The following is a 230,686-nucleotide window of genomic DNA, read 5'->3' as shown; positions in this document are numbered from 1 at the left end:
TTTGTTGGTAACAGCTCCGGTGATCCGTCTGCTGCTCCGGTGGTACGTATCCGTGGTAATGGAACGCTTACTGCCGGCAATTCTCCGTTGGTGGTCGTAGATGGTATCATCGGCGGATTACCGAATCCCAGCGATATTGAAAGTGTGACCATCCTGAAAGATGCGGCTGCCACTACGTTGTATGGCGCACGTGCGGCAAATGGCGTAATGGTGATCACCACCAAAAGAGGGAAAGCAGGTAAAACACAGGTAAACTTCCGTACCAATATAGGAACCGCAACATTAAATACCGGCCGCTTTCACCTGATGAATGGTACCGGTCTTTATGACCTGCAAACTGCTGCCGGTAGAGAACTGGACCCGGCACTCCGGAATATCAATACCAACTGGCAGCAACTGGCATTCCAAAATGCATCTAACCAGAACTATGAACTATCCGCCAGCGGAGGTAATGAAAAAACAAAGTTCTACCTGGGAGGTAATTATTATAAAGAAGATGGTATCCTGAAAGGTACAGGAGTAGAGCGTTTCAGCGCAAGATTGAATATTGACCACAACATCACGGACAAATTACGTATCAGTGCAAACCTCGCAGGGGTGCAAACTACCGACCATGATAACTCAAACGGATCATTGTATCAATACTATACCAACCTGCCATGGGATAACCCTTATGATGCACAGGGAAACCCGGTAAATCCGATAAACGCAGCGAAGTGGTACGGCAGGGATATGACCAACTTCCTGTATGATCAACAGTATAATTACATCAATCATAAGCGGCAGTCTGTTGAGGCATTATTCAAACTGGAATATGATATCACAAAATGGTTGTCCTTCAGCACTACCAACCGCGCGCAGTACTACCATGACCGGGAAGAAAGCAATGGAGATGTAAGAACAGCAGCCGGTTCTGATGACCGCGGAAATCTTTACAATTATTACCAGGATACATCGGCTTACATTAGTTCCAACCTGTTAAAGGCAAGATATACGGTCAACAAAGTGCATAACATCGACGGGTTGGTGGGGGCTGAATTTCAGCAGGTAAACCTGAATGATCTCAATGCAAAAGGTAAAGGGATCTTACAGGGAAAAGATGTGCTGGATGCAGCTTCTTCTCCCATGAGCATTGGTGGCAGCAAAACAGACCGCGCTTTCAATTCTTACTTTATACAGGCTAACTATAACTATAATTACAAGTACTACTTTACCTCTTCCTTCAGGAGGGATGGTTCTTCCAAATTTGGTGCAAACAGGCAGTATGGCAACTTCTATGCGTTTGGTGCATCGTGGGCTGTTTCGGAAGAAAATTTTATCAAAGAGATAAAAGCAATTACCAACCTGAAGATAAGGGCCAGCTATGGTACTACCGGTAATGCGGAAATCGGCGATTATACTTCTATTGGCGCGTATGCCATCAATACACAGTATAATGGTTTTCCCGGCGCTTACCAGAGCATTTACAATGTGCCGGACCTGTCTTGGGAAAAGGCGTATAACACCAATATCGGTTTCGATCTGGGATTATTTGACCGTATTAATCTGACCGTAGATCTTTATCAGAAGGACAGCAAAGACCTGCTGTTTAATGTGCCGCTGCCCGGAACTGCCGGCTACAACTATATCCCGCAGAACATTGGCAGTGTGCGTAACAAGGGTATTGAAATCAACCTGAGTACAGATAACCTGGTAGGTGAATTTAAATGGAGTACCGATTTTAATATCGGCTTCAATAAAAACTCCGTGATGGATTTGTATGGTGGAAAAAATGAGATCACAGACCCGCTCAGCAGTTACTTCATCCTGGAAAAAGGACAGGACATGCGCAGCTTTTATATGCGCAAATGGGCCGGTGTGGACCCTGCAAACGGAGATCCTTTGTGGGAAAAAGTAACCAGGGACGCTGATGGTAAAATAACAGCACGTACTACCACCAATAATTACAACGAAGCATCTTTGCAGATTGTAGGTTCCGCTACGCCGAAATTCTTTGGCGGTATGCGCAACGTATGGTCATACAAGGGATTTCAGCTGAGTGCTTTCCTCGCTTTTGTTTCCGGTAATGATGTGTACAACAGTACACGTGAACTGATGGATAACGATGGCGCCTACTACACTTACAACATGATGGAGCTGGATAAACAATGGAGCCGCTGGGAAAAACCGGGCGACAATACTACACATCCAAAATATGTGATCAAGGGTAATAAGAATGCGCATAAACCATCTTCCCGTTTTCTTGAAGATGGTAGCTACCTGCGTTTAAGGAATGTAAACCTGAGCTATGCACTACCAAAGCAATGGCTGGACCGTGTACATGTGGGCAATGCAAGGATTTCTGTTGGCGGCGACAACCTGTGGACCGCTACTAAATTTGCCGGTATAGATCCGGAAGTTGATGACCGGGGTATCAACGGAACCAAGTATCCGTACAGTACAAAATGGTTTGCCGGTCTTGAAATCAATTTTTAACAGGTGCTAAAAAAGAAATTATCATGAAGCATATTTCAAAATATTTTGCGGGGCTTTCGCTGGTATTACTGGCAACGTCCTGTTCACTGAAGAAAGAACCGTACAGTGCAATTCCCGATGACGGCATCCTGAAAGATGAAACAAAGTGGCCTGCTGCCACTACCGGTAACTATGCATTGCTGAAAGAAGAAAATTTTACCCGCAACTATTTCCAGATGGGGGAGTTCCCCAGTGATGATATTGCGTTGAGCGGGGCTACCACAGATCCGTTGTTCTACTCTTATACTTACGGTCATCTGACCAACCAGGCTAATACCGGCCAGTTATGGCGGATGGGTTACAAAGCCATTAATGGCTGCAACAGGTTGCTGGAAGTGATGCCGGAAGGTACTTCTCCCGCTGTCAATGAAATGATAGGAGAGAACCTCTTTATCCGTGCTTTCGTTCACTTCAGTTTAGTACGCACATTTGGCCGGCCGTATGCGCAGAATCCTGAAACCAACCTGGGCGTTCCGCTTGTTACAAAATTCGATGTAACGGCCATGCCTAAACGCAATACGGTAAAAGAAGTATATGCACAGGTTGTAGCTGACCTGAGCCGTGCAAAAGACCTGATGGATAATACCAATACAAACAGTTATGCCACTAAGAATGCGGCCATGGCGTTGCTGGCAAGAACTTACCTCTACATGGGCAGAAACGACTCCGCCCGGATCTATGCAGACTCCGTGATCAACTCCGGTAACTACAGCCTTGTAAGCACTTCCGACCTGCCGGGCTACTTCCTTAAAAGCAATGAAGGCAATAAGGAAACAATATTTGCGATTCACCACACGCTGCAGGATGACAGAACCTGGAGCTCCATTGGGTCTATGTATTATATGTCTCCCGGCGGTATGGGCTATGGCGAAATATATGCTTCCGGTTCTTACCGTGCACTGTTGGACAAATACCCGCAGGATGCCAGGCATGGCTTTATCCAGGCAGTGTATGTGAAAGATCAGAATGGTAAAGATTCACTGGATGCAGGCGGTAAAAAGATAGTGGATAACCGTAATGATGTGCCTAAATGGTACATCCTGAAATACTCCAACCAGGATAACGTGCCCACCCTCAGCTCCCCGGTAGTACTGCGTTTGGCGGAAATGTACCTGATCAGGGCAGAAGCCAATGCAAAGCTGGGAAACAACCCGGCAGCGATTGATGATGTGAATATTATCCGGAAAAGAGCGGGGTTAAGCGGAACAGCACTGTTTACAACCGGCGACCTGAAAGGCTATGCCTCCGTACTGGATGTAGTACTGGATGAAGCCCGCCTGGAACTGGCATTTGAAACACACCGCGTATTCGACATTTTCCGTAACAACAGGAACCTGGTAAGAGATTATGAAGGCGTACAAACAGACCATCCGCAAACGGTTAAATATACAGACCCAAGGGTCGTACACTTTATTCCTGAGTCGGAAATACTCCTTGATCCAAATCTTGAACAAAACCCGATCTGATAAACCTATCGTGAAAAGCCTCGTATAACGGGGCTTTTCCATTTATAAAAAAATCAGGAAAGAAACGGCTTACTACGTAATTTCAGTATCCGGGAATAATTTTAAAACCTTTTCATGTATCAGATGAACCACTATGCCCGCATTGCGCGGAAAGGGCTGCTGCTGGCAGGGCTTACACTCAGCCTGCCAGTCGCCATTATGGCGCAGCAGGTGAAGTATACAGCCGGCAGCAATAGCTGGGATGCGGATTCCCTCGGTAACCACCGGGCTGTAGTAACTTTTAACGGCACCGCCAAAGTAGCCCGCGTAATCATCCCCTGGCGCCGGCGTGATGAACACCCGGAATTAAAACGCATCATTATCCAGGATGCACAAACACAAAAAAAGATCGACAATATAAAAACGTTGGTGCTTAACCGTGAGTTGGGGGATATTTGTTTTGAGCCTGTTTCGGGAAAAGGCAATTACTATATTTATTATCTGCCGTATAAAAATGAAGGGAGATCCAACTACCCCAAAGGCGTATACCTAGCGCCGGAACAAACAGCCGGTAACAACTGGCTGCAAACTGTTTCCACTGCCATAAAACCCAATGCCACCCTGCGGGAACTGCAAGCCATCGACACTTTTAATACGTTCTATCCCATGGAAGTGATAGCCACTGCGGCAGAGAAAAGCCGGCTATTGCTGCAACATCCGGGTGCAGGATACCTTGTGTTTCCGGAAGACAGACAATTTTCCATTAAAATGACCGATGACCTGCCACAACGCTGGATACAGAAGGGGCCATCACAGGCATTTACAGGGCATGTGGACAAAGGAGAATATTATGCTTTCCAGTTAGGGATCTATGCATTGAAAAACCTGAAAGCGGTGAAAATATCTTTCACAGATCTTAAAACAACAGACGGTAAATCCATACCGGCAGCACAATTGAACTGTATTAATACCACCGGTACCACTTACGATGCACAACCATTTACCAACAGGGTAGATGTGGCTGCACACAAAGTACAGGCCATGTGGTGTGGTATTGATGTGCCGGAAGCTGCTGTGCCGGGCGTTTACAAAGGTATTGCTACCATCCGTCCGGAAGGGATGCCTGCTATGCCGGTCAGACTTACACTAACGGTAACGAATAAACGGGCAGAAAACAGCGGCTTCAATGAGCCGTGGAAACAAACCCGTCTTAAATGGCTGAACTCTACGCTGGCACAGGATAATGCAGTGATAGCGCCCTATACGCCACTGGAAATGAAAGACAGCGTAATCAGTTTACTGGGTCGTAAAGTAGGAATTAATAAAGATGGTTTCCCTGCACAGATCCAGACGTTCTTTACCCCTGAAATGACCTCCCTGTCTGCTCAGGCAAAGAACCTGTTTACAGAACCGGTGCATTTCCATTTTATTTCCGCTATCGATGGCAAAGACCTCAAATGGCAAAGCAATGGCTGGCAGATAACAGCCAAAGATCCCGGGAAGATAAGCTGGAAAGCCACCAACACGACTACCGGTTTGCAGATGGAAGTAAACGCCTCCCTTGAATTTGATGGCTTCCTGGACTACACCGTGAAAGTAACCGCCTTGCAGGAAATAGCCCTGAAAGACATTGCCATGCACCTGCCGCTCGAGAAAGGCGCCGCAAAGTATATGATGGGGCTTCATCAGAAAGGGGGCCTGCGCCCTGAAAAAGTGGACTGGAAATGGGATGTGCAAAATAAAAACCAGGATGGCGCCTGGATCGGTGATGTGAATGCCGGCTTACAATTTACCCTCCGGGATGAACATTATGTGCGCCCGCTGAATACAAACTTCTACCTGCAAAAACCTTTACTGCTCCCTGTTTCATGGGGCAATGGCCATAAAGGGGGTATCACAATCGGAGAGAAAGGCAAGGCAATACTGGTAAACAACTACAGTGGTGAAAGAACGATGCACAAGGGAGATACGCTCTACTATAACTTCCACCTGATCATCACGCCATTCCATCCTATCAATACTGATTTTCAGTGGAGCACCCGCTTCTATCATAAATATAATAACCTGGATACCATCAAGGCTACGGGTGCTACCGTCGTGAATATCCATCACGGCAATGAAATCAATCCCTGGATAAATTACCCCTTTATTGAATGGAAGAAAATGAAGGACTATATTGACGCTGCCCACAGCAAAGGATTGAAAGTAAAGATCTACAATACAGTAAGAGAGCTTTCCAATCATGCCTGGGAAACGTTTCCATTGCGCAGCCTGGGCCATGAAGTATACAGCCCCGGTAAAGGTGGTGGCTTCTCCTGGTTGCAGGAGCATATTGCAAACGACTACATTGCCGCCTGGTTTGTACCTGAATTTAAAGATGCTGCTATCATCAACAGTGGTATGAACCGCTGGCACAATTACTATGTGGAAGGCATGAACTGGCTGGTGCAAAATGTTGGTATAGATGGTATCTACCTGGATGATGTGGCATTTGACCGCGTAACCATGAAGCGCATCAAACGGGTGCTTACACAGGATGGACATCCGGGTATCATCGACCTTCATTCAGCCAATCAGTATAATAAAACGGATGGATTTATAAACAGCGCCATGTTATACATGGAGCATTTTCCATACCTGAACCGCCTTTGGTTCGGTGAGTATTTCGATTACGAAAACAATACACCTGATTTCTTTCTCACCGAAGTGAGTGGTATTCCGTTTGGTCTGATGGGCGAAATGTTGCAGGATGGTGGTAATCAGTGGCGCGGGATGGTGTACGGTATGACCAACCGTATGCCCTGGACAGAGAACGCAGATCCACGTCCTATCTGGAAAGTATGGGATGATTTTGGCATGCAGGGCACTGAAATGATCGGCTATTGGGTGGATAACAATCCTGTTAAAACCGGCAACCCACTCGTTCCCGCTACCATCTATAAAAAAGAAGGCGCGGTACTCATATCCCTTGCCAGTTGGGCAAAAGAAGATACGACCATTAAACTGAGCATCGACTGGAAAGCGTTGGGTATTGATCCGGCTAAAGCGGTTATAACGGCGCCGGACATACGTAATTTTCAGCAAGGCCGCACATTTGATAAAGATGCAGCTATACCTGTAGCAAAGAATAAAGGATGGCTACTTGTCATAGACCAAGACCAGGATTAGCAGGAATTAAAAAAGATTAGCCGGATGGGTGTTTTGTTGAAAATAAGTTCGGTAGAACAGCAACATAACACCCATCCGGCTAATCTTTTTTAATTCCTTTCAATCCTGGTCCCGGCTATTCCCACCCTGAACGTTTCCACACATTTCCTGTCCTGGAGGGTTACATACACTGTTTTTCCGTCTTTATCCCCGAAGGTGAGGTTGCTGCATTCCTTTCCTTTTAAGGGTATCTCGCGGATCAGTTTGCCTTTGGGAGAGAGTACTGCAATAGTGCCTTTACCCCAGCGGGCAATGTAGAGATTACCGGCTTTATCGCATTTCATGCCATCAAATCCGAAGTCGGGGAAGGTAGCAAAAAGGGTTTTGTGAGAGATGTTACCGGCGTTGTCTACATCGTATTTCCAGATGTTGCGCTGTACGCTTTCATTTACGTACAGTGTTTTTTCATCGGGGCTTAGTTCTATGCCATTGGTTGTGCCCATGCCAGTTTCCAGTAGTACCGGTTTTCTATTGGCGTCTATACGCCAGAGTTGTCCGGTGCTTTTGGCCCAGTTGGGATCGGAGGCGTAGATCTGATCTTTTTTATTGATGCAGAGATCATTGGGTTGGTTAAACTTGTCGGAATGCGCGTATACACTGATCTTTTTAGTTTTCATGTCTACCATCAGCACATTATGTCCTTTGAAATCGGGCAGGAACATATTGCCTTTGCTGTTGAAGTGGACACCGTTGGCAACGCTGCTATCGGGGAGGGAAACAAATATTTCACCGGCGCCTGTGCGGGTATTTATCTTTCCTATCGTACCATCCTGTTTAAAATTCACTACATAAAAATTGCCGGCCTTGTCAAAGTTGGGTCCTTCTATATTGACGGAGAACATATTTTCTTTGGTCAGATCCCTGGCTTCATAAAGTGCGGCGGAAGCGGGGTGTTGTGCCAGGGCTTGCACACCGTATCCGGTCATCATTGCCAACAGGTATATGTGTTTTTTCATGGTCATGAATATTTTAGGAAGATAAAGTAAAGAAGAAATACTGATTTTTTTCAGGGTATATGATGGAATGAAATTATCAAGAAATAATTGGCTGACAGAAGCATTCTGCGGACTGTCAACTAATTTCTTAAATTTGCGGCCATGATTCATGTTTCGGAGTTTAAAGATCTGGCGCAACTCACTATTCATAAGGTGGGAAATTCATCGAACGAGGAGCCGCTCCTTTGTTCGAAAGCGCCGTTGCAGCTGGGGGACGAAACAATCAGCCAGTTGTTGATCACTTATTTTATACAGCCATTTACGAATGCGGCGGAATATTTCAGGTTTTGTCATGATGCAGACCTGCAGTTGAATGAAATTTTTCAATATTGTCGGCGTATATTTAGTGACAAGGGTGAATTCCAGGAGCAGTCAGTGAACATTGCAAAGCATCTTTATAAACATTCTACCCACCCTAAAATTAAAGGCGGAGAACTTTATATAGCCTATTTTAGCAAGTGTCAGGCAGATGGAGAAGATGTAGAAGCGATCGGCATCTTTAAATCTGAAAACCGGGATACCTATTTGAAAGTATTTCTGGATGATGATAATTACCAGGTAAATTATGAAGATGGGATTAATATTAATAAATTAGACAAAGGTTGTCTGGTTTTTAATACGGAAGAAGAGGAGGGCTATAAAGTGAGTATTGTTGACAGTATCAGCAAACAAACAGAGGCCGTGTATTGGAAAGATGCATTTTTACAGGTGCAACGCCGGGAAGATAGTTACCATCAGACAGAAACAGCGGTGAACATGTGCAAGCAGTTCATTCACAATAAGCTGCCAACCGAATATGAAATGAATCGTGTGGATCAGGTAGATCTGTTAAATAAATCAGCCGCGTACTTTAAAGAAAAAGAACAATTCCAGTTAGACGATTTTGCAAAAGAAGTATTGGGGAATCCTGACGCCATCGCCTCTTTTAAAGAGTATCGGAACGAATACCAGCAGGAGTTTCAACAGGAAATTCCCGATGAATTTGATATCTCTGCACCAGCAGTGAAGAAGCAGCAAAAGGTATTCAAAAGTATTCTGAAGCTGGACCGTAATTTTCATGTTTATATTCATGGCAACCGCGAAATGATTGAACGCGGGTACGATGAAGCGACCAATATGCACTATTATAAGCTGTTGTTTGAAAACGAAACATAAGGCAGTTTATTAGTCATGGGGTGTCCGTGTTGTTGATTGGTGAGGGAGATAATGAAACCGTAATTTTTAAGATTTTTCTCATAAGCAAAAACCAATTATTAACAAAGGCTGCCTCATCTGGGCGGCCTTTTCTTTTATACATCATTAAAACAAAAAAGACAACCATGGCGGTTGTCTTTTTTGTTTCAGTTATTTGTTGGTATTGTTATTCGGATTATTGGGATTGTTGGGTCTTGGCTTATTCCTGGGTGGGCGGCGATCCTGTTTTGGTGCGCCTCCTTGTCCGGCTTGTTGCTGACCTGGTTGTCCCGGGTTTTGTTGGGATTTAGGTCCTTCCTGGCGTGGCTGCTGTTCGCGGCCCTGCCGGGGTTGCCCTCCCTGGCCTTGTCTGGGTTGTCCACCCTGATTTTGCCTGGATTGTCCACCCTGGTTTTGTCTTTGGGAACGTCCTTCCTGTTTAGGTTTACGTTCCTGTTGCTGGCGGTTATCCGGGCGCTGGCCTGCTTTAGGTTCGGCCTTTTCTTGTTCGCTCCTGGGTCCTGCCGGTTGTTTCTGTTCGCCGGTTTTCTGTTGTTTCTGCCTGTTGTCTTTATCCTTCTGTTTGCGTTTCTGCGCAGTTTTTTCCAATGATTTCAGACTGATTTGTCCTACTACATCGGCAAAACCGAGATCTGTTTCCTTTGGTTTGGCAGTGAGTACTTCCACCGGTTTGAGGTCATCAGGTTTAATACCCTGCCTGTTGAGCAGACGTATTTCCTTGGCCCTGGTAATGGTGAGCGGATACTGTTTGTTACTGCCTTCGTAGGAATACCACATGAGGCTTTTGAAGATATCCCTTTTCTGCAGGTTTGCAACACCACCAGCGGTTTCGATGCAGTCTGCATCATCGGGAAATTCTTTCAGGGCATCGAGATAGGTATCCAGCTCGTAGTTAAGGCAGCATTTCAAACGACCGCATTGTCCGGATAACTTGGCCTGATTGATAGACAGGTTCTGGTACCGGGCAGCGGTAGTGTTCACGCTTTTGAAATCAGACAGCCACGTGGAGCAACATAACTCCCTGCCGCAACTGCCGATGCCACCTACTTTCCCGGCTTCCTGGCGTGCACCTATCTGGCGCATCTCCACTTTGGCCCTGAATTCGGAGGCATAAACTTTAATTAGTTCGCGGAAATCCACGCGATCATCTGCTGTGTAGAAGAAAGTGGCTTTACGGCCATCGGCCTGTATTTCCACTTCTGCGAGCTTCATTTCCAGTCCGAGGTTGCGCGCAAGGGCTCTGGATTTAATCAGGGCTTCTTTCTCGCGGGACTTGTTATCGCTCATTCTTTGCAGGTCGTCGTTACTTGAACGACGTAAAACTTTTTTTACTTCGGGGGTATCTTCAGCGCGCCTTTTCTTCATTTGAAGTTTTACCAGTTCGCCGGTGAGGCTTACTGTTCCAACGTCGAAGCCACTAACTCCTTCTACTGTAACCATTTCTCCTTTATCCAGGAGCTGCTTGGTAACATTGCGGTAAAAGTCTTTACGGCTACCATTGTTAAAACTTACTTCTATAATGTCAAATGGTGCTAAGCTATCGCCAAGGGGAATATTGGACAGCCAATCAAATACATTGAGTCTGTTACAACCTCCAGTGCTGCATCCTCCATTACTCTTACATCCTGACGGCTTTCCATCCCCACCCGTACCACATCCGGCACAAGCCATATTATTAATTAGTTTAAATTTTATAAATAAGCATTTCAGGTAATTCCAGTCCTTCAAAATACGTTTTTCCTTTCAGAAAAACAAAAAGGCCCAAGCACCAAAGGTAAGGAAATTGAGGGGATTCACGACGGACGGTGCCGTCGTTGTTACATTACAGGTAAAGGTTTCTTTTTGAATATATATTGTAGCTTGATGGACAGGGCATGAAAAAGCAGTTTCGCATTAGCATTGCGTTCAATATAGTAACAGGCGTTGTTCAGCACCTCCACTATTTGTTCTGTTTGCTCAAGATTGGCCAGTTTGGTGAGCTTTGCGGCAAAGTCCATTTCCTCTTCAGAAAAGGCCAGCTGGCTTTTATCCAGGTATTTTAAACGCAGGGAATGTTCCAGCAGGTTGATGAAGTACCGGAGGAATTGTTTCTGGTTCTCACGGCCTGTTTTGGCACTGGAGATGCCTTCTATCCATTCCTGGAGAGCTACCCGGTTGCCGGTAAACAGGTAGTTGAGCCAGTTACGCAGCAGTTCATGGTAATCATCATCGGAATGCTGCAACAGGTAGATCGCTTCGCGGTAATTGCCCGCTGTAATGGTGGCTATCTGTTGTGCTTTGGCAGGGGGTACCTTGCCTCTTTCGATGAGTGCTTTTATCATGTCGTCCTTTGCCAGCGGATTTATTTTGATGAGATGTGTGCGCGAAAGAATAGTTGCCAGGATCTGCTCCTGGTTTTCAGCGATCAGTATGAAGAGGGTGTTTTGCGGTGGTTCTTCGATGAGCTTTAACAGCCGGTTGCCTTCATTGCCCAGGTATTCAGGCATCCACATCAGCAGGATCTTATAGCCGCTTTCAAAACTTTTGAGGTTCAGTTTACGGATAATGTCCTGGCATTCTGTAGCCGTGATATTGCCTTGTTTGTTTTCTGCGCCAATGAATTGCAGCCAGTCGTAAGCATTACCGTAGGGGTTTTGATTTACAAACTCGCGCCACTCGGCAATATAGTCGGTGCTTACCGGCTTGTCACCTGTTTTCCGCGGTACTACCGGGAATGAATAGTGAATATCCGGATGAATGCACTGCGATGTTTTCAGGCAGGCGGAGCATTTACCACAGGCGCCTTCGGATTGTTTGTTGTCACAAACCAGGTACTGGGTAAAGGCCAGGCCAAGCGGGAGGCCACCGGCTCCTTCAGGGGCCAGTAATATCATGGCATGACTAAGCCGGTTCTGTTGCACGGATTGCATCAGTTGTTGCTGCACATCCACTTGTCCTATGATATCTGAAAAAAGCATGGGCGCAAGATAATGAAAAGGGGCTAATCAGTAATTATGGTAATGATACATAACAGGCATGTTCAAAAATACCGCTTCCGGTAATAGTGCGGCTGTTGGCTGCAAAATAAAACCGGCCGGAAACAGTTTTATTGGCGGTGTTGATTTTTGTAATGATCACACAGGAAGTATCTGTAGTAAAATAAGTGTAATCAAGGCTGTTTTTTTCAGCAGCTACTACGAGTCCTCCCTGTAGGTTTGCCGCTTTGGAATAGTAGTAGTCTTTGAGATGAAAGGTGTCATCCGCCAGCTGCGCGCCGGTATATATGCCGTCGGTTACATTAATGATCACCTTGAGGCTGTCGGAAACGGCTTCGAGGCTCAGGTATTTATGGCCGCCAGTATCCGTTTTCTGCCGGAAGATGGTATTGGCTATGAGGTTCAGGGCATGGGTATTGTTTCCCAGTGTGGCTGTCATAGACATTTCAGGACAGGATAATTCCGGGGTGTCAATGTTGCCCTGACAAGCATAACATAGCAGGACAATAAAGGCAAGGGCTGGTAAGAGCCGTGTTTTTTTAGGCGCGGTAGAGCGATTTTTCATGTATATGATCCACTTTGTGTAAAATGACAGCATCCGGCTAACGTGTACGCTTATACGTATACGCAGGTATATTCTTATCTTATTTTCTTACACTCCGTTGGCAAAGGTTGGGGCAGGACAAATGACCGGGTTATTTTTCGATAGCAGCAATTACTTCCGGAGACTCAGGTTGAGTTTTGGGAGAGAATACTGCCACGAGATTACCCTTTTCGTCCAACAGGTATTTCTGGAAATTCCAGGTAACTTCAGCTGGTTCAAAATGCTTGGCTTTACTTTCAGCCAACAGCCATTTGTAGATGGGGTGTATATCTGCACCCTTTACAGATATTTTTGCGGCCATTGGAAAAGTAACGGCGTATTGTTTGGTGCAGAATGCTTTGATGTCTGCATTACTGCCTGGTTCCTGTGACCCGAAATTGTTGGCCGGGAAACCTATGATAACCAGCTTGCCCTGGTATTTTTTGTATAATTTCTCCAGTCCCTCATATTGGGGTGTGTTGCCACAAAGGGAAGCGGTATTTACAATGAGAATCTTTTTCCCTTTGTATTGGGAGAAATCGATCTTACCTCCGTCCACGGCATCTACTTTAAAATCATATATGTGAGATGCTGCAAAAAACATGACGAGTGAAAGGATGGCTAATTTAAACATATCAGATTATTTGAAAAGAGAACAAGGAACAACTACTGTTGACTGCTATTGTAAAGATAATTATACCCGGCGAGAAAACGGTAACTTTTTAATCAGCTGTAGGCGTAGGCCAGGCAACAAACACTGACGCTGGCGCCAGCCTCTATCAGGGCCTGGCTACAGGCTTCCGTGGTGGCTCCGGTAGTGATCACGTCGTCTATCAGCAAAACATGCCGGCCGGTGAGCAAGGTGCGATCTGCCTTAAAAACATCGGCCACATTCTGCCATCTGCTAACCCTTCCTTTCCGGGTTTGGGTGCCGGTGTATTGTTGCCGGCGCAATGCCTGTAACAGCACCGGGTGACTGGTGATATGTGCGATACCGTTAGCCAGCAGGGCAGCCTGGTTATAGCCACGCTGTTTTTCCTTACGCGGGAAAAGCGGTACCGGCACCAGGTAATCTATTGATGACAGCCAGTTGCTTTCCCGCAGCATATAGCCGGTTTGTTTGCCCAGCCAGGTGGCAATGTCTTTCCGTTGTTTATATTTAAAATGATGTATGAGCTGTTGTAATCCGGAGGACTGGCTATAATAATAAGCCGCTGTTGCATGACTTATTTGTATACGGCCCCGGAAAATATTTGCTACCGGATTTGCCGGATACCGGTGGAATTGTGTGACCGGTAAAGCAGCGTGACAATGGAGACACAGGAGTTCATCTGCCGCAGGCAGGTCTATACCACATACTTCACAGCAATGTGGATAGAATAAATGGATCAGTGGGGATAACAAACTGGTAAACATCGGGTTAGTATTAAGCGGTAGTATTGACAGCCGGTCAGAATAATTGCTGATACACTTCTTCCACTCTTCCTACCAGTACTACTTCGATATTGAATTTAGCGAAATCTATTCCCTTTTTATTGTACCGGGAGATGAATATTTTTTCAAAGCCCAGTTTCTCCGCTTCTGCAATCCGTTGATCGATCCGGTTTACAGCGCGGATCTCTCCACTGAGGCCCACTTCGCCGGCAAAACACATTTTGTTGGGCAGCGCATTGTCTTCATAAGAGGATAACAGGGCGCACAAAACAGCCAGGTCAATAGCAGGATCTTCCACTTTTATACCACCGGCAATATTGAGGAACACATCTTTAACACCAAAGTGGAAGCCGCCGCGTTTTTCCAGTACAGCCAGTAATAACTGCAATCTGCGCAGGTCGAAACCGGTAGCGGTGCGTTGCGGTGTGCCGTATACAGACTGTGTTACCAGTGCCTGTACTTCTACGAGCAAGGGGCGAAGACCTTCCATGGTAGCAGAAATGGCTACGCCACTGAGGAGGTCATCTCTTTGTGATATTAATATTTCTGAAGGGTTGGTAACCTGTCTTAATCCGGTGCCGGTCATCTCATAGATGCCCAATTCGGCGGTAGAGCCAAACCTGTTTTTGATGGTGCGGAGGATGCGATAAGCGTAATGTTGGTCGCCTTCGAACTGTAAAACCGTGTCCACCATGTGTTCCAGCACTTTTGGGCCGGCTATCGAGCCATCTTTCGTAATGTGGCCGATCAGGAAAACGGGCGTGTTACTTTCTTTGGCAAACCGTTGTAATTCCGCAGCTGTTTCGCGGATCTGTGAAACACTTCCCGGAGCAGATTCAATTAATGGTGAGTGTAATGTTTGAATCGAATCTACGATCACCAGTTGTGGCTGTAGTTTTTTTATTTCCTGGAAAATTGTTTGTGTAGATGTTTCAGTGAGCAGATAAAACTGTTCATTGGAATTTTGAATGCGGTCTGCCCGCATTTTTATTTGTTGTTCACTTTCTTCACCACTGATATAAAGTGTTTTGATCTGCTTCAGTTGCAAGGCATTCTGCAGGAAGAGGGTAGACTTTCCTATGCCTGGCTCACCGCCTACGAGTACCAGCGAGCCCGCCACTATACCGCCTCCCAGGACACGGTTCAATTCATTGTCTGGTGTAAGCAACCTTTTTTCTGCGGTGGTTGTTACTTCAGAAAGGTTGATGATTTTATGGGTGCGGGCGGGAGTCGTTTCTTCATTTTTCCAGTCGGGGTGTTTGGAAGGAATGTCTTTCTGAACTCTTTCTTCTACGAAAGTGTTCCATTCACCACAACTCGGACATTTGCCGTTCCATTTTGCAGATTCATATCCACATTGCTGACAAAAAAAAGCAGTTCTTATCTTACTCATAATTTTTAAAAACAGGATGCGTACAAAGTAAGTAGTTTTAAAATTATTGCATGAAAATGTTCGGAGAGAAGGAGTAAAAAATGAAATGGAAAGTACTAAAATGAGAAAAGAGCCAAACGGAAGATTCCGCTGACTCTTTCTACTTACTAACCCATTAAATTCAGCTCTAAATTACAAAATGGGTTCAGAATAAAAAAGTTTATTTAATTGATGTGAATAACTTTTGAGGTATTTTCGTAATGTAACAAAGTGGCTGCCATCGCTTGTTTCAGCCCCTGTTTTGTCCAATATTACTTTCATTGGCAACTCGTAAAATGTTGATAAATAGGGTTGATGTTGATCAAATTTGTATATAAGAAAATTATAATAATATCATTTTTTTTATCTGACAAACAGGCCGCGATTTCATATTTATTTTATTTTTAGCGCCATAATGTCAGTGTTAAATTTCTGAAACAGGGATAACAGGAAGGCTTGTCAGGGATCGCGGTAAATCGGGGGTATGGTGAGATATTTGCACTATAGAAATACTTAATTTTAAATATATGATGACACCAGGGATCATGTTTGTTTCGCTGATTTTTGTGGGGATCAGCATGCTGGTAGGCTACGTTTTGAAACAGAAATTCAAAGCCTACAGTGAAATACCGACCTCTTCCGGTCTGACCGGTAAGCAAATCGCTGAAAAGATGCTCCGGGACAACTATATCACGGATGTACAGGTAGTGTCGTCCGAAGGATTCTTGTCCGATCACTATAACCCGGCTAACAGGACCGTTAACCTGAGCCCGGATGTATATGCAGGCGCCAACGTGGCCGCTGCGGCTGTAGCCGCCCATGAATGCGGGCACGCGGTACAGCACGCTGCTGCCTACCCCTGGCTGGGACTCCGCTCCAAGCTGGTGCCGGCCGTTCAGGTCAGCTCCTCCCTCGTACAATGGGTGTTGTTAGGCGGTATCCTGCTGATAAACACCTTTCCGCAGCTATTGCTGGGGGGTATCATCCTTTTTGCCATCACGACCGTATTCGCGCTTATAACGCTACCGGTTGAGTTTGACGCTTCCCGGCGCGCACTCGCTTGGCTGGATAATAGCCAGATTATGCGGCCACAGGAGCATGATAAAGCCAAAAATGCCCTCTGGTGGGCTGCTATGACCTACGTGGTGGCAGCTCTCGCTTCCCTCGCTGCCCTGTTTCAGTATATCCTGATCTACATGGGAGCCAGGAATAGGAACAGTTAATAAATTTATTTAATATGATAAATCCGTTTCGGCCTGGCGCCGGAACGGATTTTTTTTGCCCCCTGTCTGAAAAAAAATCGCAGATTTTAACATTTTTTTAAGGAAATACTTTAATTTAGTATAAGTGCCCATCCGGAAACCTGGGCCGTACGGAACTTGCTTAGAAGAGAATTGTCAACCATTTAATTTGCTCACTGGGCTTAACCTCCCAATTATTTGAAAAACGGAACCTTTCAGCCCAAAAAACATAGTCTATCGCTTGTCTTGTTTATTCTTCATGATCATTTAAAAACAACACCATGTTTCGATTTTATTCGTGGGTAACCATGCTAATGCTTCTATGCATGTTTTCCTTTGCCCAATCCAAACAAATTACAGGAAAGGTTACAGACGCCAAAGACGGGAATCCCTTGCCCGGTGTAACTGTTAGAGTAAAAGGAACCGCATCCGGCACCATCACCAGTGCGGACGGGTCCTTTAAATTAGCCGTAAATAAAAATGTAAATGCCCTTGTTTTTTCATTTATCGGCTATTCCGACCAGGAAATATCTATCGCTGGTAAAAGTGATATATCCGTATCACTAAGCACCGGTAATAAAGATATTTCGGAAGTAGTGGTCGTGGGTTATGGTACGCAGCTCAAGCGGGAAGTAACCGGTTCCATCTCAAAAATCAACGCCAAAGAAATTGAAGATATCCCGGTAGCCAGCTTTGAATCCGCTATCCAGGGTAAAGCAGCCGGTGTGGTCATTGAATCCGGCAGTGGTAAAGTAGGCCAGGGAATCAAGGTGAGGATCCGCGGTACCTCGTCTATTTCGGCCAGCAGCCAGCCTTTATACATCATTGATGGAATGCCGGTTGAAACCAGCCTGCAGTCAGATGTTAACAATGAAATCACCAACCCGCTGGTAGATATTAATCCGAACGACATTGAATCTGTAGAAATATTGAAAGATGCTGCTGCTACAGCTATCTACGGTGCCCGTGCCTCCAATGGCGTGGTACTGGTAACCACCAAAAAAGGGAAGCTCAATCAGAAAACTGTTTTTAGCCTGGATGTAAATACCGGCTGGTCTACCCCTACTAAAAAACGCGGTTTCCTCAACGCCAAACAATATGTAGACCTGATTGAAGAAGCTGCCGTAAATGATGGAAGGATAGATTTTGCCAACCACGATACACCCAGCTATACCACAGAAGAAGAAGCGATCGCAGATTACAAAAAATCATACGAGGGTATACTGGATGATTACTCACTCGGTACCGACTGGCGTAACCAGGCGGTAAACACCAACTGGGAAAATGAAGTATACCGCAAGTCTGCCAAAACAGATCAGATCAACCTGTCAGCCACCGGCGGTAATGAAAAAACAAGGTTCTTTATCTCCGGATTTTACAACGCACAGGATGCCATCGTCATCAACAATAAATTTACCCGCTATGGCGCCCGCCTGAGCCTGGACCATGCGGCCACCGATAAATTATCAGTGGGCATTAACCTGAGCATAAACCGCTCACAACTGGATCGTATCACCGATGATAATTCATTTTCCACCCCCGGACAGTTGGTTGCACAGATTCCAATTTCGCCGTTGATTGATCCGGAAACCGGAAAATTAAATAACCGAACGCTGTATGACAATGGTCTTTTTGATGCACTTTACGACAGCGATAAACAGATAACTTTCCGTACACTGGGAAATGCTTACGCAAATTATAATTTCCTCCCCTGGTTAAGTTTCCGTTCGGAAGTAGGAACAGATATCCTCAATATGAATGAAGACTATTTTAAAAGTAAACTGTCGCAGGATGGCCAGGGTATTGGTAAAGGACAGTCTATCACTGCGCAGAGCGTTACACTTAATACGAACAACTTTTTTACGATAGCACCGGTGCTTGGTAACGATCATAAATTATCCATGGTATTGGGTATGAGCTATCTGCAAAATGATAACCGGAATTCAAGTATACAAGGAGAAGGATATCCTTCCGATGCGGTGAAAAACCTGTCGGGCGCCACCTCTATTACAACAGGCTCCTCACAGAATTTCAGGTATACTTTCCTGTCTTATTTCTTCAGAGGCAACTATGCCTACAAGGAAAAATACCTGGCCAGTTTCAGTGTAAGAGCGGATGGTTCCTCCCGCTTCGGACCCAATAACAGGTATGGGGTATTTCCCGCAGGATCATTGGGCTGGATGATTTCCAATGAAGATTTCATGAAAGAGTCTCGTGTAATCAGCATGTTGAAACTGAGGGCCAGCGCAGGTTTGACAGGTAACGCAGAAATAGGTGAGAATAAATTTTTATCGCTTTATAGTATTACCAATTATCCTGACCTGCCAGGTTTCCAACCATTCCAGCTGGGTAACCCCGATCTGAAATGGGAAAAAACTTTTCAGACAGATGCCGGTCTGGAATTTGGGTTCCTCGATAACCGGATCTCCGGTGAAGTAGATGTATACAAAAAGAAAACAACAGACCTGTTGCTGGATGTAAACATTCCGCTTTCTACCGGTTATGGTATCATTACGCGCAACCTGGGAAAGATGGAAAATAAAGGAATAGAATTTTCACTGACAACCCGTAACCTCGAAGGTGATTTTAAATGGTCAACAATCTTCAACATAGGGTTTAATAAAAACAAAATTACGAGCCTCGACGGACAGGTAATTAAAAGTGGCGTACAACAGGCCGTAGAAGGAGAAGCCATCGGATCATTCTATCTGCCTAAATTCCTGGGTGCAGATCCCGAAACCGGCGATGCGCTTTTCCAGGATTCGCTGGGTAAGTCTACCACTGCTTTCAGCAGGGCGCCTAATATGGTAGTAGGTAATTCCAATCCTGATTTTACAGGTGGATTTACCAATAACTTTTCTTACAAAGGATTTGACCTGAGTGTATTCTTCACATTTGTACATGGCAACAGCATCTTCAACCAGGCCGGTATTTACCAGACCACTGGTTTTAGTAACGGCCTCGATAACCAGACGCTGGATATCATGAACAGGTGGCAGAAGAAGGGTGATATCACAAATGTGCCGCGCGTGAGCCTGAGTTATCCAACCGGCTACCAGGCTACTTCCCGCTACATCTATGATGGCTCTTATATGAGACTGAAAAATGTAACGCTGGGTTATAATCTTCCTAAAAAAATTGTTTCCGCATTAAAGATCCAGGGTGCCAAGCTCTATGTAGCCGGGTATAATTTATGGACTAAAACCCATTACATGAGTGATCCGGAAGTGAATACAGCGCCATTGGGAACCGATACCAATTCTTCCAAGAATATTGCCGGCGGTGTTGATTTCTATACTATACCACAGGCCAAAACATACACTGTGGGGCTGAATATCCGCTTCTGATGCGTTGCATTTTATCAATTGGAAAACAAAAAAATTAAAGTATGAAAATCACACAATATATCATCCATGCTTCGCTGGCCTGCCTGCTGGTTGTCGCATACGGATGTAACAAGAAACTGGATGTATTGCCTACGCAGCAGATCACGCCGGATCAGATTACTACCAGTGAAGATGTGAAAGCGGTATTGTTTGGCAGTTATAATTCCCTGCAGCATTTTAATACATTCGGAGAGCGTAATCTCCTGATATCAGATTTGTTAGGAGGCGATGATGAGCTGGATTGGGTAGGTACTTTTGCCAATTATAAAGCCATCTTTATGAAGACGCAGGACCGGACCTCTTCCATTGCAGAAGGTATGTGGGGCCGTTCTTATATTGTAATTGCCGGGGTGAATACGGTATTGGAAAAGATTCAGCTGGTGGATACCAGTGAGCAGAAAGGCATTGCGGCAGAGGCCAAATTTATCCGGGGCATTACTTATTTCGAACTGGTGAATTTCTTCGGGCAGCCCTATTCAGCCGGCAATGCCGCGACCAGTGATGCAGTGCCTATTGTACTGGATCCTGTAACCGTGTATGATCCGCAGAAGGATAAAAAAGCACGGGACAAGGTAGCAGCGGTATACGACCAGGTGATTAAAGATCTGACAGAAGCAGCCGCTGATTTGCCGGAGTCAAACGAGTCCGGCCGTGCCAGCAAATATTCGGCGTTGGCGTTCCTGGCGCGTGTATATATGAACCAGGGTAAATATCCGGAAGCGGCAGCCGCTGCCAATGATGTGGTTACAAACGGCGGTTTTGGGCTGGCGGGTACTTTTGATAAGGCCTTTAATAATATCAGCAATTCATCTGAGGATGTTTTCGCTATTCAGCAGAGTAAACAAAGTAATGCCGGTACCTCCAACAATGGGATGGCTACTTTTTATGCAGCAAAGCCAACGGGTAGGGGAGATGTACAGGTGCTGTCATCCTTCCTGGATCTGTACGATGATGGAGATGCCCGCAAGAGTTTTGTATATGATGGTACCAGTATATCGGGTATTGATGGTACTTATACCACCAAGTGGCGGGATCAGTATAAAGCGGTGCCGGTAATAAGACTGGCGGAAATGCTGCTGACCCGTGCAGAAGCCAATTTCCGGGCGGGTGGAGCGCCGGTAGGGGGCGTAACGCCGCTGGATGATGTAAATGAGGTGCGTGCCCGTTCCAATGCGGCGCCACTGGGCGTATTAACTGCCAATGATATTGTTGATGAGCGTTTTAGGGAACTGGCATTTGAGGGCGACCGGTTATGGACGATCAAGCGTTTGAAGATGAAGGTGGGTAGCCTGGATTATAATGCGCCGTTGTTGGTATTGCCGGTGCCGCAGTCTGAAAGGGATGTAAATCCTGATCTGACGCAGAATGAAGGGTATTAGTCTGTCGTTTTTAATTTATAATTACTTATAATATAATAACGTAGAAAGAGGTGTTCCTGTAGAAAGGCGCCTCTTTCTGCTTTATGATTTATTATAATATTAACGGTCGGGCGAGGCTATGTTAATAACTTTAAAACAAAATGTTTATTGAAAATCAATCTGTTGCAAAGGTGCTCTGTAAAAAAGTGGGTAAAATGTATGGTTATTAAGAATGGGAAATGTACCTTTGCACTCCTCATAATTGGGGAATTGTTTAAAAGACGTAATTTTTATCGTATACAACAATGAATACATTAAGTTTTAGAACTAAATCGGCTAACGACGCTTACGTAAAGCGTGACTGGCATATAGTAGATGCTACCAACCTGACTCTCGGAAGAGTATGTGCTAAGATGGCGGCTATCCTGAGAGGTAAAAACAAACCTTACTATACGCCTCATACTGATTGTGGTGATTATATCATCGTAATCAATGCAGAAAAGATTTCTTTGACTGGCAACAAAATGCAGGAAAAGGAATACATGCACTACACTGGTTTTCCAGGTGGTCAGAGAATCGAGTTGGCTAAGGATCTGATCCGTCGCCGTCCTGAGGTATTGATCGAAAAGGCTATCAAGGGTATGTTACCTAAGAATCGCCTGGGTCGTGCGATGTACAAAAAACTGTTTGTATATGCTGGCTCTGAACATCCTCATGCAGCACAGAAACCACAACCATTAACATTCTAATTTTTCTCTGATACATGGAAAAGCAAAAAAATACAATAGGTCGTCGTAAGGAAGCTGTTGCCCGTGTTTATATTAACAAGGGTACCGGTAACATTACAGTTAACGACAAAGATTATAAAAACTACTTTTCTCTGATTTACCTGCAAAACCAGGTGGAATTGCCTTTCAAAACTATCGAAGCACTTGATAAATTTGATGTAAAGGTAAATGCACAAGGTGGTGGTATCAAAGGACAGGCAGAAGCGATAAAATTGGGTATCGCCCGCGCACTGTGCGAAGTGAACATTGAGTTCCGTCCCGCACTGAAAGCCGCAGGTCTTCTGAAACGTGACCCAAGAGGTGTAGAACGTAAGAAACCAGGTAAAGCTAAAGCGAGAAGAAGCTTCCAGTTCTCTAAACGCTAATATTTTGAGCTTTTGGCTATCAGCTTTTGGCCACTAGCTAAAAGCTACGTGCTAAAAGCTACCAGCTAAACATTATTTGATCCTTTTAATTGAGCAATATAAACATGGAAAATAATACCTCATTGCAGCAGCAGTTACTGGAGGCAGGTGTTCACTTCGGTCACCTGAAGAAGAAATGGAACCCCAAAATGCTGCCTTATATTTTCGCAGAAAAGAAAGGTATTCATATCATCGATCTGAACAAAACCGTTGAAGGTTTACAGGAAGCAGCAGCTGCCCTGAAATCTATCGCTAAAAGCGGAAAGAAGATCATGTTCGTTGCAACTAAAAAGCAAGCGAAAGAAATAGTAGCAGACGCTGCGCGTAACATCAACATGCCTTTCGTTACTGAAAGATGGTTAGGTGGTATGCTCACCAACTTCTCTACTATCCGTAAGAGTGTGAAGAAAATGCAGAGCATTGAAAAAATGCTGCAGGATGGAACATTCGACAACATCACTAAAAAAGAACGTCTTACTTTAAGCCGCGATAAAGAGAAAATGGAGAAAGTGCTGGGTGGTATAGCCCAACTGGCACGTGTTCCTGCTGCGCTGTTCATGGTTGATATCAGCCACGAGCACATTGCACTGGCAGAAGCAAAACGTCTTGGTATCTCTACTTTCGGTATGGTAGATACTAACTCTGATCCAAGTAGAGTTGATTTCGCAATTCCTGCGAATGATGACGCTACTAAATCTATCGCAATCATCACCAGCTATATCTGCGCAGCAATCGCAGAAGGTCTGTCTGAAAGAGCTACAGAGAAATCTGAAGATGTAGAGGAAGAAGAAGAATCAGACGACAAGGCACGCAAATTTGAAGTTGAAGGTGGCGAAGACCGCGAAAGAGGTCGTAAACCAGGTGGTCAGGGCGGAAGAGGCCCGGGCGGTCCTGGTGGCGCTAACCGTGGTGCTGGCGGCGGTGCTAACCGTGGCGCAGGTGGTGGTCCTAACCGCGGTGGCGGTGGTCCTAACCGTGGCGGTGGTGCTGGTGGCGGACAACGTCGTCCATCCAGTGCTGGCAGTGGTCCTAGAAAACCAGGCGGCGGCAGATAGTTTGAAACATTTCATTTAGTTATTTAGATATTTATTTATTTGGTTATTTGGAATGCAGCGGGGGATATCTTCGCTGCATTTCAAATAACTAAATAGCCAAATCACTAAATCGAAAATTTTATTATTAATTCTCTTAAATCAATAATAGCTCATGGCAACAATTACGGCAGCTGATGTGAACAAACTGCGTCAGCAAACTGGTGCTGGAATGATGGATTGCAGAAAGGCACTGGTAGAAAGTGACGGTGATTTTGAAAAAGCAGTTGATTACCTGCGTAAGAAAGGTCAGAAAGTAGCTGCGCTGCGTTCCGACCGTGAAACCAAAGAAGGCGTTATCATCGCTAAAACAGCAGCAGATGGTAAATCCGGCGTTATCGTAGGTCTGGGTTGTGAAACTGATTTCGTTGCTAAGAACGAAGATTTCGTAAAATTTGCATTATCTATTGCTGACCTGGCCCTGAACAATGGTATCAGATCTGCTGAAGAGCTGAATGCAGCTCACCTCGATGGCGCTTCCGTTGCTGATAAAGTAAACGATCAGGTAGCTAAAATAGGTGAGAAGATCACGCTGAATAAATTCGAATTTGTTGAAGCAGGTGGTGTTACTGCATACATCCACGGTAATTACCGTATGGGCGTACTCGTTGCATTCTCTACACCTGTTTCTGCAGAAGTAGGAAAAGATATCGCTATGCAGATCGCAGCTATGAACCCTATCGCAGTTGATGCGGAAAGCGTTCCGGCTGAACTGATTGCCCGCGAAAAAGAAATTGCTGTTGAACAAGTGAAAGCTGAAGGCAAACCTGCTGAAATGGCGGAGAAAATTGCTGCCGGCAAAATCAATAAATTCTTTAAAGAAAGCACCCTGCTGCAACAGGCATTTGTAAAGGATAATAATAAGTCCGTAGCAGATTACCTGAAATCAGTAGATGCTGACCTGAAGGTGATCAGCTTCAAACGAATCGCTTTAGGTTAATATCATTATATCAAAAAAAGGAGAGAATAATTGTTCTCTCCTTTTTTTTGCGCATTAATAAGAAAGCAACAAGCGAAAGGCAAAAAAGCAAAGAGACATAACTGATTTACGCATTTAATTGTATATTAGAAGTAGGGCAGCTTCATGCTTTAAGCTTTATGCTTTCCTCCTTAATCACTTACAATATTTTATAGCGTCATGTTGCCAAAGTATAAGCGTATTTTGCTCAAATTGAGCGGTGAAGCCCTTATGGGGGATGCAAGTTATGGTATTGATCATAAGGTAATCAGCCAGTATGCCTACGACATTAAAGCGGTTACCGACCTTGGGGTTCAGGTAGCCATTGTTATAGGCGGTGGTAATATTTACCGGGGAATGAACGAAGCCGAAACAGGTATCGAAAGAGCACAAGGAGACTATATGGGCATGCTGGCCACAGTTATTAATGGTATGGCCCTGCAGAGTGGATTGGAGAAAATTGGCTTGTATACCCGTTTGCAATCTGCCATTAAAATGGAACAGATCGCAGAACCGTATATCCGTCGCCGTGCCATCCGTCACGTAGAAAAAGGTCGTGTAGTAATTTTCGGAGCCGGTACCGGTAACCCGTATTTTACGACAGATACCGCCGCTTCCCTGCGTGCCATCGAAATAAAAGCCGATGTAATTCTTAAAGGAACCCGCGTAGATGGTATCTATACAGCCGATCCTGAGAAAGACAAAACTGCTACCCGTTTCGAAACTATCACCTTCTCAGAAGTATACCAGAAATCACTCAACGTGATGGATATGACAGCATTTACCCTCTGTCAGGAGAATAAACTGCCCATCATCGTTTTTGACATGAACAAACCAGGTAACCTCCTGAATGTAATCATGGGCAAGAATGTAGGTACACTCGTGAAAGGCTAAGACCAGACCAGGATTAAACAGATTATAGGATTAACCGGATGGGTGTTATGTTGATTAATAATAGAACATAACACCCATCCGGTTAATCTTTTTATTTCCTTAAATCCTGGTCGTTATTTCCTTAAATCCTTGCTCAGCTCTGTGAAAGGAATATACAACGTTACCTGCCCTAATGCATACGGCCCGATCTCATAGGGTACATAACTGAAAGCCACTCCCTTGTCGGTAACAATGATGTTATTATTGGGCGGGATCGTTTTTACCAACAGGTTCTGATCCAGTGCTTCATCTTCAGCGATATTGAATTTTTTACGGAATGCCTTATCCAGCAGAGGGCTCAGGGTTTCCTTATAGCCCGGTTTGAAGATATCCTCCGGGGTGAGCACTTTTAATTTCGACAGATCCAGTGTTTTGTAAGTATTGCCCCAATTGCCATGTGCGCCACCGGTAAAATCATAGGTATATTTTTCCAGCACCAGCAGGGGCCACGTATTCCACACTACTTTTATATCATTTTCAGCTGTCCAGTTCCAGGAGGCAGACTGGCTCATATCATTTAATTCGTTGCTGTCTGCATCTTTTGCGGTGAGCTGATAACCCCTGATAAATGAATCGATGGCCCTTTTTACATATTGTTGCGGGTCGGTGAACACCGGGTTGCCGGTAACCTCTTTTTTTATAAAGGCTGCGATGGCCGGATCTACTGTTGAATCGGGCCATATGATGCTGTTGGAAGCCACGCCCATGGGCGATTGTGGCCTTGATGGCGACAGTCTGGCGGAATCGGTACTATAATATACCAGCAGGGGTACTGCTTTTTTCAGGTCTGTATGTAAAGCAAAATGCCAGGAGGTACGGTCGCCATGCCATACCCCTTTGAACTGCCCGTCGTCTGTAAGGCGGCCACTGAAAAAGCGTTCTTCTTCACTATTCCCGTTGTCCTCATAGATCTTTACTTCGTCAGAATCTGAATCCTGGCTGCCCCAAATGCTGATGGGTAATCCGATGCTATCATAGCAATAATATCCCCGGTATAGATGCGGCGCTGTTTTCAGGAGTTGCATGGTAATGTGTTTCCCGCCTACAGCACCTTTAAGTTGCGTGTAGAAATAGGGGGTACTTGCCAGCGGAACAATAAGGCTGTCGGTAGTATCACCATCCTTTGCGTGATCGTTATTATGACAGGAAAGCAGTGCGCCTGCTGTTAACAGCAATAACAAGAGAACTCTTTTCATACGATGATTTATATCAGGTCATCAAAATTACTATTATCCTTCCATACCTTTGTTCATAGGTTTAAACCAATAAAATTTACGTACTATGTTAAACCAGAAAGTAGCTGACCTGCGGAAAGATTATAAACTGGCGTCCCTGGAGGAAAGTGATGTAGCGCCGTATCCGTTGCAACAGTTTGACAGGTGGTGGCAGGATGCTACCAGCAGTGAAATTGATGAGCCGAATGCCATGACGCTGGCTACCAGCACACCTGAGGGGCATCCATCCGCACGGATTGTGTTGCTGAAAAGTTTTGATGAAGAGGGCTTTTTGTTTTTTACTAACTATGAAAGCCGTAAGGGGCAGGAGTTGGCACTGAATCCGCACGTGTCTCTGTTGTTTTTCTGGCGGGAACTGGAGCGGCAGGTTCGTATAGAAGGTACCGTTAGCAAGGCAGGCGTAAATATCAGTAACGAATATTATAACAGCCGTCCGATGGGCAGCCGCATAGGCGCCATCGCTTCACCGCAAAGCAAGGTCATTCCCGGCCGTTCTTTCCTGGAAGAACAGGTGGGTCAGGTAGCTGCAAAATATGAAAAGGAAGCCCCTCAGCGGCCCGATTACTGGGGTGGTTATGTTGTGAAGCCTGTTGTGATGGAATTCTGGCAGGGGAGAAGCAGCCGGTTGCACGACCGGATATTATATACACTTACTACAACGGGGAGCTGGAAGATAGAAAGGCTGGCCCCTTGAAAATTTTCGGATTTTCGGATTTACGAATTTAGGGATTTAAAATGCAGCGAAGATTTTTGCGTAGATCTTTCGCTGCATTTTAAATCCCTAAATTCGTAAATCCGAAAATCCGAAAATTTTATTTATGCTTTTTGTTCAGCTTTAGCTTTAGCGGCGGCAGCATTAGCAATAACTGCTTTTTTTGTTTTTGCTGGTCTTACTTTACCGAAAGATTTACTGAAGATTTTACCTCTTTTGGTTTTTACATCTCCTCTGCCCATAACGAATAATTTGAAGTTTGTTGTTTTTAAATATGATGTTATCTGGCTGCAAATTACTGTAATTCGTTGAAATTGTATGCTACCGGGCCTTTGATATAAAAAAAAAGCAAGAAACATGATTGTTCCTTGCTTGAATAAGTTGTGCTAACTGATTAGAGCTTGTCGGATAAAGCTTTACCAGCTTTGAATTTAGCAACTTTCTTAGCCTTGATCTTGATGATCTGACCGGTCTGTGGGTTTCTACCGTTACGTGCTGCACGTTTGGAAACGGAGAAAGTACCGAAACCTACCAAAGTTACTTTGCCACCTTTTTTCAAGGTATCAGCAACAGCTTTGGTGAAAGAATCCAAAGCTTCATTAGCTTGGGTTTTGGTAATAGCTGCATCTTTAGCAAGCTTGTCGATTAATTCGGCTTTGTTCATAGTTAGTAAGATTTAACTAGTGAAAAAATGTTTGATGTGAGCAAATATAGCGCGTTTTATCAGATTACCAAATTTTTTACAACTTTTTTATAGAAAATTTTATCGGCTGAAAAACGCTACTGGTAACGGTTACAGCTGATTGGTCTTTTGCATGCTAAAGTGTGATGCTTTAGCAGGATTACATAAAACCCTGTGCCCTAGCGTGTTTGCCAGTATTTATACTATTAACGCAGCATCTTTCCAAGTATTGTACCAAACTCCAGATGCCTTGAAAATAGTGAATTTCCTGTGGATAAATATAATTGCGAACCCTTGTTTATACGACCTGCATCACCGTATTAAAGGCAATAAAACGGTCGCCAAACAGGTCGTAACCTCTTTGCCGGAGGCCTTGTGCATACTCTTCCTGGTAGGTATTGTAGTTTTCGAGGCTGTCTGTAAAGTACTGGATAGCATAGGTCGGCCCTTCCTGGTCGTCCTGTTCCAGCAGTCTGCATATCCGGAAATCATGGAAAAGACCGGTCCGCAATATAGCCGGAATATGCTCTTCCCGCATCCATGAAAGCCACTCCAAATGCGTATCTGTAGCCACTTTTACCGTAACATTATAAATGATCATAGTACTTCAGCAGTTGAATACTCATATCAACATATGAGCGAAGATAGCTACAGCGCCAGTTCCAGGAACACCGGGCAATGGTCTGAATGCTTTATCTGTTGAAAAATAGCGGCATGTTTCAGCTTCTCTTTAAGGGGGGCAGTTACATTAATATAGTCAATACGCCAGCCCTTGTTATTGTTCCTGGCATTGGCCCGGAAGCTCCACCAGCTGTACTGGTGCGGATCGGGGTTGAATTCCCGGAAGGTGTCTACAAAGCCACTGGCAAAGAAACGGTCCATCCAGGCGCGCTCTTCCGGCAGAAAACCGGTAGAATTTTTATTGCTCACCGGATCATGGATATCAATAGGTTTGTGGCAGATGTTATAATCCCCGCAAACAACCAGGTTCGGTCTTGTTTTCTTCAACTCATCGAGGTACAGGAAAAATTCATCCAGCCACTGGTACTTGTAGGTTTGCCTGATCTCCCCGCTGGTACCAGACGGGAAGTAGGTATTGATCAGGGTAATATCCCCGAAATCAAGCCTGATAAAGCGTCCTTCCGTATCACTCTGCATATGGCCGTTACCATATTGTACATGATCCGGCTTAATACGGGTCAGTACTGCTACACCACTATATCCTTTTTTCTGTGCAGGATACCAGTAATGTTCGTAACCCAGTTTTTCAAACTGCTGAAAGTCGACGTTTTCCTGATGTGCTTTGATTTCCTGCAAACAGATAACATCCGCAGGATCAGATTGGAGCCATTCGGTGAAACCCTTAGTCATGGCAGACCGCAGGCCGTTTACATTATAGGAGACAATTCTCATGTAGGAATTTAGTTATTTTTTGATGTACGAATTTAGGTATTTAATAAAATGCAGCGAAGATTTTTGCGTAGATCTCCGCTGCATTTTATTAAATACCTAAATCAAAAAATTCCAAAATATTTTACATATCGTATTCCAGGTTAGGGCGCAGCCATTTCTCTGCTTCTTCTATTGTCCAGCCTTTGCGGTCGGCATAGTCGGTCACCTGGTCTTTTTCTATTTTACCCAGCCCGAAATATTTTGCCTGCGGATTGGCGAAATACCAACCGCTAACGGCGGCTGTAGGGTACATAGCCAGTGATTCGGTCAGGGTGATACCCGTGTTGTTAGTGGCATCCAGGAGGTCGAACAGCTTGTACTTTTCCGTATGTTCAGGACAGGCAGGGTAGCCTGGCGCCGGACGGATACCCGCGTATTCTTCCTTGATCAGGGCTTCATTGCTCAGGCGTTCGTCGCTGGCATATCCCCAGAACTCTTTACGGACACGTTCATGCATCAGTTCCGTGAATGCTTCTGCCAGCCTGTCTGCCAATGCTTTCAGCATAATGCTGTTATAGTCATCATGTTCTGCTTTAAATTTATCCAGCCATTTTTCGATACCGATACCTGCAGTAATAGCAAAGCCTCCGATATAATCCTGTTTGCCGGTTTCCTGCGGTGCAATAAAATCGGCGAGCGACAGGTTGGGCTGGCCCGGTGCTTTCTTTACCTGCTGACGCAGGAATTCCAGTTTCACCGGCGCAATGTCTGCCTGTTCAGGTGTAACCTGGATGGTATCAGGTGCAATGGCGTTGGCAGGGAAAATACCGATAACGGCATTGGCGCCCAGCCATTTTTCTTTGATGACTTTGTTCAGCAGTTCCTTTGCCTCATTATACAGGCGGGTGGCTTCTTTACCAACCAGTTCATCTGTGAGGATCTGTGGGAACTTACCATGTAGCTCCCATGCAATGAAGAAAGGTTGCCAGTCTATATATTTCGCTATCTCTCCGAGATCGTAATCTTCAAATTTCTTTATGCCGGTAAACGTTGGTTTAACCGGTGTGAAAGCGTCCCAGTCGATAGCTGTTTTATTCTGCTGTGCGGCTGCAACGGTGAGGTATTGTTTGGTCTGTTTTTTATTCTTGAAAGCTTCATTTAGTTTATGATATTCCGCCTGTACATTTTTCAGGAAATCTTTTTTCAGTGCCTGGTTAAGCAAGCTGCCGGTAACGGTTACGCTGCGGGAAGCGTCCAATACGTGTACTACCCCGTGTGCGTATTCCTGGGCTATTTTAACCGCTGTATGGGTGCGGGAGGTAGTGGCGCCTCCAATGATGAGGGGGATGTCAAATTCCTGCCTTTTCAGCTCACGGGCCACGTGTACCATTTCATCCAGGCTGGGTGTAATTAATCCGCTCAGTCCAATAATATCTACTTTCTCCTGTCTGGCTGTCTGTAATATTTTTTCTGCGGGTACCATTACACCAAGGTCAACGATCTCATAGCCGTTACAGGCCAGTACCACACCTACAATGTTTTTACCGATATCGTGTACATCGCCTTTTACGGTGGCGAGCAGGATCTTGCCGGCGGATTTGATCTCACCACCAAATTCTGCCTGGTTGCGTAATTTTTCTTCCTCGATGTAGGGAGTCAGGATGGCAACGGATTTTTTCATCACACGGGCGCTCTTTACCACCTGTGGTAAGAACATCTTACCGGTGCCAAACAGGTTACCTACGATGTTCATACCATCCATGAGAGGGCCTTCGATCACTTCCAGCGGACGCGGATATTTCAGCCGGGCTTCTTCTGTATCACCATCAATATAATCTGTGATACCGTTTACGAGTGCGTGGCTGAGTCTTTCTTCTACCGTGCCCAGGCGCCAGGATTCGTCTTTTTCAATCACTTTGCCTTTGGCCTTTACGGTTTCGGCAAACTGGATCAGGCGTTCTGTAGCATCATCCCTGCGGTTCAGGATGGCATCTTCACAAAGGTCGCGCAGGTTAGGTTCAATATCGTCGTAGATCTGTAACATGCCGGCATTCACAATACCCATGTCCATGCCAGCTTTGATGGCATGATACAGGAATACGGAGTGCATGGCTTCGCGTACCGTTTCATTTCCCCGGAAGGAAAACGACACGTTACTTACACCACCACTTATCTTCACCAGCGGCATCAGTGCTTTGATGCGGCGTGTGGCGTTGATAAATTCTACGGCGTAGTTGTTATGTTCTTCAATTCCTGTAGCAATGGCGAAGATGTTAGGATCAAAAATGATGTCCTGCGGATCGTAGCCTACTACTTCTGTCAATATTTTATATGCACGGTGGCTGAAGCTCACACGTTTATCTTCTGTATCTGCCTGTCCGTGTTCATCAAATGCCATGACCACCACTGCGGCGCCATAGCTTTTACAGATCTGGGCCTGCTCAATGAATTTGGCTTCTCCTTCCTTTAAGCTGATGGAGTTAACCACGCATTTGCCCTGTACACATTTCAGTCCTGCTTCAATCACGCTGAACTTACTGGAGTCGATCATGACAGGTATCCGGGAAATATCCGGTTCGGCAGCTACCAGTTTGAGGAAGGTAGCCATGGCCAGTTCGCCGTCGAGCAGCGCATCGTCCATGTTTACATCCAGGATCTGTGCACCGCTTTCAACCTGTTGACGGGCAACGGATAGTGCTTCTTCGTAGTGGCCTTCCCGGACGAGGCGGGCAAATTTCTTGGAGCCGGTTACGTTGGTGCGTTCTCCTACGTTAATGAAGTTGGTTTCAGGGCGCACAACCAGTGGTTCCAGACCGCTGAGTCGCATAAAGGGTTTGATGACCCGATGCTGTTCATTGTCTGTACCAATGGGGTCATTAATAATTGCTGTATTGTCGATGGTGGTTACGCTCATGATTGATGTTAGTCGGAATTAAAAAGAAAACCTTTCCACATTTATTTATGCCATTGCTGCGGCCAGTACCGGCCTTTCGCGTGGCTTGATCGTTTTCACATGTGCTACAATATGGCGGATATGATCAGGGGTGGTGCCGCAGCAGCCACCTACAATGTTCACAAAGCCCGATGCCGCAAAGTCTTCAATAATGCAGGCGGTATCTTCCGGTTCTTCATCATATTCACCAAAAGCATTTGGCAAACCGGCGTTGGGGTAGCAGCTAACATAGCAGCTTGCTATGTTGGAGAGTTCCTCAATATAAGGACGCATCTGCTGACCACCCAGTGCGCAGTTAAGGCCGATGGAGAATGGATTGGCATGCATCACGGAAATATAAAAGGCTTCGAGTGTTTGTCCGCTCAGTGTTCTGCCGGAGGCATCTGTGATAGTACCGGAAATCATCACCGGCAATTCAGGCTTACCGGATTCCCTGAAATACTTTTTAATCGCATATATCGCCGCCTTGCAGTTCAACGTATCAAAAATAGTTTCTATCAGGAGGATATCTACACCGCCCTCTGACAGCCCTTTGATCTGTTCTTCATAAGCGGTAGCCACTTCGTCAAAGGAAACAGAGCGGAAGCCGGGGTTGTTTACATCCGGGGAAAGCGACAATGTTTTATTTAACGGACCGATGGCGCCTGCTACGAAGCGGGGTTTATCAGGATTTTTTGCTGTGTATTCAGCCGCCACTTTCTTGGCGATACGGGCCGCCGCTATGTTCATCTCGTAAGCCAGTGCCTGCATATCATAGTCGGCCATCGCAATAGTGGTACTACTGAAAGTATTGGTTTCAATAATATCAGCGCCTGCTTCCAGGTATTCTTTGTGGATGGCTGCTATAATCTGAGGTTGGGTAAGACTGAGAAGATCATTGTTGCCTTTAAGATCACTCGGATAATCGGCAAAGCGGGTTCCCCTGTAGTCTGCTTCCTGGAGTTGGTATCGTTGGATCATGGTACCCATGGCACCATCGATGATGAGTACGCGCTCATTTGCGCAGTCTTGTAAAGATTTCATGATTTTAAGGTCGTTTATTAGTTGCTGTTTAAGTAGCATAACAGGGTCGAACAATAAACAAATCCACCCTGTACAATGATGCAAATGTAACACTTTCCCAGATGAATCCGGCTATTTGAAATTTGGCTGTTTAGCCGGTTGGCGGATATTTGACCGCTTTTGATCGATTAATTTCTAAAATGATTAAACGCGCCAGTGATATAGATTTTATCTATACGCGTAATTTTATTTGGCTGAAACCTATAAAGTCTACTATATTTGTAGGGTAATAGAAAGACACCATGCAACAAAATGATTTAAATCTGCTCATAAACCCGGCCATGGCGCTCCACCAGCCGTATGCCTGCTGCCCTTCGGGGTATTGCTGTAAGTGCAATTAACAGTTTCGTCATTAGTTCTTCTCCATTTTATTACAACAAAACAAGTCTGACATGACCATTTCAAAACATATCCACGCCTTGCGTGCGCACCTGGCTAATCTGGGTTTACACCCCGTGCCCGGAGCAAATGACGGGAATACAGCGGAAGTTTTTAAAGTGTGTTTCCTGAATAAATATGAAATGCAACGCTGGAAAGCATTGCAACAAGAACAAGATCAACAGTCAATAACCAATCATACAACATTACAGGGCCATCCCGAAAAGGATGCGCACTGAACCTTTTCATAACGTGGAATTACAGGTTAAACGAAGACGGGCGTTATTCAACGCCCGTATTTTATTTAGGTATTTTTTTGATTTACGAATTTAGGAATTTAAAATGCAGCGGAAGCCTATAGGGTGATCTCCGCTGCATTTTAAATTCCTAAATTCGTAAATCAGAAAATACCTAAATGTTTATTGTTTAACATAGTTCTCCAATGGTAGCCGGTTCGAAATGGAGCGCGCTAAAGTCATTTCGTCAGCATATTCGAGTTCTCCTCCAAAGGCAATGCCGCGGGCTATTGTAGTTATTTTTACGGGGTATTCTTTTAGCTTTTTAGAGAGATAGTAAATAGTGGTATCTCCTTCAATAGTTGGACTTAATGCCATGATCACTTCTTCTACTCCCTGCTGCTGTACTCTTTCTACCAGGGAATGAATATTCAGCTGATCAGGACCGATACCGTCAATAGGAGAGATAATGCCGCCCAGTACATGGTATAAACCATTGAACTGCTGCGTGTTTTCAATGGCCATTACATCGCGGATGCTTTCCACCACGCATACCACCTGCTGTTGCCGCGCATGGTTACTACAGATACTGCACACTTCTTCATCAGACACGTTGTGACATACTTTACAGAACCGGATCTGCTCGCGCATACGGGCTATCACTTCGCCAAACAGCTGTACCTGTGCTGTTTCCTGTTTGAGGAGATGCAACACCAGTCGCAGCGCCGTTTTTTTACCGATGCCCGGCAATTTTGCGAATTCATTTACTGCGTTTTCTATCAGAGCAGAGGAAAATACCATAATGCAAAGTTAGGGATATTGCAGCCGGGGTAGCGGCTGCAATATTTTATATTTCTATTGTTGGTTTTACGGACCAGTATGCCTTCAGGTTCTGTTTGCCGGGAAGCAGTATGACGCGCTCGGGTTGCTTCTTGGGGTTCTTGAAATACACGCCGCGGTCCCATTTGCCGTTACCGTTGGTATCCAGGAGCACCCTTACTTCGTATTCTCCCGGTGTAATAAATTTCTGAAGCCAGCTCCCATTAATAGCTTCCCCGGAATACTTTATTGTTTTATCCTGCACCAGTTGTATTACATAGTGCATGGAATCGTTATCGATGGCATGAAGGGTACTGTCACTGACTTTCAGCGTAACGCCAAAGATGGCGTAGTCGCTGGATTTTTTAGTTTTGAAACTAATGGTATCAGGCTTTGCCAGTTGTTGGCCTGCGGTATCCGTGGCGGCATCTTTAGGGATGACCAGGCGGTAAGGCATGCCCTCCTTCCATGGATAATCCAGCGACAGTTTGGTATGGGTGGAATCCATGTTGCTGGTAAAGGTAACCGGTGTAAAGGTGCTGTCTTCACCCAGGATCATCCTGGCGCTGTCCAGTGTTCTCAGCGGGAGGTTAAAGGTGAGGCGCATGGGGGAAGGGAGTTCCTGCATGCCGCCTTCCAATGTGGGTGTTACCTGCAGCTTGGGCAGCTTCTTTTTCTTTTCTTCCGGAATTTCTTCTATGTCGGCTGAGTCAATTGGCTCTGGTGGTGGTTTTATAGTACTATCTGTTTCCATAAACAGTAGCATATTTACGTCTGCCAGGTTTGTTTCCTTCAGAACTATCGGCGCTTCCACAAAAGCAATCAACTCCGTAGGCTGATTGTATTGGAGATCGCGGTCTTCTTCTTTCAGGGCAAATATTTTGTAGGTGCCGGGCGCAATATTTTTAAAGCGGAAAGAGCCATCACCTTTTGTTTTAGCGTAATAAACAGGTTTCTCCTTTGTTACAATGGAGTCTTCGTGGCCCCTGTACAGCATCACGGCCACGTTGCTGTCCATCCGGCCGGATTCGGCATTGATAAGGTGCCCTGTTACCTGCAAGCTATCGAGATAGTCGCCGGTAGATACTACATACTGGAAGTCCAGTACAATATTACGTTCGTTGATATCACGGATGGCATCTGCAAAGTTGAAGGTATAAGTGGTGTTTTCCTGGAGGGTATCCCTGATTTCCATGGTTACCGTATGCAGCTTCGCCAGTACAACCGGTGTACGTTTCAGGGTAGGTGATACAATCAGCTTATCGTTTACATTATCCAGTTCCACATATTCATCGAATACAAAAGACACCTTTTTGCTTTTGAAATGCAGGGAGGAATCCTTTGGATTTACTGCCAGCAGCACCGGCGGCAGACTGTCACGCGGCCCTCCGCTTGGCGGCACAATGTTGGCGCAGCGTGTTAATGAATTGGATACTACTATAAAAATCAGCCAGAATGCCCAGCTCCTGATATATTGATACATGTTACCGGTCGGATTAAAATATTGTACAAACTTACGAAAAGCCATGAAAGCATAAAGTAAATGTAGGCGCCCTTACGGGGAGGACTGTCAAACCTCTGTGCCGGCGCTTTTATTATCTGGAAGGGCTCTTTGCTTACAGGAAGGAGGTGGTGGCACAACGGTTTAAATGACCGGGACGATGTTTATTCCAGTTCATTAACCGTTTTCGTTAAGTGATCCCCTGTATATAGTTTGATGGTACTTTTGCCGGTTTTAGGGATACTTCCCAGCCATAGCGGTGTAGCGGATGAGGAGCTTTTCCCGTTGCCTGCCGGCGCCACAAAATGAAGTTCCGCATTATTCTGATCGTCGGAAGTAGCGGATGCCAGCTGGATTTCCGTGCCATAGAAAGTGGCGGGCATAGTGGCCGCTACTACCACGTGGGTGCCAAAATCAGGGTTGTCAATTTTATTGTTCATCGTTTTGGCCATGCCGAAAAGGCTGTCGAAGGTAGCCGGGTTATCTATGATCCAGAAGGTGAGGCTATCGCTTACCTGGATGTTATTCTTCACAAAGTAGCCGGTAAGTGGTTGTACATCCAGGCTGGTACCCGAATCGGCATGGGCTGCCATGACAGTATCAGCATCGCTGTCTGCTGTTGCAGAATCAGCGGTAGTATTGCCGGCGCCGTTGCCACAGGAAGCCGCTGCCAGCGTACATGCGGCGAGCAGATAGGTTTTACAGTGCATGGTGATATTTTTACTTTAGATAGATAACACTATTGTGCCGGAATAGTTGATTATTAAATAATTGTCCATTTCAGCTATATATGTTAGTAAATTCATTTCTGCAATAATAGCGGACCTATTAACAAATTTTATATATTAGCACTCCTAAACGGTAGCACAACTTTTTTTGCGGAGAGATCTGACACATATAAATGAGCATGTGCTTGTAGAGCGACTGATGATAGGAGATCCTGCCGCGAAAGAGCTGTTATATGATCGCTATGCAGGCGCGCTTTACGGTATGGTGCTACAGTTGGTACCTATGAAAGAAAGGGCGGATGATGTGATCGTACGCGTATTTACCTGGGCTTTTCATCATATTGAAACATTTAAAACATCAGGCTATCGCACCCTATTTGCCTGGTTATTGCGCAAAACCAGGGAGTTGGCTATCAAAGAAGCCCTACCCGAAACGGCGCTGACAGGCACAGAACTAATGGAAAAAGAGAAAGGTATATTGCAACAATTCTACGTAGTATTGCCGCCCAGAGAACAACAAGTGTTCCGACTTTGTTATTTCAAAGGATTATCTATCACAACGATAGCCCGCATGCTGGCGATGCCGGAAGGGCAGGTAAATGAAATACTGGAAGCGGCCATGAAAGCCTTCAGAAAATTTTTAAAAGATACTTGGAACTAAAATTTTACATAGAAAGCGGTATCATCGAATCGTTTGTTTTAGGGCTGGCCACTGAATCTGAAGTGGAAGAACTGGAGCACATGAGACGGTTATACCCCGACCTCGACACGGAAGTGGAGATTGTAGAACGCCGCCTGGAAAGGGCAGCATTCGATGAGGCGGCTATGCCTCCTGCACAAACCAAAGAGCGGGTACTGCAAAAGATCCGTTGGGAACAGGCGGGTGGATATGGAGAAACCTCTTCCAGTTATACTTTTATCAACATCCTGCCTAAAGACGGCAGCCATATCTCCGTACACCGCTGGTGGAAGATCTTCTTTATTATCATCTTTATCCTGTCTAAAATTTTTCTGTTCTTTGCCATCCTCTATTACCTCAAATACCGTCAGGTTAAAGAGCAGGAAGAAGCAAGATCTGCTATTGTAGCTGTTATGCAGGTACAACAGGAATATACCACCCCCCTATAATTTTAGCAACGTTTTTAACGTTCTGTAAAAATATTTTATCATTTTGTAAATCCACAAGGATAGTTGGTAACGTATCTATATAGATATAGTATTTATTATTTATATTTTACCTGCTTTTTTGAACCGGTATTTTGAACGTAAAAGATTACATAGAGAGCGGAATAATAGAGCGTTATGTGCTCGGACTCGCCACACCTGAACAGGAGGAGGAGCTAACGTATCTGCGTATGCTGTACCCTGAACTGGAAAAGGAAGTGGGAGCAGTAGAGTTGCGGGTGGAAGAACAGGTGCTGGACGAAGCTGTGATGCCTCCCGCCAAACTGAAGCGGGCTATATTCAAACGGATGGATTATAGTGGACACAGTCAGGACCATTACCGCCGCAACAGTAATAACGCAAATGCATACACGCCACCGGAGCCTGTATACATTAATGCCAATCCCGGTTGGAACCGCAGTATTATGGTAAGTATATGGTGGCGTTGCGCCTTTGTGGCCATGTGTATCCTGTCCATGTCACTGGCTGCCAGCACCTGGTACCTGTATCACCGGACCACCCAGTTGGAAGAGGTGCTGATTAAACTGAAATCCCCCGCTGTCGCAAATCCTTTGCCGGCCAGCCATTGATCTGCTTATTTTCATTTGGTACGTTTCTTGCAAAAGCTGAACTTGCCCCGTATTCCGGCTGGTATAAACCTTATTGGATTACAGCTGTTGAATACATGAGCATTTAAACATACAAATTCATTCTCCATGAAAAATTTATCATTAGCCGCTTTATTTCTGGCACTGATTGCTATCCTCGGATCATCCTGCTCCCCCAAGCAAGGTGTGACCACGGACATTAACAAAAGCGCCGTAAAAGGGAACTGGGTATTAACAGACATCCGTTATGAAGGGATTCCGGATAACGCCAAAGTAACCGTTTTCGATGAAGCATCTGCCGCCTGCTTTAAAGGAAGCCAGTGGATCCTCCCCGATAATAATGCCAACGGTTCTTACACTTTATCATCTACTGAAAATGGTTGCAGCCCCGTTACACAGAACATTGTATGGACACTGAGCAAACAAGGCGGTGTAACCATGTTCGGATTCAAAAAACTGCTGAGTGGTGTGAAAGCTAAAAATGTAACAGACGGCTACCTCGTAGAAGTATTAGGCGCCGGCAGCACCATGACCTGGAAAGCTAACCTGAATTTTGAAGGTAAAGCCGCTGCGATCACTTATACATTACAACGTCAATAGTTTTTATCAGCTATAGATAGAAAATCCTGTTCCGGTATTGCCGGTACAGGATTTTTTTTGAACAAGCTCCTGTGTGCGTAGAAGAAGTAGAAATAGTATATTTAGATAAGGATTCTAAACGGCTTTTTATATGAGCGCGCAATACACCAAAATACAGTTGTTGGGTCATGCCAGTTTTCAACTCACTACGCCGGAAGGCCGCATTGTATTACTGGACCCATGGTATACAGGCAATACCGCCATCCCGGCGGGGCTTACCATTCCGGATAAGATAGACCTGATCCTGATTACGCATGGCCACCGCGATCACCTGGATAGTAAAATGGTGGAGATCATCCGCACCAGGTCTCCCAAGGTAATTGCCAATCCTGTGGTCCGGATGTATTTACAGGAGCAGGGTGTACCGGATCACGTTTTTGAACCGATGAATGCCGGCGGAACCCTGTCCACCATGGATATGAAAGTGACAATGACCAATGCTTTCCACTTTGCACAAATCAATTTACCCGACGGCAAAATAGGATACACACATACTACCAATGGCTTTATTGTGCGGATGAGCGACGATATCTCCATCTACTATTCCGGTGATACTTCTGTGTTTGGCGACATGGCACTCATTGGAGAGATCTATAAGCCGGATATTGCCATCCTGCCCATTGGCGACCGCTTTACCATGGGGCCACTGGAAGCCGCTTTCGCCACCCGGCTACTCAAAGTGAAACATGTAATACCCTGTCACTACGGTACCATGGCCTCTCTGACCGGTACGCCGGAGCAATTCAAAGCATTGACAAAAGACCAGGAACAATTGCAGATCCATATACTGAAAGCAGGAGAAGAGCTGGATACCCAGGCGATAAAGACCGGCAGCAGATAGCTGTTTTTTTTGATGTAAACCACTGTTATTATGTTACCCCTACAAACACCGAGATTACTGATATATCCTTGCCGGTTACCCCTTATAACGGAAATTTATTTGCATGACCAACACGCTGTAACATCACTGGATGCACACATTCCTCCCGAATGGCCACAGGCCGATCTGAAAGAATTGTTACCCCACCTGATTGAATTGTTGCAGGATGATCCCCGGTCTTTCCCCTGGTTATTATGGATCATTGTGTCGGCTAAAGACAAAGCGGTGCTGGGAGATGTAGGCTTTAAAGGCCGCCCCGATAAAAACGGGCTGGTGGAAATAGGTTATTCCCTGTTGCCGGAATACCGCAACCAGGGGTATATGCAGGAGGCCGCCGCGGCACTGATCGGCTGGGCATTTCAGCAACCATATGTGAAAAGGGTAGTAGCAGAATGCGACGTCACCAATATTCCTTCCATGAAAGTATTGCAGAAACTGGGGATGCAACCCGCAGGTAATAACGGTGAACTACTGCGATGGCGGTTGTTGAAAAAATAACGTTTATACGTTAGCGTTAGGACCGGTAATATGCTGTTTGGCAAACTTGATGAAAAGCTGTGCCAGCTTATCCTGCAAGCCTTGCAGATAAGTGAAGTGGAGCTTCCTGAACACCCGGAAATTTTTCACAGGCAGAATCGTAAATTCGCCCGCTTCCAGTTCCCGCTGTACTGTTTGCAGCGAAATAAAAGCGGCGCAGGGAGCATGATGCAGGTAAGATTTAATGCTTTCCGTACTACCCATATACATGGCCACATTCAGGTCTGTGATCTTCAGTTTCAAACGTTTCAGTTCATCGGTGATCACTTCCAGGGTACCGGAACCATGTTCACGCATGAGCAGGGGAATTGTTTTAAGCTCAGCGGCTGTCAGCGGCTCGCCGTTGCCGTATTGGTGCTTTATGTTGCCCACCAGTACGATTTCATCTTTGGCAAATTCCACATACTTCAGCAGCGGATTTTTAGAACTGCCTTCGATAATACCCAGCAGGATACTTTTTTCAAAAAGGGCCTGCTCTATCTGTTCTGTATTACCGTTGGTGAGCGATGTTTTAACATCCGGGTACCGTTGATTGAATTTTGCCAGCAGGGGAGGGATCAGGTATTGTGCAATAGTGCTACTGGCGCCTATGGCAAGAACCCCGCCCTGTGTATGTTTTAGCTGATTTACTTCATATTCCAGGTTGCGGTAATCGGTAAAAATTATTTCAGCATGATGCATCACCAGCTGTCCCGCCCTCGTTAGTTTTATCCGGTTACCGATCCTTTCAAACAGGGCCATGCCCAGCTGCTGCTCCAGTTCATGAATATGCTTGGTGACGGCTGGTTGTGAGATGTATAATTCTTCTGCAGCCTTGGTGAAGCTGAGCCTCTTGGCAACGGTATGAAACACCCTGAGTCTGAAATCGAACATGTAATAAAAATACGGATTTGAGGTAAATAGTTTGCGTAACAAGTGATGGAATATGATAGCGCCTTTCGCTATCAATAGATTATCAACTAGTTAGGTGGGTAAAGATAAAAAAATAAGGATTAAGGGGCGACAAATATTTGTTGCCCCTTAATCCTTATGTGATTTGATTCGTTATGCTTTTTTCTTGCCTGCGGTTTTGTTGTTTGATTTGTAGCGCATATCAGGTGTGCCGTCTTTCTTTTTAGGACCTGATGTAGTGGCAGCGTTTTTATTTTCTTTATACCGCTTATCCGGTGTGCCGTCTTTTTTCAGCTTGGTGTCTGCGGAAGCAACCGGTGTAGCCGTTGCTGCTTTCTTTTCCGTTTTTACTTTAGCTGTTTTTACTTCTTTCTTGGCAGTGGGGGTGGCAGGTGTTTGGGCCATGGCTACGGTTAATCCCATGAACATGGCCAGCATTCCTATGAGGAACTTTTTCATACAGTATGTTTTACCAAAAATTAAGATTTTTTATTCATTGATAAAGCATACCCCTCTACATTTTAAGCAATATTTAATATCAGTTTTTCTCTACCCACATGCCATTATCGCGGATAAGGTTGATCAGTTCATTCACTGCCACATCGCTGTTGAGCCCACGCTTTACGACTTCCTTGCCCCGGTACAGGGTGATCTTTCCTACACCGCTGCCTACATAGCCAAAGTCGGCATCGGCCATTTCGCCCGGTCCGTTCACGATACAGCCCATGATCGCAATCTTAACTCCTTTAAGATGATGGGTAACAGCCCGGATGCGGGCGGTTGTTTCTTGTAAATCAAATAGTGTACGGCCACAGGAAGGACAGGAAATATATTCTGTTTTAGAGATGCGGGTGCGGGTAGCCTGCAGGATACCGAACGCGATATTATTCAGCGTGGCCTGTTGGGCCGGATCATTTTTCTGGTTGGTTAACCAGAGTCCATCACCAAAACCATCGAGCAGCAAGGCGCCGGCTTCGGTGGCATGATGGATCAGGTGTTCATCCATCACCGGTTGATGACTGATACTGTGTATAATAACGGGAACGGCTATATTATTTTCTGCAAGCCGTATAAATAAACTTCTTACGGCAGTCATGGCATTACTACCGGTAGCGGAAGCCACCAGGATAGTACTGCCCGCAAATGACGGATCGCTGAAGTGGGAGAGCAGGTCGGAGAACAGGGAAGTATCCAGGTTGTCACATGACACGGCTACAAAATTCTTTGCGCCTGTATGCCCTTCCTGCTGTGCTTTCAGATAGGAAGCGGTATCGAAATAAGGAATACAATTTTGTTTGTTGCCGCTGGTTTGCCAGTACGCTGCATCCACGATCACCTGGAGGGTGCCGGGCAATGCAAAGCCGGGTATGTGTTGGCCGGTATAAATATAATCTGCTGCAGCATCTGCAATGTTCCATTTATCAGTAGCGGCATCGTACGTATAGCCGATAGCGTTAAGGTCTGCCGGCTGTAACGGTGATCTTCCCCTGTAGTCTGCAATAACTACCGGCACCTGTTTTTCTCCCATATTCCCGATACTGTTGCTTTCCCTGCGTTTGTATGTAAAGGGCGAGTAAGGAAGGGTTGTTATCGGGGAAGTGGAAACGGGTTGTTCTTTATCCCTGTTGGTATATCTCTTCACAATATCCCGGCATACGGGCAATTCAAATTCAGGATCTTCTGTCAGCGAAACCCGGATGGTATCGCCTACGCCATCTTCCAGCAAGGTACCGATACCGATAGCCGATTTAATGCGGCCATCTTCTCCGTCGCCGGCTTCTGTAACGCCGAGGTGCAGCGGGTAGCAGTGGCCCAGTTCCTGTTGCATGGTTTGTACCAGCAGCCGGTATGCCTGCACCATTACCTGTGGGTTGCTGGCTTTCATGCTCAGCACAATATTACGGTAGTGAAGATCTTCCGCGATGCGTAAAAACTCCATCGCACTTTCCACCATTCCCATAGGGGTGTCACCGTAGCGGCTCATGATGCGATCGCTCAGCGAGCCGTGATTGGTGCCTATGCGCATGGCAGTGCCATATTCCCGGCAGATGTTTACCAACGGGCTGAATCTTTCGCGGATGCGATCAATCTCTTCGTTGTATTCTGCGTCGGTATAGTCAATTGTTTCAAACTTCTTTTTATCTACATAATTACCCGGGTTCACCCTTACTTTTTCCACGATGCGGGCGGCTATTTCCGCGGCATTGGGCGTAAAGTGAATATCGGCTACCAGTGGGGTGGTATATCCCTGTCTGCGTAATTCTTTTTTGATGACCAGCAGGTTTTCCGCTTCATTTTTGCTGGGAGCGGTAATACGCACCAGTTCGGCGCCCGCCTCGATGCAGCGGATGGTTTGTGCCACCGTGCCGGCGGTATCCATGGTGTCTGTGGTGGTCATCGTCTGGATCCGTATCGGATTGAAATTGCCCAGTAATAAGTCACCTGCTTTTACTTCCAGTGTGGCCAGTCGTTTGTATTCTGTAATAGAGTTGCAATAAAGTTGCATACATTTTTTTGTTTTCCTGCAGGTGCAAAGTTAGTAAACCTGCGGGGTAATATTGCCGCAACCTTAAAGCTACATTAAATTCCACGAACGGTTAATGGAGAGGCGCGCAAATAGAACTTAAAGCCGTAAATTTGAATTTCTTATGTTAGCGAACAAAGGGATAGACATACCTTATCAGCAGCTGTCTTTGAAAGGACAGTTCAATATTTCCCCTTTGGGTACGGTTACTACTGCGCTCACAAATCTGCCCCACCGCCACGATCATTTCCAGATTTTATGGTTTACCAAAGCGAAAGGCCGTCATATGGTGGATTTCGTATGGTATGAGGTAGAAGATAATATGCTGTTCCTGCTCCGCCCCGGACAGGTACATCAGCTGGATTGCGAGCGGGAAGGACATTTCATCGTTTTTACCGAAACTTTTTACTTTACCAATAAACATGATAAGGAGACGTTGTACGACTTCTCCAACCTCTTCGATAACTGGCATGGGTACGGGCCTATCACCATCAGTGAAAACACGTCGAAATCCTTTATGGGACTAGTGGAGCTGATGAACAGGGAACTGAGCTGCTCCGGTTGTAACAGGGGTATTGTAAAACATTATCTCAATGCATTCCTGCTGCTGGCCGAACGGGAAAAAAAGCGCAATGCCACAGAAACCATGATGCCGCTCAGTCATGATGCCAGGGTAGTGCAGCTGCGCCGCCTGCTGGAAGGACATTATCAAAGCGAGCACCAGGTAGCCTTTTATGCCAATGCTTTTGCCCTTACACCCAAAAGGCTCAACGAAATCACCAAAGAAACGACCGGCCGTACCGTCACCGAATTACTTCATGACCGGATTGTACTGGAATCCAAAAGAAACCTGGCCTTTAGTCATAAAAGTGTCAAGGAGATCTGCTATGAGCTTGGATTTGAGGACCCTGCCTACTTTAGCCGTTTTTTCAAAAATAATACCGGTATTTCCCCCCAGGATTTCCGTGACATGATGTTCAAATAGTACAAGTCAATAGCTGAATTGTCCTAACAAGGAGCGAACCCCCCAGTGTACATTTGCATACTAATTTTTTACTCCGCCCTTACTAACGGCTTTTTTTAGACGCTATTGATTAACGTATGAACATGTGGAAACCGCTTTTACTGCTTGTATTGGCAGTGGGTTGCAGTTCGGCAGCGGTGAAGGCACAATCCCGGCCACTCACGTTGCAGGAAGCATTGCAGACCGGATTGAAAAATTATCAGTCCATAAAAGCAAAAGAAAACTATGCCAAGGCAGCCACTGAAAATATCAGTGCTGTAAAAAGAGAATTTCTCCCGGACCTGAACCTTTCTGCGCAAAACAGCTACGGAACAGTAAACGGACAAAGCGGAACCATGTGGGGTTATAAAGGTTGGAGTACCGGTGCTTCCGGCCCGGCCTTGCCTTCACAGAACTGGAATGCTGCCTTCGGTGGTCTTTATCTTGCAAACGTTAGCTGGGATGTAGTCACCTTTGGCCGCAGAACTGCCAAAGTGGATGTAGCAAAGGAATTACTCAATACCAATACCGCCGACCTGGAGCAGGAAAAATTTGAACAACAGGTGCGGATAGCAGGATCTTATCTGAATCTCCTTGCTGCACAGCGTTTGCGGGGTTCCATGGAATCAAACCTGAAACGCGCGCAGCAATTGCAACATACCATCATCACCCGTGCATTAAACGGGCTTACGGCCGGTGTAGACAGTTCCATTGCCAACGCGGAAGTTTCAAAAGCAAAGCTTACCCTCATTGACGCGAGAAACTACGAACAGGCACAAAGCAATAAACTGGCTGAAATGATGGATGTACCACCACAGGACTTCATCCTGGATTCCACATTCGTGACTAAAATACCGAATCAACTGCTGGAAACGGTTTCAGCACAGGACTCCTCATCACTGAAACAGCAACCGCTCCTGAAATTATTTGGCAGCCGCATTTCGCTGAGTGAAGCCAACCAGGTATTCATCAGCAAAAATGTGATGCCCCGTTTATCTTTCATGGGCGTTATGCAAACCCGGGGATCAGGCTTTGATGATGATTATGGCGCTGCTAACCTGAACAGTTACAGCCAGGGATACTGGGCCGGTATTCATCCACAGCGTTCCAACTACCTGGTAGGGCTGAACCTGTCGTGGACGGTAACGGATCTCTGGAGAACACATTCGCAGGTAGTACGCCAGCAGTATACCACCGAAGGATTGAAGAATGAATACAATCAAACATACAGCCGTTTGCAACATCAGCTGAAGTTGTCGGAAGAGCAGATTGAAAACGCCGTGAAAAAATACCGGGAAGCACCTGTTGGCCTGAAAGCCGCCAGCGATGCGTTTTTGCAGAAAAGCACCCTGTATGAAAACGGCCTGTCAGATATTGCTGACCTGTCGCAGGCGCTGTACAATATAAACCGGGCAGAAACCGAAAGGGATATTGCCTACAACGGAGTATGGCAGGCCATTTTGTATAAATCGGCCACTGTAGGCGACCTGCAACTCTTTCTGAACCAGCTGTAAATGCTTTTAGCAAACAGCACCCATTTCTCAATAAGAACGATATGAACCTGATAAGAACCGCTTTACAAAAACCGATAGCCATCATGGTAGTAGTGGTGGGACTGTTGTTTTTTGGTATTTCGTCCATGCGGGATATAAAGATTGACATTTTTCCCGACCTGAATCTGCCGGCCATTTATGTGTCGCAGCCATATGGCGGTATGTCGCCCCAGCAGATGGAAGGGTTTATCGGCACCAACTATCAGAACCTTTTCCTGTATGTAACGGGAGTAAGGGATATTGAGGCAAAAAATATCCAGGGGCTTACCATGATGAAGATCACCTTCTATGAAGGAACGAACATGGCACAAGCAGCGGCAGAGGTAACTGCGATGGCCAATCGTGCCTTTTCTTCTATGCCCTCCGGTACACAGCCGCCTTTCATCATCCGCTTCGATGCCTCCACGCTGCCTATCGGACAGTTGGCACTGAGCAGCCCTACCCGCAGTAATAACCAGTTGCAGGATCTGGCGATGACGGTAGTACGGCCTTCTTTCAGTCGTATCGGTGGTCTTACTTCACCAGCTCCCTTTGGCGGTAACTCCCGTACGATTGTTATCCATGTAGACCCCGCGCTGATGCGCAGCCATCACCTCACCCCCGACCAGGTGGTAGCAGCAGTGAAAGATAATAACCAGATTTCTCCTGCCGGCAACGTACGTATCGGTGATATCACCTACATGACACCTGCCAATACGGTGTTGCGTACGGTCAAGGAGTTTGAAAATATTCCGCTGGTGCAGGGTGAAGGCCCCACCGTGTTTGTACGCGATGTGGCGAAGGTGGAAGATGCAGCAGATATCACCAGCAGTTATGCCGTGATCAATGGCAAACGTTCTGTATACCTGCCCGTCATCAAAACGGCGGATGCATCTACCTGGACAGTTGTAAAAAACCTGAAAAAAGCATTACCGGATATTCAGAAATTATTACCGGAAGATGTAAAAATATCTTTTGTTTTTGACCAGAGCGTATATGTGGTAAACGCTGTGAAAAGCCTTGTCAGCGAAGGGGTTATTGGTGCGGTGCTCACTGCGCTGATGGTACTGTTGTTCCTGGGCGACCGCCGCAGCGCCTACATTGTGATTATCACCATACCGGTGTCTATCATCATTGGGGTGATGTGCCTGAAACTGTTAGGGCAAACCATCAATATCATGACGCTGAGCGGGCTGGCGCTGGCCATCGGTATCCTGGTAGATGAATCAACGGTAACGATAGAAAACATCCACCAGCATATGGAAATGGGCAAGCCTAAAGCGCAGGCTATCTGGCATGCCTGCCAGGAAATTGCTTTTCCGAAATTGCTGATCCTGTTGTGTATCCTGGCGGTATTCGCGCCTTCCTTTACCATGAAAGGCGTGCCCCGCGCCATGTTCCTGCCGTTATCGCTGGCTATCGGGTTCTCTATGATCGCCTCTTACCTGCTGTCACAAACCATGGTGCCTGTGTTGGCTAACTGGATATTGAAGGAAGAAAAATTCAAGGGACATCATCATGTGCATAGCAGTGATCCACATAAATCTGCCGGCTATATTGAAACAGAACTGGCAGATGAAAAACAACACCTGAAAAATATCTCGCGGTTTGACCGCTTCAAGCTCCGCTTCATGGGATGGCTGGAAACCCTCATGAAACGCCGCAAGCTGGCCATAGGCGCTTATTTTATAGGGGTAGTCGGACTGGTTGTATTATGCGTCAGCATTATTGGCCGCGACATCTTACCCAAACTCAATAACGGGCAATTCCAGTTGCGCCTGAAAGCGCCAACCGGTACCCGTCTGGAACGTACGGAAACCATGCTTATTAAATCGACGGAGATCCTGAAAGAACTGGTGGGCGCCGACAACATCGACATCACCTCTTCTTTTATCGGAACACATCCTTCGTCGTACTCTACCAATCCCATCTACCTGTTCATGGCTACACCCAGTGAAGCGGTGTTACAGGTAAATCTCAAAGAAGATTACAAAGTGAACATGGACGAGTTCAAAGAGAAATTCCGTAAACGGATCCATGCAGAGCTCCCTGAAGTAAAGATGAGCTTTGAGCCGATAGATCTTACAGATAAGGTGATGAGTCAGGGCGCTGCTACCCCGATTGAAATTGCCGTGATGGGTAAGAACTTCAATGACAGTCGTCCTTATGCAGAAAAGTTGCTCGTAGAAATGAAGAAGATCCCATATCTGCGGGACGTACAGATCAACCAGCCACTGGACTATCCGGCTATCCGCATCAACATTGACCGGGCGCGTGCGGCGCAGCTGGGTGTAACCGTGGGAGAAATTGCCCGATCCCTCACGGCAGCTACTTCTTCCAGTCGTTTTACGGAAAAGAATAACTGGCTGGACGAAAAAAATGCTACGTCTTATCTCGTACAGATTTCTATACCGGAAAATGCCATGACCGGCATCAGTGACATGGCAGCCATTCCGCTGAGTAAAGACAGGGACCGGCCTGTACTGGGCGATGTAGCCACTTTACAGCCGGATACGCTGGTTGGTGAATATGACCGTATCGGTGCGGTGCGGGTTATTTCCATCGGCGCCAATATTTATAACAAAGACCTGGGTACTGCCACCACCGCGGTGTCGGCAGCTATTAAACGTGCGGGAGAACCACCGCGCGGTATCTCCGTTGAAAAACGTGGGTTGATGAACCTGCTGGATGACACACTTGACAGTCTGCAATCGGGACTGCTGGTGGCTATTGTCGTCATCCTGTTACTATTGGCAGCAAACTTTCAGTCGTTCAAGGTAGCGTTGGTAATAGTGTCTACCATTCCCGCTGTATTGGCCGGTTCTTTGATCATGCTGCTGATAACCGGTTCTACATTGAACCTGCAGTCTTATATGGGTATTATTATGTCGGTAGGCGTGTCTGTGGCAAATGCCATCCTGCTGGTAACAAATGCGGAGAAGCTGCGGCTTGAAAATCATGATGCCCGCAGATCGGCATTGGAAGGTGCTTCTATCCGGCTACGTCCTATCCTGATGACAAGTATTGCTATGGTAGCGGGGATGATCCCCATGGCTTCCGGACTGGGTGAAGCCGGTGATCAGACTGCCCCGTTGGGCCGCGCGGTAATTGGTGGACTCATTGCCAGTACTTTTGCATCGCTGCTCATCCTGCCATTGATATTTGCCTGGGTACAACAAAAAACCAGTGTTAAATCTGTATCACTGGATCCGGAAGATATAGAGAGCCAGTATTATGTTCCTGCTGAAAGACATGTTCAATAACCGGGTTTTACTAAGTATAACTTTTATGACTAAACGATATTTTGATACCATGAACATACAAAAATACAGCCTGTCGTACCGGCTATTGACGGTTGTTGCGTTGGGGCTGTTTTTTACCGCCTGCCACAGCATCAAGGCGGAGGATGAAAGCAGCCACGAAAACCAGCGGGTGCAGGTTAAGTTCATCCACCTGCATAAAGGGCAACTGGAAGCAACGCTGAAGTTACCCGGGGAAATAAAACCTTTCCAGTTTGCAGATCTGTATGCCAAGGTGAACAGCTATGTAAAAAAAGTGAATGTAGATCTGGGCAGCCGGGTAACCGCTGGTCAGGTGCTGGCTACGCTGGAAGCACCGGAAATGAATACGCGGGTGCTGGAAGCGCAGTCGCGCCTGCACACCAAAGAGGCAATATTCAGGGCCAGCCGCGCTACCTATAACCGTTTGCTGAAAACCAGCCAGGTACCGGGTACTATTTCTCCCAACGACCTGGATATGGCCTTCGAGAAAATGAGGGCAGACAGTGCAGAATATCTTTCTGCCAATTCTGCTATCAACGAGGTACAGCAAATGCTGGGATACCTGGTGATCCGCGCCTCTTTCAGCGGTGTGATCAGCCAGCGTAATGTGCATCCCGGCACTTATGTGGGCCCTGCCGATAAAGGCTCCGATAAACCATTGTTCCGGCTGGAAGAACAGCAGAAACTTCGTTTATCCGTTGCCGTGCCTGAAATGTATACGGATGATGTGAGCCATGCCAGCTTTGTGCAGTTTACCGTGAAAGCCTTGCCGGGAGATACTTTTACCGCACATGTAACCCGTATTGCCGGTAGCCTGGACTCCAGGATGCGTACCGAACTGCTGGAAATGGATATTGCCAATAAAGACAGGAAACTGCTACCGGGCATGTATGCTGAAGTGCAGATTCCCCTGCCCGGCAAGAAGGATGTATATATCGTACCTAAAGGAGCTATTGTCAGTAACTCAGAACAGATCTTCGTGATCAGATCCGTGGACAACAAAGCCGTGTGGGTGCCGGTACAGCGTGGCAACGAATCAGATGGACAAGTAGAAATATTCGGTGACCTGTCTGACAACGACCAGCTTGTGCAGAATGCCAGCGATGAAATAAAGGAAGGCACGCCATTACAGGCTGCTGCAAAATAATGTGTGTTGGACGTTTGGGGAGGTGTTTGTAAAAATTAATGGTAAGATGAATCAATGATGACCGGCTGGACAAATGGTAAAGAGTGACCAGTCAGCATACAAACACCCACCTCAAACTTCTTACTGCGAGGACGCTTCCATAGGCGGAAGCGTTATTGCTTTATGATTTTTTAAAGAAATGTTACCATGCGTAACAGTTGTAGGTTTAGGTAAAATAGCCGGAATAGTCCTATTCCGGTTTTTTATTTATACCTGTTCCGGTTTTTCAATAAATAAAAAAATCCAAAAGCGACGGGGATCACTTTTGGATTTGATATATAACAGATGAGTGAAAATCTTACCAATCTTTTTCTACCGGTACTACCTGTCCTTTTACCTTTTTAGCCTTGTCCTGCAACTTCTTCTCTTCCTGCGATAGTGCCTGCAACAAACGTTCTGCTTCCTGCTTGTTTAGCTTGCTGGGCTGTGGTTCCGGCTTCTGCTGATCTTCTTTGTCCTGACCTTTATCCTGGTCTTTATTCTGCTGATCTTTATTCTTGTCTTTGTTCTGATCTTTGTCTTTATCCTGTTGATCTTTATTCTGATCTTTATTTTTATCCTTATCCTTGTCCTTATTTTTATCCTTGTTCTTGTCTTTATCTTTTTTGTCCTTATCCTTGTTGTCGCCACCACCGCCTTGCTGTTGTTTTTTCAGCATAGCTTGTGCATACGCGAGGTTATACCGGGCATCTTCATCAGCAGGATTTAATTTCAGCGACTGTTTATAGGATTTGATACTTTCTTCCCACTTCTTTCCTTCCATGAAGGTGTTGCCGATATTATAATCTGCTTCAGATTTCATTTCTTTTTTGCCGCCTAGTTTCAGGCTGTTGGCATATTGTGCGCGTGCATCATCGAAGCGTTTTTGCTGATACATGGAGTTGCCCAGGTTATAGCTGCCCACGGCAGATTGTGCATTTTGCTCCAGTGCTTTTTTATAATTGGCTTCTGCGTCTGTATACTGCTGTTTTTGATATAATTGGTTACCCTTCCGGATATACTTATTGCTACCATCCTGCGCGAAGGCCATGACGGCTGTAAGCAGTGCAGCAGTAGTAATGAAACAATATTTTATGAACGTTACTTTCATGATCCGTAATGTAAATTATGCTGGCTGTGTTCCCGGCTTAACGCGTTTGTGGCGCACTTCCGGAATAAAAAACTCTATCAGCAGCAATGCCAGGCTTACGCCCAGGAAATATTGAAAATAGCTGTTATAATCGGTAAATACATTTTCACCAAACTCTTTCTGCTCCATGCTGTCTATTTTATTTACCAAGGTATTCACTACATCATCCGTATTGTTATCGAGATGTTGGTAAATACCTTTACCGGCGGCAGCAATGTTTTTTAGCTCGTTTTCATTGAGTTTGGAGATGACAGTATTTCCTTGCCGGTCTTTTTTATATCCGCCTGATTCCGGGTCTGGCAGGGGAGATCCGGCAACGGAACCAATACCTATTGTGTTGGAAACCACGCCGTTTTCGAAGGCGGCTTTGGTTTTCTGTAAGGCAGTTTCATCATGATCTTCTCCATCTGAGATGAGGATGAGGGCTTTATGTTTGCGTTCTTTTTTATTGAAAGCATCGTCACTCACCTGGATCGCCTGACCGATAGCGGTTCCTTGTGTGGGGATCATATCAGGAGATATCGTGCTGAGATACATTTTGGCAGCGGAATAATCTACTGTCAGCGGCATTTGCAGATAAGCGTTGCCGGCAAATACTACCAGGCCTATACGGTCATTATCCAGCTTGTCCATCAGCTTACTGATCAGTTGTTTGGCGCGGGTAAGCCGGTCTGGTTGTATATCTGTGGCCAGCATACTTTTGCTTACATCCAGTGCAATCATTACATCTACACCTTTGCGGGTAATCTTTTCCATGCGGCTGCCTTTCTGAAGGTTAGCCAGTCCGATCACGCCAAAAAAGAATGTCAGGAAGATGAGCAGGAACTTTAGTACAAACAGTTTCCGGGAATAGCCGGTAAACAGCTTCTCCACCAGAACGGGGTCGCCAATACGGCGGATAGAACGGCGCTTCCACCAGGATATACCCAGGAAGGCAAGCTGCAATACCAGCAATAAGGCCAGCGCCCATAAATATTCACTATGCTGAAAACGTAACATATCTGAGTTTAAGCAATCATTACCGGTAGTAAACCAGGTAATGTGTCAAAAATAATTTTTTTGTCACGTATTACAAGAGGGGAAGTAGGGGTTTAGGTTTTCTTTAACCATTTTTTGAATATTTACGAATTTTGAGATTTTGAGATTTAGATATTTGAAATGCAGCGCAGATAACCATATACGCTTACATCTCCGCTGCATTTCAAATACCTACATTCGTAAATTCATAAATTCGTAAATATTTACATTTTCCCCTGGAAGTACCCTGCTTCTGTCAGGATGCTCCGGAGAATGGCCATGCGGTTTTTAGGCATGTCGAAGTTGGGGTCTTCTGTTTCGATATTGAGTACAAAAAAAGAAGGATGCCTGTTTTCCTCGATCCAGCCTACGATCCAGCCAATTTTCTTTGTGTCCTTGTAGTCCCAGCCTGTTTTATAAGACAATTCGTACTTGGGCGTTTTTTCCATCAGCATCACTTCCCGAACCGTTTGCATATTGGTTTTTGCGAATGGCAGCTGATTGAAATAAAGTTTTTTCACAAAGCCAAGTTCTTCATCGGGGGAGATGAGAAGAGAGTTATCCAGCCAGAAAGTATCAATTCTGCTGATCTTCATATTGCCGTATTTTACGGAATCGAGCCACAGCTGCATGGTTGGCTGACCAATCCTCCGCGCTATTTCCTGGTAATAAGGTACAGCAGACAGTTTAAAGGCTTGTTGCATGCTCAGATCCTGGTTCCATTCCGGAAACTCGCGGGTAACGCTATCCCATGGAATAACCATGCTGGTATCTCTGATGATGCCGGTTTGAAGACCCACCAGCGAATTAAAGATTTTGAAGGTAGATGCAGGCAGAAAACGCTGCTTGGCCCTTTCCAGGTTATACACCTTGAACTCGCCCTGCGCGTTATTAAATAACATAAAAGTGCCTTCTACCTTGTATTGGGTAAAGTATTTTTCCCAGTCTTTTTCTTCTTTAACGTTATTGGGAGCACAGGCAGCGAGGCAAACGCCTATAGCTATTAACATCCAGCCAAACCGTTTCATCAGCATAAAATTTAATAAATAATCAGCTGCAAAAGTAGTCAAAGTAACCAGCATTTGACCAGGATTTAAGGATTAAGGGATTAAAAAGGATTGAACTTTTGTTGTTTATAAAAAAAGATTGGTGAGATAAAAGAGTAGTATTCGCTTTTATCTCACCAACCTTTTTAATCGTTTCATAGAACAAAAGTTCAATTCTTTTTAATCCCTTAATCCTTAAATCCTGGTGGTCAATATGCCCAGTTCCTTTCCCACTTTAATGAATGCGGCAATGGCTTTGTCCAGGTGTTCCTGTTCGTGTGCGGCGCTGAGCTGCACGCGGATACGGGCCTGGCCTTTCGCTACTACAGGGAAGAAGAACCCAATCACATAAATACCTTCTTCGAGCAGTTTTTCAGCTACCTGCTGACTCAGCACCGCATCGTATAGCATGACGGGTACTATCGGGTGGTCACCGGGTTTGATATCGAAACCGGCTTCCGTCATTTTGGTGCGGAAATACCGGGTATTGTATTCCAGTTTGTCACGGAGGGCGGTTGTTTCGCTGAGCATATCCAGTACAGCGATGGAGGCACCTACGATACTGGGGGCTACGGAGTTGGAGAATAAATAAGGACGGCTGCGTTGGCGCAGGATGTCGATTACTGCTTTAGGTCCGCTGGTGAAACCGCCGGAAGCGCCTCCCAGGGCTTTCCCCAGTGTACCGGTAATAATATCTACCCGGCCCATTACACCGCAATATTCGTGGGTGCCACGACCGGTTTTGCCCAAAAAGCCGGAAGAGTGGCTTTCGTCAGACATCACGATGGCATCGTATTTATCGGCCAGGTCACAGATTTTGTCCAGCTGGGCAATAGTGCCATCCATGCTGAAGGAGCCATCAGTAACGATGATGCGGTTGCGGCAGTCTTTGGCTTCCTGTAGTTTTGCTTCCAGGTCGGCCATATTATTATGCTCATAGCGGAAACGCTGTGCTTTGCACAACCGTACGCCATCAATAATGGAGGCGTGGTTCAGGGCATCGGAAATGATGGCATCCTGCTCGCCGAATAATGGCTCAAATACGCCACCATTGGCGTCGAAGGCTGCCACGTACAAAATAGTTTCTTCCGTACCCAGGAATTTGGAGATCTTTTCTTCCAGTTCCCGGTGAATATCCTGTGTACCGCAAATGAAGCGTACACTGCTCATGCCATAACCATGCCTGTCTATGGCGTCTTTCGCGGCTTTTACCACGGCAGGATGAGAAGATAGTCCCAGGTAGTTATTCGCACAAAAGTTTATAACTGTTTTACCTCCGACCTGTATTTCAGCTCCCTGTTCAGATGTGATGATGCGTTCTCTCTTGTAAAGGCCGGCTTTGTTGATGTCGTCCAGTTCTTCCCGTAAACGGGCCGTAAACTTTTCATTCATATACATGCAATATTTAAAATCACGTAATCAAAGTTATGGCAATAAATGTATTACGATTATGTGTCGTATAAACCAGTAACGGCCAGGGAAGTAAAAAGTTTGACCCAGGTGTAACATTTAGCAACTGCCCTCCGTCATAATACTATCACGATTATAGATACCATGTAGTGGAAAACTGATAAATTGACCTTTATAAAGAGATGAGGAAAGGATGTATTGAATAAAGGGTTGATGCTCAGTTTAAAAGAAACTGTTCCTGCCAGGTGTATGCGAAAAAAGATGCTGATTTCAGTGGATTGCGGCTAAGGTTGGATTTTGTCCATGATGGGTATTAAAGTAAATGTCGGAACTTAGCACTAAAATCCCGCACCACCGGAATGACGGAAAAGGAGTACAATAAATGTGTGGATCTGTATTCGGACAATATATTCCGCTTCATTGTTAAGAATCTTGATAATGCGGAAGATGCGAGAGACGTAGTACAGAACTCATTCGAAATATTGTGGAAGCACTGTCAGGATGTGCCTTTTGAAAAGGCAAAGTCATACCTGTTTACAGTTGCATACCACAATATGATAGACCATGTGCGTAAGGTAAAGCGGATTACACTGGTAGACCAGTTTAAAGATGAAGCACGGATTTCAGAGCATAAGGTAAATAATGCCAGGGAAGTGATCGAAAAAGCCTTGTCAAAGCTAAGTGAAGTACAACGGTCGCTGGTTTTACTGAAAGATTATGAAGGCTACAGCTATGAAGAAATAGGAGAGATCATGGAGCTGACCCCTTCCCAGGTTAAGGTATACCTGCACCGGGCAAGGCTTCATCTGAAAAATTATCTTGTAAAGATGGAGAACGTTATATAATTATCATATTAATAATAAATAAAATTTTTGTCGGTAGATATCAACATATCAAATTACGAGTCCTTCCTGCTTAGCTACATAGATAGTGAGCTGAACGGGGAAGAAGTGGCTGCGCTGGAACTTTTCCTGCAAAAGCATCCGCAAATCAGGCAGGAGCTGGAATTGCTGGAAGGAACCCGTATGGTGCCGGATGAAAAGATCGTATTTGATAACAAGGCCGCTCTATATCAGCTGGAAGCCCCCGCGGATAACAGCTATGAGTTATTGCTGCTGGACTATGTAGATGGAGAATTGTCTGATGAAGACGCGCAGCGGCTGCTAGGTTGGCTGCAACAACATCCCGAAGCACAAAAAGAACTGGCTTTGTTGCAGGCTGCAAAGTTGCAACCTGACCACAATCTTGTTTTTGAACATAAAACAACGCTTTACCGCAGCAACCAACGTAAGCCGGCACGTATCTATCCTGGTATCTGGTGGTGCGCTGCCGCTGCCGCTATGCTTGCCGGTGTAATTGTATGGATGCCATCTTCGGCACCCGATCACCCCCCTGTAGTGGCCGGTACTGTAAACAGGACCGTTGCTACACCCCCAGCTGCGCCCGCCAGCGTTGCTGTACTCCCCGAAATGGGGCAACCGGCTGTAGCAAAGAATACAGTCAGTGCTGAAAAGAAAACGGTTAATACCCCTGTAAAGAAAATAGCCGCACCGGTACAGACGGTTAAAGTGCAGCAGGCACCTGCTGTTGCAACGGTTGTACAACCTGCCAGAACAGATGCCCCCGTTATTTCACAGTTGCCTTCTCCGCGCAATACTTCCGATGAAGTAGTGGAAAAGCACCTGCAGCAAACCGAAACAATCGTAGCTACCAACACTATTAATAATAGCAATGTTAACACAGGTACAGGTAATGAAGCCTTGCTGGCAGCTAGTACAAATATAAAAACAGCAGTGAGTAAACCTGCCGCTGCGCCTGAACAGGCGACGGTTAAAGGAGAACTGATCATGTCTGTAAGTGGAAGCGACAGCAAAATTCTGGATAAAGTGACCAATGTTGCTAAGTTTTTCTCCCGTAAAAGGAATAAATAAAATTATGGTAAAAGCATATGAAGCATAAATTTTTACTCTGTTTGTTATTGGTATTAAGTGTAGTATGGGCTCATGCGCAAAAAGCCAGCACCTCCCAGGTAGCTCCGGCTACCCCGGATACAATACAGATCAAAGGATTGATTATCATCAAAGGGAAAAATGATAAAGGACGTACCAGTTATAAGTTTTATAACGATACAGCCTATGCGCGCAACAAACTGAAAAGGAACCTGCAAACTAAATGGTTTATCTTCGATCTGGGCTTTAATAACTTTATTGACCGCAGCGAATATAATGGGGCAAGCTTTTTGTCATACTATCCTAATACCACTAATTTCTATAACGGGGCAGCACCTGCCAGCAGAGCATACGACTATTCCGCCACCGGACTTGCTACTTTTGCTCCCCGGGAAGGAAGTGAGCCTTTAACACCATCAGAATTTAAACTCATCACCGGAAAATCGATCAATTTTAATATTTGGCTGTTTGAGCAGCGACTCAATATAACAAAACACAAACTTAACTTGTTATATGCTTTAGGATTGGAAATGAATAATTTCAGGTATGCCCGGAACATTACTTACCAACCGGGATATCCTACCAGGATAATCAGGGATTCAGTAGAGTTTTCTAAGAACAAGCTTTTTGCCGAATATATATCCATACCGGTAATGCTTAATTTTAATTCTAACCCCGCCCGCCCGAGCCGCGCGTTTCAGGCGAGCTTCGGTGTCTCTGGTGGTTACCTGCTCAAATCCCGGACTAAACAAATAAGTGAAGAGAGAGGCAAAGTGAGAAAAACCGACGACTTCAATCTTAACAAATGGCGTTTTGGACTTACCAGCGAACTGGGCTATGGACCGGTTAAGCTGTACGGCAACTTTGCCCTTACGCCTTTGCATGATTATGGATTACAACAATATCCATTCTCCATCGGATTGAGGCTAAACGGATTTTAAGTTTTTTGACCAGATCCTAAATTGTATTTATGCGTTCTTTTGTCGCACTGATAGTATGTATTGCTTGTATTGCATGGGTGCATTCCTTTGATAAACGATTACTTGGCGTGAATTCAGACGCCAGCTTTGGTGAAAACCAGCAACAGTTACCGGTGGATGTGGTGCCAGCAGCTGTAGCATTCGTACCCGCCAGTGCCCTGCAACAAAATATGACCCCTGCCACCGTAACTAACATTATGATCCCCGTTGTAGCCGTTACCCGCAGTAAAACTACGCGCCTAAAGAAAAAACGCTCCGGTTTCATCCCCGTAAAAGATTCTTCCCGCTATGATTTTGTAGTAGTGAAAAGACCTGGCTTGCTCATGAGTACGCTTACCCCCTGATAATCAATCCCTTTTGCGGAACCCCCATTTCCCGCTCTCTTCTTCGTACAATCGGTTGTAACCTGGCTCCTGTACCATTTATCGATTTCTTCCTTTTAAATATCCATAATTTTACACTTCCATTTATATTTGGTTACAAATTCTTAAACCCAACAACATTATCTTCTTATGAATCTGCTTAAAAGAGCCGTATTACTACTCCTGTTTGCATGTACACTGCAAATGGCAGGAGCCCAAGGTAAATACCAATGGAAAGAAGCTACTTCCGGAGGTTATAGTTACAAGTATATCGACAACGACCCCATGAAAGCCCGTTTTTATACCCTGAAAAACGGACTGACCGTTATCCTCAGTGTGAATAAAAAAGAGCCCCGTATTCAAACACTGATCGGCACCCGCGCCGGTAGTGACAATGATCCTAAAGATCATACAGGGCTGGCCCACTACCTGGAACACCTGCTCTTTAAAGGCACCCAGCAATATGGATCACTGAATTGGGCAAAAGAAAAGCCGTATATCGATCAGATTGATAACCTGTACGACCGGTACAATAAAACCACTGATCCGGCGGCACGTAAATCAGTGTATCATACCATCGATAGTATTTCCGGCATTGCTGCCAGATACGCCATCGCGAATGAATACGATAAATTGATGACCGGCATGGGCGCGCAAGGTACCAATGCCCACACCTGGGTGGAAGAAACTATTTATGAAGAAGATATTCCTTCCAATGCCATCGATAAATACCTGGCTGTTCAGGCAGAACGCTTCAGGGACCCGGTATTCCGCCTTTTCCATACGGAACTGGAAGCGGTATATGAAGAAAAGAACCGTGGCCTCGACAACGACAACCGTAAAGTATATGAAGCCATGCTCGCCGCTTTATTTCCAACACACAACTACGGCCAGCAGTCTACCATAGGTACGGTAGAGCACCTGAAAAACCCCAACCTGAAGGCCATCCGCGCTTTCTATAATGAATACTATGTACCCAACAATATGGCTGTAGTAATGGCCGGGGATTTTGACCCGGACTACGTGATCCGGACCATCGACAAGCAATTCAGTTATATGAAGGCGAAGCCGGTAAAGGAATACAAACCGGCTCCGGAAGCACCTATTAAAGCGCCTGTAATAAAAGAAGTGCTGGGCCCTGATGCAGAAAGCATTGACATGGGTTTCAGAATGCCTGGTGCGCTGGATACCCGGTCCAATATTATACTGGGAGTATTGTCCAGCATCCTGCACAACGGAAAAGCAGGACTGCTTGATCTAAACATCAATAAACAGCAGAAAGCATTGAGTGCAGATGCCAGTGTGTTAAGCCTGAAAGATTATTCCATCCTCGCCCTCTCCGGAAAAGCCAAACAGGGCCAAACGCTGGAAGAGGTGAAAGCCTTGCTGCTGGGCCAGCTGGAAATCCTGAAAAAAGGAGCGTTCGATGAATCGCTGGTGAAGGCAATTGTCAATAACGCAAAACTGGCGGAATTGCAGGGGCTGGAAAGCAATAACAACCGGGCTACTTCCATGATGGATGGCTTCATTAAAAGCAGGGGACAGAACTGGGCTTATGATGTAGCTTATGTAGATGATATGGGTAAAGTAACGAAGCAACAGATCGTGGATTACGCCAATAAATATCTCAATGATAATTATGCACTGATATACAAACGTAAAGGGGAAGACAAGAATATACAGAAAGTAGAGAAACCCAATATTACCCCGGTAGAAGTAAACAGGGATGCACAGTCTGCCTTCCTGCAGAAGATATCTGAGATGCCGGCTACGCCTGTAAAACCGCAATGGCTGGATTATGAAAAAGATATTCAGACTGCTCCCGTTGGTAATACCAACATCATGTATGTGCAGAATAAAGACAATGGCCTGTTCCGCTTGTACTACCGTTTTGATATGGGCAGCTGGAACAATAAAGAGCTGGCACTGGCTGCACAATATCTACAGTTCCTGAGTACGGATAAATATACCTCTGAAGAGATCAGCAAAGAGTTCTACAACATTGCCTGCAACTTCAGCGTGTCTGCTGCCAATGAGAATACAACGATTATGATCAGTGGTCTGCAGGAAAATTTCGACAAGGCAGTGTCTCTTTTTGAGCATATCATCGCCAATTGCAAGCCTAACGAAGAGGCGCTGGCAGCCTTGAAAGGACGTATTCAGAAAGCGCGTGCAGACAGTAAACTGAATAAAGCCGCCATCATGAAAGGCGTGGTAAACTATGCCATGTATGGTGCAAAAAATCCGTTTAACAATCAGATGAGCCAGGCCGAACTGGAGGCAATTACACCTGGTGAACTCACCACGTTGTTGCACGATCTGCCTGCTTACAAACATACGATCATTTATTACGGACCTGAGCCACTGGCAAGCGTTGCGGCTGATGTAAAAAGACTGCATCCCCTGCCTGCTGCTTTTAAAGAAGCGCCGGCAGCCGTGAAGTTTACAAAAGATGATCAGACCAAAAACCAGGTACTCTTTGCAGATTACGACATGGTACAGACAGAAGTAAACTGGTTGAGAAATTCAGACACCTATAATCCGGCTAACACCGGTATTGTCACCCTGTTTAATGCTTATTTTGGTGGCGGAATGGGATCTATTGTATTCCAAACTATCCGCGAATCAAAAGCCCTGGCCTATTCTACATATGCCTTCTATGTAACGCCTGATAAAAAAGGAGAACGGTATTCTACCGTAGCTTATGTAGGCAGTCAGGCAGATAAAATGGGCGACGCCGTAAAAGGAATGAATGAATTACTGAATGATATTCCCCGTTCCGATAAATTGCTGGCAACAGCCAAAGAGTCCATGAAACAGGATATTGAAACAGAACGTATTACCAACGACGGTATTATTTTCAGTTATCTCGCCGCACAAAAACTCGGGCTGAATACCGATATCCGCAAAGAAGTATACGCGTCTATTGATAAAATGAACTTCGATGAAGTGAAGAAATTTCATGATGAATATCTGGCCAACAAGCCATATACTTATTGCATTCTTGCCTCTGAAAAGAAGGTTAACATGGATGATCTGAAAAAGATGGGAGAAGTAAAAAAATTATCGATGGAAGAAATTTTCGGTTACTAGTATATTGTTTTATATATACGTAAGTAAGGTAAGGCAGTAAAGGGTTTTATAAACTTCTTTGCTGCCTTACTTCATTTTGTGTAAGCGGTTGTTGCAATAAATTATTCTCTTCCTGCGTTATCAGAAATATTTAATCACCCTATGGAGAAGTGCCGTTATTATTGGTATGTAATTGCTTTGCTGTTACTGCCATTATCCGGATTCGTACGCAGTAACGATCTTTACAATGCCCGGTTAAATTCTGCCAACATTAATCCGGATAAAATATTTTTATTGATAGATAAAAGCGATTATCGTTTGTATTTGTATGAAGATGTAACCTTACGGAAAATTTATAAAGTCGTGTTTGGAAACAAGGATCAATCAGATAAGTTGTCTGAAGGGGATCGTAGAACACCGGAAGGAACTTTTCATATTCTTAGCAAAAGATTTGACAATCGCTGGAGCCGGTTTTTGCTGATTGATTATCCGAATGAGGATTCCTGGCAAAAGTTTTATCAGCGACAGTCCAAAGGCGCATTGTCGGGGAATGCTTCCATTGGTGGTGGGATTGGTATTCACGGTGTAGAGTATAATGCCGGTATCCGGGACAGTTATGTGGAAGGCCGCATCAACTGGACGCTGGGTTGCATCAGCATGAAGAACGCGGATGTAAATGAATTGTATGAAGTTATAAAAGTAGGAACACCGGTGGTGATCCGTCGTTGAAAAACAGGAAAGATTTTTGTGGAAAGAAGATGAGGGTGATTTCCTGTGGCAGCAGGTTGTTGTATGTTTACAGGAGAATAAATAGCCCCACCGGCATCTAGTGGCGCAGCAGACAACACTGCTGCACCATGACTCCAATATATAAGGCGGGTCAGATCCTGTGAAGAGCGCGCTCCACTCGGATGGTGCGCGCTTTTTTATTGTAAAAAAAGTAGCCTGACGAGCGGAGAAGGAAGCGTGCTTCGATCTTTACTCATCAGGCTAATAGGATTAATCAATTAATCGGTGTGCTGATTAATTTTCTACTATAATTTTCCGCGCTTGATTTCGTCCACTACTCCGGGATCCAGGAGCGTAGAGGTATCGCCTACGTTGTCCAGATCGTTTTCGGCTATTTTGCGCAGGATGCGGCGCATAATTTTGCCGGAACGTGTTTTAGGCAACCCAGTTACAAACTGGATTTTATCCGGTTTGGCAATGGGGCCGATGATACGGGCTACGGTTTGTGCAATGTCTTTTTTACTCAGTTCTGAATCATGTGTCTGTCTTTCCAGAATCACATATGCATAGATCCCTTGTCCTTTTATATCGTGTGGATATCCTACCACGGCGCTTTCTATCACACCAGCATGCATGTTGATGGCATTTTCCACTTCGGCGGTACCAATGCGGTGACCACTTACGTTGAGTACATCATCTACACGGCCGGTAATGCGGTAGTAGCCCTCTTCATCTCTCATACAGCCATCTCCGGTGAAATAGAGATTTTCGTAGGTGGAGAAATAGGTATTACGGAAACGTTCATGATCGCCGTAAGTGGTGCGGAGCATGCCGGGCCAGGGGAATTTTATACAGAGATTACCATTTACACCGTTACCTTTTATTTCCTTACCGTTTTCATCAACCAGCATAGGTTGTACACCTGGTAACGGAAGGGTGGCGAATCCTGGTTTTTCTTTGGTGATACCGGCCAGGGGGGTGATCATGATGCCACCGGTTTCTGTTTGCCACCAGGTATCTACGATAGGGCATCTGCCTTTACCGATATTATCTTTAAACCAGTGCCATGCTTCTTCGTTGATGGGTTCACCTACGCTGCCCAGTTTTTTGAGTGAGCTGAGGTCCTTATGATTCACAGGTCCCAGGCCGTAGCTCATTAAGCTGCGGATGGCTGTTGGTGCGGTATATAAAGTGTTGACACGGAATTTGTCAGTGATTTCCCATAGTCTGCCGGCATCCGGATAGGTGGGTACGCCTTCAAACATGAGAGTGGTGGCGCCTGCGCTGAGCGGGCCGTATACGATGTAGCTATGGCCGGTGATCCAGCCAATATCAGCCGTACAGAAGTAAACTTCGCCCGGTTGGTACTGGAAGGTGTTTACAAAAGTATAGTTGGCATAGACCATATAGCCGCCACAGGTGTGTACCACGCCTTTTGGCTTGCCGGTAGAGCCGGAAGTATACAGGATGAAGAGCATATCTTCCGCATCCATTTCTTCGGCAGGGCAGGGAGGGTTGCCCATTGTTTCCACCTGTTTAATTTCATCTTCCCACCACACATCTCTTCCTTTCAGCATGCTTACCGGGGTGCGGGTGCGGGTGCACACGATTACTTTTTTTACGGAAGGGCATGCCATCAGGGCATCATCGATCACAGATTTCAGGGGGATGTCCTTGCTGCCACGGTATGCACCATCGCAGGTGATAACGAGGTTACATTGTGCATCCTGGATCCTGTCGGCAATTGATTGGGCACTGAAGCCGCCAAATACTACGGAGTGGATGGCGCCTATGCGGGCACAGGCGAGAACAGAAATGGCGAGTTCGGGGATCATGCCCATGTAAATACATACACGGTCACCTTTTTTTACGCCATTATTCTTCAGCACATTTGCAAACTGGCAAACTTTATTATAGAGGTCGCGGTAGGTAATAATACGGTGGTGTTCTTCCGGATCGTTGGGTTCCCAGATAATAGCCGGTTTGTGTCCCAGCGTACCGAGATGACGGTCAAGGCAGTTTTCTGTAATATTCAGCTTACCGCCTGTAAACCATTTGATTTCCGGATCTTTAAAGTTCCAGTCCAATACTTTATCCCACTTACGGCGCCAGTAAAAATGGTCGGCAACATTTGCCCAGAAACCTTCCGGGTCAACTACACTTTGCTGATAAGCTTCCTGATATTCTTCTATTGTTCTGATCTGGTATGGGTACGACATAGCACCATCAATTGTTTATTGGTTAATTATAAGCATTTCCTAACGGGCTTTAAATTTAAGAAAAACCAGACGGTTTGGTAGAAAAAATCTAAGAAACGATATTAAAAGCGGGTTATTTTTCAATATTTGCCGGAAACCGGTCAATAAAAGCGGCTTTTTTTTGATAAAATAATAAAGCCTTCTGTTCCCGTAGCGGGAGCAGAAGGCTTTATGGTGAAGTCTTTTCTTTACAGCCTATATTTTCAAACACTGGATAAGGGAAGTGAATTCATTTAGTGAACAGCTTCCGGTATTTTTCCATGTATATCCCCGTAGTGAGATACACTTCCTCCATTAACTGAATGATTTTCTGTTTTTCTGCATTGCTGAGTGCCGGAATAGTTTTTCCTTTCTCATGTGGATTGGGTTTATCCCTTCCCCGCATTTTGCGATAAAAAGTAGGTATGCTCCAGCTACATTCCTCACATACCTTCTCCCGGAAAGAGGTGGAGAGCGTAGAAAATCTTTCGTGGATATCAAGTAACATGTTTACTGTTTCTTTACTCATAGCAGCTTTTATTTATTGGTTATTAGAAAGGGTAACAAAACTGTGTTTTTGTAACATATAGCGCATGTATTTTGTGTATAAGCAAATGTATTTATAATCATGCAAATTATAATCAGAAATTTTGACTTTTATAAAAAAAATCATGACCCTGTGAAACGTGCTGTGGTAAAGGGTTTTGTTAGATGTAGCTGCAGAATTTATAATTATTAGTGATTCGTTTTGTAATTACCAGTTGCATTTCAATTACTCGCCTTTTTACATTCGTTATCAATTTGTATTTGCTATTATCAAATTGTAATCAGTGTTATCAAATCTTCATTGCGTGTGTTCGTAACCGTTAGTTCTGCATCTCTGCTCCCGGTTTTCTCCCGAAAAATTTTTATTCAATTTGATATTTTTATTTACGAAATGAATTATTTATTGTTATATTATACGACAATATAACGGGCAGTGCGCTTGCTTACAGGACTAAAATAAAAACGAACAAAGATGCAATCGAGTCTGATACACATGGGTCAGCGGTTAAAGCAGATACTCAGGCAGAAGAAAATTAAAATCGTTGATTTTGCCAAAATGGCCGGATTTACCAACCAGATCGCGCATTATCATTTACGCAAAAGTGATATGAAACGCACTACCATGGAGCGTTTCTGTATCCTGATAGGAATTACCCCTGATGAATTTGTAAGATGGAATGGGGCGATGGAAATGAGTGGGGATAAAAGCCTGCACCATGGCGACCGGCTTCAGAACCTGATTGCGGAAAAAGGGTTGAATAAAAGTAAACTGGCGGAGCGCCTGGGAATGAGCCGGCGCACGATGTATAATGTTTTTGAGAAGGAAGTCTTTTCACCGGACGAACTGGAACGTGTGGCAAAAGGGCTGGATATGAGTACGGAAGCTTTTCTGAATCCGGGTAATGTGCAGGAGGCGCGGCAAACAGACAGTGAGGAAATGATGTTGCTGCGGGAGAAATATTATAAGTTACTGGAAGAACACCACCACCTGCTTAAAAGTTATGCCACACTAAAAGATGATGTGATCCAGGTGAAGAAGGAGCTGGCGGGGCTCCGGAAACAGGTACACGGCAAAAAGGCCTGAGACAGGCCCTGATGCCGTTTATAATTGCCATGTTCCACGCTGTTACACATTTGCCACTCCTTTCAGTGCAAATACTTCTGCTACTTCTTCCCAATTATTTACCCGTTTGTAATCTGTCAGGTTCGTATTATGCGGAGCGGTGAACAATAATTTTTCCCCATTAAAATGCCGGAGGTTCTTATCGTAGTCATCTATCATGTAATCCGCGTCAATAATGGTTTTAGAGCCGCAGAATACAATGTTATGCCAGCTGATAAAAGGAAAGTGTTCATTCAGCCACTCGAGCTTTTCAGCCAGTGAGAGCGGAAACTCCATCGCTGCAGATACAATAAAGATCTCGTGCTGCGCGGCTAATGCTTTAATTACTTCCTGGCTGCCGGGCATTACAGGCGCTGTTCTGAAAAAACCGGGGGTATTTAAAAAAAGACGGACCGCACCTTTTTCGGGGAAAGCACTGCCTTCCGGAAGTCCGTTTAATGTGGCCGGATCAATGCTTACACCATATTCGTTTTCATAATATTTCAGATAATGCTGCGTTATATCTGCCATTACATTATCCATATCGATTGCTATTCTTGCCATATTTTGCTGTTTATTGCAAAGTTATGCTGTTTCTCGCAAATTATTGCAAATTATTTCATAATATTGCAGAAAATAGCATAAGCATGTTAAAAGAGGAAAGGCTGGATTATATCCTTAAAAAGCTGCAAACGGATCAGAAAGTACTTCAAACAGAACTGAGCAGCGACTTACAGGTATCGGAAGATACGGTGCGCCGCGACCTGGAAGTATTGGCACAAAGCGGGCAACTGATCAAAGTCAGGGGCGGCGCTATTCCTCATTCTCCCAATCCCTACAGTTTTAAAGAGCGTATCCGCTATCATGAAGATGATAAGAAACATATTGCCCGCAAGGCGTTGTCATTCCTGCATGACGGACAAACGATCATTATCGATGGGGGTACATCTACCTTAACACTCGTTCAACTCTTCCCACCAAATCTTCATCTTACGGTTGTCACAAATAGTGTTCCCATTGTAGCGCAGCTCATAGAGCATCCCGTTATAGAGGTGGTGTTCACCGGTGGGCGTATCGGCAAGGATTCGCAGACAGCCGGCGGAATGGATACGATCAATATGCTCCGGAAAGTGCATGCGGATCTGTGTTTCCTGGGTATTTGCAGTCTGCATCCGGATGCGGGTGTAACAGGGCTGGACCTCGGCGAAGCGGATGTAAAAAGTGTGATGGTGGAATCGGCCAATAAAACGATAGCACTGGCTACAAGCGATAAAATGGGCACTGCCGAACCATATAAAGTATGTGAAATTACAGGACTGGATACCATCATTACTGATAATCCGGATCTGCCTTCTCTTAAACCATATGTTGACCTGGGGATACAGGTTATTTAACTACTATCATTTTTATTCAAAAAGAGATGTTACAGGAATTGTCGGTGGACATTGTTCATAAAAGAAACGCCCGGATATCCCGGATAGCGGTGAGTGCTTTGTTTTTTCTTTCAGGGTTATGTTTTGCCAGCTGGGCATCCCGTATTCCTGATATACAGCAGGCATTGGGATTGAATGATGCCGGTTTGGGTAGTGTTTTACTGGCGTTGCCGGTAGGATCTATTATATCATTGCCGGTGGCTGGTATGCTGGTATCCAGGTTTGGCAGTAAGCAGGTGCTGATCATCGCGGCAACGGCTTATGGGGCTTTGTTGCCGCTACTGGGGCTTGCTACAGCACCCTGGGAATTGATCATGATCCTCGTGTTTTTTGGCTTCTTCGGTAATCTGACCAACATCGCGATGAATACACAGGCAGTGGCGGTGGAAGCCATGTACGGACGCTCTATCATGGCCTCTTTTCACGGACTATGGAGCGTGGCCGGTTTTACCGGTGCTGCCATTGGTACTGCCATGAACGGATTGCACATCTCTATTGTATATCATTTTCTGCTGATCACGGCTATCGCCTGGACAATCATCCTGCTGGCAATGCGGCGCATTGTTCCGCACGATACCAATTTGCAGGCCAACCAGCCTATGTTTGCGCGGCCAGATATGTTTTTGCTGACACTGGGTATTATCGCCATGTGCTCTATGATCTGCGAGGGTACTATGTTTGACTGGAGCGGGGTCTATTTCAGAAGAGTGGTGCAGGTAAGGGATGGCTTGTCTGGTGCAGGATACGCCGCATTTATGAGTACGATGGCTGCAGGACGTTTTGTGGCAGACAAGATTACAACGAAGCTTGGTGTAAAAAAGATGTTACTGATCAGTGGTATCCTGACCGCTACGGGGTTGATGATAGCAGTAATTTTCCCTTACTTCATTAGTGCAACACTGGGCTTTATGCTGGTGGGCGCCGGTGTTTCAGCGGTAGTGCCACTTATCTACAGTGCTGCCGGAAAGTCAAAGGTATTATCGCCGGGAATGGCGCTGGCAACGGTTTCTACTATCGGTTACCTCGGTTTTTTATTCGGGCCGCCGTTAATAGGATTTGTTGCGCAGGCTACCAGTCTCGCCGTTTCTTTTACTATGATTGCCTTGATGGGGGCCGCCATTGCCGTGATGTCTGCCCGCATAAAATTATAGGTCGTTCAACGCCACTGCTTCTGCAAATTGAGGCAGTGTGCTGAACACCATTTCTTCTTCCCGGTAATCTATCACCAGTAAATAGCTGCCCGTACTATCCATGAATGCCGGTACCTGCATGTTGGAAAGCTCGTAGAGCAAGGGTTCCGGCTCATGATCAAAGGGTACGGTCCTGATCAGCGGATGCAGTGATCCGGTGTGATCTTCTTCCCGCAACAACTTTTCCCGGGGCAGAAACTTCAATTCATTGATGGCAGTTTCCATTGCCAGGATCTCCCGCAGGTAAGGGTGCTGTATAGATTCGTCCCTTATTTTCCCTTGGAGAAATGCGGCAAATAGTTCAATCTCCTTTTTAAATTGCAGGTCAGATCTGTTGAAGGTTTGCCAGAATTCTTCTGCCAGCGGTACCAGTTGTGGGCCCAGCAGCAAACAGGTATATGGCAGCATGGTGTAAATAGGCGTGATCCTGTTTACCCGGTATAACGTGCAGCTCACAGACATTCCTTTTTGAAATACAGCTGTTCGCAGCCGCATCCGCTCCATCAGTGTAAGGTCGTACGGGGCGAAGGTGCTGTTAGGATTGTGCCGCGCTGCTACGCATAGTTGCGGGGAGGCGATGAGATCAGTGAGTGCCTGCTGAAATGATAACAGTGACATATGTTTGAGGTGTTTCAGGTATGATAATGGTTCCAGGCTTTTCTGGCCTTGTTTAATTCATGCGTGATACCGTCAAATTGCATAAGATGAAAATAGGACTCATGAAATTCGAACGTGATGCCGCATAAATTCGGAACTAACGGTAACGTATACTCGAGTAAGCTCCATACTGCCGGCGGACAAGGGCCCGCATGGGAATCCGTATACATACCACCCAGCTCATTGCCGCCTGCGATATGTATTTCAATTACTTTATCCAGTTCCAGTTGCCTGATAAAATCCATGGGATCGAAGCCATGGTTGACAGCATTGGTATAAACATTATGAATGTCCAGCAGCAGCCCGCAGGAGGTTTCGTTGGAGAGTTCATTCAGGAAGCTGGTTTCAGATAATTCCTGATCAGGAAGATCTATAAAATAAACATTGTTTTCTACCAGGAAAGGCGTGTCTATACTGCGTTTGATAGCATTGATACGCCCTGCAATCATATCCAGTACTTCGTAATCATAGGGTACCGGAACAGCCAGTCCTGCGTTGTGGTCCTGGTGTTGGTCGTTGTGTACTTTTACAAACGACAGATGATCGCTGTGCCATTTAAATTTAAACTGCTGATGCCATTCCTGCATTTTTTGCAGATAGGCACTGTCAAAGATGCCTGCGCTTCCCAGCGAATAAGAGATGTTGTGGGATGTTAACGGATACTGTGCCGCCAGTTTGTGGAGTACTTTTATCCAGGACTCTATTTCTTCAAACCTGGATGGGTGGTTGCTTCCATGGTCTGTCCAGAACATGTCGGGGATAATTTCCACATAATCGCAGTAGCCTGGATATGCTTCCAGGTAAAATTCCAGGGATGGATTGTACAACAGGCCTATTCCCAGTTTAGGAATTGTTTTATCATAAAGATGACCTACAGTGGCCGGAGATAAAATTTGTGGCATGTAAGAAAGGTTTAAGCACCGCCCGGCCCAGGCTATTCCGGAGTAGGACGGTGTGGGAAGAGATTAGTGACCGAGGCTGCCTGTTTCTTTGATAGTAGCCATTTTGTCCAGGTCTACCCGGATCACATTTTCCAGTTGCTCCCGGATGTTGAAATGTACGCCCGACAGGCAGGCCTGGCAACCACGGGGATTAATTTTAGTGCCCAGTTGTTTGTGAACGAATGCCTGTAGTTTATTAAGATCTTCCATTTTGGTGCCTTTGGGCACAGTGAGGTCAACATGACCATCAGTTCCGTAATGAACTTCAGCAGTACGCATGACAATTAATTTTTGGGGGTTTATAAAAGTATTCAGAGAACAGATAAGCATCTTCCCTGTATGCAGGGCTTTGGTTGTTGTGCCAGTCTCTTTGGGGTATTCGTGCAATATCCTTTACTACGGAGATTAAAGTTAGGATAATATAGGGAGATGAAGAAACGTATTTATACGCGAAATAAGGTGTGTATTTAACCCTTTTCAAACGGATATTTTTTATGTTGAAAATTTACCAGATGCAGGAAGATATTTTTGTTTGAATTTTTCATTTCAAACACTTGTTTTTCATTAAGAAAGTTTATCATATCAGGGTTTCAGGAATGCTTTTTAAAAATTAATTGTGGAAGGAATACTGAAATCCCGTAACTTCGCACGATTTTTTTGTTCCCTGAAACGGCATTAAAATCAATTTGGTTTTTCATTTTCAATAGATTACACAAATGCCAAAAGACACATCTATCAAATCTGTACTCATTATCGGTTCTGGACCCATTATTATTGGTCAGGCTTGCGAATTCGACTATTCCGGTTCCCAGGCAGCACGTTCGCTGCGGGAAGAAGGGATAAAAGTGATATTGATTAATTCCAACCCGGCTACCATCATGACGGATCCAATGATGGCCGATAAGGTTTATTTGCTTCCATTGACGGTGGAAAGCATTGAGCAGATCCTGGAAGAAAACCAGATAGATGCCGTATTACCTACTATGGGCGGCCAAACTGCGCTGAACCTTTGTAAAGAAGTAGACGAGCTGGGAATCTGGGAGAAATATAATGTACGCCTGATTGGGGTAGACATTAAAGCCATTGACAAAGCAGAAGACCGCGAACAGTTCCGCCAGTGGATGATTCAGCTGGGCATACCTGTGGCACCTGCCAGAACTGCCAACTCCTTCCTGGAAGGAAAAGAGTTTGCACAGGAAATCGGATTTCCATTGGTAATCCGTCCTTCTTTTACACTGGGTGGTACCGGCGGTGGATTCGTACACAGCAAAGATGACCTGGACGAAGCCCTGGACCGTGGTTTGAAAGCTTCTCCCATTCACGAAGTACTGGTAGAAAAAGCCGTACTCGGATGGAAGGAATTCGAACTGGAACTGCTGCGTGATAAGAATGATAACGTAGTTATCATCTGTACAGTAGAAAACCTGGACCCTATGGGGATCCATACAGGAGACTCCATCACAGTGGCGCCAGCCATGACCCTGAGCGATACCGCTTTCCAGGACATGCGTAACAAAGCGATGATGATGATGCGGGATCTCGGCAACTTTGCCGGTGGTTGTAACGTACAGTTTTCCCTTAACCCGGAAAATGAAGAACTGATCGCGATTGAAATCAATCCGCGTGTAAGCCGTTCTTCTGCGCTGGCATCCAAAGCTACCGGTTACCCGATCGCTAAGATTGCAGCTAAACTGGCCATAGGCTATACATTGGACGAGCTGGAAAATCAGATCACCCAAACAACTTCTGCTTTCTTTGAACCTGCATTAGATTATGTGATCGTAAAAATGCCACGCTGGAACTTCGATAAGTTCAAGGGTGCTGATGATACATTAGGATTGCAGATGAAATCTGTAGGTGAAGTAATGGCCATTGGCCGTACTTTCCCCGAAGCCTTGCAGAAGGCCTGCCAGAGCCTCGAAAACGATGCACTCGGTTTGGGTTACTATGGTAAGTCATTGATGAAGAGCGAACAACTGGTAGAGAAATTAAAACGTCCTACCTGGGATCGTATCTTCCGTATCAAAGATGCTTTGATGGCGGGCGTATCTGTAAAACATATTCATCAGCTTACCTATATCGACCGCTGGTTCCTGCACCAGATACAGGATATCGTAAACCTGGAGAAACAACTCCTGGAATATGACCTGGCAACAGTGCCGGTTGATATGCTGAGAGATGCCAAGAAAATGGGCTTCTCAGATGCACAGTTGTCTATCCTGTTTGGTGATTGCGAAGAAGATGAAGTATATGCAAAACGTAAAGAACTCAACATCAGACGTACCTTCAAAATGGTAGATACCTGTAGTGCGGAGTTTGAAGCGAAAACACCTTACTTCTATTCTACCTTCGATACAGAAAACGAAAGTATCGTTACAGATAAGAAAAAGATCATTGTACTGGGTTCCGGTCCTAATAGGATTGGCCAGGGTATAGAGTTTGACTACTGCTGTACACACGGATTACAGGCTATCCAGGATTGCGGATACGAAGCGATCATGGTGAACTGTAACCCGGAAACGGTTTCTACTGATTTCGACATGGCCGATAAACTTTATTTCGAGCCGGTGTTCTGGGAAAACCTGTGGGAAATCATTGAGCTGGAAAAACCAGAAGGGGTGATTGTACAGCTGGGCGGACAAACAGCATTGAAACTGGCCAAGCGCCTGGAAGAGAAAGGTGTGAAGATCATCGGTACATCTTTCGATAACATGGACATCGCAGAAGATCGCGGTCGTTTCTCCGACCTGCTGAAAGAGCTGGGTATTCCTTATCCAAATTACGGCACTGCCTATAATACAGACGATGCTATCGAAGTTGCCAAAGAAGTAGGTTATCCGGTATTGGTGCGTCCTTCTTATGTACTGGGCGGACAACGTATGCGTATCGTGATCAACGAGGAAGAACTGGAAGAATCAGTATTGAGCCTGCTGCGCCATTTGCCGGGCAACAAAATATTGATCGACCACTTCCTGGATCGTTGCCAGGAAGCAGAGATCGATGGTATTTTTGATGGCACTGACTTCCATGTAATGGGTGTTATGGAGCATATTGAACCAGCCGGTATTCACAGTGGAGACAGCCATGCATTACTGCCGGCTTTCAATCTTTCACCGATTGAAGTTACCACTATGGAATACTACGCTGAAAAGATTGCCCGCGCCCTGAATATCTGTGGTTTGATCAATATCCAATTCGCTATTAAAGACGGAAATGTATATGTGATAGAAGCGAATCCACGTGCATCCCGTACCACACCATTCATCGCCAAGGCTTACCAGGTGCCTTACCTGAACATCGCTACCAAAGTGATGATCGGCGCCAATAAGCTGAAGGACTTTACAATTGAAAAGAAACTGACTGGTTTTGCAATCAAGGAACCGGTATTTTCCTTCAATAAGTTCCCTGGTGTGAACAAGGAGCTCGGACCTGAAATGAAATCAACGGGTGAAGCCATCCGCTTTATCAAAGATTTGCGTGATCCTTACTTCAGACAGCTGTTTAAGGAGAAGAGCATGTATTTGAGTAAATAAAAATACACTTTACGAATAACGGAGTTGTGGGTACTGCCTGCAACTCCGTTTTTATTTTTTAATGGGGTATCCCTGAAATAAACAGAGCCTGATAAATATCAGGCTCCTTCTTTTCCCTCAAAATAACCATTAAAGACACGACTATTGAATCTTGATTCGATACAAATAGCGTGACCGGTAATGCATTTTACAAATAATATTATATTTAAAGAAGATGTTAACTAATCAATAACAGATGCGAATATTTATAATATTAAATAAACTGATCTTTATATATTTACGTAATTCTTCGTGAAATCGCCATCACCGGTAAAGCCATCATGCAGCACATCGGCTGAATTGGGAACTGCATCAGGGGAAGCTTGCGGCAACTGCTTTTTGAACGGGTTGATCCGATTGTTACTATGGGTAATTTATTAACTTAGGATTGTTTAAAAGTTAACCCACATGCAGTTTGAATCATCCGTGTTTGTATCCACGCGCTGGAAGCGTGTGCCCTTTCTTCGTTTGATAGTGCCTTTAATGGCTGGCATTACCGCACAATTATATCTTTCTTTTTCACTGGTGATGTTACTTACGGTCATCACCCTGATGATGGCTGGTGGGTTATTGTTCCGCTTTCTGCCTGTCCGGTACCGGTTTGCGCAGGCTCATCTGGCAGGGATCCTGTTATTTGCGGGGATGTTTTGCGCCGGCAGCCTGTTGTTATATTCGGCTGATCTGCGCCACCAGAAAGGATATTTCGCACCTGTTATGAACAACAGCTCCCGGTTGTTGCTGCGTATAGCGGCGCCATTGGAAGAAAAGCCCCGTTCCCTGAAAACTACCGCTACAGTGATAGCCTTGTCTAAGGGTGGACATATAGTGCCCGTTAAAGGGCACTTACTGGTGTATTTTAGCAGGGATTCCATATCGGCGGGGTTGGTGTATGGAGATCGGATATTGGTGGCTAAAAAGCCCGCATTGATCAAAAACAGTGGTAACCCCGGTTCTTTTGATTACCGGCAGTACTGTGCTACCAGGCAGATCTATCACCAGCTTTTTCTGCGGCCGGAAGATTACTGCATGCTTCCGGGGCGGGATGCGGGTATCATTAACCGCTTTTTGTTGCAGGCGAGAAATTACTGCCTGGAAAACCTGAAAAAATATATTGGCGAAGGCCCGGAGGCGGGTATGGCAGAAGCGTTGCTGATAGGCTACCGGCAGGATCTTGACAAAGAGGTAGTGCAAAGCTACAGCAACACCGGTATTGTACACATCATTGCCATCTCCGGTATGCACCTGGCGTTGTTGTATGGAACATTGTTATGGCTCCTGCAATGGCTGCCCGCCCACCGGGTTACCGATATCGGAAAAGCGGTGATCGTGTTACTGATCTTATGGGGCTTTGCATTGCTGACAGGTGCTTCGGCGTCTGTACTGCGTTCTGCGGTCATGTTCACGGGCATTACCCTGGGACGTTTTGTATTGAATCGTCATAGCAGTATTTACAATACCCTGGCGGCTTCTGCTTTCCTGCTGTTGTGTTATGACCCCTACCTGTTGATGGATGCGGGTTTTCAGCTTTCCTACCTGGCAGTACTCAGCATCCTGTTGTTTTATCAGCCTATCTACAAAAAATTCCAGTCCGATAAAAAATGGCTGGACCTGTTGTGGCAAATGACAGCGTTATCACTTGCTGCACAGCTACTCACGCTACCGGTAAGTATCTTTTATTTTCATCAGTTTCCGAATTACTTTATACCGGCCAACCTGATAGCAGTGCCGTTGTCTACAATAGTGATCTATGCAGAAATTGTACTACTGTTCCTGGCGCCTTTCCCTTTACTGGCGCAGTGGGTGGGACTGGGCATCAAGTATCTCATCCTGGCCATGAACAACAGTGTTGGGTGGCTGGGAGCTTTGCCCTATGCGGTGATCAAAGATCTTCCGCTGGGTATTGGTCAGACGATTTTCTTATATCTTTTCATAGCCGGTGTGGCGCTTTGGCTGCTGCTCAGGTGGAAGCAGGGCGTGTGGCTGGCTTTCATCGGCTGCTGGTGTTGTCTGGCTGGTCATGTGTGGTGGGTGATGGGGTGCAGGGCGCAGAAAAAGATGATCATCTACAACGTGCCCGCCTATACGGCCATCGATTTTGTGGAAGGGCAGCAGGTGCAGTTTGCAGGGGATGATACCATTTGGCGGTTACCCATAGGTCAACAGCTGCTGGCTTCGCGTCAGCTCCTGGGTGTACATCCGGCGAAGCCGGCTACTTTTCAACAATACGGGCATTATATCCGTTTTCAGGGGAAACAGCTGGTGATTATAGACAGTGCGTTGCCGGCAGGATCTCCCGGAAAAAAATTCTTTGCAGATTATATTTTAATTACCCGCAATCCCAGGCTGAACATCAGGCGGCTGACAGATTTATACGATTGTAATACCATCATTTTTGCCGCTTCTAATTCGCCCGGCAGGATCCGGCAATGGAAAAGTGATTGTTACGCGTTAACTTTGCGCTGCTTTTCGGTTCCAGACCAGGGAGCCTATGTTATTAATTTCTAATGTTTTCCATTCATGCAAAAGCAAATTAAATCAGCATTGATCTCCGTTTTCTATAAAGATAACCTGGAGAACATTGTTAAAAAGTTAGGTGAACAAGGTGTGACCATCTATTCTACCGGCGGTACACAAAAATTTATTGAGGAATTGGGTGTTTCCTGCGTGGCTGTAGAAGACCTCACGGCTTATCCTTCCATTTTGGGCGGACGCGTTAAAACCCTCCATCCTAAAGTATTTGGTGGTATCCTCGCCCGGCGCGGAAATCCGCAGGACCTGGAGCAGCTGAAGGAATACCAGATCCCGGAAATAGACCTCGTGATCGTTGACCTCTACCCGTTTGAAGAAACGGTAAAGAGCACCAGTGAAGAACAGACCATCATTGAAAAGATAGACATAGGTGGGGTATCCCTGATCCGCGCTGCCGGCAAGAACTTTAAAGATGTGCTGATCGTTGCATCTAAAGATCAGTATGCCGACCTGGAAAAAGTATTAACGGAAAGTAAGGGTACTACTACCTTAGAGGATCGCAGAAGCTTTGCTGCCAAAGCATTTGAAGTATGCGCTCACTACGATGTAGCCATTTCCCAATACTTCCTGAATAATGAGCCGGGCGCTAATTTTCAGCTCTCTGTTCCGGAAGGCCAGGTAAACCGTTATGGCGAAAACCCGCACCAACGTGGTGTTTTCTACGGTAACCTGAACGAAATATTCAACAAACTCCATGGCAAGGAACTGTCTTTCAACAACCTGGTAGATGTAGATGCTGCCTGTCAGCTGATCCAGGAGTTTACCGACACTACTTTTGCGGTGATCAAACATACCAACGTTTGCGGGATTGCTACCCGTTCTACGCTGAAAGAAGCCTGGGATGCTGCTTTGGCAGGTGATAAGGAAAGTGCTTTTGGCGGTGTACTGGTTTGCAATAAAACAGTAGACAAAACCACGGCGGAATCTATCAGTGAAATATTCTTTGAAATACTGATTGCGCCCGGATTTGATGCGGATGCACTGGTTGTATTACAAGCGAAGAAGAACCGTATCTTACTGGAACAAAAGCAACCTGTGAAGAGCAAATACATGTTCAAAAATGTATTGAATGGGGTACTGTTGCAGGATAGTGACAACGGTAACTATAAAGAGTGGAATGATGTAGGTGCGCACCCGGCTACACCGGCAGAAAAGGCGGACCTGGAATTTGCCAACATCGTTTGCAAGCACCTGAAATCAAACGCTATCGCCCTGGTAAAAGACAAGCAGCTGGTAGGTAAAGGTTGTGGTCAGACTTCCCGCATTGATGCCCTGCGTCATGCGATTGAAAAAGCCGGACAGTTTAACTTTGAGCTGAAAGGCGCGGTGATGGCTTCTGATGCCTTCTTCCCGTTTGATGATTGCGTACGTATTGCCAACGAACAGGGTATCACGGCGATCATTCAGCCGGGCGGCTCCGTTCGCGACAACGACTCCATTGAATTCTGCAAACAACACGATATGGTGATGGTAATGACCGGTATGAGACATTTCCGTCATTAATTTTTGAGAAGAACGATTTATATTATATTGCCCTGTAAAGACAATCATTGCACATCATGACATTGCCTTACAGGGCAATGTTGTTTTAAAACCACGGATTTATCAGTTTGGAATTTATTCGTCAAAATATCATGCAGGATGCAGCGGATGCCGATTTGATCCGGGAGTATAAAGCTACCGGCAAACTGGACTACCTGGCTGCGCTATATCAAAGGTATATCAACCTCGTGTATGGAGTATGTCTGCAATATTTTGATGAAGAAGCCAGTAAGGATGCTGTGATGCTGATTTTCGAGGAACTGATCACTAAGTTGAAACAGCACGAGGTACAAAACTTTAAAAGCTGGCTACATGTGCTGTCACGCAACCATTGCCTGATGAAGCTGCGCGCCATGAAGAATAAGGAATCGCTGCATGTATCAGTAGATGAGTACCCCCTTATGGAAAACGGAGAAACGGGGCATCATGACAACGGAATTACGCTGGAGGACAACCTCCAATCCATGGAAAAATGCCTGGAAACCTTACCGGAAGAGCAGAAGCGCAGCGTGGACCTGTTTTACCTGAAAGAAAAAAGCTACCGCGAGGTGTGCGTGATTACGGGATACGAAATGAACAAGGTGAAAAGCTATATACAGAATGGAAAGCGTAACCTGAAAATATGTATGGAACAACAACATGCCTGACAAGGAACCACATAAAAAAGTAATGGTAAGCGCCGAACTCATACGCCAATACCTGGCGGGTGAGCTGGATGATAAAGCTATGCATGCCCTGGAACGCCAGGCACTGGACGACCCGTTCCTGGCTGATGCGTTGGAAGGGTACGCCATGCATGCGCCGGATCAGCAGGAACACCAGGATGATCTTACTGCCCGCCTGGCTGCCCGTGTGGCACCTGGCAAAGCAGTTGTGCGTCCTATGTATTACCGCCGTGCCGCTGCTGCCGCCATCCTGTTGTTGATGATCACTGGTGGCTGGTTCCTGCTGAACCAGCAAAACAGCAAAGCACCTATTGCAAAGATGGATATTCCGCCGTCCGCCTTACAGGATACGGCGGTATCGCAGGTATTGTCGGAACATGCCGCTGCGCCGGCAACCAATACAATTAAGCCCGCCGCTCCCGAATTGGAGACGAAGCAGGTACCTGCTATAGCTGCCAAGAAAGATAAACAGCCTGCAGCCAGTCAGCCCGAAGCTGCTGTTGATGAAGTAGCACCGCCGGTGGCTGCCAACAGGAGAAAGATTGAACCATCTTTGGAACCTGCGCCAGCTCTGGCATCGGCCAGCCCTACGGCCATGAAAAGGTTCTCCGCCGATAGCAACATGGCTGCCCGGTCAGAAAGAGAAACCGTTGCTTTCAGCGGAAAAATGGCAAATAAATCCGTGATGATGAAAGCAGATGTACAAAGAGATGAGGAGCGTGTGTCGCCTGTAGGAGGATTTATTGCTTTCGAAAAATATCTTCATGACCATACCGTAAATCCCGATAATAAATTTACTGGTACTGTTCGTATATCCTTTACCGTGATGCCCGACAGCTCATTGCAGGATATTAAAGTTGTCAACAGTTTGAATGCCGCCTGCGATGCGGAAGCCATCCGGGTGCTCAGAGAAGGTCCGGCATGGACACCGGCTACAGACGGTAAGCCCGCCAAAGCAACAGTAAACGTATTATTTAAAGTAAAGGAAGATTAGTGTTTATTTCTCTCTTTCCATTGCTGGTTAAAGGATTTGGCGGCAAATACGGGTAACTCGCGGTTATCTCCCCAACTTTTCGCAAAAAATCTTTTCAACAGGAAATTCTTCATCTTACCGCTGGCCATATTCATCATTTTGCGGCTATTGCAGCCCTGTTTCCAGGCAAACCAGGCAAATTTTTCCCCACCGGAAGTGAAATTCTCTTCCACTGCTTTCTGCCGGTTGTGCAGCAGTAATTCGTGCAGGTTAATACGCACAGGACATACTTCTGTACAGTTGCCACAAAGAGAAGAGGCGAAACTGAGATGCATATACGAATCCATCCCTTGCAGATGTGGTGTGATCACGGCGCCGATAGGACCGCTATAAGTAGTGGCGTAGCTGTGACCACCAATATTTTTATATACAGGGCATGCGTTGAGACAGGCGCCGCAACGGATACAGTAAAGACTTTCGCGTGCGGTGGTGTCTTTCAGGATATTGGTACGGCCGTTATCCATCAGTATTACATACATTTCTTCCGGTCCGTCTATTTCACCTTCTTTGCGTGGGCCGCTAAAGATAGAGTTGTAGACAGTGATCTGCTGACCGGTACCATAGGTGGCCAGCAGCGGCCAGAAAAGCGCCAGGTCGCTCACGGAAGGCAGCATCTTTTCAATGCCTACCAATACGATATGCGTTTTGGGGAAAGCCGTGCTGAGACGGGCATTACCTTCATTTTCAGTGACTGCAACAGAGCCGGTATCGGCTATAATGAAGTTGGCGCCGGTGATGCCAATTTCGGCTTCCAGGTATTTCTGACGCAGCTTTTCCCGTGCAACGAGTGTTAGTTGTTCCGGGGTAAGATCAGGGGGCGTACCGAGTTTTTCTGTAAACAGGCGGGCTACATCTTCCTTGCTTTTGTGCATGGCCGGTGTAACAATATGATAAGGCGGTTCGCCATCCAGTTGTTGTATATATTCACCCAGATCTGTTTCCACGCATTCAATACCATTGTCTGCCAGGAATGAGTTGAGGTGTACTTCTTCCGTAGCCATAGACTTGCTCTTCACAATACTTTTGCATTGTTTGGCTTTACAGATGGCGAGAATTTCCTGTTGAACCTGTTCAGCTGTTTCTGCCCAGATGACTTTACCACCACGTTTGGTGAAGTTGGTTTCAAATTCTTCCAGGTGATTATCCAGGTGTTCAATAGCTCTCCACTTAATGTTCTTGGCTCTTTCGCGTGCGCCGGGGAGGTCCGTAAACTGGTGCTTACCGGCTTTTACAGCTGTATTGTATTTACCGATATTAAAATTTATAGTCTGACGGTGACTAAGATCCGACGCTTTCTTTTCACTTTCGTCCAGAAAAGTGGAGGCTGTTTGATGCATAAGCGAACAATAATTCCTGAGTAAAGATAACTAACAAGTGAAGAAATTACGATTCGTAATTCCTCATTTATATTGTTTAGTTGCAATTTTATCTAGCACTTCATAAAATTCCGTGCCGTATTTTCTGATCAGTGCATCTTTCAGGAAGCGATATACGGGAACATGCAATGTTTTACCGTTTTTACAAGCTGGTTTACAAACATCCCAGCGGTCATAGTTCACAGCCTCAAAAGATTCATATTTCTTAATCCTGATAGGGTAGAGATGACAGGAAACCGGCTTTTTAAAATCGGTTACACCGTCGTTGTATGCTTTTTCTATGCCGCAACCAACAATTCCATTGGGGTCTATGGTGGCATAGGCGCAAATGCCTTTATTCACGATAGGGGTAACGTAGCCGTATTCGTCGTCGGTGGTATTGGTACCGGTTTTCTCTATTTCTTCGATGCCCTCTTTCCTCAGGTAGGATTTGATCTGCGGATATATTTTTTTCAGCGTTTTTACTTCTGCTTTATCCAGTGGGGCGCCACAATCGCCTGCCACACAGCAGGCTCCTTTGCAGGCCGACAGATTGCATACGAATTGCTCTTCAATTACCTCGTCACTTATGTATTTATCGTCAATGATGATCATCCGGATTATTCTTTTGTCTGTTGTACATAGTAAACAGACGATCTTTTAAGACCACAAAGTTAGGGGATTACGCGCTTATCTCCAGCGGAGGGTTTCTACGAGATGCCACATATCCTGTTCCAGGAACTGATTGGCCGGCGCCAGGGAGTCTGCTTTGGGGGAAGCATCGAAATAGAGGGCTCCCCGGAGGAAATGTTTTACCGAATCGGTGGCAAAGAACTGCTTGGCAGAAGCGGCGTTGCCGCCTACTTCGTAGAAAGTACCGCTTACATTGTTGGCCGTGTGGATCTTGTTTTCATCAATATATTCGGCCTTGTAAGTGTGTTTGTAAGTCATTTTAAAGGCATCATCCACCAGTTTCTGGAAGTTGTTGTTTTTGCCGATAATTTTATAGCTCAGATAGATTTTACCATGTAGAGAAGGGAAATCGATATTGATCCAGTACGGGTTTTCGGGTTTTTCACCGAAGAAGGAGGTGTCTTTTACCACGTCTGCATATACCGGGTATTCAAAAGTGTAAGGATATCCGGGCATGTCGAAGAGGCGATATTTTTTTTCCGGGAATTTTACCTGGAAATATCCTCTTGGCTTCGGCGTGTAGGTATTATCACAGGCGGCGAGCAATAATATCAGCAGGGAAAAAAGGGCGATAGCCTTTCCTTTTAAATTTGGCATTTTACTATTCACATTTGCTGGCTTATGCCTGATCTGCGGCATCGGGCCTGATGGTTACCTGTACTTTCTGAATGCGCATTTTGGTCACCTCCAGTACAGTGAAATCGTAGTTGTTGTAATTGATAACGCTGTTTTCCTCCGGAAATTTTCCGGCCAGTTCAAGTATTAAGCCACCGAGGGAGTCGCTTTCACCTTTTACGGTTTCAAAGGTATCCGGAGAGATGTTGATGATACGGCAAACGTCGTTTAGCATGGTTTTCCCTTCAAATACGTAGGTAAAGTTATCTAACTTATTATAGTTGAATTCTTCTTCGTCAAACTCATCTTTAATATCGCCGATCACTTCTTCCATGATATCTTCCAGGGTAACAATACCGGAGGTACCGCCAAATTCATCTACTACTACTGCGAAGTGCATTCTTCTGCTCTGGAATTCGGCGAGGAGGTCTTCGATCAGTTTGTGACCATGTACAAAAAAGGGCTGGCGCATTACTTCGTGCCAGTCGAATGTGTTGCCTTTCTGCAGGTGGGGCAGGAGATCTTTGGTGTGGATGACGCCCACAATGCTGTCCAGATTGCCTTTGTAAACGGGCAGGCGGGAGTAGTGGAGGTCGGCCACCCGTTTGATGACATCTTCAAAAGAGCTGTCGTATTCCATGCCATTCACGTCCAGGCGGCCGCGCATGATCTGTTTTACGGTGATATTGCCAAATTTAAGGATGCCTTTGAGAATATTTTTTTCTTCCTGGGAAGCGGTAGGGTCTACACTCATTTCTATGGCCTCGTCAATTTCCTGGTAGTTTACCGGTCCGCTGCCGCGGTGGAACAGTTTGGCTTCAATGCTGCCGCTGATGCCAACGAAAAAGTCACTGACAGGCTCCAGCGTTGCGTGGATAAGGCTGACCAGCCAGGCGAAGTAGGTGGCAAAGCGGATATTGTTCTGTGCGGCCCATACGCGGGGGAGTATTTGTCCGAAGAACAGCAATACGAGGCATATGAGGGCGATGCGCACCACAAAAGACACGACCGGCAGTGTTTGCAGGTCTTCCATTTGTGTTACCAGGTAATTGGTGATCATGATAAAGGCGATCATCAACAATATACCGGCTGTTTGTAGAGAGGCCAGGAGTGATTTTGGCTTTTCCAGCAATTTAGTGATGAGTTTGCCTGATGCGTTTTGCCGGGTTTTAAGCACATTCAGATCCTTGTAGTTCAGGGAAAAGAAGGCTACTTCTGCACCGGCAACGATGAAGGTGAGCAGCAGTAGAACAAAAAGAACAAGTAGGAATACCACCATATTCGGTGCGGCAATGGGTGTATTCACTTGTAACAAACAGGAAAAATTGCTTGCCGAGAGGATCTCCAAGATATTTAACTTTGATGTAATAAATCAAAAATAAGGGAATTATAATTCATGGAACTGCCTTCCCTGCACGCAAATATAAGTAATGTCCCATTACGGGATTACCTACTTTAAAACTAATATCTCTATACAACTAAAAGGGCAGATCGTCTGCAGGCTCATTCAATGAAGGGGGAATTTCCATATTCGGGAAACTTTCTCCAGAGGAAGCACCTGAACTGCTGTGGTGAGGTACGGGGTGGTCTGTATTATTGAGGTCCATGCGTTTATCCAGCATAACCAGGTTGTCGCCTACAACTTCGGTAGCAAATTTCTTATTGCCTTCCTTGTCTTCCCAGCTGCGGGTGCGCAAACGACCTTCAATATATACCAGGCTGCCTTTGTGCAGGTATTTCTGCGCCAGCTCTGCCAGTCCACGCCAGAGTACTACTGTGTGCCATTCCGTTTGTGAAATCAGCTTACCAGCCCTGTCCTTGAATGTTTCGGTGGTAGCCAGCGAAAATTTTGCCACTGCTATATTTCCTTCCAGAAACTGTACATCCGGGTCTCTGCCTAAATTGCCTATCAAGATTACTTTATTAACACCTCTCATAGTTGTAGGTTTTTTTTGCCTATTGTTAAAATGTTCTTCTTTTAATGAATAAACAACCTTCTTAAAGTTAATATTTTTTTCCAATCGATAGGGAAAAATTTCTTACTGGCAGCAGGTTGAGCCGGTTTACAGATCCGGCTTATAAGATTCTGGTATGTTAGTCGTTAATATATATTATAATAATTATATGCGTCAGGTATCAGAATAATTGCAGGCTTTTACTTTGGAGGAAGGTGGTGATTGTTTTTGGGAAAGCGTATTTAGGCAGCAGCTTCCGGGATACAAGCAGGTAGTCTTTTACCTGTAGTGGCTTTTCCACAGCAAGGGTAACGAACTGACTATGAATGGTTTGATGCGTGAGTTGCTGTTTGGCAGGCGCCGCAATATTTACAACTGTAAAAGGGGTATGCTGAAAGATCTCTTTGAAAGCATCGGTGGCCTGTAATAGTGTAAAGTCCAGCGGGGCAGCGGTTTCTATCAATATAAACTCGTGCAGGTTTTGCCAGATATCGCTTTCTGTTCTTTTACGGATGTAGATCTCCTCGTTAAAGGTTACCAGCAGGTAATTAAAATATCTTTTTTTGATCTGCAGTTTTTTTGATTTGATGGGAAGTAATGATACGAGCTGTTGCTGCCGGGCGATACATTTCCTGTTCAGCGGGCATTCCTGGCAAAGTGGTTGCTGTGGTTTGCATACAATGGCGCCAAAATCCATAATGCTTTGATTATAAGGAGCTGACTGGTCCGGAGGCAGGAGTTCCATGGCCAGTTCGCCGAATTGTTTTTTGCCGGCGGTGCTGTCGATAGGCGTTTCAATGCCAAAGAACCTGGATAGTACCCGGTATACGTTTCCATCCAGTACGGCGTATGGCAGATTAAAGGCGAAGGATGCTATGGCCGCGGCCGTGTAGGGACCAATGCCTTTCAATGCTTTGATCTGTTCGTATTCACGGGGGAAGACGCCTTTATAGATGTTGGTAATTTCGCGGGCGGCTGCGAGCATATTTTTACAGCGGGCATAATAGCCCAGGCCCTGCCAGAGACGGAATACTTCTTCTTCGGGGGCTGTAGCGAGTTTTTGTACCGTAGGGTAGTGTGTTATAAATCTTTCATAGTACGGTAAGCCTTGCTCTACGCGGGTTTGCTGTAGTATAATTTCGGATAGCCATATACGGTAGGGATCTTTTTCGCCTTTCCAGGGCATGCTGCGGGTATTCACTTCCCGGTTCCATTCCAGTAATTTTTCAGTAAAAAAAAGTCGGGAAGCTATCATTTATATATTATTTTAATAAAATTATTTAGTATATTGATATGGCAAAAGCTGTGCAAAAACCCTATATGGTATACCAGTTACCCATTTCCGGGCTTGCAAATAAATATAAATTATTCCCAAAACAGGTATAATGAAAAATAATAAAATTTATTTGCTTAAAATTCAGCAATTAAAATTTTTTAAATTAACTTTGAGAGTAAAGTAATCCTCTCTCTTTCATATGAGAAAAGCTGATTTAATTAACAACATTGCTGAAAAAACCGGCATCCCCAAAGTAGATGTTTTAGTCACTCTTGAGGCCATGTTTAAAGAGGTGAAAGAAGCCCTGGCTAATGGAGAACATATTTACATCCGCGGGTTTGGCAGTTTTATCACAAAGAAAAGGGCCGCCAAAATTGGCCGCAACATCAAGAAGAACGTGGCTGTGGAGATTCCGGAGCACTTTATTCCTGCATTCAAACCTTCGAAAGAATTTGTTGCTGAGGTAAAGAAGCTTAAAAGTTCTTAGTTTTGCAGCCTAATATTATTAGGCCATGCAAAAATCACAAGTTCTTCTGGTTAGTGCTGCTATAGCATTATTGGTGGTATTATATGCCTTCGGCCGTACTGTGCCCAAGTCTGAAAAACAGGCTATGTCAACTGCCGCTCCTATGCAGGGCGGTCAGGCCGTAGAACCTATTGCCTTTTCCGAATTACTGGAAACAGCAAAGGGTAAAATTCCTGCTGAAAAACTTTTATTGGTTAATACAATAGAAACCAATGTGGTACGCGGTGACGTGAAAGCCCAGCAAATAGCTGCGTACAAACAATTGTATTCGACCTGGGACAGCCTTAACCAGCTGCCCGTAGCGGCGTATTATCTCGGAGAAGCCGCCAAGTTGGAAAATTCCGAAAAAAGCCTCACCTTTGCAGCCAATTTATTTTTAGCTCACTTGCAGCATGCGGCAGAGCCGCGGATCGCAAAATGGGAAGCCGATCAGGCAATTGCACTATTTGATCAGGCTATAAAATTAAACCCGGCCAACGACACACTGAAAATATCACAGGCTATGGTGTACATGAACACCGGTGAACCGATGACAGGTGTTGGAAAGCTGAGAGAAGTAGTGGCTGCAAACCCGGATAACATCGATGCACAGGTTACTTTAGCAAACCTCGCTATCACATCCGGTCAATATGATAAAGCTATCGAACGACTGGAAGATGTTATGAAAAAGCATCCGGAGAATGCCAAAGTATTATTTGTTTTGGCAGAATCGTACAGGAGTAAGGGAGATAAAAAGAAAGCAATTGAATTGTTTGAGAAAAGCAAACAGCTCATGACCGATCCGGAATTGAAGAAGGAAGTAGATAGTTATATTAAAAGTATTCAATAATATTTATTTTTTCAATCATTTAAAAACGTATAAGCGTATGCCTTGCGGTAAGAAAAGAAAAAGACATAAGATTGCCACTCATAAGCGTAAAAAAAGACTGAGAAAGAACCGGCATAAAAGTAAGAAGAAATAATTACTCCAGTTTCCCGCCATTTATACTAATCAGGTATTGCCCCGGCGCGGTGGTCGGATAAAAATTTTCATATATCCTGCATGATTCTGGCATTTAGTCTTAAATTGCTTGAGTCATGCAGGTTGTTTCCATAGATCCCGCAATTTAAATTCTCCGGAGATTGCCTGTCGTGATCGCTGAACCCTTGAGCAATCCATCATCACATCGGTGAAGAATATGCTAACTTTATAGTAGGCTATTGTTTGGTATGCAGTAAGCAGTAAGCTGTTCTTGGATAGCTGTGTGTATAGCATAAAAGGTGAAGTTTTAAAGGTTAAAATTTTGGACGCTTGAATAAGGAACTTATTATAAATGCGGCACCCACAGGAGTGGAAATTGCGTTGCTGGAAGATAAAAAGTTAGTGGAGTTACACCACGAAAGTGGCAACCCTAACTTTGCAGTCGGCGATTTATACCTGGGCAAGGTTAAAAAGCTGATTCCCGGCTTAAACGCTGCTTTTGTGGACGTAGGCTTCGAAAAAGATGCCTTTTTACATTACACGGATCTCAGCCCCTATATCCGTTCTATTCTTAAATTTACTGCAACCGCCATCAGCGATAAAACCCCTGAAGGATTTGATTTCACTAAGTTTAAAAATGAAACAGAAATAGTAAAGACCGGTAAAATTACAGATGTGTTGGGCGGAAAACCCAATATCCTCGTACAAATTCTGAAAGAACCCATTTCTTCCAAAGGCCCCCGCCTGAGCTGTGAAATCTCTTTACCCGGAAGGTTTATCGTGTTAACACCCTTTAATGACATTGTTGCAGTTTCAAAAAAAATCCACTCTTCCGAGGAAAGAAAAAGATTACAGAAAATAGTTGAGGCCATCAAGACACCTAACTTTGGTGTAATTGTACGAACGGCAGCAGAAGGAAAGAGAACAGCAGAACTACACGAAGATCTTACCACACTCGTTCAAACCTGGAAAAATATCCAGGCAAACCTGAGCGGCGGCGTAGCCCCGCAAAAGATCCTGAGCGAGCAAACCAAAACAACCAGCATCCTCCGCGACCTGCTCAACGAAAGCTTCAACCGGATCGTTATTAACGACAAAAACATCTACACGGATACCAAAACATATATCCAGAAGATTGCACCTGAAAAGCAGGATATCGTTAACTACTATAACAACGGATCACCCATCTTCGATAACTTCGGTATTACCCGTCAGGTAAAGGCGTCATTCGGTAAAACCGTGAACCTCGATAGCGGCGTGTACCTGATCATTGAAGCTACGGAAGCACTACACGTAGTTGATGTAAACAGTGGCTACAAAAGCTCCAGCAACAACCAGGAACAGAATGCCCTGGCATCCAACCTGGAAGCCGCCGGCGAAATAGCCCGCCAGCTACGGCTGCGCGACCTCGGAGGGATTATTATTATCGACTTCATTGATATGAAACTGCCTGAGAATAAAAAGACAGTTTTTGAAGCAATGGAGAAGTTCATGGCACAGGACAGGGCCAAACATACCATTCTCCCCATCTCCAAATTCGGTCTCATGCAAATTACCCGTCAGCGGGTAAAACCTGAGATCACGATTTCTGTTGCGGAAGATTGCCCTACCTGCAAAGGAACCGGCAAAATAGGTGCTTCCATGCTTATCCTGGAAGATATTGAGAAGAACCTGCTGTATCTCCTCAATCACCAGCACAAAGGGTTAACCATCCGGGTACACCCCATCCTGTACGCTTATCTTACTAAAGGCTTCTTCTCCTCCAAACAATGGAAATGGTATTTCCATTACAAGAAATGGATCAAACTGAAAGCGGATAACAATTATCATCTTACAGAATACCGCTTCTTTGATGCCAATGACGAAGAAATAAAGCTCTAAAATATTGGGTTATTTTTTGATTTACGAATTTAGGGATTTAAAATGCAGCGAAGATCTACGCAAAACCTTCGCTGCATTTTAAATCCCTAAATTCGTAAATCAAAAAATAACCCAATCCTATCTGTAGTCCTCTCTTACCGGGCAAAAGCTGTCTATCAGTTTACAATCTTTTACCGCCCGGCCACCATGAAGGGCATTAGGCGGAATTACCAGCGTATCATGTTGCAGTAATTCATACTTCACCCCATCTATTTCCATTTCAAATATTCCTGCTGCTACATAAGTGATCTGCTCATGCGGATGCTGATGCATGGGCGATATGGCGCCTTCGCTGATCTCCCAGAAAGCAAGCGTACTCCGCTCTCCATGAACGAAACGGCCGTAATGGCCGGCAACTGTATTTTTTACCGGCAGGTTGTTTAAGGCAACGGGCTTTGTCATATCCGTAATGATTTTGATCTTCCCAAGATAGTACGTGAAATAGTTTTTAACAACCCCTTGCGGTATAAGTATATATATTTCATACATTTATGGCCGTTATACGGCTTGCTCCCAGGCTGTATATGTTGTGTTTGTTTTCAGTTATAAAATACATCCATTACGCTTATGACTATACGTCTTTACGCCTCATTCACCTTACTGGCCCTGTTTATTTTTGCTGCCTGCCAGCAGCAAAGCGGTGTTCGGAAGCAGCCGAAAGCCAGAGATACCACTCATTACAGCAAGGAAGAATACATTGAACAATCGCTGGACAGCAACTACGTGAACAGCTTTCTGTCCGCAAATCATGCATACGATGCATATGATGAATATATTCAGAACTTCTACCGCAAACGCGGTTATCACTATGCATGGATTAATAAGGATGGGTTGACAGAACAGGCAGGCAACTTCATAAATATGATGAAGAACGATGCCGCCTATGGCATCAGGGATAGCAGCCTGATGAACCCTGCACTGCAAAAATTGACAGACACCCTGCTGGTGAGCGATGTAGGATTAAAGCCAGGAGATACTTCCATTCCACGTCTTGAAATGCTGCTCACTGCACAGTTTTTTGCCTATGGCAATAAAGTGTGGGGCGGTCTTACCGCCGATTCTGCCAAAGACCTGGAATGGTTTATTCCACGGAAGAAAATAGATATGGCCAGCCTGCTGGACTCTATGGTCAATAAAAAATCCAATGCTTTTGAAGAAGACGAGCCGGTAAACAGGCAATACAAATTACTGCGCAACGAACTGAAAAGACTGGCTAACCTGGAAGCATCTACGAAATGGGATTCTATTAAAACCACCCAGAAAAGTTTTAAAAAGGGAGATTCCGCTGCTGTTATTGCGACGATTAAAAACAGGCTGGAAGCATGGGGTGATTTGCCGGGAACTGATACCAGTAGCCGGTTTACCGTGGAGTTGGATAGTGCGGTGCGCAACTTTCAACTGCGTATGGGCATGAAAGTAGATGGTCTTATTAAACAAAATGTATTGGATGCATTGAACACCCCGATAGCGCAACGGATCAGCCAGGTGCTGATAAATATGGAACGTTTACGCTGGGTGCCGCTGGAACCCACTACCGATTATATCCTGGTGAATATTCCCGAATTCAGAATGCATGTATACGATAAAGGTAAACTGGACTGGAGCTGTAATGTGGTAGTAGGAAAGCCGGGTGCTAACACGGTCATCTTCACCAAAGAGTTACGCTATGTAGTGTTTAGTCCATATTGGAATGTACCGCCGGGCATCCTGGCGAAAGAAGTATTGCCTGGCCTCAAACGCGGTGCCGGCAGCTATCTGGCAAGACAAAATATGGAAATAGTAGGCGCCAGCGGAAAGGTCATCTCTCCGGGTTCCATCAACTTTAATAAATATTCCGGTGGTAATTTTCCTTATATAGTACGGCAGCGTCCTGGTCCCAAAAATTCACTGGGTAAAGTGAAGTTCCTGTTTCCCAATGAGTATAATATTTACCTGCATGATACGCCTGCACGCTATCTTTTTGGAGAGAACAAACGTTCTTTCAGTCATGGCTGTATCAGGGTAGCAGAACCCAAGCATCTGGCAGAATGGCTGCTGCGTGATGATTCCACCTGGACAGAAAAGAAAATTGATGCTGCCATGAATGCCGGCAAAGAAAAATATGTGACGTTAAAAGAAAGGATTCCGGTATTTATAGGCTACTTCACGGCATTTGTAGATAGTAAAGGCAATCTGAATTTCCGGGATGATGTGTATGGCCATGATGCAAGGTTAGCCGCTACTTTGTTTGGAAAGAAATAAAATATATTGGTAGCCGGAGTTAGCCCCCGGCTACCAATACAATCACCTGCTTGCAGCATTATTTAGCTGCAATCACTGAAATCTCCACATTCACTCCTTTTGGTAATGCCGCTACCTGAACTGTTTCACGGGCAGGATAATTGTCGGTGAAATAGCTGCCATACACTTCATTTACCTGTGGAAAGGTGTTCATATCTGTGAGGAAGATGGTGGTTTTCACCACTTCATTAAAACCCATATCTGCTGCGGTGAGTACGGCCTGAATGTTTTTCATTACCTGGTGAGTTTCATCCGCTATACCCAATGTTACCAGTTGACCTGATGCAGGATCCAGGGCTATTTGTCCGGATACAAACAGCATATTGCCAGCTTTCACAGCCTGGTTATATGGCCCGATTGGAGCGGGCGCATTGGTTGTATTAATGATTTGCTTTTCCATGGAAACGAAAGTAAATAATAATTGAGAACACACAAATTGCCTTTACTTAACAATGAAAAACGGGAAATCATTTCCATAACTGTAACTGGCCGGATACTGTGGTGATCCGCGATGTTTTTCTGTTACATCCGGCACTTTGTGTTGTAAATAGGCGTCCAGTTCTTTAATGGTTAATTTCTTGTCGCCATTATCTGCTTCTCCCTTTAATGCCTGTAAAATACACCAGGTAAATGCACCGTGTCCCAGCTGTCCGAATTCCGATGCAAATTGTTCACTTCCGGAAGCAGTGAGCCAATGTGTACCGGTGGACCGGGCCAACTGGGCTATTGCTTTTTCTTCCAGCGCGCCACGTGCGCCAACTACATTTTCCAGCGCACCGGCGGATTGACATGCATCTAATATGAACAACTGTTTCTGTGCTTTTATCTCTTTAGAATATTGTTGTAATAAAGATGCGCTGAACCCATTATTTTCCAGGGCATCTTCCTTTCCATACATCTGCGTCACATCATGCGGAACGAGGAAGAAATCTTTGGCATCGTTTAAAACGCCGTGACCCGCATAATAGAATACAAAGAGATCATTAGGCCGTGCATTCGTTTTAATTTCGTTAAAAGCCTTCATGATACCGGCTTTACTGGCCGATGCATCGGTGATGAAATGGGTATTTACTTTAGAAAATAAAGACCTGGCACCGCCTTCAATTACATTTTTAAAAGCGGTAGCATCTGCGAGTGCATAGTTCAGGTTGTACTTTGGATTTTTATAGGCATTGATACCCACTACCAGTAAATGAATCTGAAAGCTGCTCTCTGCGCTGGGCGCTGGTTTATCGGGCTGGTATTGTGCGATCAGCTCTACGGGCTTGCTTTCTGTACGTTGACTATTGAGCGCGATGGCCTTAAAGGTATTGGCGCCTTCCACCAGATCGATTGTATATGTTTTTGAGAGTTCACGTTTGCTTTTTACATCGTCTTCCACCACCAGGTTGCGGGTGGTTTCTACCAGTTTACCATTGCGGAATAGCCTTATTTCGCTAACGCCATCGCCCGGACTGGTGGCGGTAATGGTCAGCGTAGCCTTACCGTTTTTGGTCATGATTTTTTCCGTGTCAGTTTCATCAGATACCAGGAGGTTACGGGCGCCTTCGGAGAATGTAATCGCCACCGTCGGTACTTTGTTGAGGTTGTTGAGATCGGGAATCGGATCTAATTTCTCTCCGTTGAGGATACGCGCCAGTAATCTGGGCGTATAGAATTTCTCAAACATGGCATCCAGGGGGACGAGTTCCTTGTCGGTTGCATGGTACATGGTGCTTAATACGCCACTGTTGCCATCGAACCTGCCTTCCATATCTACGACCGCCCAATTACCTTTGTAGATGTCCGGATATAGATTGGCCACTACTTTTTTGGTGCGCCGGTCCATCACGCACATATATCCCGTGAAATTTTTTGTATATTCTATAAAGATGAAGTTGCCATCCGGTGTGAAACTCACTTCCCCAAATTGTCCTACCTCCGTTGCCGGCAGGGTGAGTGAAGGGTTCACTTTTCCACTGGCGAGTTCCATGAAATAGAGCGCGTCAAGCGCCAGCACAACGTACTTTCCATCCGGTGTAAATCCCCAGATGGAACCATGGAAATTCGGGTTGAAGGTTTGCAGATACTCCGGCGGTATCGTTTTTATTTCTTTGGTTTCGAGATCTGCGATGGTAAATCCTTGGGTCTTGGTTTGGGCGATGAAGTACCGGTCATCGGGTGAAAAATACATATTGCCACTACTCCAGCTAATATCCAGGTTTGGAAAGGTGTGGATCTTTGCGCCGGTGGTCAAATCGTAGATCTCCAGATCTCTATGAGGGTTTTTATCCACCACTAGCGCGATGTAGGGTTTGGTATTGACAAAGCGAGTCTCCGTGAAGCCGCAGGGTTTCGAAAACACGTTCTTTTTAGTAATCCTGTCATATACCAGTATTTCTGATTGTGATTCTTCTTTGCATTTTTCGTCCGGGAAGCTCATGATGTATCTCCCATCCGGACTCACATCAACACTACTTCTACCTTTTTTTGGGTATTTCCGGATACTAAAATCAACATCTTTTATCACTTTCCCTGCAGTATATAAGCAGGAGGTATCAAATGGCTCCATCGCACCGGAACGTAAGTCCCAGGAAAATATGCGTTCATAATTTTGTGTCGCCCTCATTTTCATGTTCTCCTTGTCTAACGTGAAGGAATGGTAGAATCCGACCGCTTCGCCGTAAAAAGTTTTTTCAATCTTCCCGGTCAACGCATCCATCCATACAAATTCGCCCCCGGAACCGGCGAGTATTTTATCTCCCGCTTCATTAAATTTCAAAGTACCGCCCCCCAAATTCAAGCGGCTTGAGAATGGATGGGCAACACTCCACCTGATTTTATTTTGCGCAATATTATAAGAAACAATCTTCTTTTCTTCGACCCAGGCCACTGTTTTACCATCCGGAGAAAGATGAGCTGCAAAAAAATTGGTTTTGGGCGGAACGATTGTTTTTATCACTTTGCCTGCGGCAATATCAACAACACTGAGGGAGTCGGGTTTAAATACGACTGCGGCTTCACCGTTTCTGGAAAAAAACACCTTCGGCGGCGTCCAATTCGTTATTGAAATATCGGTCTTAATCTTGTGAACAACTGCGCCGGTGCTGCCGTCCATCAGGGATAGCCAACCGTTGTAACCTGCCATCGCTATCTGGTTTAATACGGGAGAGTAGTCCTGTTCAGTACCAAAATCTTTATTGAGCATGCCCAACTTCTTTAGATATCCTTTCCGTATATCAAACATATGACCTCCCAAAAGATAAATATCGGAAAGCGGATAGAATGCGCCGCCTATGTCTGAGTCGATTTTATAAGTTTTCGTAGACAGGGATTCAATAAGCTTACCATTTAACCCCACACGGGAAAAGGATAAATCTTTATGCGATACGTACAGTGACTGGCTGTTGGCCGCAAACGCAATACCCCGTATGCCCTTTAATTGCATCATTTGGGCGCCGTTGGCTATATCCCAGATGATGGCGAGGCCGCTTGTATCTAACGACGCAAAATACTTGTTATTGGGGGCAATATCGCTCATGGTGAGGTTGTCCCGATGGGCCGTTTTGGGCGACAAGGATATTTTCTGTGCGGTAGCCTCCCATAGTATGAAAAGACTAAAAAATAGTAACCAACACTGCTTCATAACTTATCATAGTTTATGGTATTACCTGATACCTTTACTTAACAATGAAAAACGGGAAATCATTTCCATAACTGTAACTGGCCGGATACTGTGGTGATCCGCGATGTTTTTCTGTTACATCCGGCACTTTGTGTTGTAAATAGGCATCCAGTTCTTTGATGGTTAATTTCTTGTCGCCATTATCTGCTTCTCCCTTTAACGCCTGTAAAATACACCAGGTAAATGCACCGTGTCCCAGCTGCCCGAATTCCGACGCAAATTGCTCACTTCCGGAAGCAGTGAGCCAATGTGTACCGGTGGACCGGGCCAACTGGGCTATTGCTTTTTCTTCCAGCGCGCCACGTGCGCCAATTACATTTTCCAGCGCGCCGGCAGATTGACAGGCATCTAATATGAACAACTGTTTCTGTGCTTTTATCTCTTTAGAATATTGTTGTAATAAAGATGCGCTGAACCCATTATTTTCCAGGGCATCTTCTTTTCCATACATCTGCGTTACATCATGAGGGACGAGGAAGAAATCTTTGGCATCGTTTAAAACGCCGTGACCTGCATAATAGAATACAAAGAGGTCATTAGGCCGTGCATTCGTTTTGATTTCGTTAAAAGCCTTTATGATACCGGCTTTACTGGCCGATGCATCGGTGATGAAATGGGTATTTACTTTAGAAAATAAAGACCTGGCACCGCCTTCAATTACATTTTTAAAAGCAGTAGCATCTGCGAGCGCATAGTTCAGGTTGTACTTCGGATTCTTATAGGTGTTGATACCCACTACCAGTAAATGAATCTGAAAGCTGTTCTCTGCGCTGGGCGCTGGTTTATCGGGCTGGTATTGTGCGATCAGTTCTACGGGCTTGCTTTCTGTACGCTGATTGTTTAGCGCGATAGCCTTAAAGGTATTGGCGCCTTCCACCAGATCGATTGTATATGTTTTTGTGAGTTCACGTTTGCTTTTTACATCGTCTTCCACCACCAGGTTGCGGGTGGTTTCTACCAGCTTACCATTGCGGAATAGCCTTATTTCGCTAACGCCATCGCCCGGACTCGTGGCGGTAATGGTCAGCGTAGCTTTGCCGTTTTTGGTCATGATCTTTTCCACTTCATCTTCATCGGTCACAACAAGGTTACGGGAACCTTCGGAGAATTTAATCGCTACAACAGGCACCTTATCCAGGTTATTGATATCAGGGATAGGATCTAATTTTTCTCCATTGAGGATACGCGCCAGTAATTTGGGCGTATAGAATTTTTCAAACATGGCATCCAGGGGCACGAGATCTTTGTCAGAAGCATGGTACATGGAACTTAATACGCTGCTGTTACCATCGAACCTGCCCTCCATATCTATGACCGCCCAGGTACCATTTATGATGTCAGGATAGAGGTTGGCCACTACTTTTTTTGTACGCCAGTTCATCAGGTGAATATTTCCTACTGACCCACGCACAAATAAGAAATTGCCATCAGGACTGAATTGTACTTCCTGATATTGTTTTACATCCGTTATCGGCAGGGTCATTGAGGTGTTTACTTTCCCGGTGGCGAGCTCCATGAAATAAAGCCCTTTATGCTCCATCATGACGTACTTTCCATCCGGTGTAAATCCCCTAAAGAAACCATAAAACTCAGGGTTAAAGGTTTGCATGTATCCCGGTGGCGTTGTTGTTATTGCTTTGGTTTCGAGATCAATGATCGTAAATCCTTTGGTCTTAGACCTGGTGAAGATGTACTTATCGTCGGGAGAAAAATTCATATAGTTACTACTCCAGCCAGCATCCAGGGCTGGAAAAGTGTGGACTTTTGCACCCGTAGTTAAATCATATATTTCCAGATCTAAATGAGGATCTCTATCCGCCATCACCGCGATGTAGGGTTTAGTATTTGCAAAGAAAGCATCCGTAATGCCGCAGGGTTTCGAAAACACATTCTTTTTGGCAATCCTGTCATATACCAGTATTTCTGATTGAGCCTCTTTTTTACATTTTTCATCCGGGAAGCTCATGATGTATCTTTTATCCGGACTCACATTGACACTTCTTCTACCCTTGCTTGGATATTTCCGGATACTAAAATCGGCATCTTTTATCACCCTTTCTGCTGCATATAATAACGAGGTATCAAATGGTTCCATGGCCCCGGAACGTAAGTCCCAGGAAAATATGCGTTTATCATTTTGCACCCCGCTAAATTTCATATTCTCCTTATCTACCGTTAGGTAATCAAAGTACCTGACCTTTTCGCTGTAGAAAACTTTTTCAATTTTTCCGGTCGAGGCATCCATCCATATAAACCTGCTCACGGAACCGGCGAGTATTTTATCTCCCGCTTCGTTAAATTGCAAAGTGCCTTTCCCCGACATAAAGCCATAGTCTTCCGTCAAGGGATGGATGGTACTCCACCTGACTTTATTTTGCGGAATATTATAAGAAACGATCTTGCCTGATTCAATCCAGGCCAAGGTTTTGCCATCCGGTGAAAGATTGGCTGCATAATACCCGGCGGTGACAGTATTATTAAATTTTTTTATCACTTTTTCTCCCGCAATATCAACAACGCTCATGGTATCATATTTATATACAACCGCGTATTCACCGTTCCGGGAGAATTTTATGGCTGGAAGCGTGGAATGCGTTCTGATAATGCCTGTTTTCATCTGACGTACAAATGCGCCGGTGGTAACATCTATCAGGGATAGCTGGCCATTAAAACCTGCCACGGCGATCTGGTTTAATACAGGAGAATAATCCTGCTCAACGCCATAGTTTCCTTCCGGAACCCCCAATTTTCTTTGATATCCTTTTCTGATATCAAAAATATAATTGTCGGTAAGATAAATGCCGGAAAGAGGATAGAATACCCGGCCTCTATCTACGCCGGGTTTATAAGCCTGCGCTGACAAGGACTCAATACGCTTGCCATTCAATCCCACGCGGGAAAAGGTTTTATCTTTATGCACGACGTACAGCGACTGGCTGTTTGCGGCAAAGGAAATGGCCAATACATCCGACAGTTGCATCATTTGTGCTGCGTTGGCGATATCCCAGATGATGGCCCTTCCCGACAGATCCAACGATACAAAATATTTGTTATTGGGCGCAATATTGCTCGCATAGATCTGATCCTGATGGCCACTTTTAGGAGTTAAGGATATTTTCTGTGCACCAGCTTCCAGCAGTATAAAAAGACTTAAAAATAATAACCAGCATTGTTTCATAGCTTATCATAGTTTATGGGTGTTTATCCGTTGCAGCCGGATAACCACTGTACCAAATATCTTCAATAGAATAAAAAATCATCCAGCTGCCGTCTGCCGCACAGATGCTGGTATCTGCATACCAGCTGTTTATTAGTTCATCTGCATGTCTTATCAGGTCAGACAGTTGTATGGTTAGCAGCGGGGAAAACCGCTGGTAAAACAGGTATACTTCCCCATCAGGTAGTTGTAAATGATCCACCGCCTGTGCCAAAGCAACAGCCGGAGGTATCAGTTCATCTGTTAATACGGGTAAATCCGGCACATATCGCAGGGGATATGTATTAGGGAAAAGGCGATCCGTTTTTTCAAGGATCGTGTATACTTCTCCGTTATACAGCTGACTGGTATTGAAACCATAGGGTTCCAGTGGTAATTGAGCCAGCGATGCTTCCCAATAAGGTTGTAGTTGCTGGTTGGTACAGGTCAGATAACGTAAGGTATGCCTGATATGATGGGCCAACAGGTAATCATAAACAGGGAGCCAATCCAGGATTTGTGTGGTAATAAAATTTTTTACCGCCAATTTATCTTGCATAACTGCTTTCCGTTGCAGCAGTTCTTGCTGTTGATCCTTTTGCATATTTCACTTTTCAGGTAACAGGATAGGGTTTAATCTTGTTTCGTGGCGATTATCAATGGTATAACCGTTCCATTATTTTTCCTGGCGCCTGGCCATTCCGGCTTAAGATATCCTTTTATTTGTGGGATTAAAATACTCAGAAGTAGGTATGTGGATCCTGATGATCAGGCCCAAAGCAGCTTTTATACAAAAAGCAGATGGGCCGGGATGTGCTATAATTAATGATTCTTTGTTAGGTTTGCCGAAATTTAGCGCATGAATATCCTGATAATAGCAGATGGACAGCGATATGAGGAACTACAGGAGCGGGACCTGTCCGGACATGAGGTGCAGTGGAAAACAAGCCTGGAGGAGGTTTTGTCTGTCAAGGTATATGACCTGGTCATTGACCTGGTATTTGACGACCGGCCGGAGCATGCCGCTATTTATGCCAGGAATCCCGGTGTGCCGGTGCTGGCAGGGATGGTGAAAACGTCTTTATCAGAAATCATGGGGCAGTATGCATTTGAGCAGGGCTTTAATATGATGGGCTGTAACTTTCTGCCGGGGTTTATTAATATGCCGGTATTGGAAGTAACGGTAATGGATGAAGGACAACAGGCAACCCTGGCGGATATTATGTATCGGTTGGGCTGGGAATATGCGCTGGTAGCGGATGCTGTAGGTATGGTAACACCCCGTGTGGTGTGTATGATCATTAATGAAGCGTATCTTACAGCCCAGGAAGGCACTGCTTCCCGTGCAGATATAGATACTTCCATGCGACTGGGTACAAACTATCCTTATGGTCCGTTTGAATGGTGCGAGAGGATAGGCGTGAAGCATGTATACGAAGTATTAAAGGCAGTACACGACATTACGGGTGATGACCGTTATGAGGTGGCTGCATTATTACAAACAGAATACGAAGCGATTTAGGAATTAACATGGCACTGATACTTAACATAGATACCGCTACTACTACAGGTTCTGTGAGCCTGGCGCGGGATGGACAGCCTTTACAGACATTGGTAAATGAGAAACAGCAGGACCATGCAGCTACGATGGTGCTGTTTATACAGCAGCTGTTAAAAGATCAGGGGGTTACGGCAGCGGAGCTGGATGCCATTGCGGTGAGTGCAGGGCCGGGCTCTTACACAGGCTTACGTGTAGGCGTGGCTACCGCCAAAGGGCTGTGTTACGCCTGGGATAAGCCTTTGTTGGCCATTTCCACGCTACATATGATGGCGCAGGGATTAAAAGATGCATTGAAAGATGATACGGTATATTATTGCCCTATGTTGGATGCCCGCCGGCAGGAAGTATTTACAGCGGTATATGATGCGGATTTAAATCCTGTGATGCCGCCACAGGCACTGATCCTGGAGGCTTCCTCTTTTCAGGAAATGCTGGCGCAGCGAAAGATTTGCTTTTTTGGCGATGGAAGCCCTAAGTGGGAGCAGCTGTTACCAGCTACTACCAATGCTATTTTTGTAACATACAAGATGAGTGCTGCACATATGGCGCCACTCGCAGAGCAGGCTTTCTCCAAAAATGAATTTGTTGACCTCGCTTATTTCAGCCCGTTTTATTTAAAGCCCTTTTTCTCCCCTCAAAAACCCTAACACTTTCGTTTTATTTGTCATGGGAGCGTCAAATTACATCTAATCTGCAAGTATCCACCGGTTATATATGATAAAATAAGGTATAGAAATTTTTTTTATTGTGATAGATATTATATTTTTGTATAAATCGATAACCGCAATTGTTATCTAACTGTTTTGCGATTACTGTCCGTTGATCCCTTTCATTTCATCATTTTTTAAAAACTATTATGCGATGGAAAAGACATTATTAACTACCTCTTCAAATACGCTTATTATTTCCAGAGGTAACAATGAAAAAGACCAGATCAAATTGGATTACATTGCCGTCAAAAAGGCTGCTATGGTTTTACGCGCTATCAACCATAAGTTGCGCCAGCAGATGATTAAGCTGTTGGAGGACCACAAGAAAATGACTGTGACAGAGATTTATGTGAAATTGCGTCTGGAACAATCGGTAGCATCGCAGCATCTCGCCATTTTAAGGCGTGCAGGCATTGTAATCACAGAAAGAGATGGTAAGTTTATCCACTACACCATCAACAAACAGCGTATTGCTGAGGTGGCGAAGTTTGTGGAAGAACTTGTTGGTTAATGTTATTAGCCGTTTAAATACGGAAATGAATTATATAAAAAAGTAGCCATCCGGCTACTTTTTTATTTTGGTATAGATTTTATCCATAAGTAGGCCGGAGGATAATCCGTAAATTTGTGAAAATCCAATACCATGTTCGTAAAGCAATTATATACTGGCTGCCTGTCTGAAGCAGCTTACTTTATTGAATCGGGAGGCGTAGCAGTGGTAATAGATCCGCTGCGTGATATTGATGTGTACCTTGATCTGGCCACTGAGCGCAACGCAACCATTAAATATATTTTTGAAACGCATTTTCATGCGGACTTTGTATCCGGGCACCTGGAACTGGCAAAGGCCACGGGGGCACAAATTGTATTTGGCCCTGATGCAGAAACCGGTTTCGATGCATATGTAGCAAAAGATAATGAGGAATTTGCCATCGGCGCACTTACCCTGAAAGTATTGCACACACCCGGTCATACGCTGGAATCATCCTGTTACTTATTGCTGGATGAACAGAAAGCACCTTATGCATTATTCACCGGCGATACTTTGTTTGTAGGAGATGTAGGACGTCCTGATCTTTTCAGCGGTGATCTTACCAAAGAAGAACTGGCGGATCTGCTGTTTGATTCTCTCAACAATAAAATCAAAACATTACCTGATCATGTAATTGTGTACCCGGCCCATGGCCCCGGATCGGCCTGTGGTAAGAACCTGGGGCCTGATACGCACAGCACCATCGGTGATGAAAAAAGCAGCAACTACGCGTTGCTGGCAACGGATAAACAAGCATTCATTGAAGAAGTAACCAGTGGATTAACCACGCCGCCCTCTTACTTTCCTATCAATGCCAAAATAAATAAAGAAGGGTATGACGCTTTGCAGGGCATCATGAAAAAAGCGATGCAACCACTCACACCTGCGGAGTTCAAACAAAAAAGCAAAGAAGGCGCATTGATCCTGGATACCCGCCCCGCCACTGAGTTCGGGGATGGCTTTGTACCCGGATCTATCAGTATTGGCCTGGAAGGCCGTTTTGCGGAATGGGCAGGCAGCCTTTTACCTTTTGATAAAGAAATTATACTGGTAACACCTGTCGGAAAAGAAGAAGAAACGGTGGTAAGAATGGCCCGCGTTGGTTTTGATAACGTGAACGGCTATCTGAATGGTGGTTATCCTGCCTGGGAAGCTGCCGGCGAAGCCAGGGATATGGTCATCAGCATTGAGCCTGATGAACTGGCCATGGATTTACCACATGATGAAAACCTGGTGATTGTAGACGTACGCAAGCCGGCTGAATATGCCAGCGGTCATATTAAAGGATCTATCAATCTCACACTGGGAGATATGACAGATCCCGGTACCATGGCTGATTTTGATGAAAATCATAACCTGTATGTACATTGCCAGGGCGGATACCGCAGCATCATTGCCTGTTCTATCCTGAAAAGGGAAGGTATTCACAACCTGCGTAATGTAGAAGGTGGCTACAACAAAATGAAAGATGAAAAAGGGCTGGAAGTGATACAGGAAAAGAGTGTACTGAATTAAACCGGCTTTACATAAAAAGATAAATAATAACGGATCAGGCTTAGCCTGGTCCGTTATTATTTATGCTGCTCTTCATATTTGTGTTTCCATCTCCTGTGGCTCCACACCCATACTTCGGGCTGCTCATGAATATTTTTTTCGAGGTATTCCACGAATGCCTGGGTGATCTTCCCGTCCGGCTCCTGTTGGGGTTCTTCAAATGCGAGCTTTAATTCAGCTTTATAGTAACCACGTTTTATTTTCCGGATGTCTGCAAATACAACGGGGATATTATTTCTTTTAGCGGCCATTTCAGGACCCTTGTAAAATGCGGTCATTTTATTGAGAAAGGGAAACCAGTAGCAACGGCGCGGGTTGCCGGGGTTCTGGTCTGCCACCAAAGCGATCAGGTATTGTTTGTTCATCCAGGGCTTCATGCCGTTGCTCATATCATTGGCAGGAATGAGGTGGGTGCCGAACTTCTCCCGGAAATGACGGAACATCCTGTCTGCCGGTCTGCTGCTGAGAGGCATGTATACGACGAGAAAAGGAAACTGTACGCCCTGCATACAAAAGAGGTTTGCCCATTCCCAGTTGAAGTTGTGACCCAGGTGCAACTGGCAGCTCTTACCCTGTGCATGGAGCTGATGTAGTACGGTAAGGTCGCACTGGAAGCGGTCCTGGAGCTCTTGCTTGCTCATGGTCAGGAGTTTGATGGTTTCCACCATCATATCTGTAAGGTTGCGGTAATATTTTTTTGCGAGCCGCGTAATTTCTTCCGGCGACTTATCCGGAAAGGCCTGTCTTAAATTGGTCAGTACTACTTTTTTGCGGTAGCCGAATACATGAAACACCAGCACATACAAGATGTCGCTGATGAAATAAAGCACCGGGAAAGGCAGTATTGAAAAACTATAACAAAATGCAAGCAGCAGATAATACATATTCCGGATTGTTGAAATTGCAACGCAAAGGTAATGTAAACCACCGGTTTAGCTTACAATACGATGTTTTGCACCAGTTCGCTCTTATATGGATAATCGGTATTAAAATGAAGCCCCCTGCTTTCTTTGCGGAAGGCAGCGCCTTTCACAATCAGGTAGCCGGCGGTGATGAGGTTACGTAGTTCACACAGTTGCGGAGAAACTTCTGTCTGTTCATAGAGGTCTTCCGTTTCTTCGTGGAGGATATCCATCCGGCGCAGTGCGCGTTGCAAGCGTACGTCTGTTCTTACGATCCCTACATAGTCGCTCATGATCTGTTTCAGTTCTTTCAAACTCTGGGTAATGAGGATCATTTCTTTGGGAGCGTTGGTACCGCGTGCATCCCAGTCGGGTACATTTTCCTTGAAACTTAAAGCATCTATTTTACTGGTAGCATCTATAAAGCAGCGGTGTGCAAATACCATGGCTTCGAGGAGGGAGTTGGAGGCCAGGCGGTTGGCGCCGTGGAGCCCTGTGCTGGCGCATTCCCCGCATGCATACAGGTTGCGGATGGAGGTGAGCCCCCATTCGTTGGTTTTAATACCTCCGCAACTGTAATGTGCTGCCGGCGTTACCGGAATCATTTGCTGTTGTACATCTATGCCCGCTTCCTTGCAGGTTTCATAGATGTTGGGAAAGTGATGAATGAATTTTTCGTGATCCATATGCCGGCAATCCAGGTACACATGTTCGGTACCGGAGATCTTCATCTCACTGTCAATGGCGCGGGCCACAATATCACGGGGCGCGAGCGACAGGCGCGGATCGTATTTGTGCATGAAGTCTTCGCCATGGATATTACGCAGGATACCGCCATCACCACGCACCGCTTCCGTAATCAGGAAGGAAGGGCTTACGCCCGGCTGATACAAGGCGGTAGGGTGAAACTGGATGAACTCCATGTTCTCGATACGTCCCTTGGCGCGATACACCATCGCCACACCATCGCCTGTAGCGATAACGGGGTTGGTGGTACTGCGGTATACCTGTCCGTTGCCGCCGGTAGCCAGCAGCGTTACTTTGGACAGGATCTTCTCTATTTTTTTATTGTTGAGATTCAGTACATATACGCCGTAACATTCTATATCCGGCGTGGATTTGGTGATCAGGTAGCCCAGGTGGTGCTGCGTAATGAGGTCTACCACAAAGCAATGTGTGATCAGCTCTATATTAGGACGGCGGTGAATAGCGTCCAGGAGTGCCCGTTCTATTTCCCGGCCGGTAACATCTTTATGATGAATGACGCGGAATACGGAGTGGCCACCTTCGCGGCCCAGCGAAAAGTCGCCGTCTGCATTTTTATCAAAATTGGCGCCCCACTCTATGATTTCATTCACGCGGTCAGGGCCTTCCTTTACTACTATTTCCACTACACGCTCATTACATAGCCCGTCGCCGGCGATGAGGGTGTCTTCTATATGTTTTTCAAAGCTGTCGTTTTCCAGGTCGTTTACCACTGCCACGCCGCCTTGCGCGTACTTGGTATTGGTTTCATCTTCACGGCTTTTAGTGATAATAGTTATCTTTTTATCAGGGCATTGCTGCGATACTTTGAGGGCATAGGTTAACCCTGCAATCCCCGAACCGATGACAAGAAAATCTGTTTGTTGCATAGAACACGAAATTACGAATTACGGATTACTGATGCGCAATTCTTTCCTGAAAATAACGCACACTCCCGTAAACCAGCCCCCACTGCGCTATTCCGTACGTCAGCATTACCCAGATACCGCCGGCAGTGATAGGATGATAGAATTTACCAATGGCTATCATGGCATCCGAGCAGATAAACAGGATGGCGCCTGCCAGGCAATACCAGCCCGCCGGGTGGATGGTAAAGCGGAAGGCATGTAATACACTCTGAAGCGTAATGGATATGACGATGGAATAAATAATGATGGGAATGGTCATGCTGCCCAGATGAGGGAACATGAACAGGATGAAGCCAATGATCACGGCAGCATTCAGGATGACCAGCCCCCATTTGCAGAGCGGCCTCGGCGTGCCGGAGAACCTTATTTTCAGAAAGAAAGCAATGTAAAAAAGATGTGCTACCAGGAAGCTCCCAAGTCCGGGCAGGAAAAGATGATCAAACATCAGTAATACATCTCCCAAAAAAGAAAATAAAAGAGCTGCGAGCATCAATGAACGATGGCCTTTGGGTATAGTAATCTCCGCCTGAAAAAAATAGATTGCCAGGATCAGCATCAGCAGCGGTTTGGTAGTGTAACGGTAGGCATCCATCTGTAAGCCGATGAGCGTAAGGTCAGCGAGCAGGGTAACAAAATAGAGGATAAGCCACTTTGATTTTAGCATGGTGGATAGGATTGTTATAACAATATATGGATTCTTTTCAGCATGATCAGGTATTGAGCAGAATAAAAAACGTAGATCCGTGGCCGTTACTTCCGGGGCTGATGACTTTTAGTTGCCCTCCGTGCATTTGTATGATCTGTTGCGACAGGCTCAAACCAATACCGGAGCCCTTCTTTTTGGTAGTGAAGAAGGGAATGAAAATTTTATTCATGGCATCTGAATCAATACCGGGACCGTTGTCGGTTACTTCTATGCAGATCTGTTGTATTTTGTTCAGGTATACCTTCAGGTGAATAGTGGCGTTGCTGGTGTGTTCCAGCGCATCCAGCGCATTTTTAACGAGGTTGATCAGCACCATTTGCAGTTGTGATACATCGGCATGGATCTCTGTATTATCTACCTCTGTTTTTACCAGGAAATTGATGCCGGCCTGTTTCATATCTGCCTGGAAAAGGCTGCCAACAGAAGACACCAGGTCTTTTACATTTACGGTGGTAAACTGTGGTTGCGGTAAGGTGGTATAGTCGCGGTAAGCATTTACGAAGTTCATAATGCCTTTGCTGCGGCTTTCCACTGTTTGCAGGGCCTCCCGTAAGTCGGCGATACCTTCCTGGTGCTCCGAACCGGGTGCTATATCCAGGTCTACAATTTCCTGCATGGTACCAATGAGGGACACGATAGGCGTCACGGAATTCATGATCTCGTGCCGTAGTATTTTAGTGAGGTTCTGCCACGCTTCCAGCTCCTTTTTCTGCAATTCGGAATGGATGTTCTGTATAGAAATAAGTTTGATCAATCTGCCTTGTAGTCTTACGGTGGCGGCATGGATGGAGAGCTGTTGTTCCTGCCGCGTAGCGTACAGGGTTTTATTGCCTGATTGCAGTTCCATGAGCAGTTCCGCGAGGCCGGGATGCGCTGTTTTTAATTCGAAAATATTCCTGAGCCGGTAAATGCCCATCAGGCGGAAAGCGGCGGGATTGATCAGTTCTATTTTTCCCTCTATATCAAAAGAAAGTACACCGATGCTGATGTGCTGAATGATGGTATCAATGTATTTCAGGTTGGCTTCTTTTTCGGCCCTGGTTTGCCGGAATGCTTCGAGTACTTCATTGAACTGGTGATTGAGCATACTGAAGCTTTGTCCCAGTTTATTATCTGCGCTGAAGCGGATGGAGAAATCTTCATAGCGGATAGATTCCAGGAACAGCGTGAGTTTGCGGTTGATGCGGTTCAGGTAATAGTAAATGCCATATAGCTGTAATAATACCAATGGCAACAGCAGGAATGCCAGTGGCTGCATGCTATGCATGAAGAGCCATATGCCGGCCGCCAGTGTAGTGGTGAGCAACAGTACGCGCAGGATGATATTAATGCTGAAGCGGTTCATTCTTATAGCTATTAGCTTTTGGCGTCAGCCCTAGATATTATATTTCTCCAGTCTTCTATACAGTGCAGCCCTGCTTAAGCCCAGTTCTTTCGCGGCTTCGGTGATATTGCCGTTACATTTTTTCATGGCCTGGGTAATGATGTTGCGTTCCATTTCTTCCAGGTTGTAACCGGTGTCCATGGACTGATCTGTTGCGTTATTATTTTTTACAAAGACATCTTTCGGTTGCAGTGTTTTGCTTTGCGAGAGGATCACTGCTCTTTCCATGGCATGTTGCAGTTCGCGGATGTTGCCAGGCCATTCGTATCGTTCCAGTTGTTGTACGAGCGATTCATGCAGGTTGCTTACCGGGCGTTTATATCTTTCGCGGTACAGTTGCAGAAAATGATCGGCGAGAGGTATAATGTCTTCCTTGCGTTCACGTAGCGGGGGAAGATGTACTTCAATGGTATTGATGCGGTACAGCAAATCCTGCCGGAAGAGCTGCTGCGCTGCCTGTTGCTGGATGTTGCGGTTGGTGGCACATATCAGTCTAACGTCAATGGGCATACTTTTATTGGAGCCTACTTTTGTGACGGACCTGTTTTGCAGTACGGTTAGTAATTTAGCCTGGAAAGGAATAGAGATGTTTCCTATTTCATCCAGGAAGATGGTACCACCGGTGGCTTCTTCGAAACGGCCGGCGCGGTCTTCACGGGCATCAGTGAAAGCGCCTTTTACATGACCGAACAGTTCGCTCTCAAACAGGGATTCGCTGATAGCGCCGAGATCTACGCTCACAAAGGGTTTGCCGTTGCGGTTGGATTGCTGGTGGATATGCCTGGCCAGCATATCTTTACCGGTACCGTTTTCGCCCAGAATGAGGATGTTGGCATCTGTGGCCGCTACGCGGGACACGGTGTCAAATACGGCCTGCATAGCAGGGCTTTGTCCAACTACGAGGTTGCCGGTATCTGGTACTGCTCCGGGCTTTGCAAGGCGGGCAGCGCGTTTGTTATAAGCTGTTTGAATAGTAGCCAGGAGTTTTTCATTTTCCCAGGGTTTGAGTACGAAGTCCACGGCACCGGCTTTAATAGCGCGCACCGCCATCTCCACATCGCCGTAGGCGGTAAACAATACCACGGCTGTATCCGGCTTGATATCAAGGATGCGGTCCAGCCATTCAAAGCCCTCCTTACCGCTGCTCAGATCGCGCGTGAAGTTCATATCCAGGAGGATCACATCATATTCGAAATTGGAGACGAGGTAGGGTATTTTCTGCGGATTTTTTTCAAAATCAACCTGCTCAAAATGCCGTTTTAATAAAAGGCGGGCAGCGCGTAATACATCTACATCATCATCAACAATTAAAATTTTTCCAGGTTGCATGGTGGTCATGGGCGAAAGGTGAATGGAAAACAATATTACAGAAAGATTTTTTCACCACCACGGCTTATTTACAGATCATTTAAAAGTGTCCGATTATGGACACCGGTTGTCCGCCACAGGACGTTTTTGGCATTGTAAATCCGTCGGAATTGACTATGGTAAAGGGTTTTAAGCTTTGGCATATGGATTGACTTTCTCTGTTCAGCAAACTTTTCGCTAATAACATGGATAGAAAACTAGAAAAGAAGTTCTGGAGCAGAAAACGGATCCTGATGATCGGTGGTGGTACCCTCGTAGTAATGCTGCTATTGTATACGCTGATCTTCGCTGATCACCGCGCCACCCTCAACGTGGAAAAGGATAAGATCACCATCTCTCCCGTAACCAAAGGAACCTTTGATGTATACATTGCTGTAACAGCTGTTGTAATGCCCCTGAAAACAATCCGGCTGGATGCTATTGAAGGCGGATATGTGAGTAAGAAATACCTCGAAGGCGGCAGTATGATTAAGGAAGGCGATTCTATCCTGAAGCTGGACAACCAGCATATGATGATGGAATTTGTGAACCACGAAACAGAGATTTACCGGCTGCGGAATGAACTACAGAACACACGTCTGAATATCCGCCAGCAGGACTTCGTTATGCAACAGACTATTTCTGATCTTGATTCAAAAATTGATGTAGCCAAAGATCTGTATGATCGTAACAAGCAGCTGGTAGAAGAAAAGATCGTGGCCCGGCAGGACTTCAACAAGAACAAGTTTGAACTGGAAGGGCTGACCCGGCAGCGGGATATTCAGCTGCAATCACAGCAGTACCAACGGGAGAATGCGAAGATGCAGATTGCACAGCTGGAAGGCACGCTGACCCGCACGCAGCGCAACCTGGAGCTGATGAAGGAAAACCTGAACAGCCTGATTGTACGCGCCCCGGTATCCGGACAGCTGTCATCCATAGATGTAGAAGTAGGGTCCAGTATCCAGGCCGGTCAGAATATCGGACAGATTGATGACCTGAATGGGTTTAAATTGCGCGCAGATATCGATGAACACTATGTTTCACAGGTATTTGCAGGACTGAGAGCGACCTTCGAATTTGATGGTAAGTCATACGCAATGATCGTTACAAAAGTATATCCGGAAGTAAAAAGCGGTCGTTTTCAGGCCGATATGAACTTTGAAAAAGACACGCCTGAAGGTATCAGACGCGGACAATCATCCCCTATCCGCCTGGTATTGGGTAAGTCTGCTGAAGCGACTTTGTTACCGCTGGGTGGTTTCTTCTCAGACACCGGTGGTAACTGGGTGTACGTAGTAGACAAAAGCGGTAAGCGTGCAGTGAAACGTAATATCTCGCTGGGTCGTAAAAATCCGTTATATTTTGAAGTATTGGAAGGACTCCAACCGGGCGACCAGGTGATTACTTCTTCTTATGAGAACTTTGGCAACAAAGATGTGTTAGCGTTTTAGCATTTTAGCATTCATCCATTTTTTTATATAAACTAGCATTGTAAAAACATCTTTTAAGACAATTAAATAACGTTTATGATACGCACCGTTAACTTACAAAAGTTATTTACAACAGAAGAGGTGGAAACTACCGCCCTCAATGGTATTAACATGGAGATCCAGGATGGTGAGTTTGTAGCTATAATGGGTCCTTCCGGTTGTGGGAAGTCTACCTTGCTGAACATTATAGGATTGCTGGATAATCCCAGCGATGGTGAGTATCATTTCTGGGGGAAAGAAGTAGCGCGTATGAGCGAACGGCAAAGGGCGCAGCTTCGCAAAGGCTCTATAGGTTTTGTATTCCAGAGCTTTAATCTGATTGATGAACTGACTGTTTTTGAAAATGTGGAATTGCCGTTATTATATCTGAAAGTACCTGCTTCCGAAAGAAAGCAGAAAGTAGAAGAAGTACTGGAGCGGATGAATATTATGCATCGCCGCAATCACTTTCCGCAGCAGCTGTCCGGTGGCCAGCAGCAAAGAGTAGCCATTGCACGCGCCGTAGTAGCCAGGCCCAACCTGATCCTGGCGGATGAACCTACCGGTAACCTGGATTCCTCCAACGGGGAAGAAGTGATGAAGCTGTTGCAGGAATTGAATAATGCCGGTACTACACTGATCATGGTAACACACTCCCCCTATGATGCCGGATTTGCCCACCGTATCATCAACCTCTTTGATGGACGGGTAGTTACAGAAAATATCAAGGAGCAGTTTCATGTGTGATTTTATTTCCGCCATTCTAAAACCACATCATGATGTTTAGAAATTATTTTCGGATAGCCTGGAGGAGCCTGCATAAAAACAGGACGTTTGCTGTGATTAATATAGCAGGACTGGCTTTCGGTATGGCTGTGTGCATGTTTATACTGTGCTGGGTACTGGACGAATATAGTTATGACCGCTTCCATAAAAACGGAAAAGATCTTTACCGCGTAGCAGCGAATGTTTCGTGGGGTAGCCTCCAGACCATGACAGCAACGCCCAGCGTGCTGGGAGATGAAATAAAGCAGGCTTTCCCCGAAGTAAGTGAGCTGGTGAAAGTGAGGGCAAACTATGATAACATGCTTTTTTCCACGGACCAGCAAACCGGTAGCGAAAGGAATGGCAGCTATGTATCGCCCAACTTCCTGGAAGTATTTGACTTCCCACTGATAGCAGGCGATCCGCATACCGCGCTGGTACAACCCAATTCAATTATTCTATCAACCACCCTTGCCAAACGTTATTTCGGTACAGACAATGCCATTGGTAAAATTATCCGGCTGGATAATGGGAGCAGCCTGCAGGTAACCGCAGTGATGAAAGAGGTGCCCGCCAATTCTTCGATGCAGTTTAAATTCCTCCTGCCTTTTGCGCTTACCCTGAAACAGAACCCCTGGTTGGAGAGGCAGGGGAGCTTTAGTATCGAAAACTATGTATTACTGAAACCGGCTACTGACTTGAAAAAGTTTGCCGCCAAACTGCGTAACATCCGTCAGAATAGTAACCCCGGCACCCATGATATCGTATGGCTGCAACCATTTGAAGACATCTACCTGCATTCCCGTTTTGAGAACGGACAGGTGGTGGGTGGCCGCATTGAATACACCCGTTTGTTCCTGATCACGGGGCTGGTGGTGCTGATCATTGCCTGTATTAATTTCATGAACCTGTCTACCGCACAGGCTTCCAGGCGCGCCCTCGAAGTAGGTGTGCGCAAAGCGATGGGAGCCAGCCGGAGATCACTGGTACTGCAATTTACCGGGGAGGCGGTCCTGATGTGTGTGATGGCTGCGCTGACGGCCGGTATAGCCGTATACTGCCTGCTGCCGGTATTTAACAATTTTACCGGGAAGCATATCGTGATTGATATACATTCTTTGGGCAGATACCTGTTTTTATTGCTGGCCGTAGTGGTTGTTACCGGCGTGCTGGCAGGAAGTTATCCGGCATTTGTATTATCCGCCTTCCGGCCGGTGAAAGTATTGAAAGGAGATATCAGCACAGGGACAGGCTCGTTCCTGTTTCGCAAAAATCTCGTTGTTGTACAGTTTGTGATCTCCTTTGTATTCATCGTTGCCAGTGTAGTGATCTACCAGCAGATGAAATATATCTATGAACGGAATACAGGGATGAACCGGGAACATATCCTCTATGTGGAGATGTCTCCCGGGTTGTTGAAGAAACAGGATGTGCTGGAGCAATCATTGCAGCAGCTGCCGGACTTAATATCTTTTACTTATAGCAGTGCGCTCCCGGTAGATATTGGTGGCATGAGTGCCGACCTGAGCTGGGAAGGCAAGCCGGAGAAGCAGATTGTGGATGCTGCGCCATTGATGATGGGCTATGGATTTATGAATACCATGGGGATTCAACTAAAGGAGGGACGCGATTTCTCTCCGTCTTTTCCGTCAGACAGCAATGCTTATATCGTGAATGAAGCAGCCGTAAGATTGATGGTGATGAAAGATCCTGTAGGAAAAGATATTAGTTTCTGGAGAGGCAAAGGGAAGATTGTGGGGGTAGTAAAAGATTTTCATTTTAAGTCCATGCATGAACAGATTATTCCCTTGATCATGATGTTGCAACCCAGGGATAACAGCTATCTTTTGTTGAAGTTGGGAAAGGGTGATCTGACTGCACAGATTGCCGCCCTCGGAAAAATTTCAGCGCAGTTAAACCCATCTTATTCATTTGAATATCATTTCCTGGATGAGCTTTACGGACAAATGTACCGCGCAGAAACCATGTTGCGCAGGCTGGCAGAATTGTTTTCCATTATAGCCGTATTGATCTCCTGTCTTGGTTTATTCGGATTATCTGTATTTACTGCCGGTCAGCGCAGGAAGGAGATAGGTATCCGGAAGATCTTAGGCGCGTCGGTCATGAACATTACTTCGTTGTTATCAAAGGATTTCCTGAAGCTGGTGGGCATCGCTATATTGATTGCCACACCTGTTAGCTGGTACCTGATGCAGCAGTGGCTGCAAAATTTTGCGTATCACATCCCGATAAGCTGGTGGATGTTTGGGCTGGCCGCATTCCTGGCGATATTGATTGCCTTGGTGACGGTGAGCTTCCAATCTGTTAAAGCCGCGCTGGGAAACCCGGTAAAATCATTAAAGACGGAATAATATTTACGTATATGCTTTTACGTTACTTCTTCATAACATTCAGAAATCTCCGGCGGCAGAAGATGTTTTCCTTCGTTAACATTGCGGGGCTGGCAGTGAGTATGATGGTATGTCTGATGGTGCTGATGTCTACCAAAAAAGATTTGAGCTATGATAAATTTCATCCGGCTACAGCGCGTACCTGGCGCATTACGTCGAAGGTGCAGCTACCGGATGGGCGTAAGTATCATATGGCAAGTGTACCGTTGGCGCTGGGAGAAGCCCTCCGCACGGATTATAGCATTATAGAAAAGCAGGTAAACATTTACGGGGTATTATCCGGAGATGTGATGATAGGAAAAAAGAAGCTGGGCATCCAGGCAGCTTTTACGGAGCCATCGTTTTTTGATGTTTTCGGTTTTAAGCTGGCAGCAGGTAACCCGGTGACAGCCCTGAAGGAACCCAACAGCATTATCCTTTCTGCGGTGGCAGCGGAACGATTTTTTGGGCATAGTGATCCGATGGGGAAAGTGATTCATACTGATAAGTTCGGCGATTATATTGTAACCGGTGTGATGGCCCCTCCTCCGGGATTATCGCACATCGCCTACGATGCATATGCATCGATGTCTACGGTACCTGCATTGGAGCAAAGCAAAGCACTGCCGGAAAGGCTGCACGACTGGAATGTTTTCCAGGATGATTATACCTATGTGGTATTGCAGCCGGGGGTAAAAGGAACCACCCTGGCGCATGCACTGGCGGGGCTGTCGCAACATTATGAACAAGGGCCGAAAGAGAACCGTACGGCAATCGTGTTTACACCGCAGGCACTCAGCAAGATCACGCCTTCCCGGGAATTGTATAATGATATTGATGTCGGGCCCCCCTGGGCAAAAATACTGGCGGGACTGGGAGTAGCCTTTGCCATTCTTTTATGTGCCTGCTTTAATTATACCAACCTGTCCATTGTACGTTCCTTGCAAAGAGCGCGGGAGGTGGGTGTACGTAAGGTCAACGGCGCCTTGCGCTGGCAGGTATTTATGCAATTTATTATAGAGTCTGTAGTCATGTGCCTGTTGTCGCTGGTACTGGCTATCGGGTTGCTGATATTGTTCCGGGAATATACTGCGTTTGGCAGGGAAATAATACCCAATGGTCGTATTGACCTTGGCCTGTTATCCTGGTTCCTGGTATTCAGCGTAGCCACCGGTGTTTTGGCCGGAATTATACCAGCATGGGCATTGTCGTCTTTTCAACCGGCCAAAGTGCTGCGAAACATGGTGGATATAAAACTGTTTGGTGGCCTGGGATTAAGGAAAACACTGATCGTTATACAATTTACTTTGTCCCTTACGGCAGTGATCTTTTTTGTAACCGTATACCGGCAGTTTTCTTTTAAAGCGGTGGTGGATATGGGATTCAACCGTGATAATGTACTGAATGTACCATTGGCAGATGTTGATTACCAGTTGATGAAAGACCGGATGATGCAGATAAAAGGAGTGGAGATGATTACAGCCAGTTCCGGAACACTGGGAATGCCGCGGCACAGCAGTTTTTGCAAAGTAAAAACAGCCAACAACCAGGACCTTGAGTTGGGATACTATGCAGCGGATGAAGATTTTTTAAAAGTAATGCACCTGAAATTGCTGGCTGGTAGCGGATTTCCAATGGCAGCGGCTAAAGAAAAAGAACAATACATCATTGTAAATGAAAAAGCAGTGAATGTAATGGGCATAAAAACACCGGCAGACGCCATCGGTAAAACGATATGGCTGTCTGATTCAGTGCAGGTGAATATAACAGGTGTGGTAAAGGATTTCAATTATCAACCTATTGAAGTACCTGTACTACCCATGGCTATACGTTTTATACCCAAAGATTTTCACCAGTTGCAACTATTGGTAGACAGGGGCAATGACGCGCAACTGATAGCCGAAGTGAAGAAATCATGGGAGGCCATGCATCCTGGTGAAATCTTTTCATCCGAATGGATGTATGACCAGTTGTACAACAGGAATAGTGGGGGAGATACGGTATCCATGCTGGGATTCCTCGTGTTTATGATCACACTGATAGCTGCATTGGGCTTGCTGGGGATGGTGTCTTACACCACTTTTATCCGTAGAAAAGAAATAGGCATCCGTAAAGTAATGGGTGCGGGTGTTACCAACCTGGTGGTATTGTTATCAAAAAATTACCTGCGGCTGATTATTATAGCCGGCGCCATTGCCTTGCCACTGGGCTATCTGGGCAGCAGCCTGTTTCTGCGGATCTTCACCCAACGGGTAAGTATCGGTGCTTTTACATTGATAGGCGGCTTTGCCGCAATGCTGTCCATAGCCATGCTGGCCATTGTTTCACAAACCTGGCGGGCCGCAAACAGCAATCCGGTAAACACTTTGAGGAACGACTAAACAAACAGCCAGCTCTTATTTCACTGCATAAAATCAGCAGGAAGTAAGCTATGGAAAGTGGTTACTTCCATAAAATAAGAGCAATAAAATTACGAGTAGAATAACAAGTGAACAGCAAACCAGGGGGTGTATTTACACACCTTGTTTTCTTTTTTCAGAATAAAATGAGATCATTTAATTTGAGTTTATGTTGACAAACTACCTGAAAATTGCGTGGAGGACTTTGCTGAAGCAAAAAGTATTTGCTGTTGTTAACATCGTGGGTATGAGTACTGCTATTTGTGCAGCTTTATTACTATCACTCACGGCCTACCGGCAATGGACATACGATAATTTTCATCAGAACGGGAAAGACATTTACCAGGTATACCGCGAAGACCATACGGCAAAGGGGATGAAGACCAGCACCAGTATGGCTGCACCACTGATGGATGTGTTGCGCAAAGAGGTAGCTGGTGTAAAACGTACTTCGCGCATAGGAGGCGGGAATATGCCGGTGCGCTATGGTAATAACCACTACTATTTTGATGTTGAAATGGTAGATGCAGATTTTTTGCAGATGTTTACCTTCCCATTGTTAGAAGGTAGCAGCACTGATGCGCTACAGCAACTTAACCAGTTGGTGATCACAAAAAAAGCCGCGTCGGCTTTATTCAAAAATGAGGAAGCTATTGGCAAAACCATCGAGGTAAATATTGAGAAAACCTGGCGCCCTTTCATTGTATCTGCTGTTGCGGATGACCTGCCGGATAATTCATCTATTACCTTTGATATGCTTTCCCGGTTTGAAAATGTTCCTGATTACCAGGAGGTCCGTAATACCTGGGATGTAGCTAACTATCCCCTTTTTGCCCAGCTGGAACCAGCTGTAGCCGCTGCCTCTTTTGAAAAAAGCACGCCGTCGGTAGTACATAAGTATTATGCAGAGAAAATTGAATCCATCAGGAAAGAAGGCAGCGCGCCGGGCAAGGAAGGAGAGCTGCTGCTGCTGAAGACCATTCCCCTGAAAGATTTTCACCTGAATCCACAAAGCAGTTTTTATAGCGGTATGAATCGTTTCTATCCCTGGTTGATGGTGATCCTGGCGGTGATGGTGATCAGCATTGCCTGTATTAATTTTATTAACCTGTCCATTGCGAGAGCGTTTACCCGTGGCAGTGAGATAGGATTGAGGAAGGCCCTTGGTGCAATGGATAAGCAATTGCTGGTGCAGTTCTGGGCGGAGGCATTCCTGTTGTGTTTTATCGCGTTGCTTTTAAGCCTGGTAATGACGGTACTGTTATTACCTTATTACAATACGGCCTTCGGGCATAACCTGAAGCTGGGATTATTTGCCAATGGCTGGTTGCTACTGGGTACCGCTGCTGCCTTCTTTGTGGTTACCTTGCTGGCAGGGGGTTATCCCGCCTGGAAGGTGGCCCGTTTCAATATCGTACAGGTGTTGAAAGGAAGGGTGAGCATGGCCCGCGGCAGCACCCTGCGCAACGGGCTTATTGTGGTACAGTTCATTGTTGCTGTACTGCTTATTAGTTGTACCACTATCATATGGCAACAGCTTGATTTCATACGTGCCACCCCGTTAGGCTATAATACCACGCAGGTGATCAGCATTCCTGTAGACAATGCTCCGCCGGCGGCATTAACAGCATTGCGCAACCACCTTGCACAATCACCGGAAGTACAAAGCGTTACTGCCGGTATGCTCAATCTTGGATTGGGAAAGGATGGCTCCAGTGGTAGATGGGTCCGGGGTTTCAGTTACAAAGGAAGGGACGTCTCCGCACAATGCATCGAAGTGGACTATGATTACAGTCAGACACTGGACCTTAAAATGATGGCTGGGCGTGACTTTTCGAGAGGCTTTGGCGCCGATACTACAGCAGTGGTGATCAACGAACAAATGGCAAAACAACTGGGCGAAAAAGAACCGCTGGGCGCCATCCTGAACATAAGTGATGCCCCCATGCATGTAATAGGCGTGGTACAGGATTATCATTATGAATCGCTACATAAAAAGATTGAGCCGCTGATGATGATTATGAACGATCCATCGGGCCTCGGCTATATTTTTGTGAAAGTACAAAGCCACAATCCTGTGGGAACGCTGAAAAATATCCAGGGAATATGGAAAGAGATCAACCCGCTGGTTGAGCATGAAGCCTCCTTCCTGGATGAAAATGCCAACAGGTTATACAAGGGTGAAGAACGATTTTCCAGGATCTTTATGAGCGGCGCCGTACTGGCGGTAATCATTTCCTGCATGGGCCTGTTCGCGATAGCGGTAATGGTGATGGCACAGCGAAGGAAAGAGATCGGGATACGGAAAGTGTTGGGCGCTTCCGTGAGCGGTATTGTGCTGCTATTGTCCAAAGACTTTCTTAAACTGGTGCTGGTGGCAGTAGTGATAGCATCGCCGGTAGCCTGGTACCTGATGCAGCAATGGTTGCAGGGATTTGAATTCCATGTACACATTCATTGGTGGGTATTTGCCGTCACTGGTGTGCTGGCAACAGGTATTGCTTTTATAACGGTCAGTATGCAGTCGGTGAAAGCGGCCATGACCAACCCGGTGAAGAGCCTGAGCCGGGATTAATAAACGGAAAAAACTACCATTCATCTTAAACAGATATCAATCATGATAGAACTACAGAAAATTTCAAAGCATTATCCGGTTGGATTTGGAAAGAACGATATATTAAAAGACATTGATCTTACTATCCACGAAGGAGAGTTTGTTTCAATTATGGGCCCGTCAGGTTCCGGTAAATCAACACTGCTGCATATTATGGGGCTGCTGGAAGAACCTTCTGAAGGACAATATCTGTTTCAGGGAGAGCGGGTAGACAGGATGAATGAAAAGAAACGTACCCAGCTGCACCGGGGCGCCATAGGTTTCGTTTTTCAGGCCTACCACCTGATTGACGAGTTGACCGTATACGAAAACATTGAAACCCCTTTACTGTATAAGAACATCCCGGGAGCTGAAAGAAAAAGCCGGGTGGCGGATGTCCTGGATCGCTTTAACATGGTGGCCAAGAAAGACCTGTTCCCCAGCCAGTTATCCGGCGGACAACAACAGCTGGTAGGCATTGCCCGTGCCATTGTGGGCGAACCCCGCGTGATCCTGGCGGATGAACCTACCGGGAACCTGCATTCTGACCAGGCCAAAGTGATTATGCAGCTTTTTAAACACCTGAATGATCAGGATAAGATCACCATTATCCAGGTTACCCATTCTGATGTGAATGCCACCTATGGTAACCGTATTATCCAGATCCGTGATGGACGTATACAAGGGTAAGAAAGGCGGGTCTCTTTTGAAAAATCTGTAAAAAAAAGATTATGTTGTACACTCAATTAGTGGAGTATGATGCCATACCTACTAAAATTTTGCCTTCTATCAAGAAGGGTGGAAAAGTATCATTACAATTATTATATTTTTGGCATGCTATGAGAATATCCCAAATCGCAGGAATTTTCCTGGTTTTATTCATGTTTGCTAACATAACACCAGCTGTAGCGCAGGATACGTGGAGTTTGCAACGCTGTGTTGATTATGCGCTGCAAAATAATTTACAGGTGAAACAGCAGGTATTGCAGAAACGCTTGTCTGAACTCACTTTGCAACAAAGTCGCCTTGGCTTGCTTCCTAATGTAAACGGAAGCATAGGCGCCGGCTACTCAGATGGTAGAACACCCAGTTTGCAGACCAACGGCTATGTAAGTCAGTCCATATTCAGCAGCCAGGGAAATCTGAATTTGAGCGGAGATCTTTTTAACTGGTTCAGCAAACAGAATACAATCGCCGCCAACAAACTGGATGCGGAATCAAATAGTTTTCTGTTACAAAAAGCAAGAAACGACCTCGCCTTTAATGTAGCTACCGCTTTTTTACAGATCCTGCTTAATAATGAACAGGTGAAAGTGAATGAGGTACAGGTAAAACTGACCACCTCTAACCTGGAAAATACAAAGAAACTGGTGAATGCCGGTTCAGTACCGGAAAGCAATCAGGCCGATCTGGAAGCACAGCTGGCACAGGATAGTACCAGCCTGGTAACTGCCCAGAATAATGTGATCCTGTCTGTATTGCAAATGAAAGCATACCTGAACCTGGGCTTTGACATTCCTTTTCAACCGGAAATCCCGGAAAATGTTGCTAGCCTGACAGTGGCCCCCCTGGCAGAAATGGCCCCGGAAATGGTATACAGCGTAGCATTAACAAACTATCCCCTGGCAAAGTCAGATGAACTCAGGATCAGGAGCGCAGAAAAAATGCTGAAAGCTAACAAGGCGCAATTATATCCCCGGTTGACCATCAACGGTAGTTTATCTACCAATTATGCGAACAATTTTGAGGATATTGCATCAGGAAAATTAATGCCATTCGGAAAACAGCTGGATAATACCTTCTATAAAACGATAGGACTGGGAATAAGCATCCCCATTTTTAATGGCGGCCAACAACGTACCACCGTTGCCAAATCGAAAGTAAATCTTTATAACGAACAGCTGACCCGTGACATCGATAACCAACAATTAAAGCAGGATATTTATACCGCACATGCCAACGCGGTAGCAGCATTACAGAAATACAACGCATCTTCTACCGGAGTTATGGCCGCGCAAAAAGCTTACGACTTTGCTACCAAACGCTTTAACCTCGGACTGTTGAATACGATTGACTACATTACAACGCAGAGTAAATTATTCAGAGCGCAGATAGATAAAGTTTCTGCCCAGTACGATTATATATTTAAAATGAAATTGCTGGAGTTCTACAGAGATCAAAAAATATCCCTGTAATACGTCCGGGAAATAAACTGCTTTATGAAGAAAAAGACACTTTATTGGCTCATAGGCATTATTGGTTCACTTGTTATTTTGCTCGTGGTGTTAAAAGCATCAGGAGTTATTGGTAAGGAAGAAGCACTAAAAGTTGCTGTAGACAAAGCATCCAGGAATAATATTATTGAAGTGGTTACTGCCAGCGGGAAAATTTTCCCTGAAATAGAGGTAAAAGTAAGCTCCGATGTATCTGGCGAAATCACCGAATTAACAGTGCTGGAAGGCGACTCTGTAAAAAGGGGGCAGGTACTGGCACGCATATACGGAGATATTTATGGCTCCATGGTTGATAAAGCAGTTGCTTCTGTGAGCCAGTCGCAGGCACAGCTGGCCAATACAGCCGCCGCACTCAACTCCTTCAAAGCAAGGCTGGATCAGAACAAGGCAGCATACAACCGTAATAAGGAATTACTGGCACAGAAAGTAATTTCCAAGGTAGAATTTGAAACATCAGAAGCTACCTATCTCGCATCCCTGGCGGATTACAATGCTGCGGTACAACAAATAAACAGTAATAAATTTGGCGTACAGAGTGCACAGGCCAATTTGAATGAAGCCAATAAAAACCTGGGACGTACCACTATCACCGCTCCTATGAGCGGCATCATTTCCCTGCTGTCTGTAAAAAAAGGGGAACGTGTAGTAGGTACTGCACAGATGACCGGTACAGAAATGCTGCGTATTGCTGATATGAACGCCATGGAAGTACAGGTAGATGTAGGAGAGAATGATATCCCGAAAGTTAAATACGGCGATACCGCCATCATTGAAGTAGATGCGTATAATAACCGTCACTTCAAAGGCATTGTTACACAGATTGCCAGTTCCAGCAAAGGAGCGGCTACGGCTACCGGCACCACTTCAGCAGAGCAGGTGACCAGTTATATCGTACATATCCGCATCCTGACCAGCAGCTACCAGGATCTGATAGATCCCTCACAGCACAAATATTTCCCATTCCGGCCGGGTATGAGCGCCAGCGTGGATATTCAAACCAGGCATGAAAATAATGTACTGGCAATACCCATCAATGCGGTAACTACCCGTGATGCGGATTCCACCAACGGTGGTGATAAGAAACCTGCTGCGCAGGATAATACCACACCTGGTTCCGCTGCCAGCACCAAACCCGATGTCAATGAAGTGGTGTTTGTTTTGCAGAAAGACAACACGGTGAAAATGGCATCTGTAAAAACAGGTGTGCAGGATGATGCCAATATTCAGATCCTTTCCGGACTGAAAGAAGGGGATCAGGTGATCAGCGCCCCTTACAGTGCCGTATCGCGCACGCTCGCCAATGGTAAAAAGGTAGAAGTGGTGCCGAAGGCCAAACTTTTTGAAGGACAGCCTAAATAGCTATCAGTAACTGGTTTTAAAGTAAATGCAGCCGCCGGATGAACGCAATCCGGCGGCTGCATTTTTCCTGATAGCTATTTTCATTACCTTGCGTAAAAATTTGCACTGTGAGCATGGGTAACAGCATAGGTATTATTGGGAGTGGTAGCTGGGCAACAGCATTAGCAAAGATATTGACAGATAACGGGCATCATATCCACTGGTGGATCAGGAATGACGATACTATCCGTCATATCCAGCTTCGTCATCACAACAAGCACTATCTCACATCTGTATATTTTGATACAAGCCTGCTGACGCTCAGCAGTGATTTGCAGGCAGTTGTAGCTGCCTGTGATGAGCTGGTGCTGGCAGTGCCCTCCGCATTCCTGGAAGAGGTGCTGGGCCGCTTACCGGCTACCGCCCTGCAAAATAAAAGGATTATCTCCGCCATTAAAGGATTGGTTCCCGGCAGGAATATACTCATCAACGAATACCTGGAGCAGTTTTTCCAGCTGCCGGCCACGCAATATTTTACACTCACCGGTCCATGCCATGCAGAAGAAGTTGCCAATGAAAAATTGTCTTACCTGACTTTCTCCGGTGTTCACCAGGAACAGGCACAGGAAGTGGCCGACAAGTTTGCCAGCAGCTATCTGCAAACGATCGTAAATACGGATATGATAGGCGTGCAGCTGGCTGCAGTGCTTAAAAATATTTACGCAATGGGCGCAGGCATAGCCCACGGACAAGAATACGGAGATAACTTCCTGAGTGTATTTATTACCAACTGTTACCGGGAAATGCAAACTTTCCTGGAGCGGTATGAAGAGCAGAAAGCGATGGTGCAGGGTACGCCGGTGGTTTTGCATAACTATAGCGCCAGTGCCTATCTGGGCGATCTGCTGGTAACCTGTTATTCGCTGCATAGCCGTAACCGTACTTTCGGCAATATGATAGGAAAGGGCTATAGTGTAAAAGCTGCCCAGCTGGAGCTGAGTATGATTGCAGAAGGATATTACGCCAGCAAATGCATATATGAAATGAACAGGGAGATAGGCGCTTATATGCCGGTAGCACAAGCGATATATGCCATTTTATGGCAGCAGGTACATCCTTCGGAAGCTTTTCTGTCCCTTGAAAAAGGATTTATTTAAACGGCTAATAGTCGTCATAGTTCTCATAATCATCTTCTCCCACTTTTTGGATCGCTTTCGTATTGGGAAAGTATTGTTTGATGACATCGGAAATCCGCTGGAATAGGTAGTCGCTTAATACCGGACCTTCATAATGTTCCAGTTCATTTGTTACGTCGGAAATGGCGTATTCAGTAATGTCCCGGTCTATAATTGCCTGGAACCTTCTTTCTTTAGGCACCTTTCTTACCTTGATTTTTATCGGGATGCCATCCACATTCAAAGTAAACGTTATGTTTCGCATAATGCGTGGTATTGTTTAATGCGGTGAAAAATGGAGCTGTTTATTTTTCTGCACTTGCTGTATTTCCAGTGGTTAGGGCTGGAATCTTGGTTATTATAGCTAAAATAAACAAGTTTGGACAATTAGCAATAACAAAATTGAATATTTTAATAAATAAAAAAATATTATAAATGTGCAAGCTTTCATTTTGGTTGCTGCTTCATTTTGCTGATAAAAATGCCGGATAGGAGATACGCCTGCTAATCATTGTCCCAGCTATAAAGCCGGGACCACTTAATAATAATTCAATCTGTACGCAAATGGATATTTGCAGCAGGTAATAAGACCAAAGTCTTCGTTATTATGGATAACTCATGATGGTATAAATGTAAATAAATAGGATTATACAATTTGTGAATGAAATCTTAACGAAACCCTAGATAACAAAATAAAAAGGGCGTCTACATTTGGGGAGTGTACCTTTGAACTGTGGAATATTTTCCACACTCCCGGCTGAGCTGATCCGTTGTAAGTCAATAGAACTGTCTTGGATTGATATTTGAAATTAACCCAGTCCCGGATCGTGGCAGCGATCAGGAGGGAGAATGTGCCATAAAATTTTTTACAAATGAATAAAACCTTGCTTTTTGTTTCATCCTTTCCGCCGCGCGAATGTGGTATTGCCACTTTTGCACAAGACCTGGTGAACGCGCTTCACAAGAGCTTTGCGGGAAAATTGAATATTGAGATCTGTGCATTGGAGGAGGCGGGTAAGCCATTAACCAATAAACAGGCGCCAGTCACCTACTCGGTGAACACGTTTGATATTGATAGTTGTATTTCTTTTGCTCAACAAATAAATGATAATGATAAAATAGACCTCGTTTGTTTTGAACATGAATTTGGATTGTACGGTGGAGAATACGGTCATAACTTATTAGCTATGTTATCCTTGCTGGATAAGCCTTTTATAGTACGGTTCCATACGGTACTGCCGTATCCCGATCTTAAATGCACCAAAGTGGTTAGCCTGATAAGCGCCCTCGCATCCAAAGTACTGGTGATGACACAGTCATCCGCCGGTTTGCTGCGCGATGTATATCATGTACCGGCTGAGAAGATTGTACACATTCCTCATGGTACCCACGCCCACATTGTTGAAGATGTACAGGCGCTGAAAAAAGAATACGACCTGGAAGGTAAAATGGTGCTCAGCACCTTTGGCCTCCTCAGTGAAAATAAAGGACTGGAAACCGGTATCCGGGCGATGAAAGATATCGTGAAGGAATACCCCGATGCGGTTTACCTGGTACTGGGAAAAACACATCCTGTCATATTTTCACGCGAAGGGGAAAAATACCGTGCATCCCTGGAAGAACTGGTGAAAACATTGGGGCTGGAAAATAATGTAAGATTTGTCAATTCATATCTTTCCTTAACATCATTATTGGATTATTTATCACTCACTGATATTTATCTTTTTACATCCAAAGATCCGCATCAGGCAGTAAGTGGCACATTTGTATATGCCATGAGCGCCGGTTGTGCAGTTATCTCCACCGCCTTTGTACAGGCCAGAGAAATGCTGGACGATAACTGCGGATGTTTGATCGACTTCAATAACTCCGATCAACTGGCGGTAGCCGCCAGGCGTTTGCTGGGCGATCCTGCACTGCGCCGCACAATGAGCAGCCGTGCTATTGAAAAAACACGCAGCTCTATCTGGGATAATGTTGCCATCGCGCATATGTCGGTGATCAGCGAAGTATTATCTGAAGAAAAAATCCTGTTACCAAATCTGCCACCGCCATACCTGGATCATATTGATCGTATGACAGACGAATTTGGCATGTTGCAGTTTTCAAAACATGACGTGCCTGATCCGGATTTCGGCTACACGCTGGATGATAACGCCCGTGCGCTTATCGCCATGTGTATGTATAGTACAGAAATGAAATCCAGCAGCTTCGTAAATGCTTTGGCGCGCAAATATGTTGACTTTATAACGTATTGCCATAAACCTTCCGGAGGCTTCCTGAACTATGTGGATATTGAAGGCAACTTCACTGAAATGAATGACGAAGTAAACCTGGAAGATGCCAACGGCCGTGCAGTATGGGCGCTGGGTTACACGCTCAGTTCACACAGGCACCTGCCTTTTGATATTGTACAGGATGCCTACGTATTGTTCAGATCATGTATGAGCTGGATGGCTGCTCTTACGTCCCCACGGGCCATTGGTTTTGTGATCAAGGGATTGTTTTATTCCCTGCATTACAGAAAAAACAGCGAGGCAGAAGCTATCCTGAAAGTGTTGGCCGCTAAATTGCAGTCATCCTATATGCAGGAAGCAGATGAAACCTGGCAGTGGTATGAATCCGCGCTCACCTATGGCAATGCTGTATTGCCGGAAGCGATGATGATGGCCTACCAGGTAACCGGTATAGCAGCATACAGGAAAACATCGGAAGATAGTCTTGCTTTCCTTTGCCGCAAAACATTTACTGATAGTCACATGAAAGTGATCAGCAATAAAACCTGGTATCACCGGTATAATACCACAGATCATCCTGAAGAAGGAGGTGAGCAATCAATAGAGGTGGCTTATACCATGCTGGCACTTCATACTTCTTATAACACTACAAAAAACCACTCGGATCTTGAAAAAATGCGCATCGCTTTCAGCTGGTATCTTGGTAATAATCACTTGAAACAGTTGATTTATAACCCGCTTACATATGGCTGTTACGATGGTTTGGAGAAAAACAATGTCAATCAGAACCAGGGAGCCGAATCGACCGTGTGTTACCTGATTGCCCGCCTTTTGATGGAACAATGGAACAAGCATAAATATGTTACAGCGAAACAAGACAGTGCTGCCACCGCAAGAATCGGTGCCAACTGATGCTATAATGAAAGGGCCTTGTATATTAATTATTGATGACGAACCGGACATATGCAGGTTATTGCAACTGAGCCTCGTAAGACATGGATATACTGTTAAGTATGTACATCGGCTGGGTGAAGGTTTGCAATATCTGCAACAACAGCAACCGGATCTGCTTTTTCTGGATATCCACCTGCCTGATGGTTCAGGACTGGACGCCTTACCGATAATAAAAAAGAATTGCCCTACCTTACAGGTAATTACAATCAGCGCCTATGACAACGGCCTCGAGAAGCAAAAAGCACTCAGTTCAGGCGCAGCATTTTTCCTGGCGAAACCGTTTAGCGTAAAGCATGTCGACGAATTAATAGGTAGTATAAAAAGTTAGGACACCTCCGGTTTTATATTAGTAATTTTATAACGTTGATGCCAAATACCACATATTAAAGAGATATGAAAAATATTCTTATTATAGATGATGAAATCAATATCTGTACACTCCTGAGCAAATTTCTGAGCAAACATGGTTTTGACGTAGACACTACCATGACGGGAGGGGCGGCATTGAAAATGATGAAGGAGAAAACCTTTGACCTCGTACTATGTGATTACAGGTTAAAAGATACAGACGGTGCACAGTTGTTGCAGGATATCCGTCTGATCAACCCCCGTACCATCGTTATTATAATTACCGGCTATACCGATGTACGCGTAGCCGTGGAAATGGTGAAGAATGGTGCTTACGATTATCTCTCCAAACCGTTATATCCTGATGAAATTCTGAGTCTCGTACACAAGGCATTTGCTCACAAGGAATCTGAAGAGGAACGCCTGGCAGTACGGCCTGTAGAAACCGGCAGTGCCCCCGAAGCAAGGGAAACACTGCTCTCCCGCAATCAAAACGATAAGAACGATAAATATGTATACGGCGAAAGTGAAGGCGCCAAAGAACTGTTCCGGCAGATAAAACTGGTAGCACCTACTGATTACAGCGTAATCATCTTTGGTGAAACCGGTACCGGTAAAGAATCCGTTGCCCATCTTATTCATCATCACAGCAAGCGTAATGAACAACCCTTTGTGGCACTGGATTGTGGTAGCCTTTCAAAAGAACTTGCTGCCAGTGAACTGTTTGGCCATGAAAAAGGCTCCTTCACCGGTGCTATCAATACCAAAATAGGCGCCTTTGAACAGGCCCAGGGTGGTACCTTATTCCTCGATGAAATCTCTAACCTGTCATATGATATACAGGTAGCGATGCTTCGTGTACTACAGGAAAAAATGATCCGCAGAGTAGGCAGCCTGAAAGAAATCCCCGTTGATGTACGCATCATCGTGGCGTCTAATGAAAAGTTGTCAGAATCTGTACAGCGCGGCAAATTCAGGGAAGACCTGTTTCATCGTTTCAATGAATTTACCATCTATATACCGCCATTAAGAGAACGCGTTGGTGATCTGCAATTATTTGTTACCTCTTTTGTAAAACAGGTAGAGAGAGAGCTGGATAAATCATGCGGAAAAATTTCTCCTGAAGTGTGGGAATGTTTTCAGCAGTATAGCTGGCCGGGTAACATCCGGGAATTGAAAAATGTGATCAGACGCGCCTGCCTGCTCACACCCGAAATGCAGGAAATAACAATGGTAGCCTTGCCACTGGAAATGAAGGAAGCCTTTATGCAGGGACCGGAAGAAAATCATTTGAGTGGCGAACTGGCCATTATGGTGAATGACAATGATCTTAAAACCGTTGCATTACAGGCAGAATATAATAAGATCATTAATGTGCTGAAAGAAGTGAAATATAATAAAACCAAAGCTGCACAGTTACTCAATATTGACCGCAAAACATTATATAACAAGTTGCGGTTATTGAATATTAACTACTAATTACCTTTCAGAATATTAATAAAACAGCATGTCTCTACGGGGCATGCTGTTTTTAGTTTAAGGACTATTGTGCGGGTAATGTTATCGTAAATATGGTGCCGGTTCCCTGCTCACTATCTACATGTATGGTTCCTTTGTGATTCAACAGGATGTTTTGTGTACTCGTCAATCCAAGTCCGGTACCTTTGGCTTTGCTGGTATAAAAAGGATCAAACAAGCGTGCCAGCTTGTCTTCCGGAATACCCATACCGTTGTCGGCAACCTGTACCTGGGCCCTTCCCTGATTACGTTTAGTCGTAATAGTTAGTATTCCTTTTCCGGGCGCCATGGCTTCGATGGCGTTGATAATAATATTCAACAAGGCGATTACAACTTTTTCTTCGTCTGCATTTACCAGTACATCCGGTACTACCAGGTTTTTCTGCAGGCTTATTTCATGCAGCTGCAGGCGATCCTGCGCCAGTTGAAGGGCGTTTTCTATCAGGGTATTAATACCGTATATGGCAGGATGCAGTTCCATCATGCGGGTGCTGTGCAACAGTTCCGTAATCAGCTGGTTAATGCGGCTGCAGTTACGTTCGATGATATCCGTATACAGATTGGAATCTTCGCTGGCCAGCACTTCTTCTTCTTCCTTAAACTGGCTGACAGCCAGCAGTATATTGGTAAGCGGGTTTCTTACTTCATGTGCTATCACGCGCGCAATACGGCCGGTGATCACAAATTTTTCCTGGTGTTGTTTTTCCTGTTCTTCTCTTTTCTTGTCTGTAATATCCTGTATCACACAGAGGAATATCTGTGCGGCTTCATCCAGCATAACAGCGTTGATGAGTACCACCAGCTTTTTACCTTCCTGTGTTTTGAATTCGTATTCCTGTGTACCGGTAATACCATCAGAGCAGATGTTGTTGAGGAATTGTTCACTCTGTTCCTTTGACAGAAAGAGATCGCGGAGATGGAGCCGCAGGATCTCCTCTTTGGAATAGTGCATTATTTTTAATGCAGCAGGGTTGGCATCTACGATGTTTTTATCGCAATCTGCCAGGATGATGAGATCATGTGCTTTTTCAAAGATGCCGTAGTATTTCTTTTCACTTTCTTCGATGCTGCGCAGGTGGCTGTATTCATCTAATGCATAACGGATGGATCTTTCCAGCAGGTCGGCCGTAATCTCTCCCTTTACAAGATAATCATAGGCACCGGCTTTCATGGCCTCCCGGTCAATGGCATAATCCCCCTTACCAGTGAGCATAATCACGGGCATCTGGTATTGCATTTCCTGAAAATGGTGAAGGATATCTATACCTGTATTAGGTCCCAACCTGTAATCTACCAGGAATATGTCATGTGTTCTGCTTTCAATGGCATTGATTCCTTTTTGGAAAGTAGGTGCCCATTCAAGGGTATATTGTCCGGGAGATATGTCTCGGAGTAATTCTGTTACCAGGAAAAAGTCATCTTCATCATCGTCAATCATCAGTATTTGTATCGGTCGCTCGCTCATCTGAAATGATTAGAAAGTTGGGCAATGTAGCATCCCCGCTTTTACAGCAATAAAAGTGCTAATCTTTTATATTCAGATATGTTCTTCTGTATTTGTTTGAGTGAGCGGTAATATTATTACAAAAGTGGCTCCCTGGTCGGGGTAGCCATAAGCCATGATAAAGCCGTTATGGCTGTCTACAATCTTTTTACAGATGGCCAGGCCGATACCGGTTCCGGTATACTCGCTGATGCCGTGTAACCGCTGGAAGATGAGGAAGATGCGCTCTGTGTAAGCCTGGTCAAAGCCTATGCCGTTATCTTCAATATTGATCCGGCAAAAGGTGGTTTCCCAACGGTTTTCTTTTACTATTCCCAGCTCTTTACCCTGTACGATCTGATGATGGATATTAATTTGTAATGGTCTGTCGGGGCTGGCAAACTTGATGGCATTGGCCAGCAGGTTCTGAAAAAGCTGGTGGAAAGAGGTGTCGCTCCCTTCAATTACGGGGAGCTGGTCATATTTTACGGCTACATTCTTTTCTTCCAGGGTGACTTCCAGGTCGCTGAGCACCTCCTGGAGCAATACGTTCATATCCACCCTGGTAATGCTTTCCGGCGTAATACGGCCGGCGCGCGAAAAAACCAGGAGGTCGTTGATCAGTACACGCATCCGGGAAACGGCTGATACCATGCGGTCTATCAGCTGGGTGGCATCCGGCGGCAGCTGCTCCCTGTATTTCATTTGCAGCCGGTCGCTGAAGGTGGATATTTTGCGCAGTGGCTCCTGCAAATCATGAGAGGCTACATAAGCAAACTGCTCCAGTTCCTGGTTGGTTTTATTCAGGAGGGAAATATTCTGTTGCAGATCCCGCTGATAGGATTTCATCCTGCTCTCAATATGCAATTGTAGTTTAATCTCTTTTGTTAGTGTGATATAGGAGTAGATACCAATGAAGATGGCTACCAGCGAAGAAATGAAGATCACCGGCACCCACAGGACCGAGAAAAAATGAAACAGCTTCGACTTTTCATGTACCTGGGTTTCTTCAATGTGCAACATATCCTGCACTTTCCGGTCCAGCCGGTCCATCGATCGCTCTCCTTCTTTCACAGAATTTCGTTGCTTGTCGGAAGTAACTTTCTTTTCACCCGTCAGCAATTGCCGGTATTTAATATTCAGTAAGTCCCGGAGGGTGTCCAGGTGCCGCTGTTGTACCGGGTTTTCGGCGGTTACCTTACGTAGCAGGCGGTATTCCCTTTCAATGCTTATACTCCTTTCCTGCATGCTCGGGTTCAGGAAGGAACTGTCTTTTGTAAGGTTATATCCCCTGATAGCGGCCTCCGCATCCTTCAGCTGCCGGGTAATCACTTCCAGCCGCTTGGATACCTCTATCGCATGATTAAGCCTGCTTGCATTCTCCAGCAGATTTTTGGCTACCAGGTAGGAAAAAATGGATGCAATCACGATGACCGTAAATGCAATGAAAAAACCGATGCGTATTTTTTTATGTACTGAAAAATGCATTTGAATCTACAAGATTTCTGAGAAAGCATTTGAAGTTACTATTTCTGTATCAGAAAATTGATTAAATGACATCGATATTTTTCGTGAAGGGCTGTCTGAGCAACAATTTCCACAGTATGCGCGCGATTTCTACGACATATACGAACGCGGCGGGAGTGGTGCTGAAATGAATGAAAATGATCTCCTTTGTTGCCCCGAAAGATACGCCTGTAAAGCTTTCCCTACCTGCACACCCGGTGAAGTAAAGTGCATGTTACGGCGTTGGAATGAACTTTGATTTTCTATCTGTAGTTCTTTACCAATAAAATTGTGAGTTATGAACAATCCGGACAAGAATAAGCAGCCTATTCAGGACCCAGCTTCGCCTGATAAACAACAACCTGGTAAGAGCGATCCTACGCCCGTACAACCGCCACCGGATAAACCGGAAATAGACCCGATACCGGAAGAGGTGCCGGACAGGGATGTTCCCAGGAAACCTGCGGACCCGCAGGCCAAACCAGCTGAACAAGCATTTGAAAGACAAACCCCCGGAGAATAACAATTCATTTAACCTTAAAAAATTAAATCACCATGCCCACCGCAAGAACTGCCGCTAACGGCACCGCAAAGAACGTTGCCGCCAAAACAAATGGTAAAGCAAATGAAAGTATGCCCAACTCTAAATTTCATCAACTGTTCATGGAAGAACTGAAAGACATTTATTGGGCAGAAAAGAACCTCGTTAAAGCATTGCCTAAAATGCAGAAAGCAGCTACTTCATCAGCATTGATAACTGCTATTGCTAATCATCTGGAAGAAACAAAAGGTCATGTTACCCGACTGGAAGATATTTTTGAAATGATGGGAAAGAAGCCACAGGCAAAGAAATGCGAAGCCATGGAAGGATTGATAGCAGAAGGCCAGGAAGTAGTGGATGATACAGATGAAGATACTGCTGTAAGAGACGCCGGCATTATTATCGCCTCACAAAAAATTGAACACTATGAAATTTCTGCCTATGGTAGTTTACGCACATTAGCAAACGTGATGGGGCATAAAAATGCTGCGAAACTGTTGGGAGAAACCTTGCAGGAAGAAAAAGATGCGGATAGCCTGTTGACAGAAGTAGCAGAAACTACTGTAAATGCGGAAGCTGCAAGCGAATAGTGATGTAAGGAAGAATGGTTTGTTTAATTGTAAATAGAAAACTGCAAAAAAGGCCCTGTAATAATTTGCAGTGGCCTTTTTTAAATCCAGGAAAATGGAGGTTTTAAAAGATGTCTGTTTTTTAAACTGTCATCATTACGCCAGCATTCGGCTCTGAGGACCAGGTGCAATAGCCGCTTGAAAACTGATCGTTTGAAGATATTGCATCGGCGTTTGACCCGCAAAAAAACGAAATTCGCTGATAAAGTGAGATTGATCATAAAATGCAAACAGCACCACAATTTCCCACCAATCGGTACAGTGGTTTTCGTCAATGTACTGTCTGGCCTGGTTAAACCGAAGGAGGCGTTGGTACATTTTGGGCGTCATACCGATTTCTGATTTAAAGGATCTTTCTAAGGTGCTGGGACTGGTATTGGTTGCTTTTTGAAGCATTTTTACACTAATCCCCGCGGCATTATTCTTCAAAATAGATACCGATTCCAGAATATGCGATTTATTCTCCTTTTTTCTCTTGGCGGCCTTTAGGTATAAATAGTTATCAATCAGTCGAAGGGCAGTAGACTGATCTTTGGCTGCAATTAATTGTTCATGCAGCTGGTTAATTTCTGTACCAAAAATTGTTTCTGCATCCACAATCTGATCGGTGAAACTATCCAAATCAATACCGGTAAGTCGAAAAACACCGGTTGGTGTAAAGTTTACGGCAATGAGATCTACATTCAGGGAACTGCTAACCAGTGTGCTGGAGGAGATAGCTTGTCCAACAAAATAAACTTTATGCTTTAGGTCTACGGTTTCTTTTTTGACAAAATTAATATCATCAAGTGGACGAATGTTAAAAATCAAGCCCTGAAATATGGGGGAGAAGTTGGCGAAAACAAAGGGGCCGCTAAGCTGGGCGCTTTTTATTCTGTAATGCGTCACCATTCCTTTTAAACTTGCATGCGGCAATATTTCGGTGTATTTCAAAAAATCTATGTTCATCGATTCGGTTGAAACAAATAAAAAAAACCTGCTACTCTTTCCTAAAAGTAACAGGTTTTTGTAATAAAAAAAATAGGGGACTTAATTATAAACAATCGTAACAGTGAAAGGCCGGTCGGTTCCCGTTATCTTAGTCGGGAAATTAGGATGATGATCGTTATTAAACTCGTAGGTGAAAGCCATGTCCAGCAAGGTAGTTCCGTCTTGCTTTGCCAATGTTCTGGTCGGATTGTTTTTTCTGCCAATAACATCCTCGGCACCCATGTTATTACCCAAAGGAATGCCTGCTAAAAATTCTATTTCGGCCCAGCCGGTTACATTGAAAAAAGGTGATTTTTTAGCATCGTAAGATATACTTACTTCCGTGTCGCCGCTTGTCACTTTTATCACATTGCCATTCGCATCAAGTTCCAGATTAATCAACTCTCCGGCAGCTGTCCAGGCATCATTTTCGTATTTATAATCAGCAAGGGTGAGCACTGTATTGGAGGTATAGGTATATCTTAATTGGCTTTCTGCTTTGCCGGAGCGGTATTGGGTTACGCTGGTTGGGCGTTTGGTAGTTGCATCATATTCAAACAGCTTATAGTTGTCTCCCCCACCGTTCGATCCAAAATCTATTTTGACAATGCGGTCGCCATCGTATTGATAGGTCTGTGTACTTCCGTTTTTACTGTTCTTGATTTGATCTATTTTTTTGCTGTTTGTTTGATAAGTAATGGTTGTGGTTTCGTCCGCTCCGGTATCACTAGTCATCGTCAATTCAAGTGGCAAGCGATTTTCCTCGTCATCTCCGGGTTCTCCCGATTGAGTAGCATAACTGATGACAACTGTAAACTTTGTTCCTGCATTTTCCTTTCCGGTTATCTTAGTTGGGAATTTTGGATGTTGATTATCATTAAATTCGTTCGTGAATGTTATATTCAATAATGGAGTACCATTATCGGTTGCCGTTGTTTTGTTGGGGTTATTTCTTCTTGCCAGCACATCTTCAAAAACAAGGTTTTCACCGAAAGGAATGCCTCCTGTAAGGCGGATTTTAGACCAACCGGTAACGTTCAGGAAGGGAGCATTTTTATCATCGTACGATAGGTCTACCTTAAGTCTGCCATTTTCAGCTTTCATCAAATTGCCTTTGTTATCAAATTCCAGATTAACGGGGTCTTCGGCCTGCTCCCACTTATTGTTTTTATATTTAAATTCCACCACCTGCATCTTGTTGCTGGACGGATAAGTATATTCGTTCTTACCTGCCGGCTGGGATGATCGATAATGCGTTTCGCGGATCAGGTCATTATTTTGATATTCGAATTTTGTGTAGTTACTCCCATCCGTATTATAATCAATTTTCTCGATCAGATCTCCGGTATAGTGGTAAATCTCTGCACCATTCTGTGTTGTTATACGATCTATTTTCTTGCTATCAGGGAGATAGGTAATGCTAAAAGTTGTTGATTGTCCGGTTTCATTCGTCATCACCACCTTCCCGGGCAATGCATCTCTTTCTGCTTCCGGTGGGGCTTCTACCCCTGGTTTTCCAGGCGGTTCGGCGTCAGGATTGTTTGAGTCTTTTTTACATGATGCCGCTATCATGACAAAAGCAGCAAGGACTACAGTTAGTTTTCTCATCTCTGTCTATATGTTAAATGGTTGGTGAATATGGTTTCATTCGGACCCATGTTGCATATAGAATTTATGAGAACAAACCATTTTTCCGTTCAAATAAGGAGTTTGCAGTCACCGTGTCTTATAGTTCTTTACAATAGGGATCTTCACTTGTCAAAATTAAATAGTGCTGCGCTGCTATTATAGGAAAAAAACATCATTTTGTGTCTAATGTAGGCCCCATTGCCAGGACGCTACCCGGTAAGAAAAGAAAAAGGCCCTGCAATATAATTTGCAGTGGCCTTTTTAAACCCCGGAAAATATGTAAAAACAGGCGTAAAATGAGTGTGGTGAAGCGGGCACCCGCTTCACCACACTCATTTTTTATTCAAACAACATCTGTTCTTCTCTGTCTTCAACTTTAATTTTCTGCATAAATTCATTAAACCCCGCTTCCTCATGGGAAGAATAGGCGCCATAGGCATCCAGCACATAGCCCTTATTGCCTTCCTGGTCTTCCATTACATATAAAATGGATGAATCGGATGGATCAGACTCCCCTTCAAAGCGATAGGTTTTAATGATGAGCAGATCTTCCGGATTATAGATTTTTTGATTGTCCGGCGATTGCATTCTGCCATGATCACTCATCCTTAGCTCATGATCAAAGCCTTTTTCATGCAATTTTTCGAGTACGCGTGTAAGTGTTGTCATTTCTCCTGGCTTTTCCATAAAAAGGGTTTTTAGTTAAAAGGGTAAAGCCAAAATTTATGCCGCGATGTGTGGGCAACAGAGATACACTGGTACCATTTGTGTTAACATTAATGTATCACCAAAACTATTACATCATGCGAGCAATCTGGTCAGGATCAATAGGCTTCGGACTGGTAAATATACCGGTGAAGTTATACAGTGCCACGCAGGATAGCCGGCTGGACCTGGATATGCTGGACAGTAAAACACTGGCCCACATAAAGTTTAAACGTGTTAGCGAAAGCACCGGCAAAGAAGTGCCATGGGAGCAGATTGTAAAAGGATACTTGTATAACGATGAGTATGTGGTACTGGAAGATGAAGACTTTGAAGCAGCCAGCCCCCGGAAAAGCAAGATCATAGAAATTGAATCCTTTGTAGAAGAGCAGGAGATCGATGATATTTACTTCGAATCACCTTACTACATTGAGCCCGCCAAAGGCGGGGAAAAGGCGTATCAACTGTTGCTCAAAACCCTTGAAAAAACAGGCAAAGCTGGCCTCAGCCGCTTTGTACTGCGCTCACAGGAACACTTGTCTGTTGTCAGGCCACGCGAAAATTATTTGCTCCTGCATCAATTGCGTTTTGAAGAAGAGATCCGTTCTTCGGAAGACCTGTCCATTCCGGCCGGTACACAACTGGCAAAAAAGGAGCTGGATATGGCGATGGAACTGGTAAAGCAATACACCGCGAAATTTGATATCAGCCAGTTTAAAGATGAATATAAAGCCGAACTGCTGAAGATCATTAAAGCTAAAGCCAGCGGCAAGAAAACAGTGGTGAAGAAAATGCATGTAGTGCATACAAAGAATGATGAACTCTTTGATCAGTTGAAAGCAAGTCTGGCCAAGCCTGGTAAAAAACGTGCATCATGAGCTTATCAAAATATAAACAGAAACGGAACTTTACAGAAACAACCGAACCCGTTGCAGGAAAGGCGGAGAAGGGAAAACATGTTTTCGTTGTGCAGCGTCATCATGCGTCGCGATTGCATTATGATTTCAGACTGGAAGTGGCGGGTGTGCTGAAAAGCTGGGCCGTCCCGAAAGGACCTTCCATGAATCCGGAAGATAAAAGACTGGCGATGGAAGTAGAGGACCACCCTTATGATTATAAGGATTTTGAAGGGACTATACCTGCCGGAAACTACGGCGCCGGCACTGTTTATATCTGGGATAAAGGCACGTATGAACTAATGAATGCCGATGGAACCGACTTTGATAAAACAGCCCTGAAGGAAATCAAAACGGGGGATCTGAAGATAGTGATGAAAGGGAAGAAACTGAAGGGAGAATTTGCGCTGGTGAAAATGAAAGGACGGGAAGAAAATGCCTGGCTATTGATCAAACACCGTGATAAATATGCAGTAGCAGAATATAACAGTGAAGACTATACGCCGGAGCGCATTAAACTCCGCGGGTTAAAAGAAAAAGAAGCCACAAAGAAGGCGTCAAAAAAAAAATCAGTAATCCGTACGCCGGCACCGGAAGAAAAACCGGTAAAAAGTAAAAAGCCGGAACGGATCAAAAAAGTCTATAAACCCATGCTGGCCACACTTGTGGACGCTCCCTTTGATGGCGATGACTGGCTTTTTGAAACCAAGTGGGATGGCTACAGGGCTATCGCCAGTGTAGAGCAGGGTATTGTATCACTGTACTCCCGCAATGAAAAAAACTTTAATAAAGATTACCCGGCAGTGGTAGCTGCTGTGGAGAATATTGCGCATAATGTGGTACTGGATGGCGAGATCCTGGTAATGGGGAAAAACGGTAAATCGGATTTCCAGTCGCTACAGCAATATAAAACAACCGGCAAAGAGAAGCTGGTATATGCCGTATTTGATCTGCTGCATCTTAACGGCAATGAATTGCAACAGCTTTCGCTGCTGGAGCGTAAGAGCCTGCTTAAAGATATAGTAGATCAACTCCGGAATAAAACGGTCATATACTCATCGCATGTACTTAAAACGGGCAAAGCCTTTTTTAAGAAAGCACAGCAGCAACAGTGGGAGGGGATCATTGCAAAAAGGAGCGATGGTGTGTACGAAGAAGGACGGCGATCCATGTCGTGGCTGAAGATTAAAATTGTGAATGAACAGGAGGCGCTTATCTGCGGCTATACCGCACCCAGGGGCAGCAGGAAGAAAATAGGCGCGTTGGTACTGGGCTTGTATGAGGATAAGGAACTGAAATATATTGGCCACTGTGGAGGTGGATTGAATGAAGCAATGATCAACGATTTATACAAGCGCCTGCAACCTTTGGTACGGTCGTCTTCCCCTTTTAAGGCGCCTGTCAAAACAAACATGCCGGTTACCTGGGTAAAACCGGAGCTGGTATGCCAGGTTAAATTTGCTGACTGGACATCAGGTGGAAATCTGCGGCAGCCTATCCTCCTGGGTCTTCGTGAAGACAAGCCGGCGAAAGAAGTACATCCGGAAACTGCAAAAAAAATTACCATGGCTACTACCATTGAAAAAGACCGCGAGTTAACATTAAACGGCAAAAAGGTGCCGCTTACCAATCAACAAAAAATCTACTTCCCAAAAGAAAAAATAACAAAGGGACAGCTGATCGATTATTATCTGTCAGTAGCAAAATTTATTCTTCCGCATCTCAAAGACAGACCCCAGTCGCTACACCGGTTTCCCAATGGCATCACGGGAACGGCCTTTTACCAAAAGGACCTGGACCTGGAACAAACGCCTGCCTGGATCAAAAGTGTGCCGCTGCATTCCGCTTCTACCAGCAAGAATGTAGATTATCTTGTATGTAACAATGAAGCCACACTGGCTTATATGGTGAACCTGGGCTGCATTGAAATAAATCCCTGGCTATCGCGTGTCCGTACGCTGGATAACCCCGATTATATTGTGCTGGACCTTGATCCCGAAAACATCGATTTTAAATATGTGGTGGAAACAGCCCAGCATATCAAGGCTGCACTGGATACCCTGAAGGTCAACAGCTTTTGCAAAACATCCGGTTCTACCGGGTTGCATATTTATATCCCCACCGGGGCAAAATACAGTTATGAAACGGGACGCCTTTTTGCGGAATTTGTAGCACGCGGGGTAAACAAAGAACTGCCCAAGACCACAAGCGTAATCAGGAATAAGGCCAGCAGGAATAAACGGGTATACATAGATTTTTTGCAGAACAGCCGGGGACAAACAGTGGCTGCTCCTTATTCTGCGCGGCCCAAGCCGGGAGCTACCGTATCTATGCCACTTCAGTGGGAAGAAGTAAATGAAAACCTGCGCATGACAGACTTTGATATCTTCAACTCACTGGACCGGATAAACGAAACCGGCGACTTATGGAAAGATATACAAAACAGTAAGAACGATTTACGCAAGGTACTCCGGGAACATCAGAAAAGTACTGCTTCAAAAGAAGGATAGCCCCTATCTTTGCAGGGCTATGTCTAAAGGTCACATTTTAATTATTGATGATGAAGATCAGTTGCGGAAGCTATTAAGCCGCTTACTGGTATTGGAAGGGTATACGCTGCATGAGGCGCCGGATGTGCGGTCTGCTTTGAAACTCCTGGAAAGGGAAGAGATCCGCGTGGTGCTCTCCGATGTAAAATTGCCGGATGGTAATGGCGTGGAGCTGGTACAGGTGATCCGGGCCGCCTATCCCGATATAGAAACCATCGTACTCACTGCCTACGGAAATATTACGGATGGGGTGCAGGCAATTAAAAACGGTGCGTTTGACTACATCACCAAAGGAGATGACAACAACCGTATTCTGCCCCTGGTGAGTAAGGCTATGGATAAGGCTACCCTGCAATTCCGCATCCGCGACCTGGAGAAAAAGATCAGTGGTAAATATAATTTTGACAATATACTGGGGGTATCTCCGGAAATCAAGGCCGCTATCGCATTGGCGGAGAAGGTGGCGCCATCAGACATGACCGTACTGTTGCTGGGCGAAACCGGTGCCGGCAAGGAAGTGTTTGCACATGCGATCCACCAGGGCAGTAATCGCCGCCAACAGCCCTTTGTGGCGGTAAACTGTAGCGCCTTCGCGAAAGACATCCTGGAGAGCGAATTGTTTGGCCATGTGGCAGGCGCATTTACAGGAGCGATAAAAGATAAAAAAGGATTTTTTGAAGAAGCCCGCGGCGGTACCATCTTCCTCGATGAAATCGGTGAAATGCCGGTAGAATTGCAGGCCAAAATGCTGCGCGTATTAGAAACACAGGAGTTCTACCGGGTGGGCGAACCCAAACCCACTAAAACGGATGTACGTATTATAGCCGCTACCAACCGTAACCTGGAACAGGAGATTGCTGCAGGACGTTTCCGGGAAGACCTGTTTTACCGGTTGTCGGTTTTCCAGATCCCGCTGCCTTCCCTCAATGAGCGTAGAAAAGATATTCCCTTACTGGCCACCTGGTTCATACAGCAGTTTGCACCCAGGATGAATAAACGTATCACCGGCATGACCCCCGCTTTCCTCCAGGCATTACAGCAGCATAGCTGGAAAGGTAATATCCGGGAACTGCGCAACGTGATTGAAAGAGCTGCCATTCTAACGGATACGGATATACTGGATACGCCCACTTTGCCTTTTGATTTTCAACAGGGTATGGGAGATGATCATTCCTCCATGCGCCTGGCGGATATGGAGAAAAAACATATCTCCAGGGTGTTGGCCCATGTTAAAGGCAACAAAACAAAAGCCGCTGAATTGCTGGACATCGGCCTCACTACGCTGTACAATAAGATCCGGGAATATAATCTCACCACATTATAATAACCAGCCTAATAACAGGCACGCCAGTACGATAAATGGCGATGGCAGCCTGGTGATGGTGAGCAATGCCAGCGTACTTGCCATAATCAGCAGGTTGTACCAGTTGACAGGGATGGCAGAGAAGAGGATAAAGGTGGCTGCCCACATAATACCTACCACTACCGCGTTGATCCCTTCCAGTGCGCGGTAAATGACTACATGTTTTTTCAGGTTATGCCATATGGGAAAGAAGAATAACACCAGCAAAAGACTCGGCAGGAAAATGGCTACAGGAGCCAGCACACAGCCCAGAAACTGGTAACCTGTGCCCAGGTTACGCATAGCCATACCGCCTACATAGGCAGAAATGGAGAACGTAGGACCGGGGAGGGCACGCATAATACCGGCGCCTGTCAACAGCTCTTCTGCGGTGAGAAATTGCGACTTGGCGCGGGTTACATATTGTTCCAGCATCATAGCGATGAGGATATCGCCCCCACCAAACACAAGACTGCCGAAACGATAAAAGTTTTCAAAGAGGTTAAACGGCCTTCGCGTGATCCACTCATGAGAACGCGCAAGCTCGGAGAAAACACCCGCCAGTACAAAAACTGAAACGAACAACCATATATTACCCCATTGGATCTTCCTCGGTTTCTCTGTAAGATCAGGAATACGCTTGTTACTGAAATTGGAAACGATACCGCCTAATATGATCAATGCGGGAAATGTCCATGGTGATTTGAGATAGAAGGTGGAAAACATAGCCACCACCATGATAATGAAGGTAGCCACGTTATTAATGCTGATCTTGAAAGCCCGCGTTCCACCATAGGCGAGGAAGCCTACCGCCATCGGCTGTACGTATTTGAAAATATCAGTTTGCAGTGCCCGTTTATCAAAGTATTGCAGCAAAAAACTCAGAGAGCCCATCAGCAAACAGGCCGGTGTAATCCATATCAGCAGGGTAGCGATGGCCAGCCATGCACCACCACGCTTATAGCCTATTAATGTAAGGGTTTGAGAAGAGGATGCGCCCGGCAACAGTTGGCAGAACGCATTATACTCCATCAGCTCTTCTTCCGTCACATCTTTGCGCTGATGTACGAATGTCTTTATCATCATTGCCAGATGACCTTGCGGACCACCGTAGGCTGTAATGCTATGCAATAGCACCGCTTTGAGAAAAGGTATATGACGTAGAAACACAGTTATTTTAAAGTGAATACTGCCTGGAGATTCAATAAGTTAATGAAATACCGGGACAAAATACAACAGCGTTGCTAATAAAGCTAACAAGCAAAGTTAATAAAGGCACAATACTTGTAATATGGGTAAATATTATAACGAATATGGCCTTTTATCCGTTGTGTTGAGCTTCAACTCAACTCGCATAACCCACCGGCATGCAAAGTGCCCGGATTAAAAGAATAACCATATTGAGAAACCGATGAATGATCAAGATTTGCCCCATAAGTAGAATATATGCAAAGTCCCGGTAAGCGTGCTTGCCGGGACTTAAATATGAGAATATCTTTGTTTTCGGACACCCCTTATTTCTTTAATCCAATTTCGCGTAAACGCTCGTCGAGGTACTGGCCGGCTGTTATAGGCTCATACGCCAGCGGATGCTCTGTGGTGACACAGTTCTCCAGGCAATCCAGTTTCATGTCTGATTTTGGATGCAGGAAGAAAGGAATAGAGTAACGGGATGTATTCCACATTTCACGGGGCGGATTTACTACACGGTGCGTAGTAGATTTTAAGCGGTTATTTGTAAGACGTTGTAGCATATCTCCTACGTTTACCACAATCTGTTCCGGTAAAGAGGTAACAGGTACCCAGTTATCCTGTTTGTCCAGGATCTGTAAGCCGTCAGCAGAAGCGCCTACCAACAAGGTAATAAGGTTTATATCTTCATGTTGTTCCGCCCTGATAGCCGATTTGGGCTCCTGTGTAATAGGAGGGTAGTGGATCGCTCTCAGGATAGAATTACCATTATGTATTTTACTGTCAAAATAGTGTTCGTCCAATCCCAGGAACAGGGCAATTGCCTGCAACAGGTAGCTACCTGATTTTTCAAAACCGCGATAGGCTTTAAAGAAAGTAGGTGTAAAAGCAGGTACTTCTTCTACCTGTACATTCGGCGGATATTCAGCACTTACCGGATCATTATCTTCTACTGTTTGTCCGAACTGAAAAAACTCTTTCAGGTCCGGTGCATCGTATCCTTTGGCGTGTTCTTTACCGAAGGAAGTATAGCCCCGTTGTCCGGCCAGTTCCGGGAGTTCGTATTTATGTTTGGTTTCGGCGGGGAGCTTAAAAAACTGTTGTACATAATTGTAGAGGTCTGCAATCAGTTCATCAGGAATACCATGATTCTTTACCGCTACAAAACCAACGTCTTCATAAGCTTTTCCCAGTTGCTGCACGAAGGCGGCTTTGCGTCCTGCGTCACCGGATGTGAAATCTGCGAGATCCACGGAAGGAATGGAGTGGGTAATTGCCATATCTATATTGTTTTGGAGCAATAAAGGTACGTTTAATCTTAATCCAGCTACTGAAAATACGCCGCTTCTTTCAACCCGATATCTACTATTGCATACCGGCTTACCTGGTTGATCAGCATCTCGTCCATGATATCCACCACATTTTCATAATGCGCGGCTTTATCGGCTTTGATGAGGATCATCAGTTCGTTTTTATGAGAGGCGCGGTATACCGCTTCCTTTTTCCGGATGATGACATCACGGATGCCATTTTTATTGGCGAAGCTGGTATAGTTGACCTGCGGCGGCATAGCGGGATCATCGCCGATACCTTCATACCAGGCAATACGGTTGTCCGGCCCTAAGATCACTGTCAGGGCTTTTTTATCGGACAACGGCATCGGATCGCCGTCACTCCGGGGCATTATAAGTTCCATGGTTTTGGGCTTTGTCATCGTGGTGGTAAGCATAAAAAAAGTGATCAGTAAAAAGCCCAGATCTACCATTGGTGTCATATCGACACGTGTAGATTTTTTAGTACTGGTGGTTCCCTTCCCGCCGTGGCGGCCACCGGGAGATTGCGTATCCATATCTGCCATAAGTTACCAGGATTATCAAGATTAATAAGGATTACCGGGATGGGTGTTTTGTTGTCTTTTTATTTGAGATAATGAATCATTACTATAGAGATGTGGGAGCGTTAAAATTCCATACCAGAATTTACCAAGATTGCCAGGATTTACAAGGATGGGTGTTTTATTTTTATTTTTTTTCTGAGATAAAGAAAACTGTTTGAATAACTTTTATTCATCGGAATAAAAAATAAAACCCCGTACGAGCCATGCCTGTACGGGGTTTATAAAAAATAAAATAATCCGCCATTTAATCTTATTAATCAGCATCTGTAAAAACAAAACACCCATCCTGCTAATCCTAAAAATCCTGCTAATCCTGGTCTAGTGTTCGGCGTTCTTTGGTGTTCTTGGGAAAGGTATAACGTCGCGGATATTGCCCATACCGGTTATAAAGAGCATCATGCGTTCGAAACCAAGACCAAAGCCGGCGTGCGGAGCAGTACCAAAACGGCGTGTATCCAGGTACCAGCTTAGTTCTTCTACGGGTATGTGCATTTCTTCCATGCGTTTAACCAGTTTGTCGTAGTCTTCTTCACGTTGTGATCCGCCTACCATTTCACCGATGCCGGGAAACAGGATATCCATAGCCCTGACGGTTTTGTTATCCTCATTCAGCTTCATGTAGAAAGACTTGATTTCTTTAGGATAATCAGTGAGGATCACCGGTTTCTTAAAGTGCTTTTCTACGAGATAACGCTCGTGTTCGCTTTGCAGGTCGGCGCCCCAGCCTTCAATGAGGTACTGGAACTTCTTGTTCCTGTTATGTTTGCTGTTTTGCAGGATGTCAATAGCTTCTGTGTAGGTAATACGTACAAATTCGTTGTGTAATACAAACTCCAGCTTTTCCAGCAGCCCCATTTCACTGCGTTCCTGTTGTGGTTTTTGTTTATCCTCTTCCACAAGGCGGGAAGCCAGGAAGTCGAGGTCATCGCGGTTATGCTCCAATACATATCCGATGATGGATTTGATGAAGGCTTCCGCCAGGTCCATATTATCTTCCAGTTCGTAGAAGGCCATTTCCGGCTCTACCATCCAGAACTCAGCGAGGTGGCGGGCGGTGTTGGAATTTTCAGCGCGGAAAGTGGGTCCGAAAGTATAGATATCACCAAAGGCCATAGCACCCAGTTCGCCTTCCAGCTGGCCGGATACGGTGAGGTTGGTTGACTTGCCAAAGAAGTCTTCTTTGTAATCAATATCGCCGGCTTCTGTGCGGGGTGGTTTGTTCATGTCCAGGGTGGTTACACGGAACATTTCACCAGCGCCTTCAGCGTCAGATGCAGTGATGATAGGCGTATGCAGGTATACAAAGCCGCGCTCGTTAAAGAACTTGTGCACGGCAAATGCTAACGCATGGCGTACCCGGAAGATAGCGCCAAAAGTATTGGTACGGAAACGCAGATGAGCGATTTCACGCAGGTATTCCAGGCTGGGCCTGTTTTTCAGCTGCAAAGGATATTTTTCAGGATCACAGTCGCCCAGTATTTCCAGGGTAGTAGCTTTCAGCTCTACTTTCTGGCCTTTACCCAGTGAGGGAATGATCTCTCCTTTTGCGCAGATGGAAGCGCCTGTGGTAATGCGTTTCAGCAGGGCTGCATCCGTATTTTCAGTATCAATAACTACTTGTAAATTATTATTGGTAGAGCCATCGTTCAACGTTATAAACTGGTTGTTGCGGAATGACCGCACCCAACCTTTTACCGTTACTTCATAATGCGCCTTGTCGTCCGACAAGATTTGCTTGACTTTCACTCTTTGGCTCATAAAATTTTAATTTTAGGACTGCAAAAATAAGTGTAAAACTTCATAGTCCATAACCTGATATTTGGACCTCCGGCAAGATAATTACCGGTTTCCTTTGTAAATGAAATGTTAAAAATCGATATAATATAGAAAATATCATATGATTCAGGGGATGATTGAGGGTCCCGCTGCCACTCTTTTGCAGCCTGGGGAGCCTACCTGTAATTGCAGTACAATGGGGAACTACGGGGGATCTGAGGTTAAATTTTTTTGGAGAATAATAAAACTTGTTTTAATCTTGCGTTATAATCTGCCTGATTAAGTTCTTTAATCATCTTCATCAGCAGTTCCTAAACTCAATCATTCCCTATCAAATTTAATAATCAAATTAAATTTCTTGACGCAAAAACAATTATTTGTAATTGGTGTATGTTGGTATGCAGTGGTACCCGCCTCACAACACTTCTAAAATTTGACAACACAGATGATGTACGACATCTTACAATTGAACGACATGCTCGTTCCTGAGCTGCTTGATATTGCAGAGAAGCTTGATGTTCCCAACGCAAAAAAACTGAACAAACAGGACCTTATCTACAAAATTCTTGACAAGCAAGCGGTAATGGCCTCAGAAGATAACCAGTCCAACGGAGAAGAAAAGAAATCACGCAAACGCAAACCTGTAAAGAAAGACGAAGCTAATAACGTTGCTGAAGAACCATCTAACAACGTTGAAGAAAAACCAGCCGCAAAAAAAGTTACCAGGAAAGTTACCAGTGCCAAAGCAAAAGATACAGACACAGAAGAAACACAAGGAACATCTTCCAAATCCAAAATAAAAGACTTTGATATAGATCTGGACAGCATTCCATCACTCACTTTTGATGATGATGATGATATCATCATTCCTTCATTTACAGAAGATGAAGTGGAAGAAACTGTACCTGCTCCTGTAGCTGAAGAAGAGGACGAAGACGACGATGACGATGATTTCGTAATCCCCGATGGCACGGAAACAGTAGCCCCGGCCGCTCAAAAGCCCCGCTACCCTAAGAAAGAAGCGAATTTCAATATAGAATTTGATGGTATTATCGTAAGTGAAGGCGTACTGGAAATGATGCCTGATGGCTACGGTTTCCTCCGCTCTTCCGACTATAACTATCTCAGTTCACCCGATGATATTTATGTATCTCCTTCACAAATAAAACTCTTCGGCCTCAAAACCGGTGATACTGTGAAAGGCGCTGTGCGCCCACCTAAAGAAGGGGAAAAATATTTCGCTTTACTGAAAGTAGAAACCATCAATGGTAAATCTCCGGAAGAAGTACGCGACCGTGTACCTTTCGATTACCTGACACCGTTGTTTCCTTTCGAAAAATTAAGATTAGTCACTACTTCCAATAACTACTCTACGCGTATCATGGATATGTTTACGCCTATCGGTAAAGGTCAGCGCGGACTCATCGTTGCGCAACCCAAGGTAGGTAAAACCATGTTGCTGAAAGAAGTGGCCAACGCTATCGCTACCAACCATCCGGAAATTTACCTGATGGTAGTACTGATCGATGAACGCCCGGAAGAGGTAACAGATATGGAACGTAGTGTGAAAGCGGAAGTAATCGCTTCTACCTTTGACGAACCTGCTGAAAAACACGTGAAAGTATCTGCCATCGCATTGCAGAAAGCAAAGCGCCTGGTAGAGTGCGGACACGATGTGGTGATCCTGCTGGATTCCATTACCCGTCTGGCCAGGGCACACAATACCGTAGCTCCCGCATCCGGTAAAGTATTGAGCGGTGGTGTGGAAGCCAATGCCATGCAGAAACCAAAACAATTCTTTGGTGCTGCACGTAAAATAGAACACGGTGGTTCTCTTACCATCCTCGCAACTGCTTTGATAGACACCGGTTCCAAAATGGATGAAGTGATCTTTGAAGAGTTTAAAGGTACCGGTAACATGGAACTACTGCTGGATCGTAAACTGGCTAACAAACGTATCTTCCCGGCGATCGATGTTTCTGCATCTTCTACCCGTCGTGATGATCTGTTACTGGATAAAGATTCACTCAAACGTATCCACATCCTGCGTAATCACCTGGGTGATATGAATACCGATGAGTCTATGCATTTCATGCTGCAGCATATGCGTGGAACCAAGAGCAATGAAGAGTTCCTGATTTCCATGAATGGATAATCAATAACGATAATTAACAAGAAAAATCCCGTCAGCATGCTGACGGGATTTTTTTATGAAATAACAAAGCCCCGCCACAGTAAACTGCAGCGGGGCTTATCCGATCTGATTAACCTTATAACAATCTTTCGTAAAAATATCAACTACTGATGCTTAAAATATGAAGTTCACACCCAGGTTTAACTGTTTAGTGAAATTGAAATCAAAGCTGCTTGTGTTTGTTTTAGCACCAGTTGCTTCTAATTTGTTCTGGTTGTAGGCATAACTCAGGCTACCAAAAGAACCTTCAATCATGAAGTGTTTAGTAACGAAGTAAGTGATACCTGGCAGTACATTTACGTTAAAGCCATTGAAACTGCTGATTTTGTTGTCAGCAACTTTTGTGTTACCAAAGCTATAACCAGCATTTGCTTCTGCGAAGAATGCAAATTTGCTCTCACCCAGCATGTGGTAGTTACGAACAAATAAACCCGGTGTAATTTCGAGGGTTTTGGTTTTAACATCAGCTACATTCTTGTTGAATCCAAACTGAGTTTGTGCGAACACACCAACTACCCAGTTAGGGTTCAATGCCAGACCTACTTTAGGGCTAACACCAAATGAAGTGGTTGTGTTTTTTGCGTCTGCGTCTTTTGCTTTTACAGACTGTGTACTTACATTTACAGTTCCACCCAGGATAACATCGCCTTTTGAAAACTGTGCCTTAGCTACTTGTGAGCCAAACAGTACTACTGCGGCCATTACAATCAACTTTTTCATCTTTCGTAAAATTTAAATATACATTAAAACTGTTCACGCGGTCATTGATGCTTCTACATACATTAAAGCCATTCTTAGTTGATTACTGGTCGATATCTTAGTCCATTAAAAAAAATGGAGAGTACTTGCTTTTCGCGATCCATAAAGCATCGCAGCCCATTCCGGTCGTGGGGATCAAAGCCAGCTGCCTGCCATTTGCACCATATTACCCATAATCCGAATAATACGTTGACTAACAACTGGGCGGTCATTTCTGCGTTGGTGTCTTCATTAAGTTCACCGCAGCAAATGCCTTTTTTGATCGTAGCAGAAAGAAAAGATATCTCTACCTGTTGCAGCAGCTCAATTATTTGCCGCATCAGGTTGGAAGGTCTATCCCTGATCCATTCATTTACACCGAACAGAAAGTGATATTCCAGCAACATTTTTTCTTTCAGCTCCAGGTACCGGTCCATGACGGCTGTTGTGGAAGGAGCTGTGTCTACATAAGCCAGCATGTCAAAAAAACAATCGGCTATCATGTGCTCCACCACCGCTATATAGATGGATTCCTTATCTGAAAAATAATAATACAAAGAGCCTTTCGAAATCTCCAGATCCCTGGCGATCTCCTCCATGGTAGTTTTAGACAATCCGAACCGCTTGAAGCGTTTCAATGCCGCTTCCAGTATTAAAGTTCGTTTTTGGTCCTGTTCTGCCATAAATGTGCTGTCAACGGGTAGTCTGACTGTCTGACTATTTTGTTTGACGGGTCAAAAGTACAACCAAAACCCATTCCCACAAATTTTTTTGTTAAGAAATAGTTACGTATGCTACGCGCATTACATCAGAAAGGAAGGAAAACGGGGAATCTGGCGCTGTCAGCAAAAAACAGCGCCGTTTTATTGAATAAAGTCAAATGGAAGGATCGAAAAATTGGAAAATATGTAATAACGGATAGGGGTCAACGAAAAAACACCCGCTTATTCATGTTGCATTCTGCTTAACAGATCTTTCTTCCGTCTTTCCGTAATATCCAGCATCCGCCCGCTTTTCAGTACTATTTTTCCACCACCGGGTTCTATATGGCTGATGTTGGAAAGCTGCACCATCTGCATATTATTGATCTGGTAAAAACGAAGGGAAGAAAAAAGGTCTGCATAATAACGGAAGGGGCGCTCTGCCTGCACGGATGCGCCGGAACTCAGGCAGAACATGCAGTTTTCCATATGTGCTTCCAGGTATTCAACTGCGGGCAGCAGAATGGTATGTGCTTCCTCCTCGGATGTGGGGATCAGCAGCTTCCAGGAAGCATGCTTTACATTATTGAAATTTTCCAGCAATACCTCGTAACGATGTTTACTACTGTTGGCCGCAATGCGGGCGCTAATAAGGTCTACTGCCTGTAACAGGCTTTCTTTGTCTATCGGTTTTAAGATCAGCTCTACTTCGCTGCACCGGATCACGTGCAGGAACTTCTTTTCAAAAGCGGTTACAAAAACCGCCTCGAAGGCCACTTCAGGTTGTGTGCCCATGAGCACATCAAACCCGGTGCCATCGGGCATTTCAAGATCAAGAAATACCAGTCCGGGACGATGCTCAATAATCTTGGCAATGCCTTCAGCGCAGTCGGATGCCGTATCAGCAATCGTTATATGCGGACAATATTTTTCCAGCATGAGGGAAATAATATCCCGGCTGTTTCTTTCATCATCGATTATAACTGCCTTTATCATGTGCAGGTAGCTTACTAACGTTTATGAATATACGATTATAACTGTGGTATTAATATTTTGACGACCGTTCCACTACCTTCTTCGCTTTCAGCGGCCAGGTCTATAATTTCTATCACTATTTCTGTATTATACATTTTATTCAGCAGCTCGGCCCGGTTCTGACTGATCTCCATACCCGACGACTGGTGATGTTGGGGCAGTGTACGTAATGATTTGGATCGGGCAATACCGATTCCATTATCAGCAATCACACATTCCAGCATATCAGATGCTACCTGGTTGAAGTGAATGGAAAGCTTGCCAATAGCCTGTTGCTGGTTGGTCATGCCGTGTTTAACGGCATTCTCCACATACGGTTGCAGCAACATGGCCGGTATTTCCAACTCCGCGGTAGCGATAACGGGATCTACTACCAGTTCGTATTCCATCCTGTTTTCAAAACGCATTTTTTCCAGTCCCAGATAGGTGTTCAGATAAGTGATCTCATCCGCCAGTGATATAAAGTTACGACGGGAAAAGTCAAGTGTTTTACGGATCAGGTAAGAAAAATCCGACAGGTATTTCTGCGCATATTCATAATCGCGCTGCATAACAAACAACTGAATGGAGTTCAGGCAGTTGAAAATAAAGTGCGGATTTATTTGTGCGCGGATGGCTTTCAGTTCAATTTCTGTAAGCTTCTTATCGTATTCTGTTTCCAGTTGTATTTTCCTTTGTTCTTCCAGCTCCTGTTTTTTGCGCAGGATTTCGGTGGTCTGTTCTTTTACCAGTTCTTCCAGTTGCTCGTTCAGCTTACGTTGCAGCTCTTTATTCTTATTAAGTTGTTTAATAAGCAGTTCCTGCGTACGGGTTCTTTCATGATGGGCCAGTTTATTACGATAGCTTAATCCCGCGAGGAAAAACATAGCCTGGAGCAATACGCCGCCAATGAGCAGCATGGTAGGTGCAGCCAGTTCTCCCAGTGCACTGATCAGGCCCAGCGGGCGGAGATGCAGTAAAAAGGATCCCAGGCAAGCCAGGTACAGGCATACGGAGCCGTACAGGAAAAAGCGTACCAGCGGATGATGCCGGGAACGTCTTGCCAGTGCTACAAATACGGCCAGCAGCGGCACAAGGGTGCAGAAATATACGTAACTGTAAATAATCGTCGGAAGGTGAAATAGTCCCTGCCAGATGCAATACATACACACGATGATCAACCCGCCCACGATAGCAGCTACCCAGGTAAACACGCGCTCCATAAAAGGATAGCGTTCTTTCAGGTTCAGGAAAGTATTGCCGAATAACAGGTACATGGGGTAAAAACAGAACAGCAGTCCCGGAATATCCCAGTAATATTTGAGCATGGGCCACTGGTGAAAGAACGAGAGCTGGTATGGTTTACTTTCCAGTTGCAGGGCAAAGAACAGGATGAGCCCCAGGATATACGCTGCAAAATAAATGTAGGACCTGTCCGGCAGCTGTATATAATTGATAACAGAGATACTGAGGAAAACAAAGAGCATCCCCAGTAATACCAGGATGGCCGCTGCTTCTTTCCGGTATATATCCAGCTGCGTATTATGGAAGTTCGCAAATGCATACGTGCTGAAAAACGTGGGCATCAGCTTATTTTCATTGTATGATTTATTGATGATATGCAGATAGTAAGTACGGGTTTGCCCTGCGGGCACTTTTATATTGAAACCATAATGGTCCCATCTTTCCACCCCGCCTTTATCTACCATCAGCCCGGTTTGCATCAACAGCCGGCTGGTATCGCCGGGGGCCTGCTCATACCAGTACAGATAGTCGTGCCAGCCTGCAAAGAGGATGGCAGACATCTCCTGGGCGCCTTCATTTTTTATGTATAGCCGCAGCCAGCAGTTATTTTCACTACCGTTATTCTTTTTATAATTATGAAAAAGCTCTCCGTTACGGGCAAACGGTAATTGGGCTACCTGTTGTATGGTAAGCTCCCCTGTTTTATCGGTAAGTACCTGTAAATAAGGGCGCGCGTCAAGATTTACCGGAGCAAACGTGGTGTTTGTTGTCAGGGTATCTATGAAAGTGTATCGGGTAATGGCAAAGGCTCCTGTAGTGTAACAGTACAACAACAGCATTAGGAAAATGCGCTTCACAAGGCGGTATATAAATTTGGTTATAACAATTTGTCAATAGCTTTGGCCAGCGCCTCATCTTTGGCTGTAATCACATCTCCGGCATCATGTGTACTCAGGTATATTTCTACTTTATTGTAAACATTGATCCAATATGGATGATGATCCATTTTCTCCGCTAGTAAAGCCACCTTGGTCATGAACGCAAACGCTTCCCTGAAATCTTTAAATTCGAATGCATGGTATAGCTGTTTGTCTTTTTCCTCCCACATAACTGGACTTTTTTTAAGGGTAAATTACTGGGGCTCTTCATTAGGTTTTTGGTCAAATTATTCTCGAGATCGGCTACTGGTACATCTTTTCCGCCCTAAAAAATGAGGTTCATCTTATTTTTAATCTCCCTGATGTCCAGTAAAGATACTAATTGTACAAGCGGAACAAGACGTAATTCTTCCAATAATTTTTTTACGTCAGCGGATTGATAGTAATCTCCTTTTATCATCCACAAAAAATGGATGTGTTTCAGCTCAGGAAGCAGGAATTCTGCCTGGCAGTGATTGTTATAGAAATAGTGAACTACGGAATTGGTAGGCTCATGAAATTCCAGCACAGTAAAGTGATAAGACCGGTTTTTTTTGGAAAGCGTGATCTCCAGGGAGTTATTTACCCTGAAATTGGTATACATGTGGCGGTTTATTTGCCAGCACAGCTGATAATCGCGGGCGGAAGAAGCGATACCAATCAGGTGAGTGCTCTCAAAAAAATCTTCTATCAGTTGATCCTGATCCAGCTTTAGTTTGAGTATCGTCATAGTGTAAAATAACGCTGTGCAGGAGGTAATCCTGTATTGAAAAGTGAATGTTAGAGTACCTTTTTACTGTCTTTCCGGGTTTTTGCTCCCGGGTCCCAAAATACATCTTTAAAGTTTGCTATTTTATCTTCTTTTATTATAATTCCTTCCTGTTCAAGCAGTTCCTGCATCAGGGTAGGGGTGGCAAAGAAGTTTTTACCGCTCAGGATGCCTTTGCTGTTTACTACCCGGTGTGCGGGTACGGCGGGCTTTACCCTGCCGGCTCCGTTCATGGCCCAGCCTACCATACGGGCGGTTAGCCTGATGCCGGAAGCCTCTGCTATGGCGCCATAAGAGGTAACCCGGCCACGGGGGATTTTGCGTACTATTTTAAATACGACCTCAAAAAAGGAACCGGATTTACTGTCCGTCTCTTGCTTCCCCGCGTTGGTTGAGGAGGGTTGTTCTTTTGGGTTCGGGTACTTTTTCATATAAAAAAGGGCAATGTTTACAGCCGTTGCCACAACAATAGCCACGGTCCAGGTGAAATTTTTCGGTAAATACCATATATCCCTCTCCGTTATAATAAAAATCAATCTTCTCCACCAGCGGTTGCTTCATCAGAAGGGAGTTTTATACTGCGCCAATCCAACGGGGTGGCGGGCAGCTGGAATTTCAGGAAGCGGATTGTTCTGCCATCAGCCAGGTGCATTCCTTCATAATAGGTCTGTATTTTGAGCAGTGGCGGCACTTCCGGTAACGCATATACGTCAGGAATATCTTCTATGAGCGTACAACCGGCGGCGCTGATCACTTCCTGTGTAAAAGTATATAACTGCGGTGAATCTGTTTTCAGGTTAATGGTAGCCCCGGGTGCCAGCAGTGGTTGAAAAAGCTGCAGGAATTTGGGGTGCGTCAATCTTTTTTTAGATTTTGAGTTACGCAGGAAGGGGTCGGGGAAGGTGATCCAGATATCTTTGATCTCTCCCGGCGCAAAATAATTATTCAGTTTATCTATTTGTGTACGCAGGAAACCCACGTTGGATAATGATTCTTCCAGCGCAGTTTTGGCGCCTCTCCAGATGCGGTTACCTTTCAGATCCACCCCTATAAAGTTCTGATCTTTGGATAAGCGGGCCAGTCCAAGGGTGTAATCTCCTTTACCACAGGCCAGTTCCAGTGTAACCGGGTGGTTGTTTTTAAAGAATTCATGCCATTTCCCCTGCATTCCTTCCGGATATATTAATACGTTGGGGAAAGTTTCGATTTCAGCAAACCGTTCTAATTTTTTTTGTCCCATTTCGGCAAAAATAGCCAGAAAGATAGAATTATAGGTTTTGGGGACCTATATAAAATAAAAAAGCCCATAAGTCATTGACTTATGAGCCTTTAAACCAATTTGGCTGTAGGAGGAGGAGTCGAACCTCCACGGAGCAGTTAGCTATAGCACAAGTAAGATTAGTGGTCAACCCAATTATACTACGTTTATCCTGTGATCTCCACCCCCGAGACAAGGGGGCATGTCTGCCAGTTTCATCATCCCACAATTTTATATTATCATTACCAGCGATTGCTTTTCTTTTGCTGTTTCTGTAATGATATGATGCAAATCTAAACAGAAGGGGGATTTCTTGCAAATTTTTTAAGAAAAATTTTTGAATTTTCGATATTTTTTAAATATTTGCATATAACTTTAAAACATTCAAAAACAAATTGTAAAAATGAGCCACAATTTGAATATTGACAAACTCGATTTACAGATAATCAGCGAAATGATGAACAATGCTGAGATTTCTTACGCCGATTTAGGGAAGAAATTGTTCGTATCCGGGGGAACCATTCACGTAAGAATGAAGAAATTGCAAGAACTGGGTATAGTTAAAGGTACAAAATTACATGTAGATCTGAAAATGATCGGTTATGATGTAATTGCCTTTATCGGTATTTATCTGGAAAAAAGCTCCATGTATGATACTGTTGCCAAAGAATTGCGAAAAATCCCCGAAATGGTACGGTTAAATTATACCACCGGCAGTTATAGTATGTTTGCAGAGATTATTTGTAAAGATATTACCCAGCTACGCCGTATCCTCCACGATGAACTACAGAAAATCAAAGGTATTGAAAGAACTGAAACCCTGATCTCTCTCGAAGAAAGCTTTTACCGCACTATCAATGTGGTGGAGTAATTGATAATTTTGAATGGAAGCACTCCCCATTGCTGCTGTTTCATTCAGAATTATTAATTTTCACCATGGTTACACCAGAAATTGCCGAAAAAATAACGCGGCTGGAGGAAAAGTATGCCGCCATGGGACAAAACCTGTCATCTTACCTGGACGGGTTGCTGTATGCGGACTACCTTACCTATTGGGATTATATCCAACTGGATGTATTGCTGAACCTGCAACATCCACGCACCCCGATTCCGGATGAGAACATCTTCATCATCTATCACCAGATAACGGAATTGTATTTTAAACTGACGCTCCAGGCGATTGAACAGATCTGCCATGCGCCTGTACTGACGGCTGATATTTTTAAAACCCAGCTGAAAAGAATTAACAGTTATTTCCGCAACCTCATCCATTCATTTGAAATAATGGTAGATGGGATGGATAAGGAGCAGTTTCTGCAATTTCGTATGGCACTGTTACCTGCCAGCGGCTTCCAGAGCGGTCAGTTCCGCATGATTGAAATCTGCTCCACCCGGTTGAACAACCTGGTGTACGAACCCCAGCGCCCGGCACTGGAAGGCAAAAGCCTGAAAGAAATACTGGACACTGTTTATTGGCGCAGCGGCGCCACAGAACTGGCTACCGGCAAGAAAACCCTTACGCTGCAACAATTTGAGCTCAAATATATGGGGCCTTTCCTGCAACTGGCTACCCGCTATGAAACCTGCAATATGCAGCTATGCTATAAAAAATTACCTGCAGAAGAACAACCGGAAGTACTGGCTTTACTAAAGGAATACGATCTTAATATTAACGTGCGATGGCCGCTGATGCATTATAAATCTGCTGTGAGATACCTGCACAAACGGCCGGAAGATATTGCTGCCACCGGCGGCACCAACTGGCAACAGTTTCTTCCTCCTAAAAACAAACGCATCATATTTTTCCCGGAATTATGGACCGAAGCGGAAATAGAAAACTGGGGAAAGCTGGCGATGGGCGAATAGCCTATGACTCCATTTTCTGTGTGGTAAACCTCTTTATATAATAGGCCAATAACGGCACATCGGCTTTTTCGAGAGGGTGCGCTGTATCCGGCAGAACCGTCAGCTGCGCTTCCGGCAAGGCATTATACACTTCAATTGTTTCCTGGAAAGACACCATATTATCTCTATCGCCCATCATGAGCATGCAGGGGGAGGGTATTTGTGCGTAATCCTGGTGCTTTAACAGGGATTGATGTCCCAGATCTTCAATCAGCTGCGCAGTGCGGATCACCACTTCCTTCCAGTCGTTAGCGGCGTGGCGGTCCTGCAACAGCCTGGCAAAAGCGGGTACTTTTTCTTCGATCAGCTCGGGGTTGAGGCGTTTTACCTCTTTGCCGGCGGTCGCCTCATTCCAGTTGTATTTGGTGCCCAGCGTCATTACCTTACCAATCTTTTCCGGATAATGCCGGGCCAGGTACATGGCCACATAGCCGCCCATACTGTAACCAAAAATGTGGATGAAGTCCAGTTGCCTGTTTTCCAGGTATTCCAGTACTTCGGCTGCAAACACCTGGATATTGAACCCGTTATCAGAAAACGGCATCTCCCCATGGCCACTGAAATTCAGCAGGTGAACGTCGTAATGCGCTTCCAGCTGGGCTACAAGTGCACTAAACTGGGTACCGGCGCCCAGGGAACCATGTAAAAGGAGTATGGGAATCTTATTGGATTTAGTCATTTAGTTATTTAGAGATTTGGTTATTTAGCTGTTCAGCATATGCTAACGGAGAGCCAAAATAACTAAATCTCTAAATAACTAAATAACTAAATAACAAAATCCAAATCATCAGGCCAGGTATGCCCGTTAAACCAGGTGATACCACCGGTTACGAAAGAAGATGAAGAAGAACTTAACCATAATAACAGTTCCGCTACTTCTTCCGGCTTGCCTAACCGGCCTAAGGGATGCCGGCCTGTTAACACCTGCATCTCCTGCTGGCCCGGATGTTTGGTTAATAATGGTTATCCGGGTTTTTCAAAAAAAGCAACTGGTTTTGGTCTTATAAACAATACAGTGCAGTGAAATGTTCCTCGTATTTTTTCGTTATGTTTGCATAGATGTTGTCACTTAACTATCTTCACTTTAAGATGTTCCTGCATCATATAATATCTTTTTAAATACTTACAATGGAATACAATACCACGCGTAATCACCTTATAATGAAGGAGTACGGCCGGAATATCCAGAAAATGGTGGAATTCCTGGTTACCATAGAGGACGATGAAGAGCGCCAGCGTAACGCAATGGCTGTGATAGAGCTGATGGGTACGCTGAATCCGCATTTAAGGAATGTGGAAGACTTCAGACACAAACTTTGGGATCATATTTTTAATATATCCAGCTTCAGCCTGAAAGTAGAATCTCCTTATCCGATACCCACTGAGGAAGAACTGAGAGCGAAGCCCGACAGATTGCCTTACCCTAAAAAATATCCCAGGAACCGCCACTTTGGTAAAAACCTGGAAATGGTAATAGACAAAGCCCTGCATGAAGAGAATCCTGAAAAGAAAGAAGGATTTACCCAGTGCATCGGTAACTATATGAAGCTTGCTTATACCAACTGGCATAAGGAAAGTGTACATGACGATGCTATCAAAGCAGAGTTACTGGCTATTACCGGCAATGAACTGGATTACCATCCGGGCCATACTTCTCACACTGCACACGTACCGGGTTTCAGCGTTAGCGGAAACACCACAGGAGAACACTTCCGCTCCAGCAAGCGTAAGAACTTCCAGCAGAATAATAAATTCAAAAGCAGCAACAGCGGCGGCGGAAAGAACAATAACAACAGCAGTAACAAGCACAGTAACAACAAATACAACAAAAACAGGAACAAGTGAGTAGTGCTTTTGAAGTAAGAGGCGGCAACCGCTTAAAGGGGGAAATTATACCCCAGGGAGCCAAAAATGAAGCTTTACAAATCATCAGTGCAGTGATGCTGACCCCTGAAAAGGTCACTGTCCATAATATTCCGGATATCGTAGATGTAAACCTGCTGATTGAACTGCTGGGAGATGCAGGCGTTAAAATACACCGCATTAGTCGGGACGTATGTGAATTCCAGGCCGATAACATTGACCTGGATTATTTGCAGAGTCCTGAATTTAAAAAGAAATCCGGCAGGTTACGGGGATCTGTTATGATTGCAGGCCCGTTGCTTTCACGCTTTGGCAGGGCTTTTATCCCCAAACCGGGTGGCGATAAAATTGGCCGCCGCAGGTTGGATACCCATATCATCGGTTTCGAAAAGCTGGGCGCCAGGTTTGTTTACGACTCAGACGATAATTATTTCCGCCTGGAAGCCGAGGGTGGCCTGAAAGGCACTTATATGCTGCTGGATGAACCCAGTGTTACCGGTACGGCCAACATCGTGATGGCGGCTGTGCTGGCTGAAGGCACCACTACTATTTATAATGCAGCCTGTGAGCCTTATCTGCAACAGCTTTGTAAAATGCTGAACAGTATGGGCGCAAACATCAGTGGCGTAGGTTCCAACTTACTCACCATTGAAGGGGTACCCAACCTGAAAGGCTGTGAGCATACCATGCTCCCGGATATGATTGAGATCGGCTCTTTTATAGGCCTTGCTGCGATGACGCAAAGCGAGATCACCATTAAAAATGCGGGTGTCGACAGCCTGGGAATCATTCCTGAAAAATTCCGTCAGCTGGGGATCCAGCTGGAGATCAGGGGCAATGATATCTACATTCCTTCGCAGGAATCTTATGAAATACAGACGTTCCTGGACGGTTCCATCCTCACTATTTCTGATCATCCGTGGCCGGGTTTTACACCGGATCTGCTGAGCATTGTGCTGGTAGTGGCCACGCAGGCAAAAGGCAGCGTGATGGTGCATCAGAAGATGTTTGAGAGCCGCCTGTTCTTTGTAGATAAACTCATAGATATGGGTGCACAGATTGTTTTATGCGATCCGCACCGCGCAGTCGTGATAGGATTGGGCCGGCAACATTCCCTGCGGGGCATTACCATGTCATCGCCGGATATCCGTGCAGGTGTTTCCCTGCTTATTGCCGCCCTCAGTGCAGAAGGCAAGAGCACCATACAGAATATAGACCAGATAGATCGTGGTTACCAGTACATTGACGAAAGGTTAAGAAACCTGGGCGCCGACATAAAGAGAGTATAAACAAACTGTTAATACCTCATCAAAACCCAAATTCCAGGAACATTTTGCTGGTTTTTGGGTTTTGCATTTGAGGGAATCGCTATTTTCGACTTTTATTGACTAATGGAAAAAAAGATCATCATTCTTACCGCCCCTTCAGGAGCTGGCAAAACCACTATCGTAAGGAAATTACTGGCCAGTATGCCAGTCCTGTCTTTTTCTGTTTCTGCGGCTACCCGCGCTCCGCGCGAAGGAGAAGTGGATGGGAAAGACTATTACTTCCTGACTGCTGATGATTTTCATCATAAGATAGAAATACATGCTTTTGCAGAATATGAGATGGTATATGCCGGTAAATACTATGGTACACTGAAAAGCGAGCTGGAGCGTATTTGGCACGACGGGCAAATTCCAATGGTAGATATTGATGTGAAAGGGGCTTTAGCCATTAAAGAGAAATACCATGATAATGCCCTGACTGTTTTTATTGAGCCCCCTTCCCTGGATGCTTTGCGCGTAAGACTGAGTGAGCGTGGTACCGAAACAAAGGATTCCCTGGAAGAACGGCTGGCAAAAGCACGCTATGAACTTTCTTTTTCGCATGAATTTGACAAGATTGTAATAAATGACGACCTGGAGCGGGCTTATGAAGAAGTGAAGCGCCTGATACAGGATTTCTTAAATATAAAATAACCGGATGATGGTTGTTTTTCCTAATTCACTATTTTTGTTAGGATGGACGGATACACAATTAGCATTTTAGTTTTCCTGGTATTGCTCGCGGGCTTCTTTGTCGGCATTGAAGCAGCATTTGCCAATGTTAACAAACTTAGCATTGAGCTTAAAAGGAAACAGGGGCGATCAACCGGCAGAATATTAGCCGGTTTCAATGAAAACCCCAGCCGCTTTCTGGCTACCAGCCTGGTGGGCTTTACGATTACGTTGGTCATCTACAGCATTCTGGTGGCCGGGTTTTTCCAGCCTATCTGGGAGGCCAGTGCAGCCAATACGAGCGGCGCCCAGATGCAGCCATTTGTTATCCTGATAGAAGTATTACTGGCTACGCTGGTAGTATTGTTCCTGGGCTTTTTTGTGCCGAGGGCTATTTTCAGATCCCGGCCGGAAGCATTACTGAGTTTCTTCGCATTACCCATTTCATTTGTAGCAAAGCCACTGTATATTATCGGGAATGTACTCGTATCAATATCCGAGTGGATGCTCAAATATCTTTTTAATGTAAGGATCCTGGAAACGCGCGAATCTTTTACGCGCGTGGATGTGGAAAATTTCATCCGGCAATCGCAACAACATTATGGTGAAAACCAGGAACTCAATACAGAGCTGTTTGAAAATGCTTTATCGCTGGCGCATGTAAAGATCCGCGGATGTCTTATTCCCCGTAAAGAAATAGAAGCTCTGGATATTAAGAGCCCTATCACGGATGCCGGGAATAAGTTTATGGAAACAAAACTCTCGAAGATCATTATCTACGAAGGTTCTATAGACAACATCCTCGGCTATATTCATCAGCTGGATATGTTTAAAAACCCGCAGGACATCAATCATATTATTCATCCTATTTTGGCTGTTCCTGAAACGATGAGCGCCATTGACCTGCTCAGTAAGTTTAATAAAGAACGTAAAAGTATTGCCTGGGTAGTAGATGAATTTGGTGGTACAGCAGGTATTGTAACAATAGAAGATGTACTGGAAGAAATTTTTGGAGAGATTAAAGATGAACATGACGAAGAAGAGTTTGTAGAAAAGCAGATTGCAGAGAAAGAATATATTTTTTCCGGAAGATTGGAACTTGATTATTTGAATGAAAAATATGGGCTGGATTTTCCGGAAGATGAAAGTGAAACATTATCCGGTTACATCATCAACCATCATGAAACCATTCCAAAAATCAAGGAGCGGATCATTATCGATGACTATGAGTTTGATATCCTGAATGTTACAGATACACGCATTGAGATGGTAAAAATGAAGATGCTGGGATAGTTTACTTAGTTTCAAATGAAACAATAGGATATTTATATGATATATATTTTTTTATAATGTTATTGTTAACGACACAATAACATCATAGCTCAAACGTTTTTGAAAAAAGTACTAGGAATTTAATACGGATTGTATACATTTGCTGTGGATGATGTAACACAATGATTTGATTTTTGTTAAAAGCGTGTAAAAAAAGTGTTCCAACATTGATAATAGAATAATTCTTGTTATTTTTGTACTATAAAATTAAAGCATCCAGTGATTCTTACTTATTCTGAACGCTTGCCATCAATTAGGTAAGTAGACTGAACTGGGAGCCAAAGACATTCTCGAATTCAACTTTTTTGGGGTTAACAAACAATGGATGAAAGGCCGGCTCTTGATTCTTCTCGGGCTGGCTCTTTTTTTTACCTCATTCCACCGGTATTATTTCTTTCTCTTTCACATTCCTTTCTTTTTATTACCTGGTAAATGTTCTTTAAACACGAACTGATAGTTGTGTATTGTTAAAAGTCAATTAAAAACACACGACTTTATCAGTATCACGCTGTAATTTGTTGTATTCAACCGCTATATTTGTGATCCTGAATAATAAATAGTATTCAACATCGCTCGACCGTATAAAAACATGCTAAAGAAATTTTTCTCAAATAATGACGAAAAGGCTGAGATGTCTTTTTTTGATCACCTCGAAGATCTCCGCTGGCACCTGGTGAGATCGGCACTGGCCCTTGTAGCATTCAGTATATTCGGATTTGTATATACCAAGGAGATACTGGATAATGTCATTTTCGGGCCAACAAATGCCAACTTTCCTTCTTATATAGCCTTGTGCAAAATAAGTCACTGGGTAGGGATGGGCGATAGCCTCTGTATTACGCCTGTAAAGGTGCAATTTCAGAACTTCAAGATGGTGGGGCAGATCATGTTGCAATTTAAGCTATCCTTCATGCTCGGCTTCGTATGTGCCTTTCCTTATATTTTCTGGGAATTCTGGCGGTTTGTAAAACCGGCATTGAAGGAAAAAGAGCTCAAAGGCGCAAGAGGAGTTATCTTCTGGGTATCTTTTCAGTTCTTCCTGGGTATTGGTTTCGCCTACTTCCTTATGGCCCCTTTCACCATTAACTTCCTGGCATCTTATACTGTTACGGATAAAGCCATCAATCAGTTTTTTATAGATGATTACTTTGATCTGATGACGCAGATTGTACTGGGTATGGGCATATTGTTTGAATTGCCTATCCTTGTATTCTTTCTCACCAAACTGGGCATCCTGACGCCACAATTCCTGCGCTCTTACAGGCGCCATGCAGTTGTAGTGATCCTGATCCTTGCAGCCATCATCACACCACCTGACCTGGTAGATCAGTTGATCGTATTTATCCCGCTGTATAGTCTGTATGAAATCAGTATCTTTATATCCAAGAAAGCACTGCGTGACCGCGAGGAAAAGAAAGCTAAAAAGGATGTGGAAGAATGGTCTTAATGGCTGGTATTTCTAATCGTAAACAGTAATAATTATGCAACACAATACACATAATTTGTTTGATACTTCACTTCCTGTGGCAATCGGGTCTGATCATGCGGGATTTGATTTTAAGGAAGAAGTGATTTCTTACCTGGAAGCAAAAGGGTTTACGGTGAAGGATTATGGCACGCATTCCAAAGATTCTGTAGATTATCCTGATTATGCGCATCCTGTAGCTACAGCGGTAGAAAGAGAGCAGGCCGGGTTTGGTGTATTGATCTGCGGCAGTGCCAACGGGGTAGCTATTACTGCCAATAAACACCAGGGAATACGCGCAGCTATCTGCTGGGGGGAAGAACTGGCAAGACTGGCACGCTCTCATAATAATGCCAATGTACTTTGTATACCGGCTCGTTTTGTAGATGTTGCAGTGGCTAACCAGATGGTAGATGTGTTTACCAGCACACCGTTTGAAGGTGGTCGCCATCAAAACCGCGTAAGTAAAATGGCCTGCCTGTAGCAGTCATTTACCACATAACATTTTTACTGTAACGAATACACGTTTTTTTGTAATATTAAAGAGCCGGGATTATCCTCCGGCTCTTTTTATTTTTTACCCCGTCACCTAAAAACTGCACTATGATGAGAGTCCCGATAACGATTGCCTGCACTCTCTTACTGTTTACTGTTCATGCGCAGGTAACCCCGCAGAAAAGTGCGCAGGTTTCCGATCAGGGGGTAGCAGCCCGGTATGGTGAAGGCATCACGCCGGCAGTAGCGAAAAAACAGTTGCATATCATTGCCGGCGCCGACATGGAAGGCCGGGAAACGGCCACCCGTGGCCAGGAAAGGGCGGCTGCGTATATTATCAGCCAGTTCAGGGCCGCCGGGTTGCAACCAGGTAATAAGGGGGACTGGGAGCAGCATTATCCGATGTATACAGATAGCTTGCTGCACAGCAGTATTACAGCCGGAGACAGTACCTATAATTTTGGGGAAGATTATTATGCAGATGTCAAAATAAGCGTCCATACTGATGTCACCTCTACGGCAATCATATTTGTGAACTATGGCATGATATCAGAGATGCAGAATGATTATGCGGGCCTGGATGTGAAGGATAAGGTGGTGATGATGAAAGAAGGAATAGCACCGGGATTTTCTGCGGAAAAAGGAAACCTTAATACAAGGATTAAAGTAGCGAAGGAACAGGGTGCACAGGCGGTATTTGTTGTCAGCGGTTTTTCCGGGCTTAAGGCAACTGATCAGCAGCAGATCCGTAATACAGGGCTGTACACAAGAAAAGATACGGCCAGCCACCTGAATGTATATTATCTGACCCGTGCGGCCGCTGCGGCCATAACAGGGGGTAGCAGCAATAGTAACAAGCCGGCGGTTATCAGCAAACCGGTGCACATTATCTTTGAAAAAAAGGAAACAACCCTGTTGCCGTCTAATGTGCTGGGGTATCTGGAAGGCACCGATAAAAAAGACGAAGTGGTTTTTATTACGGCGCATTACGATCACCTGGGTATGTCTGACGGACAGATTTATTATGGGGCAGATGATGATGGCTCAGGGTGTACCGCGGTGATTGAAATTGCCAATGCTTTTGCCCGTGCCCGTGCGGCCGGTCATGGCCCACGGAGGAGCATCGTGTTTATGACGGTATCGGGCGAAGAAAAGGGCTTGCTGGGGTCTGCCTATTACACCGATCATCCTGTTTATCCGCTAAGTAATACGGTGGTAGATCTGAATATTGATATGATAGGACGTATTGATCCTGCGCATCAACATGACAGCAATTACGTTTATATTATCGGCGATAATAAACTCAGTTCAGCGTTGCGTCCTATTAATGAAAGGGCAAACAATGCTTATACCAAACTGCAACTGGACTATAAATATAATGACCCCAATGATCCGGAACAATTCTATTACAGGTCCGACCACTATATGTTTGCGCGGCATGGCATCCCTGTTATTTTTTATTTCAATGGAACGCATGCCGATTATCATCAGCCTACTGATACGGTTGAAAAGATCGATTATCATCTGCTTGCGAGGAGGGCGCGTTTAGTGTTTTATACGGCGTGGGATATTGCTAACCGGGAAGATAAACTGGTTGTGGATACACACGAAAAATAATTCATTTCTTTATTTCGTGTTGCCGTTGCCGTTATATGCATTAATATTATTTATATATCTTCAAAACGGCCCCCCAAAAAGGTTTTGTTTTTTTTAACAAAATTTAATAAATTGTGTATAGAGTCTTAGTCTTAGTTACTATGGCAAATATCCTTTGTCAGAGTTGTGAATGTTAGGCTATTTGTTATGTGTTATCAGTTGATTATTTTTTCGGGAGTCTGTCCACCTTTTAATTTTTTTATCTAATTTAACTAACCTGGTTGTTCGATTATTAGTATCAGCGGTGAGTAAGCGCGATAATTCAGTGTAAATCTAATCTGGGTCCCGCTATTGGTAACCTTATAAAATTACCATTATGAAAACACCTGCCACCTCTTTATTGATGAATTGTTTCCCTCTTTTGGTGCATGTGTCTGTAAAACAGGTTGTGCGATGTTGTGACGGTACCACCTGACGTATAGCCCTGGGCGTTTTACCTGACTGGTTGTTCAGTAATAATTAATAATGGAACGGAAATACCAGGTTGATGGATCTTTACCATATCATATCATTTAGCGTATTATAAACGAGCAAGCGTGCATAACTTTCATAGTGCCTATCATCGTCGGTTTATTTTGTTGAAATGTGTTATTGGCTTCATTCCCCGCTGACAGCCTTAGGTATTATATCAGACATCCTCACTTTATGCAGCCTTTCGTAACAGGAGCAATATTTTTTTGACAGATAGTTTTCAGGCTTCAATGGCCGGTATTACTGAGTTGTTTTAATGTCCCCCATATGCAATTTTATCTTCTAACTAACTAAAACGCGCATACGATGCTACCTAAAGCTCCTGATTAGGGCGTCTCATCAAGTCATCTTTGAGGTGTTGATTCCACCCCAATTACTGACTTTCCAGGTGCCGGCTGCAACACCGGTCATTTACCAGCAACCTGCATTCTTTCTCCCGATCTCCGGAAGGTTACATATTGTAGCCAATTCTGAACATTTAAAGTTAACCATTATGTCATCCACCGAATTCAACAACCTGTTACTAGGAAACGCTGATTTCCTCCGGCCTTACGCCGTTACGCTGACAAAAGACGCTGAATCAGCCAAAGACCTGTACCAGGAGACGCTGTTCAGGGCTTTGTCTAATCGTGATAAATACCTGGCTGGAACTAACATCCGGGCCTGGCTGTATACGATCATGCGGAACATTTTCATTAATAACTACCGACGCGGCAACCGCCAGTACAAATTGCTGGACAATGCCGTAGGAGATTACCTGCTGAGTCACCAACCTTCTGCCATTGGCAATTTTGCGGAATCAGACCTTCGTGTGAAAGATGTACAGATGGCTGTATATAGTCTGCCCGTAATTTTCAAACAACCCTTCCTCTTGTACTTTGAAGGGTATAAGTATTATGAAATTGCTACTATCCTGCATGAACCGCTCGGCACCGTAAAAAGCCGTATTCACTTTGCACGCAAAATGTTAAAAACAAGGATTACCAGACACTGAATTGATTATTTGTCATGGCTGAAATGACATTTGTATTTTATTAAACCAAAGCCTGTAAATGAGCAGATATACGGCTTACCCGCGTTTGCGGGCTTTGGTTATTCCTCCAACCGAACTGACTACCTGCTTTTTCTCTGCCATTATTCCATAATTCTTTGTTAATTCTGCTTATTACCGGCCAACAAATCGTACTTTTAGGCTTTAAAAAGCGTTATTTAGAGGAGATCTATCAACACTGAGCTTTTAATCTTTCCGGAATCCTACAACTAGTCTGACTGCCGGCTTTAACAAGAAAATATGCCTAAAGTATCATTCAACAACAAGAATGCCCTATTCTTTCCTGCGCTGAAATCGGCTGTGGAAGAATATTTTACATCAAACAACATTAAAAAAACGGGTAACTGGAAACTATATCTGAAAACTGCTATTCTTATTCCTGTAGCTGCACTTTTATATTTTGCCTTATTATTTATATCGATGCCTGCAGCATTAGCCATCACGCTTTGCGCGGTACTGGGCTTCGTTTTGGCCAGCATTGGCTTTAATGTTATGCATGACGCCTGCCACGGCAGTTACTCTACCAACAGTAAAGTAAATGAAACCCTGGGACTCACGCTGAATGCGCTGGGCGGCAATGCCTTTATCTGGAAACAGAAACATAATGTTATCCATCATACTTACACCAATGTAGACGGCCTGGATGATGATATTGCCAAAAGCCCGCTGATGCGTCAGTGCAGCACCCAGAAATGGGTACCGATGCACCGTATCCAGCACGTATACGTGGTATTGGTGTACGCCATCTCTTCCTTTGCCTGGGTTTTTATCATGGATTTTGTAAAATACCTGAGCCGTAAGGTGTATACCACCCCGCTGCAACCCATGAAATGGAACGATCACGTTATCTTCTGGGGCAGCAAAGCCCTTTATCTCGTGTTTTATATCGCTTTACCGGTAGCACTGGTGGGATGGAAAGCATGGGCAATCGGTTTTGCTACTATGCACCTGGTGATGGGCTTTACATTGGCCATCGTTTTCCAGCTGGCACACGTAGTGGAAGAAACTGAATTTGAAGTAGTAGGTGCAGATGCCAAAGTAATCGAAAACGAATGGGCGATTCACCAGATAAAAACAACCGCTAATTTTGCACCTAAAAATAAAATTATCTCCTGGTTTGTAGGTGGCCTGAATTACCAGGTAGAACATCACCTCTTTCCACGTATCAGTCATGTTCATTATCCTGCTATCAGTAAAATTGTAGCTGCGAAATGTGCGGAACATGAACTGGCTTATCATTGTATCCCTACCATGCAGGGCGCTGTAGTGTCGCATTTCCGCTTCATGAAGGCATTGGGAGCCAAACCTTAAAAGAAATTACATATAACATATTACAAAGTTGTGGGAAGATATATAGCGATTGATTTTCGCGTATATCTTCCCACAACTTCGTTATACGTAGTACGTAATTCTCCACATATATCTTTCCTCCGTTCCATAATGCGTAATTTCATACTTTTACATCCTACAAAAAAGTCGTGATGAAGGCAAATTACTTAGACGAGCTTAACGAACAACAACGGGAAGCAGTATTACATATCAATGGCCCTTTGATGATTGTTGCAGGTGCCGGTTCGGGAAAAACCAAGGTGCTTACTACCCGCATTGCACATCTGATGGGAAATGGGGTGGATGCGTTTAATATTTTGTCGCTCACCTTTACCAACAAAGCAGCACGCGAAATGAAAGAACGTGTGGAAAAGATCCTGGGTGGCAGTGAAGCCCGGAATCTTTACATCGGTACTTTCCACTCCGTGTTTGCCCGCCTGCTCCGTGCAGAAGCGCATAAGCTGGGTTATCCGAACGATTTTACCATTTACGATACCGACGACGCCAAGAGCGTGCTTAAAACGATTATTAACGAGCTGAATCTCGATGATAAACACTATAAGCCCAACTTCGTATACAATCGCATCTCTGCTGCCAAAAACAGCCTGATGGGGCCGGAAGAGTATCAGCATGACCATCTCGTACAACAGGAAGATATGCGCGCCAACAGGCCGCTGATAGGAAAGATCTATGATATGTACGCCAAACGCTGCTTTAAAAACGGCGCCATGGATTTTGATGACCTGCTGTTTAAAATGTACATCCTGCTCAAAGGCTTTCCGGAGGTACTGCATAAATATCAGCACAAGTTTAAATATATCATGATCGATGAGTACCAGGATACCAATCCGGCACAGTACGAGATCATCAAACTGCTTGGTGCTGTGAATGAAAACATCTGTGTGGTGGGAGATGATGCCCAAAGTATTTATTCCTTCCGCGGTGCCACCATCCAGAATATCCTCCAGTTTGAAAAAGACTATGACGATGTGAAGGTGGTGAAACTGGAACAAAACTATCGCAGCACAAAATCTATTCTGAACGTAGCCAATGAAGTAATTGCACACAATACCGGGCAGATAGAAAAAAATCTCTGGACAGATAATATGGAAGGCGACACCATTAAACTGGTGCGCACCATGACCGATAACGAAGAAGGCAAGTTTGTAGCAGATACCATCGCAGAACAGAAGTTGCGTAATCACTATGATAACCGTGACTTCGTTATCCTGTACCGTACCAACGCGCAAAGTCGTTCGTTTGAAGAAAGTCTTCGCCGGAAAGCTATCCCATACCGCATTTACGGGGGGCTGTCCTTTTACCAGCGTAAGGAAATCAAGGATTTTGTTGGCTATCTCCGCATCACCATGAATACCCGCGATGAGGAAAGCCTGAAAAGAGTGATCAATTACCCCGTACGTGGTATTGGTAAAACAACTATTGAGAAAACCATCGTGCTGAGTAATGACCACAACATCACCATGTGGGAAGTGCTGGAAAGAGCGCAGGAGTTTGGCTTTAAAGGTGGTACCCTCGAAGCGATCTATGGATTTGTTACGATGATCAAGAGCTTCCAGGCTTTGCTGACAAAACATAACGCTTACGATGTGGCGGTGATGGTGGGTAAATCCACTAACCTTGTGAAGGAACTCTTTAATGATAAAACTACCGAGGGGCTTGCCCGTTACGAGAACGTGCAGGAACTCCTCAACTCCATAAAAGAATTTACAGAAACACCTGACGAAGAAGGAGAACTGCTGGATAAAAGCATGGGCTCTTATCTGCAACAGATCACTTTGTTGACAGATGCCGACCAGGGTAATAATGAAGATAGTGATGTGGTGAAACTCATGACTATCCACGCTGCCAAAGGGCTGGAATTCCCGGTGGTATTTACGGTGGGACTGGAAGAAACACTTTTTCCCAGTGGTATGTCTATCAACACCCGGGAAGAACTGGAAGAAGAAAGACGCCTGTTCTATGTAGCCATTACCCGCGCTAAATCGCGCCTGTGGCTTACACATGCCAACAGCCGTTATCGTTTTGGTAACCTGGTGCAGAATGAGCCGAGCCGTTTCCTGGAAGAGATGCCGGAGAAATTCATTGACCGCAGTTACGCCGGTGGCGGCAGCGTGCGCAATGCATTTGGCAGTGGAAGTACAACGGGTTGGGGCAATGGTGGCAATATGTTTGACCGTATACCGAAGAAAACACCGGTACAGCAAACACAAAGCACTACACCAAAGCCGGCGCCCAGACATACTTCAGCGGCCACCACGCATGTACCTACTCCTGGCTTTGCCCCGGATGATCCGGCAGGCATGGAACCAGGCATGGAAGTGGAACACCAGAAGTTTGGCTTCGGTACCATTACCGGCATGGAAGGCGCGCCTAATAACCGGATCGCTACTGTGGTGTTTCCTAAAGGGGGCGGTGAAAAGAAAATTATGCTTAACTACGCCAAGTTGCGCATTGTAAATAAGTAGTTCGTATGCTGTCAACAGCCATATTAAAACTGCGCCAGTATTGTGCTTACCAGGAACGTTGCCATCAGGAGGTAAAATACAAATGCCTGGAAGTGGGGTTGCGGGGCAATGAAGTAGAAGAAGCTATCGCCGCTCTTATTGCAGATAATTTCCTGAATGAGGAACGGTTTGCCAAAGCCTTTGCCGGCGGCAAGTTTCGCGTGAAGCAGTGGGGACGGAAAAAGATCATTGCTGAACTGAAGCAAAAGCAGGTATCTGCCTATTGCATCAAAAAAGGGATGGAGGAGATTGATGATGATGACTATGAAGCAGCACTGATCAAGGTAGCCGGGAAGAAGTATCAATCACTCAAAGGGGAAACTCCGATGAAGCGCAGATACAAAACGGTGCAGTATCTCCTGCAAAGAGGATTTGAAACGGAGTTGATTAACGGAGTGCTTGAACAAATCGTGCATAACGAGGCGTGAGGACAATATAATTTGAAAAGTTTCTAATGCATCAGACAGTAACTTTGTGACCATAATAACGAATAATGTCAGATCTGAAAGTAACACTGGTACAATCCCAGTTACATTGGGAAGATATAGCGGCTAACCTCCGGATGTTTGATGAAAAAATTGATAGCATCAGGGAGCGGACAGAAGTGGTTTTTTTACCTGAGATGTTCAGCACCGGCTTCAGTATGCAGCCGGAACGCCTTGCTGAAACCATGGATGGCAGCGCCGTTCAATGGATGAAGCGAAAAGCTGCGGAGAAAAAGATCATCATTACCGGTAGCCTGATTATTGAAGAGAACGGACATTATTTGAACCGCCTGATCTGGATGCTGCCCAATGGCACCTATGGTACCTATGATAAGCGCCACCTGTTTGGTTATGCCGGAGAACAGGATCACTACGAGCCAGGCAACAAGCGCCTGATTGCGCAGGTAAAGGGCTGGAAAATAAACCTGAATATTTGTTACGATATGCGTTTCCCGGTATGGGCGCGCAATACCATACAGGCCGACACCCAGGCGCCTGCATATGACCTGCTGGTGTATGTAGCCAACTGGCCGGAAAGGCGTAAAACCGCCTGGAATACGCTGTTGCAGGCCCGCGCCATCGAGAACCAGTCGTTTGCCATCGGTATTAACCGTGTGGGTAATGATGGGAATAACATCTACCACAGCGGCGAAACCAGCCTCATAGATCCTATGGGCGAAATCATCTACCGTAAATCTCACGAGGAAGATATTTTTACGTATACCCTTCAACGTGAGCAACTGGATGAAGTAAGAAAAAACATTCCTTTTCTGAAGGATGCCGATACTTTCACTTTCCTTGATAAGGAATCGCTTTAAATAATACGTATGTTATTGCAGGGAGTCCATCACATCGCAGTTATCTGCGCTGATTATCCGCGTAGCAAGATCTTTTATATAGATGTGCTGGGCCTGCGGATCATACGGGAAGTATACCGGGAGGCACGTGATTCATGGAAGCTGGATCTGGCGCTGGGCGACCAGTACGTGATAGAATTATTTTCTTTTCCGAACCCGCCGGCACGTCCAAGTCACCCGGAAGCCTGCGGACTGCGGCACCTGGCTTTTGCCGTGCAGGATATTGAAAGCGCCATTGGAACACTGCGTGATAAAGGCGTTGTCACGGAACCTATCCGGGTAGATCCGCATACCGGTCAGCGGTTTACTTTTTTTGCTGATCCTGACGGCCTGCCTTTGGAGTTATACGAAATTCACCCGTAAAAAATATGACTGTTATGCCCACCACATACATAAATGCCAGGATTTTTACCGGAGATGAAATGCTGGAAGATCATGCCGTTGTTACTGCTGCCGGTAAAATTACAGGTGTAATACCCACCACGGAAGTATCACAGCATGATGAGATTATTGACCTGCATGGGTCGTTGCTGGCCCCCGCCCTGATTGATCTGCAGATTTATGGCGGTAATGGCGCCGTATTTTCTTTATATCCTGATGTGTCATCACTTGCTGCTACGGTAGCTTACAGCCGTGTGGGCGGCGCTGCCTGGATTATGCCTACTGTGGCCACTATTTCCCCGGAAATTATGTTGCGGGCTATGCAGGCTGTGAGAGCGTACTGGGAACAGGGAGGAGAAGGCGTGCTGGGCTTACATCTGGAAGGACCGTTTATTAATCCGGCCAAGAAAGGAGCGCATCTGCCGCAATATATCCGTACACCGGCGCAGGAAGATATTGACTGGATACTGGAGAACGGGAGAGATGTGGTGAAGATCATCACCCTGGCGCCTGAATGCTGTGACCCCACGCTGGTAAAGCAATTGCAGGATGCCGGCATCGTGGTATTTGCTGGGCATAGCAATGCTTCTTACGGGCAGGCATATACGTCGTTTGAGAAAGGTATTCATCATGCCACCCATCTTTTTAATGCCATGTCTCCCCTGGAAAGCAGGGCTCCCGGCCTGGTAGGTGCTATTTACGACCATCCGGCGGTAAATGCCAGCGTAGTAGCAGACGGGGTGCATGTAGATTTCGCTTCGATCCGCATCTCCAAAAAAATTATGAAAGAGCGGCTGTTCCTTATTACAGATGCGGTAGAAGAAAATAAGGAAGGTAACTATATCTATATCCGGGAGAAAGACCGCTACGTAAGCGGTACCGGCGTGCTGTCGGGCTCCTGCCTGACGATGATGCAGGCGGTACGTAATTGTGTGGAAGAGGTAGACATTCCGCTGGAAGAGGCATTGCGCATGGGATCTTTGTATCCTGCCCGTGCTGTTGGCCGTGAAAAGCAGCTTGGGCGCATCGCTCCGGGTTATGATGCTGCCTTGCTGGCCATCCGTCCAAACAGGGAACTAGCAGTTTACTCTTAATAGCTTTATCTTCGTAGCATCAATAATACCGTATATCCGCATGGGTGCCATCATTCGTTTTTTTACCAGACGTCAGTATAAAAATCTTTTCCTGTTGACATGGCTGGTGCTGGGTTTACTCCAGGCCTGTTATTCCGAGTTGTGGGATGATGAAGCCTACTACTGGGTATATTCCCGTCATATGGACTGGGGCTATTTCGATCATCCGCCGATGATTGCGCTGCTGATCAAAATAGGTTACAGCATTTTTCATAATGAGCTGGGTGTGCGGTTGCTGGTAGTGATGGCCAATACGGTGACGCTGTGGATCACGGCGAAGCTCATTGCATCAAAGGATAACAAACTTTTTTATATCATCATAGGCTCCCTGGGAGCTATGCAGATTGGCGGTATGCTGGCTGTTCCTGATGTACCGCTCATCTTTTTTGCGGCACTTTATTTCTGGGCCTACCGTACTTTCCTGGCGAAGCAAAGCTGGAAGAATACGCTGTTACTGGGTATCGCTATGGCACTCATGTTCTATAGCAAATACCACGGGATATTGCTGGTATTCTTTACGGTGTTGTCCAACATGAACCTGCTGCGCGTATTTAAATTTTATGTAGCCTGTATCATCACTACAGTACTCTTCTTTCCGCATATTTACTGGCAGATTGCGCATGGATTTCCATCGCTGCAATATCACCTGGTAGAGCGCAATGCATCTTCCTATGATATTACTTATACGCTGGATTATTTAGGAGGACAATTACTGCTGTTTGGTCCGCTGATGGGCTGGCTCATCCTGTATTATGCTTTCCGTTGTCCTATTCAGAATACTTTTGAACGTGCCCTTAAATTCAGTCTGGTAGGGGTATTGGTGTTTTTCCTGATCAGTACTTTCAAGGGCAGGGTAGAGGCCAACTGGACAGTGATGGTATTTACGCCGGTAGTCATCCTGGCGCATCAGACGCTGGTACGCAAATCCTGGTCGAGGAAGTGGCTCCTGTACACCTTACCTGTGACGTTATTGCTGGTGTTGGTGGTACGGGTGTATATGGTGTGGGACTTTATGCCCGGTGTGGAAATAAGACCTGAAATACACCATAACAAAGAATGGACATCACAGGTGGCTGCCCGTGCTGCCGGCAGGCCGGTGGTATTTATAAACAGCTATCAATTGCCTTCCAAATACATGTTTTATACGGGGCAGTTGTCATACAGTCTTAACAGCCGGTATTCCCGCCGCAGCCAGTATAATTACTGGGATACGGAAACGGAATTGTGGGGTAAACCGGCCATGGTGGTATTTGAGCCGGGTGCAGGGCTACCTATTACCGATAGCCTGAAAACAATACATGGCACCTGGGATTATAATATGCAGGCGGCTTATTATTCCTATTCGCTCATACAGCTGAAACCAGCGTTAAAGATAATTACAGCACGGCCCAGAGAGCAGGTAAATGTGATCCTGCAACCGCATAACGGCTATCACCGGCCTATTCCGCTGGATCGTACCAACGAGGCGGTGCTGGGGTATGGCTTTACCACCACGGATGAATCATTGCCACCGGTAAAAACTTCCATGTCACTGGAAAAAGCCGTGTTGCGCAGGCTGATAAACCTGCCGGTAGTGATGCCGGATAAACCCGGCGAATACCAGCTGAAATTTTGTGTTTTTGCGGGAGATATGCCTCCTACACATAATAGTGTAGCGATTAAAGTCGTCGTCAAGCCATAGACCAGGATTACCCGGATACAAAAAGATTAACCTGATGGGTGTTATGTTGGAAAATAATTCGGGAAGAATTATAACATAACACCCATCAGGTTAATCTTTTTGTATCCGGGTAATCCTGGTCTAATCCTGGTCTATTCCTGGTTAAAGGCGTTCCATCCCTGTGCTACCAGTTTGAACTTATTGCCACCTTTGGTGAGGATGTGGGCGCCTTCGCTGATGTCGGCCATGTAGCCGATAACGCTTATTTGTTCGTTGAGTACGATTTTATCGTGATCCTGTTGTTTCATAGTGAAGAGCAGTTCGTAGTCTTCTCCGCCGCTGAGTGCGCAGGCAGTGGGGTCCAGGCCAAATTTGAGGGCTATTTCCTTACTTTCCTGTGCAATCGGGATCTTTTCTTCATATAGTACTACGCCCAGGTTGCTTTGTTTGGCAATATGGAGGATTTCGGAGCTGAGTCCGTCACTTACATCCATCATGGAGGTAGGCATAATATCCTGTTCCTGTAGGAACTCAATAATATCTTTACGGGCTTCCGGTTTCAGCTGGCGGCCGATGATGTAAGTCTGCTCTTCGAGATCAGGTCTTACACCGGGACTTTCCAGGTATATTTTTTTCTCTCTTTCCAGGAGGGTGAGGCCGAGGTAAGCGGCGCCCAGGTCGCCGGAAACGCAGAGCAGATCGCCCTTTTGGGCGGTAGACCTTTTTACGAATTGATCTGGGGTTACTTCGCCGATGGCCGTAACGCTGATCACAAACCCTTTTTGTGAGCTGCTGGTGTCGCCGCCAATGAGGTCTACGCCGTATTTTTCACAGGCAGCATATACGCCTTCATAGAATTCGTTCAGTCCTTCTACAGACATGCGGTTGGAGAAGGCGATGCTCATGGTGATGTGTGTAGGCGTGGCATTCATGGCGTAGATGTCCGACAGGTTTACCACCACGGATTTATAGCCCAGGTGTTTGAGCGGGGTGTACATCAGGTCAAAGTGAATGCCTTCCATCAGCATATCGGTGCTGATGACGGTTTGTTTGCCGAAATGGTCTATAACGGCAGCATCATCTCCCACACCTAATACGGTGCCGGCGTTTTGTATTTCTATATTCCGGGTGAGATATTCGATTAATCCGAATTCTCCCAGGTCGCTTATTTCAGTTCTTTCCTGATCCATCTTTTCAAATACTTATTTACCGTTGTTAATAAGATCCTGTAACGCACTATGAATATGACCGTTGGTGGCCAGTATTTCTTTTTGGTAAGGGGAATACCGGTTGCCGGAAAAGTCGGAGACTTTACCACCGGCTTCTTCCACTATGAGGAATCCGGCTGCGGAATCCCATGCCTGGAGTTCGTGTTCCCAGAAGCCATCGAACCGGCCGCAGGCAACCCAGCAAAGGTCTATGGCTGCAGAGCCGAGGCGGCGTACGGGAATGCCTTCCCTGATAATATGGTCCAGTACCTGCATGGGGTCTCTGGGGCCCTGGTTCCATTTGTAAGGGAAACCAGTTACCAGGCAGGAGGTAGCCAGGTTTGACTTTACCGATACATGGATCGGCTTATCATTCAGGGTAGCGCCCTTTCCTTTTTCTGCCAGGAACAATTCGTTCATAAACGGATTGTAAACAGCGCCCAGTATCATCTCTCCATCTTTCTCCACACCAATGGATACACAACAGATAGGGATGCCGTTGGCAAAGTTGACGGTGCCATCAATGGGATCAATGATCCATTTTACATTGGAGGCTGTTTTCATCTCGCCCACTTCTTCACTCAGTATAAAGTGATCGGGATAAGCAGCCCTGATAACGTCTATGATAACGGCTTCAGATTTTTTATCTGCTTCCGTCACCAGGTCGTTAATGGTACTTTTACTGCTCACTTCAAAGGAGCCGTTGAAATATTGTTGCAGTATTTTTCCGCTGGCTTCAGTAGCTTTGAGTAAAGTTGTTTTTAACATGCCGCAAAGGTAATTACGAATTACGAATTGCGGATTGCGAATTTCGGGTGCTGCATTATATAATATATACATATATTATTCCCTTGCCGGCAACCGGGCGTTCGTAATTCGTGATTATATTCAATATTCCACTTATTTTTGTATTTCAATTAAAGAGAGGGAAAGTTAATGGCCATCATAGGTAATCTGATTTCCAGGTCACTACGTATCAGGAAGCAATTCACGTTTAAGTTAGGAACACCTCGCCAATATCAGTTGCAGGTGCTGCGTCGTTTGCTGGAAAAGGCCAAGGATACTGAGTTTGGCCGTCACTACAATTTTCAGGAGCTGTTGGATAGTCCCAACTTTTTGGGACAGTACCGCGAAAAGGTACCTGTACACAACTATACTAAAATGCATGGGGAATGGTGGTACCGCTGCCAGGAAGGGGAGCCAAACGTGAGCTGGCCGGAGAAGATCAAGTATTTTGCCCTGAGTTCCGGCACGTCAGAATCTGCCAGTAAACATATTCCTGTTACCAAGGCAATGCTTAGAAATGTGAAGAAGGTAGGTGTGAAGCAGCTGTACTCCATGGTTAACTTCAATATCCCCTCGAAATCCTTTACCAAAGGGATTCTTATGCTGGGGGGAACCACTTCCTTATTTGAGAAAGGCGACTATTACGAAGGTGATATGAGCGGCATCCAGGCCAAAAATATCCCCAGATGGTTTCGCCGTTTTTATAAACCGGGTGGTAGTATCTCCCGCAAACCCAATTGGGAACAGCGTATCAAGCTGATTGTACGCAAAGCCCGTGAATGGGATGTGGGTACTATTTGTGGCGTACCTGCCTGGGTACAGATTGTATTGGAAGAGATCATTAAATACCACGGGGTAAAAAACATTCACGAAATATGGCCTAACCTGGCTGTATATATTCATGGAGGCGTGTCCTTTGAGCCTTACCGCGACAGCTTTCAGAAGCTGCTCGGGAAGCCGATTAACTTCATTGAAACCTACATGGCTTCCGAAGGTTCGTTTGGTTTCCAGGCACGTCCGGGAACAAGAGGGATCAAGCTGGTGCTGAATGCAGGGATCTTCTATGAATTTATTCCTTTTAATGAAGACAATTTTGATGCAGAGGGAGAAGTAAAACCGAATCCCAAATCTTACATGATCAACGAGGTGGTGGAAGATGTGGAATATGCTGTGATGCTGTCTACCTGTGCAGGCGCCTGGCGTTACCTGATTGGTGATGTGGTGAAGTTTACTTCCGTAAAGGAACATGAAATTGTGATTGTAGGTCGTACCAAACAGTTCCTCAGCCTCGCCGGGGAACATATGAGCATTGACAACATGAACAAAGCGATTGACAATGTGCAGAAGAAGCTGGGCATTACCATCCGGGAGTTTACGGTAGCCGGTTTCTCTTATGCCAACCTGTTTGCCCATCGCTGGTACATTGGTACAGATGATGCAAATGTGGATACAGCAAAGGTGCGTGAAATCATAGACCAGACGCTGGCAGAAGTGAATGATGACTATGCAGTGGAAAGAACTTCTGCATTAAAAGAAGTTTTTGTAGAGATATTACCGAATGAGGTATTCATTGATTATCTGCGTTGTAAGGGCAAAGAAGGCGCTATGAACAAATTTCCGCGGGTGATGAAAGGGGAGAAGTTAAAGGACTGGGAAAAATTTCTGGCAGGAAAAACCGTTAAGAACTAGACACGAACCTGTGACACGGAAATAATAAGCATGATAGCAGCAATTGTAGCGGGATTAGGACTGGGATTAGTTCTGTCGTTATCGGTAGGCCCGGTAATATTCGCCATTATAAAATACAGCATCAATAACGGCTTTAAGGCAGGCATTAGTTTCGCGCTGGGTGTGTCTTTGAGCGATATCATGTTTGTAACCATCGGTAATCTGTCCACCGCTTTTATAAGTGGTTTGGAGGGATATAACCGTACTATCGGCATTGTTGGCGGCATATTATTGATAGGCATGGGGTTGTACGGGCTTTTATTCAAAAAAGTAAAGATCAGTACAGGAGAAGAGAAGCCGGAGATGTTTGGTACACACGATTATCTCAAAATATGGCTGGCAGGCTTTTTAATGAACACGCTGAATCCCGGGGTGGTTATTTTCTGGCTGCCGGTATGTATTGGCTATAGTGCTACCTCTCTTAGTCACCGGGTGGTGATGTATGGGGTTTGTTTGAGTATGGTTTTATCCACCGATATTCTAAAAGTATTTGTATCAGACAAGATCCGGCATAAACTGACGCTCACTAATGTGGAATGGCTGAACCGTATTGCCGGTGTGAGCATGATCATATTCGGGGTGGTGCTGTTGTATAAGGTACTGTTTGATGTAACATTAGCTCATTAATATAAAAAGGAAAGTCCTGGCCGAAACCAGGACTTTCCTTTTTATATTAATGAGCTTTCTTCTTATTTGATAGTCCACGTTTCACTTCCTGCAAACAATTTATCCAGGTCGCCGGGGCCTTTTCTGTCAAGGGCGTCTGCCAACTGTGCGGACATCACCTCTTCGTAAGTATGGCGGTGAGCCTGGTAGAATACACCGAAAGGACGTGGTAAATGGCCTTCTATGCGGGAATCGTCGAACATGCGGGTCAGCAGCTGTGCTTTGTAGAAATCATTTTCATCATGAATCCACAGGTCGCTGGCGCTGTATTCGCCACCAAGTTCTACTACCACTGGTTTCAGTCCATCGAGACGGATACCTTTATTTTTCTGGGCGCCGAAGATCAGGGGTTGTCCTTGCTCTACAAACACGGTTTCATCTCCTTTGCTTGATTTTTCTGTAAATATTTCAAAAGCGCCATCATTGAAGATGTTACAATTCTGGTATATTTCCAGGAAAGAGGCGCCTTTATGTGCATGGCTGCGTTTCAGCATTTCCTGCAGGTGTTTGGGGTCGCGGTCCATACTACGGGCAATGAAGGTGGCGTCTGCACCCAGGGCCAGGGCCATCGGGTTAAACGGATGATCAATACTGCCGAATGGGGTAGATTTGGTCACCTTGTTCTGCTCTGAAGTTGGAGAGTACTGACCTTTGGTTAAACCGTAGATCTGGTTGTTGAACAACATGATGTTCACATCAAAGTTACGGCGGAGCAGGTGAATGGTATGGTTACCACCAATCGACAATCCATCTCCATCTCCGGTTACAATCCATACACTGAGTTCCGGCCGCGTTGCTTTAAGGCCCGAAGCAATAGCCGTAGCACGGCCGTGGATAGAGTGCATGCCATAAGTGTTCATATAATACGGGAACCGCGATGAACAGCCGATACCGGAAACGATCACAATATTTTCGCGGGGAACACCCAGCGTAGGCATAATGGTTTGTACCTGTTTAAGTATAGAGTAGTCGCCGCATCCAGGGCACCAGCGTACTTCCTGGTCCGTTGAAAAGTCTTTTGCTGTTAAGGGCTGCGGAGCTATAGTTGCTGTTGACATTTGTATAAGTTAAAATATAATATGTAGTCTGTAAAGTTACGATAGATACCTGTAATTCGGGCCATCATTTATCCTTTTCACCCGGTAAAGCTATGAAAGGATACACAAATATATATTAATCTACTGGGTAAGTAGACTATTTGCCTATAACGTATATTTATGGGTCATAACTTTTAGTAATGACCTATAGATTTAGTGGACTATTCGTATATTGTTTAGATATACCCACTTCAACCAATATCTGCATCTCTTATGACAACAACTTACTTTCCTTTTTTGCCAGCACTATTACTATGCACCACTATAGCCGCTCACGCACAGGACAAAAAACTACTGGGATATACAGACAGTGCAGCCACCCAACACCTGCAACTGGAAGCCCGTTTCGACAAGAAACTGAGCAGCCGGCATATCGGGGAAACCATTAAAAGCCTCTCCGCCCAACCCCATCATATTAGCTCCGCCCGCGGAAAAGCCGTAGCAGAAGACATCTTACAACGCTTTAAGAGTTATGGGTGGGAGGCAGAAATCGTGACCTACCAGGTGCTGTTTCCTATACCCAAAGAAAGGGTGCTGGAACTCACCAGCCCCACTACTTACAAGGCTGTACTGAAAGAACCCGCTCTGAAAGAAGATGCTACTTCCGGGCAGGATGGGCAGTTGCCTACCTACAACTGCTTCAGTGCAGACGGTGATATAAACGGAGAACTGGTATTTGTAAACTATGGCCTCCCGGAAGATTATAAGTACCTGGAACGTGCAGGTGTAAGCGTGAAAGGTAAAATTGTTATCGCTAAATACGGCCGCTCCTGGCGCGGTACAAAACCCAAAGTGGCACAGGAACACGGTGCAATAGGCTGTATCATCTACTCTGATCCCTGGGATGACGGCTATTTCAGCGGCGACGTATATCCTGAAGGTTCTTTTAAAAATGAATATGGTGTACAACGCGGGTCTGTTATGGATATGGTGATCTATCCCGGCGATCCGCTGACCCCCAATATTGGCGCTACCGCCTCCGCGCAGCGGCTGGACAGGGCTACAGCGCCCAACCTGCTCAAAATTCCGGTATTGCCTATCAGCTACCACGATGCGGAGCCACTGCTCCGCGCACTGGATGGCCCCGTAGCACCGGGAGATTGGCACGGTGGCCTGCCGTTTACCTATCACATCGGACCGGGTAAGGCAAAAGTTCACCTGAAACTGGCCTTCGACTGGCAGATCCGTCCCTGTTATGATGTGATTGCGAAATTAAAAGGCAGTGAGCAGCCCGACCAGTGGGTGATCCGTGGTAATCACCACGATGCCTGGGTGAATGGCGCGGCAGATCCTGTAAGCGGCCTCGCCTCCCTGCTGGAAGAAGCCAAGGCAATCGGTGAGCTGGCAAAAGAAGGCTATCGCCCCCGTCGTACGCTGGTATATTGTGCGTGGGATGGGGAAGAACCCGGCTTGCTGGGCTCTACCGAATGGGTGGAAGACCATGCCGCTGAATTACAGGAAAAAGCGGTGGTATACATCAACTCAGATAATAATGGCCGCGGATTTCTCAACGCCAGCGGTTCACATGCCCTGGAAACGCTGGTGAATGAAGTAGGGCGCGATATCACCGATCCGCAAACACAGGTGAGTATCCTTGCCCGCAAACAGGCTGCCGATATATTGAAAGCAACAACGCCTAAACTAAAAAAGGAAAAGCTGGATAAACAAGGTATCGCCATTAATGCCATGGGCTCAGGTTCTGACTATTCTTCCTTCCTGCAACACCTGGGCGTGCCTTCCCTCGATTATAGTTTTGGGGGAGAAGATGCCGGCGGAGAATATCATTCCATCTATGATTCCTACGATAACTATATCCGCTTTAAAGATCCGGGATTTAACTACGGGGTGGCGTTATCGCAAACAGCAGGACATACAGTATTGCGTATAGCCGACGCCGTTACCCTGCCATTTGATTTCCGTAAACTATATGAAACCGTAAACGGATATGTGAATGAACTGATTACATTAACAACGGACCTGCGCGAAGCCACTACCATCGAAAATCAACTGATCCGGGAAAACAAATACGGACTGGCTGCGGATACCGCCAAACATCTGCTGCCACCGGTACCGGAAACCGCAGTTCCCTACCTCGATTTTTCTCCTTTGCAAAATGCTATGATCGCATTGGATACTGTTACCCGGTCTATCTCTCCCGAAAAAATAACCGGTAATAAACAATCCTTAAACAAAATACTTTACCAGGCAGAACAACAGCTCCTGAACGACAAAGGATTGCCTGCCCGCGCCTGGTACAAACATACTTTGTATGCGCCTGGCTTTTATACCGGCTACGGCGTAAAAACCATCCCCGGTGTAAGAGAAGCCATTGAACAACGCAGATGGACCGAAGCACAGGAGCAGATCAGCATCGCCGCCGCAGCTATTAACAGGCTGGCAAGCCACTTACATCCCTAAATTCTTCAGATAATCCTTTAAGCCCAGTACAATCTTGCTTATAAGTTGTTGCTGGAAAGCGGGATTTAGTATTTTTTCTTCATCGCCGGGATTGCTGAGAAAGAGTGTTTCTATCAGTGCATCAGGAAATTCAGTAGGGTTATTGAGGATGAAATTGAAGTCGCTGTTATTGCCGAAGTCGCGCAGTCCTGTTTCCAGTAAACGTTGATGTATGGCTGCATTCAATGGTTCGCAGAAAGGATGTTTATAGTAAGTGGCCGTACCATATGCATCTACGGGATTGCCGGATGAATTTAAGTGGATGCTTAACAGCAGGTCCGGATTGGCGCGCCGGAAAAGCGACAGGCGGTCTTCGTTTGGCACAAACCGTTCGGTGGTGCGGGAGATGATCACTTTGGCGCCTTCTCTTTCCAGGGCGGCTTTGAGGAGCAGGGAAAGTGTGAGCGTGAGCTGCTTTTCATAAACGCCTGTAAGTCCTACCGCACCAGGGTTGCCGCCACCATGACCGGGGTCAATACCGATAACGAGATTAGCCAGCGATAATTTCTCCGGTACACGTTTAACCTTTACCGTTATACGGTTATTTTCATAATACACCTGGTAACCCCAGGGCGCATGTTTAAGGGAGATGACCATCCGGAATATATCATGCGCGGGCTGTTGAAACGCTATGCCGGTGATTTCCCTGGTGCCTTGCAGCAGGGCGTTTACACCTTGTTCCATGTAGGCGCCGTGTACGTCTACAATGATTTTCCCGGGAGTAACAACCTGTGTAGAGGTGTAGGGTAGTTTATCGGACAATGCAACGGATACATAATCTGCTTTATCATCACCCCACACTTTTGCATCGTCTACAATGCTTACGGGTAAAGCTTCCTGTGGTATTTCCGTATCTACCAGCGGTTCGGGGATGAAGGCCGTTTGTTTGGATGACAGGCGTACTTTATAATAATCGCCTTGTTTGCCGGTGATGTGCAGCAGTACATCTCTATCAAGATAGCCTATTTTATTGGGGCCCAGGCGGTCGCCATCAGGGCTGGAGGTGAGGTAGGTCATGTTGTCGATGGTGCGCCCGGTAAGAGGTACCTCGTTGCGCATTACGCTGTAGCGGTAGGTGCTGCCAAGGATGGCTGTTTCGCCGCCCTGCCCGCGCAGTATTACCTGCAGCTTGCCATTCAGCATGGAGTCGCGGGGTTGAATAATATAGCTGCCGCTGTAGTAGCCGGCGATGCCGTTGGTTTGTGAAGCCGGCATTTCTTTCAGCGGAGTATTATTGAACCAGCTGGCCTGTCCACCGGGATAGCCTTTCATTTTAATATGGAGGGTGTCGCCGGGCATGAGTTGTAAATTGCCCCTGGGAGAAATCTCTATAAAATCTATCCGGAAAGCAGTAGTAACCCTGGGTGCCGGTGGTGGTGCATAGTAATAAACCAGTGTTTTCGTATATGTTTGGCCGTTAGGACTTTCTGCGGTAACCACAAACGTACTTTTGCCGGGCGTCAGTTCCTGCTTTACGGCAAAGGTACCGGTACTGTATACGTAAGCCGTATCGTTATTGATCGTTATTTTGCATCCTGCGCAGGTACGGCCGGCGATGAACTGCCGCGCAGTAGAAACATTGCTTACCTCCCGTGATGGCTGGCTAAGGCGTATAGAAGCCTGACCACTGGCCCAAAGGGGAATAACTATTACCGTAAAAATCTGGAGTAAAAACTTTGCTGATCGATTCATATCCCGTCAAAATCATGTAAAGATAAGAGGGAAACAGGAGACTATATGGAGTTGATTTTTAGAAACATATGATGAGTGGAGATCAAAGCTGATAAAATGAATCATTTCGATCTCCGCTCATCATATGAATGATTACAGGGCGTATTTATTATCTGCTATCAGTTTATCCGCTATTCTTCTGCGGGCATCTTTAGCATTGAACGGATCTGCTTTGGTAAAGCGTTTCAGGCCGAGGAGCATCATACGTTGTTCATCACCTTCTGCAAATGCGTTGATCGCATCTTTACCTGATTTGTTGATACGGTCTGCTGCATCATAGAGGTAGGTGCGTACAATATCTGCCTGCAGGGATGCTGCGGCTTCGCCTTTATGCTGGGTCATCTTGATAAGCCGGAGGAGGGCACTTTCTGCTACAAAAGTTTCGATGGCCATATCGGCGATGTCCATTAAGATCTCCTGTTCATTTTCAAGCTTCGTCATGAGTTTCTGTGCGGCGGCACCTGCTGCCATCAGGATCGCTTTTTTGAAGTTCACGATCATTTTCTTTTCCTTGCTGAAAGCACTTTCATCATCGTTGCCGAAATCGGGGATACTCATCAGTTCCTTCATCACGTTCATGGCAGGATTCATGAGGTCCAGTTTCCCTTTCATGGCGCGTTTCAGGGTCATGTCGAGGGTGAGCAGGCGGTTAATTTCGTTGGTGCCTTCGAAGATGCGGTTGATACGGGAATCGCGGTAGGCTTTTGAAATAACGTATTCATCACTGAAGCCGTTGCCACCGTGTATCTGCACACCTTCATCCACTACAAAGTCGAGCACTTCGGAGCCGTTTACTTTCAGGATGGCGCATTCCACGGCATATTCTTCTGCGGCGCCCAGTAAGGCTTCGTTGAAGGGTTTGCCGGCGGCCAGTAATTCTTTTTCCTTGTCATCTATCAGCTGGGCGGTGCGGAACAGCGCAGATTCGGATGTCCAGGTGCGGATAACCATTTCCGCCAGTTTATGTTTGATAGCGCCGAAATTGGCGATGGGTTGTTTGAATTGTACGCGTGTATTGGCGTATTGCACGGAAGTAGCAATACACTTCTTGGCCGCGCCGAGTGCGGCCGCACAGAGTTTCAGGCGGCCTATGTTCAGGATGTTAAAAGCAATGAGGTGACCTTTGCCGATCACGCCCAGCACATTTTCTACGGGCACTTTGGCGTCCTGGAAATAAATCTGCCGGGTAGAAGATCCTTTGATCCCCATTTTATGTTCTTCTTCACCCAGTGTAAATCCGGGGGTATCTTTATCTACAATAAAAGCTGTGAATTTGTCGCCGTCTATTTTAGCAAAAACGGTGAACACATCCGCAAAGCCTGAGTTGGTGATCCAGCATTTCTGCCCGTTGAGCAGGTAATATTTACCGTCTTCCGTTAGTTTGGCGGATGTTCTGGCTCCCAGTGCATCAGAGCCGGATTCGGGTTCTGTCAGCGCATAGGCGCCTTTCATTTCGCCCGTAGCCAGTTTGGGAATATATTTCTGTTTCTGTTCTTCCGTACCGAAGTAGAGGATAGGGAGTGAACCGATACCTGTATGTGCAGCCATGGCTACGGAAAAGGAGTGACCTGCGCCCAATCCTTCGTTGATGATAGTAGCGGTTACAAAATCTTTACCCAAACCACCATATTCTTCCGGGAAGGCTGCGCCCAGCAATCCCTGTTCACCTGCTTTCTCCAGGAGCGATGGCATCAGCCCTTCCTCCAGTTTGTCAATCCGGTCAATCAGTGGTGTTACCTCTTTACTGATGAACTGATCTGCCATTTCTTTGATCATCAGCTGCTCTTCCGAAAAGTCTTCCGGCGTAAACACTTCTTCAGGAGCACTTTCCTTTACCAGGAATTCCGCGCCTTTCAGCGCAGTCTTATTTTCAACTGTTGCGTCCATGTTATCTGAATTTTTGGTAGTGCTGTAATTTACCGAAATTAAACCAGTTTAATCCTGGTCCGATTCGTAATTAATTTTCAGTATCATTGCCCCCTTTATGAGCAACTTTTTTCTGCCATATTTGAAAAGCCATTTTCACGGTACCTGTAATGGTTCGGGGGAGCAACTCCTGATCTGTTTACACGGTTTTGGTGAAAGTGCTGCTCATTTCAGCCCACTCACGGAAGGTTTGGGCGATCAGTTCACCATCATCGCACTGGATATGCCTTTGCATGGGAAGACGGACTGGCAGGAAAACCGTGTTTTTGAAAAGGACGACCTGGTAGCGGTGGTAATGCGGGTGCTGCATCGCTATGAAAAAGAGCGGTTTTCCCTGTTAGGATACAGCATGGGTGGGCGTTTGGCCCTATGCCTGGTAGAGAAAATGCCTACCCGGATAGATCATCTTATCATGTTGGCTGCGGATGGTCTGAAAAACAATCCCTGGCATATGTTTGTTACCCAAACAGGTATAGGCAATAAATTATTTAAATACAATACGTTTCATCCACAGCTGTTTTTTACCTTGCTGCATTTGTGGCGCAGGCTTGGTTTACTAAATCAGAGCATTTACAAATTTGCATTGCACAGGATGGATCAACCGGAGAAACGGGAGCTTGTTTATAACGTATGGACGATCATGCGTAAAATGATGCCGGATAAAAAAAGATGTAAGCAATTATTATCCGGTTATCACGTTTTAACACTCCTGGTTTTCGGGAAATACGACCGGGTGATTCCACCTATACTGGGAACCCGTTTTGCGGATGGTTCATTTCCGTGCAAAATGATCGTACTTGAAAAGGGGCATCAGTTGATCTCCACAGAGCTGGGCTTCATTATCAAAAAAAATCTTTAAACCCAGATGCATTTTTTCTTAATTATACTTATCGGACTGGCATTAGGCTACGGCGTGTTGATGTTATGGTACAGTCTTGGCTGGAAGCGGCTGCAAAAATTCACCGTTACGCCGCAACAGCTGGGTAGCACACGTGTAACCGTGATCATACCGGCGAGAAATGAGGCCGATAACCTGCCGGCTCTGCTGGCGGCCTTACAACAGCAAACTTATTCCACAGCGTTGCTGGAAGTGATTATAATAGATGATTTCTCAACAGATGATACGGCAGGTGTGATCAGTCGATTCCCGGCAGCAAATATTCATCTGTTGCAATTGAAAGACCACCTCAATGTAGAGGAGCGACTTAATTCCTACAAAAAGAAGGCGATTGAAATAGCGATCTCCCAGGCGCAGGGAGACCTGATCGTTACTACAGATGCGGACTGTGTAATGGGGCCGCGCTGGATAGAAACGATTGTACAGTTCTATGAAGTGAACCGTCCTAAATTCATAGCGGCGCCGGTAAGTTTTTATAAAGAACAGAATTTTTTCAAGAAGCTGCAATCGCTGGACTTCATGACCATGCAGGGGATCACGGGGGCTGCAGCCCAGTTACGTGCAGGTACTATGTGCAATGGTGCTAACCTGGCTTATGAGAAGGAAGCGTTTTATGATGTGGGTGGCTTCACCGGTATTGATAATATTGCCTCCGGCGATGATATGCTACTGATGTATAAAATATACAGTGCTTATCCTGATGGCGTGATGTACCTGAAAAACGAAGATGTGATTGTGCGTACATTACCGGTAGACACGCTGAAAGACTTCATGAATCAGCGGATCCGCTGGTCGTCGAAGGCAGATAAATATGAGGATAAAAGAATTACCTGGGTGTTGTTGCTGGTATACCTGTTTAATGCCTGCTTGCTGGCGATGGGTATCATTGCTTTGGTGGCGCCCATCTGGTGGCCGTGGTTCCTGATCATGATGTTGTTGAAAATAACGATGGAGTTGTATTTCCTGTTGCCCGTGGCGCGGTTCTTTCATAAAACAGAAATGCTGGCGTGGTTTATTCCCGGGCAGTTATTTCATATTCCTTATATTGTAATTGCTGGCTGGCTGGGCAAGTTTGGCAGTTATCAATGGAAAGGCCGTCAGGTAAACTAAATTATTTTTCAGTTGTCCAATATTCAATCTGCCTGGAAACGGCTGCAACAGAATAAAGGCGCGGTAGCTGGTCTGGTAGTGATTATGCTGGCTGTTGTTGTCAGTATGCTGGCTTACGTGATTGCACCGGATAATACACCCGATGCCAACAGGATGATCCTGGAAGTAGAAGGACAGCATCCCGGTTTCCGGATTCATATGCTGGCTGTTAAAAAAGAACAGCCGGTAGCCAGGGTTTCTTTCTTTCACAAGCTGTTGTACGGACAGGAATCAGATGTAACGTGGGTGCCTGTACGTTCCTGGCAATTCAGGGATAGTGTGCTGGTGGTGCAGCGTTATATAGATGAATCTACCAGCGGCGAAGAAAAATATAACCTGGCCGCAATATGGTATGGAAAGATGCCGCCGGATCATTTGCCGTATAATCAGCTGGCGGCGCAGATCAGCCAAGAGCGTATTTTCTCACAAACATTCTGGTTGGGTACCGATAAATTTGGCCGCGATATTTTAAGCCGACTACTGGTGGGGACCCGTGTGAGCCTTGGTGTAGGCTGTATTGCAGTGATCATTTCATTGAGTATAGGTGTGTTCCTGGGCGCTGTTGCCGGGTATTTCAAAGGCACAACAGATGATGTGGTGATGTGGCTGGTGAATGTGATCTGGTCCATGCCTTCGTTATTGCTGGTGTTTGCCCTTACTTTGGCGATGGGAAAAGGTTTCTGGCAGGTATTCATTGCCGTGGGACTTACCCTGTGGGTAGGTGTGGCGCGGATCATCCGCGGGCAGATTCTGGGCATCCGTGAGCTGGAATATGTAGAAGCAGCCCGTGCGCTGGGATACAGCCATATGCGGATTATTGTTAAACACATCCTGCCCAATATCATGGGACCTGTGATGGTAGTCGCCGCGGGTAATTTTGCTACGGCTATCGTAGTAGAAGCAGGACTTAGTTTCCTGGGAGTGGGGGTGCAGCCTCCGCAACCGTCCTGGGGTCTCATGATCAAAGAGAACTACAATTTTATTATTACCCACAATCCCTTGCTGGCGTTGGCACCGGGGGCGGCTATCATGCTGCTGGTACTGGCGTTTAACCTGTTGGGAAACGGTTTGCGGGATGCCCTGGATGTAAGAAGTAAAATTTGATTGGTATGTAAAAAAAACATAATTTTATCTGTCTCATACCTTTGCACTATGTCATTGAAAAGCCTTTTACCAGTACTCTTAGCCATCACATTTATCGGTTTTTCCGCCTGCAAAAAAAAGAACAAACAGGATGATAAACCCGTACCACCCGTACAGGAAGAAGCCCTGAAGTTTGAATTGCCGGGCATCCTGGTAGGTAAGGCCAATGTGGCACTGGACAGCACTTATACTTTCAAGGTTAAGATCACATCAAAGGTGCCGGAAAAGGGTGTCCATATAACACTCAATGTACAGACAGACCCCGGCGGCATTCCGTTGGAACAGGCAGCTGTTCCGGATACCACCGCGGGAGAATTTAATATTATCCTCCAACACCTGAAGGAGGTGAAAACATATAAAGTAACGGTATCGCTGAGTTCTCTGGGTAATACGGCCAATGTATCCACCCCGCTGGATTTTTTAATCACCAACAAATCAGGAGGATGATAGCCGCTATACCTGCATCATCAAATAACAAATAACCAAATCTCAAAATAGTTTAGGTTTGCAGGCTGGCGTACCAACGAATCATTTATGCAAATTGCTGTTAATGCCGCTTGTCTGAGAAGAGATCTGCCTGCTGATACCGGACAGGTGGCCACTGAAATAATTTTAGCGATGTGCCGGCAACAGCCGGAGCACCGGTTTACATTCTTTTTTGATGGAGAGATACCTGCGCACCTTAGCTTTCCGGCTAATGTGACCACGGTTGTACTGCCGCTGAAAGGCAACCGGGCCTGGCACCTTTACTGGTGGCTGGAATGGCAGTTGCCCCGGGCTATGAAAGCGTACCACGCCGATGTGTACCTGGGACTGGACGGCACATTGCCATTGCGCAGCAAAGTTCCCGGCAGCCTGCTGATCAGGGATTTGTCTTTTCTGAAAGGCGCTGGTTTGCAGTCAGCCCTGCAACAGCAGTATCTCAAAAAAAATATTCTCCGGTACCTGGCGCAGGCGCAGCATATAGCGGTGCTTTCCGATACCGGCAGAAACGACGTGTTGCGGCATGCCCCCGCTGCGGAAGGCAGGATTACCCGGCTGGAAACAGGGGTGAGTGCGTTGTACAAACCACTGGAATGGGAAGAGCGGGAAGCCGCCAAAAAGGAGTTTTCCGGTGGAGTGGAATATTTTTTAATAACGGGCAGTATGCATCCCCGGAACAATATTATGCCGGTATTCAAGGCGTTTTCCGCACTGAAAAAGCGGCAGCGTACCAATCTGAAGTTGGTACTGGCAGGTAGTGCCACACCAGCCGGTGCAGAAATAGCGACGGCCCTGCCGAGTTATAAGTTCAGGGAAGATGTGATATGGCTGGAGAACCTGGATGAGGCTGCATTGGCGCGGCTTACAGGCGCCGCGTATGCACTCGTATATCCGTCGAGGTTTGATGGACTGGCATTGCCCATTTATGCAGCACAGCGTTGCGGTGTACCGGTGATTGCGCTGGAAAGCCTGGCTGCCAGGGAGGCCGGCGGTGATACCGTCCTGTATGCAGACCCCGCCAGTATTGATGACCTGTCAGAGAAAATGAGTTTATTATATAAAGATGAACAGCTGAGATCGAGGCTGCTCGCCAAACAGCCGCCATCGAAACCGGTGGATAGCTGGGAGCAGGCAGCGGCCACATTTAGTCATTTAGTTATTTAGATATTTGGGTATTTGATTTCAGAAAGGAATCCCTGCCGGAATCTAAATACCCAAATATCTAAATAACTAAATGACTAAATGATAGTATTTTTGCGCATTAACAGAAAAATATGAGTAAAGTATCTACCATACAGATCCAGGTGGGCCTGGACGACAACAAAGTACCTGAAACGATAGAGTGGAGTGCCACAGATAACAAGGAAGACAGGATGATCAAGGCGAAAGCCATGATGATTTCTTTCTGGGACAGTGCAGAAAAGGCCGCCCTGCGTATTGACCTGTGGACAAAAGATATGATGGTAGATGAAATGGCGGATTTCTTTTTCCAGACAATGATGACCATGGCGGATACCTATGCAAGGGCTACCCAATACAAAGATCAGGCGGAAGAGATGCGTACTTTTGCGAAGGACTTCTACAAAAAGTTCCAGGAAAAGCAGGAAGCTGAAGGCAAATAATCCATTAAACGTTACCATATGTCATTAGAATTAAATATTAACGCAGAGATCAAAACTGCGATGCTGGGTAAAAAAGAAGCGGAGCTGCGTGCTTTGCGGGCCATCAAAGCGGCTATTCTGCTGGCCAAAACGGCTGAAGGCAGTACGGGTGAGCTCACGGAAGCAGACGAATCAAAGTTGTTACAGAAACTGGCCAAGCAGCGGAAAGACTCCCTGGAGATCTTCCGGCAACAGAACAGGGAAGACCTGGCAGTAAAAGAAGAAGAAGAACTGGCGGTTATCGGGCGTTTCCTTCCCCAACAAATGAATGAAGCCGAATTACGTACAGCCATTACCGGTATTATTGCCGCTACCGGCGCCAGCTCACCCGCTGATATGGGTAAAGTGATGGGCGTTGCTACCAAGCAACTGGCAGGTAAAACGGATGGAAAGGCTATTTCCGCCATGGTAAAGGAACTGCTGAAATAATCCGGAAAAACGCTGTTTTGTCAATAGATATCATTTTTGCCATTATAATGGTGTTTGCCATCTATAAGGGGTTTACACGCGGACTGATAGTGGCTTTGTTTTCGCTGGTGGCAGTCATACTTGGACTGGCGGCGGCGCTCAAACTTTCTACAGTTACCGCTTTGTATGTGCAGGAACATTGGGATATGCATTCCCGTTGGGTTCCCGTTCTGTGTTTTATCTGCCTGTTTATAGGGGTGGTATTGCTGGTAAGGTTAGGAGCCGGCGCCTTGCAGAAACTGGTGGAGCTGGTGATGCTGGGCTGGCTGAATAAACTGGGTGGCATCCTCCTCTATGGCCTGATATTTATAATAATATACAGTGTATTATTATGGATGGCCAATCAGTTGTACTGGTTAAGTCCTGAAACAAAACTACAATCTGCCGTATACCCTTATATTGAGAAAATTGGCCCTTGGGTACTGGATCACATGGGGAATCTGATACCTGTGTTTAAGGATATGTTCGCCCAATTGCAGTCATTTTTTGAGCAGGCAGCCCGGCATATTCAACCTGCTTAACTCGTTTCAAACATTATTTAGATTAATAAAAAGAATTATTTTAGCGTAAAATTGACTTTCAAGATTTGGCAATGGATTACGAAATCAAAACACAGGGTAAGTTTAATTTCATAGAAGAAGGAGAAGGAGAACCACTGGTATTATTGCATGGGCTTTTTGGTGCTTTGAGTAATTTCGCGCACATGGTTGAGTATTTCCGGCAGTATAACAAGGTTGTGATTCCGATGTTACCCCTGTATGATTTAAACATCCTGGAAACATCAGTAGGCGGGCTGGCAAAGTATGTGCATAAATTTATGGAAGCGAGAGGCTACAAAAACGTGCACCTGCTGGGCAACTCACTGGGTGGTCATGTGGCTTTGGTATACCTGCTTAAGCATCCTGAAGCGCCTATTAAATCCCTGACACTTACAGGCAGTTCCGGCTTGTTTGAAAACGGAATGGGTGAAACTTATCCTAAGCGGGGCGACTATGAATATATCCGCAAGAAAGCGGAACTCACCTTTTATGATCCGAAAATAGCTACCAAAGAACTGGTGGATGAAATGTTCGAGATCGTAAATAACCGCCTGAAGGTGATCAAAATCATTACCCTGGCAAAATCAGCTATCCGGCACAACCTGGGAGACGAACTAAAAGATATCAAACAGCCTACTTTACTCATCTGGGGTAATAATGATACCGTTACTCCTCCTATGGTTGGAGAAGAATTTCAAAAGCTTATACCTAATTCTGAACTGCAGTTTATTGATAAATGCGGTCACGCACCTATGATGGAAGTCCCGGAAGAATTCAACAAGATTCTACACGCCTTTTTAGAGAAACTGCAGGAAAAAGCAATCGCTTAACCGGTATACAGACCCACTACAATGATGATTTACTACTGACCTGAGGGGTGCAGTAGCATGACTGTACATGTAATTTCTTTTTCTGTTGGAAGATTCTTTGCTATTATTGTGTAAGAATACACGAAAATGATTGCCAGAGATCTCATATCAACAGTACCTATTCTGCATCCGATGGATGCAGGAGTGAAGGCGTTGCGCCTGATGAATGAATATCATCTTACGCAATTGCCGATGGTAGTGGAGAATAAGTATGTGGCAATGGTAGAGGAAGATCAGATCATGGATCTTGAAGACCCCGAAACACTACTGACATCACTGGAATTAAACGGAACACGGCCCGCCGTGATGGAACAGGCGCATCTTTTTGAGGCCCTGAAATTATTTCATCAATTCAAGTTATCAGCGTTACCTGTTATTTCGAAAGAAAACGAATACCTGGGTATCATTACCAAAGATAATCTGCTGGCAGCCCTGGCGCAATATAACGCGGTGAAGGAAGTAGGTGGCGTACTCGCACTGGAAATGGATGCCCGCGATTACAGCCTCAGCGAAATTGCCCGCATTGCAGAATCCAATGATGTAACCCTGCTGAGTGTTAACACGCTCACAGATGCCACTACCGGAAAGCTGGAAGTATTGCTGAAAACAAACCGCCAGGAATTACACGCGCTGGTGGCCACATTTGAACGGTTTAATTACTTCATTAAATATGTTTTATCCGAAGAACCGGAAGAAGAAATACTTAAAAAGAACTATGATCTGCTGATGAATTATATCAGTATGTAAATAAAGAACATCGCACAATAGTATAGCTGGTGACGGCGCAATATTCATTTATTGCGCCGTCGCTGCTTTTTATTCCCGGGAATAACAATTTATTATATTTGGTGATTTGTGGATTTTTTGATTTAATATTCGAGTCGCAAATTCGTATCGTCACAAAATTCGTATATCTCTAAATAAGAAAGGGGCCTACATGCTGAGATGCTGTTACTACATGCTGGGAATGATATGCCTGCTGGGAATTGTGCTGCCGGTGGCCGCTGAACGTCTGCACGGGGAAGAGTGGCAAACTGTTGCACCGGCAGAGGACACCAGTTATCTCATCGTGCGTAATATTATCATCACAGGTAATAAAAGAACACGTACTTCTATCATTCTGCGGGAGATAAGCACAGTGCCGGGAGATACCATCTACCTGAAAAACCTGGCGGAAACCCTCGAAGAACGCCGGAAACAACTCCTCAATACCTCGTTGTTCCTGAATGTTACGGCCAATGTAAAAGGCTGGGAGGGTAATACTGCCGACCTTGTATTTGAGGTGTGGGAACGTTGGTACACTTTCGCCTTTCCCGTTTTCAAACTGGCAGACCGTAATTTTAACCAGTGGTGGGTGGAAAAACGGCGCAGTCTTGACCGTATCAATTTAGGGGTAAAAGGTTCCCAGGAAAACCTGACCGGCCGCAACGATGCACTGAGTGCTGCGCTGCAGTTCGGATATACACAACGGTTGGCCCTGCAATACGACCTGCCCTATATTGATAAACGTTTCCGGCATGGCCTGGGCTTCCTGTTTTCGTATAGCCGTAACAGGGAGGTGAATGACAGTACCAGTGAAAACAAGCAACAGTTTTTCCGAAAAGATGATTTCCTGCGCCAGGTGTACACCGTGGGCCTCCGGTACAGTTACCGTAAAGCTATCAATACCCGCCACCAGGTATTCCTGAATTATAACTACGAAAAGGTAGCGGATTCTGTGGCCATCATTAATCCCAACTATCTTGGGAAAGGGCGTACCAGCGTGCGTTACATGGACCTGATATACAGGGTGAGCTATATTAAGGCCGATAGCTGGGTATATCCGCTGAAGGGTATTAGTATCATGGCCGAAGCGTCGAAAAGAGGCATCCCGCCATTTGATGATATTGATGATATCCGTTTCCGCCTGAATATGGCAAAGTTCTGGCAGCTTCGTCCCAAAACCTATGCCGCACTGGGTATCCGGAGCCAGGTTAAATTTTCCGCTGATCAGCCGTATGTAAATCAGCAGGCACTTGGTTATGGAGATGATTACCTGCGCGGACTGGAATATTATGTGGTGGATGGAACCAGTTTTGCTATTCTCAAATCTACCCTCCGGCAGGAATTATTATCTTTCAAAGTAAAATTACCGGTGGTTCCCAAAAAATTTAATACGGTACCGGTGCGGATTCTCGCCAAAGTATTTGGGGATGCGGGTTATGCGCACACCAAATTTCCCGGCAACGGCTTCCTGAATAATCGTATGTTGTATACGGGTGGCATCGGGCTCGACATCGTATCCTTTTATGATACCTGTCTGCGTATAGAGTACAGCGTTAATCAGTTAGGGCAAAAAGGACTATTTTTACACACGAGCGTGGATATGTAAGTAGTTTGCCGGTGGCTTTTTGTAAAGCACGATAACGGGTAAACGCATCCTTTTAAATTAAGCCAATTACGAAATGCAGGTAGCACTTTATAGCAGGGGATTTATTACAGAAGATATTGCAAACATCCGTTTGTTGCTGGATGAATTGCAGCGGGCAGAGATCGAAGCCATTATTTATGAGCCTTTTTTTCGCACTTTACAACAGCATATTTCTTTTGATAAGATACCGGCCATATTTTCCTGTGCGGAAGATCTGCCGGGAAAAATAGACTTTCTGATGAGCCTGGGCGGCGACGGTACCTTGCTGGATACCGTTTGCTATGTGCGGGACACGAATATTCCTGTGATCGGGATCAATTTCGGGCGACTGGGATTTCTGGCCAGTATAGGCAAGGAAGAGATTCACTCGCTGGTAGAGGCGTTACTGAACCGTACTTATGTGGTGGATCAGCGTTCATTACTACATCTGGACGCCAATATTCCTTTATTCGGAGAAGTGCCGTATGCGTTGAATGAGTTTACCATTCACAAAAAAGATACCTCTGCCATGGTAAGAATCCATACCTACCTGAACGGGGAATTTTTAAATACTTATTGGGCTGATGGGCTGATTGTGGCTACACCTACGGGTTCTACCGGTTATTCGCTTAGCTGCGGTGGTCCAATCGTGTTCCCGGATGCGGGAAACTTTGTCATTACACCCGTAGCGCCGCACAACCTGAATGTAAGACCGGTGGTAGTACCCAATACGAGTGTCATTTCCTTTGAGGTGGAGGGCCGGAGCGACCAGTTTCTCTGTACCATGGATAGCAGGATGGAAACCATTGATAATACCGTGCAGCTGGCCATTAAAAAGGAACAGTTTAAGTTGAGTTTACTGCGGCTGGACGACAGTAATTTCCTGCATACCCTGCGCAATAAGCTGTTGTGGGGGATAGATACGAGGAACACGATCAAAATCTGATCCAGGAGATTAATTGTAAAATATATTGCTACATTTACAAATGTATTGCCTGCTGATTGTGACATTTAATTGCCTGTGAATTGGCCCTGCTTCTTCAGATGTTTGCATAATGATCAGTCACACATTAAATAAATCCGGCATTTTTGCGTTTAAGTAGAACTGATTTATGCGGAAAGCTTTTCTATATCCTGAATACATTGCGTTATCATTACTATTCGTGGCAGGTTGTCTGTGTCCCGGCAGGGTAGCAGCGCAGCATGAGCTGGGATATGTGGGGGAGCTGGGGTTTTCGGTGGGAGGAGCGCAATATATGGGGGATTTGAATCCCCGGGGGGCTTTAAATACGCTAAAACCCGCTATAGGTATCTATTACAGGAAGTACATGAATCAATATGTGGGGGTGCGGGCGCATGCCCGGTTTATGCAGCTGGGCTATTCGGATGTATACAACAAAAATGAATTTCAGCACCGGCGCAACCTGAGTTTCAATACAAATTTATGGGAGTTCTCTCTTCAGGGGGATTTTAACTTTTTCAGTTTTGAGCCGGGGAGCCTGGATCGCAGGTTTACGCCTTACCTGACCGGGGGAGCCAGTATTTTTCATTTTAACCCATATACCTACCTTGGCGGCGTTAAGTATTTTTTACAACCCATGCACACGGAAGGACAAGGAACTGCCCTGTATCCGGACCGCAAACCCTATAGCCTGATATCCTACGCTTTTTTAATCGGGGGCGGATTCAAGTATAATATTTCAAAAAAAGTAAATGTGGGTCTGGAGGCCCTGTACCGTTTTGCACAAACGGATTATCTGGATGATGTAAGTACCGCTTATGCCGGTCCTGGCGCATTTCCGCCACTGGCCAACGGTCAGCCAACAGTAGCCTACCAGTTGCAGGACAGGTCGGGGGTAATAAGCACACCTATAGGTGTAACGGGCCGCCAGCGCGGAAACAGCAGGGATAAAGATCAGTTTTTGACCATTGAGCTCACCTTCAGCATTTTGTTTACTTCTTACAACTGTAAATTTTAATTTACGGGGAAGATACTTTCTACAGGTAGCCTTTTAACACCTCCAAACAGGCCTGTAATCCCGTTTAATTTCCCAAAAGCCTCACTGGGACTGAATTCGCTGTTAAAACTACGTTAAAACAACTGGTTATGCTTTGCTGAAAAAGTCATTACTCTATTTTTGTATCTTTGCACACTTTTAGTAACTCTTTTAGTAAATCTGTAATAACAAATAAAACTGATATAATACGCCTGACACAAATGAGCTTGAAGGATAAATTGGACTTACAACGGTTACCGCGCCACATCGCCATTATTATGGACGGTAATGGCCGTTGGGCAAAGGAGCGGGGACAGGACAGGTTGTATGGGCATCACGAGGGAGTGGAGAGTGTGCGCACCATCGTAGAAACCTGTGCTGAACTTGGAATAGGCTATCTTACCCTATACGCGTTTTCTACGGAAAACTGGGACCGCCCTGTTTATGAAGTGAACGGCATCATGGAATTACTTGTAAATACGATCCGTAAGGAGGTAAACACGTTATCCAAAAATAATATCAGGCTACGTGTAATAGGCGATATGGACATGTTGCCCCCCCAATGCCAGCAGGAAATGGAGGAGGCCATTGCACTTACCAGCCATAACACGGGGTTGAACCTTATAATGGCCCTTAGCTATAGTGCCAGGTGGGAAATTGTGAATGCAGCCAAAAAAATTGCAGCGGACGTAAAAAAGGGAGCCCTGGACCCGGCAGCTGTAACACCCGAAGTATGGGAAAAATATCTCTGTACTGCCGGTTTGCCGGATCCTGAACTAATGATCCGTACCAGTGGAGAATGTCGGATCAGTAATTTTCTGTTATATCAACTGGCCTATGCGGAACTGTATTTTACAGATACCCGCTGGCCGGATTTCCGCAATGAACATCTTTACCAAGCCATCTTAAATTACCAAACCAGAGAACGGCGCTTTGGCAAAACAAGCGAACAAATTCAGCAGAATGAAGAAATTATTTCCTAAGGGCCTTCTGGCTATAGCATTATGTTGCAGTGCAGGCATACGTGTATCCGCTCAGCAGAAAGATACCGTTCCTCCCTTGCAACCAGCTAATCCGCCGGCTATGTCCCCGCTTAACATGGGAACTCCGCAACAGTACGAGATAGCCGATATTACCGTTGCTGGTACCCAATACCTGGATAAGTCATTGCTGCTGTCGCTCTCAGGCCTCACGGTTGGTGATAAGGTGGTGTATCCCGGGGGTGACCAGTTTACAAAGGCTATTCAGAGCCTGTGGTCGCAACGCCTGTTTGCTGATGTAACCATCTATGTTACCAAAATCGAAGACAATAAGATCTGGCTGGAAATAGGGCTCACCGAGATGCCACGTATGAACAGCTTCGTTTTCAGAGGAATTAAAAAGACTGAAGCCGATGATATCGCTACCAAAGCCGGTCTCCGCAAAGGGAGCGTAGCTACACAGAGCGTAAAACAGAACGTGATCGGGGTGGTACATAAATTCTACGCTGATAAAGGGTTTGGGAATGCTACCGTGAAAATTGACGAGCGAAAAGATAGCGGCCAGGTAAATTCTGTCAGCCTCGTATTCAATGTGGATAAAGGAAATAAGGTGCGCATCAATAACATCAACATTGTAGGTAACTACAATATTGCTTCTTCCAAGCTGAAGAAGAAGATGAAAGGCACTAAAGAGCGTACCCGCATGACGCTGCATCCTGATTACTCACACGTTTATGAGGATTCACTGGCACAACCCAACGATTTCTGGCAAACGTACGGTTTCCTGCAACCTACCAGGGCACTGGAAGAACTGGATCCATATTTCCGCTTTAAATTGTTCAGCTCCGCCAAATTCAACGAAACAAAATATATTGAAGATAAAGGGAAGGTGATAGGCTACTACAACTCCAAAGGTTACAGGGATGCCCTGATTACCCGGGATACTACCTATAAATCCGTCACTCAGAACCTCAACGTGGATATGCAGATCTCCGAAGGAAAGAAATACTACTTCGGTGATATTACCTGGAAAGGGAATACCCGGTACAGCGACTCCGTCCTGACCCGGATCCTCGGTATCAAAAGAGGCGATATCTATAACCTGGAGCTGCTGGAAAAAAGACTGGGTAAGCAAATGTCTCAGGAAGGCGGCGATATCAGCGGCTACTACATGGACTATGGCTACCTGTTCTTCCAGATCGATCCGGTGGAAATCGGCATCCGTGGCGATACCATTGATTATGAGATCAGGTTGCGTGAAGGCCCGCAGGCTACTATCAAGGAAGTACGTATAGCCGGTAACGAGAAAACAAATGAACACGTTATCCGCCGTGAGTTGCGTACGATCCCCGGTGAAAAATTCAGCCGCCAGGATCTGATCCGCTCTAACCGTGAAATTGCCAACCTTGGCTTCTTTAACCCGGAAAAGATCGGGATGAACCCGGTACCAAACGTGGCTGATGGAACCGTGGATATTGACTATACCGTAGAAGAAAAAGCAAATGACCAGCTGGAACTGTCTGCAGGATGGGGCGGCTACATTGGACTTACCGGAACACTCGGGGTAACATTTAACAACTTCTCCCTGCGTAACATCTTCAAAAAAGAAACCTGGGATCCTTTGCCAAGTGGCGACGGACAGAAATTATCTGTACGTGTGTCTTCCAATGGTAAAGCATACCGTTCTTATAACCTCTCTTTCACAGAGCCCTGGCTGGGTGGTAAGAAGAGGAACCAGTTTTCTGTGAGCTTCTACAGCAGCTACCAGAATCCTTATGCTTACAGCAATTATTACAGCAACTATTATACGCAGACCCAACCGGCTGCTACAACAGATGGTTACTTTAAAGTATTGGGTGCTTCCGTTTCATTGGGTAAGCAGCTGAAATGGCCGGATGACTTCTTTACGCTGATCTATTCTGTGAACTATCAGCAGTATAAGCTGAAGAACTATAACTACTTTGGGATTGCAGGTTTCGATAATGGGGTTTCCAATAACGTGAACCTGAAACTGACGCTGTCGCGGTCTTCTATCAACCAGCAGATCTACCCGAGTAGCGGTTCCAACTTCTTGTTGTCTGCACAGTATACGCCGCCGTACTCCGCTTTGAATCCTGAAAAAGACTATTCAAAAGAGCCGGTGTCTAAGCAGTTTAATTTTATCGAGTACCAGAAATACCGCTTTAATGCAGAATGGTATGTACCGTTGAGCCGCCCTATGGGAACGGACAATAAAACGTTCGTGTTAAAGGTGGCCGCCAAATTTGGTTACATAGGCCGTTATAATAATCGCACCAGGCTATCGCCTTTCGGCCGGTTTGAGTTGGGTGGAGATGGTTTGAGCAACTTCGCTATTTATGATCGTGATATCATTTCGCAGAGAGGTTACCCGGTTTATTACACATCGAACCCGAGTTCGAATCCGGAGAATGGCCAACCGCTTGGTTACGAAGGTTTCACCGTGTTTAACAAGTATGTGATGGAGCTGCGTTATCCATTTAGTCTGAATCCAAGTTCTACGATCTTTGGGCTGGCATTTCTGGAAGCAGCGAACGGTTATCGTGACATCCAGGACTTCAATCCTTTCAGGCTGCGTCGCTCTGCTGGTATAGGTATGCGCTTCTATCTGCCTATGTTTGGATTGCTTGGATTTGATTATGGTATAGGATTTGACCGTCTGAAACCTGGTGGTGGTTTAAAAGATGCAGCTAAGTTTACATTTATGCTGGGCTTCGAACCTGAATAATTGTGAAATATTTATATATTGCAAGATTAACCGGGTTCCGGTGGTTGCAAAAATCTATAGTAGCATGAAAAGATTATTTATTACAGCAGCTATTGTATTGGCTATGGCAGGTGCAACAAGTGCACAACGCTATTGTGTGATAGATACAAAATATATTTTGGAGAGCATTCCTGAATACAAGGATTCGCAGAAAAAGCTGGATGCGGTTGCGGAGCAATGGCAGAAAGAAATTGATGCGAAATTCCAGGAAGTGGACAAAATGTACAAGTCCTATCAGGCGGAGCAGGTAATGCTTACAGAAGAGCTGAAACGTAAAAGGGAAGATGAAATAGTAGCGAGGGAAAAGGATGCAAAAGACCTGCAAAAGAAACGCTTTGGTTACGAAGGGGATCTTTTCAAAAAAAGAGAGGAGCTGGTAAAGCCCATACAGGACAAGATTTACAATGCCGTACAAAAGCTGTCTGCCAGCAGGATGTATGACTTTGTACTGGACAAGGCCGGTGGTGCAACGGTTATCTTCTCTGATCCGAAACTGGATAAGAGTGAAGAAATTCTGAAGTCGCTGGGCGTGAAGAAATAAACGTGCACCTATTTTTTAACTATAAGTATTTAAATTTTTTTAAACACAGACAACATCATGAAGAAGTACGTAATTATTGCTTTTGTGGCAGTTACCGGTTTGTTCAGCGTGAATGCAATGGCACAATCTAAGGTGGCGCATATCAATGCTCAGGCGCTTGTAGGAAGCATGCCGGAAGCTAAGAAGGCTGAAACTGATCTGCAAACATTCGCTCAGGGCCTGGAAGCTGATGGTAAAGCCCTGGTGGATGAATATACAAAAAAGATGAAGGAATTTGACGAAAAGGCGGCCAGCATGACCGAAAATATGAAGGAAATCAAAGGTCGTGAAATCCAGGATTCTCAGAAGCGTATCCAGGATTACCGCGAACAGGCTGAACAAAAAGTACAGCAGAAACAACAGGATTTGCTGAAACCTATCTACGATAAAGCACGTAAAGCTATCGAAGATGTAGCGAAAGAAAAAGGTTATGGTTATGTAATTGACAGCTCTGGCGGTCTGTTACTGGTATCTCCTTCAGGCGACGATCTGCTGCCGGCTGTAAAAGCTAAACTGGGTATTAAATAATAAACGTCTTTAATATAAAAAGTGGAATGTGGCGTCAGCTGCATTCCACTTTTACATTTGAGATTTTGGATTTAATTTTACTTTTTAAAAATTTTCTGCTACCTTTGCCTTCCGTTTTAAAAAACACTATTCCTTTAAACCGGAATGTCTTAGTATAGTACAGGTAAAAACAAAAAATAAGAAATGAAACGTACTTTTCAACCGCATAACAGACGCAGAAAGAGCGTTCACGGCTTCAGAAAGAGAATGGAAACTGCCAACGGCCGTAAGGTACTGGCTTCCCGCAGGGCAAAAGGTCGTAAGAAGCTGACTGTTTCTGACGAACGTAAGCTGAAATAATCAGGAGCTAAATACAATTGCCATAAAAACTTATTCTTTTAAAAAGGAAGAAAGGTTAAAAAGCAGAAAACTTATTGAAACGCTTTTTCGTGAAGGAAAAGCGTTTTCTGTTTTTCCATACCGTATCATTTACATGCCAGTGACTACGCTGCCAGTAAACAAGTTTCCTGTGCAGATAGGTTTTAGCGCCTCTACACGCCGCTTTCCCCACGCAACGGACCGTAACCGCATCAAACGCCTCAGCCGCGAAGCCTGGCGCCTGCAAAAGCAGGAATTATATGATCATCTCCACGCAGAATCCCGTCAACTCGCTGTTTTCCTCATCTATACAGATAAAAAAATAGCAGACTTTTCTACCCTGCAAGCCAAAATTTCGGTAATTTTAAAGCAATTGAAGAACAGCTATTAGCCTTTAGCAGCAAGTATCACCGGTTACTTTTATTATAAACTAACCACTTACAGCTGATGGCTAACCGCTGGGGCTTACCGCTAAAAGCTATTTATGAGACGTGTTGTGCGCTGGTTGAGTTATCCGTTTATCCTCCTGATAAAAATTTATCAATGGTTTATATCGCCCTTACTGGGCAGTAAATGCCGGTACACGCCCACCTGTTCGCAGTATGGGCTGGAAGCATTTAAAAAATACGGAATCTTCAAAGGTGGCTATCTGACCATAAAACGTATCTTGTCCTGCCATCCCTGGGGTGGACATGGCTATGATCCGGTGCCTTGATGCACTTTTTGCCAACGAATAAAATCATTCACTTTATACATTCTCTGCATGCGCGCGTTTTTTAATAAAAGAAAGAAGCTGGTAGCAGCCCTGCTGTTGCTGATCACCGCCAGTGGCATCTTCGCTTTCAATGAAAGCGATAAATATTTCCAGATCGCCAAGAACCTGGATATTTTCGCTGCCTTCTACCGCGAACTGAATACTTATTACGTGGATGACCTGCCGCCTGAAAAAGTAATCCATAAAGGCATTGAAGCCATCCTCGAAGAAACAGACCCTTTTACGGACTTCGTTTCCGAAGAGAACCTGGACGACCTTAAGTTCATGGCTACCGGCAAATATGGTGGCGTAGGCGCTTCTATCAATAAAAGCGGCGAATGGACCGTCATCACAGATGTATATGAAGGAAGCCCCATGGATAAAGCCGGCGTAAAACCAGGCGATATCATTGTTAGCATGGAAGGGAAGTCAGTAAAAGCTACACCACAGGAAGACATCAGCAAAATACTGAAAGGCGCTCCCGGCACCCCGCTGGATATGGTATTCCGTAATCCTGTGACCGGTAAGGAAACACCAAAAAAGATCGTCCGTGAAGAGATTAATGTAAGAGCAGTGAGCTATTCCGGCATACTGGCGAATGATATCGGGTATATCAGGATGACACAGTTTACCGAAAACAGCGGTTCCATGGTACGCGCAGCCTTCCAGCAACTGAAACAAAGCACCCCGGCTATGAAAGGCATTATCCTCGATCTGCGCGGCAATCCCGGCGGTCTGCTGGATGAAGCGGTGGTAGTAGCCAATATCTTCGTAGACAAAAATAAACTGATCGTCAGCACCAAAGGGAAAGTAAAGAACTGGGACCGTAATTACGAAACCAGCGAAATGCCTGCGGATGTACATATCCCACTCGCAGTGTTAACCAATCATTCCTCTGCCTCTGCCTCCGAAATAGTGGCCGGCGCCGTACAGGACCTGGATCGCGGACTGGTAATAGGGCAACGCTCCTATGGTAAAGGACTGGTGCAAACAACCCGTCAGCTCCCCTACAACACCAAGCTGAAAGTAACCACAGCCAAATATTATACACCCAGCGGACGCTGTATCCAGGCAATAGACTACTCGCATCGTAATGACGACGGCAGCGTGGACTATGTTCCGGATTCTCTCCGCAAATCGTTTACCACACAAGGCGGCCGCGCTGTAAAAGACGGTGGTGGCATTGAACCGGATGATAAAGTAGATCCTACTTTCATCAGCCAGGTAGCCATTACCCTGATCCGTAAACAATTCATCTTCGACTACGCTACCAACTATTATTATAGTCATCCGAAAATAGCGCCTGCGGCAGCATTCTCGCTGTCTGATGAAGAATTTTCCGACTTTGAACGTTATCTCGACAACAAGGATTACAGCTACAAAACCCGCAGCGAAGACGCCCTGGAAACCTTCAAAACCACCGCTAAAAAAGAAAAATATTTTGACGCAGTAGCCAAGGAGCTGGAAACGCTGGAACAAAAAATGAAACACGACAAAAAGCAGGACCTGCTAAAAAATAAAACAGAGATCAAACGCTTGCTGGAAGAAGAAATTACTAACCGCTATTACGCGCAGCAAGGCCGCATCCGGAAGTCGCTTGTATGGGATAATGAGGTAAATGAAGCCATACAGGTACTGCATTCACCTGAACGGTACCGGCAGCTGCTCAAATAATGTTGAATGCCTGATGCTGCTATTGGTCAGGCATTTTGCGTTAAGCATTTTTTTTATTAGTTTGAGCGCAGGAAGGCAGTGCTTTATAAAATCACACGACAGGTATTCACACCCGGAGAGGAATTCTCTTTATAGTAAGATAACATAACGGCTAAATCGATTTCAGTAATTTTGTGTTTTCCGGATTAATATTATAATGCAGGAGGAACAACATATAGGTCCAGCTATTTGGGATGCTTGTAAAGCGGGTGATAAAGATGCTTATGCGCATATTTACAAATTGTATTATCCCCGGTTATTTAATTATGGCTGTAAGTTTACAGCAGATACCAACTTTGTAGAGGACAGCATACAGGAAATTTTCATGTTGTTCTGGACAAACAGGGCAAAACTGGCAGGCGTCAGGGAATTAAAGAGCTACCTGTTTGTATCTTTCCGGCATCACTTATTACGCGTACTTTCCCGGCATAAAAAAATGCAGGAAGAACTGCTTGCGGCAGACGGTTATTCCTTTGCACTGGAAATCTCTGCAGAACAGCAGCAGGTGGCAATGGAAACACAACAGGAACAATTGTCCGTGCTGCGGAATGCCATGTTAAACTTAACTCCCCGGCAAAAAGAAGCGGTGTTCTTCCGTTTCTATGAGAACATGAGTTATGAGGATATTGCCCAGATCCTCAACATCACTGTAAAAGCAACCTATAAGCTGGTAGCCCGCGCAATTGTTGTATTGCGTGAAGCATACAATAGCAAGCCCCTGGTAAACGCCCTGCTTACACTCACTGCATTAGTGGCCGCAGTGGGCAGTCTGGAGCTGGCAATGCTGATCAGTTCTCATTAATCACACATCTCAAAATAAATTTTTAATTTTTTTTACTTCCCATGGGGTAAAATCAATTGTCCGTTGCTCCTGTAATTGTAATAACCGAAAATGGAGCAACCAAAAGACTACGATCGCTACAATACCAATGATTTTATTACGGATGGATATTTCCTGCAATGGGTAAGATTCCCTGACGAGGAAAGTAATGCATTCTGGCAGGCTTGGATAAGTACACATCAGCATCAGCAACAGCAGATAGATAATGCACGTGCTTTTCTCCGGCAATTATATTTCGTGGAAAATTTACCTGCACCGGATATGGTACAGGCCTCGTTAAAACGAAGCCTGGAAAGGATTTCGGTAATGGAAGCTGTTCCTGAAAAAGGGAATATCCGCAAAATATGGTGGTGGGCCGCCGCTGCAGTGTTGGCGGGCTGCATGGCATTGGCCGGACAACAGTTCTGGAAGAAAGCGCCTGCTATGATCCAGTATAGCGGATTGACGCATGAAGTGCGCAAAGTATGGTTGCCGGATAGCTCTGTTGTACTTCTGAATGCCAATGCGGAAATATCATTTAGTAGCAGCTGGGAGCAAGCCGGAGCGCGTGAAGTATGGCTGAAAGGCGAAGCCTTTTTTGATATCAAACCGGTAGCCGCCGGAAAGCAGGCTGCACGGGCTTTTATAGTACATAGCGGGAAAATGGATATTGATGTACTGGGTACTTCTTTCAATGTGAGAGAAGGGCAGACATTCACCAATGTAACATTGAATACCGGTAAAATAAAAATCAGGTTCAGCGATCTGCCAGAACAACCGGTTTACCTCAATCCCGGCGATTTTGTTCAATACTCCGCCCGCAACAACAAGGTGATAAAGAAACGGGTAAATGCAGACCTGTATGCCGACTGGAAAGAAGAGGGACATATGCTGAAGAATGTAACACTGAAAGAAATAGCTGCTTACATAGAAGATGTTTATGGATACCCTGTTAAGATCAGCAGCGATAAACTGGCGAAGCAGGAACTATCCGGTGGCCTGCGCGTAAAGGATGAAAAACTTTTACTCGAAACACTGGCATTCACACTGAACGCAAAAATTGAAAAACACGCAGATACACTTTTTATTCAACCAAAAATAAAAAAATAAAATTTCCTGGTATGCTGACAAATGTACCTTTTAAAATGCTGAGCAGATGCGCATTGTTATGCGCTACCTGCCTGATTGGGCCCCTGGTCCATGCGCAGGACCTGGCGTCGGCCGGCACCGCCACACACGATGCTTTCGCTTACCAGACAAAGCGGAAACAAGTGCAAACATTGGGAGAGATATTGAAAGACATAGAGAAGCAGCATGACGTAAGTTTTATCTGTAAATCAGAGTTGTTGCAATTGAAAATTAATCCGGGTAGTGAGAACTTCAAGGGTAAAATGTTTGTCAATTCTCTGCTCTCTGTGATCCGGCCCTATGGTCTTGATCTGAAGCAGATCACAGAACAACAGTTTGCTATTTCCTCCGGTAATGAAGGAGAGGAGCGGGTTCCCGCCGATAAAAAAGAAGATGCGAATGATGCGGATGAGTTGCGGCCGCTTGGCCAAAGTATCAACGCACTGAAAAGCACCACGTTTGATAACCGTAGCTGGAACAGGATACAGGTGATGCGGGTAAAAGGTACCGTAAGAGGTGCCGGTGGTGTGCAGTTGCCTGGTGTAACAGTAACGGTGAAAGGAACCGGAAGCGGTGCTGTTACAAATGCAGATGGAAAATTTGAGATCAACGTACCGGGCAATGATGCTGTGTTGGTATTCTCTTACATTGGGTATCTGCCAAAGGAAGTGCCTGTAACGGGCCAGCAGATAGACGTGATGCTGAGTGAAGATACCCGTCAGTTGAACCAGGTAGTGGTAGTAGGATATGGCACCCAGAAAAAAGTGAACCTGACAGGAGCGGTAAGTATGGTTGGTGAAAAAGAACTGGCCAACAGACCCGTAACGTCTATGTCTTCCGCATTGCAGGGATTAATGCCGGGTCTTACAGCGGTGAGCAATACGGGTTTTCCCGGAGCTTCCGGCGCAACGTTGCGTATCCGTGGAACCGGTACAACAAATAATGCAAACCCTTTTATATTAATCGATGGTGTACCCGGTGATATCAACTATCTGAATCCTGCCGATGTAGAAAGTGTTTCTGTATTGAAGGATGCTGCATCAGCCGCTATCTATGGTTCACGCGCGGCTAACGGAGTGATACTGGTAACAACCAAGAAAGGTAAGCAGAATCAGAAACCAACCGTCAGCTACAATGGATATTTCGGTGTTCAGAAACCATATGCACTACCAAAAATGGTGGGATCTGCTGAATACATGGGCATGCTGAATGAAGCCCAGCGAAATGCCGGCCTGCCGGAAACATATACAGACGCAGATATTCAGAAAGTAAAGGATGGTACAGACCCCGACTATTTTGCCAATACCAACTGGCCGAAAACTTTGTTCAAGGATTATGCGCCGCAGCAGGAACATACGCTCAGCCTGAACGGTGGTACAAAAGACATGGCCTATTACCTGTCTTACGGACGGCAGGATCAGAAAGGGCTGGTAGTTGGCGATCAGTATAATGCACTGCGGAATAATGTGCGTGTACGCATGAATGCATTCCGTCTGTTTGATGTAGTAGACCTTGATGGTAATTTCGGATACATAGATCGTTCGCAGAATCAACCGGCAGGAGGAACAGATGCTTCTTCCGGACCTATATATACTTCGCTTACCATGTCGCCACTGAATCCGGTGAAATTTACAAATGGTGAATGGGGCTATGGCGGCGGTTCCAGCAACCCCGTAGCCATAGCTACTGATGGAGGTTACAACAATTTTAAATCGCAGGAAGTAACCGGCAACCTGTCTGCCAAGTTCCACATATTGAAAAACCTGGACTTCACAGGACAATACGGAACCAATATCATTAACCAGCGCCGTTCTACTTTTAGCAGGAAAATAGATTATTACTACCCGGATTCCGGTTCCTTCTGGTATTCCAATGCTACCAGCAACAGTCTTGAAATGCGTGATTATATGAGCCGGATGGAAAATCTGTCGGGATTACTCAATTATGATCTTACCCTGCAAAAACATGATTTTAAAGTGTTGCTGGGCTATCAACAGGAATCTTACAGGTATGAATCATGGGCAGCCAGTAAACAGAATTTTCCCAGTGATGATGTACCGGTTTTTAACCTGGGATCTGATAATCCAAATGCTAGCGGAGACGGCTACCAGTATGCTTTACGTTCCTGGTTCGGTCGTTTGAATTATGCTTTCAACGATAAATATTTGCTGGAGCTTAACTTCCGCTACGATGGTTCTTCCAGGTATTCACCAGACCTGCGTTACGGGACTTTCCCTTCAGCTTCTGCGGGCTGGCGGTTTACCCAGGAGGAATTTATGAAGAACAGCGGTATTGCAAGATGGCTGAATGAAGGTAAACTGCGCGCTTCTTATGGAAGCCTTGGAAACCAATATGGCGCAGATGGAACGGCATACTCGGAATGGTATCCATACATGCAGGTGCTCACAGGTGTTGGTACAATGCCCATCGGAAATATACTGACAAGAGGTATGGCACAAACCAACCTGTCAAATCCTTTGCTTCGCTGGGAAAAAGTAAATATGCTGAACATCGGTGTAGACCTGGCTTTTCTTAATAACCGCCTTACTTTCAGTGGTGACTGGTTTGACAAGCAAACAATGGATATACAACTGAAAGTACCGCAGCCGGATGTGTTGGGACTTGAAGTGCCCGATCAGAATGCCGGCGATGTGTCAAATAAAGGATGGGAAATAAGCCTGGGCTGGACAGACCATGTTAGTGATTTCACATATGGTTTTACGGCGCAGCTGTCTGATGTAAGAAACAAAGTACTGAACCTGGGTGGTGCCCCACCAGTGCTTGGCGACAGGATTTTACAGATAGGATATCCTATCAATGCTTTCTATGGCTACAAAACTGATGGACTGGCACAGGAAGATGATTTCACCAAAGACCCAACTACCGGAAAGCTCATACCTAACTTCCCCATTTTTGATGCTGATAAAGGTAAAGTAGGTCCCGGCGATGTCAGGTACCGCGATCTGGATGGAGATGGTAAAGTAACTGCTGATAAGGACCGTACAGTGATCGGTGACGCCTTTCCGCGTTATACGTATTCACTCAGAGGTAATTTCGGCTGGAAGAATATCGATTTCTCTTTCTTCCTGCAGGGAGTTGGTAAAGGCAATGGTTATATAAGCAGTATTGGTATACACACTTTCCAGGCTTATGGATCATATCCGCAGGAAGTACACCGTGATCACTGGACGCCGGAAAATCCCAATGCATGGTATCCCCGTTTCACATACCTGGATACACGCAACACCACCGCACGCATGTCTGACTACTGGTTGCAGGATGCCGCTTATCTGCGGTTAAAGAACATACAGATCGGCTATACGTTGCCGTACAAATGGACCAGCAAATTGCGCATGCAACAGTTGAGGGCCTATGTTTCTGCGGACAACCTGTTTACAAAAACAAACTTCTTTTATGCATATGATCCGGAAACAGTGACCAGCAGTGGAGGAACATATCCGCAGGTGAAAACGATCGTTTTCGGTCTTAACATTAACTTTAAATAATCAATGCCATGCAGCAAAAGCATACATTCCGTTTTACACGCATAGCAATATGGAGCATAACAGGTGCATTCGTCTGTTGCCTGTTCGGTTGTTCAAAGGATTTCCTGAACCGTAGTGCATTGGATGCTGTTCCAAACGAGGAATTCTGGAAAACAGAGGGACAATTGAAGTTGGCGGTGAACGCCTGCTATGATTACCTGAAAGGCAAGAATGTGATAGATATGGAGAATCTGGGAGATAATACGATCTACCCACCCATGTCTGACTACCTGGCTATTTCTACGGGTAATTATGATTTTACCACCGGTACTTTAAATTCAGAATGGGTAGCCCAGTATAAAGGCATCCGCCGTTGTAATCACTTCCTGGAGAATTACCAGAAAGCGCAGGGGATCAAACAGGGCACTATGGACCAGTTTGCGGGAGAAGTAAGATTTCTGCGCGCGTTCCTGTATAGCTATATCAGTTTTTTCTTTGGAGATGTACCCCTGATCACTAATACGCTGAACATCGGTGATGACCAGGTATATGGCCCACGTTCCCCACGTGCGCAGGTGGTTGATTTTATACTGCAGCAACTGGATTCTGCTGCTGCTGAATTGCCGGTATCTTATACCTCCGCAGACCTGGGCCGCATTACCAAAGGCGCAGCACTGGGCTGGAAATCGCGGATAGCACTTTTCTACGGCAGGTATGATGTAGCAGAAGCTGCAGCCAAAGCCGTTATGGACCTGAATACTTATCAGCTGTATACCGCCGGCGGCCCCGACAAATGTTATAACGACCTGTTTACACAAAAAGGTAAACTGGCCGGAGGCGCCAATAAGGAAACGATACTGGCCAGGTTGTACCTGATAGATGTATCGATGCATAACATGAGCCGTGAGAGCCAGGTGCCGGATCAGACAGCACGCTTTAATCCTACCAAATCCCTGATGGATGCCTATTTGTGTACAGATGGTAAGCCTATTGAAAAATCATCTTTATACAACGAAGATGCACAAACAGCTTATGGTGATGTGTTCAAAAACCGGGACCCCCGTTTGTCACAAACCGTACTGGCGCCGGGTAGTACCTGGGGTGGAAAAGATGATGGAGATGCAGATGCAAGTCCTTCGGATATCTACAACCTGCCTAAATTTAATTCAGATAAAAAAGGTTGTGTAACTGCTACCGGTTATTACTTTACCAAATATGTACAGGTATCCGCCGTAGCTACTTACAACAAGGACCCGAACGATGTGCATATCATGCGCTATGCAGAAGTATTGCTGAACTATGCAGAAGCCCGCGAGATGCAGGGTAAACTCACACAGGGAGATCTGGATATGACGATCAATAAACTGCGCGACAGGGTTGGTATGCATCATATGATCATAACAGAGCTGGCAACCTGGGGTATGGACCTCCGGCAGGAGATACGCCGCGAACGCAGGGTAGAACTGGCATTGGAAGGACAACGTTATTTTGATCTGTTGCGCTGGAAAGAAGGCAGCCTGCTGGCCGCAGATGTGAAAGGCATGAAGAAAGCTTTCATTCCTACGTACATGCAGCCATATGTAGCCAGTGTTCCAGTGGATGCAAATGGATATATGATCGTAAATACCAACAGGCGGTTTACAGATCCGAAAAATTATCTGTGGCCTGTACCATTAACACAATTTCAGCGGAACCCTGACCTGGGACAGAACCCTGGATGGGAGTAATCATAAATAATTTTAAAGCCTGTAGTGTAGAGTTTGCAGTTGTAAGCAGACTTTATACTACAGGCTTTAAATAATAAATTGACTACCATTATGAAACAATTGTTGCTACCCGCAATCCTGTGCTGTTGTCTTTTTGCCTGCAAAACAAAGAAGGAACTGGCAGGTACGGAAACCAGGAAAGGGGATACCATTAGGGTATTGACCTATAATATCCACCACGCCAATCCTCCATCCCGTAAAGATGTTATAGACCTCGACGCCATCGCAGGAGTCATTAACCGGCAGCAACCGGATTTTGTGGCTTTGCAGGAAGTGGATGTACACACGGGTCGTTCCGGCCGTGATGTGCATGAGGCGGAAGCATTGGCTGCCAAAACAGGCATGCATGCTTTTTTTGCAAGATCTATTCCTTATGATGACGGTGAATACGGGATCGCAGTGCTCTCTCGCTATCCCATAAAAGAAGGACATGCCTATCAGTTGCCGTCGGCACCCGGCTCTAAAGGAGAACCGCGCGCACTATGCACGGTGGCGGTAACATTACCTGGCGGAAGAAATGTAACGATGGCCAGCACACACCTGGATGTATTAAAAGCAGATGCAGACCGCCTGCTGCAGATCAGGGAGATAAGCCGTATCCTCGGCAATGCAGGTATGCCGGTTATACTGGCAGGCGACTTTAATTCCAAATCCGGGAGCCCTGCTATACAAGTGCTGGACAGCGCATTTACGCGCACCTGCCAGGATTGTCCGTTTACCATTCCGGTGGAGCATCCCAACCGCACGATTGATTTTATCAGCTACAGACCCGCAAAGGCTTTCAAAGTGCTGGAGCACCAGGTAATACCGGAGCGATATGCGTCGGATCATTTGCCGGTACTGGCAGTGCTGAAGCTGGAAAAATAATTCCTGCTGCAATGCAGATCCCTGCCGGCACAAGCAATTTTTTTGTTTTTTACAGGTAGATGGATGATAGTTGCTCTTGATAAAATTATGTTTTCCCGTATATTGTTTTTATTTTGACAAACTCATTACATGTTGTAAGGGGCATTGTATACGTATTATAAGTTATCATTTTCATCAAACCTAAAAGGTTAATCATGCCAGTAAATCCTAACGAAGGCTCGCGCCGGAATTTTATCAGCAAATTTGCCAAAGGAGTTGTGGGAGCGTCTCTCCTTCCATCTATTATTACGGCAGCTGACAGAAAAAGGAACATTGAATTACTCTCCCGCCTGAAAGAAAAATACAGTGCGAATGACCAGATCCAGATAGCCCTTATTGGTGCCGGTGGTATGGGGACAGCTGATGCCAACACGGCAATTACAGTACCCGGTGTAAAGCTGGTTGCTGCCTGCGATCTTTATGATGGCCGCCTGGCAGACGCTAAAAAGAAATGGGGTAATGATATTTACACTACCCGTAACTATAACGAGATCCTGGACCGTAAGGATATCGATGCAGTTATCATTGCAGTGCCCGACTTCTGGCATAAGGATATTTCCGTAGCCGCTATGAACAAGGGTAAATCTGTATACTGCGAAAAGCCGATGGTGCATGATATTTCCGAAGGTCCCGCAGTAGTGGATGCACAGAAAAGAAACGGTAAAGTGGTGTACCAGGTAGGTAGCCAGGGTATGAGCTCCCTCGGAAATGAAAAGGCCCGGCAGCTGCTGAAAGATGGCGCTATCGGAAAACTAAACTATGCAGAAGGATTCTGGGCGCGTATGTCACCAACCGGTGCATGGCAATACCCTATTCCGGCCGATGCGTCGCCTAAAACTGTAGACTGGGAGACCTATCTCAAAAACGCGCCAAAGCGTGATTTTGACCCCCTGCGTTTCTTCCGCTGGCGTAATTACAAAGATTATGGTACCGGCGTTTCCGGCGATCTGTTCGTCCACCTGTTTTCCAGCCTTCACCTGGTAACCGGTTCTATGGGGCCTAATAAAATAATGGCTACCGGTGGATTACGTTACTGGAAAGATGGAAGAGAAGTACCGGACATTATGCTGGGTATGTTTGATTATCCTGAAACAGAAATACACCCTGCGTTTAACCTGTCTCTCCGTGTAAACTTCGTAGATGGTACCGGTGGCACCAACTACCTGCGTATGGTGGGCAGCGAAGGTTCTATGACGGTAGAATGGGATAAAGTAACCCTGTACCGCAACAGGAATAATGTGGATGAAAATGATCCTTTGGCACAGGCCAATGCAGCGGCGAATGCCGGAAAAGCGTATGCCTATCACCGTGCGGAAATACTGCCGCAGGATAAGATGGAATACGAAGCAGAGAAAGGCTACAAGGGCGCTCACTTTGATCACTTCTACAACCTGTTCAACGCCATGCGTACCGGTGGTAAGGTAGCAGAAGATCCTTTGTTTGGTTTCCGTGCCGCAGCGCCTGCATTGCTGTGTAACGAAAGCTATTTCAGCAATAAGATCATTCACTGGGATCCGAAGAATCTTAAACTCGGATAATAGCAATACTTGCTTCAGCACATAAAAAGGAAAGACCTCCATCTCAGATGGAGGTCTTTCCTTTTTATGCAGTAGGGCATTTATTATGCCTGCTCAAAACGTTTGCTGACAGCGTTCCAGTCAACTACATTCCAGAATGCGTTCAGGTATTCCGGACGGCGGTTCTGGTATTTCAGGTAGTAAGCATGTTCCCATACGTCTACACCCAGGATAGGCGTACCTTTTACTTCGGCAACGTCCATCAGGGGATTGTCCTGGTTAGGAGTAGAAGTAATTTCCAGTTTGCCGTCTTTTTTCAACAGCCATGCCCAACCGGAACCGAAGCGGGTAGCGCCGGCTGCGTTGAACTTTTCCTTGAAAGCATCAAAAGAACCGAAAGTGCTGTTGATTGCTTCTGCCAGTTTACCGGTAGGTTGACCGCCGGCATTAGGCGCCAGGCTGGTCCAGAAGAAACTGTGATTCCAGTGACCTCCGCCATTGTTTCTCACAGCAGGGCTGATCTTACCTGCGCTGGCTACCAGTTCTTCCAATGATTTATTCTCATTTTCAGTACCGGCAATCGCCTTGTTCAGATTGTCTACATACGCCTGATGATGCTTACCATGGTGGATCTCCATTGTCAATTTATCAAAATTCGGCTCTAACGCATCGGTTGCGTAGGGTAAGCTCGGAAGTGTAAATGCCATAACTCAGATTTTTTATGGGTTTGAAAATATTATTTCCTTGTAGTTGTCAAATTTACTCCCAATCCGGATAAAAATCAATTTAGAAATTTTGACAGACACAGATTTACATATTTTGTTCCCCCGGTTGGATTTATCCCGGAAGCTGTTTTTCCAGCTGTCAGTCGCTGTAAATATTAAATCTCAAAAAATCTCGGAATCCGGAAGCTGAAAAATCGGTCGTCATATTGGATTTTATTTTATATTTACATACACTCGGTTTAACAGGACTTACCATCAGACATATTCGTACGTGCCTGACAGTTGTTTACCTATTGTTTGTTTAAAACGTTTCGTATGCAGACAGGCTCAGACTTAGGGCAAAATTTTTCTCTCACCGCTTTGCAAAGGGAAAATGAGCAATTAAAAGATCGTAATCAGTGGCTGGAGAACATTTTGGGGCGTGTACCTGCTATGCTTTACTGCTATGATAACAACAACAAATCCGTTACATGGTGTAATTCCTACCTGTCAGAAGCGGTTGGATTTTCTCCGGATGAGATGACCGGCAAGGGGATGGATTTTTTCCAGGATATTATGCATCCGGAAGATTTTAAGCTGGCCGCGGTGGCGCAGCAATCTTTTATTAATAACAAGATGCAGTTTGGCGGATTGGCCCGCATCCGCAAGAAGGGAGAAAAAGAATACCGCTGGTTACTGGGACTGGAAGTGCCTTTTTCCCACGACAAAAACGGGCGTGTAGTGGAAATTATCTGTGCTTTCCTGGATCTCACGCATGCCATTGATACCAATGTTCAGCTCTCCACCGCCCTGTCAGAAATACTCCGCAGGCAAAATGAAACACTGTTTAACAAGCTTACAGCCCGTGAAAAGGATGTATTGGGACTTGCAGTAAAAGGACTTAATAATAAAGAAATAGCGGGTTCGTTGAACCTTAGCCGTTATACCATAGAAACACACCGCAAAAATATCCGGCTCAAATTAAAAGTGCGTAACACTACTGAGCTGATGGCCATAGCCCGCAAGATAGGTTTTCAATAAAATCAGAACAGGTAATATAACATCAGTTTTTTTGAAATTAAGCACCAGACTATTACATTACTCTTTTTGTACCCTGCATCACTACTCTTAATTAATAAAATCACAAATACCTGATAGTCAGTATATAGTATATTTAAATAGTATTTGAAATGTTTGTTAAACACTTTAAAAATACCCAAGGTTGGGTATTTGCCCGCTTTCTAATCTCCACTAATTTAGTGAATCGATAGTAAGCATGTTTTTTAAACACCCGACATGATTATTTGGATGAAACACCCCTATCACTATGATAACTGAGGAACGAGCATTTTATATTTTACAATTGGAACATACTGCCACTGCCGAAGAAATAGTGGCCCGTTATGAAACATTAAAGGACCAGTACAACAGGGTCAAAGATGAAACAGAAGATTTAAGGACCCGGCTAGCCTATCAGTTGAAACAAATTGAACTGGATGATGTATTCATATTTCTCAGAAGAAAACAAAGGATATAACTAAGCTTTTTATTTTTCATTCGTTGTATTTTTAAGCTCAGTTTTTCATCCGTTGTTTGTCTTTATACAAACAAGCCCTCAAAACTAACCAGTACCTTGTACCCGTTGGAAGCCTATGCATGTAAGTAGCGTTCTCTGCTTAATTTCCTTATATTTACCAGTTCAACCTAGCAAACAAAAAAAAGACATCTATGAATCCATTCCTCATTGTTTTGGCGGTATTGGCTTTCCTGGTTTTGTTGTCGAGTTTTGTAACAGTGCAGCAGGGCACTATTGCAGTAACAACTATATTCGGGAAATACAAACGCATTCTTTTTCCGGGGCTGAACTTTAAAATACCTATTATAGAAAAGGTATTTAAAAGAGTATCTATCCAGAATAAATCTGTAGAACTGGAGTTCCAGGCCATTACCATTGATCAGGCCAACGTTTATTTCAAGGCTATGCTGCTATATGCTGTGTGGAACCAGGATGAAGAAACGTTGAAAAACGTAGCCTTTAAATTTATGGATGAAAGAAGTTTCATGCAGGCGCTCGTGCGCACTATTGAAGGGTCTATCCGTGGGTTTGTTGCCACAAAAAAACAGGCAGAAGTATTGGGTCTCCGCAAGGATATTACCGAACACGTAAAAGAACAGATCGATAAAACCCTGGAAGAATGGGGTTTTCATTTGCTGGATCTGCAAATGAATGACATCACTTTTGATGAAGTTATCATGAAGTCTATGGCGCAGGTAGTAGCATCCAATAACCTGAAAGCTGCTGCTGAAAACGAAGGACAGGCATTACTGATCACCAAAACCAAAGCTGCGGAAGCAGATGGTAATGCTATCAAAATTGCTGCGGAAGCAGAACGGCAGGCTGCTCAACTGCGTGGTATGGGCGTCGCCCTGTTCCGTGAAGAAGTGGCCAAGGGTATGAGTATGGCTGCTAAAGAAATGCAGCAGGCCAACCTGGATACCTCTGTGATCCTCTTCTCCATGTGGACAGAAGCCATCAAACACTTCGCTGAAAACTCAAAAGGAAATGTCATCTTCCTGGATGGTTCTTCAGATGGTATGGATCATACCATGAGACAGATGATGGGTATGAACAAACTAATGGATCCTAACAAGAAATAAGTATCACCTTCTTTGTTCAAAGAAAGTTTTCATCAACTGCAAACTTTCTTCGCTGCACGGGCCGGCTTCCAGTTTCGTTTTAGGATGAAACGGGGAGCGGTCCCCGGTAGCACGCCGGTAGCTGTTCTTCTCATCCGCTGCGGCATATACGATCTTCCCTATTTTACTCCAGTAAAGCGCGCCAGCACACATCAGGCAAGGTTCTACCGTTACATATAAAGTGGCATCCATTAAATATTTACTGCCAAGGGTATTGAAGGCAGCCGTTAAGGCTATCATCTCCGCATGAGCGGTACAGTCGTTCAGTCTTTCCACCTGGTTATGCCCGCGGCCTATCACCTGGTTGTTCATGACCACTACGGCGCCAATAGGAACTTCACCGTCTTCAAAGGCTTTGTGCGCCTCTCTCAGCGCCTGCTTCATATAAAAAGTATCATCAATCATCATATTGTTATTGACAGCCGGCATACAGCTTTCTGTTCTCCCACGTTTAACCGTTACAATTACCGGAATTGAAAGCTGCATGCTGCGTACTTATTGAATCATTTTAATAAATTCATCTTCTGTTAATACCTTGATGGTATTTATTTTTTTAGCTTTTTCCAGTTTGCTGCCGGCATCTTCACCTACTATGAGAAAGTTGAGCTTGCTGCTTACACCGCCCAGTATTTTACCGCCCTGTTGTTCTACCATCTCTTCAGCTTCGCTGCGTTTCAGCTTGGCAAGGGTACCGGTAAATAAAAACGTTTGTCCGTCCAGGTTACCTGACACATGCCGGCTGCCCTGTGTATTTTCCATGTTGATACCCAGCGCCGCCAGTTTGTTCAGCATTTGAATATTATCATCATTGGCAAAGAACTGGCGGATGGAGCCAGCCACTTTGGGGCCTATATCTTCCAGTAAAAGGATCTGTTCTTCTGTCCAGCTTTGCAGGTCCATGATGTTGGTAACGGCACTGGCGAGGGTTTTGGCGGTGGTTTCTCCCACATACCGGATCCCCAATCCAAATATCAAACGGTGTAAGGGTTGCGTTTTGGAAAGCGCAATAGCCGTTTGCAGGTTGGTCAGTGATTTCTTTCCAAATCCTTCCAGGGTGGCTATCTTATCGAAGTCCAGTTCATAGATGCCGGGAATATCTTTCATCAGGCCCTGGGCATAGAATTTACGCACATTGCTTTCGCCAAAGCTTTTAATGTCCATGGCATCTTTGCTAACGAAGTGGATCATTCTTTCCACTACCTGCGCTTCGCAATTGATATTGGTACAGCGCCATACGCTTTCCTCTTCCGGTTTTACCAGTTGGTCTCCGCAAACCGGGCAGTGGGTAGGGAAGAGAATAGGCTGCTCCGTGCCATCCCGGAGGTCGGCCACCGATTTTACAATGTAGGGAATCACATCTCCCGCTCTTTCTACCAACACAGTATCTCCCAGTTTCAGGTCTTTCTCCCGGATCACATCTTCATTAAAAAGAGACATAGAAGTGACCGTAACGCCGCCGATATGCACCGGATCAATTTTAGCTACCGGCGTAACGGAGCCGGTACGGCCTACCTGGAATTCCACACTACGCAGTTTACTGGTAGCTTGCCGCGCTTTGAATTTAAATGCGATGGCCCAGCGGGGGTGATGGGTGGTCATGCCCAGTTTGTCCTGTAGCGCGTAGTCGTTTACTTTAATTACCATCCCGTCAATTTCATAGGGGAGGTTATCGCGTTCGGTTTCAAACCACTGGCAGTAGTCGATCACACCCTGGATGCCTTTCAGTACTTTTTTTTCTTTGGCAGGACTACGGAAACCCAGTGTAGACAATAAGTCCAGCGTACCGCTATGCGTTTTGAGCGCATCAGGTTCAGCTTTCCCCGTTTCCATAGTATGATAGCTCATGTGGTATAAAAAGGCTTCCAGTCCGCGTTTGGCTACTTCGTTGGGGTCTACCATCCGTAAGGAGCCGGAAGCGGCATTGCGCGGATTTGCCAGTGGTGGCAGGTTTTCGGCAATGCGTTTTTCATTGAAAGCTTTGAAGGTATTTTTATTGATCAGCACCTCGCCGCGGATTTCTATCTGGTGAATCCCATATTTAGAAAAGCTGGCAGATAGAGGAATGGAGCGGATCTGCTTAATATTGGTAGTAATATCTTCCCCTGCCACACCATCGCCGCGGGTGGCGCCCCGGGAAAGGTGATCATCTTCATAGATCAGGGAAATACTGGCGCCATCGAACTTGGGTTCTATACAATATTCTATTTCACTGAGCCCGGCACTTTCGCGGGCTTTGCGATCCCAGTCTATCAGGTCGTCTGCATTGTAAGAATTCTCCAGGCTGAGCATGGGTACCAGGTGCGGCACAGTAATAAATTCTTTGGTCAGTCCTTTCGCTACACGTTGGGTAGGGGAGTCGGCACTAACGAGGTCCGGATGTTCCAGTTCCAGTTTTTTGAGCCAGGCAAACAGCTGATCGTATTCATAATCGCTGATCACCGGTTCGCTTTGCACGTAGTAACGCCAGTCGTTGTAGGCAATTACACGGCGTAATCCTTCCAGGGTTTCATCAATGGACTGCAGCAGTTGTTGCTGCTGTAAGTGACGGAGGAGGTCCTTTGCCAACTGCGTCAGGGTTATTTCTATGTCCTTTGTATACATATATAGTTCAAACTGAGCTGTAAATTTAAACTTATCTTTCACGTTAGCCCTCACTGCATAAAAAATTCGGCATATTTGTATTAAATGTTGTAATTTTTTATTTCATTTGGTTTTTGTTTTTTGTTCCGCTTTTTTTGATCGCAAATAACTGTCGTTTACTGTAATTCCACGTTCCTTATGATGTCTATGTACACCAAGAACATCAATACGCATCTTGTTGAGATAAAGGATTATTTCAAAGTTGCCATTTCGGTAGACTGTGTAATTTTTGGTTTTAATAATGATGAGCTGAAGGTGTTGCTGATAGAATCCGATCTGAAAGAGTACAAAGCAAAGTGGTCGTTGCTGGGGGATATTGTGCGACCGGAGGAAGAGCTGGACGCGGCTGCCTACCGGGTGCTGAAAGCCCGTACCGGTCTTGAGAATGTGTATATGGAACAGGTGCAAACCTTTGGCGCTGTGAATCGTCATCCGGCAGGGCGTGTGATCACGGTCGCTTATTATTCGCTGGTGAATATTGAGCATGTGGAGCTGAAGATGCATAACAACGAACTGCACTGGCACTCTGTAAAGGAGTTGCACCAGATGGCATTTGATCATAAACAGATCCTTGATACCTGCCATGAGCGCCTGAAGCAGCAGGTGATGGTACAACCGGTGGGCTTTAACCTGTTGCCAAAGAAGTTTTCGCTGCGGGAACTGCAAAATCTGTATGAAGCCATACTGGATGTAGCACTGGATCGCCGCAACTTCCGGAAAAAATTTCTTTCTATGGATTTACTGCTGGATCTGAATGAAGAAGAAGAAGATGTGCCACACCGGCCGGCCAAACTGTACAAATTTAATTTTGATAAATATGATCAGCGAAAGAAGCGATACCTGGGTATTGGCTTTTAATCCTCCTTCTGCTGATATTTTTTTATCCGGCGAATAGATATTTCCCCTTATTCCTGTTAATATAGACCTCTTCAAAATCCTTTACCAACAAGGATTCGAATAGATATGCCCCGAATCATTTTCCATTGGTTTCTTTTCTCCCTAAAAAAGAAAAAAAAGTTTGTTTTTAACAAAAATTTAATTAAGATTGTGTAAGATATACACATCCTAAGAGCGCATTATTTTTCGAAAGTATAAAACCAGAATTTAAATCAGTCACTGTAGATTTCACTTGTTATTGTCGATGTAGAAATTTCCATGATCAAATATGCCAGACAAAAATCATTTAGTTTATCATTTTAATTAATTTATCAATAGTTTGATTTTATAGTTCCACGTTATGAAACAAGACGGCTACCAGGCACTTTTGCCGGTGTCTAATCTTAACTTTCCCTTGTGCAGATATTGTACAGGGGAAAGTTGTTTTAGGGAATAACTAAGTCTTTTGCGGATCGGTTGAATTATTTGCAATAAGATTGTTGACTTGTTTAATCTATTCTAATTCTGTTTAAACCCGCGCTTGTCCGGCAGTTCAGCTGGTTTTTCCGTAACTTGCATTTCTCACAGCGTGCAAGTTTAATAAGCACGTAAAGTTGGTAACCAACTGCGCTTTACCGTCTTTGCGGGCAATAAAACCGGATTAATATGTCATATACACCACAACATAAGGTTCGCATAGTAACGGCAGCGGCTTTATTCGACGGTCATGATGCCGCTATCAATATTATGCGGCGCATTATGCAGGCAAAAGGCGCCGAGGTTATTCACCTTGGACACAACCGCTCGGCAGCAGAGATTGTAGATTGTGCTATCCAGGAAGATGCACAGGGAATTGCCGTCACTTCCTACCAGGGCGGCCACGTAGAATTTTTCAAATACATGTATGACCTCCTGAAGGAAAAAGACTGCGGACACATTAAAATATTTGGCGGCGGTGGTGGTACCATACTCCCGACAGAAATAGCGGAATTGCATGCCTATGGCATTACCCGGCTGTATTCGCCGGATGATGGAAGGAAGATGGGTTTGGAAGGGATGATTGAGGATTTGATGGATAAATGCCCCCTCCCGGCCTCCCCCGAAGGGGGAGGAGACGGGAATGAAGCCCCGGTTGTGATTAGTGGGGAAGATAAAGGGGAAGATAAATTTGTAATTGGTAGGGAGGATAGAATTGTGGGGAGGGCTATTACGTTGGCAGAAAATGGCGTGCCGTTGGCGTTGTTGAAAAGAGGGAGTAACTGGGATTTTTATAAAACGGCCGATCCTTTTCATTATACGGATCTTAAAGAATATGCTTTACAGATGCGGGGTAATCAAACACCCGCTGAGCAGGCGTTATGGGAACACCTAAAATCCAAACAACTGGCAGGTATAAAATTTAGAAGACAACATGTAATAGACAAATTTATTGCAGATTTTATTTCCCTGGAACATCATCTGATTATAGAAGTAGATGGCTTAATTCACCAACATCCCGACGTTAAATTAAATGATGAAGAACGCACCGATATTTTAAATAATCTTGGCTTTAAAGTAATCAGATTCACCAACGATGAAGTCCTTTTAAACATCGACGGTGTCCTAACCCAAATAAAAGAACAAGTAAAAGAACAAGTAAATAACAACAAACCCCTTAACGGAAACATCAAAAACACAGCAGCATCAAAAGAAGCCCTAAAGGAAGGCCATCAAAAAGCCTCCCCCACGGGGGGAGGTTTGGAGGGGGCAGTAGTTGGCATCACGGGCACCGGCGGCGCCGGTAAAAGCAGCGTCACAGACGAACTCGTGCGCCGTTACCTCAATCACTTTACCGATAAAACCGTGGCGGTGATTTCTGTGGACCCTTCCAAAAAGAAGACTGGTGGCGCTTTGCTGGGTGACCGTATCCGCATGAACTCCATCCATCACCCACGTGCCTACATGCGCTCCCTCGCAACCCGCGACAGCGATAAGGCTATCAGCGAACATATCCAGGAGGCCATCGATATCTGTAAACTGGCCGCCTTTGATTTTATTATCCTCGAAACATCCGGTATAGGACAAAACGATACCGCTATCATCGATCACTGTGATGTATCGTTGTATGTAATGACGCCGGAATACGGCGCGGCTTCTCAACTGGAGAAGATCAACATGCTGGATTATGCCGATGTAATTGCCATCAACAAATTTGATAAAGCCGGCGCCCTCGATGCTTTGCACGATGTGCGCAAACAATATAAACGTAACCATGGTTTGTGGACTGCGAAAGATGAAGAGCTGCCTGTAGTAGGTTCTATTGCTTCCCAGTTCAATGACGCCGGTATTAACCTGCTCTTTGAAAGGGTGATGGAGAAAGTGGAAGAGAAAACCGGTGTGGTCTTTGGCGTCCTCGCGCATGAAAGTCCGAAATCCACTGCCACCAAATCACAGATCATTCCTCCGGCGCGGGTACGCTATCTCGCTGAAATAACTGAAGCCATTACGGATTACAGCAAATGGGTAGACGAACAATGCAAGCTCGCTACACAATGGTACCAGGTAACCGGGGTGATAGCCATAGATCCCTCCAAAGCCGCTGTGCTGAAAGATATCAGCACACACCTGGAAACAGCCCTGCATCCTGAATGCAAAAAACTGATTGAGGGATGGCCGGCATTACAGCAAAAATATGCTGCCGACTATTACGAGTTCCAGGTACGTGATAAGGTGATCAAATTACCATTGTTCTCCGAAAGCCTGAGCCATAGCCGGATACCTAAGGTTAGTCTGCCTAAATACAGCGACTGGGGCGATATTCTCCGTTGGCAGTTGACGGAAAATGTACCGGGAGAATTTCCTTACGCCGCTGGTGTGTTCCCACTCAAAAGGGAAGGAGAAGATCCTACGCGCATGTTTGCCGGTGAAGGAGGTCCTGAACGTACCAACAAGCGTTTTCACTATGTGTCGCTGGATCAGCCGGCAAAGCGGCTTTCCACGGCATTTGACAGCGTAACATTGTATGGGGAAGATCCTGCAATAAGACCGGATATTTACGGGAAAGTGGGCAATTCAGGTGTGAGCATTGCCACTGTGGATGATGCCAAGAAATTATACAGCGGCTTTGATCTCTGCGACCCGAAGACGTCCGTATCCATGACGATCAATGGTCCGGCGCCTATACTGCTGGCCTTTTTTATGAATGCCGCCATTGACCAGCAATGCGAACAATATATAAAAACGCATGGCCTTACAGAAAAGGTAACGGCGATCATTAAAGATAAATTCAAGGACCATCCTTTGCCACATTACAGTGGTGACCTGCCGGCAGGCAATGATGGATTGGGGCTGCAATTGCTGGGAATGTCCGGTGATGAAGTACTACCGGCAGATGTGTATGCAAAGATCCGTGGGCACGCACTTAGTACCGTACGCGGCACCGTGCAGGCAGACATCCTGAAAGAAGACCAGGCACAGAATACCTGCATCTTCTCAACAGAATTTGCGCTGAAACTGATGGGAGATGTACAGGAATTTTTTATCACCCAAAAGGTGCGTAATTTTTATTCTGTCAGTATTTCCGGCTATCATATTGCGGAAGCCGGCGCCAATCCAATTACGCAGCTGGCCTTTACGCTGTCTAACGGCTTCACGTATGTAGAGTATTACCTGAGCCGTGGCATGCACATCGATGATTTTGCACCTAACCTGTCGTTTTTCTTCAGCAATGGTATGGACCCTGAGTATGCGGTCATAGGTCGTGTAGCACGCCGCATATGGGCCAAGGCTATTAAGTACAAGTACAAGGGGAACGACCGTTCGCAGAAACTGAAGTATCATATCCAGACATCCGGTCGCAGCCTGCACGCACAGGAAATTGATTTTAATGATATCCGTACCACGCTGCAGGCGTTGTATGCGATCTATGATAATTGCAACTCCCTGCACACCAACGCATACGATGAAGCCATTACCACGCCTACAGAAGAAAGCGTGAGAAGGGCTATGGCTATACAACTGATCATTAACCGTGAACTGGGTACCGCTAAAAACGAAAACCCTGTGCAAGGCGCCTTCTTCATAGAAGAACTGACAGACCTGGTAGAAGAAGCCGTGCTGACAGAATTTAACCGCATCACAGAACGCGGTGGTGTACTGGGCGCCATGGAAAGAATGTATCAGCGGAACAAGATCCAGGAAGAAAGCCTGTATTACGAATCACTGAAACATACCGGGGAGTTCCCGATCGTAGGCGTTAATACTTTCCTGAATAAAAATGGTTCTCCTACAATCATTCCGGCAGAAGTGATCCGCTCTACCACAGATGAAAAGGAGTTTCAGATTAAAACCCTGGAAGCTTTCCAGAACCGGCACCAGCATAAGAGCGCCGCGGCCCTGAAGCAGTTGCAACAGGTAGCCGTCAATAACGGCAACCTCTTTGAAGCACTGATGGAAACCGTGAAACATTGCTCCCTCGGACAGATCACTCACGCACTGTACGAAGTAGGAGGCCAATACCGGAGAAACATGTAAATATTTAGGGATGTTGATATTTTGATAGTTTTTTTATTTTATTTCATTGACTGTAGTGCTGATATAACTGCAAGTACAGAAGGAATTATAGTCAATGAAATAAAATAAAAAAACTATCAAACTATCAAAATCCCTAAATTGATAAATCGATTCAGCAAATCCCGGAAACTTTTCTATTTTAGCAGTATGGTTGCAAGAAGAGACTTTATCAGAAACAGCGCGCTGCTGGCAGGCGCTGTAGGGCTAGGGTTGCCCAAAACAGTTTTAGGCTGGAATGGCTATGCTACACAGCGTCCGCCGTTGGCACAGCGAAAATTTAGCAGTGAAGCCGTAGAGAAGGTAATAGTGACGGTGAAAAAACAGATCGCCGATAATAAACTGGCGTGGATGTTTGAGAACAGCTTCCCCAATACACTCGATACCACTGTAAACTATAAGATGCAGGACGGCAAGCCCGATACCTTTGTCATCACCGGCGATATCAACGCGATGTGGCTGCGTGATTCTTCCGCACAGGTATGGCCCTATCTGCCCCTGATCAAGGACGATGCAAAGTTGCAACAGATGGTGGCCGGTGTCATCAACCGCCAGACCAAATGTATCCTCATCGATCCTTACGCCAATGCATTCAATGACGGTCCTACCGGCAGCGAATGGGAAAAGGACCTGACGGATATGAAACCGGAGCTGCATGAACGTAAATGGGAGATCGATTCTCTCTGTTACCCGGTACGCCTGGCTTATCACTATTGGAAAGTTAGCGGGGATACCAAAGTATTTGACGACAAATACAAACAGGCGGCGTTATCTATTGTAAAAACTTTCAAAGAGCAGCAGCGTAAGGATGGCAAAGGGCCGTACAAATTCCAGCGTATTACGGCCTGGCAGTCTGATACCGTACCCAATTCCGGTTATGGCTCGCCTATGCTGCCTGTAGGGCTGATTGTATCTATCTTCCGTCCTTCGGATGATGCTACGGTACTGCCTTTCCTGATTCCTTCCAATATGTTTGCCGTAGTGTCGCTGCGTCAGCTGTCGGAGATCAGTGAAACGGTGTATAAAGATGCAGCCTTTGCCAAAGAGTGCACAGCACTGGCGGATGAAGTGGACCGCGCTATTAAGGAATACGCTGTGGTGGAACATCCGAAATTAGGCAATATGTATGGGTTTGAGGTGGATGGTTATGGTAACCGCTTGTTCCTGGATGATACGAATGTACCCAGCTTATTATCTATTCCTTACCTGGGTTATACTTCAGCGGATGATCCGTTGTACCAGGCATCGAGGCATTTTGTATGGAGCAGTTATCATCCGTGGTTTTACAAAGGAAAGTTTGGAGATGGTATTGGTAGTCCGCATACCGGTGAAAACTACATCTGGCCAATGAGTATCATCATGAGAGCTTTAACCAGTCATGATAAGGAAGAAATAGCTGAATGTATTAAAACCCTGCGCAATACAGATGGCGGCACCGGTTTTATACATGAGTCTTACCATAAAGATGATCCGACAAAGTTTACCCGCAAATGGTTTGCATGGGCCAATACATTGTTTGGTGAATTGATACTGAAAGTAAGCCAGGAATATCCTGAACTGCTGAAAAGACAATACGCTTAAATATTTCCGGATTTTTTGATTTAGGGATTTTTTGATTTATGTTCAATAAATTGTGGACACAAATCATTGAATCCCTTTTTTTTAAATCATAAAATCTCTAAATCTCAAAATATAAATGGAGCCCGTCAATACCCACCAGATCTATCAGCAGCGGATAAATGATTTTCAGCAGGCCATCAATAAGGAGAAGAAGTTGGCAGCGGCTTTGTCATGGGCACGGCTGATCAGTTTTCTTATCATAGTAGCCGGCGGTGTGCTGTTCTTCCGCAAGGAGGGGAACGCTATGTGGTTACTGCTTGCGGGCGTGGCGTTAATAGCATTTATTTATCTCCTGGTGCGTTATCAAAAATCAGAGAACAAACTACAATTGCTCAAAACCCTGCTGAACCTGAATGAGAAAGAGCTGCAACAGGCAACTACGTGGAAGCCGGCATTTGAAGACGGAAGCGAATTTATAAATGATCAACATGATTTCAGCAGTGACCTGGATGTATTCGGGCCTGCTTCTATTTTTCAGTTTGTTAACCGCACAGGTACTTTATCCGGCAAAAACAGGCTGGCGGCCATGTTCCGCAACCCTATGCAGGAGGTGACTGCCATCAATCATACGCAGGAGGCGCTGAAAGTACTGGCACCCGAAGTGGAGTTCAGGCAGTTGCTGACCGCCAATGCCATGCTGGCAAAAGAAGAGGAGAGTGACCGGAAAGAAATCAATCTTTGGCTGGACATGCCTTTTCATTTTCTGCATAATAAGCTGATGAATGTGGCCATCTGGCTCTGTCCCTTGTTGGTATTGGCAACATTGGTGTTTTATATCCTGAAAGGACATTACTATCCCTTTATAGGGGTGATCATCATCAATTGGTTGCTGCTGGGAAGTATACAGAAAAAGGTCATGGCCCAATACAGCCTTATGTCGCACAAGGAGCAGATTTTGGAGAAGTTTTCTATCCTGCTGCACCTTATTAGAACCGGGTCTTTCGGGCAGTCGGTATTATTGCGGCAGCAACAGGAAACCGCCCGGGAGGCAGATGTGGCATTGCATCAATTATCCCGCATAGGTGCCGCTTTTGATCAACGTTTAAATTTGTTGGTAGGCATACTGCTCAATAGCGTCATGTTATACGATCTGCGTTGCATTCTGCGGCTGGAACGGTGGAAAGTCCGTCATAAAGAAGGGGCAAACCGTTGGTTTGAGGTAATAGAGCAGCTGGAAGTATGGAATAGCTTTGCCACTTTCGCGTTTAATCATCCGCAGTATACTTACCCGCAACCGCAGGAAGCGGTGATGGCGCTGGAAGCCACTGCATTGGGGCATCCGTTGATACCAACAGGCGAGTCGGTGAAAAATGATGG

General features: G+C 45.3%; 194 protein-coding genes (2 of these 194 cut by a window edge). 119 read left to right on the top strand and 75 right to left on the bottom strand.

The genetic code is table 11. The features are described from left to right. From ABQ275_RS23255 to ABQ275_RS23245, 3 genes are all read left to right on the top strand, one after another. Positions 1-2,475, top strand: the 3' portion of a protein-coding gene (locus ABQ275_RS23255) for a TonB-dependent receptor (RefSeq protein WP_349315532.1). Its footprint begins 696 nt before the window's first position; 2,475 of the gene's 3,171 nt are visible here — the last part of the coding sequence; its start codon lies beyond the left edge, outside the window; it ends in the stop codon at positions 2,473-2,475. 23 nt (positions 2,476-2,498) lie between these two features. Continuing rightward, a complete protein-coding gene (locus ABQ275_RS23250) occupies positions 2,499-3,980 on the top strand; it encodes a RagB/SusD family nutrient uptake outer membrane protein (RefSeq protein WP_349315531.1) in 1,482 nt (493 codons plus the stop codon). A gap of 114 nt (positions 3,981-4,094) precedes the next feature. Beyond that, entirely contained in the window at positions 4,095-7,127 is a 3,033-nt protein-coding gene (locus ABQ275_RS23245) for a glycoside hydrolase domain-containing protein (protein ID WP_349315530.1), read from the top strand. 89 nt (positions 7,128-7,216) lie between these two features. Here ABQ275_RS23245 and ABQ275_RS23240 read toward each other — a convergent pair whose 3' ends face one another. Further along, positions 7,217-8,122 carry an SMP-30/gluconolactonase/LRE family protein gene (locus ABQ275_RS23240; protein WP_349315529.1) on the bottom strand — a complete coding sequence of 302 codons (906 nt, stop codon included), beginning with the start codon at positions 8,120-8,122 and terminating at the stop codon, positions 7,217-7,219. A 141-nt stretch (positions 8,123-8,263) separates the two neighbouring features. On the opposite strand from ABQ275_RS23240, the gene ABQ275_RS23235 reads away from it, so the two are divergent. Next, positions 8,264-9,316 (top strand): nucleoid-associated protein, encoded by a 1,053-nt coding sequence (locus ABQ275_RS23235; RefSeq protein WP_349315528.1) that lies wholly within the window; start codon positions 8,264-8,266, stop codon positions 9,314-9,316. Between the two features lie 189 nt (positions 9,317-9,505). On the opposite strand, the gene ricT is transcribed toward ABQ275_RS23235, so the two are convergent. From ricT to radA, 6 genes are all read right to left on the bottom strand, one after another. Then, the gene (gene ricT, locus ABQ275_RS23230; protein WP_349315527.1) at positions 9,506-11,026 is read right to left on the bottom strand and encodes a regulatory iron-sulfur-containing complex subunit RicT; all 1,521 of its coding nucleotides are present in this window, start codon (positions 11,024-11,026) and stop codon (positions 9,506-9,508) included. A 146-nt stretch (positions 11,027-11,172) separates the two neighbouring features. After that, positions 11,173-12,312: a hypothetical protein gene (locus tag ABQ275_RS23225; RefSeq protein WP_349315526.1), complete on the bottom strand. Its 1,140-nt coding sequence runs from the start codon at positions 12,310-12,312 to the stop codon at positions 11,173-11,175. Between the two features lie 34 nt (positions 12,313-12,346). Then, on the bottom strand, positions 12,347-12,895 hold the full coding sequence (locus tag ABQ275_RS23220; RefSeq protein WP_349315525.1) for a hypothetical protein: 549 nt from the start codon (positions 12,893-12,895) through the stop codon (positions 12,347-12,349). A 130-nt stretch (positions 12,896-13,025) separates the two neighbouring features. Continuing rightward, positions 13,026-13,547, bottom strand: coding sequence for a glutathione peroxidase (locus ABQ275_RS23215; protein ID WP_349315524.1), 522 nt, complete (start codon positions 13,545-13,547; stop codon positions 13,026-13,028). A 92-nt stretch (positions 13,548-13,639) separates the two neighbouring features. Continuing rightward, positions 13,640-14,329, bottom strand: a complete 690-nt coding sequence (locus ABQ275_RS23210) for a ComF family protein (protein ID WP_349315523.1) — start codon at positions 14,327-14,329, stop codon at positions 13,640-13,642. Positions 14,330-14,363: 34 nt separating this feature from the next. Continuing rightward, positions 14,364-15,740, bottom strand: a complete 1,377-nt coding sequence (radA, locus tag ABQ275_RS23205; RefSeq protein ID WP_349315522.1) for a DNA repair protein RadA — start codon at positions 15,738-15,740, stop codon at positions 14,364-14,366. Between the two features lie 545 nt (positions 15,741-16,285). On the opposite strand from radA, the gene ABQ275_RS23200 reads away from it, so the two are divergent. The 8 genes from ABQ275_RS23200 (at position 16,286) to pyrH (ending at position 25,878) form a co-directional block, all read left to right on the top strand. Next, entirely contained in the window at positions 16,286-16,981 is a 696-nt protein-coding gene (locus tag ABQ275_RS23200) for a zinc metallopeptidase (protein WP_349315521.1), read from the top strand. Between the two features lie 344 nt (positions 16,982-17,325). Next, positions 17,326-20,346, top strand: a complete 3,021-nt coding sequence (locus ABQ275_RS23195; protein ID WP_349315520.1) for a TonB-dependent receptor — start codon at positions 17,326-17,328, stop codon at positions 20,344-20,346. Positions 20,347-20,387: 41 nt separating this feature from the next. Next, the gene (locus tag ABQ275_RS23190) at positions 20,388-21,764 is read left to right on the top strand and encodes a RagB/SusD family nutrient uptake outer membrane protein (protein ID WP_349315519.1); all 1,377 of its coding nucleotides are present in this window, start codon (positions 20,388-20,390) and stop codon (positions 21,762-21,764) included. Between the two features lie 284 nt (positions 21,765-22,048). Continuing rightward, positions 22,049-22,492, top strand: coding sequence for a 50S ribosomal protein L13 (gene rplM, locus ABQ275_RS23185; RefSeq protein ID WP_349315518.1), 444 nt, complete (start codon positions 22,049-22,051; stop codon positions 22,490-22,492). 14 nt (positions 22,493-22,506) lie between these two features. Then, positions 22,507-22,896 (top strand): 30S ribosomal protein S9, encoded by a 390-nt coding sequence (gene rpsI, locus ABQ275_RS23180; RefSeq protein ID WP_079471350.1) that lies wholly within the window; start codon positions 22,507-22,509, stop codon positions 22,894-22,896. Positions 22,897-23,000: 104 nt separating this feature from the next. Next, positions 23,001-23,990, top strand: coding sequence for a 30S ribosomal protein S2 (rpsB, locus tag ABQ275_RS23175; RefSeq protein ID WP_349315517.1), 990 nt, complete (start codon positions 23,001-23,003; stop codon positions 23,988-23,990). A gap of 151 nt (positions 23,991-24,141) precedes the next feature. Further along, on the top strand, positions 24,142-24,966 hold the full coding sequence (tsf, locus tag ABQ275_RS23170; protein ID WP_349315516.1) for a translation elongation factor Ts: 825 nt from the start codon (positions 24,142-24,144) through the stop codon (positions 24,964-24,966). 198 nt (positions 24,967-25,164) lie between these two features. Beyond that, positions 25,165-25,878 (top strand): UMP kinase, encoded by a 714-nt coding sequence (gene pyrH, locus ABQ275_RS23165; protein ID WP_349315515.1) that lies wholly within the window; start codon positions 25,165-25,167, stop codon positions 25,876-25,878. A 113-nt stretch (positions 25,879-25,991) separates the two neighbouring features. Here the strand turns inward: pyrH and ABQ275_RS23160 are convergent, their stop codons facing one another. Beyond that, the gene (locus ABQ275_RS23160) at positions 25,992-27,113 is read right to left on the bottom strand and encodes a DUF3298 domain-containing protein (RefSeq protein ID WP_349315514.1); all 1,122 of its coding nucleotides are present in this window, start codon (positions 27,111-27,113) and stop codon (positions 25,992-25,994) included. An 85-nt stretch (positions 27,114-27,198) separates the two neighbouring features. Here ABQ275_RS23160 and pdxH point away from each other — a divergent pair, with 85 nt between their 5' ends. Then, positions 27,199-27,846 carry a pyridoxamine 5'-phosphate oxidase gene (gene pdxH, locus ABQ275_RS23155; RefSeq protein ID WP_349315513.1) on the top strand — a complete coding sequence of 216 codons (648 nt, stop codon included), beginning with the start codon at positions 27,199-27,201 and terminating at the stop codon, positions 27,844-27,846. A 122-nt stretch (positions 27,847-27,968) separates the two neighbouring features. Here the strand turns inward: pdxH and ABQ275_RS23150 are convergent, their stop codons facing one another. The 6 genes from ABQ275_RS23150 to ABQ275_RS23125 all read right to left on the bottom strand — a co-directional run bounded on the left by ABQ275_RS23150 (position 27,969) and on the right by ABQ275_RS23125 (position 33,914). Next, the gene (locus tag ABQ275_RS23150; RefSeq protein ID WP_349315512.1) at positions 27,969-28,106 is read right to left on the bottom strand and encodes a 30S ribosomal protein THX; all 138 of its coding nucleotides are present in this window, start codon (positions 28,104-28,106) and stop codon (positions 27,969-27,971) included. 152 nt (positions 28,107-28,258) lie between these two features. After that, positions 28,259-28,528 carry an HU family DNA-binding protein gene (locus ABQ275_RS23145; RefSeq protein WP_029465307.1) on the bottom strand — a complete coding sequence of 90 codons (270 nt, stop codon included), beginning with the start codon at positions 28,526-28,528 and terminating at the stop codon, positions 28,259-28,261. 316 nt (positions 28,529-28,844) lie between these two features. After that, positions 28,845-29,147 (bottom strand): DUF4286 family protein, encoded by a 303-nt coding sequence (locus ABQ275_RS23140; protein ID WP_349315511.1) that lies wholly within the window; start codon positions 29,145-29,147, stop codon positions 28,845-28,847. Between the two features lie 47 nt (positions 29,148-29,194). Beyond that, complete coding sequence (locus ABQ275_RS23135) at positions 29,195-29,959, bottom strand: exodeoxyribonuclease III (RefSeq protein WP_349315510.1); 765 nt, start codon at positions 29,957-29,959, stop codon at positions 29,195-29,197. 121 nt (positions 29,960-30,080) lie between these two features. After that, positions 30,081-32,852 carry a methionine synthase gene (gene metH / locus ABQ275_RS23130; RefSeq protein WP_349315509.1) on the bottom strand — a complete coding sequence of 924 codons (2,772 nt, stop codon included), beginning with the start codon at positions 32,850-32,852 and terminating at the stop codon, positions 30,081-30,083. A gap of 45 nt (positions 32,853-32,897) precedes the next feature. Continuing rightward, entirely contained in the window at positions 32,898-33,914 is a 1,017-nt protein-coding gene (locus ABQ275_RS23125) for a homocysteine S-methyltransferase family protein (RefSeq protein WP_349315508.1), read from the bottom strand. 431 nt (positions 33,915-34,345) lie between these two features. On the opposite strand from ABQ275_RS23125, the gene ABQ275_RS23120 reads away from it, so the two are divergent. After that, positions 34,346-34,570, top strand: a complete 225-nt coding sequence (locus tag ABQ275_RS23120; protein ID WP_349315507.1) for a hypothetical protein — start codon at positions 34,346-34,348, stop codon at positions 34,568-34,570. A 180-nt stretch (positions 34,571-34,750) separates the two neighbouring features. Here the strand turns inward: ABQ275_RS23120 and recR are convergent, their stop codons facing one another. The 3 genes from recR to ABQ275_RS23105 form a co-directional block, all read right to left on the bottom strand. Next, positions 34,751-35,368, bottom strand: coding sequence for a recombination mediator RecR (gene recR, locus ABQ275_RS23115; protein WP_349315506.1), 618 nt, complete (start codon positions 35,366-35,368; stop codon positions 34,751-34,753). A 46-nt stretch (positions 35,369-35,414) separates the two neighbouring features. Further along, positions 35,415-36,914: an Ig-like domain-containing domain gene (locus tag ABQ275_RS23110; RefSeq protein WP_349315505.1), complete on the bottom strand. Its 1,500-nt coding sequence runs from the start codon at positions 36,912-36,914 to the stop codon at positions 35,415-35,417. Between the two features lie 137 nt (positions 36,915-37,051). After that, positions 37,052-37,597, bottom strand: a complete 546-nt coding sequence (locus ABQ275_RS23105) for a hypothetical protein (RefSeq protein WP_349315504.1) — start codon at positions 37,595-37,597, stop codon at positions 37,052-37,054. A gap of 199 nt (positions 37,598-37,796) precedes the next feature. Here ABQ275_RS23105 and ABQ275_RS23100 point away from each other — a divergent pair, with 199 nt between their 5' ends. From ABQ275_RS23100 to ABQ275_RS23075, 6 genes are all read left to right on the top strand, one after another. Then, positions 37,797-38,276: a sigma-70 family RNA polymerase sigma factor gene (locus ABQ275_RS23100; RefSeq protein WP_349315503.1), complete on the top strand. Its 480-nt coding sequence runs from the start codon at positions 37,797-37,799 to the stop codon at positions 38,274-38,276. Further along, on the top strand, positions 38,267-38,743 hold the full coding sequence (locus tag ABQ275_RS23095; RefSeq protein WP_349315502.1) for a hypothetical protein: 477 nt from the start codon (positions 38,267-38,269) through the stop codon (positions 38,741-38,743). Before ABQ275_RS23100 ends, ABQ275_RS23095 begins: the two co-directional genes overlap by 10 nt. A 131-nt stretch (positions 38,744-38,874) precedes the next feature. Continuing rightward, entirely contained in the window at positions 38,875-39,369 is a 495-nt protein-coding gene (locus ABQ275_RS23090) for a hypothetical protein (RefSeq protein WP_349315501.1), read from the top strand. Positions 39,370-39,495: 126 nt separating this feature from the next. Next, positions 39,496-39,987, top strand: coding sequence for a hypothetical protein (locus ABQ275_RS23085; protein ID WP_349315500.1), 492 nt, complete (start codon positions 39,496-39,498; stop codon positions 39,985-39,987). Positions 39,988-40,117: 130 nt separating this feature from the next. Continuing rightward, the gene (locus ABQ275_RS23080) at positions 40,118-40,867 is read left to right on the top strand and encodes a metal-dependent hydrolase (RefSeq protein ID WP_349315499.1); all 750 of its coding nucleotides are present in this window, start codon (positions 40,118-40,120) and stop codon (positions 40,865-40,867) included. Positions 40,868-40,966: 99 nt separating this feature from the next. Then, positions 40,967-41,404 carry a GNAT family N-acetyltransferase gene (locus tag ABQ275_RS23075; RefSeq protein ID WP_349315498.1) on the top strand — a complete coding sequence of 146 codons (438 nt, stop codon included), beginning with the start codon at positions 40,967-40,969 and terminating at the stop codon, positions 41,402-41,404. Positions 41,405-41,407: 3 nt separating this feature from the next. On the opposite strand, the gene ABQ275_RS23070 is transcribed toward ABQ275_RS23075, so the two are convergent. The 3 genes from ABQ275_RS23070 to ispG form a co-directional block, all read right to left on the bottom strand. Beyond that, the gene (locus ABQ275_RS23070; protein WP_349315497.1) at positions 41,408-42,316 is read right to left on the bottom strand and encodes a LysR substrate-binding domain-containing protein; all 909 of its coding nucleotides are present in this window, start codon (positions 42,314-42,316) and stop codon (positions 41,408-41,410) included. A 171-nt stretch (positions 42,317-42,487) separates the two neighbouring features. Beyond that, positions 42,488-42,793, bottom strand: coding sequence for a hypothetical protein (locus tag ABQ275_RS23065; protein WP_349315496.1), 306 nt, complete (start codon positions 42,791-42,793; stop codon positions 42,488-42,490). 79 nt (positions 42,794-42,872) lie between these two features. Then, positions 42,873-44,840: a (E)-4-hydroxy-3-methylbut-2-enyl-diphosphate synthase gene (ispG, locus tag ABQ275_RS23060; RefSeq protein WP_349315495.1), complete on the bottom strand. Its 1,968-nt coding sequence runs from the start codon at positions 44,838-44,840 to the stop codon at positions 42,873-42,875. A gap of 142 nt (positions 44,841-44,982) precedes the next feature. Between ispG and ABQ275_RS23055 the strand changes: the two genes are divergently transcribed. From ABQ275_RS23055 to ABQ275_RS23040, 4 genes are all read left to right on the top strand, one after another. Beyond that, positions 44,983-45,843: a helix-turn-helix domain-containing protein gene (locus ABQ275_RS23055; protein WP_349315494.1), complete on the top strand. Its 861-nt coding sequence runs from the start codon at positions 44,983-44,985 to the stop codon at positions 45,841-45,843. Positions 45,844-45,965: 122 nt separating this feature from the next. Next, the gene (locus ABQ275_RS23050) at positions 45,966-47,375 is read left to right on the top strand and encodes a TolC family protein (protein ID WP_349315493.1); all 1,410 of its coding nucleotides are present in this window, start codon (positions 45,966-45,968) and stop codon (positions 47,373-47,375) included. Between the two features lie 41 nt (positions 47,376-47,416). Then, positions 47,417-50,656 (top strand): efflux RND transporter permease subunit, encoded by a 3,240-nt coding sequence (locus ABQ275_RS23045; RefSeq protein WP_349315492.1) that lies wholly within the window; start codon positions 47,417-47,419, stop codon positions 50,654-50,656. Between the two features lie 25 nt (positions 50,657-50,681). Further along, positions 50,682-51,821: an efflux RND transporter periplasmic adaptor subunit gene (locus tag ABQ275_RS23040; protein ID WP_349315491.1), complete on the top strand. Its 1,140-nt coding sequence runs from the start codon at positions 50,682-50,684 to the stop codon at positions 51,819-51,821. A gap of 337 nt (positions 51,822-52,158) precedes the next feature. On the opposite strand, the gene ABQ275_RS23035 is transcribed toward ABQ275_RS23040, so the two are convergent. From ABQ275_RS23035 to kbl, 4 genes are all read right to left on the bottom strand, one after another. Beyond that, positions 52,159-52,950 carry a tetratricopeptide repeat protein gene (locus ABQ275_RS23035; protein ID WP_349315490.1) on the bottom strand — a complete coding sequence of 264 codons (792 nt, stop codon included), beginning with the start codon at positions 52,948-52,950 and terminating at the stop codon, positions 52,159-52,161. A gap of 15 nt (positions 52,951-52,965) precedes the next feature. Continuing rightward, positions 52,966-53,988 (bottom strand): VWA domain-containing protein, encoded by a 1,023-nt coding sequence (locus ABQ275_RS23030; protein WP_349315489.1) that lies wholly within the window; start codon positions 53,986-53,988, stop codon positions 52,966-52,968. A 242-nt stretch (positions 53,989-54,230) separates the two neighbouring features. Further along, entirely contained in the window at positions 54,231-55,088 is an 858-nt protein-coding gene (gene blaOXA / locus ABQ275_RS23025) for a class D beta-lactamase (RefSeq protein ID WP_349315488.1), read from the bottom strand. A 159-nt stretch (positions 55,089-55,247) separates the two neighbouring features. Further along, positions 55,248-56,450 carry a glycine C-acetyltransferase gene (gene kbl / locus ABQ275_RS23020; RefSeq protein ID WP_349315487.1) on the bottom strand — a complete coding sequence of 401 codons (1,203 nt, stop codon included), beginning with the start codon at positions 56,448-56,450 and terminating at the stop codon, positions 55,248-55,250. A 371-nt stretch (positions 56,451-56,821) separates the two neighbouring features. Here kbl and ABQ275_RS23015 point away from each other — a divergent pair, with 371 nt between their 5' ends. From ABQ275_RS23015 to ABQ275_RS22990, 6 genes are all read left to right on the top strand, one after another. Then, positions 56,822-57,307, top strand: a complete 486-nt coding sequence (locus tag ABQ275_RS23015; protein WP_349315486.1) for an RNA polymerase sigma factor — start codon at positions 56,822-56,824, stop codon at positions 57,305-57,307. 27 nt (positions 57,308-57,334) lie between these two features. Continuing rightward, positions 57,335-58,393, top strand: coding sequence for a hypothetical protein (locus ABQ275_RS23010; RefSeq protein ID WP_349315485.1), 1,059 nt, complete (start codon positions 57,335-57,337; stop codon positions 58,391-58,393). Between the two features lie 17 nt (positions 58,394-58,410). After that, positions 58,411-59,352 carry an outer membrane beta-barrel protein gene (locus ABQ275_RS23005; protein ID WP_349315484.1) on the top strand — a complete coding sequence of 314 codons (942 nt, stop codon included), beginning with the start codon at positions 58,411-58,413 and terminating at the stop codon, positions 59,350-59,352. Between the two features lie 29 nt (positions 59,353-59,381). Then, positions 59,382-59,735: a hypothetical protein gene (locus tag ABQ275_RS23000; protein ID WP_349315483.1), complete on the top strand. Its 354-nt coding sequence runs from the start codon at positions 59,382-59,384 to the stop codon at positions 59,733-59,735. A 168-nt stretch (positions 59,736-59,903) separates the two neighbouring features. Beyond that, positions 59,904-62,846 carry an insulinase family protein gene (locus ABQ275_RS22995; protein WP_349315482.1) on the top strand — a complete coding sequence of 981 codons (2,943 nt, stop codon included), beginning with the start codon at positions 59,904-59,906 and terminating at the stop codon, positions 62,844-62,846. A gap of 141 nt (positions 62,847-62,987) precedes the next feature. Continuing rightward, positions 62,988-63,554 carry a L,D-transpeptidase gene (locus tag ABQ275_RS22990; RefSeq protein WP_349315481.1) on the top strand — a complete coding sequence of 189 codons (567 nt, stop codon included), beginning with the start codon at positions 62,988-62,990 and terminating at the stop codon, positions 63,552-63,554. 305 nt (positions 63,555-63,859) lie between these two features. On the opposite strand, the gene acs is transcribed toward ABQ275_RS22990, so the two are convergent. Further along, positions 63,860-65,773 (bottom strand): acetate--CoA ligase, encoded by a 1,914-nt coding sequence (gene acs, locus ABQ275_RS22985; RefSeq protein ID WP_349315480.1) that lies wholly within the window; start codon positions 65,771-65,773, stop codon positions 63,860-63,862. Positions 65,774-66,041: 268 nt separating this feature from the next. Further along, the gene (locus tag ABQ275_RS22980; RefSeq protein ID WP_349315479.1) at positions 66,042-66,320 is read right to left on the bottom strand and encodes a hypothetical protein; all 279 of its coding nucleotides are present in this window, start codon (positions 66,318-66,320) and stop codon (positions 66,042-66,044) included. 489 nt (positions 66,321-66,809) lie between these two features. On the opposite strand from ABQ275_RS22980, the gene ABQ275_RS22975 reads away from it, so the two are divergent. After that, positions 66,810-67,421, top strand: coding sequence for a helix-turn-helix transcriptional regulator (locus tag ABQ275_RS22975; RefSeq protein WP_349315478.1), 612 nt, complete (start codon positions 66,810-66,812; stop codon positions 67,419-67,421). Between the two features lie 42 nt (positions 67,422-67,463). Here ABQ275_RS22975 and ABQ275_RS22970 read toward each other — a convergent pair whose 3' ends face one another. Then, entirely contained in the window at positions 67,464-68,003 is a 540-nt protein-coding gene (locus tag ABQ275_RS22970) for a 5' nucleotidase, NT5C type (RefSeq protein WP_349315477.1), read from the bottom strand. A gap of 83 nt (positions 68,004-68,086) precedes the next feature. Between ABQ275_RS22970 and ABQ275_RS22965 the strand changes: the two genes are divergently transcribed. Both ABQ275_RS22965 and ABQ275_RS22960 read left to right on the top strand, forming a co-directional pair. Then, positions 68,087-68,833, top strand: a complete 747-nt coding sequence (locus ABQ275_RS22965) for a DeoR/GlpR family DNA-binding transcription regulator (RefSeq protein WP_349315476.1) — start codon at positions 68,087-68,089, stop codon at positions 68,831-68,833. Positions 68,834-68,859: 26 nt separating this feature from the next. Further along, on the top strand, positions 68,860-70,023 hold the full coding sequence (locus ABQ275_RS22960) for an MFS transporter (RefSeq protein WP_349315475.1): 1,164 nt from the start codon (positions 68,860-68,862) through the stop codon (positions 70,021-70,023). On the opposite strand, the gene ABQ275_RS22955 is transcribed toward ABQ275_RS22960, so the two are convergent. The 3 genes from ABQ275_RS22955 to ABQ275_RS22945 all read right to left on the bottom strand — a co-directional run bounded on the left by ABQ275_RS22955 (position 70,018) and on the right by ABQ275_RS22945 (position 71,939). Beyond that, positions 70,018-70,680, bottom strand: coding sequence for a hypothetical protein (locus tag ABQ275_RS22955; protein ID WP_349315474.1), 663 nt, complete (start codon positions 70,678-70,680; stop codon positions 70,018-70,020). The genes ABQ275_RS22960 and ABQ275_RS22955 overlap by 6 nt on opposite strands. Positions 70,681-70,694: 14 nt before the next feature. Then, positions 70,695-71,621 carry a DUF692 family multinuclear iron-containing protein gene (locus ABQ275_RS22950; RefSeq protein WP_349315473.1) on the bottom strand — a complete coding sequence of 309 codons (927 nt, stop codon included), beginning with the start codon at positions 71,619-71,621 and terminating at the stop codon, positions 70,695-70,697. A 63-nt stretch (positions 71,622-71,684) separates the two neighbouring features. After that, positions 71,685-71,939, bottom strand: coding sequence for a hypothetical protein (locus ABQ275_RS22945; RefSeq protein ID WP_349315472.1), 255 nt, complete (start codon positions 71,937-71,939; stop codon positions 71,685-71,687). 437 nt (positions 71,940-72,376) lie between these two features. Between ABQ275_RS22945 and carB the strand changes: the two genes are divergently transcribed. From carB to ABQ275_RS22920, 5 genes are all read left to right on the top strand, one after another. Further along, positions 72,377-75,193 carry a carbamoyl-phosphate synthase large subunit gene (gene carB / locus ABQ275_RS22940; protein ID WP_349315471.1) on the top strand — a complete coding sequence of 939 codons (2,817 nt, stop codon included), beginning with the start codon at positions 72,377-72,379 and terminating at the stop codon, positions 75,191-75,193. Between the two features lie 447 nt (positions 75,194-75,640). After that, positions 75,641-77,737: a ComEC/Rec2 family competence protein gene (locus tag ABQ275_RS22935; protein WP_349315470.1), complete on the top strand. Its 2,097-nt coding sequence runs from the start codon at positions 75,641-75,643 to the stop codon at positions 77,735-77,737. Between the two features lie 12 nt (positions 77,738-77,749). Continuing rightward, positions 77,750-79,264, top strand: coding sequence for a bifunctional phosphoribosylaminoimidazolecarboxamide formyltransferase/IMP cyclohydrolase (gene purH, locus ABQ275_RS22930; protein ID WP_349315469.1), 1,515 nt, complete (start codon positions 77,750-77,752; stop codon positions 79,262-79,264). Between the two features lie 107 nt (positions 79,265-79,371). Continuing rightward, the gene (locus ABQ275_RS22925; RefSeq protein WP_349315468.1) at positions 79,372-79,950 is read left to right on the top strand and encodes a sigma-70 family RNA polymerase sigma factor; all 579 of its coding nucleotides are present in this window, start codon (positions 79,372-79,374) and stop codon (positions 79,948-79,950) included. Then, entirely contained in the window at positions 79,943-80,962 is a 1,020-nt protein-coding gene (locus tag ABQ275_RS22920; RefSeq protein ID WP_349315467.1) for an energy transducer TonB, read from the top strand. Before ABQ275_RS22925 ends, ABQ275_RS22920 begins: the two co-directional genes overlap by 8 nt. On the opposite strand, the gene ABQ275_RS22915 is transcribed toward ABQ275_RS22920, so the two are convergent. The 6 genes from ABQ275_RS22915 to mutY all read right to left on the bottom strand — a co-directional run bounded on the left by ABQ275_RS22915 (position 80,959) and on the right by mutY (position 86,874). After that, the gene (locus ABQ275_RS22915) at positions 80,959-82,338 is read right to left on the bottom strand and encodes a LutB/LldF family L-lactate oxidation iron-sulfur protein (RefSeq protein ID WP_349315466.1); all 1,380 of its coding nucleotides are present in this window, start codon (positions 82,336-82,338) and stop codon (positions 80,959-80,961) included. The two genes, ABQ275_RS22920 and ABQ275_RS22915, sit on opposite strands and share 4 nt — an antisense overlap. A gap of 63 nt (positions 82,339-82,401) precedes the next feature. Continuing rightward, positions 82,402-82,971 carry a DUF3109 family protein gene (locus ABQ275_RS22910; RefSeq protein WP_349315465.1) on the bottom strand — a complete coding sequence of 190 codons (570 nt, stop codon included), beginning with the start codon at positions 82,969-82,971 and terminating at the stop codon, positions 82,402-82,404. A gap of 75 nt (positions 82,972-83,046) precedes the next feature. Beyond that, a complete protein-coding gene (gldD, locus tag ABQ275_RS22905) occupies positions 83,047-83,646 on the bottom strand; it encodes a gliding motility lipoprotein GldD (protein ID WP_349315464.1) in 600 nt (199 codons plus the stop codon). 22 nt (positions 83,647-83,668) lie between these two features. Continuing rightward, entirely contained in the window at positions 83,669-84,970 is a 1,302-nt protein-coding gene (gene gldE, locus ABQ275_RS22900; protein WP_349318806.1) for a gliding motility-associated protein GldE, read from the bottom strand. A 172-nt stretch (positions 84,971-85,142) separates the two neighbouring features. After that, the gene (locus tag ABQ275_RS22895; protein WP_349315463.1) at positions 85,143-85,601 is read right to left on the bottom strand and encodes a single-stranded DNA-binding protein; all 459 of its coding nucleotides are present in this window, start codon (positions 85,599-85,601) and stop codon (positions 85,143-85,145) included. Positions 85,602-85,800: 199 nt separating this feature from the next. Next, positions 85,801-86,874: an A/G-specific adenine glycosylase gene (mutY, locus tag ABQ275_RS22890; protein ID WP_349315462.1), complete on the bottom strand. Its 1,074-nt coding sequence runs from the start codon at positions 86,872-86,874 to the stop codon at positions 85,801-85,803. Between the two features lie 220 nt (positions 86,875-87,094). Between mutY and ABQ275_RS22885 the strand changes: the two genes are divergently transcribed. The 4 genes from ABQ275_RS22885 to ABQ275_RS22870 all read left to right on the top strand — a co-directional run bounded on the left by ABQ275_RS22885 (position 87,095) and on the right by ABQ275_RS22870 (position 90,263). After that, entirely contained in the window at positions 87,095-87,382 is a 288-nt protein-coding gene (locus ABQ275_RS22885) for an HU family DNA-binding protein (protein ID WP_073084475.1), read from the top strand. A gap of 25 nt (positions 87,383-87,407) precedes the next feature. Next, complete coding sequence (locus ABQ275_RS22880) at positions 87,408-88,250, top strand: tetratricopeptide repeat protein (RefSeq protein ID WP_349315461.1); 843 nt, start codon at positions 87,408-87,410, stop codon at positions 88,248-88,250. A 37-nt stretch (positions 88,251-88,287) separates the two neighbouring features. After that, complete coding sequence (locus tag ABQ275_RS22875) at positions 88,288-88,383, top strand: AURKAIP1/COX24 domain-containing protein (RefSeq protein WP_225889701.1); 96 nt, start codon at positions 88,288-88,290, stop codon at positions 88,381-88,383. Between the two features lie 329 nt (positions 88,384-88,712). Then, entirely contained in the window at positions 88,713-90,263 is a 1,551-nt protein-coding gene (locus tag ABQ275_RS22870) for an Rne/Rng family ribonuclease (protein ID WP_349315460.1), read from the top strand. A gap of 117 nt (positions 90,264-90,380) precedes the next feature. Here the strand turns inward: ABQ275_RS22870 and ABQ275_RS22865 are convergent, their stop codons facing one another. After that, a complete protein-coding gene (locus ABQ275_RS22865) occupies positions 90,381-90,704 on the bottom strand; it encodes a cupin domain-containing protein (RefSeq protein ID WP_349315459.1) in 324 nt (107 codons plus the stop codon). A 165-nt stretch (positions 90,705-90,869) separates the two neighbouring features. Here ABQ275_RS22865 and ABQ275_RS22860 point away from each other — a divergent pair, with 165 nt between their 5' ends. Continuing rightward, the gene (locus ABQ275_RS22860; RefSeq protein ID WP_349315458.1) at positions 90,870-92,543 is read left to right on the top strand and encodes a L,D-transpeptidase family protein; all 1,674 of its coding nucleotides are present in this window, start codon (positions 90,870-90,872) and stop codon (positions 92,541-92,543) included. A gap of 58 nt (positions 92,544-92,601) precedes the next feature. Here ABQ275_RS22860 and ABQ275_RS22855 read toward each other — a convergent pair whose 3' ends face one another. From ABQ275_RS22855 to ABQ275_RS22840, 4 genes are read right to left on the bottom strand one after another with little or no spacing between them, the layout of a single operon-like run. Then, complete coding sequence (locus ABQ275_RS22855) at positions 92,602-92,982, bottom strand: RidA family protein (RefSeq protein ID WP_349315457.1); 381 nt, start codon at positions 92,980-92,982, stop codon at positions 92,602-92,604. A gap of 42 nt (positions 92,983-93,024) precedes the next feature. Then, positions 93,025-96,207, bottom strand: a complete 3,183-nt coding sequence (locus ABQ275_RS22850) for a caspase family protein (protein ID WP_349315456.1) — start codon at positions 96,205-96,207, stop codon at positions 93,025-93,027. Positions 96,208-96,241: 34 nt separating this feature from the next. Next, positions 96,242-99,424: a caspase family protein gene (locus ABQ275_RS22845; RefSeq protein ID WP_349315455.1), complete on the bottom strand. Its 3,183-nt coding sequence runs from the start codon at positions 99,422-99,424 to the stop codon at positions 96,242-96,244. Between the two features lie 13 nt (positions 99,425-99,437). Beyond that, complete coding sequence (locus ABQ275_RS22840; RefSeq protein ID WP_349315454.1) at positions 99,438-100,046, bottom strand: hypothetical protein; 609 nt, start codon at positions 100,044-100,046, stop codon at positions 99,438-99,440. 255 nt (positions 100,047-100,301) lie between these two features. Between ABQ275_RS22840 and ABQ275_RS22835 the strand changes: the two genes are divergently transcribed. From ABQ275_RS22835 to ABQ275_RS22820, 4 genes are all read left to right on the top strand, one after another. Then, a complete protein-coding gene (locus ABQ275_RS22835) occupies positions 100,302-100,964 on the top strand; it encodes a 3-hydroxyacyl-CoA dehydrogenase family protein (protein WP_349315453.1) in 663 nt (220 codons plus the stop codon). An 8-nt stretch (positions 100,965-100,972) separates the two neighbouring features. Then, a complete protein-coding gene (tsaB, locus tag ABQ275_RS22830; protein WP_349315452.1) occupies positions 100,973-101,650 on the top strand; it encodes a tRNA (adenosine(37)-N6)-threonylcarbamoyltransferase complex dimerization subunit type 1 TsaB in 678 nt (225 codons plus the stop codon). A gap of 214 nt (positions 101,651-101,864) precedes the next feature. Beyond that, positions 101,865-102,224 carry a helix-turn-helix transcriptional regulator gene (locus ABQ275_RS22825; protein WP_073084462.1) on the top strand — a complete coding sequence of 120 codons (360 nt, stop codon included), beginning with the start codon at positions 101,865-101,867 and terminating at the stop codon, positions 102,222-102,224. 132 nt (positions 102,225-102,356) lie between these two features. Continuing rightward, positions 102,357-103,760, top strand: coding sequence for an MBL fold metallo-hydrolase (locus ABQ275_RS22820; RefSeq protein ID WP_349315451.1), 1,404 nt, complete (start codon positions 102,357-102,359; stop codon positions 103,758-103,760). Between the two features lie 56 nt (positions 103,761-103,816). On the opposite strand, the gene ABQ275_RS22815 is transcribed toward ABQ275_RS22820, so the two are convergent. The 5 genes from ABQ275_RS22815 to ABQ275_RS22795 are packed head-to-tail and all read right to left on the bottom strand — an operon-like array spanning position 103,817 to position 109,826. Beyond that, entirely contained in the window at positions 103,817-104,683 is an 867-nt protein-coding gene (locus ABQ275_RS22815) for a lysophospholipid acyltransferase family protein (protein ID WP_349315450.1), read from the bottom strand. A 53-nt stretch (positions 104,684-104,736) separates the two neighbouring features. After that, on the bottom strand, positions 104,737-106,335 hold the full coding sequence (gene nadB / locus ABQ275_RS22810; RefSeq protein ID WP_349315449.1) for an L-aspartate oxidase: 1,599 nt from the start codon (positions 106,333-106,335) through the stop codon (positions 104,737-104,739). A 25-nt stretch (positions 106,336-106,360) separates the two neighbouring features. Further along, positions 106,361-107,038 carry a lysoplasmalogenase gene (locus tag ABQ275_RS22805; RefSeq protein ID WP_349315448.1) on the bottom strand — a complete coding sequence of 226 codons (678 nt, stop codon included), beginning with the start codon at positions 107,036-107,038 and terminating at the stop codon, positions 106,361-106,363. A 46-nt stretch (positions 107,039-107,084) separates the two neighbouring features. Then, the gene (locus ABQ275_RS22800) at positions 107,085-108,425 is read right to left on the bottom strand and encodes an ATP-binding protein (RefSeq protein ID WP_349315447.1); all 1,341 of its coding nucleotides are present in this window, start codon (positions 108,423-108,425) and stop codon (positions 107,085-107,087) included. A gap of 30 nt (positions 108,426-108,455) precedes the next feature. Further along, complete coding sequence (locus ABQ275_RS22795; protein ID WP_349315446.1) at positions 108,456-109,826, bottom strand: sigma-54 dependent transcriptional regulator; 1,371 nt, start codon at positions 109,824-109,826, stop codon at positions 108,456-108,458. Positions 109,827-110,017: 191 nt separating this feature from the next. On the opposite strand from ABQ275_RS22795, the gene ABQ275_RS22790 reads away from it, so the two are divergent. From ABQ275_RS22790 to ABQ275_RS22750, 9 genes are all read left to right on the top strand, one after another. Continuing rightward, a complete protein-coding gene (locus ABQ275_RS22790; protein ID WP_349315445.1) occupies positions 110,018-111,265 on the top strand; it encodes an efflux RND transporter periplasmic adaptor subunit in 1,248 nt (415 codons plus the stop codon). A 75-nt stretch (positions 111,266-111,340) separates the two neighbouring features. Beyond that, the gene (locus tag ABQ275_RS22785; protein WP_349315444.1) at positions 111,341-112,030 is read left to right on the top strand and encodes an ABC transporter ATP-binding protein; all 690 of its coding nucleotides are present in this window, start codon (positions 111,341-111,343) and stop codon (positions 112,028-112,030) included. A 29-nt stretch (positions 112,031-112,059) separates the two neighbouring features. After that, a complete protein-coding gene (locus ABQ275_RS22780; RefSeq protein WP_349315443.1) occupies positions 112,060-114,420 on the top strand; it encodes an ABC transporter permease in 2,361 nt (786 codons plus the stop codon). Between the two features lie 11 nt (positions 114,421-114,431). Further along, a complete protein-coding gene (locus ABQ275_RS22775; protein ID WP_349315442.1) occupies positions 114,432-116,819 on the top strand; it encodes an ABC transporter permease in 2,388 nt (795 codons plus the stop codon). Positions 116,820-117,006: 187 nt separating this feature from the next. Then, entirely contained in the window at positions 117,007-119,412 is a 2,406-nt protein-coding gene (locus ABQ275_RS22770; protein ID WP_349315441.1) for an FtsX-like permease family protein, read from the top strand. A gap of 42 nt (positions 119,413-119,454) precedes the next feature. Further along, on the top strand, positions 119,455-120,120 hold the full coding sequence (locus ABQ275_RS22765; RefSeq protein ID WP_349315440.1) for an ABC transporter ATP-binding protein: 666 nt from the start codon (positions 119,455-119,457) through the stop codon (positions 120,118-120,120). A 149-nt stretch (positions 120,121-120,269) separates the two neighbouring features. Continuing rightward, on the top strand, positions 120,270-121,625 hold the full coding sequence (locus ABQ275_RS22760) for a TolC family protein (protein WP_349315439.1): 1,356 nt from the start codon (positions 120,270-120,272) through the stop codon (positions 121,623-121,625). A 24-nt stretch (positions 121,626-121,649) separates the two neighbouring features. Beyond that, complete coding sequence (locus tag ABQ275_RS22755) at positions 121,650-123,023, top strand: efflux RND transporter periplasmic adaptor subunit (RefSeq protein ID WP_349315438.1); 1,374 nt, start codon at positions 121,650-121,652, stop codon at positions 123,021-123,023. Between the two features lie 113 nt (positions 123,024-123,136). Continuing rightward, positions 123,137-124,159 (top strand): NAD(P)H-dependent glycerol-3-phosphate dehydrogenase, encoded by a 1,023-nt coding sequence (locus tag ABQ275_RS22750; RefSeq protein ID WP_349315437.1) that lies wholly within the window; start codon positions 123,137-123,139, stop codon positions 124,157-124,159. Positions 124,160-124,163: 4 nt separating this feature from the next. On the opposite strand, the gene ABQ275_RS22745 is transcribed toward ABQ275_RS22750, so the two are convergent. Further along, positions 124,164-124,442 carry a hypothetical protein gene (locus ABQ275_RS22745; protein ID WP_349315436.1) on the bottom strand — a complete coding sequence of 93 codons (279 nt, stop codon included), beginning with the start codon at positions 124,440-124,442 and terminating at the stop codon, positions 124,164-124,166. Positions 124,443-125,049: 607 nt separating this feature from the next. Here ABQ275_RS22745 and ABQ275_RS22740 point away from each other — a divergent pair. The 3 genes from ABQ275_RS22740 to ABQ275_RS22730 all read left to right on the top strand — a co-directional run bounded on the left by ABQ275_RS22740 (position 125,050) and on the right by ABQ275_RS22730 (position 129,195). Beyond that, complete coding sequence (locus ABQ275_RS22740) at positions 125,050-127,326, top strand: glycosyltransferase (RefSeq protein WP_349315435.1); 2,277 nt, start codon at positions 125,050-125,052, stop codon at positions 127,324-127,326. Positions 127,327-127,333: 7 nt separating this feature from the next. After that, positions 127,334-127,696: a response regulator gene (locus ABQ275_RS22735; protein WP_349315434.1), complete on the top strand. Its 363-nt coding sequence runs from the start codon at positions 127,334-127,336 to the stop codon at positions 127,694-127,696. Positions 127,697-127,761: 65 nt separating this feature from the next. After that, positions 127,762-129,195: a sigma-54 dependent transcriptional regulator gene (locus tag ABQ275_RS22730; RefSeq protein ID WP_349315433.1), complete on the top strand. Its 1,434-nt coding sequence runs from the start codon at positions 127,762-127,764 to the stop codon at positions 129,193-129,195. 64 nt (positions 129,196-129,259) lie between these two features. On the opposite strand, the gene ABQ275_RS22725 is transcribed toward ABQ275_RS22730, so the two are convergent. Together ABQ275_RS22725 and ABQ275_RS22720 are read right to left on the bottom strand one after the other, a co-directional pair. Then, entirely contained in the window at positions 129,260-130,699 is a 1,440-nt protein-coding gene (locus ABQ275_RS22725) for an ATP-binding protein (protein ID WP_349315432.1), read from the bottom strand. Between the two features lie 72 nt (positions 130,700-130,771). Beyond that, positions 130,772-132,205 (bottom strand): ATP-binding protein, encoded by a 1,434-nt coding sequence (locus ABQ275_RS22720; RefSeq protein WP_349315431.1) that lies wholly within the window; start codon positions 132,203-132,205, stop codon positions 130,772-130,774. Between the two features lie 316 nt (positions 132,206-132,521). Here ABQ275_RS22720 and ABQ275_RS22715 point away from each other — a divergent pair, with 316 nt between their 5' ends. Together ABQ275_RS22715 and ABQ275_RS22710 are read left to right on the top strand one after the other, a co-directional pair. After that, on the top strand, positions 132,522-132,746 hold the full coding sequence (locus ABQ275_RS22715; RefSeq protein ID WP_349315430.1) for a hypothetical protein: 225 nt from the start codon (positions 132,522-132,524) through the stop codon (positions 132,744-132,746). Between the two features lie 32 nt (positions 132,747-132,778). After that, a complete protein-coding gene (locus ABQ275_RS22710) occupies positions 132,779-133,354 on the top strand; it encodes a ferritin-like domain-containing protein (protein WP_349315429.1) in 576 nt (191 codons plus the stop codon). A gap of 135 nt (positions 133,355-133,489) precedes the next feature. Here ABQ275_RS22710 and ABQ275_RS22705 read toward each other — a convergent pair whose 3' ends face one another. The 3 genes from ABQ275_RS22705 to ABQ275_RS22695 all read right to left on the bottom strand — a co-directional run bounded on the left by ABQ275_RS22705 (position 133,490) and on the right by ABQ275_RS22695 (position 136,678). Continuing rightward, a complete protein-coding gene (locus ABQ275_RS22705) occupies positions 133,490-134,341 on the bottom strand; it encodes a helix-turn-helix domain-containing protein (protein WP_349315428.1) in 852 nt (283 codons plus the stop codon). A gap of 81 nt (positions 134,342-134,422) precedes the next feature. Next, complete coding sequence (locus tag ABQ275_RS22700; RefSeq protein ID WP_349315427.1) at positions 134,423-135,970, bottom strand: hypothetical protein; 1,548 nt, start codon at positions 135,968-135,970, stop codon at positions 134,423-134,425. Positions 135,971-136,330: 360 nt separating this feature from the next. Next, positions 136,331-136,678 carry a hypothetical protein gene (locus tag ABQ275_RS22695; RefSeq protein WP_349315426.1) on the bottom strand — a complete coding sequence of 116 codons (348 nt, stop codon included), beginning with the start codon at positions 136,676-136,678 and terminating at the stop codon, positions 136,331-136,333. Positions 136,679-136,794: 116 nt separating this feature from the next. Between ABQ275_RS22695 and ABQ275_RS22690 the strand changes: the two genes are divergently transcribed. The 3 genes from ABQ275_RS22690 to ABQ275_RS22680 are packed head-to-tail and all read left to right on the top strand — an operon-like array spanning position 136,795 to position 141,465. Next, on the top strand, positions 136,795-137,574 hold the full coding sequence (locus tag ABQ275_RS22690) for a Ku protein (protein ID WP_349315425.1): 780 nt from the start codon (positions 136,795-136,797) through the stop codon (positions 137,572-137,574). Next, entirely contained in the window at positions 137,571-140,102 is a 2,532-nt protein-coding gene (ligD, locus tag ABQ275_RS22685) for a DNA ligase D (RefSeq protein ID WP_349315424.1), read from the top strand. Before ABQ275_RS22690 ends, ligD begins: the two co-directional genes overlap by 4 nt. A gap of 19 nt (positions 140,103-140,121) precedes the next feature. Next, positions 140,122-141,465 (top strand): sigma-54 dependent transcriptional regulator, encoded by a 1,344-nt coding sequence (locus ABQ275_RS22680; RefSeq protein WP_349315423.1) that lies wholly within the window; start codon positions 140,122-140,124, stop codon positions 141,463-141,465. Here ABQ275_RS22680 and chrA read toward each other — a convergent pair. The 4 genes from chrA to asnS all read right to left on the bottom strand — a co-directional run bounded on the left by chrA (position 141,460) and on the right by asnS (position 146,329). After that, on the bottom strand, positions 141,460-142,620 hold the full coding sequence (chrA, locus tag ABQ275_RS22675) for a chromate efflux transporter (protein WP_349318805.1): 1,161 nt from the start codon (positions 142,618-142,620) through the stop codon (positions 141,460-141,462). The genes ABQ275_RS22680 and chrA overlap by 6 nt on opposite strands. Before the next feature lie 377 nt (positions 142,621-142,997). Further along, on the bottom strand, positions 142,998-143,954 hold the full coding sequence (locus ABQ275_RS22670) for a 2-oxoglutarate and iron-dependent oxygenase domain-containing protein (RefSeq protein ID WP_349315422.1): 957 nt from the start codon (positions 143,952-143,954) through the stop codon (positions 142,998-143,000). A gap of 47 nt (positions 143,955-144,001) precedes the next feature. Then, positions 144,002-144,532, bottom strand: a complete 531-nt coding sequence (locus ABQ275_RS22665; RefSeq protein WP_349315421.1) for a biopolymer transporter ExbD — start codon at positions 144,530-144,532, stop codon at positions 144,002-144,004. A gap of 357 nt (positions 144,533-144,889) precedes the next feature. Continuing rightward, positions 144,890-146,329, bottom strand: a complete 1,440-nt coding sequence (asnS, locus tag ABQ275_RS22660; RefSeq protein ID WP_349315420.1) for an asparagine--tRNA ligase — start codon at positions 146,327-146,329, stop codon at positions 144,890-144,892. A 463-nt stretch (positions 146,330-146,792) separates the two neighbouring features. Here asnS and rho point away from each other — a divergent pair, with 463 nt between their 5' ends. Next, positions 146,793-148,502 carry a transcription termination factor Rho gene (rho, locus tag ABQ275_RS22655; protein WP_349315419.1) on the top strand — a complete coding sequence of 570 codons (1,710 nt, stop codon included), beginning with the start codon at positions 146,793-146,795 and terminating at the stop codon, positions 148,500-148,502. A 153-nt stretch (positions 148,503-148,655) separates the two neighbouring features. Here the strand turns inward: rho and ABQ275_RS22650 are convergent, their stop codons facing one another. From ABQ275_RS22650 to trmB, 9 genes are all read right to left on the bottom strand, one after another. Continuing rightward, a complete protein-coding gene (locus tag ABQ275_RS22650) occupies positions 148,656-149,261 on the bottom strand; it encodes an outer membrane beta-barrel protein (RefSeq protein WP_349315418.1) in 606 nt (201 codons plus the stop codon). Between the two features lie 74 nt (positions 149,262-149,335). Further along, a complete protein-coding gene (locus tag ABQ275_RS22645) occupies positions 149,336-149,962 on the bottom strand; it encodes a TetR/AcrR family transcriptional regulator (RefSeq protein WP_349315417.1) in 627 nt (208 codons plus the stop codon). A gap of 261 nt (positions 149,963-150,223) precedes the next feature. Then, a complete protein-coding gene (locus ABQ275_RS22640) occupies positions 150,224-150,976 on the bottom strand; it encodes a response regulator (RefSeq protein ID WP_349315416.1) in 753 nt (250 codons plus the stop codon). A gap of 35 nt (positions 150,977-151,011) precedes the next feature. Next, a complete protein-coding gene (locus ABQ275_RS22635; protein ID WP_349315415.1) occupies positions 151,012-153,096 on the bottom strand; it encodes a histidine kinase in 2,085 nt (694 codons plus the stop codon). Positions 153,097-153,116: 20 nt separating this feature from the next. Further along, positions 153,117-153,347, bottom strand: coding sequence for a 4a-hydroxytetrahydrobiopterin dehydratase (locus ABQ275_RS22630; RefSeq protein WP_349315414.1), 231 nt, complete (start codon positions 153,345-153,347; stop codon positions 153,117-153,119). A gap of 95 nt (positions 153,348-153,442) precedes the next feature. Next, entirely contained in the window at positions 153,443-153,886 is a 444-nt protein-coding gene (locus ABQ275_RS22625) for an IPExxxVDY family protein (RefSeq protein WP_349315413.1), read from the bottom strand. 50 nt (positions 153,887-153,936) lie between these two features. Next, a complete protein-coding gene (locus tag ABQ275_RS22620) occupies positions 153,937-154,356 on the bottom strand; it encodes an MGMT family protein (RefSeq protein ID WP_349315412.1) in 420 nt (139 codons plus the stop codon). Beyond that, entirely contained in the window at positions 154,286-154,486 is a 201-nt protein-coding gene (locus ABQ275_RS22615) for a DUF5522 domain-containing protein (RefSeq protein WP_349315411.1), read from the bottom strand. Before ABQ275_RS22615 ends, ABQ275_RS22620 begins: the two co-directional genes overlap by 71 nt. Further along, entirely contained in the window at positions 154,458-155,165 is a 708-nt protein-coding gene (trmB, locus tag ABQ275_RS22610) for a tRNA (guanosine(46)-N7)-methyltransferase TrmB (RefSeq protein WP_349315410.1), read from the bottom strand. Before trmB ends, ABQ275_RS22615 begins: the two co-directional genes overlap by 29 nt. A gap of 421 nt (positions 155,166-155,586) precedes the next feature. Between trmB and ABQ275_RS22605 the strand changes: the two genes are divergently transcribed. Continuing rightward, entirely contained in the window at positions 155,587-156,054 is a 468-nt protein-coding gene (locus ABQ275_RS22605) for an Lrp/AsnC ligand binding domain-containing protein (RefSeq protein WP_029465139.1), read from the top strand. A 65-nt stretch (positions 156,055-156,119) separates the two neighbouring features. Next, positions 156,120-157,049, top strand: coding sequence for a tryptophan 2,3-dioxygenase family protein (locus tag ABQ275_RS22600; protein ID WP_349315409.1), 930 nt, complete (start codon positions 156,120-156,122; stop codon positions 157,047-157,049). A gap of 1 nt (position 157,050) precedes the next feature. Here ABQ275_RS22600 and ABQ275_RS22595 read toward each other — a convergent pair whose 3' ends face one another. Both ABQ275_RS22595 and ABQ275_RS22590 read right to left on the bottom strand, forming a co-directional pair. Continuing rightward, positions 157,051-157,767 (bottom strand): alpha/beta hydrolase, encoded by a 717-nt coding sequence (locus tag ABQ275_RS22595; RefSeq protein WP_349315408.1) that lies wholly within the window; start codon positions 157,765-157,767, stop codon positions 157,051-157,053. Positions 157,768-157,853: 86 nt separating this feature from the next. Next, the gene (locus ABQ275_RS22590; RefSeq protein WP_349315407.1) at positions 157,854-158,018 is read right to left on the bottom strand and encodes an SDR family oxidoreductase; all 165 of its coding nucleotides are present in this window, start codon (positions 158,016-158,018) and stop codon (positions 157,854-157,856) included. A 231-nt stretch (positions 158,019-158,249) separates the two neighbouring features. Here ABQ275_RS22590 and ABQ275_RS22585 point away from each other — a divergent pair, with 231 nt between their 5' ends. From ABQ275_RS22585 to ABQ275_RS22515, 15 genes are all read left to right on the top strand, one after another. Then, positions 158,250-158,933, top strand: coding sequence for a DUF4290 domain-containing protein (locus ABQ275_RS22585; protein ID WP_349315406.1), 684 nt, complete (start codon positions 158,250-158,252; stop codon positions 158,931-158,933). Next, the gene (murA, locus tag ABQ275_RS22580; RefSeq protein ID WP_349315405.1) at positions 158,930-160,240 is read left to right on the top strand and encodes a UDP-N-acetylglucosamine 1-carboxyvinyltransferase; all 1,311 of its coding nucleotides are present in this window, start codon (positions 158,930-158,932) and stop codon (positions 160,238-160,240) included. Before ABQ275_RS22585 ends, murA begins: the two co-directional genes overlap by 4 nt. A gap of 102 nt (positions 160,241-160,342) precedes the next feature. Next, positions 160,343-160,912, top strand: a complete 570-nt coding sequence (gmk, locus tag ABQ275_RS22575; RefSeq protein WP_349315404.1) for a guanylate kinase — start codon at positions 160,343-160,345, stop codon at positions 160,910-160,912. Between the two features lie 42 nt (positions 160,913-160,954). Next, positions 160,955-162,223, top strand: a complete 1,269-nt coding sequence (locus ABQ275_RS22570; RefSeq protein ID WP_349315403.1) for a hemolysin family protein — start codon at positions 160,955-160,957, stop codon at positions 162,221-162,223. Between the two features lie 628 nt (positions 162,224-162,851). After that, positions 162,852-163,709, top strand: a complete 858-nt coding sequence (gene tatC, locus ABQ275_RS22565) for a twin-arginine translocase subunit TatC (protein WP_349315402.1) — start codon at positions 162,852-162,854, stop codon at positions 163,707-163,709. A 34-nt stretch (positions 163,710-163,743) separates the two neighbouring features. Next, complete coding sequence (gene rpiB / locus ABQ275_RS22560) at positions 163,744-164,211, top strand: ribose 5-phosphate isomerase B (RefSeq protein WP_349315401.1); 468 nt, start codon at positions 163,744-163,746, stop codon at positions 164,209-164,211. Between the two features lie 119 nt (positions 164,212-164,330). After that, the gene (locus ABQ275_RS22555) at positions 164,331-165,839 is read left to right on the top strand and encodes a M28 family peptidase (protein ID WP_349315400.1); all 1,509 of its coding nucleotides are present in this window, start codon (positions 164,331-164,333) and stop codon (positions 165,837-165,839) included. 865 nt (positions 165,840-166,704) lie between these two features. Continuing rightward, positions 166,705-167,343: an RNA polymerase sigma factor gene (locus ABQ275_RS22550; protein WP_349315399.1), complete on the top strand. Its 639-nt coding sequence runs from the start codon at positions 166,705-166,707 to the stop codon at positions 167,341-167,343. Between the two features lie 297 nt (positions 167,344-167,640). After that, positions 167,641-168,711 carry an acyl-CoA desaturase gene (locus ABQ275_RS22545; RefSeq protein ID WP_349315398.1) on the top strand — a complete coding sequence of 357 codons (1,071 nt, stop codon included), beginning with the start codon at positions 167,641-167,643 and terminating at the stop codon, positions 168,709-168,711. Between the two features lie 170 nt (positions 168,712-168,881). Next, entirely contained in the window at positions 168,882-171,215 is a 2,334-nt protein-coding gene (locus ABQ275_RS22540; RefSeq protein WP_349315397.1) for a UvrD-helicase domain-containing protein, read from the top strand. A 5-nt stretch (positions 171,216-171,220) separates the two neighbouring features. Continuing rightward, positions 171,221-171,682, top strand: coding sequence for a regulatory protein RecX (locus ABQ275_RS22535; RefSeq protein ID WP_349315396.1), 462 nt, complete (start codon positions 171,221-171,223; stop codon positions 171,680-171,682). 65 nt (positions 171,683-171,747) lie between these two features. Beyond that, the gene (locus ABQ275_RS22530) at positions 171,748-172,557 is read left to right on the top strand and encodes an amidohydrolase (RefSeq protein ID WP_349315395.1); all 810 of its coding nucleotides are present in this window, start codon (positions 171,748-171,750) and stop codon (positions 172,555-172,557) included. Between the two features lie 9 nt (positions 172,558-172,566). Beyond that, positions 172,567-172,959: a VOC family protein gene (locus ABQ275_RS22525; protein ID WP_349315394.1), complete on the top strand. Its 393-nt coding sequence runs from the start codon at positions 172,567-172,569 to the stop codon at positions 172,957-172,959. A 14-nt stretch (positions 172,960-172,973) separates the two neighbouring features. Then, positions 172,974-174,071, top strand: coding sequence for an N-acetylglucosamine-6-phosphate deacetylase (nagA, locus tag ABQ275_RS22520; protein WP_349315393.1), 1,098 nt, complete (start codon positions 172,974-172,976; stop codon positions 174,069-174,071). Between the two features lie 40 nt (positions 174,072-174,111). Beyond that, positions 174,112-175,791: a glycosyltransferase family 39 protein gene (locus tag ABQ275_RS22515; protein WP_349315392.1), complete on the top strand. Its 1,680-nt coding sequence runs from the start codon at positions 174,112-174,114 to the stop codon at positions 175,789-175,791. A 131-nt stretch (positions 175,792-175,922) separates the two neighbouring features. On the opposite strand, the gene thiL is transcribed toward ABQ275_RS22515, so the two are convergent. Together thiL and ABQ275_RS22505 are read right to left on the bottom strand one after the other, a co-directional pair. Continuing rightward, the gene (thiL, locus tag ABQ275_RS22510; RefSeq protein ID WP_349315391.1) at positions 175,923-176,960 is read right to left on the bottom strand and encodes a thiamine-phosphate kinase; all 1,038 of its coding nucleotides are present in this window, start codon (positions 176,958-176,960) and stop codon (positions 175,923-175,925) included. Between the two features lie 12 nt (positions 176,961-176,972). Then, on the bottom strand, positions 176,973-177,746 hold the full coding sequence (locus ABQ275_RS22505) for an inositol monophosphatase family protein (protein ID WP_349315390.1): 774 nt from the start codon (positions 177,744-177,746) through the stop codon (positions 176,973-176,975). Positions 177,747-177,914: 168 nt separating this feature from the next. Here ABQ275_RS22505 and ABQ275_RS22500 point away from each other — a divergent pair, with 168 nt between their 5' ends. Beyond that, positions 177,915-179,453 (top strand): GH3 auxin-responsive promoter family protein, encoded by a 1,539-nt coding sequence (locus ABQ275_RS22500; protein WP_349315389.1) that lies wholly within the window; start codon positions 177,915-177,917, stop codon positions 179,451-179,453. Between the two features lie 30 nt (positions 179,454-179,483). After that, complete coding sequence (locus tag ABQ275_RS22495) at positions 179,484-180,119, top strand: LysE family transporter (RefSeq protein WP_349315388.1); 636 nt, start codon at positions 179,484-179,486, stop codon at positions 180,117-180,119. A 62-nt stretch (positions 180,120-180,181) separates the two neighbouring features. On the opposite strand, the gene ABQ275_RS22490 is transcribed toward ABQ275_RS22495, so the two are convergent. Continuing rightward, positions 180,182-181,216, bottom strand: coding sequence for a 2-oxoacid:ferredoxin oxidoreductase subunit beta (locus ABQ275_RS22490; RefSeq protein ID WP_349315387.1), 1,035 nt, complete (start codon positions 181,214-181,216; stop codon positions 180,182-180,184). A gap of 252 nt (positions 181,217-181,468) precedes the next feature. On the opposite strand from ABQ275_RS22490, the gene ABQ275_RS22485 reads away from it, so the two are divergent. After that, positions 181,469-183,673, top strand: a complete 2,205-nt coding sequence (locus ABQ275_RS22485) for a transferrin receptor-like dimerization domain-containing protein (protein WP_349315386.1) — start codon at positions 181,469-181,471, stop codon at positions 183,671-183,673. Here the strand turns inward: ABQ275_RS22485 and ABQ275_RS22480 are convergent. Next, positions 183,662-185,404, bottom strand: coding sequence for an N-acetylmuramoyl-L-alanine amidase (locus ABQ275_RS22480; RefSeq protein ID WP_349315385.1), 1,743 nt, complete (start codon positions 185,402-185,404; stop codon positions 183,662-183,664). The two genes, ABQ275_RS22485 and ABQ275_RS22480, sit on opposite strands and share 12 nt — an antisense overlap. Positions 185,405-185,536: 132 nt before the next feature. Continuing rightward, positions 185,537-187,330, bottom strand: coding sequence for an acyl-CoA dehydrogenase family protein (locus ABQ275_RS22475; RefSeq protein ID WP_349315384.1), 1,794 nt, complete (start codon positions 187,328-187,330; stop codon positions 185,537-185,539). Positions 187,331-187,427: 97 nt separating this feature from the next. Between ABQ275_RS22475 and ABQ275_RS22470 the strand changes: the two genes are divergently transcribed. The 27 genes from ABQ275_RS22470 (at position 187,428) to ABQ275_RS22340 (ending at position 216,305) form a co-directional block, all read left to right on the top strand. Continuing rightward, the gene (locus ABQ275_RS22470; protein WP_349315383.1) at positions 187,428-188,228 is read left to right on the top strand and encodes an alpha/beta hydrolase; all 801 of its coding nucleotides are present in this window, start codon (positions 187,428-187,430) and stop codon (positions 188,226-188,228) included. Positions 188,229-188,234: 6 nt separating this feature from the next. Next, positions 188,235-189,377 carry a glycosyltransferase gene (locus tag ABQ275_RS22465; RefSeq protein ID WP_349315382.1) on the top strand — a complete coding sequence of 381 codons (1,143 nt, stop codon included), beginning with the start codon at positions 188,235-188,237 and terminating at the stop codon, positions 189,375-189,377. Between the two features lie 12 nt (positions 189,378-189,389). After that, entirely contained in the window at positions 189,390-190,520 is a 1,131-nt protein-coding gene (locus tag ABQ275_RS22460; RefSeq protein ID WP_349315381.1) for an ABC transporter permease, read from the top strand. Positions 190,521-190,568: 48 nt separating this feature from the next. Then, complete coding sequence (locus ABQ275_RS22455; protein ID WP_349315380.1) at positions 190,569-191,006, top strand: hypothetical protein; 438 nt, start codon at positions 190,569-190,571, stop codon at positions 191,004-191,006. Between the two features lie 87 nt (positions 191,007-191,093). Then, positions 191,094-192,206: a glycosyltransferase family 1 protein gene (locus ABQ275_RS22450; RefSeq protein WP_349315379.1), complete on the top strand. Its 1,113-nt coding sequence runs from the start codon at positions 191,094-191,096 to the stop codon at positions 192,204-192,206. A gap of 110 nt (positions 192,207-192,316) precedes the next feature. Further along, positions 192,317-192,664, top strand: coding sequence for a gliding motility protein GldC (gene gldC / locus ABQ275_RS22445; protein ID WP_349315378.1), 348 nt, complete (start codon positions 192,317-192,319; stop codon positions 192,662-192,664). Positions 192,665-192,682: 18 nt separating this feature from the next. Then, positions 192,683-193,132 carry a GatB/YqeY domain-containing protein gene (locus ABQ275_RS22440; protein ID WP_349315377.1) on the top strand — a complete coding sequence of 150 codons (450 nt, stop codon included), beginning with the start codon at positions 192,683-192,685 and terminating at the stop codon, positions 193,130-193,132. Positions 193,133-193,149: 17 nt separating this feature from the next. Continuing rightward, positions 193,150-193,692: a CvpA family protein gene (locus ABQ275_RS22435; RefSeq protein WP_349315376.1), complete on the top strand. Its 543-nt coding sequence runs from the start codon at positions 193,150-193,152 to the stop codon at positions 193,690-193,692. Positions 193,693-193,763: 71 nt separating this feature from the next. Then, positions 193,764-194,540, top strand: coding sequence for an alpha/beta hydrolase (locus tag ABQ275_RS22430; protein WP_349315375.1), 777 nt, complete (start codon positions 193,764-193,766; stop codon positions 194,538-194,540). A gap of 126 nt (positions 194,541-194,666) precedes the next feature. Then, complete coding sequence (locus ABQ275_RS22425; protein WP_349315374.1) at positions 194,667-195,326, top strand: CBS domain-containing protein; 660 nt, start codon at positions 194,667-194,669, stop codon at positions 195,324-195,326. A gap of 190 nt (positions 195,327-195,516) precedes the next feature. After that, entirely contained in the window at positions 195,517-196,950 is a 1,434-nt protein-coding gene (locus ABQ275_RS22420; RefSeq protein ID WP_349315373.1) for a POTRA domain-containing protein, read from the top strand. A gap of 73 nt (positions 196,951-197,023) precedes the next feature. Then, on the top strand, positions 197,024-197,914 hold the full coding sequence (locus ABQ275_RS22415) for an NAD kinase (protein ID WP_349315372.1): 891 nt from the start codon (positions 197,024-197,026) through the stop codon (positions 197,912-197,914). 166 nt (positions 197,915-198,080) lie between these two features. Then, positions 198,081-198,947, top strand: coding sequence for a DUF6089 family protein (locus ABQ275_RS22410; RefSeq protein WP_349315371.1), 867 nt, complete (start codon positions 198,081-198,083; stop codon positions 198,945-198,947). Between the two features lie 239 nt (positions 198,948-199,186). After that, positions 199,187-199,948 (top strand): isoprenyl transferase, encoded by a 762-nt coding sequence (locus ABQ275_RS22405; protein ID WP_349315370.1) that lies wholly within the window; start codon positions 199,187-199,189, stop codon positions 199,946-199,948. Next, the gene (locus ABQ275_RS22400) at positions 199,929-202,691 is read left to right on the top strand and encodes a POTRA domain-containing protein (RefSeq protein ID WP_349315369.1); all 2,763 of its coding nucleotides are present in this window, start codon (positions 199,929-199,931) and stop codon (positions 202,689-202,691) included. The genes ABQ275_RS22405 and ABQ275_RS22400 overlap by 20 nt, the downstream gene beginning before the upstream one ends. A gap of 64 nt (positions 202,692-202,755) precedes the next feature. Further along, positions 202,756-203,271, top strand: coding sequence for an OmpH family outer membrane protein (locus tag ABQ275_RS22395; protein WP_349315368.1), 516 nt, complete (start codon positions 202,756-202,758; stop codon positions 203,269-203,271). 57 nt (positions 203,272-203,328) lie between these two features. Next, positions 203,329-203,838, top strand: coding sequence for an OmpH family outer membrane protein (locus ABQ275_RS22390; protein ID WP_349315367.1), 510 nt, complete (start codon positions 203,329-203,331; stop codon positions 203,836-203,838). A 183-nt stretch (positions 203,839-204,021) separates the two neighbouring features. Continuing rightward, positions 204,022-204,177, top strand: a complete 156-nt coding sequence (rpmH, locus tag ABQ275_RS22385; protein ID WP_012788729.1) for a 50S ribosomal protein L34 — start codon at positions 204,022-204,024, stop codon at positions 204,175-204,177. A gap of 16 nt (positions 204,178-204,193) precedes the next feature. Further along, a complete protein-coding gene (locus ABQ275_RS22380) occupies positions 204,194-204,586 on the top strand; it encodes a ribonuclease P protein component (protein WP_349318804.1) in 393 nt (130 codons plus the stop codon). Positions 204,587-204,679: 93 nt separating this feature from the next. Continuing rightward, positions 204,680-204,910 (top strand): membrane protein insertion efficiency factor YidD, encoded by a 231-nt coding sequence (gene yidD, locus ABQ275_RS22375; protein ID WP_349315366.1) that lies wholly within the window; start codon positions 204,680-204,682, stop codon positions 204,908-204,910. A 48-nt stretch (positions 204,911-204,958) separates the two neighbouring features. Continuing rightward, complete coding sequence (locus tag ABQ275_RS22370) at positions 204,959-206,623, top strand: S41 family peptidase (protein WP_349315365.1); 1,665 nt, start codon at positions 204,959-204,961, stop codon at positions 206,621-206,623. Between the two features lie 196 nt (positions 206,624-206,819). After that, positions 206,820-207,464 carry a sigma-70 family RNA polymerase sigma factor gene (locus ABQ275_RS22365; RefSeq protein WP_349315364.1) on the top strand — a complete coding sequence of 215 codons (645 nt, stop codon included), beginning with the start codon at positions 206,820-206,822 and terminating at the stop codon, positions 207,462-207,464. A gap of 90 nt (positions 207,465-207,554) precedes the next feature. Then, a complete protein-coding gene (locus tag ABQ275_RS22360) occupies positions 207,555-208,592 on the top strand; it encodes a FecR domain-containing protein (protein WP_349315363.1) in 1,038 nt (345 codons plus the stop codon). Between the two features lie 11 nt (positions 208,593-208,603). Then, entirely contained in the window at positions 208,604-212,116 is a 3,513-nt protein-coding gene (locus ABQ275_RS22355) for a TonB-dependent receptor (protein WP_349315362.1), read from the top strand. Positions 212,117-212,124: 8 nt separating this feature from the next. Beyond that, entirely contained in the window at positions 212,125-213,822 is a 1,698-nt protein-coding gene (locus ABQ275_RS22350) for a RagB/SusD family nutrient uptake outer membrane protein (RefSeq protein ID WP_349315361.1), read from the top strand. Between the two features lie 90 nt (positions 213,823-213,912). Further along, positions 213,913-214,728, top strand: coding sequence for an endonuclease/exonuclease/phosphatase family protein (locus ABQ275_RS22345; protein ID WP_349315360.1), 816 nt, complete (start codon positions 213,913-213,915; stop codon positions 214,726-214,728). A 194-nt stretch (positions 214,729-214,922) separates the two neighbouring features. Next, positions 214,923-216,305, top strand: a complete 1,383-nt coding sequence (locus ABQ275_RS22340; protein WP_349315359.1) for a Gfo/Idh/MocA family oxidoreductase — start codon at positions 214,923-214,925, stop codon at positions 216,303-216,305. An 83-nt stretch (positions 216,306-216,388) separates the two neighbouring features. Here ABQ275_RS22340 and ABQ275_RS22335 read toward each other — a convergent pair whose 3' ends face one another. After that, entirely contained in the window at positions 216,389-216,991 is a 603-nt protein-coding gene (locus ABQ275_RS22335) for a superoxide dismutase (RefSeq protein WP_349315358.1), read from the bottom strand. Between the two features lie 333 nt (positions 216,992-217,324). Between ABQ275_RS22335 and ABQ275_RS22330 the strand changes: the two genes are divergently transcribed. From ABQ275_RS22330 to ABQ275_RS22320, 3 genes are all read left to right on the top strand, one after another. Beyond that, positions 217,325-218,029 carry a LuxR C-terminal-related transcriptional regulator gene (locus ABQ275_RS22330; protein WP_349315357.1) on the top strand — a complete coding sequence of 235 codons (705 nt, stop codon included), beginning with the start codon at positions 217,325-217,327 and terminating at the stop codon, positions 218,027-218,029. A 286-nt stretch (positions 218,030-218,315) separates the two neighbouring features. After that, a complete protein-coding gene (locus ABQ275_RS22325; RefSeq protein WP_349315356.1) occupies positions 218,316-218,525 on the top strand; it encodes a hypothetical protein in 210 nt (69 codons plus the stop codon). A 191-nt stretch (positions 218,526-218,716) separates the two neighbouring features. Continuing rightward, positions 218,717-219,646, top strand: a complete 930-nt coding sequence (locus tag ABQ275_RS22320) for an SPFH domain-containing protein (RefSeq protein ID WP_349315355.1) — start codon at positions 218,717-218,719, stop codon at positions 219,644-219,646. A gap of 3 nt (positions 219,647-219,649) precedes the next feature. Here the strand turns inward: ABQ275_RS22320 and ABQ275_RS22315 are convergent, their stop codons facing one another. Together ABQ275_RS22315 and ligA are read right to left on the bottom strand one after the other, a co-directional pair. Then, the gene (locus ABQ275_RS22315; RefSeq protein WP_349315354.1) at positions 219,650-220,171 is read right to left on the bottom strand and encodes a nucleoside deaminase; all 522 of its coding nucleotides are present in this window, start codon (positions 220,169-220,171) and stop codon (positions 219,650-219,652) included. Positions 220,172-220,180: 9 nt separating this feature from the next. Beyond that, a complete protein-coding gene (gene ligA / locus ABQ275_RS22310; RefSeq protein WP_349315353.1) occupies positions 220,181-222,286 on the bottom strand; it encodes an NAD-dependent DNA ligase LigA in 2,106 nt (701 codons plus the stop codon). Positions 222,287-222,463: 177 nt separating this feature from the next. Between ligA and ABQ275_RS22305 the strand changes: the two genes are divergently transcribed. The 4 genes from ABQ275_RS22305 to ABQ275_RS22290 form a co-directional block, all read left to right on the top strand. After that, on the top strand, positions 222,464-223,183 hold the full coding sequence (locus tag ABQ275_RS22305; RefSeq protein WP_349315352.1) for an NrtR DNA-binding winged helix domain-containing protein: 720 nt from the start codon (positions 222,464-222,466) through the stop codon (positions 223,181-223,183). A 684-nt stretch (positions 223,184-223,867) separates the two neighbouring features. Beyond that, positions 223,868-227,713: a methylmalonyl-CoA mutase family protein gene (locus ABQ275_RS22300; protein ID WP_349315351.1), complete on the top strand. Its 3,846-nt coding sequence runs from the start codon at positions 223,868-223,870 to the stop codon at positions 227,711-227,713. Positions 227,714-227,899: 186 nt separating this feature from the next. Beyond that, a complete protein-coding gene (locus tag ABQ275_RS22295; RefSeq protein ID WP_349315350.1) occupies positions 227,900-229,330 on the top strand; it encodes a glycoside hydrolase family 125 protein in 1,431 nt (476 codons plus the stop codon). Between the two features lie 115 nt (positions 229,331-229,445). Next, positions 229,446-230,686: the 5' portion of a MutS-related protein gene (locus ABQ275_RS22290; RefSeq protein ID WP_349315349.1), read on the top strand. It continues 550 nt past the right edge of the window; the window shows 1,241 of its 1,791 coding nt (coding positions 1-1,241); its start codon is at positions 229,446-229,448; its stop codon lies beyond the right edge, outside the window.

It is taken from the genome of Chitinophaga sp. MM2321, assembly GCF_964033635.1.
In the GTDB taxonomy this organism is placed as follows: domain Bacteria; phylum Bacteroidota; class Bacteroidia; order Chitinophagales; family Chitinophagaceae; genus Chitinophaga.
Note: the sequence above shows the minus strand (reverse complement) of the source record. Positions and strands in the feature narration are given on the sequence as shown.

Coding starts and splice junctions, on each gene's coding strand:
- ABQ275_RS22845 (WP_349315455.1), bottom strand. CDS start 99,424: ATGAAACAATGCTGGTTATTATTTTTAAGTCTTTTTATACTGCTGGAA.
- ABQ275_RS22640 (WP_349315416.1), bottom strand. CDS start 150,976: ATGATAAAGGCAGTTATAATCGATGATGAAAGAAACAGCCGGGATATT.
- ABQ275_RS22715 (WP_349315430.1), top strand. CDS start 132,522: ATGAACAATCCGGACAAGAATAAGCAGCCTATTCAGGACCCAGCTTCG.
- recR (WP_349315506.1), bottom strand. CDS start 35,368: ATGGTATTTTCCTCTGCTCTGATAGAAAACGCAGTAAATGAATTCGCA.
- ABQ275_RS22475 (WP_349315384.1), bottom strand. CDS start 187,330: ATGGACGCAACAGTTGAAAATAAGACTGCGCTGAAAGGCGCGGAATTC.
- yidD (WP_349315366.1), top strand. CDS start 204,680: ATGAGACGTGTTGTGCGCTGGTTGAGTTATCCGTTTATCCTCCTGATA.
- ABQ275_RS22805 (WP_349315448.1), bottom strand. CDS start 107,038: ATGCTAAAATCAAAGTGGCTTATCCTCTATTTTGTTACCCTGCTCGCT.
- thiL (WP_349315391.1), bottom strand. CDS start 176,960: ATGGATCAGGAAAGAACTGAAATAAGCGACCTGGGAGAATTCGGATTA.
- kbl (WP_349315487.1), bottom strand. CDS start 56,450: ATGTATATGAATGAAAAGTTTACGGCCCGTTTACGGGAAGAACTGGAC.
- ABQ275_RS22945 (WP_349315472.1), bottom strand. CDS start 71,939: ATGCGTACTGCTGAAGTTCATTACGGAACTGATGGTCATGTTGACCTC.
- ABQ275_RS22780 (WP_349315443.1), top strand. CDS start 112,060: ATGATGTTTAGAAATTATTTTCGGATAGCCTGGAGGAGCCTGCATAAA.
- ABQ275_RS22405 (WP_349315370.1), top strand. CDS start 199,187: ATGAGCTTGAAGGATAAATTGGACTTACAACGGTTACCGCGCCACATC.
- tatC (WP_349315402.1), top strand. CDS start 162,852: ATGCTAAAGAAATTTTTCTCAAATAATGACGAAAAGGCTGAGATGTCT.
- ABQ275_RS22995 (WP_349315482.1), top strand. CDS start 59,904: ATGAATCTGCTTAAAAGAGCCGTATTACTACTCCTGTTTGCATGTACA.
- ligA (WP_349315353.1), bottom strand. CDS start 222,286: ATGTATACAAAGGACATAGAAATAACCCTGACGCAGTTGGCAAAGGAC.
- ABQ275_RS22710 (WP_349315429.1), top strand. CDS start 132,779: ATGCCCACCGCAAGAACTGCCGCTAACGGCACCGCAAAGAACGTTGCC.
- ABQ275_RS22400 (WP_349315369.1), top strand. CDS start 199,929: ATGAAGAAATTATTTCCTAAGGGCCTTCTGGCTATAGCATTATGTTGC.
- ABQ275_RS23030 (WP_349315489.1), bottom strand. CDS start 53,988: ATGTTACGTTTTCAGCATAGTGAATATTTATGGGCGCTGGCCTTATTG.
- rpsI (WP_079471350.1), top strand. CDS start 22,507: ATGGAAAAGCAAAAAAATACAATAGGTCGTCGTAAGGAAGCTGTTGCC.
- ABQ275_RS22740 (WP_349315435.1), top strand. CDS start 125,050: ATGAATAAAACCTTGCTTTTTGTTTCATCCTTTCCGCCGCGCGAATGT.
- ABQ275_RS22350 (WP_349315361.1), top strand. CDS start 212,125: ATGCAGCAAAAGCATACATTCCGTTTTACACGCATAGCAATATGGAGC.
- ABQ275_RS23055 (WP_349315494.1), top strand. CDS start 44,983: ATGTTAGCGAACAAAGGGATAGACATACCTTATCAGCAGCTGTCTTTG.
- ABQ275_RS23240 (WP_349315529.1), bottom strand. CDS start 8,122: ATGAAAAAACACATATACCTGTTGGCAATGATGACCGGATACGGTGTG.
- ABQ275_RS22865 (WP_349315459.1), bottom strand. CDS start 90,704: ATGACAAAGCCCGTTGCCTTAAACAACCTGCCGGTAAAAAATACAGTT.
- ABQ275_RS22465 (WP_349315382.1), top strand. CDS start 188,235: ATGCATTTTTTCTTAATTATACTTATCGGACTGGCATTAGGCTACGGC.
- ABQ275_RS23125 (WP_349315508.1), bottom strand. CDS start 33,914: ATGAAATCTTTACAAGACTGCGCAAATGAGCGCGTACTCATCATCGAT.
- ABQ275_RS22875 (WP_225889701.1), top strand. CDS start 88,288: ATGCCTTGCGGTAAGAAAAGAAAAAGACATAAGATTGCCACTCATAAG.
- ABQ275_RS22680 (WP_349315423.1), top strand. CDS start 140,122: ATGTCTAAAGGTCACATTTTAATTATTGATGATGAAGATCAGTTGCGG.
- ABQ275_RS22745 (WP_349315436.1), bottom strand. CDS start 124,442: ATGCGAAACATAACGTTTACTTTGAATGTGGATGGCATCCCGATAAAA.
- ABQ275_RS22315 (WP_349315354.1), bottom strand. CDS start 220,171: ATGCAGCTTTCAATTCCGGTAATTGTAACGGTTAAACGTGGGAGAACA.
- ABQ275_RS22605 (WP_029465139.1), top strand. CDS start 155,587: ATGAGCCACAATTTGAATATTGACAAACTCGATTTACAGATAATCAGC.
- ABQ275_RS22960 (WP_349315475.1), top strand. CDS start 68,860: ATGTTACAGGAATTGTCGGTGGACATTGTTCATAAAAGAAACGCCCGG.
- ricT (WP_349315527.1), bottom strand. CDS start 11,026: ATGGCTTGTGCCGGATGTGGTACGGGTGGGGATGGAAAGCCGTCAGGA.
- ABQ275_RS22470 (WP_349315383.1), top strand. CDS start 187,428: ATGAGCAACTTTTTTCTGCCATATTTGAAAAGCCATTTTCACGGTACC.
- ABQ275_RS23200 (WP_349315521.1), top strand. CDS start 16,286: ATGATGACACCAGGGATCATGTTTGTTTCGCTGATTTTTGTGGGGATC.
- carB (WP_349315471.1), top strand. CDS start 72,377: ATGCCAAAAGACACATCTATCAAATCTGTACTCATTATCGGTTCTGGA.
- ABQ275_RS23250 (WP_349315531.1), top strand. CDS start 2,499: ATGAAGCATATTTCAAAATATTTTGCGGGGCTTTCGCTGGTATTACTG.
- ABQ275_RS23195 (WP_349315520.1), top strand. CDS start 17,326: ATGTTTTCCTTTGCCCAATCCAAACAAATTACAGGAAAGGTTACAGAC.
- ABQ275_RS22590 (WP_349315407.1), bottom strand. CDS start 158,018: ATGCAGGTGTTAACAGGCCGGCATCCCTTAGGCCGGTTAGGCAAGCCG.
- ABQ275_RS23050 (WP_349315493.1), top strand. CDS start 45,966: ATGTGGAAACCGCTTTTACTGCTTGTATTGGCAGTGGGTTGCAGTTCG.
- ABQ275_RS22585 (WP_349315406.1), top strand. CDS start 158,250: ATGAAGGAGTACGGCCGGAATATCCAGAAAATGGTGGAATTCCTGGTT.
- ABQ275_RS22665 (WP_349315421.1), bottom strand. CDS start 144,532: ATGGCAGATATGGATACGCAATCTCCCGGTGGCCGCCACGGCGGGAAG.
- tsf (WP_349315516.1), top strand. CDS start 24,142: ATGGCAACAATTACGGCAGCTGATGTGAACAAACTGCGTCAGCAAACT.
- ABQ275_RS23135 (WP_349315510.1), bottom strand. CDS start 29,959: ATGAGAATTGTCTCCTATAATGTAAACGGCCTGCGGTCTGCCATGACT.
- ABQ275_RS22990 (WP_349315481.1), top strand. CDS start 62,988: ATGGAGAAGTGCCGTTATTATTGGTATGTAATTGCTTTGCTGTTACTG.
- nadB (WP_349315449.1), bottom strand. CDS start 106,335: ATGCAACAAACAGATTTTCTTGTCATCGGTTCGGGGATTGCAGGGTTA.
- ABQ275_RS22820 (WP_349315451.1), top strand. CDS start 102,357: ATGTTCGTAAAGCAATTATATACTGGCTGCCTGTCTGAAGCAGCTTAC.
- ABQ275_RS22915 (WP_349315466.1), bottom strand. CDS start 82,338: ATGCATCAAACAGCCTCCACTTTTCTGGACGAAAGTGAAAAGAAAGCG.
- ABQ275_RS23215 (WP_349315524.1), bottom strand. CDS start 13,547: ATGTTTAAATTAGCCATCCTTTCACTCGTCATGTTTTTTGCAGCATCT.
- ABQ275_RS23000 (WP_349315483.1), top strand. CDS start 59,382: ATGCGTTCTTTTGTCGCACTGATAGTATGTATTGCTTGTATTGCATGG.
- ABQ275_RS22430 (WP_349315375.1), top strand. CDS start 193,764: ATGGATTACGAAATCAAAACACAGGGTAAGTTTAATTTCATAGAAGAA.
- ABQ275_RS23160 (WP_349315514.1), bottom strand. CDS start 27,113: ATGAAAAGAGTTCTCTTGTTATTGCTGTTAACAGCAGGCGCACTGCTT.
- ABQ275_RS22425 (WP_349315374.1), top strand. CDS start 194,667: ATGATTGCCAGAGATCTCATATCAACAGTACCTATTCTGCATCCGATG.
- ABQ275_RS22325 (WP_349315356.1), top strand. CDS start 218,316: ATGATAACTGAGGAACGAGCATTTTATATTTTACAATTGGAACATACT.
- ABQ275_RS22440 (WP_349315377.1), top strand. CDS start 192,683: ATGTCATTAGAATTAAATATTAACGCAGAGATCAAAACTGCGATGCTG.
- ABQ275_RS22595 (WP_349315408.1), bottom strand. CDS start 157,767: ATGACTAAATCCAATAAGATTCCCATACTCCTTTTACATGGTTCCCTG.
- ABQ275_RS22650 (WP_349315418.1), bottom strand. CDS start 149,261: ATGAAAAAGTTGATTGTAATGGCCGCAGTAGTACTGTTTGGCTCACAA.
- ABQ275_RS22760 (WP_349315439.1), top strand. CDS start 120,270: ATGAGAATATCCCAAATCGCAGGAATTTTCCTGGTTTTATTCATGTTT.
- ABQ275_RS23015 (WP_349315486.1), top strand. CDS start 56,822: ATGACGGAAAAGGAGTACAATAAATGTGTGGATCTGTATTCGGACAAT.
- ABQ275_RS22880 (WP_349315461.1), top strand. CDS start 87,408: ATGCAAAAATCACAAGTTCTTCTGGTTAGTGCTGCTATAGCATTATTG.
- ABQ275_RS22340 (WP_349315359.1), top strand. CDS start 214,923: ATGCCAGTAAATCCTAACGAAGGCTCGCGCCGGAATTTTATCAGCAAA.
- ABQ275_RS23120 (WP_349315507.1), top strand. CDS start 34,346: ATGACCATTTCAAAACATATCCACGCCTTGCGTGCGCACCTGGCTAAT.
- acs (WP_349315480.1), bottom strand. CDS start 65,773: ATGTCGTACCCATACCAGATCAGAACAATAGAAGAATATCAGGAAGCT.
- ABQ275_RS22480 (WP_349315385.1), bottom strand. CDS start 185,404: ATGAATCGATCAGCAAAGTTTTTACTCCAGATTTTTACGGTAATAGTT.
- ABQ275_RS22730 (WP_349315433.1), top strand. CDS start 127,762: ATGAAAAATATTCTTATTATAGATGATGAAATCAATATCTGTACACTC.
- ABQ275_RS23045 (WP_349315492.1), top strand. CDS start 47,417: ATGAACCTGATAAGAACCGCTTTACAAAAACCGATAGCCATCATGGTA.
- ABQ275_RS22525 (WP_349315394.1), top strand. CDS start 172,567: ATGTTATTGCAGGGAGTCCATCACATCGCAGTTATCTGCGCTGATTAT.
- ABQ275_RS22910 (WP_349315465.1), bottom strand. CDS start 82,971: ATGATCATCATTGACGATAAATACATAAGTGACGAGGTAATTGAAGAG.
- ABQ275_RS22420 (WP_349315373.1), top strand. CDS start 195,517: ATGCTGAGATGCTGTTACTACATGCTGGGAATGATATGCCTGCTGGGA.
- ABQ275_RS22545 (WP_349315398.1), top strand. CDS start 167,641: ATGCCTAAAGTATCATTCAACAACAAGAATGCCCTATTCTTTCCTGCG.
- ABQ275_RS22980 (WP_349315479.1), bottom strand. CDS start 66,320: ATGAGTAAAGAAACAGTAAACATGTTACTTGATATCCACGAAAGATTT.
- ABQ275_RS22705 (WP_349315428.1), bottom strand. CDS start 134,341: ATGAACATAGATTTTTTGAAATACACCGAAATATTGCCGCATGCAAGT.
- ABQ275_RS22955 (WP_349315474.1), bottom strand. CDS start 70,680: ATGTCACTGTTATCATTTCAGCAGGCACTCACTGATCTCATCGCCTCC.
- ABQ275_RS22735 (WP_349315434.1), top strand. CDS start 127,334: ATGAAAGGGCCTTGTATATTAATTATTGATGACGAACCGGACATATGC.
- ABQ275_RS22860 (WP_349315458.1), top strand. CDS start 90,870: ATGACTATACGTCTTTACGCCTCATTCACCTTACTGGCCCTGTTTATT.
- ABQ275_RS22415 (WP_349315372.1), top strand. CDS start 197,024: ATGCAGGTAGCACTTTATAGCAGGGGATTTATTACAGAAGATATTGCA.
- nagA (WP_349315393.1), top strand. CDS start 172,974: ATGCCCACCACATACATAAATGCCAGGATTTTTACCGGAGATGAAATG.
- ABQ275_RS23245 (WP_349315530.1), top strand. CDS start 4,095: ATGTATCAGATGAACCACTATGCCCGCATTGCGCGGAAAGGGCTGCTG.
- ABQ275_RS23210 (WP_349315523.1), bottom strand. CDS start 14,329: ATGTTTACCAGTTTGTTATCCCCACTGATCCATTTATTCTATCCACAT.
- ABQ275_RS22835 (WP_349315453.1), top strand. CDS start 100,302: ATGAATATCCTGATAATAGCAGATGGACAGCGATATGAGGAACTACAG.
- ABQ275_RS22530 (WP_349315395.1), top strand. CDS start 171,748: ATGTCAGATCTGAAAGTAACACTGGTACAATCCCAGTTACATTGGGAA.
- ABQ275_RS23235 (WP_349315528.1), top strand. CDS start 8,264: ATGATTCATGTTTCGGAGTTTAAAGATCTGGCGCAACTCACTATTCAT.
- ABQ275_RS22410 (WP_349315371.1), top strand. CDS start 198,081: ATGCGGAAAGCTTTTCTATATCCTGAATACATTGCGTTATCATTACTA.
- ABQ275_RS23140 (WP_349315511.1), bottom strand. CDS start 29,147: ATGATCATTTATAATGTTACGGTAAAAGTGGCTACAGATACGCATTTG.
- ABQ275_RS22500 (WP_349315389.1), top strand. CDS start 177,915: ATGGCCATCATAGGTAATCTGATTTCCAGGTCACTACGTATCAGGAAG.
- ABQ275_RS22630 (WP_349315414.1), bottom strand. CDS start 153,347: ATGTGGGAGGAAAAAGACAAACAGCTATACCATGCATTCGAATTTAAA.
- ispG (WP_349315495.1), bottom strand. CDS start 44,840: ATGCAACTTTATTGCAACTCTATTACAGAATACAAACGACTGGCCACA.
- ABQ275_RS22950 (WP_349315473.1), bottom strand. CDS start 71,621: ATGCCACAAATTTTATCTCCGGCCACTGTAGGTCATCTTTATGATAAA.
- ABQ275_RS23150 (WP_349315512.1), bottom strand. CDS start 28,106: ATGGGCAGAGGAGATGTAAAAACCAAAAGAGGTAAAATCTTCAGTAAA.
- ABQ275_RS22755 (WP_349315438.1), top strand. CDS start 121,650: ATGAAGAAAAAGACACTTTATTGGCTCATAGGCATTATTGGTTCACTT.
- gldD (WP_349315464.1), bottom strand. CDS start 83,646: ATGCCAAATTTAAAAGGAAAGGCTATCGCCCTTTTTTCCCTGCTGATA.
- ABQ275_RS23005 (WP_349315484.1), top strand. CDS start 58,411: ATGAAGCATAAATTTTTACTCTGTTTGTTATTGGTATTAAGTGTAGTA.
- ABQ275_RS23070 (WP_349315497.1), bottom strand. CDS start 42,316: ATGTTCGATTTCAGACTCAGGGTGTTTCATACCGTTGCCAAGAGGCTC.
- ABQ275_RS22670 (WP_349315422.1), bottom strand. CDS start 143,954: ATGGCAATTACCCACTCCATTCCTTCCGTGGATCTCGCAGATTTCACA.
- ABQ275_RS22895 (WP_349315463.1), bottom strand. CDS start 85,601: ATGAGAGGTGTTAATAAAGTAATCTTGATAGGCAATTTAGGCAGAGAC.
- ABQ275_RS22455 (WP_349315380.1), top strand. CDS start 190,569: ATGTCATTGAAAAGCCTTTTACCAGTACTCTTAGCCATCACATTTATC.
- ABQ275_RS22855 (WP_349315457.1), bottom strand. CDS start 92,982: ATGGAAAAGCAAATCATTAATACAACCAATGCGCCCGCTCCAATCGGG.
- ABQ275_RS23145 (WP_029465307.1), bottom strand. CDS start 28,528: ATGAACAAAGCCGAATTAATCGACAAGCTTGCTAAAGATGCAGCTATT.
- ABQ275_RS22850 (WP_349315456.1), bottom strand. CDS start 96,207: ATGAAGCAGTGTTGGTTACTATTTTTTAGTCTTTTCATACTATGGGAG.
- metH (WP_349315509.1), bottom strand. CDS start 32,852: ATGAGCGTAACCACCATCGACAATACAGCAATTATTAATGACCCCATT.
- ABQ275_RS22725 (WP_349315432.1), bottom strand. CDS start 130,699: ATGAGCGAGCGACCGATACAAATACTGATGATTGACGATGATGAAGAT.
- trmB (WP_349315410.1), bottom strand. CDS start 155,165: ATGGGACAAAAAAAATTAGAACGGTTTGCTGAAATCGAAACTTTCCCC.
- ABQ275_RS22390 (WP_349315367.1), top strand. CDS start 203,329: ATGAAGAAGTACGTAATTATTGCTTTTGTGGCAGTTACCGGTTTGTTC.
- ABQ275_RS22695 (WP_349315426.1), bottom strand. CDS start 136,678: ATGGAAAAGCCAGGAGAAATGACAACACTTACACGCGTACTCGAAAAA.
- ligD (WP_349315424.1), top strand. CDS start 137,571: ATGAGCTTATCAAAATATAAACAGAAACGGAACTTTACAGAAACAACC.
- ABQ275_RS22965 (WP_349315476.1), top strand. CDS start 68,087: ATGTTAAAAGAGGAAAGGCTGGATTATATCCTTAAAAAGCTGCAAACG.
- ABQ275_RS22540 (WP_349315397.1), top strand. CDS start 168,882: ATGAAGGCAAATTACTTAGACGAGCTTAACGAACAACAACGGGAAGCA.
- ABQ275_RS22690 (WP_349315425.1), top strand. CDS start 136,795: ATGCGAGCAATCTGGTCAGGATCAATAGGCTTCGGACTGGTAAATATA.
- blaOXA (WP_349315488.1), bottom strand. CDS start 55,088: ATGCTGGTTACTTTGACTACTTTTGCAGCTGATTATTTATTAAATTTT.
- ABQ275_RS22505 (WP_349315390.1), bottom strand. CDS start 177,746: ATGTTAAAAACAACTTTACTCAAAGCTACTGAAGCCAGCGGAAAAATA.
- ABQ275_RS22370 (WP_349315365.1), top strand. CDS start 204,959: ATGCGCGCGTTTTTTAATAAAAGAAAGAAGCTGGTAGCAGCCCTGCTG.
- rplM (WP_349315518.1), top strand. CDS start 22,049: ATGAATACATTAAGTTTTAGAACTAAATCGGCTAACGACGCTTACGTA.
- ABQ275_RS23105 (WP_349315504.1), bottom strand. CDS start 37,597: ATGCACTGTAAAACCTATCTGCTCGCCGCATGTACGCTGGCAGCGGCT.
- ABQ275_RS22615 (WP_349315411.1), bottom strand. CDS start 154,486: ATGAAGCAACCGCTGGTGGAGAAGATTGATTTTTATTATAACGGAGAG.
- ABQ275_RS22750 (WP_349315437.1), top strand. CDS start 123,137: ATGGGTAACAGCATAGGTATTATTGGGAGTGGTAGCTGGGCAACAGCA.
- ABQ275_RS22335 (WP_349315358.1), bottom strand. CDS start 216,991: ATGGCATTTACACTTCCGAGCTTACCCTACGCAACCGATGCGTTAGAG.
- ABQ275_RS23080 (WP_349315499.1), top strand. CDS start 40,118: ATGAGCGCGCAATACACCAAAATACAGTTGTTGGGTCATGCCAGTTTT.
- ABQ275_RS22485 (WP_349315386.1), top strand. CDS start 181,469: ATGACAACAACTTACTTTCCTTTTTTGCCAGCACTATTACTATGCACC.
- ABQ275_RS22490 (WP_349315387.1), bottom strand. CDS start 181,216: ATGTCAACAGCAACTATAGCTCCGCAGCCCTTAACAGCAAAAGACTTT.
- ABQ275_RS22515 (WP_349315392.1), top strand. CDS start 174,112: ATGGGTGCCATCATTCGTTTTTTTACCAGACGTCAGTATAAAAATCTT.
- ABQ275_RS22320 (WP_349315355.1), top strand. CDS start 218,717: ATGAATCCATTCCTCATTGTTTTGGCGGTATTGGCTTTCCTGGTTTTG.
- ABQ275_RS23220 (WP_349315525.1), bottom strand. CDS start 12,895: ATGAAAAATCGCTCTACCGCGCCTAAAAAAACACGGCTCTTACCAGCC.
- ABQ275_RS22295 (WP_349315350.1), top strand. CDS start 227,900: ATGGTTGCAAGAAGAGACTTTATCAGAAACAGCGCGCTGCTGGCAGGC.
- ABQ275_RS22765 (WP_349315440.1), top strand. CDS start 119,455: ATGATAGAACTACAGAAAATTTCAAAGCATTATCCGGTTGGATTTGGA.
- ABQ275_RS22600 (WP_349315409.1), top strand. CDS start 156,120: ATGGTTACACCAGAAATTGCCGAAAAAATAACGCGGCTGGAGGAAAAG.
- rpmH (WP_012788729.1), top strand. CDS start 204,022: ATGAAACGTACTTTTCAACCGCATAACAGACGCAGAAAGAGCGTTCAC.
- gldC (WP_349315378.1), top strand. CDS start 192,317: ATGAGTAAAGTATCTACCATACAGATCCAGGTGGGCCTGGACGACAAC.
- rho (WP_349315419.1), top strand. CDS start 146,793: ATGATGTACGACATCTTACAATTGAACGACATGCTCGTTCCTGAGCTG.
- ABQ275_RS22450 (WP_349315379.1), top strand. CDS start 191,094: ATGCAAATTGCTGTTAATGCCGCTTGTCTGAGAAGAGATCTGCCTGCT.
- ABQ275_RS22555 (WP_349315400.1), top strand. CDS start 164,331: ATGATGAGAGTCCCGATAACGATTGCCTGCACTCTCTTACTGTTTACT.
- ABQ275_RS22355 (WP_349315362.1), top strand. CDS start 208,604: ATGCTGACAAATGTACCTTTTAAAATGCTGAGCAGATGCGCATTGTTA.
- mutY (WP_349315462.1), bottom strand. CDS start 86,874: ATGATAGCTTCCCGACTTTTTTTTACTGAAAAATTACTGGAATGGAAC.
- ABQ275_RS22885 (WP_073084475.1), top strand. CDS start 87,095: ATGAGAAAAGCTGATTTAATTAACAACATTGCTGAAAAAACCGGCATC.
- ABQ275_RS22535 (WP_349315396.1), top strand. CDS start 171,221: ATGCTGTCAACAGCCATATTAAAACTGCGCCAGTATTGTGCTTACCAG.
- ABQ275_RS23040 (WP_349315491.1), top strand. CDS start 50,682: ATGACTAAACGATATTTTGATACCATGAACATACAAAAATACAGCCTG.
- ABQ275_RS22770 (WP_349315441.1), top strand. CDS start 117,007: ATGTTGACAAACTACCTGAAAATTGCGTGGAGGACTTTGCTGAAGCAA.
- ABQ275_RS22395 (WP_349315368.1), top strand. CDS start 202,756: ATGAAAAGATTATTTATTACAGCAGCTATTGTATTGGCTATGGCAGGT.
- ABQ275_RS22345 (WP_349315360.1), top strand. CDS start 213,913: ATGAAACAATTGTTGCTACCCGCAATCCTGTGCTGTTGTCTTTTTGCC.
- ABQ275_RS22840 (WP_349315454.1), bottom strand. CDS start 100,046: ATGCAAAAGGATCAACAGCAAGAACTGCTGCAACGGAAAGCAGTTATG.
- pdxH (WP_349315513.1), top strand. CDS start 27,199: ATGTTAAACCAGAAAGTAGCTGACCTGCGGAAAGATTATAAACTGGCG.
- ABQ275_RS22790 (WP_349315445.1), top strand. CDS start 110,018: ATGGATAGAAAACTAGAAAAGAAGTTCTGGAGCAGAAAACGGATCCTG.
- ABQ275_RS23190 (WP_349315519.1), top strand. CDS start 20,388: ATGAAAATCACACAATATATCATCCATGCTTCGCTGGCCTGCCTGCTG.
- ABQ275_RS22935 (WP_349315470.1), top strand. CDS start 75,641: ATGCAGTTTGAATCATCCGTGTTTGTATCCACGCGCTGGAAGCGTGTG.
- rpiB (WP_349315401.1), top strand. CDS start 163,744: ATGCAACACAATACACATAATTTGTTTGATACTTCACTTCCTGTGGCA.
- tsaB (WP_349315452.1), top strand. CDS start 100,973: ATGGCACTGATACTTAACATAGATACCGCTACTACTACAGGTTCTGTG.
- ABQ275_RS22775 (WP_349315442.1), top strand. CDS start 114,432: ATGCTTTTACGTTACTTCTTCATAACATTCAGAAATCTCCGGCGGCAG.
- ABQ275_RS23110 (WP_349315505.1), bottom strand. CDS start 36,914: ATGGCTTTTCGTAAGTTTGTACAATATTTTAATCCGACCGGTAACATG.
- ABQ275_RS22620 (WP_349315412.1), bottom strand. CDS start 154,356: ATGAAAAAGTACCCGAACCCAAAAGAACAACCCTCCTCAACCAACGCG.
- ABQ275_RS22785 (WP_349315444.1), top strand. CDS start 111,341: ATGATACGCACCGTTAACTTACAAAAGTTATTTACAACAGAAGAGGTG.
- ABQ275_RS22625 (WP_349315413.1), bottom strand. CDS start 153,886: ATGACGATACTCAAACTAAAGCTGGATCAGGATCAACTGATAGAAGAT.
- rpsB (WP_349315517.1), top strand. CDS start 23,001: ATGGAAAATAATACCTCATTGCAGCAGCAGTTACTGGAGGCAGGTGTT.
- ABQ275_RS22970 (WP_349315477.1), bottom strand. CDS start 68,003: ATGGCAAGAATAGCAATCGATATGGATAATGTAATGGCAGATATAACG.
- ABQ275_RS22330 (WP_349315357.1), top strand. CDS start 217,325: ATGCAGACAGGCTCAGACTTAGGGCAAAATTTTTCTCTCACCGCTTTG.
- ABQ275_RS23085 (WP_349315500.1), top strand. CDS start 39,496: ATGAAAAATTTATCATTAGCCGCTTTATTTCTGGCACTGATTGCTATC.
- ABQ275_RS22815 (WP_349315450.1), bottom strand. CDS start 104,683: ATGTATTATCTGCTGCTTGCATTTTGTTATAGTTTTTCAATACTGCCT.
- ABQ275_RS23065 (WP_349315496.1), bottom strand. CDS start 42,793: ATGAAAAAGTTCCTCATAGGAATGCTGGCCATGTTCATGGGATTAACC.
- gmk (WP_349315404.1), top strand. CDS start 160,343: ATGGAAAAAAAGATCATCATTCTTACCGCCCCTTCAGGAGCTGGCAAA.
- ABQ275_RS22360 (WP_349315363.1), top strand. CDS start 207,555: ATGGAGCAACCAAAAGACTACGATCGCTACAATACCAATGATTTTATT.
- ABQ275_RS22645 (WP_349315417.1), bottom strand. CDS start 149,962: ATGGCAGAACAGGACCAAAAACGAACTTTAATACTGGAAGCGGCATTG.
- asnS (WP_349315420.1), bottom strand. CDS start 146,329: ATGAGCCAAAGAGTGAAAGTCAAGCAAATCTTGTCGGACGACAAGGCG.
- purH (WP_349315469.1), top strand. CDS start 77,750: ATGCAAAAGCAAATTAAATCAGCATTGATCTCCGTTTTCTATAAAGAT.
- ABQ275_RS22720 (WP_349315431.1), bottom strand. CDS start 132,205: ATGCATTTTTCAGTACATAAAAAAATACGCATCGGTTTTTTCATTGCA.
- ABQ275_RS22700 (WP_349315427.1), bottom strand. CDS start 135,970: ATGAGAAAACTAACTGTAGTCCTTGCTGCTTTTGTCATGATAGCGGCA.
- ABQ275_RS22305 (WP_349315352.1), top strand. CDS start 222,464: ATGATGTCTATGTACACCAAGAACATCAATACGCATCTTGTTGAGATA.
- ABQ275_RS22800 (WP_349315447.1), bottom strand. CDS start 108,425: ATGAACCGCTTCAGCATTAATATCATCCTGCGCGTACTGTTGCTCACC.
- pyrH (WP_349315515.1), top strand. CDS start 25,165: ATGTTGCCAAAGTATAAGCGTATTTTGCTCAAATTGAGCGGTGAAGCC.
- ABQ275_RS22300 (WP_349315351.1), top strand. CDS start 223,868: ATGTCATATACACCACAACATAAGGTTCGCATAGTAACGGCAGCGGCT.
- ABQ275_RS22495 (WP_349315388.1), top strand. CDS start 179,484: ATGATAGCAGCAATTGTAGCGGGATTAGGACTGGGATTAGTTCTGTCG.
- ABQ275_RS22920 (WP_349315467.1), top strand. CDS start 79,943: ATGCCTGACAAGGAACCACATAAAAAAGTAATGGTAAGCGCCGAACTC.
- ABQ275_RS23035 (WP_349315490.1), bottom strand. CDS start 52,950: ATGAAAGTAACGTTCATAAAATATTGTTTCATTACTACTGCTGCACTG.
- ABQ275_RS23225 (WP_349315526.1), bottom strand. CDS start 12,312: ATGCTTTTTTCAGATATCATAGGACAAGTGGATGTGCAGCAACAACTG.
- ABQ275_RS22825 (WP_073084462.1), top strand. CDS start 101,865: ATGGAAAAGACATTATTAACTACCTCTTCAAATACGCTTATTATTTCC.
- radA (WP_349315522.1), bottom strand. CDS start 15,740: ATGAGTAAGATAAGAACTGCTTTTTTTTGTCAGCAATGTGGATATGAA.
- ABQ275_RS22975 (WP_349315478.1), top strand. CDS start 66,810: ATGCAATCGAGTCTGATACACATGGGTCAGCGGTTAAAGCAGATACTC.
- ABQ275_RS22570 (WP_349315403.1), top strand. CDS start 160,955: ATGGACGGATACACAATTAGCATTTTAGTTTTCCTGGTATTGCTCGCG.
- ABQ275_RS22365 (WP_349315364.1), top strand. CDS start 206,820: ATGCAGGAGGAACAACATATAGGTCCAGCTATTTGGGATGCTTGTAAA.